Origin of the sequence: Algorimicrobium algoritergicola (assembly GCF_008086165.1) — a bacterium.
Taxonomy (GTDB): Bacteria; Bacteroidota; Bacteroidia; order Flavobacteriales; family Flavobacteriaceae; genus Algorimicrobium; species Algorimicrobium algoritergicola.
In genome coordinates this window covers 115,344-346,029 of sequence record NZ_VSKL01000002.1, presented here as the reverse complement: position 1 = coordinate 346,029, position 230,686 = coordinate 115,344, and the positions used below count along the sequence as shown (strand labels likewise).

At 34.5% G+C, this 230,686-nt stretch carries 219 protein-coding genes, 1 tRNA gene and 2 pseudogenes (2 of these 222 only partly in view); 90 read left to right on the top strand and 132 right to left on the bottom strand.

The features are described 5' to 3' along the window. Window positions 1-157, top strand: the 3' portion of a protein-coding gene (locus ES675_RS07585) for a hypothetical protein (protein ID WP_148367347.1). 956 nt of this gene lie to the left of the window's left edge; only the last 157 of its 1,113 coding nucleotides appear in the window; its start codon lies off the left edge, out of view; the stop codon is at window positions 155-157. A gap of 49 nt (window positions 158-206) precedes the next feature. Here the strand turns inward: ES675_RS07585 and ES675_RS07580 are convergent, their stop codons facing one another. The 4 genes from ES675_RS07580 to ES675_RS07565 are packed head-to-tail and all read right to left on the bottom strand — an operon-like array spanning window position 207 to window position 5,681. Further along, window positions 207-1,685 (bottom strand): lipopolysaccharide biosynthesis protein, encoded by a 1,479-nt coding sequence (locus ES675_RS07580; RefSeq protein WP_066247701.1) that lies wholly within the window; start codon window positions 1,683-1,685, stop codon window positions 207-209. After that, on the bottom strand, window positions 1,686-2,990 hold the full coding sequence (locus tag ES675_RS07575) for a glycosyltransferase family 4 protein (protein WP_066247698.1): 1,305 nt from the start codon (window positions 2,988-2,990) through the stop codon (window positions 1,686-1,688). Further along, the gene (locus tag ES675_RS07570; protein WP_066247696.1) at window positions 2,965-5,376 is read right to left on the bottom strand and encodes a YfhO family protein; all 2,412 of its coding nucleotides are present in this window, start codon (window positions 5,374-5,376) and stop codon (window positions 2,965-2,967) included. Before ES675_RS07570 ends, ES675_RS07575 begins: the two co-directional genes overlap by 26 nt. 29 nt (window positions 5,377-5,405) lie before the next feature. Further along, window positions 5,406-5,681 carry a DUF4834 family protein gene (locus tag ES675_RS07565; RefSeq protein WP_066247693.1) on the bottom strand — a complete coding sequence of 92 codons (276 nt, stop codon included), beginning with the start codon at window positions 5,679-5,681 and terminating at the stop codon, window positions 5,406-5,408. 102 nt (window positions 5,682-5,783) lie between these two features. Here ES675_RS07565 and ES675_RS07560 point away from each other — a divergent pair, with 102 nt between their 5' ends. Beyond that, complete coding sequence (locus ES675_RS07560; RefSeq protein ID WP_066247691.1) at window positions 5,784-6,773, top strand: transporter; 990 nt, start codon at window positions 5,784-5,786, stop codon at window positions 6,771-6,773. Window positions 6,774-6,787: 14 nt separating this feature from the next. Beyond that, window positions 6,788-7,906, top strand: coding sequence for a GTP cyclohydrolase (locus ES675_RS07555; protein WP_066247689.1), 1,119 nt, complete (start codon window positions 6,788-6,790; stop codon window positions 7,904-7,906). A 54-nt stretch (window positions 7,907-7,960) separates the two neighbouring features. Here ES675_RS07555 and ES675_RS07550 read toward each other — a convergent pair whose 3' ends face one another. The 3 genes from ES675_RS07550 to ES675_RS07540 form a co-directional block, all read right to left on the bottom strand. Beyond that, entirely contained in the window at window positions 7,961-9,220 is a 1,260-nt protein-coding gene (locus ES675_RS07550; RefSeq protein WP_066247687.1) for an aminotransferase class I/II-fold pyridoxal phosphate-dependent enzyme, read from the bottom strand. 145 nt (window positions 9,221-9,365) lie between these two features. Beyond that, window positions 9,366-10,403 carry a PLP-dependent cysteine synthase family protein gene (locus ES675_RS07545; protein ID WP_066247684.1) on the bottom strand — a complete coding sequence of 346 codons (1,038 nt, stop codon included), beginning with the start codon at window positions 10,401-10,403 and terminating at the stop codon, window positions 9,366-9,368. A 76-nt stretch (window positions 10,404-10,479) separates the two neighbouring features. After that, window positions 10,480-12,537: a S9 family peptidase gene (locus ES675_RS07540; protein WP_066247682.1), complete on the bottom strand. Its 2,058-nt coding sequence runs from the start codon at window positions 12,535-12,537 to the stop codon at window positions 10,480-10,482. A 74-nt stretch (window positions 12,538-12,611) separates the two neighbouring features. Here ES675_RS07540 and ES675_RS07535 point away from each other — a divergent pair, with 74 nt between their 5' ends. Beyond that, window positions 12,612-12,935: a YbaB/EbfC family nucleoid-associated protein gene (locus ES675_RS07535; RefSeq protein ID WP_066247680.1), complete on the top strand. Its 324-nt coding sequence runs from the start codon at window positions 12,612-12,614 to the stop codon at window positions 12,933-12,935. Window positions 12,936-12,990: 55 nt separating this feature from the next. Here ES675_RS07535 and ES675_RS07530 read toward each other — a convergent pair whose 3' ends face one another. Continuing rightward, the gene (locus ES675_RS07530) at window positions 12,991-14,016 is read right to left on the bottom strand and encodes a threonine aldolase family protein (RefSeq protein WP_066247678.1); all 1,026 of its coding nucleotides are present in this window, start codon (window positions 14,014-14,016) and stop codon (window positions 12,991-12,993) included. 90 nt (window positions 14,017-14,106) lie between these two features. Here ES675_RS07530 and prfB point away from each other — a divergent pair. The 3 genes from prfB (at window position 14,107) to ES675_RS07515 (ending at window position 18,146) form a co-directional block, all read left to right on the top strand. Continuing rightward, window positions 14,107-15,217, top strand: a protein-coding gene (gene prfB, locus ES675_RS07525) for a peptide chain release factor 2 (RefSeq protein ID WP_148367345.1) whose coding sequence is annotated in 2 segments (ribosomal slippage) — window positions 14,107-14,169 and window positions 14,171-15,217 — 1,110 coding nt in all. Because the reading frame shifts where the segments join, the coding sequence is not laid out codon by codon here. Window positions 15,218-15,233: 16 nt separating this feature from the next. Beyond that, window positions 15,234-15,575, top strand: coding sequence for an arsenate reductase (glutaredoxin) (gene arsC, locus ES675_RS07520; protein WP_066247673.1), 342 nt, complete (start codon window positions 15,234-15,236; stop codon window positions 15,573-15,575). A gap of 111 nt (window positions 15,576-15,686) precedes the next feature. Then, entirely contained in the window at window positions 15,687-18,146 is a 2,460-nt protein-coding gene (locus ES675_RS07515; RefSeq protein ID WP_066247672.1) for a TonB-dependent receptor domain-containing protein, read from the top strand. 179 nt (window positions 18,147-18,325) lie between these two features. Here the strand turns inward: ES675_RS07515 and ES675_RS07510 are convergent, their stop codons facing one another. From ES675_RS07510 to ES675_RS07500, 3 genes are all read right to left on the bottom strand, one after another. After that, a complete protein-coding gene (locus ES675_RS07510; protein ID WP_066256759.1) occupies window positions 18,326-18,505 on the bottom strand; it encodes an ATP synthase subunit B family protein in 180 nt (59 codons plus the stop codon). A gap of 96 nt (window positions 18,506-18,601) precedes the next feature. Further along, window positions 18,602-19,648 carry a T9SS type A sorting domain-containing protein gene (locus ES675_RS07505; protein ID WP_066256756.1) on the bottom strand — a complete coding sequence of 349 codons (1,047 nt, stop codon included), beginning with the start codon at window positions 19,646-19,648 and terminating at the stop codon, window positions 18,602-18,604. A gap of 62 nt (window positions 19,649-19,710) precedes the next feature. Continuing rightward, entirely contained in the window at window positions 19,711-21,018 is a 1,308-nt protein-coding gene (locus ES675_RS07500; RefSeq protein WP_066256752.1) for an APC family permease, read from the bottom strand. Between the two features lie 158 nt (window positions 21,019-21,176). Here ES675_RS07500 and fumC point away from each other — a divergent pair, with 158 nt between their 5' ends. From fumC to ES675_RS07480, 4 genes are all read left to right on the top strand, one after another. Further along, entirely contained in the window at window positions 21,177-22,577 is a 1,401-nt protein-coding gene (gene fumC / locus ES675_RS07495) for a class II fumarate hydratase (protein WP_066256749.1), read from the top strand. A gap of 40 nt (window positions 22,578-22,617) precedes the next feature. Beyond that, window positions 22,618-24,051 (top strand): T9SS type A sorting domain-containing protein, encoded by a 1,434-nt coding sequence (locus ES675_RS07490; RefSeq protein ID WP_066256746.1) that lies wholly within the window; start codon window positions 22,618-22,620, stop codon window positions 24,049-24,051. 97 nt (window positions 24,052-24,148) lie between these two features. Further along, the gene (hutI, locus tag ES675_RS07485; protein WP_066256744.1) at window positions 24,149-25,384 is read left to right on the top strand and encodes an imidazolonepropionase; all 1,236 of its coding nucleotides are present in this window, start codon (window positions 24,149-24,151) and stop codon (window positions 25,382-25,384) included. After that, window positions 25,368-25,937 carry a hypothetical protein gene (locus ES675_RS07480; RefSeq protein WP_066256741.1) on the top strand — a complete coding sequence of 190 codons (570 nt, stop codon included), beginning with the start codon at window positions 25,368-25,370 and terminating at the stop codon, window positions 25,935-25,937. The genes hutI and ES675_RS07480 overlap by 17 nt, the downstream gene beginning before the upstream one ends. A 78-nt stretch (window positions 25,938-26,015) precedes the next feature. Here ES675_RS07480 and ES675_RS07475 read toward each other — a convergent pair whose 3' ends face one another. Beyond that, complete coding sequence (locus ES675_RS07475; RefSeq protein WP_066256736.1) at window positions 26,016-26,900, bottom strand: chromosome partitioning protein ParA; 885 nt, start codon at window positions 26,898-26,900, stop codon at window positions 26,016-26,018. A 120-nt stretch (window positions 26,901-27,020) separates the two neighbouring features. On the opposite strand from ES675_RS07475, the gene ES675_RS07470 reads away from it, so the two are divergent. The 5 genes from ES675_RS07470 (at window position 27,021) to ES675_RS07450 (ending at window position 29,918) form a co-directional block, all read left to right on the top strand. Then, window positions 27,021-28,043 (top strand): formimidoylglutamase, encoded by a 1,023-nt coding sequence (locus ES675_RS07470; RefSeq protein WP_066256734.1) that lies wholly within the window; start codon window positions 27,021-27,023, stop codon window positions 28,041-28,043. Continuing rightward, window positions 28,030-28,497, top strand: coding sequence for a GNAT family N-acetyltransferase (locus ES675_RS07465; protein WP_066256731.1), 468 nt, complete (start codon window positions 28,030-28,032; stop codon window positions 28,495-28,497). The genes ES675_RS07470 and ES675_RS07465 overlap by 14 nt, the downstream gene beginning before the upstream one ends. Before the next feature lie 50 nt (window positions 28,498-28,547). Further along, the gene (locus tag ES675_RS07460; protein ID WP_066256762.1) at window positions 28,548-29,381 is read left to right on the top strand and encodes an MBL fold metallo-hydrolase; all 834 of its coding nucleotides are present in this window, start codon (window positions 28,548-28,550) and stop codon (window positions 29,379-29,381) included. Between the two features lie 126 nt (window positions 29,382-29,507). Next, a complete protein-coding gene (locus ES675_RS07455; protein WP_231931334.1) occupies window positions 29,508-29,705 on the top strand; it encodes a hypothetical protein in 198 nt (65 codons plus the stop codon). Window positions 29,706-29,714: 9 nt separating this feature from the next. Then, a complete protein-coding gene (locus ES675_RS07450) occupies window positions 29,715-29,918 on the top strand; it encodes a hypothetical protein (protein WP_066256724.1) in 204 nt (67 codons plus the stop codon). A gap of 53 nt (window positions 29,919-29,971) precedes the next feature. On the opposite strand, the gene ettA is transcribed toward ES675_RS07450, so the two are convergent. The 7 genes from ettA to ES675_RS07415 form a co-directional block, all read right to left on the bottom strand. Continuing rightward, complete coding sequence (gene ettA / locus ES675_RS07445) at window positions 29,972-31,663, bottom strand: energy-dependent translational throttle protein EttA (protein ID WP_066256400.1); 1,692 nt, start codon at window positions 31,661-31,663, stop codon at window positions 29,972-29,974. A gap of 77 nt (window positions 31,664-31,740) precedes the next feature. Beyond that, a complete protein-coding gene (locus ES675_RS07440) occupies window positions 31,741-31,923 on the bottom strand; it encodes a CAL67264 family membrane protein (RefSeq protein ID WP_066256404.1) in 183 nt (60 codons plus the stop codon). 102 nt (window positions 31,924-32,025) lie between these two features. Next, complete coding sequence (locus ES675_RS07435) at window positions 32,026-32,745, bottom strand: pirin family protein (protein ID WP_066256467.1); 720 nt, start codon at window positions 32,743-32,745, stop codon at window positions 32,026-32,028. Between the two features lie 86 nt (window positions 32,746-32,831). After that, window positions 32,832-33,269 carry a MarR family winged helix-turn-helix transcriptional regulator gene (locus ES675_RS07430; protein WP_082986006.1) on the bottom strand — a complete coding sequence of 146 codons (438 nt, stop codon included), beginning with the start codon at window positions 33,267-33,269 and terminating at the stop codon, window positions 32,832-32,834. A gap of 18 nt (window positions 33,270-33,287) precedes the next feature. Beyond that, window positions 33,288-33,584 (bottom strand): GNAT family N-acetyltransferase, encoded by a 297-nt coding sequence (locus ES675_RS07425; protein WP_066256474.1) that lies wholly within the window; start codon window positions 33,582-33,584, stop codon window positions 33,288-33,290. Further along, entirely contained in the window at window positions 33,574-34,122 is a 549-nt protein-coding gene (locus ES675_RS07420; protein ID WP_066256409.1) for an NADPH-dependent FMN reductase, read from the bottom strand. Before ES675_RS07420 ends, ES675_RS07425 begins: the two co-directional genes overlap by 11 nt. Window position 34,123: 1 nt before the next feature. Further along, window positions 34,124-34,480 (bottom strand): DoxX family protein, encoded by a 357-nt coding sequence (locus ES675_RS07415; RefSeq protein WP_066256413.1) that lies wholly within the window; start codon window positions 34,478-34,480, stop codon window positions 34,124-34,126. A gap of 145 nt (window positions 34,481-34,625) precedes the next feature. Between ES675_RS07415 and ES675_RS07410 the strand changes: the two genes are divergently transcribed. Genes ES675_RS07410 through ES675_RS07400 form a run of 3 tightly spaced genes read left to right on the top strand, consistent with a single transcriptional unit; the run spans window position 34,626 to window position 37,997 of the window. Further along, window positions 34,626-36,254, top strand: a complete 1,629-nt coding sequence (locus tag ES675_RS07410; RefSeq protein WP_066256418.1) for an acyl-CoA carboxylase subunit beta — start codon at window positions 34,626-34,628, stop codon at window positions 36,252-36,254. 4 nt (window positions 36,255-36,258) lie between these two features. Continuing rightward, a complete protein-coding gene (locus ES675_RS07405; protein ID WP_066256425.1) occupies window positions 36,259-37,116 on the top strand; it encodes a hypothetical protein in 858 nt (285 codons plus the stop codon). Continuing rightward, window positions 37,116-37,997, top strand: a complete 882-nt coding sequence (locus tag ES675_RS07400) for a hypothetical protein (RefSeq protein WP_066256428.1) — start codon at window positions 37,116-37,118, stop codon at window positions 37,995-37,997. The genes ES675_RS07405 and ES675_RS07400 overlap by 1 nt, the downstream gene beginning before the upstream one ends. A gap of 77 nt (window positions 37,998-38,074) precedes the next feature. On the opposite strand, the gene ES675_RS07395 is transcribed toward ES675_RS07400, so the two are convergent. The 4 genes from ES675_RS07395 to ES675_RS07380 all read right to left on the bottom strand — a co-directional run bounded on the left by ES675_RS07395 (window position 38,075) and on the right by ES675_RS07380 (window position 43,410). Next, entirely contained in the window at window positions 38,075-40,219 is a 2,145-nt protein-coding gene (locus tag ES675_RS07395) for a VWA domain-containing protein (RefSeq protein ID WP_066256432.1), read from the bottom strand. 73 nt (window positions 40,220-40,292) lie between these two features. After that, complete coding sequence (locus ES675_RS07390) at window positions 40,293-41,360, bottom strand: AMP-binding protein (RefSeq protein ID WP_066256435.1); 1,068 nt, start codon at window positions 41,358-41,360, stop codon at window positions 40,293-40,295. Between the two features lie 6 nt (window positions 41,361-41,366). Further along, the gene (locus ES675_RS07385) at window positions 41,367-42,326 is read right to left on the bottom strand and encodes a CPBP family intramembrane glutamic endopeptidase (protein ID WP_066256438.1); all 960 of its coding nucleotides are present in this window, start codon (window positions 42,324-42,326) and stop codon (window positions 41,367-41,369) included. Window positions 42,327-42,357: 31 nt separating this feature from the next. Next, window positions 42,358-43,410, bottom strand: coding sequence for an o-succinylbenzoate synthase (locus tag ES675_RS07380; protein ID WP_066256440.1), 1,053 nt, complete (start codon window positions 43,408-43,410; stop codon window positions 42,358-42,360). A gap of 57 nt (window positions 43,411-43,467) precedes the next feature. Between ES675_RS07380 and ES675_RS07375 the strand changes: the two genes are divergently transcribed. Both ES675_RS07375 and ES675_RS07370 read left to right on the top strand, forming a co-directional pair. Beyond that, window positions 43,468-44,397, top strand: a complete 930-nt coding sequence (locus ES675_RS07375; protein WP_066256446.1) for a sterol desaturase family protein — start codon at window positions 43,468-43,470, stop codon at window positions 44,395-44,397. Between the two features lie 38 nt (window positions 44,398-44,435). Further along, window positions 44,436-45,227, top strand: coding sequence for an SDR family oxidoreductase (locus ES675_RS07370; RefSeq protein WP_066256450.1), 792 nt, complete (start codon window positions 44,436-44,438; stop codon window positions 45,225-45,227). Window position 45,228: 1 nt separating this feature from the next. Here ES675_RS07370 and ES675_RS07365 read toward each other — a convergent pair whose 3' ends face one another. The 4 genes from ES675_RS07365 to ES675_RS07350 form a co-directional block, all read right to left on the bottom strand. Next, window positions 45,229-45,993, bottom strand: coding sequence for a GIN domain-containing protein (locus ES675_RS07365; protein ID WP_066256454.1), 765 nt, complete (start codon window positions 45,991-45,993; stop codon window positions 45,229-45,231). Between the two features lie 76 nt (window positions 45,994-46,069). After that, a complete protein-coding gene (locus tag ES675_RS07360; RefSeq protein WP_066256456.1) occupies window positions 46,070-46,747 on the bottom strand; it encodes a metal-dependent hydrolase in 678 nt (225 codons plus the stop codon). A gap of 77 nt (window positions 46,748-46,824) precedes the next feature. Further along, window positions 46,825-47,727: a 1,4-dihydroxy-2-naphthoate octaprenyltransferase gene (gene menA, locus ES675_RS07355; protein ID WP_197503523.1), complete on the bottom strand. Its 903-nt coding sequence runs from the start codon at window positions 47,725-47,727 to the stop codon at window positions 46,825-46,827. A 9-nt stretch (window positions 47,728-47,736) separates the two neighbouring features. Further along, window positions 47,737-48,576 (bottom strand): 1,4-dihydroxy-2-naphthoyl-CoA synthase, encoded by an 840-nt coding sequence (locus tag ES675_RS07350; RefSeq protein WP_066256461.1) that lies wholly within the window; start codon window positions 48,574-48,576, stop codon window positions 47,737-47,739. A gap of 51 nt (window positions 48,577-48,627) precedes the next feature. Between ES675_RS07350 and ES675_RS07345 the strand changes: the two genes are divergently transcribed. Continuing rightward, window positions 48,628-49,746, top strand: a complete 1,119-nt coding sequence (locus tag ES675_RS07345; protein WP_066256464.1) for a C1 family peptidase — start codon at window positions 48,628-48,630, stop codon at window positions 49,744-49,746. A gap of 91 nt (window positions 49,747-49,837) precedes the next feature. On the opposite strand, the gene ES675_RS07340 is transcribed toward ES675_RS07345, so the two are convergent. The 5 genes from ES675_RS07340 to ES675_RS07320 form a co-directional block, all read right to left on the bottom strand. Next, window positions 49,838-50,671, bottom strand: coding sequence for a CvfB family protein (locus ES675_RS07340; protein WP_066253855.1), 834 nt, complete (start codon window positions 50,669-50,671; stop codon window positions 49,838-49,840). A gap of 133 nt (window positions 50,672-50,804) precedes the next feature. Next, on the bottom strand, window positions 50,805-51,143 hold the full coding sequence (locus tag ES675_RS07335) for a DUF2853 family protein (RefSeq protein WP_066253858.1): 339 nt from the start codon (window positions 51,141-51,143) through the stop codon (window positions 50,805-50,807). A gap of 75 nt (window positions 51,144-51,218) precedes the next feature. Then, window positions 51,219-52,979: a 2-succinyl-5-enolpyruvyl-6-hydroxy-3-cyclohexene-1-carboxylate synthase gene (gene menD / locus ES675_RS07330; RefSeq protein ID WP_066253862.1), complete on the bottom strand. Its 1,761-nt coding sequence runs from the start codon at window positions 52,977-52,979 to the stop codon at window positions 51,219-51,221. Window positions 52,980-53,029: 50 nt separating this feature from the next. Further along, window positions 53,030-54,166: a chorismate-binding protein gene (locus tag ES675_RS07325; RefSeq protein ID WP_066253867.1), complete on the bottom strand. Its 1,137-nt coding sequence runs from the start codon at window positions 54,164-54,166 to the stop codon at window positions 53,030-53,032. Between the two features lie 120 nt (window positions 54,167-54,286). Then, a complete protein-coding gene (locus ES675_RS07320) occupies window positions 54,287-54,712 on the bottom strand; it encodes a PaaI family thioesterase (protein WP_066253870.1) in 426 nt (141 codons plus the stop codon). A 52-nt stretch (window positions 54,713-54,764) separates the two neighbouring features. Between ES675_RS07320 and ES675_RS07315 the strand changes: the two genes are divergently transcribed. Beyond that, window positions 54,765-55,406 carry an alpha/beta hydrolase gene (locus tag ES675_RS07315; protein WP_066253987.1) on the top strand — a complete coding sequence of 214 codons (642 nt, stop codon included), beginning with the start codon at window positions 54,765-54,767 and terminating at the stop codon, window positions 55,404-55,406. 3 nt (window positions 55,407-55,409) lie between these two features. On the opposite strand, the gene ES675_RS07310 is transcribed toward ES675_RS07315, so the two are convergent. From ES675_RS07310 to dnaK, 7 genes are all read right to left on the bottom strand, one after another. Continuing rightward, window positions 55,410-56,378 (bottom strand): NAD(P)H-dependent flavin oxidoreductase, encoded by a 969-nt coding sequence (locus tag ES675_RS07310; RefSeq protein ID WP_066253874.1) that lies wholly within the window; start codon window positions 56,376-56,378, stop codon window positions 55,410-55,412. A 224-nt stretch (window positions 56,379-56,602) separates the two neighbouring features. Further along, complete coding sequence (locus ES675_RS07305) at window positions 56,603-57,028, bottom strand: hypothetical protein (RefSeq protein ID WP_066253879.1); 426 nt, start codon at window positions 57,026-57,028, stop codon at window positions 56,603-56,605. Window positions 57,029-57,039: 11 nt separating this feature from the next. Continuing rightward, the gene (locus ES675_RS07300) at window positions 57,040-57,654 is read right to left on the bottom strand and encodes a hypothetical protein (protein ID WP_148367343.1); all 615 of its coding nucleotides are present in this window, start codon (window positions 57,652-57,654) and stop codon (window positions 57,040-57,042) included. Window positions 57,655-57,957: 303 nt separating this feature from the next. Then, entirely contained in the window at window positions 57,958-59,019 is a 1,062-nt protein-coding gene (locus ES675_RS07295; RefSeq protein WP_066253886.1) for a hypothetical protein, read from the bottom strand. 33 nt (window positions 59,020-59,052) lie between these two features. Then, complete coding sequence (locus ES675_RS07290; protein WP_066253888.1) at window positions 59,053-59,814, bottom strand: hypothetical protein; 762 nt, start codon at window positions 59,812-59,814, stop codon at window positions 59,053-59,055. Then, window positions 59,801-60,370, bottom strand: coding sequence for an RNA polymerase sigma factor (locus ES675_RS07285; protein WP_066253892.1), 570 nt, complete (start codon window positions 60,368-60,370; stop codon window positions 59,801-59,803). Before ES675_RS07285 ends, ES675_RS07290 begins: the two co-directional genes overlap by 14 nt. Before the next feature lie 197 nt (window positions 60,371-60,567). Next, window positions 60,568-62,475, bottom strand: a complete 1,908-nt coding sequence (dnaK, locus tag ES675_RS07280) for a molecular chaperone DnaK (RefSeq protein WP_066253893.1) — start codon at window positions 62,473-62,475, stop codon at window positions 60,568-60,570. A 199-nt stretch (window positions 62,476-62,674) separates the two neighbouring features. Here dnaK and ES675_RS07275 point away from each other — a divergent pair, with 199 nt between their 5' ends. The 4 genes from ES675_RS07275 to ES675_RS07260 all read left to right on the top strand — a co-directional run bounded on the left by ES675_RS07275 (window position 62,675) and on the right by ES675_RS07260 (window position 66,568). Continuing rightward, window positions 62,675-63,202: a hypothetical protein gene (locus ES675_RS07275; protein ID WP_066253989.1), complete on the top strand. Its 528-nt coding sequence runs from the start codon at window positions 62,675-62,677 to the stop codon at window positions 63,200-63,202. 87 nt (window positions 63,203-63,289) lie between these two features. Next, the gene (locus tag ES675_RS07270; RefSeq protein WP_066253898.1) at window positions 63,290-64,714 is read left to right on the top strand and encodes an L-serine ammonia-lyase; all 1,425 of its coding nucleotides are present in this window, start codon (window positions 63,290-63,292) and stop codon (window positions 64,712-64,714) included. Between the two features lie 120 nt (window positions 64,715-64,834). Further along, complete coding sequence (gene panB / locus ES675_RS07265) at window positions 64,835-65,653, top strand: 3-methyl-2-oxobutanoate hydroxymethyltransferase (RefSeq protein WP_066253900.1); 819 nt, start codon at window positions 64,835-64,837, stop codon at window positions 65,651-65,653. 213 nt (window positions 65,654-65,866) lie between these two features. Then, window positions 65,867-66,568 carry an RluA family pseudouridine synthase gene (locus tag ES675_RS07260; protein WP_066253905.1) on the top strand — a complete coding sequence of 234 codons (702 nt, stop codon included), beginning with the start codon at window positions 65,867-65,869 and terminating at the stop codon, window positions 66,566-66,568. On the opposite strand, the gene ES675_RS07255 is transcribed toward ES675_RS07260, so the two are convergent. The 5 genes from ES675_RS07255 to ES675_RS07235 all read right to left on the bottom strand — a co-directional run bounded on the left by ES675_RS07255 (window position 66,557) and on the right by ES675_RS07235 (window position 70,869). Continuing rightward, window positions 66,557-67,396, bottom strand: a complete 840-nt coding sequence (locus tag ES675_RS07255) for a sensor histidine kinase (RefSeq protein ID WP_231931306.1) — start codon at window positions 67,394-67,396, stop codon at window positions 66,557-66,559. The two genes, ES675_RS07260 and ES675_RS07255, sit on opposite strands and share 12 nt — an antisense overlap. Beyond that, on the bottom strand, window positions 67,389-68,093 hold the full coding sequence (locus ES675_RS07250; protein ID WP_066253908.1) for a hypothetical protein: 705 nt from the start codon (window positions 68,091-68,093) through the stop codon (window positions 67,389-67,391). Before ES675_RS07250 ends, ES675_RS07255 begins: the two co-directional genes overlap by 8 nt. An 8-nt stretch (window positions 68,094-68,101) precedes the next feature. Then, a complete protein-coding gene (locus tag ES675_RS07245; RefSeq protein WP_231931307.1) occupies window positions 68,102-68,590 on the bottom strand; it encodes a hypothetical protein in 489 nt (162 codons plus the stop codon). Window positions 68,591-68,672: 82 nt separating this feature from the next. Beyond that, on the bottom strand, window positions 68,673-69,185 hold the full coding sequence (locus tag ES675_RS07240; protein WP_066253912.1) for a hypothetical protein: 513 nt from the start codon (window positions 69,183-69,185) through the stop codon (window positions 68,673-68,675). Window positions 69,186-69,330: 145 nt separating this feature from the next. Beyond that, window positions 69,331-70,869 carry a YifB family Mg chelatase-like AAA ATPase gene (locus ES675_RS07235; protein WP_066253915.1) on the bottom strand — a complete coding sequence of 513 codons (1,539 nt, stop codon included), beginning with the start codon at window positions 70,867-70,869 and terminating at the stop codon, window positions 69,331-69,333. A gap of 153 nt (window positions 70,870-71,022) precedes the next feature. On the opposite strand from ES675_RS07235, the gene ES675_RS07230 reads away from it, so the two are divergent. Next, window positions 71,023-72,000, top strand: coding sequence for an NAD(P)H-dependent flavin oxidoreductase (locus ES675_RS07230; protein WP_066253918.1), 978 nt, complete (start codon window positions 71,023-71,025; stop codon window positions 71,998-72,000). Window positions 72,001-72,049: 49 nt separating this feature from the next. Here ES675_RS07230 and ES675_RS07225 read toward each other — a convergent pair whose 3' ends face one another. From ES675_RS07225 to ES675_RS07200, 6 genes are all read right to left on the bottom strand, one after another. After that, a complete protein-coding gene (locus tag ES675_RS07225) occupies window positions 72,050-73,012 on the bottom strand; it encodes a YheT family hydrolase (RefSeq protein WP_148367341.1) in 963 nt (320 codons plus the stop codon). A gap of 9 nt (window positions 73,013-73,021) precedes the next feature. Beyond that, complete coding sequence (locus ES675_RS07220) at window positions 73,022-76,564, bottom strand: T9SS type A sorting domain-containing protein (RefSeq protein WP_066253920.1); 3,543 nt, start codon at window positions 76,562-76,564, stop codon at window positions 73,022-73,024. A 45-nt stretch (window positions 76,565-76,609) separates the two neighbouring features. Then, window positions 76,610-78,232 carry an adenine deaminase gene (ade, locus tag ES675_RS07215; protein ID WP_066253924.1) on the bottom strand — a complete coding sequence of 541 codons (1,623 nt, stop codon included), beginning with the start codon at window positions 78,230-78,232 and terminating at the stop codon, window positions 76,610-76,612. A gap of 72 nt (window positions 78,233-78,304) precedes the next feature. Beyond that, complete coding sequence (locus tag ES675_RS07210) at window positions 78,305-80,332, bottom strand: protein-disulfide reductase DsbD family protein (protein WP_066253927.1); 2,028 nt, start codon at window positions 80,330-80,332, stop codon at window positions 78,305-78,307. Further along, window positions 80,322-81,644 carry a tRNA lysidine(34) synthetase TilS gene (gene tilS / locus ES675_RS07205; protein WP_066253930.1) on the bottom strand — a complete coding sequence of 441 codons (1,323 nt, stop codon included), beginning with the start codon at window positions 81,642-81,644 and terminating at the stop codon, window positions 80,322-80,324. Before tilS ends, ES675_RS07210 begins: the two co-directional genes overlap by 11 nt. Before the next feature lie 55 nt (window positions 81,645-81,699). Further along, complete coding sequence (locus ES675_RS07200; RefSeq protein WP_066253936.1) at window positions 81,700-83,004, bottom strand: anthranilate synthase component I family protein; 1,305 nt, start codon at window positions 83,002-83,004, stop codon at window positions 81,700-81,702. A 154-nt stretch (window positions 83,005-83,158) separates the two neighbouring features. On the opposite strand from ES675_RS07200, the gene ES675_RS07195 reads away from it, so the two are divergent. Further along, the gene (locus ES675_RS07195) at window positions 83,159-84,508 is read left to right on the top strand and encodes a DEAD/DEAH box helicase (protein WP_066253998.1); all 1,350 of its coding nucleotides are present in this window, start codon (window positions 83,159-83,161) and stop codon (window positions 84,506-84,508) included. 73 nt (window positions 84,509-84,581) lie between these two features. On the opposite strand, the gene ES675_RS07190 is transcribed toward ES675_RS07195, so the two are convergent. Together ES675_RS07190 and ES675_RS07185 are read right to left on the bottom strand one after the other, a co-directional pair. Continuing rightward, complete coding sequence (locus tag ES675_RS07190; protein WP_066253938.1) at window positions 84,582-85,094, bottom strand: DUF3124 domain-containing protein; 513 nt, start codon at window positions 85,092-85,094, stop codon at window positions 84,582-84,584. 344 nt (window positions 85,095-85,438) lie between these two features. Then, a complete protein-coding gene (locus ES675_RS07185) occupies window positions 85,439-85,822 on the bottom strand; it encodes a MotA/TolQ/ExbB proton channel family protein (protein WP_066253943.1) in 384 nt (127 codons plus the stop codon). Between the two features lie 338 nt (window positions 85,823-86,160). Here ES675_RS07185 and ES675_RS07180 point away from each other — a divergent pair, with 338 nt between their 5' ends. Beyond that, window positions 86,161-87,066 carry a sensor histidine kinase gene (locus tag ES675_RS07180; protein ID WP_231931308.1) on the top strand — a complete coding sequence of 302 codons (906 nt, stop codon included), beginning with the start codon at window positions 86,161-86,163 and terminating at the stop codon, window positions 87,064-87,066. Next, window positions 87,067-87,783 (top strand): LytR/AlgR family response regulator transcription factor, encoded by a 717-nt coding sequence (locus ES675_RS07175; protein ID WP_148367339.1) that lies wholly within the window; start codon window positions 87,067-87,069, stop codon window positions 87,781-87,783. A gap of 62 nt (window positions 87,784-87,845) precedes the next feature. Here the strand turns inward: ES675_RS07175 and ES675_RS07170 are convergent, their stop codons facing one another. The 7 genes from ES675_RS07170 to ES675_RS07140 form a co-directional block, all read right to left on the bottom strand. Then, window positions 87,846-88,769 (bottom strand): alpha/beta hydrolase, encoded by a 924-nt coding sequence (locus ES675_RS07170; RefSeq protein WP_066253953.1) that lies wholly within the window; start codon window positions 88,767-88,769, stop codon window positions 87,846-87,848. A gap of 109 nt (window positions 88,770-88,878) precedes the next feature. After that, window positions 88,879-89,514, bottom strand: coding sequence for an HD domain-containing protein (locus ES675_RS07165; RefSeq protein WP_231931309.1), 636 nt, complete (start codon window positions 89,512-89,514; stop codon window positions 88,879-88,881). Then, on the bottom strand, window positions 89,504-90,115 hold the full coding sequence (locus tag ES675_RS07160) for a hypothetical protein (protein ID WP_066253957.1): 612 nt from the start codon (window positions 90,113-90,115) through the stop codon (window positions 89,504-89,506). The genes ES675_RS07165 and ES675_RS07160 overlap by 11 nt, the downstream gene beginning before the upstream one ends. Window positions 90,116-90,151: 36 nt before the next feature. Beyond that, on the bottom strand, window positions 90,152-91,324 hold the full coding sequence (locus tag ES675_RS07155; protein ID WP_066253960.1) for a DmpA family aminopeptidase: 1,173 nt from the start codon (window positions 91,322-91,324) through the stop codon (window positions 90,152-90,154). A 67-nt stretch (window positions 91,325-91,391) separates the two neighbouring features. Further along, window positions 91,392-91,964 (bottom strand): TMEM175 family protein, encoded by a 573-nt coding sequence (locus tag ES675_RS07150; RefSeq protein WP_066253963.1) that lies wholly within the window; start codon window positions 91,962-91,964, stop codon window positions 91,392-91,394. Between the two features lie 32 nt (window positions 91,965-91,996). Beyond that, window positions 91,997-92,491 (bottom strand): SRPBCC family protein, encoded by a 495-nt coding sequence (locus tag ES675_RS07145; RefSeq protein ID WP_066253966.1) that lies wholly within the window; start codon window positions 92,489-92,491, stop codon window positions 91,997-91,999. Between the two features lie 103 nt (window positions 92,492-92,594). Then, entirely contained in the window at window positions 92,595-93,014 is a 420-nt protein-coding gene (locus ES675_RS07140) for a DUF2147 domain-containing protein (protein ID WP_066253970.1), read from the bottom strand. A gap of 306 nt (window positions 93,015-93,320) precedes the next feature. Here ES675_RS07140 and ES675_RS07135 point away from each other — a divergent pair, with 306 nt between their 5' ends. Next, the gene (locus ES675_RS07135) at window positions 93,321-93,836 is read left to right on the top strand and encodes a DUF3124 domain-containing protein (protein WP_066253976.1); all 516 of its coding nucleotides are present in this window, start codon (window positions 93,321-93,323) and stop codon (window positions 93,834-93,836) included. A gap of 27 nt (window positions 93,837-93,863) precedes the next feature. On the opposite strand, the gene ES675_RS16685 is transcribed toward ES675_RS07135, so the two are convergent. From ES675_RS16685 to ES675_RS16410, 11 genes are all read right to left on the bottom strand, one after another. Continuing rightward, entirely contained in the window at window positions 93,864-93,989 is a 126-nt protein-coding gene (locus ES675_RS16685) for a hypothetical protein (protein ID WP_255365507.1), read from the bottom strand. After that, on the bottom strand, window positions 93,983-94,426 hold the full coding sequence (locus ES675_RS07130) for a hypothetical protein (protein ID WP_066253980.1): 444 nt from the start codon (window positions 94,424-94,426) through the stop codon (window positions 93,983-93,985). The genes ES675_RS16685 and ES675_RS07130 overlap by 7 nt, the downstream gene beginning before the upstream one ends. Window positions 94,427-94,504: 78 nt before the next feature. Further along, entirely contained in the window at window positions 94,505-94,672 is a 168-nt protein-coding gene (locus ES675_RS16725; RefSeq protein ID WP_394349081.1) for a hypothetical protein, read from the bottom strand. Next, complete coding sequence (locus tag ES675_RS07120; RefSeq protein WP_082985962.1) at window positions 94,672-94,950, bottom strand: hypothetical protein; 279 nt, start codon at window positions 94,948-94,950, stop codon at window positions 94,672-94,674. The genes ES675_RS16725 and ES675_RS07120 overlap by 1 nt, the downstream gene beginning before the upstream one ends. A gap of 88 nt (window positions 94,951-95,038) precedes the next feature. Beyond that, window positions 95,039-96,151, bottom strand: coding sequence for a ligand-binding sensor domain-containing protein (locus ES675_RS07115; RefSeq protein WP_066253983.1), 1,113 nt, complete (start codon window positions 96,149-96,151; stop codon window positions 95,039-95,041). Window positions 96,152-96,439: 288 nt separating this feature from the next. Beyond that, window positions 96,440-97,282 carry a hypothetical protein gene (locus ES675_RS16605; RefSeq protein WP_231931268.1) on the bottom strand — a complete coding sequence of 281 codons (843 nt, stop codon included), beginning with the start codon at window positions 97,280-97,282 and terminating at the stop codon, window positions 96,440-96,442. Window positions 97,283-97,420: 138 nt separating this feature from the next. Next, a complete protein-coding gene (locus tag ES675_RS07100; RefSeq protein ID WP_148367337.1) occupies window positions 97,421-97,801 on the bottom strand; it encodes a hypothetical protein in 381 nt (126 codons plus the stop codon). A gap of 25 nt (window positions 97,802-97,826) precedes the next feature. Beyond that, complete coding sequence (locus ES675_RS07095; protein WP_066250015.1) at window positions 97,827-98,138, bottom strand: ribosomal subunit interface protein; 312 nt, start codon at window positions 98,136-98,138, stop codon at window positions 97,827-97,829. A 13-nt stretch (window positions 98,139-98,151) separates the two neighbouring features. Then, complete coding sequence (locus ES675_RS07090; RefSeq protein ID WP_066250010.1) at window positions 98,152-98,355, bottom strand: hypothetical protein; 204 nt, start codon at window positions 98,353-98,355, stop codon at window positions 98,152-98,154. A gap of 32 nt (window positions 98,356-98,387) precedes the next feature. Then, a complete protein-coding gene (locus tag ES675_RS16415; RefSeq protein ID WP_157448676.1) occupies window positions 98,388-98,555 on the bottom strand; it encodes a hypothetical protein in 168 nt (55 codons plus the stop codon). A 96-nt stretch (window positions 98,556-98,651) separates the two neighbouring features. Beyond that, on the bottom strand, window positions 98,652-98,795 hold the full coding sequence (locus ES675_RS16410) for a hypothetical protein (protein WP_170244079.1): 144 nt from the start codon (window positions 98,793-98,795) through the stop codon (window positions 98,652-98,654). 249 nt (window positions 98,796-99,044) lie between these two features. Here ES675_RS16410 and ES675_RS07085 point away from each other — a divergent pair, with 249 nt between their 5' ends. Then, window positions 99,045-99,719 (top strand): class I SAM-dependent methyltransferase, encoded by a 675-nt coding sequence (locus ES675_RS07085; RefSeq protein WP_066250037.1) that lies wholly within the window; start codon window positions 99,045-99,047, stop codon window positions 99,717-99,719. A 43-nt stretch (window positions 99,720-99,762) separates the two neighbouring features. Here the strand turns inward: ES675_RS07085 and ES675_RS07080 are convergent, their stop codons facing one another. From ES675_RS07080 to ES675_RS07060, 5 genes are all read right to left on the bottom strand, one after another. Next, window positions 99,763-100,464, bottom strand: coding sequence for a hypothetical protein (locus tag ES675_RS07080; RefSeq protein ID WP_066250004.1), 702 nt, complete (start codon window positions 100,462-100,464; stop codon window positions 99,763-99,765). Window positions 100,465-100,635: 171 nt separating this feature from the next. Then, window positions 100,636-102,036 carry a dihydrolipoyl dehydrogenase gene (gene lpdA, locus ES675_RS07075; protein ID WP_066249999.1) on the bottom strand — a complete coding sequence of 467 codons (1,401 nt, stop codon included), beginning with the start codon at window positions 102,034-102,036 and terminating at the stop codon, window positions 100,636-100,638. A 229-nt stretch (window positions 102,037-102,265) separates the two neighbouring features. Then, window positions 102,266-103,036: a response regulator transcription factor gene (locus tag ES675_RS07070; protein WP_066249996.1), complete on the bottom strand. Its 771-nt coding sequence runs from the start codon at window positions 103,034-103,036 to the stop codon at window positions 102,266-102,268. 56 nt (window positions 103,037-103,092) lie between these two features. Next, window positions 103,093-104,688, bottom strand: a complete 1,596-nt coding sequence (locus ES675_RS07065) for a S41 family peptidase (protein WP_066249993.1) — start codon at window positions 104,686-104,688, stop codon at window positions 103,093-103,095. Window positions 104,689-104,924: 236 nt separating this feature from the next. Next, window positions 104,925-105,383, bottom strand: coding sequence for an Lrp/AsnC family transcriptional regulator (locus tag ES675_RS07060; RefSeq protein WP_066249990.1), 459 nt, complete (start codon window positions 105,381-105,383; stop codon window positions 104,925-104,927). Window positions 105,384-105,552: 169 nt separating this feature from the next. Between ES675_RS07060 and ES675_RS07055 the strand changes: the two genes are divergently transcribed. The 5 genes from ES675_RS07055 (at window position 105,553) to ES675_RS07035 (ending at window position 109,853) form a co-directional block, all read left to right on the top strand. Next, on the top strand, window positions 105,553-106,752 hold the full coding sequence (locus tag ES675_RS07055) for an aminotransferase class I/II-fold pyridoxal phosphate-dependent enzyme (protein WP_066249987.1): 1,200 nt from the start codon (window positions 105,553-105,555) through the stop codon (window positions 106,750-106,752). A 165-nt stretch (window positions 106,753-106,917) separates the two neighbouring features. Next, a complete protein-coding gene (nhaC, locus tag ES675_RS07050) occupies window positions 106,918-108,390 on the top strand; it encodes a Na+/H+ antiporter NhaC (RefSeq protein WP_066249982.1) in 1,473 nt (490 codons plus the stop codon). Window positions 108,391-108,531: 141 nt separating this feature from the next. After that, window positions 108,532-109,170: a peroxiredoxin gene (locus ES675_RS07045; RefSeq protein ID WP_066249978.1), complete on the top strand. Its 639-nt coding sequence runs from the start codon at window positions 108,532-108,534 to the stop codon at window positions 109,168-109,170. 110 nt (window positions 109,171-109,280) lie between these two features. Beyond that, the gene (locus ES675_RS07040) at window positions 109,281-109,589 is read left to right on the top strand and encodes a thioredoxin family protein (protein WP_066249975.1); all 309 of its coding nucleotides are present in this window, start codon (window positions 109,281-109,283) and stop codon (window positions 109,587-109,589) included. A 6-nt stretch (window positions 109,590-109,595) separates the two neighbouring features. Then, window positions 109,596-109,853, top strand: coding sequence for a DUF6952 family protein (locus ES675_RS07035; RefSeq protein WP_066249974.1), 258 nt, complete (start codon window positions 109,596-109,598; stop codon window positions 109,851-109,853). Between the two features lie 88 nt (window positions 109,854-109,941). On the opposite strand, the gene ES675_RS07030 is transcribed toward ES675_RS07035, so the two are convergent. Then, on the bottom strand, window positions 109,942-110,520 hold the full coding sequence (locus tag ES675_RS07030) for a fasciclin domain-containing protein (protein WP_197503467.1): 579 nt from the start codon (window positions 110,518-110,520) through the stop codon (window positions 109,942-109,944). Window positions 110,521-110,703: 183 nt separating this feature from the next. Between ES675_RS07030 and tpx the strand changes: the two genes are divergently transcribed. From tpx to ribB, 6 genes are all read left to right on the top strand, one after another. Continuing rightward, window positions 110,704-111,210, top strand: coding sequence for a thiol peroxidase (gene tpx / locus ES675_RS07025; RefSeq protein ID WP_066249970.1), 507 nt, complete (start codon window positions 110,704-110,706; stop codon window positions 111,208-111,210). Next, window positions 111,203-111,571 (top strand): diacylglycerol kinase family protein, encoded by a 369-nt coding sequence (locus ES675_RS07020; RefSeq protein WP_066249968.1) that lies wholly within the window; start codon window positions 111,203-111,205, stop codon window positions 111,569-111,571. Before tpx ends, ES675_RS07020 begins: the two co-directional genes overlap by 8 nt. Before the next feature lie 128 nt (window positions 111,572-111,699). Next, window positions 111,700-114,084, top strand: coding sequence for a DNA translocase FtsK (locus tag ES675_RS07015; protein WP_066249964.1), 2,385 nt, complete (start codon window positions 111,700-111,702; stop codon window positions 114,082-114,084). A 51-nt stretch (window positions 114,085-114,135) separates the two neighbouring features. Beyond that, complete coding sequence (locus tag ES675_RS07010) at window positions 114,136-114,774, top strand: LolA family protein (protein ID WP_066249961.1); 639 nt, start codon at window positions 114,136-114,138, stop codon at window positions 114,772-114,774. Window positions 114,775-114,878: 104 nt separating this feature from the next. Continuing rightward, a complete protein-coding gene (locus ES675_RS07005) occupies window positions 114,879-116,708 on the top strand; it encodes an LptF/LptG family permease (RefSeq protein WP_082985883.1) in 1,830 nt (609 codons plus the stop codon). 32 nt (window positions 116,709-116,740) lie between these two features. Next, complete coding sequence (ribB, locus tag ES675_RS07000; RefSeq protein WP_066249955.1) at window positions 116,741-117,895, top strand: 3,4-dihydroxy-2-butanone-4-phosphate synthase; 1,155 nt, start codon at window positions 116,741-116,743, stop codon at window positions 117,893-117,895. Here the strand turns inward: ribB and ES675_RS06995 are convergent, their stop codons facing one another. From ES675_RS06995 to ES675_RS06930, 13 genes are all read right to left on the bottom strand, one after another. Further along, window positions 117,896-119,155: a hypothetical protein gene (locus tag ES675_RS06995; protein ID WP_066249950.1), complete on the bottom strand. Its 1,260-nt coding sequence runs from the start codon at window positions 119,153-119,155 to the stop codon at window positions 117,896-117,898. A 182-nt stretch (window positions 119,156-119,337) separates the two neighbouring features. Beyond that, window positions 119,338-122,598 (bottom strand): T9SS type A sorting domain-containing protein, encoded by a 3,261-nt coding sequence (locus tag ES675_RS06990; RefSeq protein WP_082985882.1) that lies wholly within the window; start codon window positions 122,596-122,598, stop codon window positions 119,338-119,340. A gap of 37 nt (window positions 122,599-122,635) precedes the next feature. After that, window positions 122,636-123,424, bottom strand: coding sequence for a T9SS type A sorting domain-containing protein (locus ES675_RS06985; RefSeq protein ID WP_082985881.1), 789 nt, complete (start codon window positions 123,422-123,424; stop codon window positions 122,636-122,638). Between the two features lie 40 nt (window positions 123,425-123,464). Beyond that, window positions 123,465-124,430 carry a hemagglutinin protein gene (locus tag ES675_RS06980; protein ID WP_066249940.1) on the bottom strand — a complete coding sequence of 322 codons (966 nt, stop codon included), beginning with the start codon at window positions 124,428-124,430 and terminating at the stop codon, window positions 123,465-123,467. Between the two features lie 75 nt (window positions 124,431-124,505). Continuing rightward, window positions 124,506-126,101, bottom strand: a complete 1,596-nt coding sequence (locus ES675_RS06975) for a hypothetical protein (protein WP_066249937.1) — start codon at window positions 126,099-126,101, stop codon at window positions 124,506-124,508. Window positions 126,102-126,323: 222 nt separating this feature from the next. Then, window positions 126,324-127,559, bottom strand: coding sequence for a hypothetical protein (locus ES675_RS06970; RefSeq protein WP_170244078.1), 1,236 nt, complete (start codon window positions 127,557-127,559; stop codon window positions 126,324-126,326). Between the two features lie 936 nt (window positions 127,560-128,495). After that, window positions 128,496-129,089, bottom strand: a complete 594-nt coding sequence (locus ES675_RS06960) for a hypothetical protein (RefSeq protein WP_066249931.1) — start codon at window positions 129,087-129,089, stop codon at window positions 128,496-128,498. A 40-nt stretch (window positions 129,090-129,129) separates the two neighbouring features. After that, window positions 129,130-129,966: a DUF4412 domain-containing protein gene (locus ES675_RS06955; protein WP_066249927.1), complete on the bottom strand. Its 837-nt coding sequence runs from the start codon at window positions 129,964-129,966 to the stop codon at window positions 129,130-129,132. Window positions 129,967-130,214: 248 nt separating this feature from the next. Further along, window positions 130,215-134,102 carry a two-component regulator propeller domain-containing protein gene (locus tag ES675_RS06950; protein ID WP_066249924.1) on the bottom strand — a complete coding sequence of 1,296 codons (3,888 nt, stop codon included), beginning with the start codon at window positions 134,100-134,102 and terminating at the stop codon, window positions 130,215-130,217. A gap of 280 nt (window positions 134,103-134,382) precedes the next feature. Next, on the bottom strand, window positions 134,383-134,745 hold the full coding sequence (locus ES675_RS06945; RefSeq protein ID WP_066250034.1) for a DUF4870 domain-containing protein: 363 nt from the start codon (window positions 134,743-134,745) through the stop codon (window positions 134,383-134,385). A 259-nt stretch (window positions 134,746-135,004) separates the two neighbouring features. Then, entirely contained in the window at window positions 135,005-135,826 is an 822-nt protein-coding gene (locus ES675_RS06940; RefSeq protein WP_066249921.1) for a hypothetical protein, read from the bottom strand. Window positions 135,827-136,036: 210 nt separating this feature from the next. Then, entirely contained in the window at window positions 136,037-137,230 is a 1,194-nt protein-coding gene (locus ES675_RS06935; protein WP_066249916.1) for a DegT/DnrJ/EryC1/StrS family aminotransferase, read from the bottom strand. 27 nt (window positions 137,231-137,257) lie between these two features. Further along, window positions 137,258-137,887 carry an NAD(P)H-dependent oxidoreductase gene (locus tag ES675_RS06930; protein ID WP_066249913.1) on the bottom strand — a complete coding sequence of 210 codons (630 nt, stop codon included), beginning with the start codon at window positions 137,885-137,887 and terminating at the stop codon, window positions 137,258-137,260. 178 nt (window positions 137,888-138,065) lie between these two features. On the opposite strand from ES675_RS06930, the gene ES675_RS06925 reads away from it, so the two are divergent. The 6 genes from ES675_RS06925 (at window position 138,066) to ES675_RS06900 (ending at window position 142,582) form a co-directional block, all read left to right on the top strand. After that, window positions 138,066-138,150, top strand: a tRNA-Ser gene (locus ES675_RS06925). Between the two features lie 239 nt (window positions 138,151-138,389). Further along, a complete protein-coding gene (locus ES675_RS06920) occupies window positions 138,390-139,634 on the top strand; it encodes a site-specific integrase (protein ID WP_066249909.1) in 1,245 nt (414 codons plus the stop codon). Window positions 139,635-139,706: 72 nt separating this feature from the next. After that, complete coding sequence (locus tag ES675_RS06915; protein ID WP_066249905.1) at window positions 139,707-140,549, top strand: RteC domain-containing protein; 843 nt, start codon at window positions 139,707-139,709, stop codon at window positions 140,547-140,549. Window positions 140,550-140,817: 268 nt separating this feature from the next. Further along, on the top strand, window positions 140,818-141,087 hold the full coding sequence (locus ES675_RS06910) for a helix-turn-helix domain-containing protein (RefSeq protein WP_066249902.1): 270 nt from the start codon (window positions 140,818-140,820) through the stop codon (window positions 141,085-141,087). Window positions 141,088-141,193: 106 nt separating this feature from the next. After that, entirely contained in the window at window positions 141,194-141,883 is a 690-nt protein-coding gene (locus ES675_RS06905; protein WP_317041662.1) for a hypothetical protein, read from the top strand. A 12-nt stretch (window positions 141,884-141,895) separates the two neighbouring features. Then, window positions 141,896-142,582, top strand: coding sequence for a P-loop NTPase family protein (locus ES675_RS06900; RefSeq protein WP_066249897.1), 687 nt, complete (start codon window positions 141,896-141,898; stop codon window positions 142,580-142,582). Window positions 142,583-142,604: 22 nt separating this feature from the next. On the opposite strand, the gene ES675_RS06895 is transcribed toward ES675_RS06900, so the two are convergent. From ES675_RS06895 to ES675_RS06750, 32 genes and pseudogenes are all read right to left on the bottom strand, one after another. Then, window positions 142,605-143,378 (bottom strand): M90 family metallopeptidase, encoded by a 774-nt coding sequence (locus ES675_RS06895; protein WP_066249891.1) that lies wholly within the window; start codon window positions 143,376-143,378, stop codon window positions 142,605-142,607. 15 nt (window positions 143,379-143,393) lie between these two features. After that, window positions 143,394-143,606, bottom strand: a complete 213-nt coding sequence (locus ES675_RS06890) for a heavy-metal-associated domain-containing protein (RefSeq protein WP_066249889.1) — start codon at window positions 143,604-143,606, stop codon at window positions 143,394-143,396. A gap of 23 nt (window positions 143,607-143,629) precedes the next feature. Beyond that, on the bottom strand, window positions 143,630-145,888 hold the full coding sequence (locus tag ES675_RS06885; RefSeq protein ID WP_066249887.1) for a heavy metal translocating P-type ATPase: 2,259 nt from the start codon (window positions 145,886-145,888) through the stop codon (window positions 143,630-143,632). Between the two features lie 299 nt (window positions 145,889-146,187). Continuing rightward, window positions 146,188-148,146, bottom strand: coding sequence for a heavy metal translocating P-type ATPase (locus ES675_RS06880; RefSeq protein WP_066249885.1), 1,959 nt, complete (start codon window positions 148,144-148,146; stop codon window positions 146,188-146,190). 33 nt (window positions 148,147-148,179) lie between these two features. Further along, window positions 148,180-148,722 carry a hypothetical protein gene (locus ES675_RS06875; RefSeq protein WP_027126741.1) on the bottom strand — a complete coding sequence of 181 codons (543 nt, stop codon included), beginning with the start codon at window positions 148,720-148,722 and terminating at the stop codon, window positions 148,180-148,182. A 459-nt stretch (window positions 148,723-149,181) separates the two neighbouring features. After that, window positions 149,182-149,541 (bottom strand): SpoIIAA family protein, encoded by a 360-nt coding sequence (locus ES675_RS06870; protein WP_027126742.1) that lies wholly within the window; start codon window positions 149,539-149,541, stop codon window positions 149,182-149,184. 23 nt (window positions 149,542-149,564) lie between these two features. Then, entirely contained in the window at window positions 149,565-149,741 is a 177-nt protein-coding gene (locus ES675_RS16405) for a hypothetical protein (RefSeq protein ID WP_164674149.1), read from the bottom strand. A 9-nt stretch (window positions 149,742-149,750) separates the two neighbouring features. Then, complete coding sequence (locus ES675_RS06865; RefSeq protein ID WP_027126743.1) at window positions 149,751-151,067, bottom strand: APC family permease; 1,317 nt, start codon at window positions 151,065-151,067, stop codon at window positions 149,751-149,753. A gap of 80 nt (window positions 151,068-151,147) precedes the next feature. Further along, window positions 151,148-151,582 carry a Fur family transcriptional regulator gene (locus ES675_RS06860; protein WP_026753622.1) on the bottom strand — a complete coding sequence of 145 codons (435 nt, stop codon included), beginning with the start codon at window positions 151,580-151,582 and terminating at the stop codon, window positions 151,148-151,150. Window positions 151,583-151,618: 36 nt separating this feature from the next. Further along, complete coding sequence (locus ES675_RS06855; protein WP_044403645.1) at window positions 151,619-154,126, bottom strand: heavy metal translocating P-type ATPase; 2,508 nt, start codon at window positions 154,124-154,126, stop codon at window positions 151,619-151,621. A 9-nt stretch (window positions 154,127-154,135) separates the two neighbouring features. After that, window positions 154,136-154,483: a SpoIIAA family protein gene (locus ES675_RS06850; protein WP_028281653.1), complete on the bottom strand. Its 348-nt coding sequence runs from the start codon at window positions 154,481-154,483 to the stop codon at window positions 154,136-154,138. Between the two features lie 50 nt (window positions 154,484-154,533). Next, a complete protein-coding gene (locus ES675_RS06845; RefSeq protein WP_026775391.1) occupies window positions 154,534-154,950 on the bottom strand; it encodes a Fur family transcriptional regulator in 417 nt (138 codons plus the stop codon). A 16-nt stretch (window positions 154,951-154,966) separates the two neighbouring features. Next, a complete protein-coding gene (locus tag ES675_RS06840; RefSeq protein ID WP_026775392.1) occupies window positions 154,967-155,305 on the bottom strand; it encodes a P-II family nitrogen regulator in 339 nt (112 codons plus the stop codon). Between the two features lie 196 nt (window positions 155,306-155,501). After that, entirely contained in the window at window positions 155,502-156,758 is a 1,257-nt protein-coding gene (locus tag ES675_RS06835; protein ID WP_026775393.1) for an efflux RND transporter periplasmic adaptor subunit, read from the bottom strand. 16 nt (window positions 156,759-156,774) lie between these two features. Continuing rightward, complete coding sequence (locus ES675_RS06830; protein WP_066249882.1) at window positions 156,775-161,190, bottom strand: CusA/CzcA family heavy metal efflux RND transporter; 4,416 nt, start codon at window positions 161,188-161,190, stop codon at window positions 156,775-156,777. A gap of 117 nt (window positions 161,191-161,307) precedes the next feature. After that, on the bottom strand, window positions 161,308-161,679 hold the full coding sequence (locus tag ES675_RS06825) for a hypothetical protein (protein WP_066249878.1): 372 nt from the start codon (window positions 161,677-161,679) through the stop codon (window positions 161,308-161,310). A 77-nt stretch (window positions 161,680-161,756) separates the two neighbouring features. Continuing rightward, window positions 161,757-161,882 (bottom strand): annotated as a pseudogene (locus ES675_RS16710) (GDCCVxC domain-containing (seleno)protein); the annotation flags it as partial. A gap of 26 nt (window positions 161,883-161,908) precedes the next feature. After that, a complete protein-coding gene (gene merA, locus ES675_RS06820; protein ID WP_066249875.1) occupies window positions 161,909-163,588 on the bottom strand; it encodes a mercury(II) reductase in 1,680 nt (559 codons plus the stop codon). Next, a complete protein-coding gene (merTP, locus tag ES675_RS06815) occupies window positions 163,581-164,192 on the bottom strand; it encodes a mercuric transport protein MerTP (protein ID WP_066249872.1) in 612 nt (203 codons plus the stop codon). Before merTP ends, merA begins: the two co-directional genes overlap by 8 nt. A gap of 11 nt (window positions 164,193-164,203) precedes the next feature. Next, complete coding sequence (locus tag ES675_RS06810) at window positions 164,204-164,575, bottom strand: ArsR/SmtB family transcription factor (RefSeq protein WP_066249869.1); 372 nt, start codon at window positions 164,573-164,575, stop codon at window positions 164,204-164,206. A gap of 125 nt (window positions 164,576-164,700) precedes the next feature. Further along, entirely contained in the window at window positions 164,701-165,267 is a 567-nt protein-coding gene (locus ES675_RS06805; RefSeq protein WP_066249866.1) for a helix-turn-helix domain-containing protein, read from the bottom strand. Between the two features lie 262 nt (window positions 165,268-165,529). Beyond that, on the bottom strand, window positions 165,530-167,329 hold the full coding sequence (locus ES675_RS06800; protein WP_066249862.1) for an efflux RND transporter periplasmic adaptor subunit: 1,800 nt from the start codon (window positions 167,327-167,329) through the stop codon (window positions 165,530-165,532). Window positions 167,330-167,340: 11 nt separating this feature from the next. Beyond that, a complete protein-coding gene (locus ES675_RS06795) occupies window positions 167,341-167,823 on the bottom strand; it encodes a DUF305 domain-containing protein (RefSeq protein ID WP_066249859.1) in 483 nt (160 codons plus the stop codon). Window positions 167,824-167,929: 106 nt separating this feature from the next. Beyond that, window positions 167,930-168,193: pseudogene (locus ES675_RS06790) on the bottom strand (hypothetical protein); the annotation flags it as partial. A gap of 1 nt (window position 168,194) precedes the next feature. Beyond that, window positions 168,195-168,560, bottom strand: a complete 366-nt coding sequence (locus ES675_RS16600; RefSeq protein WP_231931266.1) for a DUF2911 domain-containing protein — start codon at window positions 168,558-168,560, stop codon at window positions 168,195-168,197. A 735-nt stretch (window positions 168,561-169,295) separates the two neighbouring features. Further along, window positions 169,296-169,775 carry a DUF3347 domain-containing protein gene (locus tag ES675_RS06780; RefSeq protein WP_394349080.1) on the bottom strand — a complete coding sequence of 160 codons (480 nt, stop codon included), beginning with the start codon at window positions 169,773-169,775 and terminating at the stop codon, window positions 169,296-169,298. 36 nt (window positions 169,776-169,811) lie between these two features. Continuing rightward, window positions 169,812-170,264, bottom strand: coding sequence for a heme-binding domain-containing protein (locus ES675_RS06775; protein ID WP_066249847.1), 453 nt, complete (start codon window positions 170,262-170,264; stop codon window positions 169,812-169,814). Continuing rightward, window positions 170,265-170,867: a DUF3347 domain-containing protein gene (locus ES675_RS06770; RefSeq protein ID WP_026814616.1), complete on the bottom strand. Its 603-nt coding sequence runs from the start codon at window positions 170,865-170,867 to the stop codon at window positions 170,265-170,267. A gap of 50 nt (window positions 170,868-170,917) precedes the next feature. Further along, on the bottom strand, window positions 170,918-173,251 hold the full coding sequence (locus tag ES675_RS06765; protein ID WP_066249844.1) for a multicopper oxidase domain-containing protein: 2,334 nt from the start codon (window positions 173,249-173,251) through the stop codon (window positions 170,918-170,920). Between the two features lie 62 nt (window positions 173,252-173,313). Next, window positions 173,314-174,525 carry a TolC family protein gene (locus ES675_RS06760; RefSeq protein WP_066249841.1) on the bottom strand — a complete coding sequence of 404 codons (1,212 nt, stop codon included), beginning with the start codon at window positions 174,523-174,525 and terminating at the stop codon, window positions 173,314-173,316. Then, window positions 174,522-178,262: an efflux RND transporter permease subunit gene (locus tag ES675_RS06755; protein ID WP_066249837.1), complete on the bottom strand. Its 3,741-nt coding sequence runs from the start codon at window positions 178,260-178,262 to the stop codon at window positions 174,522-174,524. The genes ES675_RS06760 and ES675_RS06755 overlap by 4 nt, the downstream gene beginning before the upstream one ends. Before the next feature lie 104 nt (window positions 178,263-178,366). Next, the gene (locus ES675_RS06750) at window positions 178,367-178,783 is read right to left on the bottom strand and encodes an HYC_CC_PP family protein (protein WP_066249833.1); all 417 of its coding nucleotides are present in this window, start codon (window positions 178,781-178,783) and stop codon (window positions 178,367-178,369) included. 291 nt (window positions 178,784-179,074) lie between these two features. On the opposite strand from ES675_RS06750, the gene ES675_RS06745 reads away from it, so the two are divergent. The 28 genes from ES675_RS06745 (at window position 179,075) to ES675_RS16680 (ending at window position 201,315) form a co-directional block, all read left to right on the top strand. After that, window positions 179,075-179,497 (top strand): HYC_CC_PP family protein, encoded by a 423-nt coding sequence (locus ES675_RS06745; RefSeq protein WP_066249829.1) that lies wholly within the window; start codon window positions 179,075-179,077, stop codon window positions 179,495-179,497. A gap of 171 nt (window positions 179,498-179,668) precedes the next feature. Beyond that, window positions 179,669-180,250, top strand: a complete 582-nt coding sequence (locus tag ES675_RS06740; protein WP_066249827.1) for a helix-turn-helix domain-containing protein — start codon at window positions 179,669-179,671, stop codon at window positions 180,248-180,250. 70 nt (window positions 180,251-180,320) lie between these two features. Next, window positions 180,321-180,926, top strand: coding sequence for a WG repeat-containing protein (locus tag ES675_RS06735; protein WP_066249824.1), 606 nt, complete (start codon window positions 180,321-180,323; stop codon window positions 180,924-180,926). Window positions 180,927-180,993: 67 nt separating this feature from the next. Further along, window positions 180,994-181,188 carry a membrane or secreted protein gene (locus ES675_RS06730; protein ID WP_066249821.1) on the top strand — a complete coding sequence of 65 codons (195 nt, stop codon included), beginning with the start codon at window positions 180,994-180,996 and terminating at the stop codon, window positions 181,186-181,188. A gap of 84 nt (window positions 181,189-181,272) precedes the next feature. Further along, entirely contained in the window at window positions 181,273-181,752 is a 480-nt protein-coding gene (locus ES675_RS06725) for a hypothetical protein (RefSeq protein WP_066249818.1), read from the top strand. A 24-nt stretch (window positions 181,753-181,776) separates the two neighbouring features. After that, window positions 181,777-182,046 carry a hypothetical protein gene (locus tag ES675_RS06720; RefSeq protein ID WP_066249815.1) on the top strand — a complete coding sequence of 90 codons (270 nt, stop codon included), beginning with the start codon at window positions 181,777-181,779 and terminating at the stop codon, window positions 182,044-182,046. Window positions 182,047-182,147: 101 nt separating this feature from the next. After that, the gene (locus tag ES675_RS06715) at window positions 182,148-182,363 is read left to right on the top strand and encodes a heavy-metal-associated domain-containing protein (RefSeq protein WP_066249809.1); all 216 of its coding nucleotides are present in this window, start codon (window positions 182,148-182,150) and stop codon (window positions 182,361-182,363) included. A gap of 21 nt (window positions 182,364-182,384) precedes the next feature. Then, a complete protein-coding gene (locus ES675_RS06710) occupies window positions 182,385-182,603 on the top strand; it encodes an SHOCT domain-containing protein (protein ID WP_066249806.1) in 219 nt (72 codons plus the stop codon). 17 nt (window positions 182,604-182,620) lie between these two features. Further along, window positions 182,621-182,899 carry a DUF5676 family membrane protein gene (locus tag ES675_RS06705; RefSeq protein WP_066249803.1) on the top strand — a complete coding sequence of 93 codons (279 nt, stop codon included), beginning with the start codon at window positions 182,621-182,623 and terminating at the stop codon, window positions 182,897-182,899. A gap of 16 nt (window positions 182,900-182,915) precedes the next feature. Further along, the gene (locus ES675_RS06700) at window positions 182,916-184,271 is read left to right on the top strand and encodes an NAD(P)/FAD-dependent oxidoreductase (RefSeq protein WP_066249799.1); all 1,356 of its coding nucleotides are present in this window, start codon (window positions 182,916-182,918) and stop codon (window positions 184,269-184,271) included. Window positions 184,272-184,278: 7 nt separating this feature from the next. Continuing rightward, on the top strand, window positions 184,279-185,607 hold the full coding sequence (locus tag ES675_RS06695) for an APC family permease (RefSeq protein WP_066249796.1): 1,329 nt from the start codon (window positions 184,279-184,281) through the stop codon (window positions 185,605-185,607). A 79-nt stretch (window positions 185,608-185,686) separates the two neighbouring features. Then, window positions 185,687-185,914, top strand: a complete 228-nt coding sequence (locus tag ES675_RS06690; RefSeq protein WP_170244077.1) for a heavy-metal-associated domain-containing protein — start codon at window positions 185,687-185,689, stop codon at window positions 185,912-185,914. A gap of 70 nt (window positions 185,915-185,984) precedes the next feature. Then, the gene (locus tag ES675_RS06685; RefSeq protein ID WP_066249790.1) at window positions 185,985-186,998 is read left to right on the top strand and encodes a type II glyceraldehyde-3-phosphate dehydrogenase; all 1,014 of its coding nucleotides are present in this window, start codon (window positions 185,985-185,987) and stop codon (window positions 186,996-186,998) included. Between the two features lie 12 nt (window positions 186,999-187,010). After that, window positions 187,011-188,072, top strand: a complete 1,062-nt coding sequence (locus ES675_RS06680; RefSeq protein ID WP_066249786.1) for a class I fructose-bisphosphate aldolase — start codon at window positions 187,011-187,013, stop codon at window positions 188,070-188,072. A gap of 12 nt (window positions 188,073-188,084) precedes the next feature. Further along, entirely contained in the window at window positions 188,085-189,443 is a 1,359-nt protein-coding gene (locus tag ES675_RS06675) for a dicarboxylate/amino acid:cation symporter (protein WP_066249784.1), read from the top strand. Further along, window positions 189,440-190,360, top strand: a complete 921-nt coding sequence (locus ES675_RS06670; RefSeq protein ID WP_066249781.1) for an alpha/beta fold hydrolase — start codon at window positions 189,440-189,442, stop codon at window positions 190,358-190,360. Before ES675_RS06675 ends, ES675_RS06670 begins: the two co-directional genes overlap by 4 nt. After that, complete coding sequence (locus tag ES675_RS06665; protein ID WP_066249777.1) at window positions 190,347-191,321, top strand: ATP-dependent 6-phosphofructokinase; 975 nt, start codon at window positions 190,347-190,349, stop codon at window positions 191,319-191,321. The genes ES675_RS06670 and ES675_RS06665 overlap by 14 nt, the downstream gene beginning before the upstream one ends. 41 nt (window positions 191,322-191,362) lie before the next feature. Continuing rightward, the gene (locus ES675_RS06660; protein ID WP_066249771.1) at window positions 191,363-192,136 is read left to right on the top strand and encodes an SDR family oxidoreductase; all 774 of its coding nucleotides are present in this window, start codon (window positions 191,363-191,365) and stop codon (window positions 192,134-192,136) included. A 23-nt stretch (window positions 192,137-192,159) separates the two neighbouring features. Then, entirely contained in the window at window positions 192,160-192,996 is an 837-nt protein-coding gene (locus ES675_RS06655) for a universal stress protein (RefSeq protein WP_066249768.1), read from the top strand. Then, a complete protein-coding gene (locus tag ES675_RS06650) occupies window positions 192,993-193,835 on the top strand; it encodes an ATP cone domain-containing protein (RefSeq protein WP_066249764.1) in 843 nt (280 codons plus the stop codon). Before ES675_RS06655 ends, ES675_RS06650 begins: the two co-directional genes overlap by 4 nt. Before the next feature lie 43 nt (window positions 193,836-193,878). Beyond that, window positions 193,879-194,133 carry a hypothetical protein gene (locus tag ES675_RS06645; protein WP_026754855.1) on the top strand — a complete coding sequence of 85 codons (255 nt, stop codon included), beginning with the start codon at window positions 193,879-193,881 and terminating at the stop codon, window positions 194,131-194,133. A 15-nt stretch (window positions 194,134-194,148) separates the two neighbouring features. Further along, a complete protein-coding gene (locus tag ES675_RS06640; RefSeq protein ID WP_066249761.1) occupies window positions 194,149-195,522 on the top strand; it encodes an MBL fold metallo-hydrolase RNA specificity domain-containing protein in 1,374 nt (457 codons plus the stop codon). 17 nt (window positions 195,523-195,539) lie between these two features. Then, window positions 195,540-196,079 (top strand): AAA family ATPase, encoded by a 540-nt coding sequence (locus ES675_RS06635; protein ID WP_066249758.1) that lies wholly within the window; start codon window positions 195,540-195,542, stop codon window positions 196,077-196,079. A gap of 175 nt (window positions 196,080-196,254) precedes the next feature. After that, entirely contained in the window at window positions 196,255-196,833 is a 579-nt protein-coding gene (locus ES675_RS06630; protein ID WP_231931269.1) for a hypothetical protein, read from the top strand. 6 nt (window positions 196,834-196,839) lie between these two features. Further along, a complete protein-coding gene (locus ES675_RS06625) occupies window positions 196,840-197,133 on the top strand; it encodes a phosphoribosylpyrophosphate synthetase (RefSeq protein WP_066249755.1) in 294 nt (97 codons plus the stop codon). Window positions 197,134-197,151: 18 nt separating this feature from the next. Then, on the top strand, window positions 197,152-199,269 hold the full coding sequence (locus tag ES675_RS06620; RefSeq protein WP_066249749.1) for a copper-translocating P-type ATPase: 2,118 nt from the start codon (window positions 197,152-197,154) through the stop codon (window positions 199,267-199,269). Next, entirely contained in the window at window positions 199,270-200,502 is a 1,233-nt protein-coding gene (locus ES675_RS06615) for an MFS transporter (RefSeq protein WP_066249745.1), read from the top strand. A 681-nt stretch (window positions 200,503-201,183) separates the two neighbouring features. After that, entirely contained in the window at window positions 201,184-201,315 is a 132-nt protein-coding gene (locus tag ES675_RS16680; RefSeq protein WP_255365490.1) for a hypothetical protein, read from the top strand. Between the two features lie 154 nt (window positions 201,316-201,469). Here the strand turns inward: ES675_RS16680 and ES675_RS06610 are convergent, their stop codons facing one another. Further along, window positions 201,470-202,549, bottom strand: a complete 1,080-nt coding sequence (locus ES675_RS06610; protein ID WP_082985880.1) for an AbiH family protein — start codon at window positions 202,547-202,549, stop codon at window positions 201,470-201,472. A 221-nt stretch (window positions 202,550-202,770) separates the two neighbouring features. On the opposite strand from ES675_RS06610, the gene ES675_RS06605 reads away from it, so the two are divergent. Both ES675_RS06605 and ES675_RS16720 read left to right on the top strand, forming a co-directional pair. Then, window positions 202,771-203,235, top strand: a complete 465-nt coding sequence (locus tag ES675_RS06605) for an endonuclease (RefSeq protein WP_066249742.1) — start codon at window positions 202,771-202,773, stop codon at window positions 203,233-203,235. Beyond that, window positions 203,220-203,351, top strand: coding sequence for a T9SS type A sorting domain-containing protein (locus tag ES675_RS16720; protein WP_082985879.1), 132 nt, complete (start codon window positions 203,220-203,222; stop codon window positions 203,349-203,351). The genes ES675_RS06605 and ES675_RS16720 overlap by 16 nt, the downstream gene beginning before the upstream one ends. A gap of 224 nt (window positions 203,352-203,575) precedes the next feature. On the opposite strand, the gene ES675_RS06595 is transcribed toward ES675_RS16720, so the two are convergent. The 3 genes from ES675_RS06595 to ES675_RS06585 all read right to left on the bottom strand — a co-directional run bounded on the left by ES675_RS06595 (window position 203,576) and on the right by ES675_RS06585 (window position 206,527). Next, the gene (locus tag ES675_RS06595; RefSeq protein WP_066249737.1) at window positions 203,576-204,121 is read right to left on the bottom strand and encodes a hypothetical protein; all 546 of its coding nucleotides are present in this window, start codon (window positions 204,119-204,121) and stop codon (window positions 203,576-203,578) included. A gap of 10 nt (window positions 204,122-204,131) precedes the next feature. Continuing rightward, entirely contained in the window at window positions 204,132-205,325 is a 1,194-nt protein-coding gene (locus ES675_RS06590) for an ImmA/IrrE family metallo-endopeptidase (RefSeq protein WP_066249735.1), read from the bottom strand. A gap of 221 nt (window positions 205,326-205,546) precedes the next feature. Continuing rightward, a complete protein-coding gene (locus ES675_RS06585; RefSeq protein ID WP_066249733.1) occupies window positions 205,547-206,527 on the bottom strand; it encodes an IS110 family RNA-guided transposase in 981 nt (326 codons plus the stop codon). Between the two features lie 270 nt (window positions 206,528-206,797). Between ES675_RS06585 and ES675_RS06580 the strand changes: the two genes are divergently transcribed. The 3 genes from ES675_RS06580 (at window position 206,798) to ES675_RS06570 (ending at window position 210,897) form a co-directional block, all read left to right on the top strand. After that, window positions 206,798-207,679: a DUF4238 domain-containing protein gene (locus ES675_RS06580; RefSeq protein ID WP_066249730.1), complete on the top strand. Its 882-nt coding sequence runs from the start codon at window positions 206,798-206,800 to the stop codon at window positions 207,677-207,679. A gap of 383 nt (window positions 207,680-208,062) precedes the next feature. Further along, the gene (locus ES675_RS06575) at window positions 208,063-209,601 is read left to right on the top strand and encodes a Fic family protein (protein ID WP_066249727.1); all 1,539 of its coding nucleotides are present in this window, start codon (window positions 208,063-208,065) and stop codon (window positions 209,599-209,601) included. 1,002 nt (window positions 209,602-210,603) lie between these two features. Then, window positions 210,604-210,897, top strand: a complete 294-nt coding sequence (locus ES675_RS06570) for a helix-turn-helix domain-containing protein (RefSeq protein ID WP_066249720.1) — start codon at window positions 210,604-210,606, stop codon at window positions 210,895-210,897. A gap of 526 nt (window positions 210,898-211,423) precedes the next feature. Here ES675_RS06570 and ES675_RS06565 read toward each other — a convergent pair. From ES675_RS06565 to ES675_RS06555, 3 genes are read right to left on the bottom strand one after another with little or no spacing between them, the layout of a single operon-like run. Next, window positions 211,424-211,648: a hypothetical protein gene (locus tag ES675_RS06565; protein WP_066249715.1), complete on the bottom strand. Its 225-nt coding sequence runs from the start codon at window positions 211,646-211,648 to the stop codon at window positions 211,424-211,426. A gap of 59 nt (window positions 211,649-211,707) precedes the next feature. Further along, on the bottom strand, window positions 211,708-212,103 hold the full coding sequence (locus tag ES675_RS06560; protein WP_066249712.1) for a DUF5675 family protein: 396 nt from the start codon (window positions 212,101-212,103) through the stop codon (window positions 211,708-211,710). Window position 212,104: 1 nt separating this feature from the next. After that, entirely contained in the window at window positions 212,105-212,860 is a 756-nt protein-coding gene (locus tag ES675_RS06555) for a hypothetical protein (RefSeq protein WP_066249708.1), read from the bottom strand. 150 nt (window positions 212,861-213,010) lie between these two features. On the opposite strand from ES675_RS06555, the gene ES675_RS06550 reads away from it, so the two are divergent. The 7 genes from ES675_RS06550 (at window position 213,011) to ES675_RS06520 (ending at window position 222,022) form a co-directional block, all read left to right on the top strand. Further along, a complete protein-coding gene (locus tag ES675_RS06550) occupies window positions 213,011-213,205 on the top strand; it encodes a hypothetical protein (protein WP_066249704.1) in 195 nt (64 codons plus the stop codon). 350 nt (window positions 213,206-213,555) lie between these two features. Beyond that, on the top strand, window positions 213,556-215,013 hold the full coding sequence (locus ES675_RS06545) for an NAD(P)/FAD-dependent oxidoreductase (RefSeq protein WP_066249698.1): 1,458 nt from the start codon (window positions 213,556-213,558) through the stop codon (window positions 215,011-215,013). Window positions 215,014-215,379: 366 nt separating this feature from the next. Next, window positions 215,380-216,690 carry a TolC family protein gene (locus ES675_RS06540; RefSeq protein ID WP_066250023.1) on the top strand — a complete coding sequence of 437 codons (1,311 nt, stop codon included), beginning with the start codon at window positions 215,380-215,382 and terminating at the stop codon, window positions 216,688-216,690. A 100-nt stretch (window positions 216,691-216,790) separates the two neighbouring features. Next, window positions 216,791-217,867: an efflux RND transporter periplasmic adaptor subunit gene (locus ES675_RS06535; RefSeq protein WP_066249694.1), complete on the top strand. Its 1,077-nt coding sequence runs from the start codon at window positions 216,791-216,793 to the stop codon at window positions 217,865-217,867. 274 nt (window positions 217,868-218,141) lie between these two features. Further along, window positions 218,142-221,336 (top strand): efflux RND transporter permease subunit, encoded by a 3,195-nt coding sequence (locus ES675_RS06530; protein ID WP_066249689.1) that lies wholly within the window; start codon window positions 218,142-218,144, stop codon window positions 221,334-221,336. Window positions 221,337-221,457: 121 nt separating this feature from the next. After that, window positions 221,458-221,763, top strand: coding sequence for a hypothetical protein (locus tag ES675_RS06525; RefSeq protein ID WP_066249686.1), 306 nt, complete (start codon window positions 221,458-221,460; stop codon window positions 221,761-221,763). Window positions 221,764-221,794: 31 nt separating this feature from the next. Continuing rightward, entirely contained in the window at window positions 221,795-222,022 is a 228-nt protein-coding gene (locus tag ES675_RS06520; RefSeq protein ID WP_066249680.1) for a YgaP family membrane protein, read from the top strand. 118 nt (window positions 222,023-222,140) lie between these two features. On the opposite strand, the gene nhaA is transcribed toward ES675_RS06520, so the two are convergent. The 4 genes from nhaA to ES675_RS06500 all read right to left on the bottom strand — a co-directional run. Next, complete coding sequence (nhaA, locus tag ES675_RS06515) at window positions 222,141-223,454, bottom strand: Na+/H+ antiporter NhaA (RefSeq protein ID WP_066249677.1); 1,314 nt, start codon at window positions 223,452-223,454, stop codon at window positions 222,141-222,143. Window positions 223,455-223,815: 361 nt separating this feature from the next. After that, entirely contained in the window at window positions 223,816-224,661 is an 846-nt protein-coding gene (locus ES675_RS06510) for a universal stress protein (RefSeq protein ID WP_066249673.1), read from the bottom strand. Window positions 224,662-224,767: 106 nt separating this feature from the next. Further along, entirely contained in the window at window positions 224,768-225,739 is a 972-nt protein-coding gene (locus ES675_RS06505) for a PorP/SprF family type IX secretion system membrane protein (protein WP_066249671.1), read from the bottom strand. 35 nt (window positions 225,740-225,774) lie between these two features. Continuing rightward, window positions 225,775-230,686: the 3' portion of a T9SS type B sorting domain-containing protein gene (locus ES675_RS06500; protein WP_066249668.1), read on the bottom strand. It continues 4,739 nt past the right edge of the window; only the last 4,912 of its 9,651 coding nucleotides appear in the window; its start codon lies beyond the right edge, outside the window; it ends in the stop codon at window positions 225,775-225,777.

Genomic DNA, 230,686 nt, shown 5'->3' with positions numbered 1-230,686 from the left:
TACGAGGAAAAGCACAAATTCTAGAACCCAATCTAAACGTGTTAGTAAAAATAATCAGGTAAATAAAAAACCAAGTGCTACTAAATCTCGTACATATAGTAAAGAAAGAAAAACTACTAGAAACTCCAGACAATCGGACTCTAGTCGAAGAAGATAAAAATTTTGGTTGGTTAGTAAGAAAGTCCTGCGATATGTATGCCTCAAAGCTACTTCGTGGGATTTTCTCTTTTAATACGTTTGATAATTGTATTGATAAGCTGGGTAATATCTTCAGAAAAATGCAAAGTGTAAACAACCGTTCCATAAAAAGCAGTTATTAAGAAAGATTTCAAACCTATATTTAGTATTGGATGCCATGGAAAATCCCAAAAATAAAACACGCCCAGATTCACAATTATAAGCACAAGTACTTTAACTGTATTAATGGTAAAAGGCTGCATCTTTAATTTTATATGTACAAAGCATAGCTTCGCTAAATTATACAATAATATGGATAAAAAAGTGGCAAATGCAGCACCATTTATACCATATATAGGAATAAACACCATATTTAAAACGACTGTCAATACCGCTAAAAACACACCCAAAACAAGCACCATTCGGTAATAATCACTATTGAATAAAATAGCATTGTTATTCCCTAATAGACTATCGGTAAGTTTGGATAGACTGATTACAAAAACAACTAATATTCCGTCTGCATAATTTTCATTAATGAAATTATATAATTCATTAATATTTAAGATAATAAGCAAGAAAATAAACCCACTAATAATAAATAAACTCAACGAACTTTTTTTGTATAATTTACCCAGTTCACCTCTGTTCCTTTCATTCAATAATTTAGCTGTTAGTGGACTAATTATCTGATGCATGGAGCGACTAGGAACACCAATTACAGACGCAATATATATAGCTACACCATAATAAGCTACATATTCAATGGCTACATACCTATTCAGCATAAATTTATCGACTTCCAAAATAACATTGGCAACGGATCCTGCTATAATTATTAGTGAAGTATATTTTAATACTGATGAAAGATTCGGAATTTTAACGGTGTTAAAGGACGGAAACCGCAAACTAAAGGCGTATAACTTCATGATAACCACACGAATAATATAAATGCCTGTTATACTATAAATAAGTTGTTCAACATCTATAAAACCTAGATACAAGCAGAACAATAAAATCATGGTTCCAGCTCTATGGAAGACTTCCTTCATGAAATTCCCAAAAACACTTTGCATTTGTACACGAGACCACGCATAAAACACTTCAAAATAAGAAAAAGCAACTGCCGAAATAAAGATGAGCCAAACATAATCTGCAACTATGGTGTTGGTCCCAGATAACCATGTACTAATAACATCAAAAGCAAAATAGCCAATAATAGCTGTAGGAATAATAATTGCTAAAGGTAAAAACAACATGAGTATTAAAAACCCGTTCTGTGTTTGTCGCGTTTTATAAGTTGAATAGAACTTTATAAGTGTATTATGGACACCAAATGCTAAAATTGGCATCATAACATTGGCTGTAGAAAAAATATAGGTAATTAGGCCGAAGTATTCGTCACTAATGAATTCAGTAAATAAAAACAACACATTTATAGCACCTAATCCAAAACCTAGATAGGTGATAAGCGTATTTTTTATGGACTGACTGGTAACGATTCCCATTTATAATAACTCGGATAATGATTTAGTTAATGCTTTTCTACTATATTTTTGTAATCCAATACCATGCGAATGTAAACTTCCTTTTTTAAACGATTCGTAATACAACTCAATTTGCTTCTTTAAAGCGTTATAATCATCATATTTAAAATAGCTACCTGTATTAGTTTCTTTTAAAATAGTTGCTACGTCTGATCCTTCAGGACCTATTGCAATTGTAGGTCTTTCCGAAACCATGTATTCAAATAGCTTCCCAGGGATTATACAACGTGTATCTGGCGAATCTATTTCAATTAACAAAAGTACTTGTGATTTTTTTTGAAATCTAACTGCTTCTTCATGTGATACATAACCAACTTCATTTATATAATCACTTAAATCATATGAATCCATAGATTGCAACACATCTTCACTCACAAAACCGACTAAATTCAACTTGAAGTCTGTTGCAAAACTTGGTTTTTCAACAATCAAATCACTTAAAGCCTGCCACAATATTTCGGGATTTCGTTTGGATAGTAAGGAACCAATATGCGCCAAAGTAAATTGAGAATCCAATTCAGGCTTGGTTATATGATTAGCATCATAGCCATTAGTAATTACCGAAATTGGTTTGTTTGTTTTTTCTTTAAATTCTGCTTTCGTAACGTAACTTGTCACTATAATTCGATCGGCACTTCTTAAAACATCTTGCTCTAATTGCTTATGCTTGTTTTCAGCGCTTTTGGTGAGTTTTAGTTGCTTATGGTAACCAATAGTGGTCCAAGGGTCACGGAAGTCAGCTAGCCAATTCAAGTTTAGTTTCTTTTTTAGCTCCAAACCAATTAAATGCAAACTATGTGGAGGGCCTGTTGTAATAATCGTATCTATCTCTTGTGTTTTAATATAGCTAGATAAATATGCTACAGAAGGTTTCACCCAACTCTTTCGCGCGTCTGGAATAAAGAAATTACCGCGAATAAAAAGTAATATCTGCTCTAATGCAGTTTGTTTATCATCATTGGTAATAATTCCTTTACTGATTGTTTTTGTTTTCTTTTTTGAAAACAAACCAGCTAATTTATAAGGTTCTGAAATTGGCTGTTTAATGATGGTTACCGAATCAGGAATTTCGGATAGTAAGCTATTATCAACAATCGGATAATTAGGATTTTCTGGAATATATACAATGGGTTCTATGTTAAAATCCGGTAAGTATTTTACAAATTTCAACCAACGTTGCACACCGGGACCTCCTGCTGGTGGCCAATAATATGTAACGATAAGCACCTTTTTGCGCACACTAGTCTGTTTTACGTTTAAAACCATAAAACAAACCACCTAAACATAATAATCCGAAAATAACAGAACTTGCCAAAGCAATGGTGCTACCCGTTTGTATTACTTCTGGTTCAAACTTAAATTCGATAGTATGTTTGCCGGCCGGAACATTCATTGCACGTAATACATAATTAACACGTGTGTATGGCATTAATTCACCATCTATATAAGCATTCCATCCATGATTATAATATATTTCAGAAAATACAACAAAACCATCTACAGCAGATTCCGATTGGTATTTAATATAGTTTGGTTTATATATTTCTACCTGGATATTTGCCGATGAATCTATTGGAAATGTTTTGTTTTCCAATCCTTTCATAGAGGTAATTGCAATTTGCTTCGTATTTAAACTATCTAGTTTTAAAATTTCAATATTAGGATCATTAACCTGTTCTAAATTACTTACAAACCAGGCGTTTCCATTGGCATCTGTATTTGTGTATGGAAATAAATTATCATCATCATCTTGCGCAATAATATACTTGGCATTTAGCATATTCAACACGTTAATATTGTTTTGCGAAATATGAAAATCATACAACTCATTAAAACGTTTCAACTTTGCAGCATGATATCCTGAAACCGAATTATGGAAATACGACGCTCTTGCACCACCTGATGTTAAATCTAAAACTCTAAAATGTTCAGGATCTTTTAAAATCGCTAAATCCGCAGCATTAGCTTGATACGGTTTGTTAACTTGAACAGATGAAACGAAATTATCATTATTCACATAGCGTCTATCTACACCAACTAAATCGAAAACGATTAAACCAGCAAAAATGATTATGACTATTTTTTCAGATAGTTTCTCCTTAATAAACATAAAGATCGTTCCTGCTGAAAGTAGCACTAAAATTAAGGTTCGTAACGTGTCTTGTGTAAAAAATGCTTTTCGGTCTTTAATAACAGCATCAATAAATTGAGGGCCATAATTCTGACGGTACAACCCATCATTAGCACCAACAAAATTAAATAAAGACGATTTAAAGAGTAAAAATACCACAGCTAATCCCGCAGTAATCATAGCCGTATATTTTAAAGCTTTTAGCTTTTCTTCTTGTTTTTCAAGTGGATTAAATAAACGTACCAACCCGAAAATAGCTAATATTGGAATACACAATTCTAAAATAACTTGAATAGAACTTACCGCTCTAAACTTGTTATACATAGGTACAAAATCAATAAAGAAATCGGTTAAAAACCCGAGATTCTTCCCATAAGATAATAAAAGTGATAGCACGGTTCCACCAACTAACCACCATTTCAAGCGACCTTTCACTAAAAATAAGGCAAGAACGAACAAAAATAACACCACTGCTCCAATATAAGCTGGTGCTTCAACTATGGTTTGGTCTCCCCAATATGTTGGTGTCTGTTTTACTTCTTGCATAGCCTGAAGAGGCGTTGCACCAAGTGTTAGGTAAAAATCATACGAAGCGGAATCTTTTCCTACGTCCTCATAACTTCCACCGCCTAAAAACCGTGGAATATATAAATTGAAGGTTTCTAAAAGTCCGTAGCTATATTCTGTTATGTAGGCTTTATCTAAACCAGTTGTTACTTCTTTAGGCGAACCATCTGGATTAATAGTTAAATCACTTTGACTACGCGTACTTTCCGCAGCATATTCTTGAGTCGCTAGAATATTTGTAGCATTTAATCCAATAGCCAAAACCACAGCAGCTACCATGATACCAACAGATTTAAAATAATGAGGTAGCATTTTTTTCTTATAAGCATCTACCAAATAGGCAATACCAATTACCATAACTAAAAACATCAAGTAATAGGTCATTTGAAAGTGATTAGCCACCAACTCCAAAGCCATAGCAACAGCAGTTAATAGAAACCCTACAATATATTTTTTTCGAAATGTGAGGATGATGCCACTTAAAACTAGAGGCATATATGCAATAGCATGCGCTTTACTATTATGGCCAACACCTAATATGATAATTAAATAGGTAGAAAAACCAAAAGCCAAGGCGCCTAAAGCCGCTAATTTGAAGTCAACCTTTAATGTTAGTAACAATATGTAAAACCCTATAAAATAGAGGAATAGATAATCCGCTGGTCTTGGCAAAAAGCGTAAGGTTAAATCGAGTTGCTTAATGTAATTATGTGGGTATTTTACACCTAACTGATACGTTGGCATACCACCAAAAGCACTATTGGTCCAATACGTTTCATCTCCTGTATCTGCTTTAAAGTCCTTTTGCTGCTTGGACATACCGATATAGTGTTTAATATCGCTTTGATAAATTTCTTTACCTTTTAAAACAGGACTAAAATAAGCTAATGAAAGACAAATAAAGCCTACTAAAACAAGAATATGAGGCAGGCATTTTTTTATTGAAAATTGCATGAAATCGGATTAATCAATGAAGGCGAAAATTAATCAATTTCTTCGTAATCTACATATTCGCCAACGTTTTTATTTGAAGTATTTGATTGTGGTACTTTATCAATAACCGTCTCACCTTCATTTTTAGTAGGCTCTTGAGGTTGTCTCTGATTGAATTGTTGTCCGAATTTCGCTTCCGCCTTTTTAGCGACATAGCGCATTAAAGCAGGTGCAAACAAACGCGATAAAATTTTCATCCCGTACCAAACTAATAATATGATTAAAATTGTTTTAATTAAGCCCATAAATGATGCGTGTTGAAGCATATCACTAAATTTTTACAAAAATACAATTCTTACTATTTAAATTACCTCTTAAATACTTAAAAAAAATATAAAATATCTATATTTGAAATCAAACAAAAACTTATGAAATCAATTAAAGCCTATTTATTTCTACTTGTTTCGTTTACAACACTTTATTCGTACGCGCAATATACCGAAGTTATAAATTCAAACAGACCTGGTGTTTCAAGAAGTGCATTTTCCGTAGGAACTAATGTGGTTCAGTTTGAAGTTGGCCCTTATATTTTGAATGAAAATCACAATCTTTTAAATAGAGAGGATAAAAGCTTTGGTGCTGATTTTGCAGTTCGCTATGGCTTTTTATTCCCACAGTTAGAAGTTAATGTGGAAGGGACATTTCAGTCAACGAACAGAAGTTATACTGGCATTGTTACTACTGACGAAACTTTCAGTAATTTTAAAACCTTAACTGTTGGTGCTAAATATTTGGTATATGATCCTTATAAAAATGCAGGTGAAGAAAAACCAGATTTAAGAAGTTGGAAAGCCAATAATAAATTCAAGTGGAAGCAGTTAATTCCTGCAGTTGCCGTTTACGCAGGTGCTAATTTTGATGCTAAAGATAATCCGTTTACGGCTTATGGTGTTGAAGGTTTTAGCCCTAAAGTTATGGTAGGAACGCAAAATAATTTTGCAAGCGGTTGGGTTTTTGTTACCAACTTTATTTTAGACCGAATAGGAACAGATCAATCTGATTTCTCCTTTATTTTAACGCTTACCAAGTCTATAACCGACCAATGGGTTCTGTTTGGTGAAACACAAGGTATTAATAGTGATTTTTATGCAGATAATCTTATTCGTTTTGGTGGTGCGTATTTATGGAGTAAGAATTTCCAACTTGATACGGCTTTAACTTTTAATACAAAAGATACACCTACTGTATTTGGCGTTACTATTGGCGCATCCTACAGATTAGATTTTCATAAAGACAAAGAAGAAAAAGACGGTACATCAGCTGATGAAGAGTTAGAACGTCGAGAAAATAAAGCGCGTGGAAAAAACAAAAACAAACGCGAAAAAGAAGATACTGATTTTGATGAAGGTTTAAATTAGATGTTGAAAGCTATATGATACAATTACACGAAGTAAAAAACAAAAAAGAACTAAAACGTTTCGTCACATTTCCATTTTCATTATATAAAGATTCAAAATACTGGGTACCGCCCATTATATCTGATGAAGTTGGCACACTAAGCGCAGATAAAAACCCCGCTTTTCTACATGCCGAAGCGCGCTTTTTTCTAGCTTACAAAAACAATGAAGTTGTTGGTCGAATAGCGACTATTGTGAATTGGACAGAAGTCAACGAACAGAAAGTTAAGAAAATGCGCTTTGGTTGGTTTGATACTATTGATGATATTCATGTTTCTAAACTCCTATTTGATAAAGTTGCCGAAATAGGCAAACAGCATAATCTTGACTATATGGAAGGACCTGTTGGTTTTTCTAATTTAGATAAAAATGGTGCGTTAACGGAAGGTTTTGATCACATTGGAACTATGGCAACTTGGTATAACCACCCCTATTATATTGATCATTTTAATCAATTGGGTTTTGAAACTGAGAAAGAATATATAGAAAGTAAATTTTCGTTTATCAACTTACCTATTGAACGTTTTGTAAGAGCGAATGACATCATTTTAAAGCGTTTTAAATTGAGAGCTGGTAGTTATACTAAAACCAGTGAAATTATACCGCATTTAGATAGTATGTTTGATTTGTTTAATCAATCCTATTCTAAACTATCGTCGTTTGTACCAATTTCTGATCCCCAACGCGATTATTTTAAGAAGAAATTTATCAACTTTATCAATCCAGAATATATCAAATTTGTATTTGATGAACATGATAAAATGGTAGCTTTTGCCATCGTTTTACCATCATTTTCTGAAGCTTTACAAGAAGCAAAAGGCAAATTGTTTCCTTTCGGATTTTTAAAGCTACTAAAAGCGAAAAAATCGAGCAAGACAGCTTTGTTCTATTTAATTGGTGTGGATGAGCATTATCAAAACAAAGGTGTTACTGCCGTTATTTTTAATCAATTTCACAAATCATTTACAAAATCTGGGATTGAGACTTGTATTCGACTTCCAGAATTAGCTGATAATCATGCGTCACATCAAATATGGAAAGATTTTGATACCAAGATTATTAAACGAAGAAAAACTTTTAAGAAAGCAATATAAAGAAAAAGCCGATTTTAAATTAAAATCGGCTTTTTTTATATTATATCTATCGGATTACTTTTCCATAGCAGCAGTAACTGCAGCAGATAAACGCTTATACGTTCCGTTCTCTAAACGGGTTCTAATAGCATCAAAAGCATCCAACGTAACTCTTACATCTTCCAACGTATGTGTTGCAGTTGGAATCATTCGCAGTAAAATTAATCCTTTAGGAATTACGGGATATACAACGATAGAACAGAAAATACCATAATTTTCACGTAAGTCTTTAACTAAAGCCATTGCTTCAGGAATACTTCCTTTTAAGTAAACTGGCGTTACACAACTTTGTGTTGTTCCAATATCAAAACCACGTTCTTTTAATCCAGATTGTAACGCATCAACAATTTTCCAAAGGTTTTGCTTTAATTCTGGCATGGTACGTAACATATCTAAACGTTTTAACGCACCAACAACCAATTGCATTTGCAATGATTTCGCAAACATTTGCGAACGTAAGTTGTATTTTAAGTAATCTATAATTTCTTTATCAGCAGCAATAAAAGCACCAGTACTTGCCATAGCTTTTGCAAAGGTTGCAAAATAAACATCTATACCATCCTGAACACCTTGCTCCTCACCTGCTCCAGCTCCATTAGCACCTAGTGTACCGAATCCGTGTGCATCATCAACAAAGAATCTGAAATTATATTTTTTCTTTAATTCTACGATTTCCTTCAAGCGACCTTGCTCACCACGCATACCAAAAACACCTTCTGAAATCACTAAAATTCCACCTCCAGTTTGTTCTGCCATTTTAGTAGCTCGCTCCAAGTTTTTCTCTAAACTTTCAACGTCATTGTGTTTATAAGTAAAACGCTTACCCATATGCAAACGCACACCGTCAATAATACACGCGTGAGCATCCACATCATAAACAATAATATCATCTTTAGATACCAAAGCATCAATAGTTGACAACATTCCTTGGTAACCAAAATTTAATAAGTAAGCCGCTTCTTTATCAACAAAAGCTGCTAATTCATTTTGTAATGTTTCATGAAGTTCTGTGTGACCGGACATCATACGTGCTCCCATTGGATATGCAGAACCATAAGCTGCACCAGCTTCAGCATCTACTTTACGAACTTCCGGATGGTTAGCTAAACCTAAATAATCGTTTATACTCCATGTTACCACTTCTTTTCCTCGGAATTTCATACGATTAGAAATTTCACCTTCTAATTTTGGGAATACGAAATAACCTTCGGCATGGGAAGCCCATTTTCCTAGAGGTCCTTTATCTCTATATATTTTATCAAATAAATCTCTCATAAAGCTATTAATCTAGTTAGATGATGCAAAATTAGATATTTAAAATTTCACAACATAATAATTTTACGTTCTATTATTAACAACACATGATAGTTAACTAAAAATGTTTAGAGCTAACTATCATGTGTTCTATATGCTGACATCCTTAAATGAATTCGATGCCTTCTTTATCTTTTACTTTGGCAGTATCTAAAAAGCCTTGTTCCTTCATCCATGTATCACTATATATTTTACTCATATAACGTGATCCATGATCTGGAAAAACAACAACAATTACATCATTTTCACCAAATGTATTTTCTTCATTTAATTGTTTGATGGCTTGCATAGCTGCTCCAGAAGTATACCCAACGAATAAGCCTTCGGTTTTGGCAATTTCACGAGCTGTAAGTGCGCTTTCTTCATCTGTTACTTTGATGAATTCATCAATAGCATCAAATTCTGTAGCTGTTGGAATTAAGTTTTTTCCTAAACCTTCAATACGGTAAGGATATATTTCTTTCTCATCAAACTCGCGTGTTTCATGGTATTTCTTCAATACGGAACCATACGCATCCACACCTAAAATTTTAACATCTGGATTTTGTTCTTTTAAATATTTAGCAATTCCAGAAATAGTTCCTCCAGTACCGCTACAAGCAACTAAATGCGTGATTTTACCTTCTGTCTGATTCCAGATTTCTGGACCTGTAGAATGGTAATGCGCATCTATATTTAATTCGTTAAAATATTGGTTAATATAAACAGAATCTTCTGTTTCTTCATGTAAACGCTTGGCAACTTCGTAATAGGATTTTGGATCGTCTGCAGCTACATGAGCTGGACAAACATATACTTTGGCTCCCATGGTTTTCAGCATATCAATCTTATCAGGAGATGATTTTGAACTCACTGCCAAAATACACTTATACCCTTTTATAATACTCACCATTGCTAAACTAAAACCCGTGTTTCCAGAGGTTGTTTCTATTATCGTGTCGCCAGGTTTTAATATACCTTGCTTTTCAGCTTGTTCTATGATGTATAATGCAATTCTATCTTTGGAAGAGTGTCCTGGATTAAAGGCTTCTACTTTTGCAAAATAGTTGCCATTAAAAGGTGCTGTAATTGTATTCAATTTTATTAAAGGTGTGTTACCAATAAGATCTAACACACTATTGTAAACTTGATTTTTGTGTCCCATATTTACTTTTTGAGTAACTCCATTTTTTTGGTGAAATGCAGCTTAAAACCTCGCAAAAATACAACTTTTTTTTAAACTATTGGCTAATTCCCTCTAAATCCAGTAAAAACGCGTACTCCAAAGCCACTTCTTTTAAACTCTCAAATCGTCCAGAAGCACCGCCATGACCCGTATGCATATCAACTTGCAACAGCAATATGTTTGAGTCGGTTTTTAAATCGCGCAATTTGGCAACCCATTTAGCGGGCTCCCAATACTGAACTTGAGAATCGTGAATTCCCGTCGTTACCAAAAGATTTGGATAGTCTTGTGCTTTTACGTTATCATAAGGTGAATAAGATTTCATATAATGATAATAGGTTTCTTCATTAGGATTTCCCCATTCATCATACTCACCTGTTGTTAGTGGAATAGAATCATCCAACATCGTTGTTACCACATCTACAAAAGGAACAGCTGCAACTACACCATTGTATAATTCAGGATTCATATTGATAATAGCTCCCATGAGTAAACCACCTGCTGAACCGCCATTAGCATACAACTGTTTTGTTGTAGTATAATTTTGATCAATGAGATACTTGGAACAATCTATAAAATCGGAAAACGTATTTTCTTTCCTTAATAATTTACCGTTTTCATACCAATCACGACCTAAATATTCACCACCTCGAATATGGGCAATTACATAAATAAAACCACGATCTAGTAAACTTAAACGAATAGTAGAAAAATACGGATCTATTGTAGCACCATACGAACCATAGGCATATAATAATAGCGGATTTTTCCCATCCTTTTTCACCCCTTTTTTATGAACGACAGACATCGGAATTTTTTCACCATCTCTGGCTGTAGCCCAAATACGTTCAGACGTATAATCATCTTTATTAAAATCGCCTAAAACGTCTTGCTCTTTTAAAACGGTGTTTGTTTTCGTTTTAAAATCAAATTCCATTACAGAACTTGGAGTCGTCATGGCATTATAACCATACCTTAAAACATCAGAATTAAACTCCGGATTATTACCTAAATAGGCTGTGTATGTTTCACTGTTAAAGGGTAAATAATAATCTTCGGTACCATTCCAACCAATAACACGTAATTTATTAAGACCTTGAATGCGTTCATTTAACACATAATAGTCGCGAAATATTTCTATATCTTCTAAAAGAACATCTGGCCTGTGCGGAATAACATCTACCCAATGCGTTTTATCTGTATGTGTTTCTGGAGTTCTTTGAAGTTTGAAATTAATGGCTTTATCATTATTCGTAATAATATAAAAGGCATCATTATAATGAGCTATAGCATATTCCAATCCGCGTTCACGTTCCTGAAACATCTTAAATTCACCATCCGGATTATCAGCTGGTAATATGCGATATTCAGACGTTAAGGTACTCGATGAACCAACAACAATATATTTTCTTGACTTCGTTTTATAAACAAAGGCATTAAAAGTTTCATCTTTTTCATGATAAACCTCTATATCTTCTGACGCTTTCTCATGAATATTATGCTTAAATATTTTATAAGCACGCAAAGTCACGGGGTCCTTTACCGAATAAAAAACTGTTTTATTATCACTTGCCCAGGTACAACCACCTGTGGTGTTTTTAATTTTATTTGGGTGCAATTTCCCAGTTTCTAAATTTTTTATTTGAATGGTGTATTGACGTCTGCTTACCGTATCTACCGAAAAAGCAGCCATGGTATTATCTGGACTAATAGAAATACCACCTAATTTAAAGTATTTATGCTTTTTAGCCATTACATTACAATCAAACATAATGTATTCTTCAGCTTCTAAAGATTCTTTTTTTCGTGTGTAAATAGGATAATCTTTTCCAGTTTCAAAACGTGTTACATACCAATAACCATTATAGAAATATGGAACGGACTCATCATCTTCCTTAATACGCGCTTTCATTTCCTCAAAAAGTGATTTTTGAAAATCTTCCGTTGGCTTCATTACGGCTTCGGTGTATGCGTTTTCGGCATTCAAATAATCGATAACTTCTGTATTTTCCCGATCGTTAAGCCAGAAATAATTATCTATACGTTCATCTCCATGTGTAATAAGAGATTTCGCGATTTTTTTTGCTATTGGAGGATTGGATATTTTTTTCAAAAAAAGAGGATTTAATCAGCTAGCAAAAATAGAAAAATTAAATAGCTTTGTATCTAATTAAAATTGATAATATTATGTTTGGAGATCTTATGGGAATGATGGGTAAAATTAAAGAAACCCAAAAGAAAGTTGAAGAAACAAAAGTGCGTTTAAATTCCGTGCTCATTGATGAAGCGAGCGCAGATAATAAATTGAAAATCACTATTACGGCCAATAGAACCATTAAAGATATTAGTATTGACGAAGCACTTTTAGAAGACAAAGAAGCTCTTGAAGATTACTTGGTTCTAACCTTAAATAAAGCCATTGAGCGTGCTAGCCAAGTTCATGAAACTGAAATTGGAGCGGTTGCCAAAGACGGCATGCCCAATATTCCTGGGATGGACATGTTTAAATAAAAGTTGGATTAGAGATTCTTCAGGCGTGCCTTCTTCTGAATGACAATAATAAACGTTATAGTTTTACACCTCTTAAAACCGTCATAAAGTAATCATGCATGGAATCTGTGTAATCTAAATGAGTAACTAAGCGCAACTTTCCACTTCCCATACCACTTAAACGAATACCTTTTTCTGAAAAATAGTTTAGAAACTTGGCTTCTTTTTCACGTTCCGCTAATTCGAAAATAACAATATTAGTTTCAACAGGAACGACTTTCTTTATAAATGGTAAGGACTGTAAAACAACGCCCATTTCTTTAGCTTTTTGATGATCGTCTGCTAAACGCTCTACATGATTATCCAAAGCGTATAAACCTGCAGCTGCTAAATACCCCACTTGTCGCATACCACCTCCAAGAATTTTTCGGATTCGAATCGCATTTTGCATTAAGTTTTCATCGCCAATTAAAACGGAACCAATCGGACAACCCAATCCTTTACTTAAACAAACTGAAATGGTATCGAATACCTGACCATAATCTTGAGTGGTTTCATTTTTAGCCACCAATGCATTCCACAAACGAGCGCCATCTAAATGAAAACCTAATTGATTGGTATTACACACCGTTCGAATTTTTTTCAATTCTTCAAAATCCCAGCAAGAACCTCCTCCTCTATTTGCGGTATTTTCAACTTCAACGAGTTTGGTTAATGGACTGTGATAAAAATCGGGCGGATTAATGGCGTCTATAACTTGCTCTGCGGTAAACATACCATGATTTCCTTCTAATAATTTACAAGAAACACCACTATTAAAGGACACACCTCCACCTTCATAATGATAAATATGTGCATCTTTATCGCAAATCACCTGATCGCCAGGATTAGTATGCAGTTTTATGGCGGTTTGGTTCGCCATAGTTCCCGTAGGGAAAAATAAGGCTTTAGGCTTTCCAAATAGTTTGGCTAACCGCTCCTCTAGTGCGTTTACCGTTTCATCTTCTTTATAGACATCATCGCCCACTTGAGCGGTTAACATAGCGTCCAACATTCCTTTTGTTGGTTTGGTAACGGTATCGCTTCGTAAATCAATTTTCATAAAAACAACTATTAAGTTTGGCCTAAAATTAATCCATTTTAAGTTTTCTGTTGGCGCTTTTAATTATATTTTTGTTAAAATTTAAAAGCTATGATTACTTCAGATCAAATTAAAGATCTAAAAAACCGCCTTGAGAAATTAAGGCACTATCTTTGACGTAGATGCCAAACTAATTGAAATTCAAAACGAAGAAGAACAAACCTTCGATCCTAATTTTTGGAATGACTCCAAGGCTGCCGAAGCCATCATGCAATCCTTAAGAAACAAAAAGAAATGGGTTTCTGGATATGAAGAAGGTGTCACACTTCACGAAGATTTAGAAGTTATTTATGAGTTTTATAAAGAAGGTGAAGCCACGGCCGAAGATTTAGAAAGTCGTTTTGAAAAAACCCAAACCCTTATTGAAGATTTAGAGTTTAAAAACATGCTTTCAGAAGAAGGTGATAGTTTAAGCGCTGTATTGCAAATTACTGCTGGTGCTGGTGGGACCGAGAGTTGTGATTGGGCAAGCATGCTGATGCGTATGTATTTAATGTATGCTGAAAAAAGTGGTTTTAAAGTTAAAGAGTTAAACTACCAAGAAGGTGATGTAGCCGGAATTAAAACCGTAACCTTAGAACTGGAAGGCGATTTTGCCTTTGGATGGTTGAAAGGTGAAAATGGTGTGCATCGTTTGGTGCGGATTTCTCCTTTTGATAGTAATTCTAAGCGCCATACTAGTTTTGCTTCGGTTTATGTGTACCCTTTAGTTGATGATACTATTGAAATAGATATTAATCCGGCAGATATTGAAATTACAACAGCTCGATCTAGTGGAGCTGGTGGGCAAAACGTGAATAAAGTTGAAACGAAGGTTCAGCTAACCCACAAACCGTCAGGTATTCAGATTTCTTGTAGTGAAACACGATCGCAACACGATAACCGTTCACGTGCTATGCAAATGTTGAAATCGCAATTATATGAAATTGAACTGCAAAAACAACTCGCACAACGTGAAGACATTGAAGCCGACAAAATGAAAATTGAATGGGGAAGCCAAATTCGTAATTACGTGATGCATCCTTATAAATTGGTTAAAGATGTTAGAACCGCTCATGAAACTGGGAATGTAGATGCCGTTATGGATGGAGATATTGAACCATTTTTAAAAGCATATTTAATGATGATGGGACAAAAAACAGAAGAATCAGGTCAACTTTAAATTATAAAAACAAACTATGATAACAATTTATCACAATAATCGCTGTAGTAAAAGCAGAAGTGGATTGGAAATTTTAGAAAATTCAGGGAAACCGTTTGAGGTGAAAAAATATTTGGATGATGTGCCTTCGGAAGCTGAACTTAAAAATGTTATTACATTATTAGGTATTAAACCTATAGAATTGGTTAGAAAAAATGAAGCAATATGGAAAGAACAGTATAAAGGTACGGATTTATCTGATGCTGACCTTATTTCCGCTATGGTTAAAAACCCGAAACTCATTGAACGTCCGATTGTTGTAAATGGCAAGCAAGCTGTAATTGGCAGACCGCCTGAAAAAATACTTGAAATCATTTAAAAACAAAGGCTTTGATTGTTAAAATTGAAGCCTTTTTATTTTAACAAATTTTTAACCAAAACCCTTTAAACCAAAGGCTATTTTTGCAGTCTTATACGCAAAAATAGATTCATGAATAAACTAATTTTATCATTCTCACTAATCGTTTTAGCAGCTTTCAACCTGACTGCTCAAAACAACAATGAAGTTACCATAACAGGTAAAGTATTTGAAAAAGCAACCAATTTCCCACTTGAATACGCAACGGTTGCCTTTATTAATAAAACTGAAAATCGCATTGTAACTGGTGGTATTACTACAGAATCAGGAGCTTTTAGTATTCCTATTCCAAGTGGAACCTATGATGTTACTATAGAATTTATTGGCTTTGACAAATTAACAATTCCAAACCAAGTTCTTACTTCAGATAAAAATTTAGGTACAATAGGATTAGCTGAAAATGCGCAAGCACTTGATGAAGTAGAGATTATAGCTGAAACAACAACTGTTGAAATTAAGCTAGATAAAAAAATATATAATGTTGGTAAAGATTTAACCGTAAGAGGTGGTACTGTTAGTGACGTTTTAGACAATGTCCCTTCCGTTTCTGTGGATGTTGAAGGAAATGTAGCCTTACGTGGAAATGAAAATGTACGGATTTTAATTAACGGAAAACCTTCTGGTTTAGTTGGTTTAAATAGTACAGACGCTTTACGTCAATTACCAGCTGAATCCATTGAACGTGTGGAAGTAATCACCTCTCCTTCTGCTAGATATGATGCTGAAGGAACTGCTGGTATTTTAAATATTATTTTACGTCGTAGCAAACTACAAGGCTTCAATGGTGCTGTTACAGCAAACGTTGGTCACCCGGAATCAGCAGGTATTTCAGGAAATATTAATTATAGAACTGGTGATGTTAACATTTTTAACACGACTAGTTATGACTACCGTAAAGTACCTGGAAATTCATCTTCATACACGCAGTATTTTAATAAAGTATATGATGAAAATGGGGTTTTAATTAATGATCTTCCAGACTCATATTTAGATGAAACCAATGATTACGATCGTATTCGTAAAGGTATAAGCACCAATTTTGGTGTGGAATGGTATATCACGGATTCGGCATCCTTAACTGGTTCGGTGTCATACAGAAATGGTGATAATGAAAGTAATACGACAAATAAGTTAACGCAATATGATGTTAATGGTGCTTTTGTTTCAGAGTCTAATCGTTTTGACCCAGAAGAAGAAGAAGATAAAGTTATGCAATACGCATTAAACTTTATGAAAGACTTTGACAATAGTGGACATAAATTAACATTAGATTTTCAATATGAAGATAATTCAGAAGATGAATTTTCTCAAGTATTTGTTGAAGGTGTAAATTCAGAACGCGTTTCTACTCTTGAAGACCAAAGTCGGATTTTATTACAAGCAGATTATGTTTTACCAATTGGTGAAAAAAGTCAATTTGAAGCAGGATATCGTGGAAATTTCAATGATCAAGATACAGATTATGAAATCGCTTTTTTAAACACAACCGATAATGAGTTTGAAATAAATAACAATCTTTCTAACTTTTTAAATTATCGTGAATATGTAAATGCCGCGTATACGCAGTTTGGAAGTAAAATTGGCAGTAAATTTTCATACTTATTAGGATTACGTTTAGAAAACACACGGATTACTATTGACCAACCTACCAGTGGGGATTATAGTAAAAAAGATTATAATGGCCTGTTCCCAACAATAAACTTAAGCTATGAGTTAAGTGGTGATGAAAATGTAACCATGGGTTATAGCAGACGTATTCAACGTCCACGTTCATATTTTATTAATCCGTTCCCTTCACGCTCTAGTGTAACTAGTATCTTTAGAGGAAACCCAGATTTAGCACCTAGTTATTCAGGTTTATTTGATGTGGGTTATTACAAAAAATTTGGCAAAGTATCTTTAAATACATCGGCATATTATCAGCACGCGACGGATGCCTTTAGTTTTGTAAGTTATGATACAGGCAGAACAGAAACGGTTGATGGTCAAGAATTATCTGTTATAGAACGTTCCCCTATTAACCTAGCAGAAGAAAATAGATATGGTTTTGAGTTTACAGTAACTTATAATCCAATGAAAAAGTGGAATGTAAATGCCAATTTTAATATATTTCAACAATCGGTTATTGGAACAACACCAAACGGTTTATCTTTAGATAATGAAAGTACAAGCTGGTTTGCACGTTTAAACAATAAATACACGTTACCAGGACAAATAGAATGGCAAACTAGTTTAAATTATAGAGGGCCATCTTCGGATGCGCAAAACGAGCGTGAAGGCGTATTCTCTGCAAATATGGCATTTAGTAAAGATTTATTCAAAGATAAAGCATCTATTGCTTTTAACGTAAGTGATTTGCTTAATAGCAGAAAACGTACTATGAATACGTCAACAGATACATATTATAGTACATCAGAATTTCAATGGCGTGAGCGTAGTTTCAACTTATCATTCACATACCGTTTTAATCAACAGAAAAAACGTCAAGACCGTGGCGGTTCTAATGGAGGTGATTTTGATTACGAAGGTTAATTTGCAATCACAATATATATTAAAAGACTGTCTGAAAAGGCAGTCTTTTTTTTTGACTGAATTTCACATTAGTGAAAACCATTAATTCGTTTGATAAACAAATCAATAAAAAATGATCATAAAAAAAACGTCTAAAATTTCTTTTAGACGTTTTTATATATGTTTGTTCTCTTTTTAGATTAGCTTAATGCTTCTCTTTTGGCTTTCTTCTCTTCGCGAATTTCTTTCATGCGTTCAATTAAAGCACCTCCAATCCAATAAGGAATGACAAATGTTATTAAAAAAATCATTAACCAGAAACCGATTGTTAAAATGGTTAAAAATGCTAAAAACCCTAAATATTGGTCAAAATCGAACATAATAAAAATTTCTTTTATAGATAACTATGGCAAATATACATGAAATGCTTTTTTTACACAACAGTAAATTCAAGATTTATTAACATCTTTTATTTTCTAGTGTTTAATAACTTTTAAGAATGTTTCATTTTGTAAAAGTCCCTCTAATTTTAAATAATAAAGTCCTGCACTTAAACTACTCATATTTATTTGGCTGTTAGCCTTTACAGTTCCATTAAGCACTTTAGCACCATTAATATTGTATAGTTCGAATTGTTTTTCTTCCTGCAAACCTGAAAACTGAATAAACTGCGTGGTAGGATTTGGATATATTCTTGGCATTATAACAGGCTTATTATCTTTAATACTCAACAAAGTTCCCAGATTTTCCACTTTAAAAATTTTATCTCCTTGACCACCAGCAATAAAAAGCGCGTTATTATGGACTAACAAGTTTAAAGGCTGACCACTCAAATTAGATAAAAATTCTTCCGCTACTAAAACAGAATCATTCATATCTACGGTCAGCAATTTATAATATAATCCCAAACCTACAATTAAGGTATCTTCAAAAAACGCTAGCGAATAAATATTGGATTCGAAATCTGAAATGACGTCCTCAATTACCGGATTAGCGTCTGTAATATTAATTTTTGAAACTTTATTAGCGTAGCCAAAATATAACTCTTCTCCTTTTAAGGCGAAAGCTAAAATTCGCGCTTCAATATTCTGAACAACTATTACAGAATATGGATTGGCAGCATTTAAATCAATTTTCGAAATTCTATCTTCACCTGAAATAAATAGTTCATTTTCTGTAGCTATTAATGCTCGCGGGCTGTTGGAGTAAATTACGCGTGTTTCTGTAGGATTAGGATCATTAATATTTATTTTCCATAAATGTTGCGTTGCAAAGTACAGTTCATTACCAACTAAACAAACAGCCCGCGGATATGTTAAATTAGTAACTATATCTTCCTTCACAGGGTTACTAATAGATATATCAGCTTTAGATATTACGCCTGAATGTTCCGCAATAAATATCTCATCACCACTTATGGCAATTCCAATTGGATGATCTAATCCGGTTACAACATCCACTGTTTGAGAGAGTAAATTGTTAGCAAATAGGAATACAACTACTACGAGTAAATTTTTAATCATCAATTATTTTATTTTGATTACTAAACAAAGAAGCACCTTTTAAATTAAAATTTAAGAATACCTTAAATGTTTTTTTTAATAGATTCCTGTTTCTTATAAAGATATTCAAAAGCAAAACAACCAAATATAATAGCCAGAATGACTACTACTCCAACCAGATTTGATTGAAATTGTTGAATGATTAAAGTAACAAAAGCTATCGAACACATTAGAAATCCTATTAAGGGAATTAATTTTTTCCCTTTTATTTGATTCGATAATTTAAAAGCCACATAATTTACAATGGCAAAAATTAATAAAAATCCTGCGCTTCCAGCAGTAGAAATACTTTCAAGCTCTAAAGTATTTGCTATCAATAAGGTTAACACCGCAGTAATAAGTAATCCAATAGGCTGATTCCACAGTTTACTAGTTAAGTGATGTGGTAATTCATCATCTTCCGCAACTTCAAAACTCACACGACTGCCACCATAAAGGGATGCGTTTATTGCCGAAAAAGTTGAAATTAAAGCAGCTACCGTAATAATGGTAAATCCTACTTTACCAAGCATGGGCTTGGCTGCTTCAGCTAACACATAATCTTCTGCCTTTGCTATGGTTTCGAAAGGCAAAGAACCTACTGTTACTATTGCAATAATAACATACAGAAAAACCACAAACCAAACGGAATAATTATAAGCTTTAGGAATATTAATTTCTGGATTAATAATATCTGGTGCAGCATTGGCAATAAGTTCAAAACCTTCATAAGCTACAAAAATAACCATCCATCCCGTTAATAATAAAAGTGGACTCTCCCAATTAGAAACCGATAGTTGCTCAACATTTGGATTACCAAATAACCCATATAGACCAACAACTATAAAACCTAGTAATATAATTAGTTTTATTATAACGGCATAAGATTCTATCCTACTTACCACTGCAATACTGTAGTAATTTATAATAGTCGCTATAATTATAATTCCACTTAAGTATACATGCGAATCCAATGAAGAATCTCCAGTAATTTCAAATAAATTAGGCGCATAAGATCCAAAAGCAGAAGCATAAAGCGAAAGCATAATAATATAACTCACCCACAACAAATTATTGATTGCGCCACTAAAAACAGTTTTTCCAAAACCCTGATTTATAAACTTAACAGTGCCGCCTCTATCAGGAAATGCTAATGATAATTTTGAATAACTATAGGCTGTTAAACTCGCTATAATTCCTGCAAAAAGGAATGCAATTGGTGTGCCGCCTTGTGCTAATGAAACGGCCAAGCCTAACACCGCAAAAATACCACCACCTACCATACCACCTATTCCAATAGATATAGCTTCCCGTAAACTTATTTTAGCATTAGAATTTGTGTTATTTTTCATAAAAGCATGGAATCGTTATACTTAAAAGTAACATTTTTTATTCATTAGGAATATTAAACTCAATATTTTATAACAAATAACCCTTTTACAGCTACTGGTTTTAGTCATAAAATCGTAATTTTGCAGAACAACTAATTTTATTTCAATTTATATATATCATGACTTTTAGAATAGAAAAAGATACCATGGGCGACGTTAAAGTGCCTGCGGACAAACTTTGGGGAGCGCAAACAGAACGCTCAAGAAACAACTTTAAAATTGGTGCACCTGCATCTATGCCATTAGAAATTGTTTACGGTTTTGCTTACTTAAAAAAAGCAGCTGCATATACAAATTGTGAATTAGGTGTGCTTGCTGAAGAAAAACGCGATCTAATTGCACAAGTATGTGAAGAAATTTTAGAAGGCAAACACGACGACCAGTTTCCATTGGTTATTTGGCAAACAGGTTCTGGAACGCAAAGTAATATGAATGTTAATGAGGTTATTGCCAATAGAGCACATCAAATTGCTGGTAAAACCATTGGTGAAGGTGAAAAAACCATTCAACCAAATGATGATGTCAATAAATCCCAATCGTCTAATGACACCTTTCCAACAGGCATGCACATTGCAGCTTACAAGAAAATAGTGGAACACACGATTCATGGTGTTATACAATTACGAAATACACTTCATAAAAAATCATTAGCTTTTCATGATGTTGTAAAAATTGGACGTACCCATTTAATGGATGCTACACCTTTAACTTTAGGTCAGGAATTTTCTGGATATGTGTCCCAATTAGATCATGGTTTAAAGGCTGTGGAACACACGTTACCGCATTTATCAGAATTAGCGCTTGGTGGCACAGCCGTAGGGACAGGATTAAATACACCTGAAGGCTATTCAGAGTTAGTAGCGAAATACATCGCTGATTTTACCGATTTACCTTTTATAACAGCGCCTAATAAGTTTGAAGCTTTAGCAGCTCACGATGCTTTAGTCGAAACGCATGGCGCATTAAAACAATTAGCCGTTTCTTTAAATAAAATTGCCAATGATATTCGAATGATGGCTTCAGGACCACGTTCAGGAATTGGTGAAATCAATATTCCAGCAAACGAACCAGGAAGTTCTATTATGCCAGGAAAAGTAAATCCAACGCAATGCGAAGCATTAACTATGGTGTGTGCTCAAGTTATGGGTAACGACGTGGCTGTTACAATTGGTGGCATGCAAGGTCATTATGAATTAAATGTTTACAAACCAATGATGGCTGCCAATGTTTTACAATCCGCACAATTACTTGGTGATGCTTGCATGAGTTTTGATGAGCATTGTGCACAAGGCATCGAACCTAACCACGATGTTATTAAAAAATTATTAAATAATTCATTAATGCTAGTTACCGCTTTAAATACCAAAATAGGCTATTATAAAGCTGCGGAAATTGCAAATACAGCTCACACCAACGGTACAACTTTAAAAGAAGAAGCTGTTAATTTAGGCTATGTAACTGCTGAAGATTATGATGCTTGGGTAAAACCAGAGGACATGGTGGGCAGCATAAACAAATAAAAATCAATATATTACGCTATTAATAACAAATTTTAAAAACATGAAACAAAAATTACTCTTATTTACAGGCTTACTTTTTATGAGTTTAACTGTAAATGCACAAATAACATTTGTAAAAAGCACAATAGATGCTAGCACAAGTGCAGAACCGTATACTATTGCCTCCGGTTATTTAGATGGCGATGCCTATTTAGATTTGGCTGTCGGATCCGATGTTACTGGTGAAGTAACCTGGTATAAAAACAATGGCGACGGTACATTTGCAGCTGGAATAATTTTATCTGCGGTAGCACCTAACGCTTTATCTTACGTTGAAGGATTAACAATTGCCGATATAAATGGTGATGGTGATAACGATATTATAGCAGCAAGTTATGTTGGTGGTAATTTAGTTTGGTTTGAAAATAATGGTGACGATACCTTTGAACCTGCTGTAACTATTTCATCTAGTATTGCTGGTGCAGGAACGGTTATAGCTGCTAACATTGATAATGATGTAAATGGCTATTTAGATCTTGTAGTCACTGCGTATGATGGCCATAGTGTGGTTTACTTTTTAGGAAATGGCGATGGTACTTTTGGTACACTTCGTTATGTAGTTCCGGTAACTCCTGGAAGTAGTCCTGGAACCATGGATATAGCTGATTTTGATGGTGATGGTGATTTAGATGTTGTTGTTGGTTTTACTGGAAATGGCGATGTTAAATTGTATGATAATCGTTTTATTCCAGATGGTCTAGATGGTTCTGGAAACGTACCATTTGCAGCTTATACAAATAATGTGGATACCGGAAATGGATTTTTGTTTTCAGTTATATTTGCAGATATCAATGATGATTCTAATCTTGACATTGTAAAATCTGACAATAACCCAGGAGCAAACCCAGCAATTGCTTGGTATTCAAATGATGCTAGTGGAACGGGCACCACATTTACCGAAACTACTATTGCAACCAGCATAGTTAAAACCGCAGCCATAGGTGTTGCCGATTTTAATAACGACTCTTTCAATGATTTGGTTGTTGCCAATGGTAGAATTAGTGATAATGACTTAATTTGGTTTACAAGTGATGCGACAGGTGGCTTGGGAAGTGAAATTATGATTGATGATTCGGGTCCAACAACTTATGATATTGAAATCCAAGATTTTGATAATGATGGTGATTTAGATATTGCCAGTATTAGTTATTGGAATGATACCGTATTTATTTTTAAGAATGATTTGTTTACGTTAAGTACACCAGAATTTCAAGTTAATACATTTGGTATCTATCCAAATCCAACTTCTAATACCTTAAATTTTAAAACAACAAATCAAGAGCCTTTCAAAATACTGGCATATAATATTTTAGGTAAAGAGGTTCTAAATACAACGGTTTTGAATAATACCTTAGACGTTTCCATACTTACAAATGGCGTATACCTTTTAAAGGTTGAAAATTCAGACAAAACATTCAAATTTGTAAAGCAATAACAAAACGTCAACTTATAATTTCTAAAACGCTAGTAATAATTTTTGCTAGCGTTTTTTTATTACCCAAAATTTAAGCAACTTTGAAAAAACTACTATCGTGACGACATTAATTACAAACATTCAAGAATTACTTCAGGTTAGAGACACAAACATTTTAAAGGTTTCTGGAAAAGACATGAAGCAGCTACCAACCATTAAAAACGCCTATCTTTTAATAGATGATGATACCATTGTAGGGTATGGCAATATGGAAGATTGTAAAAATATTGAAGCTGATACAGTGATTGATGCCACAGGAAAAGTGGTTTTACCGACTTGGTGCGATTCCCACACACACCTAGTTTATGCCGGAAATAGAGAACAGGAATTTGTTGATAGAATTAATGGCTTAAGTTATGAGGACATTGCCAATCGTGGTGGTGGTATTTTGAATTCTGCAGAAAAATTACAACAAACCAGTGAAGACAATTTATATGAACAATCTGTTAAGCGATTAAAAGCTGTTATGAAATTAGGTACTGGTGCCATAGAAATTAAATCTGGCTATGGACTAACAGTAGAAGCCGAATTAAAAATGCTTCGGGTTATCAAGCGATTAAAACAAGATTTTCCTCTAAAAGTCAAAGCAACACTTTTAGCAGCACACGCAGTTCCAAAAGACTATAAAGACAATAAAGAAGGTTTCGTTGATTTAGTTATTAATGAGATGATTCCAAAAGTTGCCAAAGAGCAATTAGCAACATATATTGATGTGTTTTGCGAAAAAGGTTATTTCGATTTAATCGATACAGAACGCATATTAAAAGCTGGTAAATCACATGGATTAATTCCTAAAATTCATGTAAATCAATTCAATGCCTTTGGTGGTATTGAAGTAGCTGTAAATAATCAAGCTCTTTCCGTAGATCATTTGGAAGAATTAAACGAAAGCGATATTGCCATGCTGAAAACAGGTAATACCATGCCAGTAGCGCTACCTTCTTGCTCCTATTTCTTAAGCATCCCTTACACACCAGGACGTCAATTAATTGACGCCGGATTACCACTAGCATTAGCTTCAGATTATAACCCAGGCTCCACCCCTAGCGGAAATATGAATTTTGTGGTCAGTACGGCATGTATAAAAATGAAATTAACACCAGAAGAAGCCATAAACGCAGCTACAATAAATGGTGCTTATGCTATGGGAATTAGCTCTATGTACGGAAGTATAACACGTGGAAAAAAAGCGAATATTATTATTACGAAAGCTATTCCAAGTTATGCCTTTTTACCATATGCTTTTGGTGATAATCATATTGAAACTGTCATGATAAATGGACAAATTGTTTAATTTCAATTTAACACAACAATCTGTAATATCTCAAGAACTAATACATTTAGGTATTTCTAATTTTAATGATGCGCTTACCTATGTTCAAAATTTACCATATGGCAGAAACAGCAATAGAAGCGATTATACTTTAATATTAAAAGAACAAAAAGCAACGTGTTCTACAAAACATGCCTTTTTAGCTGCACTGGCAAATCAGGAAAATAAACCTCATGTAAAACTCTTTATGGGTATTTATAAAATGTGTAAAGAAAACACACAGGGCATTTCAACGGTATTAGAAAAATGGCAATTATCTTATATACCAGAAGCACATTGTTATTTGAAAATTAATGATGAAATAGTTGATATGACGAGAAACTGCAAAAGTCACAATTCTTTTGAAGCCTCATTACTTTTTGAAGAAGAAATTTTATCGCATCAAATTGGCGATTATAAAGTGAAACGCCATCAAGAATATTTAAAAGACTGGATTATTTCAGAATCAATCACTTATAATTTTAAAACCATTTGGAATATCCGAGAAGCCTGTATTCAAAGCATTTCAAAATAATTAAATAAAAAAACCCGAAAGCCTAAACTTTCGGGTTTTACTAGTATTAGCTCTATGGAAAACTATTACTAGTTTATTTTAGTCCAATATAAATTCTGAAGTCGCTACTAAATCCTTCTGATTAAAAACATTAACCATATAGCGACCTTTCTCAAACTTATTCTCACCATTTGGTGTAACAAATTCACAAATATTTAAACTCGTATTTTCATAATTAAATTTACTAACAAGACTGTAGTTTAATACTTTTTCACCAAACTCAATTTGCTCATTGGCTCCCATGGTATTGTTTTTCGGATCAATAACTTGAATGTATAATTCCTGATCACCACCTTGTACTAACGTGTTTTTTGGAACGGTAAAACATACACGAATTTTATCAGCACGTCTAGCGCTTTCAGTAGGAATTAATTTTCCTGAACTCCTTTCAATAACACCATAACCTTTTAAGCTAACGGCTCCTAAAACGGCTGCATTACTAACCACTTCAGCTAACGCTGTATTTTGAACCATTAAAGAATCAGTAAACATGGTACGTTCTTCCAAACGGATTTTAGTACTATCTAAAGATGTTGCTAACAATTCATTTTCAATCTTCAATCTATCATTTTCAGTTAATAACACATTCATTTCTTTTTGTAATGCTGTGTATTTAGACTTGTAGCGGTATAAACTCTGCACGTTAGTTTCAGAAACTTTAAGCGAGTCAATTAAACCTTGAATACGACCTTTAGCTTCAACCAACTTTTCATTTGCAATAGTATTATCGCCAATAACAATATCATATTGCTTGGCCATATTGCTCAAATCGTTCATCACCATTTCTTTCTCTTGCAATAATTGCGTTTCCGTTTCCTTTTTTTCGTTGTAAAGTTTGGAAGTATAAATTCCTGTAGCGACAAATAAAACCAAGGCAATTCCTAATGCCACTTTTAATCCTGTACTGTTTTTATTAGATTCCATAAATAAATTCGTTTTTTAAAAATTAAAGTTACTACTAATTTTGTGCTTTTTTAAGCAATTGTTTTTAAAGTTTCAAATATAAAGTACATTTATACTTTATATCTAAATTTTAAATCATTTATGGATAAACTGGTACTATTTAATGAGTCAAACCTCAATTCGCTAATTAATAAGCGTCCAGATGAATCCAAATTTGGAGAGCATATTACTATAATTCCCAAACTTACAGATATATACGAGCAACTTAAAAGTTTGGACGTTCAGTATATTATTTTTGGAATTCCAGAAGATGTTGGTGTATTTGCTAACCTAGGAAAATCAGGTACTTCCAAGGCTTGGAATGCCTGCCTTAAAGTTTTGTTAAATATTCAAAGTAACGCGTTTACGCATGCTAATAAGGTTTTAATTCTAGGACATTTGGATTTTTCTGAAGAAATGAAAATGCTTACACAACTCGATCAAACCAATTCAAAAGATCTTCAGAAATCTCGTAAACTGGTAAAGCAAATAGATATCCATGTCGCCGAATTAATTTCCACAATTGTTAAATCTGGAAAAACGCCCATTGTTGTTGGTGGTGGCCATAACAATGCTTACGGAAATATAAAAGGAACGTCACTAGCCTTGAAAAAGCCTATAAATGTTATTAATTTTGATGCACATTCGGATTTCAGAACTGAAGAAGGCAGGCATAGCGGTAACGGTTTTAGTTATGCTTATTCTGAAGGCTTTTTGAAAAAATATTTTATTTTCGGATTACATGAGAACTATACGTCTGCGGCTATTTTTAAGCAATTAGAAGATAATTTACATATAGATTTCAATACGTTTGAAGCTATTGAAATACGAAAAGAATTAAAGTTTAAAACCGAAATAAATCGCGCCTTACAATTCATTAACTCAAAACCTTATGGAATTGAATTAGATTGTGACGCCATTCAGAATACACCAAGTAGCGCCATGTCACCCAGCGGATTCAGCGTTAGTAAAACACGAATGTTTTTAAATGCTGCAGCACAAAGTAAGCACGCCATGTATCTTCATCTTTGTGAAGCTGCTCCAACGCCAGAAACTGAAGCCCAAGTGGGTAAACTCCTAACATATTTAATAACCGATTTTATTAGAGCACATGCCAATACTTGAAATTATCCCATTTGAAAAACAATACGCTAAAGACTTTTATGCATTGAATATTGAGTGGCTTGAAACCCATTTTTATGTTGAACCTTTTGATGAAGAAGTTTTAAGTAAACCTGAAATTCACATTATTAACAAAGGAGGTTCTATATTTTTTGTAAGAATCAGCAACAAAATTGTTGGTACGGTTGCTCTTATGCCAACTCCTAACAAAAATGTATTAGAACTCACTAAAATGGCTGTTTCACCAGAATTACGTGGTCAAAATATGGGACAGAAATTAATGCAATATTGTATTGAATTTGCTAGAAAAGAAAACATCAAACACCTACTGCTCTACTCAAATACTAAATTAGTAAACGCTATTTATATTTATAGAAAATTCGGATTTGTAGAAATTCCTGTTGAAACCAATTCGCCCTATAAACGCGGTAATATTAAAATGATTTTAGATTTGTAATTATGGCTTCTTTCATAATAATCGTATCTTTATTTTCTAATAAGAGTTTTATGAAAACTAAATATATTTCAATCTTTATCATTTCAATTTTATTTATTGGTTGTAAATCAGATAAAGAACAATCAGAACCCATTTTAAATGAAACTGACATTGAAACCGAAATAGTGGTTGAAGTACCATCAGAAATAGATATACCCAATTATTATGTAGCATCTGATATCAAAATCACACCAGTTGAACATGCCAGCATGGTTATTAATTTCAATGACATCTCAATTTATGTGGATCCTGTTGGTGAAGCAATCCGCTATGCAGGTTTTAAGAGCCCAACTTTTATTATAATCACAGATATTCATGGGGATCATTTGGATGTTAAAACTTTAGAGGCAATTAATACCACAAACAGCATTATTATAGGTCCACAAGCGGTTAAAGATAAATTGCCGGAATCTTTAAAAACCAATTTTACCGTCTTGGAAAATGGTCAGGAAAAAGATGATTTCATGAATAAAACTTCAATGAATATTGAAGCAATTCCCATGTATAACTTAAGAGAGGAAGCTCTAAAATTCCATCCTAAAGGACGTGGAAATGGGTATGTTTTAACAATAAATAATAAGCGCATTTATATTTCTGGTGATACAGAAGATATTCCTGAAATGCGAAATCTTAAAAATATTGATATCGCATTAGTTTGTATGAACTTACCGTACACCATGCCAATTGAAAGTGCGGCTGATGCTGTTTTAGCATTTCAACCAAAAACGGTATTACCATATCATTATCGAGGAACGAAAGGTTTTAGCCATGTGGAAAGTTTTAAAAAACGCATAAACGACCGAAACAAGTCCATTGAGGTTATACAATTAGATTGGTATAAATAATCACAATATTTTCATTTTTAGTTGATTAGTTAAAAAAATATTTTATATTTGACTAGCTATTAACCCAATCTATTACCTACTATGTTTCTTAAATGTACTACATATCTGTACCAAAGTTTTGTATTAATGGAACAAATTAGCATTGTGAAAATACTTGCTATTACCGTTGTATTCTTTTTAATCCTACTCATATTAGGTGTTAGAAAATCAATAATTTTAAAAAAAGAGAATGAGCGTTTAAGCAAATCTTCGCCATCTATAGAGGAAGATACTAAGAAGCCTTATAAAGATTTTACCGAAGGGCACATGTATAATAACCATTAAATTATATTTATGGAAACACTTATTTACATGGTAGTTTTTAATTTTATAGCTTTAATGATTGCCTTTAAAACTAAAATAGGGTTATATACTGTTTCTCCAGAAAAGCAATGGAAAGAAGCCCATGATAAATTTGAAAAAAATTTGAACGCCTTAAAGAAAATAGAAATTGATAATTTCAAAATGGATACTGGACATATGTATGAATCCGAATAAAAAAAATACCAAAAAAAAAAGCCTCGTAAATTACGAGGCTTTTTTTAATTTAATTAGCGAACTAATTTTTTATACTTAATACGTTTTGGCATCAAATCACCACCCAAACGTTTTTTCTTGTTTTCTTCGTAATCGCTAAAACTACCTTCAAAAAAGTAGACTTCACTATTACCTTCAAACGCTAAAATGTGCGTACAAATTCTATCTAAAAACCAACGGTCGTGACTAATTACTACTGCACAACCTGCAAAGTTTTCTAAACCTTCTTCTAAAGCACGTAGGGTATTTACGTCCAAGTCGTTCGTTGGCTCATCCAATAGTAACACGTTACCTTCTTCTTTTAAAGTCATAGCTAAATGCAAACGGTTACGTTCACCACCAGATAATAATTTTACTTTTTTGTTTTGTTCACCACCTGAAAAATTAAAACGGCTTAGATAGGCTCTAGAGTTAACTTCTTTTCCACCCATCATTATTAAATCCTGTTCATCACTAAAATTTTGCCAAATGGTTTTTTCAGGGTCTATATTAGAATGACTTTGATCAACGTACGCAATTTTTGCAGTTTCACCCACGACAAATTCGCCTTTATCGGGTTCAATTTCACCCATGATCATTTTAAAAATAGTGGTTTTACCTGCACCATTAGGACCTATAATACCAACTATTCCTGCTTGTGGTAAATTGAAATTTAAATCTTCGTATAATAATTTATCATCATAACCTTTACTCACGCCTTTGGCTTCAATAACATTGGTTCCTAGACGTGGACCATTTGGAATGTAGATTTCTAATTTCTCATCCAATTGTTTTTGGTCTTGACTCATTAATTTGTCGTAGTTATTCAAACGCGCTTTTTGCTTGGTTTGACGACCTTTAGCTCCTTGACGAACCCATTCTAGCTCACGTTCCAATGTTTTCTGACGTTTAGAAGCGACTTTACTTTCTTGAGCCATACGTTTTGACTTCTGATCCAACCAAGATGAATAGTTTCCTTTCCAAGGAATACCTTCACCTCTATCTAATTCTAAAATCCAACCTGCTACATTATCTAAAAAGTATCTATCGTGCGTAACTGCAATTACAGTTCCTTTATATTGCGCTAAATGATGCTCTAACCAATGTACAGATTCTGCATCCAAGTGGTTAGTAGGCTCATCTAATAATAATACATCAGGTTCTTGTAATAATAAACGACATAACGCTACACGACGACGCTCACCTCCTGAAAGAATGCCAATCTTTTTATCGCCATCTGGCGTTCGTAACGCATCCATGGCTATTTCTAATTTGGTATCTAATTCCCAAGCATCTGATGCATCAATTTGATCTTGAAGAATAGCCTGACGATTCATCAGCTTTTCCATTTTATCTGCATCTGAATATACTTCCTCCAGACCAAACATGTCATTAATTTTATTATACTCATCAAGTATAGCTACTGTTTCGGCAGCGCCTTCCCGAACTATTTCCATTACCGTTTTCTCATCATCCAATTGTGGCTCTTGCTCTAAAAAGCCCACTGAATAATCTTGTAGAAAGGTAACATCACCTTGGTAGTTTTTATCTTGACCTGCAATAATTTTTAATAAAGTAGATTTTCCAGAACCATTAAGACCTAAAATCCCAATTTTTGCTCCATAGAAAAAACTTAAATAAATATTTTTTAACACAGGTGTATTGGCACCTGGAAATGTCTTGGTTAAACCAGACATGGAAAAAATTACTTTTTTATCGTCACTCATAATGTTGTTATGTTATTGAGTTATTTTTTATATTATTTGTAATTCCGAAAGGACTATTTAATGGTACTGAATAGTGACTAAACACGTCCTTTCAATGCATTGAAAACCCAAGCGATTGCGAAAAAACCGATTCCTACAGCTGCAAATCCCCAACCTGCTACATCATCATATCTAAATGCACCAAGTGCTATTAATGCCAATCCTACGAAAATCATAATGGCAGTCGCCCAAGCTAAAACCGTATTTTTATTCATTGCCATAATTTGTTATTTTATTTTAAAAGTTAGCAAATACAAATATCGTGATTTTTAACAGAAAAAGCAGCCTTTAAGCTGCTTTTTAATTCAATTATTTTAGGTAAATTATCTCATAGGAACCTCAATAAAAAGTAGTCCAGAATCTATATTTGCTTGCATTGAAAACGTATCAGTTTCTGAAATACCCAAGGCATCTCTAGTTTCCAAAATTTCCTTTTCAATGGTTACATTTCCAAAGATATTCATGATATAAACACCATGATTTTCACTTTTCAGTTGATATTCAAATGTTTTGCCAGCATCTAAATCCATTCTTGAAATTATGGCATCTTGATGAATCTTTAAACTGCCTTCATGATTGTCATCAATTGATGTTACTAATGTTTGAAATGAATTTTTCCTATCTAATTCATTGAAAGCTTTTTGTCCATATCGTGGTTCTACATTTTGTTTGTTGGGAATCACCCAAATTTGAAATAAACTTAAATGTTCATCATTGGACCCATTTATTTCAGAGTGTTGCACGCCAGTTCCAGCGCTCATTACTTGAACTTCGCCAGGTAAGACCGATTGCCAATCTTCCTTCATGTTGTCCCGATGTTTTAAAACACCACTTAAAGGAATGGTAATAATTTCCATATTATCATGTGGATGTGTTCCAAACCCCATTTTAGGTGCAATTACGTCATCATTTAAAACGCGTAAAGCACCATATTGCATGTTGTCTTTATTAAAATAGTTAGCAAAACTAAAAGAGTGATTGGCTTGCAACCAACCATGATTGGCGAAACCTCTATTTTCGGCTTTTTGTAGTTGTGTTTTCATTGTAATGCCCACGAACGTGAGTAGTTTTTTAATTTTTCAATATATCCAAAGGAAGGACTTTATTGAATAGTATTTTGAAAAATATGCTATCGTAATTTATCCAATAAATCGCTTAATTGTCCAGCTTCATTTTCTGAAAGATTTTCTAAAAAATCCATGTTTAAATCGGCAGAAATTTCTTTAATCAGCGCCAAACCGTCTTTTGTAATATGAATATAAACTACTCGTCTATCATGATCACATGGTACACGCTCAATTAACTGTTTTGCAGATAGTTTATCCATAAGGCGCGTAGCATTTGGTGCGCGTTCAATCATACGATCCTTAACAGTTTGCGCTTTTAAAGGTTCTCCTGCACCTTTCAAAATTCGTAAAATATTATACTGTTGTGGCGAAATACCAAAAGGCTTAAAAAAAGCATTCTGCTTATTGGTAATCCAACCAGCTGTAAACAGGATATTAATTAATACTTTGACTTTATTATTATCAAAACGTGAATTGACATCATCAGCTATATTTCCCATTATTTTCAAATTTAAAACCTATGAATTTTTATCATAAATAATATCCTTATAATCTTCTTGTTTCTTTTTAAAAACGTGTTGCGCATAGGAACAACTAGCTACAGCTTTTAAATTATTATCACGCATAAAAGTAACAGCTGCATCCATAAGTTTATAACCAACACCTTGACCGCTTAAAGACTCATCTACTTCAGTATGATTGATATCTATGACATTTTCAGACTTAAATCTATAAGTCATTTCGGCTTTTTGCTCGCCATCTATTTCAATGTAAAATTTGCCGCTTTTATCTTGTTTTTGATGTTTAACTTCCATGAATAATTTCATTTTTAAATAATTCAACTTTATTTTTTAATTCTGTCTTTAGGGCTTCTTCAACTAATTTTCCGCTTTGAAAATTGGTTCCAAACATGGGCAAAGAAAAATCAGCTATAATGCGCGCTTCATGTCTTGGAAAACGATCTTTGGCCATGGCTAAAACAGATGCGCCTCCTCTACCTCCTGGTGAAGCAGCCATTAGAATCATAGGTTTTTTAGCAAACGTTTTTGAATTAATTCGTGACATCCAATCGAAAGCATTTTTAAAAACCGTGCTATAAGCCCCATTATGTTCTGCTAATGATATTAATAAACCATCGGAATTTTGGATGTGATTGAATAAATTTTTAGCTGAATCAGGATGACCATCTCGCGCTTCCAAATCAACACCAAAAAAAGGCATTTCAAAATCATTTAAATCTAAGACAGTTACTTCAAAATTGGCATCTTCTATTAAACTAGCTGTGTATTCTACTAGCTGTTTGTTAATGGATTTCTTACTGTTACTTCCTGCAAATGCAATAATTTTTTTCATATTAATTTTGTAGTCTTTTGTTAAATATATACGACACCATCAAAAGGATGATTGCTAATACGGCTGCTACTTGTTCACCATCACCTATCATGTAATGAGCGAAAAACGCTAAAATAAAAGCAAAAAAGTAACCTGCATAAGCCCATTCTTTTACAATTTTTAAACTTGGTGTCCATAATGCAATTAATCCTAGTAACTTAACTACTGCATATGGATAAATTAAATAGGTTGGATAGCCAAAATTGGTAAACATGGCAGTTACATCGTCATACATAAAAAAATACATGCCTGCAGAATATAATAACAAAACAGTCAGTAGTCCTGTTGCGACGTAATAAATAATTTTATCCCTTTTCATTTTAAAAGTTTTAAGGTTAGAGTACAAATTTAAGAAATATTATTTTAGTTTCCAAGGAAACTATTTCCATGTAATGTTATTTAACAAAATAATCACTTTCAAACCAAGATCTACTTTCGTAAATTCGTAGCAAAGAAAAAAATCTATGGATATCAACTTCAATAAAAACGAAGATCATAATAAATTGCTTATTTCCGAATTAAAAAAACGCTTTGCGTATGTGAAGCTTGGTGGTGGTAAAAAAAGTATTGAAAAGCAACATGCCAAAGGAAAATTAACAGCAAGAGAGCGTATTGATTATTTACTAGATCCTAAAAAACCAGTCATTGAAATCGCTGCTTTTGCAGGAGACGATATGTATGAAGAACACGGAGGATGCCCTTCTGCGGGTGTGGTTGTAAAGATGGGTTATGTAAAAGGCAAACAATGTTTGGTAGTTGCCAATGATGCGACTGTTAAAGCTGGTGCTTGGTTTCCAATAACGGCTAAAAAGAATTTACGCGCTCAAGAAATTGCTATAGAAAACAGATTACCTATCATATATTTAGTTGATTCAGCTGGTGTTTATCTGCCTTTGCAAGATGAAATATTTCCTGACAAGGAACATTTTGGTCGTATTTTTAGAAATAACGCCATTATGAGTAGCATGGGAATCACCCAAATTGCTGCTGTTATGGGAAGTTGTGTTGCTGGTGGTGCCTATTTACCCATTATGAGCGATGAAGCCTTGATAGTTGATAAAACAGGAAGCATCTTTTTAGCTGGTAGTTATTTGGTAAAAGCCGCAATTGGAGAAACTATAGATAATGAAACACTTGGTGGCGCAACAACACATTGCGAAATTTCTGGTGTTACCGATTATAAAGCGAAAGATGACAAAGATGCTTTAGATAAAATTAAAAACATCGTCGATAAAATTGGCGATTTTGATAAAGCCGGATTTAATCGTGCGGATGCTAAAAAACCGAAAGAAAACCAAGAAGATATTTACGGAATTATACCAAAATCGCGTGCAGATCAATATGATATGTATGAAATTATCAAGCGGTTGGTTGATAATAGTGAATTTGAAGAATACAAAGCCGATTACGGAAAATCCATTATTACTTGTTACGCACGAATTGACGGTTGGGCAGTTGGAATTGTTGCCAATCAACGTAAATTGGTAAAAACGGCAAAAGGTGAAATGCAATTTGGTGGTGTAATTTATAATGATTCGGCTGATAAGTCTACCCGTTTTATTGCTAATTGTAACCAGAAGAAAATACCATTAGTATTCTTACAGGATGTTACTGGTTTTATGGTTGGTAGCAAGAGTGAACATGGTGGTATTATTAAAGATGGTGCCAAAATGGTAAATGCTGTTAGTAACAGTGTGGTTCCCAAATTCACTATTATTTTAGGAAACAGCTATGGCGCTGGTAATTACGCTATGTGCGGAAAAGCGTATGATCCACGATTAATTGTTGCTTGGCCAAGTGCTGAACTTGCCGTAATGAGTGGTAATAGTGCTGCTAAAGTATTATTACAAATTGAAAAAGCATCGCTTAAAAAGAAAGGTGAAGAAATAACGCAAGAGAAAGAAGACGCACTTTTCAAAAAAATAAAGGATCGTTATGACAAACAAGTGTCGCCTTATTATGCAGCTTCGCGTATTTGGACAGATGCCATTATTGATCCGTTAGATACCCGAAAATGGATAAGCATGGGAATAGAGGCTGCAAACCATGCGCCTATTGAAAAGCCATTTAATATGGGCATTTTACAGGTATAAGTATATGAAGAATATAATTTTAGTTTTTTGTTTACAAGTCATCACGTTTTCTGCTTATGCTCAAAATAGTTTTGATGATCTTGTTGAGCCCAGAATTCAAGTACTTCAAAATAATACGCAAATTGATTACAATGCGCCTTATGTTATTTTAGAAAATGACACCTTATTTGCTAATAATTACAACGCTATTAACTTAAGGTTTTTATTATCCCAACATTATGATAATAAATTGATGTTACGTTATTATGAACGCATCGTTTTTTGTTATTTAACTCCCAATCCACCTATTGTTTATAATTTAATGCAGTGGAATGAACCCATTGTTATTTTTATGGATAAGGATTTTCCGAAGGACGTTCGTGAGAAATTTGAAACCTTTATTTCAAATTTACAACTGCGCGAAATCAATCATTTAGACATAAGTTTTACCAAAAAGCTTAAAAATGCCAATTACCATATTAAATCTTCAGACATACCAATTAATGGCTATAAACCTGATTTTAAATTTGATACAGAAGAAGACCGTTTAAATGATATTTTAACGGGTTCCGTATACACGTTAGCTACCGATGGGAATAATAAATTTTATGCTGGTGTTTTAAAAATTCATTTAAAGAGTTTTAAAACAAATGTTGATATTACAAAAAGACTCAAGCAATTATTTTTTAAAAGTTTGGGGAATTTTGTAGCCGATAATTATAAAGAAACGACGAGTTTATTGCATCATAATTATGATAATTCTGAAGCGATTTCAGAATTTGATATGAATATTTTAAAAATCCATTATGCTATTATTTACGAGCAGAAAGTTAATGGCGCCACTTTTAAAAAGCTTGTGCAACTAGCTGAAAAATTAGATTAATGAATAAATTTTTTACACTATTATTTTTATTAGGTACAATTTCTATAAGTCAAGCGCAGCATCATACAAATGATACTGTAAGAAAAATGTATGTATCCTTGAAAGGTTATAGAATGACCTTTAAAACACCATTAACCAAACAAGACAGCTTAACTTTTCAATTTCGAGAAAATGATACACTAGTATTAATTAATGCTAATATGTATCCAAAAGGCACCTCTGTTCCTTATGAGTATAAAAATGAAACTTTCTTAAAGTATTATAAGAAATCAGCCTTTAGAAGTTCTGGTGTGGATTCTTTAGACCAAAACCAAGGGATGCGCTATTGGAAGGATCCTATTAAGGTTTTCTTTTCTGAAAGTGTTTCTAGAAAGACTAAAAAGGACTTCATGTCTTTAGCAAAAGAGATTTCCAATCAAGTAGATTCCTTACATATATCTGAAGTTAAAAAAGTTGAGGAATCTAATTATGTCGTGTATTTCTTTGGCGATTATGAATATGATGCGCTTATGAAAAACTACACCTACACAGATTACTATTTGCATTGGAATAACAGGAATCAAATTTACCGTTGTGGTTTAAAGTTAGATACAGCTGTGTATTTTAACGAAACACTCATTACCGAAAAACTTAAAGAATTATTTGTTGGAACATTGGGTCATTTCAAATTTATAAATGATTTGAGCTGTGAAAGTTATTTATCTAATTGCTATTCTAAAAACAAGCAATTAACAGATTTAGATATTGAGATTTTGCAATATCATTATTCCTATGGGATTTGTAAAGGGACCAGTTTAAAAGATTTTGAAGAACAGCACAAAAAAGCTAAAAACGTTTTAGAAGAACGTAACGTGTTAATTAATTTCAGACACCTGGATTAATACACGTTATTTTATATTAAAAGTAGCTTAAATTCCCATAATACGGAATCCAAGCTACTTTATTTATTTAAAATCAATTATAAACTTTTATAAGCATTTACCAATCGAACAAACTCGGAACGATAACCATTTTCGTCCTGACCTCTACCCTGTTTTGCTAAATCCAATACATCATTCAATTTGGAATTATTATCATATTCTGAATGACGCAATTGCATACCATATAAAGCAACTGCTGAAGCAAATTTCATGTCAACTGATGCTTGTTGCACTTTATCCTCATGCACATGAACCATCTGGATACTTTTATCACCATCTGGTTTTTTGTATCTGAATTTCACGGTGAATAATTCATCAGTGAAATTTGAAGTATTTTCATTTTTGGTATATTTTAAATCGGAAATATCTTTTAAATAGTTGCTTTTTACACCTACAGGAATAACTTCGTACAGAGCCGTTACGGTATGTCCACTGCCTAATTCACCAGCATCTTTGGTATCGTCAATAAAATCTTCATCAGCTAACAAACGGTTTTCGTAACCAATCAATCGGTAGGCTTGAACAACAGCAGGATTGAATTCTACTTGAATTTTTACATCTTTTGCAATCGTAAATAAGGTACCGCCAAATTCCTTTCCAAAAACTTTTTGTGCCTCCTGCATCGTATCAATATACGCATGGTTTCCATTGCCTTTATCTGCTAAAGTCTCTAATTTTGAATCTTTGTAATTTCCATATCCAAACCCTAAAACGGATAAGAACACACCTGTTTTGCGCTTGGCTTCAATCAACTTCTCCATGTCTTTATCTGAAGAAGCGCCAACATTAAAATCACCATCTGTTGCTAGAATTACGCGATTATTACCGTTTTTCTTAAAGTTCTTTTCTGCCAAACTATAAGCCAACTCAATACCTTGTCCGCCAGCTGTAGAACCTCCAGAATTCAGCTTATCTAAAGCAGCAATAATTTTTTCTTTTTCAATTCCCGAAGTCGGTTCTAAAACCACACCAGCTGCTCCAGCGTAAACAACTATAGAAACATAGTCTTGAGGACGTAATTGATTCACCAATAATTTATAAGCTGATTTCAATAAAGGCAATTTATTCGCACTTCCCATAGAACCTGATACATCAATCAAAAAAGTTAAATTGGATGCTGGTAATTGGTCATTCTCGTAGGTTTTTCCTTGTAAACCAACTCGCACTAACTGGGTATCTACATTCCAAGGTGTTTGAATTTGCTCCGTATTAATAGAAAATGGATGTTTGCCTGTTGGTTGCGGATAATCATAGTCAAAATAATTTACCATTTCTTCAATTTTAACCGAACTCGCTGGAATTTCTTGACCATTATTAATCATTCGTCTGATGTTACTATAAGATGCTTTATCTACATCTATTGAAAACGTTGACAACGGTTTTGCTTTCACGTTTTCGAAAGCATTTTCTACAATTTCTTCATAAACATCATTATTATCATACGTATTTGGTTGAATTATATGATGTTTTAATTCTTTAGGCAGTTTATAATTACTCCCTTTAGTGGTCACAATAATAACACCATTGGAACCTTGCGAACCATATAAAGCACTACCTCCTGCTCCTTTTATAACATTTGTACTCGCAATATCTTTGGGTTTCATATTTGCCAAAGTTTCAGCAGAGACAATATTTCCATCAATAACAATAAGCGCTTGATTGTTTCCCGTTATTGACCAATTACCACGTAAAACAATGTGCGTTGTTTGATTGACACCTGTATTCATAGAATTAATCTGTAATCCTGATACTTTACCTTGTAAGGACTGAACTGTGTTTGGGTTGGCACTTTGAGTTAATTTTTCTGCAGAAACTACATGAGTTGAAGTTTTTAATCTTCTATTAGTTCTTTTAACTCCCAAAGCAGTAACCACCACTTCTTCCAATGCTTCAGAATCCACTTGCATGGCGAAGGAAATAGTGGTTGTGTTTTTCTTGATTTTTCGCTCTGCAGTTATATAACCGATAAATGAATAGGATATAATAGCGCCTTCAATTGCTTGAATGGTATATAGTCCGTCAAAATTGGTTTGAGTACCATCTGAAGTTCCTTTAACTATAACATTCACACCAGGTAATGGCAGTCCGTTTTCATCTGTAATGGTTCCAGAGATTGTTTTCTTTTGTGCATGTATTTGCAAACTTATAAAAGCCACACATACAATTAGTAATAGATTTTTCATGGTTTTGTGTTTTAAATTCTAGGTAAACCTAAAACACAACGGTCATAATAAAAACTAGGAATTCGTGAATGGGTTATTTGATTGAGGCAAGTGTCTTTTTTCGCTGTATTTTTCCAGAATGGGTTTCTTGAAAATGTTTTACAAAGAAAATATCTTTAGGGATTTCATGTTTATGCAATCCTGTAAAGGCGTCATGTTTTATGATTCTCTCTTCACCTTCAATAACTAAAATAACACGTTCGCCCATTTCGTCATCAGGTAGTGAAGCTATAAAAAATCGTTCATCTAAATGAGCTGTAAGTACATTTTCCACTACTTCTGGATGGATTTTAACACCTCCTGAATTAATAACATGATCTATACGTCCTAACCATTCAAATGTGGATTTGTCTTGAATTTTAACCACATCATTCGTAACGATTATGTCTTCGGAAATGTTTTTAGCATCAATAACCAAACAGTCACGATTATCTTGTGAAATTATAACGCCCGGTAATACTTGAAAATACGGTTTTGGTGTTTCTTTAGAAAAATTATTCAGTTGTTTTACGGCAATATGACTAACGGTTTCAGTCATACCATAGGTTTCGTAAACTGTTGGTTTTATAGTTTGAATTGTCTTTTTCAAATCTTTTGAAACCGGAGCACCACCAACAATGATGGTTTTTATTTTGGCAACTTTAGCCAGATTCTTTTGCAATTGCATGGGAATCATAGCAGCAAATTGGTATGTTTTACGCGGATTAATTTCTAATATCTTTTTAGGCGGAATTATATCTAAATGTAAACCCAACATCATGGCACGGATTAACATCATTTTTCCTGCTATCGTTCCAGCAGGCAAACATAAAAGTGCACGATCTTTTGGTTGCAATTCGAAAAAATTACCCGTGGTAAGTGCTGAGTGCACCATAGCTTGTTTACTAACACCAATAGTTTTAGGCGTTCCAGTAGAACCTGATGTTTGTACAGTAAGAGTTTCACTTGAATCCAACCAATCTGCTAAAAATTCGCCAATTGCGATTTCAAAATCGTCACCTTCTTTGATGAAACTATAGGCGACTTCCTTTAAACCTTCACGATTATAATGAAAGCCGTTTAGTTGAAAATGATTGTGAACTTTATCAAATGTTGGTGTCATGATTAATTAGTTGTTTGTTATATTTTCAGATTCTATTATTGGAGCTTCAACAGTACCAAAAAGTTTTTCTTTCCAATTGGTCCAATTATATTTTTTTGAAAACACAAAAAGTACAATTGGAAAAATTACAAAAACAGGCATAAACACATCCATAAAACCTGCTGCTCCAGGTAATGATGTGTCTTTAAACACCGAATGTGTTTGAAGTGCTGTCCAATCTGCGGTTACCAATAATGCCGTAAATAAATTATTGGCGGCATGAAACCCTAAAGCTAATTCTAAACCTTCATCCATTAATGTTGCAATACCTAAAAACAAACCTGTTCCAATATAATAAACCATGACTATGTAACCCAGTTGTTTGACTTCCGGGTTAGCAATATGTAAGAGTCCAAATACAACAGATGTGGTTAACAACGGTACCCATTTGTTTTTTGTAATAACACCCATTCCTTGCATTAAATACCCACGAAATAAGTACTCTTCAAAACTCGTTTGCAGTGGAATTAGTGCAATAGCAATAACACACAGAATTATAAATGGTACGAGTTTAAAATTTAAAACATAATTTTCAGGCGACAAAAAATAGTCTATAAAAATAAAACTAGTGGATACAATTCCCCATAAAATAAAAGCGAACCAAAAACGCTTCCAGTCAATTTTATCACGCGCTGTTGTTAAAGAAACGATGGATTGTTTATGAAGATATTTAGCCACAATAAAAACCCCTACTAAACCAGCTGCAAAAGAAAGTAGCATGAGAAACAGATTTAAATTCGGCTCCAATAATGTCATCATTTGAGTTTCTGTCATACCAAAAACACTACCACCATCGGAAACAGCTTTAAACAAAACAGCTATAGTAAATGGTATTTGTCCTACCATGACAGCAACAAAAATAATGAGTATTCCAATAATATATCGCCACCACTCGTGCAGACCTTTAAACGCTTGTGCTATGTACATGTTTTATAAATGTGTTAATGCTATAATTAAATTAGTTACTGGTTGATGAGCTTATATTAAAATGCCACGATTTGTTCTTATCATAAAATAATGAACCTTTTTTTATGGTTAAAGGGCTCTCAAAATTATTGGTAAATAAACTGCCTGTTCCTAAACCTTGAGGCATATTATTATTTAAAGTATATGTCCATTGAGCAATAGCATTCAATCCCACATTACTTTCCAAAGCACTTGTAATCCACCAACCTATTTGATTGTTTTCGGCATGTTGCATCCACTCCTGACTACCTTGCCAGCCTCCTACAAAACTCGGTTTTAAAATAATATATTGCGGTTTAATTTGTTCCAAAAGCAATGCCTTGTCCGAGTTTTCAAAAACACCAATTAATTCTTCATCTAAAGCAATTGGAAGCGGTGTTTCATGACATAATTTTGCCATAGCTTCTATTTGACCAGCTTTTATTGGTTGCTCAATAGAGTGCAAATTTAAATCGGATAGACGTTTTAGTTTTTCCAAGGCATCGGTTTCAGAAAAAGCACCATTCGCATCCACGCGTAATTCAATATCATTAGCTGAAAATTCTTTCCGAATAGACTTCAGCAAACCAATCTCCGTTTCAAAATCAATCGCACCAATTTTCATTTTAATACACGTGAAACCTGCTTCAATTTTATCTTGAATTTGCTGCTTCATAAAAACGTCTGTTCCCATCCAAATCAAACCATTAATGGGAGTAGATTTTTTGTTTTGAGTAAATTCCGAAGGAAATAAATCGAAAGGTGTTTTAGAGTCTAAAGATTTAAAAGCCATTTCTAAACCAAATTGAATACTTGGAAAGACTTTCATTGTATCATATAAAACGGCTAGACCTAAATGGATATTATTGCACGTCCACTGTAATTGTTCTTCATAATTAGGAACATCGTCAGCACTTAAACCTCGTAAAATACCACATTCACCTATCCCTTGTTTTCCTTCATGTTCAAGAATAATAAACCATGTTTCCTTCGTTTTTAAAACGCCTCGAGACGTACCGCTGGGTTGCTTAAAATTAAGAATATATTTATTATAAGATGCTTTCATATAGTATTCAAAAGTACTCAATTTATTTTGTATTTTAGACAACATAAAACAATCCCAATGCCTGAATTTCCAAACATTATTCTATTTGCCATTCCGTTTTTTGTTTTGGCTATGTTGCTTGAAATGTATGTTACTACCAAACAACAGATTAAGACCTATGAAACAAAAGATGCCTTATCGTCCATTGCTATGGGATTAGGTAATGTTTTCTTGGAGTTTTTAAGCAAAGCTATTGTACTTTTAGCGTTCTTTTGGATATATGACAACTTCCGATTATTTACTATTCCAGTTGCTTGGTGGAGTTTTATATTAATTTTCTTTGCAGATGATTTCTCTTATTACTGGTTTCATCGTATTTCTCATGAAAGTCGCTTGTTTTGGGCATCCCATGTAGTTCATCACTCGTCACAAAAATATAATTTAAGTACTGCTTTACGCCAAACATGGTCTGGTGGATTTTACTCGTTCGTTTTTTGGATTTGGATGCCTTTACTAGGTTTTCATCCTGCCATGATTTTATTGCAAATGTCTATTAGTTTATTGTATCAATTTTGGATTCATACAGAAGCTATTGATAAAATGCCTAAATGGTTTGAAGCCGTGTTTAATACACCATCTCATCATCGGGTTCATCATGGCAGTAATCCGTTATATTTAGATAGAAACCATGCAGGTATTCTAATTATTTGGGACAAATTATTTGGTACGTTTCAACCGGAACTAAAAGAAGAAAAAGTGATTTATGGTTTGGTTGTTAATATTGACACCTATAATCCGGTGAAAATTGCTTTTATAGAATGGCGAAATATGCTAAAAGATGTCTTTTCAGGCCAAAAATCTTTAAAAAATCGATTTTTGTATTTCACTAAGCCACCAGGTTGGACGCATGATGGAACCGGAAAATTGAGCGATGATTTACGTCGTGAATGGCTGGAGAAAAGTTTACAGTCGCAGTCGCAGTCGCAGTCGCAGTTTAAAGAAAAATAGTTTTAAATAAAGAGATACCCGCTTTCACGAGCATTATTATGAATTTTAACAACAAGGTTATATGGATTACAGGTGCTTCCAGCGGAATTGGCAAAGCTTTGGTTGCTAGTTTGGCAAAACAGAAATGCCAACTTATTATTTCATCCCGACGTTTAACGGATTTGGAAAACGTAAAAAATGCGCAACCCAATCCAGAAAATATTGCCTGTGTGCCTTTTGATTTAGCCGATTATAATAGCATGTCGCCAATTGTTGAAATCGCCATCGGCAGTTTTGGTAAGATTGATATTTTAATAAATAATGGTGGCTTTAGTCAACGGTCGCTCATTATTGAAACCGATATTGCTGTCGATAAAAAACTGATGGAAGTAGATTATTTAGGAACTGTAGCGCTTTCTAAAGCACTACTACCCTATTTTGTGCGTCAGAAATCTGGACAGTTTGTAACAGTAACTAGTTTAATGGGGAAGTTCTCATCTCCTTACCGTTCGGGATATTGTGGAGCTAAACATGCGCTTCATGGCTTTTTTGATGCCTTACGATTAGAACATGAAAAAGACGGAATATCTGTCACTTTAATTTGTCCAGGGTTTGTAAATACAGATATTGCACGCCATGCCTTAATTGGCAATGGTAAGCAACAAAACACCCAAGATACAGCTACAGAAAAAGGGCTTCCAGTAGACGTTTTTACTGAACGCATGCTGAAAGCCGTTTATAAAAATAAATTTGAAGTTTATATTGGTAAAAAAGAAGTGTTAGGCGTTTTTTTAAAACGTTTTTTTCCAAAATTTCTACATTGGTATACCTTACGAAGTGTTGTGCGTTAGACTAATCTATTTTTACAATTTCCACTTCCCCAAATGATAAACCACTTTCTACTTTAGCACTTCCTTTATAGGTTATTGTTGGTTCGCCGTATGACACTATTTTAAGCTTATCAGACACATTGCATTGATAACTACCATCGCCATAAGCCGTTATTTTGGTTTCCTTATTATTTACCTGTGAAAAATCGACCGTACTTTCACCATAACCAATTATTTTTTGGTTTTCAATACTACCCTTTTCAATAACTAAATAACTTTCGCCATATATGGATACTTTTAAATCTTTTAATGTCACATGTTTCATAGTTACTTGAGATTCGCCATAAATATTAAAGGTGATTTTATCTGATATGATGGCATCTTCAAAATTAAAACGCTCCTCGCCTCTTAAAGAAAACGATTTTACTTTTTTATAGTAAATAGTTGCTCTTGCAACCGTTCCTTTATAAGCCTCAACCGTTCTGTGTTTGGTGCTTTTTTCTTTATCATTTTCGGTAATGATTTTAGCATCATCCAAATAAACTTGGAGTGTTTTGTTTTTAACTTCTACATTAATTTCATCTAAAGGTTCGCTTATCATTTCAATAACCACTTCTTCTTTATCGCCAGTTTTAAAAACAACTTCTATATGTGGACTAATAATAACTTTGTCAAACGTTTTAACGCTAAAGGTTTTATTTTGTCCAACAACCAGGTTGGCACTTAAAAAAAGGGTAATAAAAAAAATGGTGATAATTTGTGACGTACTTTTTAAAAAGGAATTCATAATGCGTATTTAGATTAGTATATCCTTAAAGACAAACACTTTTTAGGTTTGTTACAGTTTTGAATACGTTTTTTAATTATAACTCCAAACTATCACCAATTTCCAATAACATTAAATCTTTATCTTTTTCAAAAAACTTGCGTTTTGCTATTTCATGATCAATTTCTATATAACCAAATGTGTCAAAATGGTAGCCTAACACTTTATCACATTGAACAAAATCACTGGCTAAAATAGCATCATCAATTCCCATGGTGAAATTATCGCCAATTGGTAAAATGGCTAAATCTAACTTGGTACGTAGTGGAATGAGTTTCATATCCATGGTTAATGCAGTATCTCCGGCAATGTAGATGTTTTTATGTTCGCCTTCAATAACAAAGCCTCCTGGTTGCCCACCATAACTGCCATCAGGAAATGAAGAGGTGTGAATAGCATTTACATATTTCACGACACCAAATTCGAAGTCCCACGAACCACCATGATTCATTGGATGTCCTTCAAGCCCTTTATTTTGAAAATGGGTTACAATTTCAAAATTAGAAACAATAACGGCATCTGTATTTTTGGCAATCGTTTCCACATCCAAAATATGATCTTGGTGTGCATGAGTTAATAGAATATAATCGGCTTTTAAGGTGTTAATATCTATATGTTTGGCTTTCTCATTACCAGTAATAAAAGGATCCACAAGAATATGAACACCATCTACTTCTATTCCTAAACTGGCATGACCGTAAAATGTGATTTTCATTGTAAGAGGGTTTTAAATTAGGTATTGAAAAATACAAAATCTAGAACAATTTTATGAAGTGATGGCGATAAATTCTACTAAATAATATAGCCAACTCCCATTAAAATAGCGAGTAGAAATGTAGAAATAGCCACTTTTTTTAATTCCGAATCTAATAATGAAGGGTTCACAGTTTTTCTAACATAGAATAAGTGCTTCACCAATGGAATATACATAACCATAAACATCAAATTATATGGCGAAACATAATATAAAATTGCAAATGCGGCGGAAAGAAGAATAGCACCACAAATTAATATATAATGATAGCGTTTGGCATTAGTTAAACCGAGCTTTACGGCTAACGTAATTTTATTCGATTTTTTGTCCGATATAATATCACGCATATTATTTAAGTTCAAAACAGCTACACTCAATAATCCAATGGTAAAAGCTGGTAAAATAATAACATGATCAATTTTTAAGGTGTATAAAAAATACGTACCTAAACCACTTACTAATCCGAAGAATATAAACACAAATACATCACCTAGACCTTTGTAACCATATGCAGAGTCGCCAACCGTATAATTAATTGCGGCATAAACTGAAAGTGCTCCTATGGCCAAAAATAGCATGGTGTATAAAAAATGACGCATACCAAAAGCACAAAAAAGTAGGATGACCACTAAAGCTATAATGACTAAAATATTAATTTTTATTGCTAAAAACATTTCGTCTGGAGATACGTTTCCACTTTGCAAAGCACGTTGAGGACCTACACGTTCATCATTATCGGTACCTTTAACACCATCGCCATAATCATTAGCAAAGTTGGACAGTACTTGTAGTGCAACCGTTGTTAAAAGTGCTAAAACAAAAATATACCAATTTACATAACCATTATAAGCTGCAAAGCTTGTGGCAAGAATAATTCCTGAAATGGATAATGGTAAGGTGCGTAATCTTGCTGCTGAAACCCAATGTTTTATTGATGGCATAGACGTTATTTAAGGAATCCATTTTTTAGGAAAATTAGGCTTACGTTTTTCTAAAAAGGCATCACGACCTTCTTTGGCTTCGTCTGTCATATATGCTAAACGCGTAGCTTCACCAGCAAAAACTTGCTGACCAACCATACCATCGTCTGTTAAATTCATAGCGAATTTGAGCATTTTTATAGATGTTGGCGACTTGGCTAAAATTTCTTGAGCCCACTCATAAGCGGTCGATTCCAATTCGTCATGTGGAATAACGGCATTGACCATGCCCATATCAAAAGCTTCTTGAGCTGAATAATTTCTACCTAAAAAGAAAATTTCACGTGCTTTTTTCTGTCCAACCATTTTTGCTAAATAAGCTGATCCGTAACCACCATCAAAACTGGTAACATCGGCATCAGTTTGCTTAAAAATAGCGTGTTCTTTACTAGCTAGTGTTAAATCGCAAACCACATGTAAACTATGTCCACCACCAACTGCCCATCCGGGAACAACTGCAATAACGGCTTTTGGCATAAAACGAATTAAACGTTGTACTTCCAAAATATTAAGTCTATGATAACCATCATCACCAACGTAACCTTGATGACCACGTGCTGTTTGGTCGCCTCCTGAACAAAAACTATAAACACCATCTTTGGTTGAAGGACCTTCAGCCGATAATAATACGACACCAATATTCACATCTTCATGTGCATCGTAAAAGGCATCATATAACTCACTAGTCGTTTTTGGACGAAACGCATTTCGAACATTTGGTCTGTTAAAAGCAATGCGTGCCACACCATCAGATTTCTGGTAGGTGATGTCTTCATATTCTTTAACCGTTTTCCAGTTTGCTACACTCATTTTCTTTATTTTTGTCAAAAATAATTATTATTTATCTAACAATTCAGTACCATGAGACATATTCTGTTTTTATTCGCCTTTCTTTTTACTTTCACAACCAGTTTTTCACAAAGCTATACCTTTGAATCGGTAATCGATTTAGATGCGACGGATGTGATCAGCCAAGGAAATACGGGAACATGTTGGAGTTTTTCAACATCGTCATTTTTAGAAAGTGAAGTGATCCGATTAACGGGAAAACAAATTGATATTTCTGAAATGTTTCAAGTCCGTCATACCTATCCTAAAAAAGCATGGAATTATGTTATGCGTCAAGGAAAAGCACAATTTAGTGAAGGTGGTTTGGCTCATGATGTTATGAACAGTATTCGGGATTATGGTTTGGTACCACAATCCGTGTATAGTGGTATGGAAACTGGTGCAACTGGACATAATCATGCTGAAATGGTAGCCGTTTTAAATGGTATGTTGGACGTTTATATTGAAAATCCAGGAAGACGTTTATCGCCTAAATGGCAAGCAGTTGTAAACAGTACTTTAGACACCTATTTAGGGAAAGATATTACCACCTTTAAATATGAAGGTGTGGAATATACACCAAAATCGTTTCAGGCCATGACGAAAATTAATCCTGATAATTATGTGAGCATAACCTCATTTACACACAAGCCGTTTTACTCCCAATTCATTTTAAATATTCCTGATAATTTCTCCAATGGTAGTTTTTATAACGTGCAATTAGATGAACTGATGTCCACCATTAACCACGCTTTAGAAAACGGTTTTACGGTTGAATTAGATTGTGATGTGAGTGAAAAAACATTCTCTGCTAAACATGGTATTGCTGTAATTCCAGAAGATGATGCAACTGCTGCTGAAGCTATTATTAGCGTACGTCCAGAGAAAATCATTACTCCAGATTACAGACAGCAAGAATTTGAAAACTATGCAACTACAGACGATCATTTGATGCATATTACTGGTATGCTAAAAGATCAAAATGGTACGATATATTATAAGGTGAAAAATTCATGGGGAACGGATGAAAGTCGGGTTGCCAATGACGGTTATATATATATGAGTGAAGCTTTTATGCGTTTGAAAACCATTTCAGTAATGGTGCATAAAGATGCTGTTACTAACGATTTAAAGAAGAAATTGAAATTGTAATAGTTATTTAATATCATAAAAAAAATCGATTATAAATATCTAATTTATAATCGATTTTTTATTTTATATACTCACGGAAAATGAAAAAGACTTATTCTATTAAATAAATGCCGTCCTCCTTAATTTCAATAAGTTTTTGTCTGTAAAGCGTTCCTACAGCTTTCTTAAAGCTTTTCTTACTCATTTGAAGCGCATTCTTTATAGCATCTGGATCAGATTTGTCAGTTAGGTTTAAATAACCACCATGATCTTCGAGTTCCTTCATAATTAAATCGGCATTCGGTTCAATACTCCGGTAACCCATTTTACCTAAACCAATATCCAATTTATTATCAGGTCGGATTTTCTTAACATAGCCTTTTAATCGGTCGCCAATGGAAAGGTCTTGAAAAATATCATCGTTAAAAATTAACCCTTGATGTTTTTTATTCACAATCACATTCATACCAATATCAGATGGATGCGAAACTATTAAATCCACTTCTTGAAAAGCTTCAACCGTTAATTCTTTATTATCTAAAAACTGATTGGTTTTACTAGAAGCAACTAAACGATTAGACTCATCATCTAGAAAACAATACACCAAATACCAGCCACCTTTTTTCATACTAAAGGCCTGTTCTCTAAATGGACAGAATAACTCTTTAACCATTCCCCAATCTAAAAAAGCACCATGTTCTGTAACGGCATTACAGCGTAATACTGCAAACTCACCACGTTGAATATACGGTTTGTCCGTAACGGCAACTAGACGTTCTTCATTATCCAAATACACAAATACATCCAGTTTATCCCAAATTTTAAATTCTTTCGGGACATAACGGTTTGGTAATAAAACCTCATTTCCATCCGCATCTTCCAAGAATAATCCTGGTTCGGTTTCGCGAAGGATTTCTAATGTATTGTATTCTCCAATTTTTATCATGTGACAAAGGTACTATTTTATGAGATATCTTGTGTATCTGTTTTTATGGATTTAGAAATATCCTCAATATTTTAAATTTAGGTATAAAAAAAAGCCACTTGAAGAAGTGGCGTTTTAAATATGTTATGAAGATCTAGTAAACAGACTCCTTTTTGAAATGTTTGGTTAATAGGTAATATACAACTGCTCGGTACTTATTACGATTGGATTTTCCGTATTGTTCCATAACCATATCAATTCCTTTATCTAATTCCGGACTATCTTTTAATCCGAGTTTTTTAATTAAGAAATTGTTTTTTACCGTTGCTAATTCCGAAGCATCTGAACCTGAAACCGTGGCTGCATCCGCATTATAAATAGATGGTCCACAGCCAATAGTTACTTTTGTCAGTAAATCCATATCTGCATTTACGCCTAATTTATCTTTTAAATCGACTGCATATTTAGCTATTAATTCGTCTCTTTTACTCATGATTTTAAAAATTAAGATTAATAATCAATATACCTAAAAATGAAGTGTTTAAAAAATACACCGGCATTTTAACAATTACTTAATAAACTTGAAATAATTCAATAACACCTCGTCATTCTCTGTACGTGGTGTAAATATTTCTAATATTTTTGGTTGATCTGATTCTTTATAAAAATCTTTTAATTTATTTTTAAGTTGAATGGCATTAGCTGCAGTTCCATATTGAAAGCCATACATAGTAGCCAGTTGTTTGGCTGTGAAATCATGGGTAGTTTCAAAAAAGTTTTCGAAATTTTCTGAATCTTTATTTCCTGGCAAAATTCTAAAAATTCCACCTCCTTGATTATTCACGATAATTATTCTAAAATTATTAGGAATGTAATTATTCCAAAGCGCATTACTATCGTAAAAGAAGCTTAAATCGCCAGTGATTAATACCGTTTGTTTTTCTTGGCCAACTGCACAACCAATAGCTGTAGATGTACTGCCATCAATACCACTGGTGCCACGATTACAAAACACGTTTATAGATTTATGAATGTCAAAAAGCTGTGCATACCTTATAGTTGAACTGTTCCCCAGTTGCAATGCCAGATTATGTGGTAAACTTTTAAATAATGCCTCAAACACTTGAAAGTCGCTAAACGGAATTTCGTTTAAATAGTTACTATGTTTTTCTTTTCTATAATGTCTAATCTGCTCCCAAGTGGCCTTATAATCACTTTTTACAAAATGCGTGATTTGGGGTAAGAAGGTTTCGAAGAAATTATTAGGTGTTGTTTCAATATGTTTCTCCAAACAAAAAAATGTGTCATTTGCATAATCGCGATCAATATGCCAATGTTGCTTTGGTTGGTAACTTCGTAAAAAAGCTTTAATTTTTTTTGAGACTACAAGTCCGCCAAAGGTCAGTAAAATATCAGGTTGCAACGCTTTAAAGTCATCTTCTTCTAAAGGCGCAATCATGGTATCAATACTATTGAAAAGCCCTGGATTATGAATATTAGAAGTTGTTTCAGTAAATACAATAACACTATTATCTTTTACCAATTCATCCAACCATTTTTGTTCAAGTTCGTTTGGTGGATTCACACCTACTAAAACCATTTTTTTGGCTGCACTATTCCAAGCATCTAAACATTCATTATAAATAAAGTCGTCTACTTTACTTGCACGCTTGTTTAATTCAATGATTTTTGGATTCACACTTAAGGCATCCGTTAACTCATAAAGCGGTTCGTGAAACGGCATATTAATATGAACAGGACCACGTTTAGACAAAGCCTTGTTGAGTGCTTTATTGATTTCCGTTTCATTTTCCTGTTGTAATTCCTGTTTTCTACCTAAAAAGCGTTCTAATTTGTTTTCAAGTGTTTTAAGAATGGCTGGTTCATCTTCATCACGATTTTTAAATTCGGCATCCATTTGAGAACTCAAATTTGCCGTATAAATTATATGATTTTTATAAACATCGGTTTGGTTAATGGTTTGCCCATCACCTATTCCAATTAAATGTTTCGGTCTATCAGCCGATAAAACAACTAACGGAATATGACTGTAATATGCTTCAGCAATAGCAGGATAGTAATTTAAAAGTGCACTACCTGAACTACAAACTACAGCTACAGGCTTTTGGATTTGTTGCGCAATTCCCAATGCAAAAAAGGCAGCACAACGTTCATCTACAATACTGTAGCAGGTAAAATAATCATCGTGTGTAAAGCCGATAGTTACAGGTGCATTTCTACTACCTGGTGAAATAACAATATGTTGAATGTTTTTAGCTTTGCAAAGCAGAACAATGGTTTGCGCAAGCGGAATTTTTGGGTATTGCATGTAAGATTGAATCTAAGCGTAAAAATAGCAAATAGCTACCTTATAAAAAATTATTGTAATACCTTTTTCATTGTCACCGATTTAGCAATGGTTTCCTCCCATTCCATATTGGGGTTTGAGTCTTTTGTGATGCCTCCTCCAATGTATAAAAGGGCTTCCTTGTTTTGAATTTGCATGCAACGCAGATTTACAAACAGATTTGAAACCGTTTTAATACTGGCATAAGCGTTATTTTCAACATTGCGTCTGTTGGTGTTTCTTGAAATGGATTTCTTAATGTTTAATTCACCTAAAAAGCCTGTATAAAAATCGCGTTTGTACTGTTCATTTTCAAGGATGAATTGTTTAGCTACTCCTTTTGGCATGCCGCAAACAGCTGGTGTTGGATGCAAAATTTCAATGATCTTTTTTATGTTTGAAGCATCAGAATTCACACGACCAGAAATGTGCGTTTTTAAATGCAGTAAATTTGCAGCTCTTACGGTTTCCACTTCAGAAACTTTTAAGTTGTCTAACTGCTTTTCTAGATTTGAAACTATAAAATTGGTGACAATTTGTTGTTCCTCCAATTCTTTGTCTTCCCAAACCACATCTGCTGTATTTTTATAAACTTGCGTTCCAGCCAGTGCCATCGTGCTGAATTGGTTATTTTCAATATGAAGCAAAGTTTCTGGCGTAGCGCCTAACCACAATCCTACTTTAGGATGAAACCACACATACACATAGGCGGTTGGATAGGTTTCTAGTAACCTTTTATAAATTTTAATAGGATTAGTTTTTGAGATAGTAACCGATTCTTGCCGCGATAACACTACTTTTTCAAATGTGCCTTTATGAATAGCTTCAATCCCCTTTTTAACTAAAGTAATATGGTTTTGCTTTGCTGAAGTTATATCCGGTGTCTGAATAACTTCGGAAGCAACTGAATTCATTGGTGATGCTTCAATAATATCACTTTTAGATTCCAAAATTATCGATGCTTCAACAGGAATTAAAACACTAGTTTCTTCTATATTAAAGGGTGAGAAAATAAATCCACTTTCAGAGAAATCTGTGGTTTCATAAACCGTATCATCGTGCTGCAAAAACGTTTTAATTATCGACTCATTAGGATTTCTATAGGCTACAAAAGGTAAATTATTTGCAAACTGATTTTGAAGTTTCTGGAAAAAATCAGAAGGATTCATATTGTTGGGTATTGGGTTAATGAGTTATTAGTTTAATGAGGGAATTTGTCATAGTAACTTAATATCGCAATAGCATATCATAATTTCTTTTCTGTAGGTCTTTAACAATTCTATGATTGTTTACTTTTTTCTAGGCAAAGAAATAGTTGACAAACGGCATACTGAAATCAAATTATCATGGTCGTCCGTTACCCGAATATCTATTAATTGCGTGGTTCTTCCTTTGTGCAAAAAGGTCGCTTTGGCAAATACATGACCTTCAGTTACACTTTTTAAATGATTGGCTGTAATTTCTGTACCACGAACAAATACTTCGTCTAAATTTGAAAATAAATGTGAAGCAAAACTACCAACACTTTCCGCTAATGCAGCAGTTGCACCACCATGTAACACACCATCTGGTTGATATACTCGAGAATTTACAGGCATTTTGGCTATTAAATAATCATCGCCAAAATCGGAAATACTAATTTCTAGGGTTTCCATTAAGGTATTTTTGCAAACCGCATTGATTTCCTTAAGTTTGGCTTCTTTAGATATGGACATAAAATTCTGTATTTTTAAATCGAAACGTAAAAGTACAAAACACCAACAACAAATGAATCTAACTGAAAAGGAAATATCCTACACCACCACGAATAGTTATGCCACATTAAATACATTAACGGCATCTACAAAAAACGTCTGGTTTGTTTGTCATGGGATGGGCTATTTAAGTCGTTATTTTTTAAGATATTTCCAGGGCTTATCTGCTGAAGAAAATTATATTATTGCTCCTCAAGCACCAAGTAAATACTATACACCACCAAGATTTAAACATGTTGGAGCTAGTTGGTTGACTAAAGAAACCACGGTTAAAGACACCGAAAATATTATGACTTATTTTGATTCCGTTTTAGAAGCGGAAGGCATTCCTGACGGGATAAATTTAATTGTATTAGGTTATTCACAAGGTGTGAGTGTTGCAACACGATATCTTGCCAAACGCCAACTGAAATGTTCCCAATTGGTATTGCATTCTGGCGGAATTCCAAAAGAATTAGTGGCTGCTGATTTTCAATATTTAGATGCATCAACCAAAGTATCACTTATTTATGGTACTGAAGATGAATATTTAAATGAAGAACGCATCCATCACGAAGAAACTCGCGCTACCGAATTATTTGGAAACCGGTTGCAATTAGTCCCTTTTGAAGGCAAACATGTTGTAAACGTTGAATTAATTAACGGTTTGGTGTAACTATTAATTAGTCAGATTTTCAATAATCTCACGTGTCGGCAAAATAGCTTTGGTATGTTCAATACTAGGTCCAGCTACCCATACTGTTTTATAAGTTGCTTGTAAAGCTGCTTTTTCAGTGGCTTTCATCCCGATATAAAAACGAACCATTTTCACCCATTTTTTAAGCGTTTTGTTTTTATTTAAAAGCTTTTCTAATCCTGTTGATTTTGTTCCAATTTTCTGCACATAAGGCGTATTTATTACCGTACATGGTGTTCCTGAAATACGTTCTGTCATAACAATATCGTCCGCACCATAATCCACACAGGCTTGCTTATAGTCTTCAGTTACACCAGCTTCAAGTGAAGCAATAAACGGACTTCCTACAGAAACACCTGCTGCGCCATAGCTTAGCATGGTGTCTATATCTGCTTTGCAACCCACACCTCCAGCGGAAATGACTGGAATATTCAATTCTTTATGCAATAAACTTGTTAATTCTTGTGGTGATAAATTACCACGATGCCCACCAGCTTCACTATTTACTGCAACAGCAGCATCAGCACCTAGCTGTTCTACTTTTTTAGCAAAATGTAAATCGGTTACGTCACAAAACACTTTAATCCCTACGGCATGAGCCTCTCTAATGGTTTCTTCTGGACTTCCTAAAGAGGTTAAAATGAAATCGCAACCTTCTTCACAAATAACACGTAATTGCTCCTTATACTTGACATTGGATTTATTTACAATAAGATTATATCCAAATGCACCTCCCATGCCATCCGGCAGGCAGGCCTCCACTTTTGCTGCTTTTAATTCAATTATAGAAGCTCGTAAGTCATCTAAAGTCCTGTAATTTAATGCTGGAATACAGCCCGCAATGCCACTTTTCATCCCTTCTATAACCATGGCCGTATTGGAAACCAAAAACATAGGTGCCATAATGATTGGGTGTTTTATTTTGAGAAGTTCGGTGAGTTGGGTTGACATGTATTTCCGTTTTATATTATAAAGCAAATATAATGGAATTTATTATGCATGCATAGTTTATGATTGTAAATTTAGTTTCCTCAACACGTTGTTTCTAACTCCTATAATTAGTGGTTACAAAAAAACCTAACAGGTCTTCGAGACCTGTTAGGTTTGAGCATAAAAAAAACGCGATCAACCGATAAATATCGGGTGATCGCGTTTAAATAATCTTATTACGTTAGTTAATTTCTCTTTTTATTTAACATATTTACATGATCGTATACAAATATTATAAAAGCAGCCAGTAATAATAGCATTGACATTATTTGGTAGTAAAGGTTTAATCTACCTTCATAAAGTCCATTTTTAATTAGATTTAATATTAAAAAAGTAAAACCTAAAACTACTAGTAGCATACCACTAAATGTTATTGCTGGTGAAGAAAAGAATCTAACAAACATATTACTTGCTTCATAATTGGTATCCTCCGACTGTATTAAATTGTTAATAAATACGCCAACTAAAGTTAATACTAAAAATGTTTTATAAAAATATGAATAGAAACTAATATTATTAAAATTGAGCACTGATATAAAGCTAAAAATCAATGCTAAACTGAAACAAAATATTACCAATGTAACTGTAATTTTATTTGAAATTTTTATCATAATTCTAATTTTTATGGTGTATCAGGTACACATTCAAGAACAACTTCAACTGTAGCAGCACCAAATGCAAATGCAGCTAATGCACATAAAAAAATTGTTATACAACCTAAAACAAATCCAATTAATGAAGCCACCCAAACTATCATAGCTACTATACAGGTAAGCCAATTTCCACTATTCAGACGTTCAAAAATTTGAGGATTCTCATATTTTATTACTTCAAAGAAATTAGCATAAGTATTATATTTAGTAAACTCGTCTTCACTTAAATTTAAATTATCTAAAACTGAATCTTCAAAATTATTTAAACCCGTTTCATAACCTAAATCATTGGAATCAAATACAAATTGAACAATTAGCTCTATATCTTTTTCGTTTAAAAAACCTTCATCTAAAGCAATTTGCTTCATTTGTTCTCCAGTATAATCACTAAAACCTAAAAGTACATCAGGAATTTGTAAATCAGAGCCATAGTGCTGATTGATTTGATTTAAAATTATTTTATTAGCCTCAATGGTTGTTTGACCTCTAGACAAAGTACTTAAGTTAATATCAGAGTAATCATTTTCTGAAACTAAATACGATTCAAATAATGAATAATTGAAACTTCTTTTAGAGTTATTCATATCATATTGCGTATACGACATTACAATTGAGAAGCTAAAAGCTAAATGCGATTTTTTTAAAAAATATTAAACCTTTCAGAAGGCATAATTAATAGTTATACTATTAATATATAACTTTTAATGTATAATCAAAAATTTATTGTGCTATAATTCAATAAGTTACACTTATTTTAACCAAATAAAATCATTAGTTTTTGTTTAAGTTTTTGAACAGAAAAAACGCAATCAAATGAAAGATTGCGTTTTTAAGTGGGTAGTGTACTCAATTTGTACTGCAGTACATCCTAATGAAATCAAAGCTTATTAATTAAAATCAAACCGAAGGCCAAACGACAGGTTATTAATATCTGTAGGATTGTTTTTGAATACAGGGTTAACGTCATATCTTGCAAAAAGACTAATATCACGATATCCAATATAAGCACTTGGTCCGAAGGTAAAGGAATTAACATTAAAATCGTCTCTTTCAACTTTTCTAATCTTTTTACCATCTTCATTATATTTCACGACTTGATTGGTATAATATCTAACACCTAAAAAACCACCTACACCCATTCTAAAACCCGTTTGCGAACGTAAGTAAGACTGATTTGAATACCGATCATATTTAGGTTTGGATAAATCAATTTCCAAATGCATAGGAATAGTCAAATACCCAACTGAAAGTCTCGATTTTTTAATAGGAAAACCAGCATCTTGTAATGTAGTTTTCCCATTATCCATAACAAAAACAACATTTTCATTATTTGGTTTTAACTCCATAGCTACAACTGAAAAACCTATTTTAAAATTCCATAGACTACTTGCTTCTTTTAAGCGGTATTTGAATGAAAAGCCCACTTCACCATATCCGAATGGTGAAACTTTAAATCCATCACCATAATAGTTCCCCGTTTCAGTAACCGACTGATTGGCTCCTAATATAATTACAAATTGCGATGTAAAGCGTTTTTCAATTTTAAGTCCTGTTATGGAATCTCTTTGATAATTTTCATCATCATTTCCTAAAAAAGTATAATCCTTCCAATTTTTCTCTTCCTCGGACTTTAAGGTACCATTCACCTTATCCTGTATTATTTTTTGAAGTCTCTCTTCTTGAATACGAACACCTTCATTTATTTTTTGAGCATGATACTGTGCAATTTCACTTTTTTCTGCTTGGGCTTCATCAGAACTTATGGCCTCTTTTTCTATTTTTTTTTCAATCTTTTCTAAAGATTTTTTCATGGCTGATTTTTCCGCAGACGTTATAGAGTCTATACTTTTCGCGATAATGGCTGTTTGCTTCTCAAAGCTTTTATCTTGTGCAAAATTACTTTGAATAAGGCACAAGAATGCGACTATTAAAATACCGTGTTTTAACATAATTATTAAATTTAAAAAGTTGATAATTGGTTTTTATTCGTGATTTATATCGGCTACAGCTTCTTTAACTTTTTTGTACTGTTTCCTAATTTTATCTAGAGTGCTTTTGTTTTTATCAAAAAACATCTGACTTTCTATTCGTGTTAAAAGCCCTTTTGGATCTACATACCTATTGGGTATCACTTTTATTGATGTATTTATTTTTGGATTACTATCCCCATTTATGGTTGCCAAAAGTGCTTCTGGCGTTATGTACGTATTAACACTAGTTTTTATAAGGTTTTCAGGAGTATTTTTTAAAATTTCTTCTACTTCAACGAAATCCTTTTCTTCAAATGTATCCGGTTCTGATATGGCAAACCTCGTTTTTGCAATAGATTGCTTGGTGACTGTAATCAGTTTGGAAACTTTAGGACTTATTTTTTTAGAATTATTTTCAGTTTCAGCTATAGGAGTCTTTTTTTCATTAGTAGTAACTTCTAATGCTATATTTTCTTGAACTAATTGTTCTTTTAACATCTTATTCTCTTTGGACTGGCTATCCAGTCTTTTAAAGGTTACCTGCTGTTGTGGTACTTCTTCGGGTACCGATTGATTAAAAAAGGTCATACCTCCCAAAACGAACCCTAATAATAAGGACGCTGCAATTCCCCAATTAAGCCAAGCTGTCCGTTTCTTTTTCGGTTTTTCATTGTGCAACAATCTGCTTAATCGTTCCCTTGCTTCCATGGAAGGCGAAATGGATCGCTCATCCAAAGTTCTTTTTATGTCTTTTTCTTTATTATTCAGTGCCATTACTTTCAGAATTTAAATTCGCTAATTGATTTTGCAATAACTTGCGTGCATGCGCTAATTGTGACTTTGATGTTCCGATGCTAATGGTTAATAAATCGGCTATTTCATAATGCTTATAGCCTTCAATAACATAAAGATTAAACACCGTTTTACAACCAATTGGAAGCGTATCTATAGCGTTTTGAATAACATCTAATTGGTCATTTAAAGTCGTTCTTGCTGGTTGCTGAATAAAATGGTAATCTTCTATTTCTACTACATTAAATTGATTTTTTTGAATGCGTAAATAGGAAATAGATTCGCGTACCATTATCCGCCGTAACCAACCTTCAAAACTTCCATAAGGCTCATACTTATTAATATTTACAAATGCTTTATGGAATGCTGTTATCATAACATCTTCGGCAAATTGTAAATTTTTTATGTACTGTCTACACACCCCAAGCATCTTATTAGAGTACTTATCATATAAAGCTAACTGCGCTTTGTGATTGGAAGCTTTAGCTAGCCTAATCAACTCGTCAATTTTCTGATTTATTGGTCGTATTTTTGCCATTATTATTGCTCTCTACTTATATAAACGCTTTTAAATCAAAAAGGGTTGGATGACATCTAAAAAAAGTTTCATAAATGTAAATAAAAAAAGCGCAATCATTTCTGATTGCGCTTTTATTATTTATTTAAAAGGATACTCAATCACGTTGAGTATAAGCGATTCACAAATTATTTGTTTTGCAAATAATTGTTCTCTGCTTACTTCACCTCTTCGAAATCCACGTCTTCTACGTCGCTTCCTTCGTTAGTCTCGCCTTCTGCATTGGCATCAGGACCTGCTTCTGGACCACCTTGTTGGCCATCCGCTTGTGCTTTGTACATTTCCTCGCTTGCTACTTTCCATGCTTCGTTAATTTTCTCTAAAGCTGGATCAATAACTGCGATATCTTTTGTTTCGTAAGCTGTCTTCAATTCTTCAAGTGCTTCTTCAATTGGCTTTTTCTTATCATCAGATAATTTTTCGCCAAATTCTTTCAGTTGACTTTCTGTTTGGAAAATCATAGCATCAGCAGCATTCAATTTTTCAGCAGTTTCTTTTGCTTTTGCATCTGCATCGGCATTTGCTTCAGCATCCGCTTTCATTTTCTGAATTTCTTCTTCTGATAATCCTGAAGATGCTTCAATACGAATATCTTGTGTTTTGTTTGTCGCTTTATCAGTTGCCGATACTTTAATGATACCATTAGCATCAATATCAAAGGTTACTTCAATTTGCGGTGTACCACGTTGTGCTGGAGGAATACCATCTAAATGGAAACGTCCAATTGTATTGTTATCGGCAGCCATAGCACGCTCTCCTTGTAACACATGGATTTCAACAGACGGCTGATTATCAGCTGCTGTAGAGAATACTTGCGATTTTTTAGTAGGAATTGTTGTGTTAGACTCAATAAGCTTCGTCATAACGTTACCCATTGTTTCAATACCTAATGATAATGGTGTTACATCTAATAACAATACATCTTTAACATCACCTGATAAAACACCACCTTGAATGGCAGCTCCTAAAGAAACTACTTCATCTGGATTAACCCCTTTACTTGGTTTTTTTCCGAAGAATTTCTCAACAGCTTCCTGAACTGCAGGAATACGTGTTGATCCACCAACCAAAATAACTTCATCAATATCGCTTACTGATAAACCAGCAGCTTTCATGGCAGATGCACAAGGTGCAATAGTACGTTTTACTAAATCGTCAATTAACTGCTCAAATTTAGAACGTGTTAATGTACGTACCAAGTGTTTTGGTCCACTAGCTGTAGCCGTAACATATGGTAAGTTAATTTCTGTTTGTGCAGCAGATGATAATTCAATCTTCGCTTTTTCAGCAGCTTCTTTTAAACGCTGTAAAGCCATTGGGTCCTTACGTAAGTCAATATCTTCTTCAGATTTGAATTCATCAGCTAACCAATCAATGATTTTCTCATCTACGTCATCACCACCTAAATGTGTATCACCTTCAGTTGATAATACTTCAAATACACCATCACCTAATTCTAAAATAGATACATCATGAGTTCCACCACCAAAATCGAATACTACGATTTTCTGATCAGTTCCCTTTTTGTCCATTCCATAAGCTAAAGCAGCAGCAGTAGGTTCGTTAATAATACGTTCTACTTTTAAACCTGCAATTTCTCCAGCTTCTTTAGTTGCTTGACGTTGTGAGTCATTAAAGTAAGCAGGTACTGTAATTACAGCACGTGTTACATCTTGACCTAAATAATCTTCAGCAGTTTTCTTCATTTTCTGAAGAATCATAGCTGATAATTCTTGTGGTGTATATAAACGACCATCAATATCTACACGTGGAGTATCGTTATCTCCTTTTACTACTTTGTAAGGTACGCGTCCTGCTTCTTTTGAAGATTCAGAAAACTTATTACCCATAAAACGCTTAATAGAATAAACCGTTTTTGTTGGATTGGTAACGGCTTGACGTTTTGCTGGATCACCAACTTTAATTTCACCGCCTTCAACGAAAGCGATCACAGATGGTGTTGTTCTTTTACCTTCTGCATTTGGTATTACAACTGGCTCATTACCTTCCATTACAGAAACACAAGAGTTAGTTGTACCTAAATCGATTCCAATAATTTTACTCATAATAGTTATTTATTTTAATTTGTATTTTCCGATATGAATCGGAAGTGTTGTGTTCTTAATTATTTTCGGAATGTATAAGACAATGATTGTGCCATGACAAAAAAAGTGACACGATGTCAGATTCCTATGTTAATATATATTTAAAGCGCGCGTATGACGTGAATTATTAGTATTTTTAAATCCTAAAAAAATAATGATTATGAAAAATCTAGTAACACTATTATTTGTGTTTGTCTTAGTTTTAACGTCTTGTGAAGGCCCAGAAGGCCCTCCAGGTAGAGATGGGTTTAATGGTATTGATGCCGATGAATATGCTGCACTTTCTTTCGAAAGAACTGTTGATTTCGAATATTTTAATGACAGTGGCTTACAGGAAGCCTTTATAAACTTACCGTTTGATATTTTAGATAGCGATGCCGTTTTGATTTATAGATTGGAAAACATTGTAGAAATCGATGGTGTGCCAACTGAAGCTTGGTCTCCGCTTCCCCAAAATTTTTTCCTCGAAGACTCAAACATTATTCAGTATGTATTTAACCATACTTTCGCTGATGTTGAAATACTTATAGATGGTAATTTCGATTTATCAACTCTAGGAAATGAATTTACACAAAATCAAATGTTTAGAGTAATTATTTTACCAGCTGATGCCATTAGTCGTATAGATACCTCAAATATTAATAATGTGATGGAAGTTTTTAATATTACAGAATTTGAAAAACGTTAGGTTAAATTCCTTTGGAATATACTTGGGTTTCTTGAAAATCATCATAAACTAAATGTATATTTGTAGTTAATCTAAAATGAGTATAATATGGAGTGTATTTCTGTCTTTGATATGCTAAAAATTGGTGTTGGACCATCTAGTTCACACACATTAGGTCCTTGGCGTGCTGCCGAAAGATGGATTGCGGAATTAAAATCTAAAAACCGGTTTGAAAAAGTAGAAAGCATCACCGTAGATTTATACGGCTCGTTGTCCTTAACTGGAAAAGGCCATGCTACAGATTATGCCGTTATGTTAGGTTTAAGCGGTGCAGATCCTGAATATATTCCTGTGGATACGATTGATGTTATAATAGCTTCTATAAATAATACCCATAAACTGCATTTAAATAACGAACGCACTATAGATTTCAATCCGAAAACAGATATTATTTTTAACAGAAAATTTTTACCATTTCATGCTAATGGTATGCGTTTTACAGCCGTTATTGATGGCAGAAAATCCCATGCGTACTATTACTCCATTGGTGGTGGATTTGTTGTTCAAGAAGAACGTCAGAATTCCAAAGCCAATAAAATTTTATTCTATTGTACATTCCCATATCCTGTTGAAAATGGTGTGAAATTACTTGAATTTTGCCAGCAGTTAAATCTACCTGTTTCCGGTGTGGTTTTAGAAAATGAAAAGTCTATTCGTGATGAAGAAACGATTGATTTTGAATTAAAACGTATCTGGAATACCATGTTGGAATGTATGTACGTTGGCTGTCATACGGAAGGAAATTTGCCTGGTGGCTTAAATGTGCGTCGTCGTGCTTATGATATGCATGAGAAATTAAATAATGGCGTGCCTTATGATTCCCCTGAAACGTGGTTACAAAGCATTCGTCAGACAGAAGTTAAATTCCGACAAATTTTAAAATGGGTTAGCTGTTTTGCTTTGGCTGTAAATGAAGTAAATGCGGCTTTAGGTCGTGTTGTTACAGCGCCAACAAACGGAAGTGCTGGTGTAATTCCAGCTGTTTTAATGTATTATTTAGTTATTGAAAACCATGACGCCGATTTTGAACATATTAAGAAGTTCTTATTAGTTTCTGGTGAAATTGGATCCATATTTAAAAAAGGAGCAACCATTTCTGCAGCCATGGGCGGCTGTCAAGCTGAAATTGGCGTGTCCTCTGCCATGGCAGCTGGAGCACTTTGTGAATTAATGGGTGGCACACCAGATCAAGTATTAATTGCGGCTGAAATAGCTATGGAACATCATTTAGGTCTCACCTGCGATCCTATTGGTGGTTTAGTACAAATACCGTGTATTGAGCGCAACTCTATGGGAGCAATTAAAGCCATTAATGCCGCTGAATTAGCCTTGGACACCGATCCTAAAAATGTAAAAGTGCCTTTAGATAAAGTGGTTCAAACCATGTGGGAAACTGCTAAAGACATGAATTCCAAATACAAAGAAACCAGTGAAGGCGGACTTGCAGTTAGTGTGAATTTAACGGATTGTTAAATGATTTTTCAAACGGATTGAATAGTTTGTGTAATAGCAGCCTATTTTATTGAAATACTTAAAAAATTAACGGTATCCACTCTTAATTTATTAATTTTACGTGCATTTTAAACCAAACTTATGTCAGTAGCCAAAAAACAGTACAAACGCATTACCGTAAAAACATTAGTGGATATGAAAGCCAAAGGCGAAAAAATATCCATGTTAACAGCTTATGATTATACCATGGCTAAAATTGTTGATGGTGCTGGAATAGATGTGATTCTTGTTGGTGATTCTGCTAGTAATGTTATGGCAGGACACGAAACAACTTTGCCGATTACGTTGGATCAGATGATTTATCACGCATCTTCTGTAGTTCGTGCTGTAGATCGTGCTTTAGTAGTTGTGGACTTACCATTTGGAAGTTACCAAAGTGATCCGAAAGAAGCCTTGCGTTCTGCTATCCGAATTATGAAAGAAAGTGGCGGACATGCCGTAAAGCTAGAAGGTGGAAAAGAAGTTAAAGATTCTATTAAGCGTATTTTAAATGCGGGAATTCCAATTATGGGACATTTGGGATTAACACCGCAATCCATTTATAAATTTGGGACTTATACCGTTCGTGCCAAAGAAGATGAAGAAGCTGATAAATTGAAAGAAGATGCTTTAATGCTTGAAAGAGCTGGTTGTTTTGCTATTGTATTAGAAAAAATTCCAGCCAAATTAGCACAAGAAGTTGCCGAAAGTGTAAGCATTCCTGTTATTGGAATTGGCGCTGGAAAAGGCGTAGATGGTCAAGTGCTTGTGTTACATGATATGATTGGCATGACGCATGAATTCAATCCACGGTTTTTACGTCGTTATATGAATTTATATGAAGATATGACCAATGCTATTTCGCAATATGCTAAAGATGTAAAGTCGGTTGATTTTCCGAATGATGAGGAACAATACTAGTGTTCAGTGATCAGTGTTCAGTAATTCATGAAGAACTATTATAATCCGAGTCTTTTTAAAGTAAAGTTGTAGAGGTGTTTGTTGTTAAGTTGTGGAATTACATGTAAGATTCGTAAGTAATTCTCTGTGAACCTCTGCGTTTTTCTCTGCGCAACTCCGCGAAATAATTAGTGTGAAGTAAAAATTAATAATTAGTGTAAATTCGTGTAATTCGTGTCAAAAGTTCTCTCCAACAAAAAAAATATCCAAGTTTTATACGAAGACAATCACCTAATCATCATCAACAAACGTGCTGGTGATATTGTTCAAGGTGATAAAACAGGCGACACACCTTTAAGCGATGTAGTTAAAGACTATATAAAGGACAAGTACAACAAACCTGGTAATGTGTATTTAGGTGTGGTTCATAGATTGGACAGACCAACAACTGGTATCGTCATGTTTGCTAAAACCAGTAAAGCCTTGCCGAGATTAAATAAATTATTTGCGGATAGAGATGCCCATAAAACCTATTGGGCTTTAGTTAAAAATGCACCACCAAAACAAGCGGATTCTTTGACGCATTGGTTACGGAAAAATCCGAAGAATAATAAATCTACAGCCTTTCCTAATAAATCAGCTGATAGCAAAAAAGCCATTTTGCATTATCAGGTATTAAAACAATTAGATAATTACTATTTAGTAGAAGTAGCTTTAGAAACTGGCAGACATCATCAAATTCGTGTGCAATTAGCTAGTATAGGTTGTCCCATAAAAGGCGATTTAAAATATGGTTTTAACCGAAGTAATCCAGATGGCAGTATTAGTTTACATGCCAGACACTTGCAATTTACGCATCCTGTTTCCAAGGAAGAGATTCAGGTAACGGCGCCTTTACCAAATGATCCCGTTTGGAATGCCTGTTTAGAAAGTTAATTTCGTTTCCTCACGATACGGATAGTTAATTTGCAAGCTTGTTCCTTCCTTAATTTCAGAACGCAAATTAAACGCCGCGTGAATTAAATCCGCTCGACTTTTCATATTAATTAAGCCAGCTCCTTTTTCGGCAGTAGATATATCGAAACCTTTTCCATCATCAGAGATTTGAATCAACAAATTTTCGTTTTGATACTCTAATTTAACCAACAAACTGGCGGCTGACGCATATTTTACGGTATTTGAAATAAACTCTTGAAGTATTCGAAATAAAATAATACTGTCTTTAGAATTTGAAAAAAGTGTTTCATCACCAATAATTTCTAATTCGGCAGAAAGCAATTGCAATTTATTTAAACGTGCCACTTCATTTTCAACTGATTTCTGAAAACCACGATTTACAATCACATCACTATTTAAGGATTTAGAAAGCGCACGTAATTCACTTAAACTTTCTTTTACCACATTTTTGGTTTCCGTGAATTGCTCCTTAATACTTTCCTGAACTTGCATGTTCATAATACTCATCTGCATATTGGCAACAGATAATAACTGACCAATATTATCATGTAACTCCTGACCTATATTTTTAAGCGTTTGTTCCTGAATTTCAATTTGGGTGTTGGATAGTTCTTCTTGAAAGACTTTCTCGCGTTCAATTTTATCTAAAAGCAGTTTGTTTTTTCGCTTTTGAAAAACAATAAAGAAAACAATAATCAAAGCCGTAACAATTACTAACACCGCTATCATGTATAACAATAGGTAGCGTTCAGCTGCTGTTGAAACGGCTTGATTCTGGAGTAGAATAAAAAGTAACGATCTAATCATATTGAGGTTTGCAAAAAATGAGAGCTAAAGTAAAAGATACATACATAAACACATTAGCAAACAAAAATATTTGATATTTTAAAAATACAAAGTTCCAGTCTGCTTGAGAAAAATAGAGGTCATAAAAAACTAATGGTGTGGTGATTAACCACCAAATTAATACGGTGGAACTGATATAAAAATTAATGGATTGATAAAATATTAAAATACGATCACTATTTAAAATTTCAAAAAGATATAAACTAATAGCCAAAAAAACGGACAAAGTTGATAAAATATGTATCAACGGAATTTTACTAGTGTAGAGTTTTTCAAAGTCAAAAATAAAAACGATTATGGAAGCTATAAGAAACAGCCATTTGGTGAATTTTAAAATTGTTTTCAATTTTGGATGTTGAATTATTTTTTGAAAATAAAAAACGTAAAACAGGGTACTGGCAATTACCCAAAAAATAGTAATGTACCAATAATTCCTTTCAAACATGGTATTCTCAATACTATCAAAAGTTTCCAAATAATTAAAAAATCTTGGATACCTTGAAATCAAATCAACAAAAGCACTATAGACCAGAAACCATATAAAATAAATAGCAGCAGCGGCTTTATACTTTTTATAAAAGAATAAACCTGTACCTGCTGCTAAAAATTCAACCAAATGCGTAATTAAGAAATAATTTTGACTCAAAAACTCATTCATAATTTTGGTTATTGTGGGTAATTTCCACCAGGTGGATTTCCTAAACCACCCATATTCAAGCCATCACCTCCAGGAATATCACCACCTTCTTCCCGTGTGAAAGGAATCATACTAGCTTCAGAAATATTTTTGTTTCCGGTTGGCACCAAAAATACGGTAGCTTGACCTGCTTTACCATTCGCTTCATTTTCGCCATAAGCTGCAAAATAAATACGAACACCATCCATTTCATAGCCTAAATCCTGCGATTGATTTTCAGCATAATCTAGATATGCTCTCATATCTTGTAGCGAAAATTTCACAGAACGATTGTCTGGTTTGCCAATGGCAGCTTCAATTACGCTTGCACGTGAAGCCGTCCAATTATTATTTAATTCTTGAGCACGCTCTGACGAAATAATACCAAAAGGCGCTTTCGCCAGTCGAGATGACGACGATTCATCATTTCCAGCAGCTTTAGAATCATCAGTAGTACAACTGAAGCTAATAAACAACATACATACATACATACATACATACGGATTTCCAATTAAAAAAATTTTTCATAATATAAATATTTAAGGGTTAATAATTACGTGGTTATTGTGGGTAATTGGCACTTGGTGGATCACCATCACCACCCATATTCAAGCCATCACCTCCAGGAATGTCACCTCCTTTACGTTTAAAATGAAACGGCATACTAGAACCTTCTGATAAAGCTTGCGTACCTGTTGGTACAAAAAACATGGTGGTATAACCAACGCCTTCTTTAGGCGAATCGGGATAAGCACCTAAATACAAACGCAGACCATCCATTCTGTAACCTAATTCATGGGATTGGTTTTCCGCGTATTTTATATAATTTTTAATGTCTTCCACAGACCACCACGCAGATCGGTTGTCTGGACGCATAACAATTTGGTCGCTAATAAGTTCGTGTCTAGAATTAAAAGCTTGATCTAATGTCATGGCTTCTTTGGCCGTAATTACACCTGCAGGTTTCACTATATTGCCCACCATATCTCCATTTCCTGAACAATTAGGACAAAAATAGTAGGTAGCTAAAGCGCCAATTATGGCACCGATGATTAATAAGGATACATTTTTCATTTTTGGTTGGTTTGATTAATAGACCTTAAAAGTATAAAAAAGAATGAAATAGACTTTGTTTTTCTACGAATAAAATGATTTTAATTTCATTTTCAACTATCCTGTTTATTGGTGATTAGCCTTCAACTTGTCAGAAAATTTTCACTTAACCCAACCAACCTTCTCGATCCAAACTACGATATTGAATGGCTTCACTTATATGAGCACCATTTATAGACGGACTGGCTTCTAAATCGGCAATGGTTCTGGAAACTTTTAAAATCCTATCGTAAGCACGAGCGGATAAATTCAAACGTTCCATAGCTGTTTTTAATAATTCTTTTGAAGCTTCATCTAGTTTACAATGTTTTCGTATTTGTTTCACATTCATTTGCGCATTATAATGCACGCTTTCTGATTCAACAAAACGTTCCGTTTGCCTTTCTCTGGCTGCTGTAACACGTTTTCTAATGTCTACAGATGCTTCGCCTTTACGTTCATCAGATAATTTTTCAAAAGGAACTGGTGTCACTTCAATATGAATATCTATTCTATCTAACAACGGACCAGACACTTTACTTAAATACCGCTGCATTTCGGCAGGCGACGATGTTACAGGTGCATTTGGATCGTTAAAATAACCACTCGGACTCGGATTCATGCTCGCCACCAACATAAATGATGATGGATAGGTAACGGTAAACTTGGCTCTGGAAATCGTGACTTCCCGATCTTCCAAAGGTTGGCGCATAACTTCTAAAACGTCTCGTTTAAATTCAGGTAATTCATCCAGAAACAACACACCGTTGTGCGACATGGAAATTTCGCCAGGTTGTGGATAACTGCCACCTCCAACTAAAGCTACATTTGATATAGTATGATGTGGGCTTCTAAACGGTCGTTGTGCCATTAATCCCGTATTTTCTTTAACACGACCAACAACCGAATGGATTTTGGTTGTTTCCAAAGCTTCTTGCAAGGTCATAGGTGGTAAAATACTGGGTAATCGTTTGGCAAGCATGGTTTTCCCTGCGCCTGGAGGACCAATTAAAATAATATTATGACCACCAGCTGCAGCAATTTCCATACAGCGTTTAATGCCTTCTTGTCCTTTAACGTCAGCAAAATCAAACTCCGGGAAATTGAGACTTTTATTAAATTCTTCCTTGACATCAATTATGGTTTGCTCTAAAGCTTCGCCTTTATCAAAATAGTCTATAACTTGTGTTATGGTATCTACGCCGTAAACATTCAGTCCCGAAACAATGGCAGCTTCTTTTGCATTTTGTTTGGGAAGAATAAAACCTTTAAAACCTTCTTCGTGCGCTTTTATAGCAATTGGTAAAGCGCCTTTTATGGGTTGCAAGGTTCCATCTAAAGATAGTTCACCCATAATTAAATAATCTTCTAAATCGTCCGCTTTTATCTGGTTGGTGGCGGCTAGAATTCCCATGGCGAGGGTTAAATCGTAAGCACTTCCCTCCTTTCGTAAATCGGCTGGCGACATATTTATAATGATTTTTTTGCCGGGAATTTTATAACCATTATTTTGAAGCGCAGCTGCAATTCGGAAATTACTTTCTTTAATGGCATTGTCTGGCAATCCTACCAAATGATAGCCAACGCCTTTATCCACATTTACCTCGACGGTTATGGTTGTCGCTTCAACGCCAAATACCGCACTTCCAAAGACTTTTTTTAGCATAATTGCTTGATTTCCTTAAATGTAGTAAAAATGATTCAATAAAGAATTTGAAATTATAATCTCTTTTTATTTTATTCTAAATTCTTAATAAATTCATGAATAACCTGTAATTAGTTTTAATTATATTTGGTATCCAATCAAAACACACAAAAAATGAGTAAAGCATCGTTTATAAAGGCCTTAACATTACCTGCTGTTGCGGCACCTATGTTTTTAATTTCTGGACCACAATTAGTAATTGAATGTTGTAAAAACGGCATAGTTGGAACGTTTCCAGCTTTAAACCAACGCACGAGCGAAGGTTTTGAAGAATGGCTCATAGAAATAAAAACAGCGCTTGCAGCATTTGAAAAAGAAACGGGTAAGAAAGCAGCTCCTTTTGGTGTGAATTTGATTGTTCATAATACGAATCCACGCGTTCAAGCCGATTTAGAATTGTGTGTTAAACATAAAGTGCCATTAATTATTACGTCTCTAGGTGCTGTTTCAGAACTAGTAGATGCCGTTCATAGTTATGGCGGATTAGTATTTCATGATATTATTAAAAAACGGCATGCAGAAAAAGCTGCCGAAGCTGGTGTAGACGGACTTATTCTCGTTTCCGCAGGCGCAGGTGGCCATGCAGGAACTATTAACCCCATGCCATTAGTGGCAGAAATTAAACGCTTCTTTAAGAAAACCATTTTACTTGCTGGTACTATTAGTACGGGTCGTGATATTGCATCTGCCTTACAAATGGGAGCCGATTTAGCCTATATGGGAACGCGATTCATTAACACGCAAGAGAGCAAAGCACCACAAGAATATCGCGATATGATAATTGATGCAGGCGCTGATGATATTGTTTATACAGCTGCTATTTCCGGTGTTGCTGCCAACTTTTTAGGGCCAAGCATAAAAGCCATGGGAATCACCGAAGACATGTTAACACGTGAGAAAAAAGTAGATTTTGGAGAAGAATTAACGGTTCATAAAGATGATGCTAAAGCTTGGGCTACGATTTGGTCTGCTGGACAAGGTGTGACTAATATTCATAACGCACCTCACGTTTCTGAATTGGTGAAAGAACTTAAAAGTGAGTTTATTTCGGCTATTGAGGAACAGGTAAAGCATTTGGCGACTTATAAATAAGACTTGACACGAATTTCATAATATTGCAACTGTTTTTTCGATACCAATTTCACGAATTTTTACGAATAAACTCCAAAGTCCGAAGCTCATTATAATAAGAACCACGTATTTGAATAAAACCCATGTGACCTCCATACTTGGGCATTTCTAAAAATAAATACGGGTTATTTATAGCTTCTTTAACCGGATAACATTCAGGTGATAAAAAGGAATCGTTTAGCGCATTTATAATTAAAGTGGGAATCTTAATATTTGGAAGAAACTGCAGCGAACTACTTTTCTCATAATAATCGGCACCATCTTTAAATCCGTGGGCTTTAGCGGTATAATAATTATCGAAATCGTATAACGTTTTAATTGCTTTTAAATCTTTAAGGGAAATTTTATCGGGATGATTTTCGCTTTTTACTCGTAATTTATTGACTAAATCACGTTTGAATTTTTCATGAAATGGATAGTTTTTAATGGTGTGCAATTCCTTGGCAGATCCTGCTAAATAGCATGGTACTGAAATGGCTATTCCTCCCTTAATTTCAGTTGGAATGTTAGTGGATTCACCTAAATATTTTAAAGTGACATTTCCGCCTAAACTGACGCCTTTGATATAGATTTCCGAATACGTTTTTGTGCCAATAACATGTGAAATAACATCCTGTAAATCCGTGGTTGCTCCTGAATGATAGGATTGAAAAAGCAAATTATCTTCACCTGAACACCCTCTAAAATTAACTGATAGAGCATCTATTTTATTCGCATTACAAAGCTTGGCCGTTCCAGTAACATAAGCACGTTGTGCACTACCTTCCATGCCATGTAAAATAATGATAAGCTTCTCTGTTTTTTCATCAGAATAACTCCAATCTAAATCTAGAAAATCGCCATCAGATAAGGTGATGCGTTCACGTTTTTGGACAATGTCTTTAACTTGTCTGATTAATCCTGAATAAACAGTCGCAACAAACCCTTTTCTAAAAAAATAAGGTGCTTTGTAAGTGGATTCTATTATGGGCATTTATTCAATTTACTTTTTAATAAGTTTTTTAGTTTGAATACCATTGTTTGTTTTAATCCGGACAAAATAGACTCCATTGCTTAAACTACTTAAGTCTATTTGATATGACACTTTTGGAGAATGGAAGTTATAATCCTTTAAATGTCTACCATTAATATCAATTATTGTGATAGATTTCATTTGCATTGTTCCTGCAAAATTCACCAATTGATTAGTTGGGTTTGGATATATAATTATATCATTTGATTTAAATTTACTTACAGATAAGGTTTCCATAATTTCAGTTAAAGCGATATTCGTAACAATAGCAGGATTAAAATCAAAATAAATATCTGCAATAGCATTAAAAACATCTCCAACTACTACATTAGCTTTAGGTTTTATTTTAAAAGCAATAAAACCATGAGAATTAGGTTCATCATGAGTACTATCTGGTAAGTTGATATTGTTAAAAATAAAACTCACGTCACTTCCATCCTTAATTTCCACACGTCCATCATGGCTTAAGCTTTCTAATTGTAGGGTTGTCCAATCTAGTTTAGGATCCAAATCACTTTCAACTCTCACATTAATAGCGTTTGCAGTTCCTGTATTTTGAAAACGAATGATGTAATGCAAATATTTATCGGCATCTTCTAGTAGAATTTGTTCCCCTTCTAAAATACGAATATCATTTGGATCGTACGAACCTATGACTGTTTGACTTAAAGTGAATGTATTATCTTCCTCTGTTTCATCTCCAGAAATGGGATTAATGGTTGCAGTAGAACTTAAAACATCTCCGATCTCTGTTGTTGGTGGTGCAAGCACATTAAACTCTAAATCTATAGTTCGTGTTTCAAATGGATTCAAATCATCAAAATCAAAAGTGATTGTATTTGTTGTTTGCGAAGCTATTGTTTCACTTGCAGCTAATAAACTTAACTTGGTGTCATCAAATTCAAAAGTAACATAACCACTTAATTGAGTTGTTCCAACATTTTTATACACTAGTTGATAATTAGTATCAAATCCTGGCGTCGGGCTATTTAAAGGATAAATACTTATATTTAAATCGTTTATTGTGCCAATTGGTTCTATACAAAAATCTACCGTATCTGTATTACCAACGCCAGTAAAATTTGAGATTTGCACTGTTGGGTTGGAAACATAGTAATTTGGTAATTGAGATGTTATAGTCGTTGTATATTCTCCTTCATTAGGAAACAACTGAAATAATCCATTACTACTTGAAGAAAATGTAGCAAAACTATCAGAAGCACTTTCTGTAACAACCATTAAATTACTAACTACATTATCTGAAACATCACAGCCATTAGCATCCATATCAATTCGAATTGTACCATTAATTTCATTAAATTGTGTTCCCATATTTTTATACCAAGAAATCACACCAGATCCACCAGAAAGCACGTCCATATTACCATCTCCATCGATATCTGCTGCAAAAACCGATGAAGCTCCGGCAATTACAGCTATAATTTGTTGACTCCCGAAACTACCAAGCCCATTTATATTTTCATACCAAGCTATTTCTCCATCGTTACTAGAAGCGGATAACACATCCATATCGCCATCCGCATCTATATCTGACGCGTATACAGATTTAGCATTATAAGCCAAGTTCGTTATTGTCTGTCCACTTCCAAAATCCCCAAAACCATTAATATTTTCGTACCAAACTATTGAATTACTAGTTTGATTTGCTGATAACACATCCATATCTCCATCACCATCAAGGTCAGAAGCAAAAACGGATTGGACATAAGTTGCATTGGATGAAATAATTCCTTCACCACCAAAATTATCATAGGAGTTACCATCATTTTCATACCACGATATTTTATTTTGAGATTGTGTAGCTTGTAAGACGTCTAAATCTCCATCACCATTTAAATCGGAGGCATATACTGAAGTTGATCTTATGTTACTACCAAAAAGTAAAACTTGTTCGCTGCCAAAATCACCTAAACCATCGGTATTTTCATGCCAGGATATTCCATCACGATCTGCAGTTAATACATCTACATCTCCATCGTTATCTAAATCAGCAGCATAAACAGATTCTCCTTGATTTGCACTTCTTATTGGGTGTTTTTCTCCAAAATTACCCATGCCATCCAAATTCTCAAACCAACCAAAATTACCACCGTTATGAATGGATAATACATCCATATCACCATCGCCATCAATATCAGCTGCATGAGCAGACCAAGCTTGATTGGCACTAAAACTTATAATTTTTTTACTACCAAAATTTCCTTGGCCATCTCTATTTTCATACCACGATATATTACCGTCTAAACTTGCAGACAAGACATCTAAATCCCCATCGCCATCCATATCAGTACTATATACAGATTTAGCACTAGCTGCAGATGACGTTATAGATTCTGGATTACTAAAATTTCCTAAACCATTTAAATTCTCAAATATTATTAATGTATTATTACCATAAGAAGCGGCTAGTACATCCCTATCACCATCACCATCTAAATCTGAAGCAATTATAAACTGCACAGTTCCATTTGTGAATCCAATTTCATTTGAATCACTAAAACTACCTAATCCATCAGTGTTTTCGTACCAACTAATTTTATCATTATCAGAAGCCGTTAATAAGTCCATATCACCATCATTATCTATATCTATAGCATAAACACTTTTTGGATCATTTGCCAGTGCAGATATAACCAACTGATCACCAAAAGTCCCCAAACCATCTATGTTTTCATACCAAGCAAACTTATTATCACTTGAAGAAGCAGACACAACATCCATATCACCATCATTATCTATATCTGCTGCATAAACAGACTCAACACCAATTACAGATCTTGATAACAAATGCGGAACAAAATCACCTAAACCATTCGTGTTTTCATACCAAGATATTCTACTACTAGAAGTTGATAATACGGAAGCTGCTATAATGTCCATATCACCATCATTATCAATATCTACTGGATAAACAGATTTAACATCGGACGCTGAAGAAGTTATAACCTGCTGATTTCCAAAACTACCTAGTCCATCTGTGTTTTCATACCAACCAATCTTACCATCACCGGAAGAAGATGCTAAAACATCCATATCGCCATCACTATCTATATCAAAAGCATGAACAGTTTTCGCGCCATACGCTGTTAAGGTTATAATTTGTTCACTTCCAAAACTACCTAGACCATCTGTATTTTCATACCAAGCTATCTTATTATCACTTGAAGCGGATAAAACATCCATGTCACCATCGCCATCAATATCTGCAGCATAGGTAAACATTGCACCTCTGGCCGAAGAGCTAATAATTTGTTGATTGCCATAATAACCTAAACCATCTATATTTTCATACCAAGTTATTTTATCGTCATTAGAAGAGGCTATCAAAACGTCAAGGTCACCATCACCATCAATATCTGTTGTATGAACAGATTCACCTCCATCAATAAATAATGATTGATCAATGATTATATTTTCCTGAAACCCAATCTGGGCATTACCATAAAAAGTAAAACAAAGTGTGAAAACTAATACGAGTAGATGTTTATTCATAATTAGGATTTAATAGATTTAGGCCACGAACTTACAATAAATAAATCATTCAACTTCTAAACTAATAAACTTAAAACTAGCGCCATCAAACAAACCTTTATCACTTAATTTTAACGCAGGAATTACCAATAATGCCATAAAACTCAAGGTCATGTATGGTGCGTTTAAAGTACTCCCTAATTGTTTGGCCTTGTTATCTAATTTGCCATAAGCTTCACCAATGGTTTTGGCGTCTTGATCGCTCATGATACCAGCAACTGGCAATGAAACGATGTAGCTATCAGTTTCTGAAACGGCACAAATACCACCTTTGTTTTCTATAATTAAGTTCACGGCTTTGCAAATGGCTTCATCTGTAGCACCAACGGCAATAATATTATGGGAATCATGACCAACAGAACTGGCAATGGCACCCGATTTTAATCTGAAGTTTTTAATGAAAGCGATAGACGGTTTATCATTATTATAGCGATTTACAACCGTCATTTTTAAAATATCTTTTTCAATATTTGAGATTAAGTTTCCGTTTTCAATTAACGCATCTTCAATAAGCTCATTGGTTACCAGTTGCCCTTCCAAGGCTTCAATGACCCTAATTTGCTTTGCTGAAGATTCTATTCTAAAATCGGACACCTGCTTTTTAGAGGTATTGAAATTATTAAGTATTTTGAATTCTGTATGTGAAATAAGCGATTGTCCGTTTTCAAAAACCACGTCACCATTAATAACTGTTTTAAGCGTTTTAAAGTGAATTAAATCTTCAACAACAATAAAATCGGCTGCATCATTTACTTGCAATAAGCCGACTGATAAATTATAATGTTTTACGGGATTTATACATGCCATTTGTAATATTTGAAATACATCAAAACCTTTAGCAATGGCGCGTGCACATAATTGATTGATATGACCAAGTAATAAATCGTCAGGATGTTTATCATCGCTACAAAACATCATATTTTCGTAATGTTTCGGTAACAAATCAATTAACGCTTCAAAATTTTTAGCAGCACTACCCTCTCGTATTAAGACTTTCATACCTTTTTGAAGTTTCTCTAACCCTTCTTCATAGGTAAAACATTCATGATCGGTTGAAATGCCTGCATGAATATATTTCGTTAAATCATCACCACGTAAACCTGGAGCATGACCATCTACGGGTTTGTTGTAGTGTTTTGCCCAAGCTATTTTTTTTAGCACCTCTTCATCATCAAATAAAACGCCTGGATAATTCATCATTTCGGCTAAATAGGTGATATCTGGATTTGCCATCAACTTTTTAATCCCTTCCGAATCAATCACAGCTCCTGCAGATTCAAAGGTGGTTGCTGGCACACAAGATGGTGCACCAAAATTAAATTTAAATGGTGTTTGCTTTCCGTTTTTAATCATGAATTCCACACCTTCAATACCTAAAACGTTAGCAATTTCATGTGGATCAGAAACGGTTGCTACAGTTCCGTGATTTACGGCTATTCTAGCAAATTCACTAGGCACCAACATGGAGCTTTCTATATGAATATGAGCATCCACAAATCCTGGTAATATAAACTGTTGGATGTTATGCGAGACTTCTTCGATGGCTGAAATTTTACCGTTAGTCACAGTTATTTCACCTGAAAAAATACGTTTGTTCGGAATATCGACAATCTGTCCTTGTATCTTCATAAAATCATTTCGGTAAAGCTACTTATTTTATATAAAAAAAGCGAGAACTAGTCTCGCTTGATTTTTAAGTCTTTATTGTTTTTGTTTAAATCGCTTCACGCCTGCTTTTAACCAGTCGTGATATTCTTCGGCATCTGGCGTGTAACCTACAGGCTTGCTAATGTCGTTTCCATCCGCATCTTGAATAATGTATAAAGGTTGCGCATTGGTATTATAACGCACTTGCTGAAATTCCAACCATTTATGACCAAATGTTGTGACATTATTACCTGTTAATTCAGATTCGTATTGTTCCTCTTTCGGTAATTTTTTTCTATCGTCTACATATAATGAAATCAATACCACATCATTATTTAATACATTAAAAACATGCTCTTTAACCCAGACCTGCTCTTCCATTTTTCGGCAATTAACACAGGTTAATCCGGTGAAATCCAGCATAACTGGCTTGTTTACTTTCTTGGCATAAGCTAAACCTTGATCATAATCGCGAAAGGCAACCAAATTATTTGGCCCATAATGGGCATGTTCTGGAAGTTCAATTGTGGTACCAGATCCAGAATAAACAGCTGGTTTTGTATTACCAACACCATAAGGCGATTCACTATTGGTACTCATTGGCGGTGGAAAACCACTAATAAGTTCCACTGGTGCTCCCCAAAGTCCTGGAATCATATAAATTGCAAACGATAAAGCTAGCAATGCCATACATAAACGACCAACCGAAATATGTGGTAAAGGCGAATCGTGTGGTAGTTTAATTTTTCCTAATAAATATAATCCTAGTGTACCAAAAATAGCAATCCAGATGGCTAAAAATACCTCACGGGTTAGGATGTGCCATTCTAGAACTAAATCCACCATAGACAGGAATTTGAAAGCAAATGCTAATTCTAAAAACCCTAATGTAACTTTAACGGTGTTCAACCAACCACCAGATTTTGGCATGGAATTCAACCAACTAGGGAAAAATGCAAACAACGCAAATGGTAATGCTATAGCTGATGAAAAACCTAGCATACTAATTATTGGCGCAATACCGCCTTTGGTTGCAGCATCTAATAAAGCGGTTCCTGCAATGGGAAACGTGCATGAAAAAGAGACCACTGCTAAAGCCAAAGCCATAAAGAAAATACCTACTACACCACCTTTATTAGCTTTACTATCTACTTTGTTTACCCATGAATTTGGCAACATAATTTCAAAAGCACCCAAAAATGAGAATGCAAATATTAACAAAGCCAAAAACATGATGGTGTTAAATGTTACACCTGTTGAAAATTCATACATGGCATTACTACCAAAAAGAGCCGAAATAGCTGTCCCTAAAAGTGTATAGATTACAATGATGAAGAATCCGTAAAGCAATGCATTTCTAATACCTTGACCACGTGTTTTACTTTGTTTGGTAAAGAAACTCACGGTCATTGGAATCATTGGAAATACGCATGGTGTTAATAATACCAAGAAACCTAAAAAGAATGCCGTAAAGAAAGTTACCCAAAGACCTTTAGATTCATTTTCTGCTTCCGAATCTAAAACCGTAAAGTCTTGTTTAACTTCCGTTTCATTATCATTTAGGTTTATAATATCAGAAAGTGCAGATTTTTCTTCGGTTAGTGTTGCTGTTCCTTCTGTTGAATTATCTAGATTAAAAGTGACTGATTTCTGCGGATAAATACAGCGTTCATCATCACAGGCTTGAAAGGCAATATCAACTTTTATGGTTTTTAAATCTGGGTTTAAAAGTTCTATTTTTTGAGTGAAGGTTGCTTCGTTATCAAAGAAGTTCAAGTCCATTTCAAACACCTTATCAAAAGCCGTTATATACTTACTCTCTAAAACTTTGCCAACCAGTTTATAATTATCTGCTTGATCAATGGAGTCAAAAATAAATTCGGTTGGAATTGGCCCTCCATCTGGTAAGTCTTGCGAATATAAATGCCAATGTTCTTCAATATCAGCTTCAAAAATTAAATTGTATTCAGTTTCTGATAGTTTTTCAGTTTTTCCAGTCCATTTTACGGGGTTTAAAATTTGGGCATGCACTGAAAACGCAGTAATAAGAAGCGTTGCAAATAGTATTAAATTACGTTTCATTATGGAGACTAATTTTTAATATAGGTTTCTTTTCGTTAGTTACTTTAAATCGGTTATCAGCGCGTAAACCAATAACCCAAACAATTTGATTATTAGAACACAATAACCAGGTTTGTTCTTTTTCTGGTAAAGACAGTTTTTCATCTTTAAAAAATTTACTCAATTTCTTTTTACCAGTCATTCCGAAAGGGTAAAAATAGTCGCCTTTTTCCCATTTTCTTACCGATAATGGATATTTTAACAAATCTTTATCAAGATATAATACTGTAGTTGAAGTTTCACCAATTTTAGTGGTGTTTTCAATAGTTAAACGACCAATGGGAAGTGCCAATTCAGAATCATTTTCTTGTAAAACAACTGATGTTTCATCACGATTTATTGGCAATTCTGTTAAAATTAAAGTGGTTCTATCTTTCAATAAACGATGTGTTTTTGATAATACAAATTTTCCGGATTGTGCAAATAATAATTGATACACATCATCCCATTCCGTGAACTGAAAATCTTTAAGTAGTTGGTATAAATAGACTTTCGGATTGGATAATTGTTGTAATTTTTTCACATCCAACTGAATAATATTATCTGTTGTGTGAACTATTTTTTTCTGAATTCGAACCAAGGCATCATCAATAATTTCAGACGATTCTTGTAAATGTGCTTGTGTTTTTTGAAAATTTTGAAGGAATTGCGGATTCATTTCCTTTAAAACAGGAATGACATCATGTCGTAATTTATTCCGAAGGTATTTGGTGGATGCATTGCTACTATCTTCCTGCCACGACATTTTTTCACGCTTTGCAAATATTTGTAATTCGCTATGTGAAAACGGCAATAAGGGGCGAACAAGCTTACCATTCGTTTCAGGAATGCCTGTTAAACCATCTAAACCGGTTCCACGCATGAGATTTATGAAAAACGTTTCCAAGTTATCATCAGCATGATGGGCTGTTAAAATATAATCGAATTGTAATTGATCTGCTAATTCTTGAAACCAGGCATAACGCAAGTCGCGCGCAGCCATTTGAATGGATATATTGTTTTCCGAAGCGTAGGTTTCGGTTTCAAAACTTTCTATAAAAACTTCTAAATCTAAATCTTCGGCTAATTCTAAAACAAATTCCTCATTCGCATCACTTTCATCACCACGTAAATTAAAATTGCAATGTGCCAAAGCAAAATTTAATTTCATTTTATGACATACATGTGTTAAAACCACACTATCCATTCCGCCCGAAATAGCAATCAGTAACTTACTTTTCGTTAAAAAAGGAAGTTCCTGTTGGATGTGATTTTCAAAATTAATTTGTGTCATATAATTATCAATAATACGTCAAATTTACACTTTTAAAAGAACTATTCGTAAACCTTTATGCCTCTAAAACGTCACGCATAGCTTTCGCTTTTACTAGACACTCTTCGTATTCATTTAACGGATTGCTTTTAGCTGTTATAGCACCACCTACAGAATACGACACATACTGATTTGTTTCGTTATAAAGTATACTTCGTATCACCACATTAAAATCGAAATCACCTTGAGGTGTAACATAACCAACAGCCCCCGAATATAAACCTCGCTTGGTTTCTTCAAGGTTTTCAATAATGCGCATGGCCGAAATTTTTGGCGCGCCTGTCATGCTTCCCATTGGAAATGTGGATTCAATAATATGGATAGGATTTGTGTTTTTTGAAACTGTACTTTGAATGGTTGAAATCATTTGATGCACTTGTTCGAAACTATAAATTTTGCACAATTCCAATACGTGAACGCTTCCCTTAATAGCCGTTTTAGATAAATCATTTCGGACTAAATCCACAATCATGATATTTTCGCTACGCTCTTTAACATCATTTACTAATTGATTTTTAAGTAAGCTGTCTTCTGCTTCATTTTTAGACCGTTTGGCTGTTCCCTTTATGGGCTGTGAAATAACGGTTTGTCCTGCTTTTTTCAAATAACGTTCAGGTGAAGCCGACATTAGATATTTATCATCTAATTTTAAAAAAGTAGCAAAAGGTGGTTTTGAAATCGCATTCAGATTGTTATAAATGGCTAATGGATTTATTTGGGTGTCTTCAGCATAAAACTCTTGACAGAAATTAGCTTCATAAATATCTCCACGATGAATATGAGCTAACATATTATTCACCTTTTCAAAATAAGCATCCTTCGTAATCCTCATTTTAATTTTGATGGGATTATCTAATACATTTTCACTCCGATTAAGGTGACATTCTTCAACTTTTTCAATGGCTTCCAAATCCGCTTCCATCTCATCATCAACCATATTCAGATATTGCAAGACTACTTGATTTCCTTTGAACAGAAATATTTTTTTAGGTTGAAAGAAGCACAGATCGGGAAACTGCAATCCATCAAAATTTTCAGATTTTAAAGGTTCAATGGCATTTTTTAAATCGTATGTCAAATAACCAAAAATCCAATCGTTAGTTAAGTTTTGATATTCTTTCAATTTCTGGAATGCATCCACATAATCAGTTTGAATACTGGTAAAGGCATCCACAGCTAAAACGGCATCATAACTACTATGAGTTTGTGTGTATGTATTAGAATCTAACCACAAAACCTCGCGGAATTGCTGACTCCAAAGCAGTATCTGATTTTTAAAGACTTGGATGTCTTGGGGTTGATATGTGTGGGTTTTTCTCAATAAAAAAGTTATTTACAAAGTACCGAAAATTTCATTGGATAAAAAAGCAGAAGTATGGTATGTATAATAACAATTTATAAAGTTGCAAAGCCATAAAGCATAAGACATATAAAACATTTACCTTTGTAGCCTAAAACAGAAACTTTTGGACGCAATTACCTTTCAAGATTTAAAATTAAATACGCCTTTATACAACGCATTAGACGATTTAGGCTTTATCAATCCAACACCAATTCAGGCAGAAGCCTTTAATGTAGTTGCCTCTGGAACAGATGTCGTTGGGATTGCCCAAACTGGTACTGGTAAAACCTTTGCCTATATGTTGCCTATTTTACGAGGTTTAAAATATTCTGATCAAGAAAGTCCACGTGTTTTGGTTATGGTGCCTACCCGAGAATTAGTGGTGCAAGTGGTTGACGAAATTGAAAAATTAGCCAAATACATAAATGTCCGCGTATTGGGTGTTTATGGCGGTGTGAATATTAATGCACAAAAACGTGCCGTTGCCGAAGGTATTGACATTATTGTGGCCACTCCAGGACGCTTGTATGATTTAGCTGTTAGTCGTGTGTTGCAATTAAAAAACATTCAGAAATTAGTAATAGATGAAGTAGATGTGATGTTGGATTTAGGTTTCAGACATCAGCTAATTAATATTTTTGATATTTTACCAGAACGTCGTCAGAACATTATGTTTTCGGCTACAATGACGGAAGATGTGGACGCATTAATAAATGATTTTTTTACGGCTCCACAACGTGTTTCTATTGCCGTTTCTGGAACACCTTTAGAAAATATTGATCAACATAAATATGCCGTTCCTAATTTTTATACGAAGTTAAATTTACTGAAAGAAATTTTAAAAGACACCGAAACCTTTAATAAGGTGTTGATTTTTGTCGGTTTTAAGAAAATGGCTGATCGGTTATTTGATGCGCTTGATGAAAATTTCCACGATGAATTATGCGTGATTCATTCCAATAAAACTCAAAATTACCGATTGCGAAGTATTGAGCAGTTTCGTGCTGGCGACAATAGAATTTTAGTCGCAACCGATGTTATGGCTCGTGGTTTAGATATTGATAATGTATCACACGTTATCAATTTTGACACACCCAATTTCCCTGAAAACTACATGCACCGAATTGGTAGAACAGGTCGTGCAGAACGTGAAGGTCAAGCCTTGCTTTTCTACACCGAAAAAGAACAAGATGCTTTAGAACGTATAGAAGGGTTAATGAAAATTACGATTCCTGAAATTGAATTACCGGAAGATGTAGCTATTTCTACAGACTTATTGGAGGAAGAACGTCCACAAATTTTAGAACGAAATAATCCGCTAAAATTACGTGATGAAGACGCTCCTGGACTGGCTTTTCATGAAAAAAGTGAAAAGAATAGCAAGGAAAATTTAGGCGGTTCGTACAAGTTTAAGATTGCTGCCAAATATAAAAAGCCAAAGACTCGTGGTGATAAGAATTATAATAAGCGGAATAAGAAGTAAGAAAATCCTTTCTAATTAACGCCAATAATTACAACAGTTCAATTTACAAGATTCCTTCTCATGAAGGAATCTTTTATTTGATGCGTTTTCCTGAAGTTGTAAACGATAACCCTTGTTGACCTAAAGTGGAATTCATAATACCTTCAAATAAAGGTTCGGGAGAATCTTTACTTTTTCGCCATTCAAAAATAAAATTAGAGCCTGTTCCTCCTGCCACATCTACTTCCTCAATGATAGCTTCCGTGGTTTCCAAAGGCGCCAAATAAATAGGTTTATCAAAATAGGTTCGAATTAATTGGCCATGAGAATCATAGTATTTAGCACTAACTATATAAATAGTATCTGAATCACTGGTGTTTCGCATGCTAGCCATGGCCGTTAAATTGTGTGTTTTATGCTGCGACATACTGTAGATTTGCGAGTAAATGGAAAGATAGGTTTTTCCGTGTTCCAACGAATCTTTCGGGTTGATATCTTTGTGTCTTTTGTTCCAGTTTTCTGCATGAAAATCATCTGAATCTTGTTTCTCATTACAGGATATTAAACAAGTAAAACTTAAAAATAAACAGATAGAAATACGTTTCATAGGAAAACTGAAATTAATGTTGAAGCAATATACAAATAGCTTTTTTAATTTTTAAAAAAAATCCCTTACCATTTCTGGTAAGGGATCAGTAAATAATCTTGTATCCTTTTAAAACCTTCCTAACAATAACTTAAACCATAATAAGTCGCTTCAAAAATCAACATGATTAGTATCTATTTGCTATAATCATAACTATAAATATCTTCAATTTTTGCTAATTGCCAAAACTTTCAAAGCAAATTTTTATAAAACGGCCTATAAATCAATAAATTATAAAGCATTGAAACAAAAAAAAAGCGACCGTAAAGTCGCTTTTATGCAATCTGGAATAAGATGAATTTGAACTAAACGTCTTTATGCAATCCTTTTAAAAGTAGAATACCAATCCTTGCAATTATAAATGTCAGCAAACCAAAACCAGCTGTTAACAGAGATACTTTTAAGCCTCCAGCAAAAATAGCCGGATCTGCATTACCCATGGCTTGAACAGAATCGAAAGCGGTAATTAATCCGAATATAGATGCCAAAAAACCTAATACCAAGCCTAACAAACTACTGTCTGCAGCTAGTTGCACCATTTTTTTGGATTGTATGGCATTAGATTTTAAACTGCTGAATCCTTTGATTAAAAAAATAATAGAGAGAATTAAACAAACAGTAATTAAGGACATCATGATAGGTCCACCTTCAGAAAAAGGATTTATGAGTAATAAAGCTAATAATTTCATAAACGTATGGTTTTAGTTAAACATGGTACAAACATAAGTTGCATTTAATCTGAAAACTTAAAAATGCGATGGATGACCAATTTAGACCTAATTATAACCACCATGTTGAAACCAGCTCTAAATCTGTTATTCGTCTACAAAATATGAAATCGCATGAAAAACGTTGTATTATTGTATGGTAATTTGCATATATGTTTACAAAAAAATCCATTTTAAAAGCACTTCTCCGGTTTTTACTACACCTCATTTTTTGGTGTTGTGTGTTGTTATTTTTCACAAAATTCTTTAGTGCCAAAAATGAAAATTTTAATGATGCGTTTTTGTTTTCACTGTTTATTATGCCCATAACCATTGCCACAACTTATATTTCAGTTTACAAACTGATTCCAGACTATTTAGTTTTAAAACGCTATTTGCAGTTTGCGTTATATAGCTTGTATACCCTTATTATTTCTGGGTATTTAATTATGCTATCCATATTTTTTAGCTTAATATATTTAGCTAATTTTGAATACGAGGCTATGAATCCAGTGACTCGGAATATATTTATTGTCACCTCTGGTGTATATTTGGTGGTTATTTTAGTTAGTGCTTTTAAGTTACTCCAGCTTAATTTAAAATATACCGAAGAAACCAAAAAACTGGAAAACAAAATTTTGGAAACCCAATTAAAACTGAAGGAACAAGAGTTGCATTATTTAAAGATGCAAATCCATCCGCATTTCTTATTTAACACCTTGAATACTATGTATGGTTTTGCATTAAAAAAGGCTGATGAAACACCAGAAATGATTTTAAAACTCTCCAATTTGCTGGATTACTTATTATATCAAGTAGATAAACCTTTTGTACTTTTAACCCAAGAAATAAATCATATTGAAGATTATATAGCTCTTGAAAATTTGCGTTTTAATGATACATTAGCCGTAAAATTTAATTACCATCATATTCCTGAAACGACAAAAATTGCACCTATGTTACTACTGCCATTTGTGGAAAATAGTTTTAAACATGGACGCTTAAAATCAGGAAAATTAACCATCAATATAGATCTGACAGTTAAACATGAGGAGATTATTTTTTCAATAGAAAATACGCAAGCTAAAATTGAAAATTCCCAAGATGGCATTGGTTTACAGAATATTCAGAAACGTTTAGATTTACTCTATAAAGACGATTATAATTTAACTATTTTAGATACTGATGATTTGTTTAAAGTCCATTTAACCATAAAATCTAATTAATTGCAAACCTCGAAAAACATAGCCTGTTTAATTGTTGATGATGAAGCTATGGCACGCGATATTATTGGCGCTCACCTTTCGAAAATTGAAGCCATTGATGTTATTGCCAGTTGCAGTCATGCCATGGAGGCTTTTCAGGTAATTAGCAATCATAAAATTGATTTGGTATTTCTGGATATTAATATGCCAGACATTTCGGGTATCTCATTTGCCAAATCCATCAATAAAAACATTAAAATTATTTTTACAACGGCGTATCGCGATTATGCGGTTGAAGGTTTTGAATTGCAAGCCGTTGATTATTTATTAAAGCCCATTTCATTTGAACGCTTATTAAAAGCGGTGAACACCTATTTTGATGTGTATGCTACCAAAGAAAACGCTTTAATATCCGATACTGCATCACATGCGTTCATGTTTGTAAGATCAGACAGACGCATGATTAAAATTGATTTTGACACGATTATTTATATTGAAAGTTTTAGCGATTATATTAAAATTCACCTAGCAAGCGAAACCATTGTAACGCGAGAAACTATAAGTGCAATTGAAGCCAAACTGCCAAGCGATCAGTTTATACGAATCCATCGTTCTTTTATTATTGCTATTAACCAAATCACGTCTTTTACCAATGAACATGTTGTGATACAAGATCAAGCTTTAACTATTAGTAGAAGTTATAAGAAATCGGTTTTAGAATTATTGGAGCGGTTTTAAACTCTACTCAATAATGAAATGGGTGGCTGTACAAATATCCGTTTTGGTAGTAAAAAAAGTGACTACCCTAAAATCCAATCCAGTAAATTGTCCACATCTACAATAGACCAACTGTGTGGATTTTTATCTCCATTGGCACGATACCCTTTATTTTTAGTTTGAATCAATTCCACTTGTGGCCAATTCTTTTCCTTTAATAAAGCTGCCGTTTTCTGAATGGTATATGCATTGGTACTTTCAAAATCAGTCTGTCGTACCGTTTTTAACCACAAAGTATCTGGCTCTGTATAAAATCGAATTTTTTGATTTTCCAGATTCTGAATATTAGTCAAGTTTGCTGTATACATTGTAATTGGCGAAACTTTTTGGATGTTTTTAAGTAACGAATCTTTAACGCCAAACTGTTCTTCAAAATAACTGATTATCCATTTTGGTTCGCCTAAACGTTCTTCTGAAAAATCGGTTCGTAATACATCTTTTTTTGAACTTTGATAAAGCGCATATAAATCTATAGGTGAATCTACCACAAATACACCTTGTGGCTGAATACTTGCTTTTGTTTCATATAGATAATTGGAAAACGTTAAAGCTGTAGTGCCACCTATGGACATGCCTCCAATAAAAACACTATTGGTATTTATTCCATTTGTTTTTACTGCCTGCTTGATTAATTCTGACAATTGCCTGGAATCTTCTTCTTCAATCCACAACTTTCCGTAATTCATTAAAAGGACGGAAATCCCTTTTTCTGTCGCTTTTTCAACAATTTTAAAATCTGCTTTAGTTTCTTTTGAAGTAGATCCACCAGCGGGAAAAACAATTAATAAAACTTCGGAATTATCAGACTTTATCAATTCAAAATCATCAGTTAAAACGGTTGAAACAGTAGAAACAACTGTCTCCTCGTTTATCGGATGCTCCATTTTATTTGTTTGCTTTTTACAACCAAAAAATAAAACAATGCATCCTATTAAGATTCTATTCATAATTAGTTAGATTTATACAAGTATCACAATTATAAGTGACTAAAGTTCCCTTTGGAATAAAACAATGGTGGAATTTATTATCAAGTTTATTTGGCTAAAATTACATGTGTTACAATGATTCTAATTCACGTTTTAAATTCGTTCTCGCTTGATTTTCAAAAGCCTGTTTAAAAAAGTCTGTTTTGTAAATAGAATCAGCGTCCAGCATGTTTTTTAACACTTTTTTTCGTCCTTTATTATACATCAAATCTGGATAAATTTGATATTCTTTTCGGATGTTATTACTGTATGCACAATATGTTTCAGGACTTTTTCCTAATATAGACAAATCAATATCCAAAAGTATATTGGTATCTGAATCTGTAGCTAATTTATGAGTCTTGGTCGCTTCTATTTGCGCTATACATTCCTTTATATTGGTAAATGTTGTATTCGATATTCTTTTTTGAAATTTTAAAGCACTCTGATGTTCATTATCACTTTTGGTAGCTTTATAAATAATATCGTGATAATAAATAGCAAATAATAAGGTGTCTAATTCCCGAACGTATTTTGAAACTTTTTCTAATTCTGAAAGCATATTTTTAATATGATTCAAATTATGGTAATGGCGCGATTTAGAACAATACGCCTTTTCAATTTCATTCCAACATTCTAAATTATAAGAATCATTATCAGAATATTTCCGAATTAACATCAGAAATTCTTTTTGCATATTACTGTTTATATCTGAATTAATACTCATACTTCAACCGTTCCTTAATTACTAACAATTCTGACGCTTTATCTGGAAATTTTTTATAAAGTGCATCTAATAATTTCTTTGCAGTTTGGCAGTTTTCAAACTCATATTCGCACTGAAAACTGTAAGCATTTACTATCCGGTAGTTTATATCATAATGGTTAGGAAATAAGAGTTTGGCTTCTTTATATATGAAAATAGCGTTGTGCCATTCGGCTTTCTTAAAATATGAATCACCTCTACTTATGAGATCCAAATAGGCTTCTCCGCGTTGTTTTTCTAAAAATTCCTTTCTATGATCTACGCCGAATGTATTATTTTGAACAAGTTTTAATACGCCATATGAAAGCAAACTAAAAACGGAAATTACAATAGCAAAAAAAATCATATTTTCCTTTTTCCGTTGCTTGCGAATTTTCTTTCTAATTTTTACTAGATCTTCATTGGACGCTTTTTTGAAGGCTAATGTACCACCTGCAGCATCAAGGTATTCGCTTTTTCTTTGAAAAAAAGTTTTCTCTCTTTTGAATAATCGTTTGGAGCGTAATAATTTTTTATTAGCACTCAAACTGGAATTCATAGCTTGTATAGCGCTTCCTGACATCTGTAAATTTTTGGTTTTGAAATTTATAATTATTTACTAATCAATTCTATTATACTTTTTTAAAATTTCTACGAGCTTATCATGTGGCAATGCATATGCTTTATTTCCATTTATGCCTTCCATGGTTTCTGCAGCTACCATAGCATTAATTATAGCTTCTTCAACAGCTTGAACGGTAGCTTCAAAAACGGGCATCAGTTGATCATTTGGATACATGGTAACCGCTGCCATGTTATCTCTATTAAAAGCGTCCTCATTAGCCGTGGAGAATGCTAAAAATATATCACCAGAACCATTGCTCCCGCGACCGCCTACAATACCTATCCCTAAGGGAATGCGTTGAGCAATTCGTTTTAATTGATGTGGTAAAAGTGGCAAGTCAGTTGCTATAATTACAATAATAGATCCATCACCTTCTTGCCGCCTAGATTTTGGTGGTGCATTATATTTGTAATTTAATGTATCCTTTAATTCTATTCCAACGGGTACTCCTGCAATTGATAAATTTCGCTTTGCTCCAAAGTTAGACTGAACAATGGCACCAACAGTATACACAGAATCTTTAATTTTAATAATTCTAGAGGCTGTTCCTGTTCCACCTTTAAAACCTAAACACATCATACCTGTTCCACCACCAACATTACCTTCGGCTATTTTACCCGGTTTAGCATTTTCAATAGCTTCTAAAACATGTTTTTCTTTAACGTGAAAACCATAAATATCATTTAAAAAACCATCGTAGGTTTCGGCTACCACGGGATACGTGTACCACCAATCTTCACCGGAATACCAATCGGTATCTACATACCATTTTAAAACAGCGTCCCGAACCACACCAACACTATTTGTATTTGTGATCATTATGGGTGTTTCTAAAAATCCTGATTCTGTAACCCAAGTGGTACCAGTCATTTCACCATTACCATTTAGACTATACCAATTAGCAAATACGGGACTAAATTTTTTAGCTTTCCCTCTTGGGAAAATAGCGGTAACACCTGTTCTTATTGGACCTTTACCAACGATATTTTTGCCCGTTCCTGAAATAATTGTGCTATAGCCTACTTCTACGCCTTTTACATCTGTAATGGCATTAAATTTACCCGTTTCACCTGTAAAAGGCACACCCAAATCTCTAGCTCGTGGTTTTTGCGCAAAAGTTAACGAGCAGGTAAAACATAATAGAAAAATTGTAAAAAAGTATTTCATTTTGAATGGTTTTTAAAATTTGTTTAAATCTATTAACATGAAATATTCATTTAAAATAGAGCATTTTCTACGAGATATTTCTCTCAATCCGGGTATCCGGAATTAACCACATAATAGCGACTATAACATAACATGCAATGGATAACCACGTATTTATAAAAGCTAAACCTATCCCAAGGCAATAGAAAATTATAGAAATTTTTCCTTTTCCGTCAGTTCCAATGGCTTTTTTGAGTGGAAAAGCATCGTCGTGCGATTTTATAATAACGCTTTGCAAAATAAAATAGGCAATCGCATTACCTAGTAAAACCACACCATAGGAAATAATGGGTAGTTTGGCTTCATAATTATCCCCAATCCAAGCCGTAGTAAACGGAATTAACGAGAGCCAAAAGAGTAAATGCAAATTGGCCCATAGTGTTTTACCATTTACTTTTTGCGTAATTTGAAACAGATGATGATGGTTGTTCCAATAAATACCAACATAAATAAAACTGGCAACATAACTAATAAAAACGGGAGCTTTGGCCAAAAGTGATTGAAAATCTGTTCCTTCTGGAGCACTTAATTCTAAAACCATAATGGTGATAATAATAGCCATGACGCCATCGCTAAAGGCTTCTAATCTGCTTGTTTTCATTTGGTTTCTGGTTTTACTAAATGTAAGATTTTTTAGTTATTTAACATTCCTGGTAGGTCCTTATTTTTATTCCTTAAATCAATTCCGCCTTCATACACTGACTTTAAATTAACCAGAAAAAAGGACCATCCCGAATCGCAACCAAGTCGGATACCTCTTTTAGATTGATTATCAGTTGGAATATTGGTTTGGATTAATTTTACAATTACATATTCTTGGTTTTGCTCCAATGTAATTTCAACGATACAATTTCCAGCAAATGTAAATTTCAATAAGTCTTTACCGTTAGCTTCAATAATGTTACCTGTTTCAATAATGTCATATACAAACCAAGACCATTGGTAAGAATCGTTAGCATTAATGTTTTCATTTCTGGAAACTTGTTTCTCATTTGGTTTAAGAAAATTAGCTTTGCTTAAAAACCATTTTTCTATTTCATTAGGAATTGTCCAAGCATTATATAAATCTGTTAAATTTGCCTTAATAGCAATTTTCTTTGTAAAAGTTTCCCAATTGAAATTATCCATAGCTTAATTAAAATTTTTTAGTTTGCAATCTATTCCTAAATAATTCATGATTACAAACCAAAATGAAATGTGTTAATACCAAAATTTTGGTATTTGTAGTTAGTTATCCCTTTCGTACCCAATATTGTGTTCGTCCAAAAATAGAGATGCCAATGAAACCACGAACCTCCAGTTTATTTTTATTAATGAGTTTTAAATTGCATTTATAAACGTCGCCAGTTTCAGGATCTAAAATTGTTCCTCCTTCAAAATCTTCATTATTTTTTTTTATGTTTTCAATAATAATTAATCCAATGATGGGTTTATCTTTTTTTGGCTCTTCACATTTTTCACAAAGTGCATCTATTTCACCAACAAAACTTTTAACGATTTTAGCAAAATATTTATCATCCGTTTGGTAAATTTCAATGACAGCCTTCTTTTCTTTAGTTTTATCGTCGTAGGTTTCCCATTGACCAACAATAGTTTGTGCTTGATTAGTCAGGCTGTAAGCCGTTATTAATAGTAGAAATAGATATTTCATTTTTTTATTTTAATAGTTGTTTCTTATCAAAAGAAAATCGAATTTGGACGTTTCTTTTCAACCTTTTTAAAGTCAATTATTTTAGCCAGATAAACCGAAAACCACATTAATTTGTGCATTCAAAGGCCATAGCAAACTATCATCTATGATTTTATAAATATATAATTAATTCTTCTTGTTATAAGATTCTATTGCACGTACTTTATTACAAACTTCAGGTTTAGAAACAATAATCTTATAACATCGTATTTAAATGTTCTTTATATTTGTAAGAAAGTTAACCACTTCATCGAAATACCTGTTACCATGAAATCTACTATCGTCCTTTTTTCATTCTTATTAATGCTATTTGTCTCATGCGATAAAAATTCGTCTAGCAAAGAGCGCGAAATAATATCTAATGAACATCAGGTACCAAAACAGGTAGAAAAAGCAGATGGTGAGTTGGTTACAAAAAAAGTTTATGTTCCCGTTTATTCAAATATATATCAGCGCACGCGGAATGATAGAACGCAGTTAACATCTACATTAAGTATACATAATACCAGTGAAACTGATACCCTATTTATTAGCAGGATTGATTATTTTAACACAGAAGGAAAATTTGTTAGGAGTTATATAAAATCACCTATCTATTTAAGTACGTTTGAAACGCTGGAGTATGTTGTAGATGAGGAAGATGTTTCTGGTGGTTCTGGTGCCAACTTTGTTGTGGAGTGGTATGGAAATACCAAGTTAAATCCGTTATTTCAAGCCGTTATGATTGGTGGTTTAGGAAGCAAATCTTTTTCATTTGTAACGGAAGGTGTTTATTTTGAATAATGTTAGTTTCCTTGCTTTTGCTTGAAATTAGGTATTAAACGTATTATTAAAAGTAGGTTTTCTATAATCAGTTCGCGGATAATCAGACATTCTAATACCGTCTTTCTGCAATTCTGCCAAAGCATTTTTTGCAATCCATTTTTTGGCTACCATACAACTAAACGTACATAATGTGTTGCTTGCGATTCGTTTTTTAAAACTGATGCTTTTAGCAAGGGTGCGTATTTTTCTTTATTTGTCACACTGCCATGCTGTAAAATACTCCATTGTGTGTCATTTGCCAATCTGCCAACTTGGGAAATACCTAGCCATCCAAATTTGTTAATTATATTGGTAACTTGTTTTTCTAGAATTTTGTCATCTGCCTCTACTACTTCCCAAAAATAGTTCATTTCAAACGAGTCTTTTCCTAATTTTTCTTCGGCTTCGGTATAAATGCGTCTAAAGGTTTGATCCTTTTTAAATAGTATTTCTAACGCTACCTTTATAGAATCTAATTGCTTTTGTGAAGGGATTTCCGCTTTTAAGTTTTCTTGTGAGAATAAGACGGACGTTATCAAGAAACAAAAAATGATACTAATTGATTTCATAGTTGAAAGATTGATGAAATCAAATATAACTAAAAAATTAGTTTAAACTAAACCTTTAGTTTAAAAAATTGTTGTTCATTATATTTCCAATTCCATAATGGGTAGAAATCTATCTTTTATGGAACTCTTTAAATATCCAACCGTACGAAACCCATAAATTGAATAGAATTTTTCAACGTTTGGATCAGCATCTACCTGCACTTTTTTATATCCAGTTGCCTTTATGCGCTTTAGAAAATCGGTTATCAGGTATTTTCCATAACCTTGACCAATATATATTGGATAAATAAATAATCTAATTTTATGTCACCCTCATTACGTTTAAAGTAGGAATAATAACCAATTAAAACAGTTTCATTAACCAAATTAAAAACCTGCTTTTCTTCAATATAACTAGTGGTTATGGTTAAATCTTCTAACCAAGCTTCAATCTGTTCTTTACTATAATTCCAATGGGATTTAGACCGAATGGTTAAATTGGTTAATGCTTCTGAATCCATTGGAATAGCTGCTATAATTTTCATGTTTCAGAAACTTAATCGTGTGTTTTTACGTGAATAAGGTAAAACAAAAATATGCTATCTTCCAATAAAACCATTATGTACTAATAGGTTATTTCTCCCAAGGTCCTTCTTTAGTAACAACCGAAAAGTAATTGTCATCAAAACGGAAAAGTCCCATCCAGCCACCAAACCAAAACCGACCTTCTTTATCTTCATACATACATTGAATGGCATTGGTTAGCAAGCCATCCTTTTTAGAGTAATTTTTAAACGTGTTTCCATCATAACGGTAAACACCATAGTTTTCGGCTGGAAACCATATATTTCCGTTTGAATCTTCATAGATATTCCAGACTTCATCACCACTTATAACACCATTTGTTGTGAAATTGGTAAACGTTTTTCCATCATAGCGACTAATCCCTTTATGATGCGTAGCAAACCAGAAATTATGATTTTTATCTTCTAAAATGCGGTTTATTGAATTATTTGGTAAGCCATCTTTTTCTGAAATATGTGTTAGAATTTTTCCATTGTACATATAAGCTCCTTCTGGTGTTCCAAACCACATACTTCCTTTACTGTCTTCCATAATACAATGCACTATTTTACTGCTTGTAACACCTCGTAATACATCTGGTTCTGATTCTGGAATGACAAACGGTGTAAATTTTTCACCATTAAAAGTGTACGCACCTCCTAAGGTACCAATCCACATGAGCCCTTTGCTATCTATAATTAAACTCCAAAGATTCGAGTTTAATAAGCCATCCTTCTCATTAAAATTGGTAAAGGTTTCGCCATTATATTTGGTTAATCCGCGTTCGGTTCCAAACCAGACATTACCTTCTTTATCTTCAATTATCCCTCTTATTGCAAGACCATTAAAGCCTTCGTTTTCAGAAAAATAATCTAAAGATTTTCCCGAAAAGCGAATTACACCATCGCCATTTGTTCCAAACCACAAGTTGCCTTTACTATCTTGAAAAATATTTCGGACAAAATCGCTAATTCTGGTAGCTGGCGGTTCATTTAAAAATGGTGCGCCATAATTTGGACTATTTATTGGCTCGCCTACTTTTGACGTATTAATGGTTTTTGAAATGGAATCTTCTTGTGCATTTGGCTTTACAGGTGTTTTTGTCTGTCCGTTACAAGCGGTTAACAGAAACGAACTAAAAACAATTAAGCATATTTTTGACAGTTGATATAATTTTTTCATTAGATGGAGAATATTTGTTTTTCCAAATTTAATGCGAATGATTCCTTTTTAATAGCATGATATGTCAAAAAAGTGTCAAATTTTCTATTCATGGTCTTAATATTCTCATCAAGGTGCACCTATATAACGTTACGTATTAATTTGCCTATGACATATGTGAGGAATCCATTTGTTTTTTAGACTAATTATAGGTTTTGATTGTTCTTCTATTTTTATTAATTTTTTAATCCACAAAAAAACCACTTTCGTTGGGAAGTGGTTTTTAATTATATGTTTTGTAAAATATTTTTAATTTTTCTCAAAGGTTAAATAATCCGTTCCTCCATTTCCGCCACTTACATCTATTAACTCAATTTTGGTTGCCGATTGTGATACAAAATCCCAGTCATCATTCAAATCTTGAAAATCGTTCGTAAGGTTAAAATTAATGTTAAAATCTAAATCATCCAGGTTATCATCATTACTATTACTATCCGTTATACTCCAATTTCCATCGTAATTGTTAGTACCATTATTAGCGTTTAAATTGCCCGAACTATTGAATGTAAAATTATAACCTATAAAATTATTGGTTTCATCAACTCCTGAATCTTCAAAAAATGTTATGTGCCATGTTCCTGACTGTACATTAGTTGAAACTATATTCAGAACTTGCGATGTACAATTAGCTGTAGGTGTTCCTATTTGAAATGTTAAGTTATCTGTTCCGCCATTTCCACCACTAACATCAATTAACACAATTGAATTGGAATTATATGAAACAATATCCCAATCGTCATTTAAGTCTTCAAATTCATTGGTTAATGGAAAATTAATATTAAAATCTAAATCATTAATACTATCATCATTACTGTTACTGTTTGTTACGCTCCAAGTACCAGTATAATTATTAACGCCATTGTTTGCTATAATAGTTCCATCAGGACTAAAAGTAAATGCATAACAACTAAAATGGCCTATTTCATTGTTTCCTGAATCTATATAATTTGTAATAATAAAGTTATTAGATTCAACTAAATTCTGTATATCCTGTTGGGTTTGTTGACTATTATTCACGCTATCATCATCATTTGAACAAGATGATATTGAAATTAACACAAACATCATGAAGATTAATTTTGCTGTTTTCATATTTTATCATTTAAATTAATACTTAACTCTAACTCAATTTTAAGGATTATATTGTTATTAATATACTAATTATACGCAATATTACATCGTAACAAAATCCACAAATTATATTCCTTTGTTTTTGGGCTTACAATAGATCTATCCTATTCCAAAATGTTTTTTCACAAAAGCATCCTTCTCATTACTAGTCATTTTATCAGCCGTTTCCACATCTATTTTTATATTTTTAAAATGTAAATCTTTATTCAAAACATTATAGAGTTCTACTTTTGCATTTGTAGGTCCAAATAATACCACATGCTGATATTTTAAAATTTGAGCACCAATTTTATCATAAAATTCGTCGTGCATTTGCTGCCGCTTATTATGCATCAGATTTTCGCTTCTAGTCATGGCTTCTTCTTTTGTTTCAGACGTAAAATTTGAAATTATCGTTCTATTTTTACTGCTAGAATTCAGATCAATAATGTATGCCGTTGAATGATCCATCCAAATTCCTAAATTGTTTTTTGCTTTCATTTTTATAGATATTTTATGCCTATTATTATTTTTTATTTTTCCCTAGAATAGTTTCTATAGCGGTTTTTACTTTGTAAATAGCTCCAGTTACTGCAAGATTCATAGTACCTGCTTGGTTGGTAACAGCAATAGGCTGCCTACCTTCAAGTCTGGCTTCTAATAGACAAGTAACTTCATTAATGTCGTCCTTTTTTCCATTATCATCCTTTAAGTGAACTTCCATTTTGGTAATATGAGATTCAAACCTTTGTAATACTTCAGCAGTTTGTGATGTAAAAAAGTCTAAACTATTTTTTTTACCCGTACGTGTCTTATTAGTATTTAATGGGATTATCATATTTTAAAGTTTTTTAATGTGTTTTTGTATATGTTTTAATTAAGTTATTTAAGGAATTTAAATAACCTTTTAACTCTTTTTCATTTACCTCTTTTCCTGTTTTGTTTAAGTAATTTCTCGGGATTTCATTCATATATTTTACCAATTCTGGATAATCCTCTTGAATTTTTAAGGTTGTTAAACGAATATGATTATTAAGGTCATTGTAAGCTTCCATTTTTTATCATTTTTAATTAAAACTGTATTGAATTAACCATGAAATGCATGTTGTTTAACATCCACCTTTTGCGCTTTTTTTGCTAGGTTAACATGACCATGAGCAGCTATTGTGCTTTGTGCCGCTTTTTGGTGATTTCCTTCTTGATGATACGTAGCTGCTTCTAAATGGTTTTTTGCTGCAGCTTGTAAATAAAACACCGCTTTTCTATGGTTTTTTATCCCTTTTAAATTAATGTCTATTGGGCTTTTAGATTTTTTTTGTTTTCTTATTTGTTATCGAATTTTTCATCCTTGTTATTTCTTTTTCTGCTGTTTTTTAATGGTAGACTCATCGATATCAAACTGGTTGGATTTTTGATTTGTATTACCAGTTGGATTTGTAGGGTTTGTTTGTTCCTTTGTTGTTTTGAATTTCTTACTATCTTTAATAACTCCCATAATCATTGTTTTAACTGTTCATTGGTAACTTACATGATTAATACTGAAACTTTAACAATATTGTCACAAATTCACGATTATAAAATCTATTCGTTAATTTATTGATTTAAGTGGTTGGATGAAATTAAAATTTATATGTTGACATGTTTATAAACGTTTTAAAGTGTTCAATTTTTATACTTTGCATCAGTTTTCTCAACCGATTTTAGTAATTTCCACACCAGAATAAAATGACTTATGCATTACTTGATGAAACCTGAAAAGAACTCAAAAGCAAATAAAAAACCATGGCCAACTCAAGCTGCCATGGAACAGGTTTATAATATGAAACTTTGGGGAAGCAACATGTCTCGTTTTTATTCTGGTGATGGCTCGCACCTACCCGAATTGGTAAATCCATACATAGTAGCGGTTACTACGTTTTTAAAATCGTTTGAAAATCCATTGACGGTTGTCGATTTAGGTTGTGGCGATTTCAACATCGGAAAAAACTTCGTGAAACACACGAATAAATTTGTAGCAGTGGATATTGTACCTGATTTAATAATTCATAATATTGAAAAATTTAAAGCCGATAATTTAGAGTTCCACTGTTTGGATTTAGCTAAAGACACGTTACCACATGGGGATTGTGCCATATTAAGACAAGTGCTACAACATGTTTCCAATGCTGAAGTTTTATCCATATTGGAGAAACTAAACACTTACAAATATGTTATAGTAACCGAACATATTCCAGAAGGTACATTTGAAACAAATAAAGATATTATTTCAGGACAAGGCATCCGGTTAAAAAAACGAAGTGGTATAAACCTGTTAGAACCACCTTTTAATTTGACAGTTAAAGACGACAGGCAATTATTGTCTATTCCTTTGGAGCATGGCAAAGGATTGATTATAACGACACTTTATCGGTTTTTTTAAATAATCAGACTTTTTAAAGTGATTTTAGAGAACGGACAATTAATTAAAATTGGTTTTTAGGCAATGTATCTTGGAAAATAGAGCTTTTTAATTTATTATGTAATGCCTTTAAATATTTCTTTCTATTAATCAGTTGTTGTAATTCACCTTCAAATGTCTTAATGTGCGTCAGTTTTGGAAAAGCGAGTTTTCCTTTTGCAATGGAATTGGATATCAGAAGGTTTACATAGTTATAAATTAGAATAACTTTTTGAAAGAAATCCGTTTTAACAACTTTTAATCCAATTTTGTTAGCCGTTCTTTCATTTAAAAAGTAGGTAGTTCCTTTGATTTTAATTGTGGTATCGTCGCTTTTTTCATAAGCGTCTATTAAATTCAAAATTCCTTCTAAATATTTTTGAAGAATAAATTGTGTTCGCTGCTTGCCATTGAGGTTTCTGTCAATTACAAATACGTAATCAAACAAGGAACCGCCATGAATTATTATTTGAGCGTTTAGCTCTTTTTCGGCAACAAAAAGGGATGAATAGTATATTAATTTTCCGCTTTTTTTAAGTGCTGGAATGTCAAAGAAAGGTGCAATTATAGAGAGTGTTACGGCTACGGATAATAGAAACAAGATATACAAGCCACTAAATATGGATAAGGCAAAAACAATAAGATTAACAAGAAAAGCGGCAAGTCCAATTTTTAGTTGAATTTGGTTTTGCTCCTTTTGCGTTTTTAAGTAGTATTTATGGTTCATATTAAAATAGTACCCAATCAGAATTCATAAAGGATGGGGAAATTGTTTATATATACCTCAAAGCTAATGAATAATGGCTGTTTCTTCTCTACATACTTCACAAAAAAACCACTTCGGTTGGGAAGTGGTTTTTGAAATATTTATTATTCCATTAAAAGGAATTCAGTCATATTATACATGCAAAGCACGATTGTCTGTAGCTGCTAAAGCGGCTTCTTTAATGGCTTCTGCAAATGTTGGGTGTGCATGAGACATACGCGAAATATCTTCCGCAGATGCTCTGTATTCCATAGCAACTACAGCTTCAGCAACTAAATCTGCTGCACGAGCACCTACCATGTGAAACCCTAAAATTTCATCTGTTGTTTTATCCGCAAGAATTTTAACAAATCCGTCTAAATCCATACTCGCTCTACTTCTACCTAAAGCACGCATTGGAAATTGTCCGACTTTATATTCTACCCCAGCTTCTTTCAGTTGCTCTTCTGTTTGACCAACAGCAGCAACTTCTGGCCAAGTATAAACAACACCTGGAATTAAGTTATAATCAATATGTGGTTTTTGTCCGGCAATAGTTTCAGCAACAAATACGCCCTCTTCTTCCGCTTTATGCGCCAACATTGCACCTTTAATCACATCACCAATGGCATAAATGTTTTTGGTGGCTGTTTGTAAATGTTCATTAACTTCTACTTGACCTTTATCATTTAGTTTTACACCAGCAGCTTCTGCATTCAATCCGTCTGTATATGGACGACGACCAACTGATACTAAACAGTAATCGCCTTTGAACTCTACTTCTTCACCTTTTTTGTTGTCCGCTTTTACAATGACTTCGTCACCTTTACGTTCAACAGATTTTACTTTATGTGAGGTGTTGATTTTGAATTTTTGTTTCTTCAAAACTTTATTGAGTTCTTTAGAAAGTCCCGAATCCATCGTTGGAATAATACGATCCATATATTCTATAACAGAAACTTCAGCACCTAACCGCTTGTAAACTTGACCTAATTCTAAACCAATAACACCACCTCCAATAACAATCATGTGTTTTGGAATTTCTTTAAGTTTTAACGCTTCAGTAGATGTTATAACACGCTCTTTATCAAGCTTTATAAATGGCAAGCTTGAAGGCTTACTTCCTGTTGCAATAATGATGTTCTTTGCTTCAATTTCCGTTTCTTTTTCACCTGAAATAGTAATATGAGTCGCATCTTTAAAACTTCCTAAACCTTGATATACATCAATGTTATTCTTCTTCATCAAGAAATCTATACCACCTGTTGTCGTATCAACAACTGACTGCTTGCGCGCAATCATTTGTTTTAAATTCACTTTAATTTCACCAGGAATATCAATACCATGTTCTTCAAAATGCTTGACTGCATCTTCGTAATGATGCGACGAATCTAAAAGTGCTTTACTTGGAATACACCCAACATTCAGGCATGTTCCTCCAAGGGTTGAATATTTTTCTATAATAGCAGTTTTCAATCCCAATTGTGCGCAACGGATAGCTGCTACATAACCTCCAGGACCAGAACCAATAATGGCTACATCGTATGAATTCATATAAATATTTTTTTCAAGTTGTATTAAAACGAGTACAAAAATACAAATGTTTTATGGGAAGGCAATAAAAAAAATACAGGATAATAAGCACCGCTAAAATAAGTGTAAAAAAAAGGGCAAAACTAACAATATTGTTAGATTGCCCTAATTTTAAGGTATCACCCTCAAATAATAGCATTACAAAAATGGTGTAATATTTCAGGTTTCACAATACTCAATTTGAGTATTTTTAAAGAAAATTCGTATTCATTTTTAACATACCAATCAGTTCTCCTGTTGATGAAATGTTTAGCTTCTTCAAAATATTTCGTCTGTGTGTATCTACGGTATTAGAGCTAATATTCAACAAGTCAGCTATTTCCTTACTCGAATTATTCAAGGTTAACAACCTAATAACATCGCGTTCCCGATTACTTAAACCATCTGTTAATAGTTTTTGAGAATAATTATTAAAATATTTGGTTTCGTATTCGTTTTTTTCATTCAGTAATTTGGCAGAAACCGTTATCGGCATTTGTATGTTTATATCCATCACTGTATAATGCGCTAATCCGATTATAGGTTTCATTTCTGCATCAAACTCTAAAGGGGTTGTGTTTTGGATAATATTGACATATGCGTCGTGCGCATTTTTTAAACGGTAATTCCAAGTGTAACTCATTTGATATCTCTGGTTTACTGGTATTTCTGCTAATGTATATTCCATTAAATCATTTAAACCTTTAAGCCATAGCTCAATATCTTCTGGATGAATGCGACTCCAAAAATTCCGCATGCCTTCCGTTATCAAGACATTCTTGTCCAAGCCTAAACAAGCGGTCATATTTTTACTAACAAATTCAAAGGTTAAATCTTGGGTGTTTGTTATGCAGAAAAAGGTAGAGCTGTATGGTAAATACACATCTAATTCCATAATTTTTTTAATATGCGTGTCCAATTCCGGGTGTGCATAAGACTTAAAAATATCATGATAAATCTTTTTAATGTTTCTATATAGCATCAGCTTATGTTAATGGTTTTTTGAAAAAGATATATGTTTTAAAGTTACATAAAAATTTAGTGTTTTTCGTTTTCTACGTGTTTTAAAATCCATTCCAATTCGGGGTCTCGATCATTTAAAACATCATTCCAAGTTGGCACAATTGGGATATCTGGTTTAATACCATATCCATCTGGTTCTACTTTAAAAGGCGCATCAATTTGCATTAAACCAATGCGAACGCGGACCTTACTATTCGGTAATTTATATATTTTAAACAAGCCTGCAACCGTTCCATTATAAGCACCTCCTGTTTCCTCGCCAACAAATGTGGCTAAATTATGGCCTTGAATATTCGTGGATAATATAGATGATGCCGAAAATGAATTCCCATTAATAAGAACATATAAATTGCCATTGAAATTATCCGCAAATGGCGATTGCATTTTGGCATATTTAAATTTATAATAAATAGCATCATCAACCTTTTTAGTTTTTATTAGGTTGTGGGTTACAATAACGGGTGAAAAAACAGCTCCAATAATTTTTAATATTAACGGACTGCCATTGCTCATCGTGTACACCATAAATGGCACACGGCTAGTAACCTCACTTTCGTTAATAAACTGAAAATCTTCTTGTGCTAAATAGCGAAATAAATAGGCTATTTCTTCAATACGACCACCACCATTATCACGTAAATCTAAAACGAGATTCGGTATATTAAGTGAATCTAATTGCGCAAAACTTTGCTTATAGAATTTTTTGTAATTCCCATTTCCAAAACCTCTTATTTTCATAACGGCAACGGAACTATCTATTCCCTTGAAATTAAAGTTACGCGTGTATTTGCCGTCTGAACCTTCAGAACCATAAATTTTATCTTGTTTACGTTTTTCCTTTACTTTCTGCTTTTTGATTAATTTTTCCGCTTTGGTAAGTTTGGCAACTTTAATAGAATCGGTTGCCTGCTTTACTGCGTCTGTTTTTTTTGAGGTTGAATCTTTTGGAATGCGGCGGAATACTTTCGTGTAAAGTGAGTCTTGTTTACTGAAAGTTACGGTTAGACTATCTAAAAACCCTTTATCGCGTGCATATAATCTTTGAAATGCACGGCCCAATTGCCTATCCAATAACGTGGTATTAAAGCCATCAGAAGCATATTGTGTTTGGTATTTTTGGACTAATGCATTTGTTGATTCATCCTCAACTTGAACCACTTCACTTCCAATTAACAACGAGTCAGATTTGGATCCCGAAACCCACAGTTGCTTATCTATGTAGTTAAAATCTAAATCGTAAAACTCAAACCGTTCCTTCCTTAAAACCTTACGTTCTTTTTTAGTGAATTGCATTTGCGGAGGCATAACCGAAATATGACCTTGACGTACTTCCATTAAAATAGGCGCTAATTTTTCGTAGAAATCATGACTGGTTAATGGTTGTGAGATGCTGGTTTTTAGGCTATCAAATTTAAAATCTAAATCTTCTTTAGAAATGTATTGATACAAACGCGGATGATGTTTTTGCAGTTGATTATAAACAGCATCTACATCCTCATGAAGTTGGTCTGCACTATGCAAACTACTTACAATAGCATTATTCTTTTTAACGCTTCCACAGGATTGAAGAATTATTATTACTACTATAAACCAAAGGTATTGATACTTCATAAAGTTATGTTAGCTAGAATTTAGAACAACGAAATACGCAGTTATTTTTAAAAAATAAAAATAGATTCATATAAATAAATAATAAATGGGTTTCGAATTTGATGAGATTCGTCCGTTCGAGTGGATTTTTACGATTGTAAATGAGAAAAATTTGCAAAGAGAACAAGAATTTCAGTACAACATAATTAATCGGTACAATTTTTCGTGCGTCAAAATCACTCGAACAAACGTGTAAATTAAACCATAATAGCTGTGGTGTGTTTTACTTCATTAATAACAAACATGCTGTGTGTGCTACCAATATGACTAATAGATGTTAGTTTTTTTACCATAAACTCCCTAAAATCTTCCATATCCTGAACCATTACTTTTAATAAATAATCGTAATCTCCGCTAATATGGTAACACTCGGAAATTTCTTCTAAATTGGCAACTTCACGCTCAAATTTAACAATGTTATCCTGCGTATGCTGAACGAGTTTAATATGACAAAAGGCAACAAAGCTTCGGTCAACCTTATTTTTATCCAACAAAGCCACATATTGCGCAATAACTCCTTCGCGTTCCAACTTTCTAATACGTTCATAAACAGCTGTAACAGACAAATTTAATTTGTTAGATAACATTTTGTTAGTCTGTTTAGCATCTTCTTGAAGAAATTGTAATAACTTTAAATCTATGGGATCAAAATTCATAATAATTGAAAAATTTTCGTTTAAAAAACAATATTAGCCAATATATATGTAATAAAAACTATATTAAACAACTTAAATAGATTTATAATCTAAATAAACACACATCTATTGATAGATAATCTAATATTAACGATTTTTACTGTATTATTAATTTATAAATTTTCACATTATGGCATTCAAACCAGCAAATAACATACAAGATTTACAATATTTCGGCGAATTTGGAGGAGTAAATCCCTCTATTTCAGATTCATCAACCTACACCTTTTTATCGGCCAAAACCATGTTCGATACCTTTGAAGGGAATGCCGATGGTTGCTATTTATATTCAAGGCATTCTACACCTTCTAACTTATATTTAGGCGAAGCGTTAGCAGCTATGGAAGGCACTGAAACGGCAAACGTTACCGCTTCAGGAATGGGAGCCATAACACCTGTAATTATGCAGCTTTGTGGTGCTGGTGACCATGTAGTTTCTAGTCGTACCATTTATGGAGGAACATATGCCTTTTTAAAGAACTTTGCACCTAGACTTAACATTACGACTACTTTTGTAGATATTACAAAACTGGATGTTGTTGAAGCTGCCATTACTAAAAACACAAAAATTTTATACTGCGAATCTGTTAGCAATCCGCTATTAGAAGTTGCTGATATTTCAGGATTATCAAAATTGGCAAAAAAACACAACTTACAATTAGTCGTAGATAATACATTTTCGCCATTATCTGTTTCACCGGTACAATTGGGAGCCGATATCGTGATTCACAGTTTAACCAAATTCATAAATGGATCTAGTGATACTGTTGGTGGTGTGGTTTGCGGTACGCAGGAATTCATAAACGATTTACGCAGCGTAAACGATGGTGCCTGTATGTTATTGGGTTCTACCATGGATAGTTTAAGAGCTGCTTCCATATTAAAAAATATGCGAACTTTGCATATTAGAATGCAACAACATAGTTTAAATGCAACGTATTTAGCAGAGAAATTTGAAGCTGATGGTTTAAAAACCGTTTATCCAGGTTTAGCCTCTCATCCGAGTCATGAGTTGTTTAAAAGCATGATGAATGAAAAATATGGCTTTGGCGGTATGCTAACCATTGATGTTGGCTCATTAGATAAAGCAAACGCCTTGATGGAATTGATGCAAGAGAAAAATTTAGGGTATTTAGCCGTTAGTTTAGGCTTTTACAAAACCTTATTCTCGGCTCCTGGAAGTTCTACTTCATCAGAAATACCTGAAGACGAGCAAAAAGAAATGGGCTTGGGTGATGGTTTAATTCGTTTTTCTATTGGATTGGATGCAGACATTGAACGCACTTATAAAACCATGCGTTCTTGTATGGAATCTCTTGATATTTTATAGAAGCAAATATTATATATAGATTAAGGAGTTCGTTCAAGCGTGCTCCTTTTTTATTTCTAAAAATGAGATCATTGTTACTATCATATTAAAGCAACCCGCAATTAGTATTTGCATACTTTATCTGAAAATCGTAACATTACAATCCTAACGAAACTAACAACCAATATGCAGGACGATAAAAACCTATCAGATATTGAAATTGAAGACCAAACAATTATTGAGAATAAAGAATTAAGTATCTGGGAAGCGTTAATTCCTGTGGTTATTTTAATGTTGATGTTAGCTTACAACATCTTTCTTGCGGATGGCGAAGCGTTAGGAGAATATTCCAATCAGTTTATTTTATTATTAGGTGCAGCTGTCGCTGCTGTCGTAGGTTTTTTCAATAAGGTTCGCTTTCAAATCATGATGAAAGAGGTTTGGGAAAATTTACGCAGTGTATTTGTTCCTATTATGATATTATTTCTAGTTGGCGCTTTAGCTGGAACTTGGCTCGTTAGTGGTGTTATTCCTGCCATGGTTTATTATGGGCTGCAAGTATTAAGTCCGTCAATATTTTTACCAGCTTCTGTTATTATTTGTGCGGTTATTTCTATTGCAACAGGTAGTTCTTGGACAACTTCTGCAACTGTAGGTATCGCCTTAATTGGAATTGGAAGCGCTTTAGGAATTCCAACAGGAATGATTGCTGGTGCCGCTATTTCAGGCGCGTATTTTGGAGATAAAATGTCGCCATTGAGTGATACCACCAACCTAGCTCCTGCCATGGCTGGAACGGATTTGTTTACACATATTCGGTATATGGCATTAACAACAATTCCTACGGTTATAATTACATTAATAGCATTCTCTGTAATGAGTATGACTATTGATACCACAGGAACAGCCGATTTAAGTAGTCTTTTAATAAGTATTGAAAATACATTTAATATTACACCACTCTTATTTATTGTGCCTTTAGTGGTAATTGCTTTAATTCTTTTAAAAACAAAACCGCTTATTGCCCTTGGTGTTGGTGTTTTACTGGCAGCCGTTTTCGCTTTTATTTTCCAACCCGCTATTTTGGATAGTTTGGGAGATTCTAAATTAGGCGCCACCTTAAATGCCATATTAACAGACACACAAATTGTAACCGATAACGAAAAACTAAATGACCTATTTGCCGCAGGCGGTATGAAAGGTATGATTTGGACCATTCTCCTAATTTGCTGCGCCATGTTTTTTGGTGGCATTATGGATGCCATAGGTGCTTTGGCGCGAATTACTAAAGTACTCTTGTCGTTTGCTACAACTGTTTTTGGGTTGTTTGCAAGTACCGTTATCAGTTGTTTAGGATTAAACACCATTGCCAGTGATCAATATTTAGCCATTGTTATTCCTGGTAAAATGTTTAAGCAAGCGTATAAAGATAAAGGATTAGCTCCTGAAAATTTGAGTAGAACCTTGGAAGATTCAGGGACGGTAACATCGGTGTTAATTCCTTGGAACACCTGTGGTGCTTATCAAAGCAGTGTTTTAGGTGTTTCTGTTGCTGATTATTTTGTGTATGCTATCTTCAACTGGTTAAGTCCTTTTATGACGTTACTGTATGCTGCACTAAATATTAAAATTAAACAACTAGCCACCAATACTAAATAAGAATAAACTATTACTTTTAAACTTCGCCATAAGTTTAAACTATACTTCAATAAGGAATTAAGATTTCAATTTGACCTAAACACTACGACTTGTTCTTATATTTGTGATTAAGAAAATTAATAACAATTAAAATATAAAAACATGGCATTTGTAGGAAAAAAATTTCCAGATTTAAACGTTGACGCAATGAATGAAATGGGCGACACTTTTAAAGTGAACGTTCTTGAAGAAGCAGTTAACAACAAGAAAAAAGTAGTATTATTCTGGTACCCTAAAGATTTCACCTTTGTTTGCCCAACGGAATTACACGCATTTCAAGCAGCAATGAAAGAATTCGAAAAACGTAATACACTAGTAATTGGCGCATCATGTGATACACCTGAAGTACATTTTGCATGGTTAAACACGGCAAAAGATAATGGAGGAATTGAAGGCGTAACCTATCCAATCCTTGCAGATAGTAACAGAAACTTATCTAGTGTTTTAGGAATTTTAGATATTACCAACGAAATTTTTGACGAAGAGACAGGTACTGTTCAAGTTGAAGGAGATAATGTAACCTACAGAGCTACGTATATCATTGATGAAGATGGTATTGTGCAACACGAAAGTATTAACAACATGCCATTAGGTAGAAATGTTGGTGAATATATTCGTTTGGTAGATGCCTTAACACATGTACAGGAAAAAGGTGAAGTTTGTCCAGCAAACTGGGAAGAAGGAAAAGACGCTATGCAAGCTAACGCGAAAGGAACGGCTGCATATTTAGCATCTCACTAATTAGAACTTCCATCTTCGTACGAAGAACCATTAATACAAATTATATTAAACATCTAAAAAAAGTCCTTCCTAATTGGGAGGACTTTGATTAGCCAAAACTTCAAAAAACTATGGTACAGGAATTAGAAAAAGATAATTTACAGGATATCATTAATAATAATGATATAGTAGTTGTACAATATTCAGCTACATGGTGTGGAAACTGCCGCATTATGAAGCCTAAATTCAAGAAATTAGCTACAGAGCATGAAGGCGTTACTTTTGTAATGGCTGATGCTGAAAAATTTCCTGAAAGTAGAAAATTAGCCACTGTTGATAATTTACCAACCTTTGCTACTTTTAAAAAAGGTGAATTTGTTGGGCAAGAACAAACCAATAAATTTGAAGCTTTAAAAGAACTTGTTGATAACGTAATCTAATTAAGCATGAAACTACCTATAATTAAACATTTGACGCAATTTATTGAAGAGAATGATGAGGATTATGTTCTTGAAACTATTGAAACTTTAGAAGCCTTAACGGAAGTATCCTCATTAAAAGATGAAGAGTTAGATGTTATTGGCGAGCTAATTTCAAACATGTATGGCGCTATTGAAGTGAATAAAATGATGAAAGATGGCACACCACAAAAAGAAGCTTTAAACAGCTTTATGAAACGCGTGCTTGGTTCTATTGACAAGTAATTGACATATTAAACAAATACAAAAAAGCCACTAAAATTTAATTTTAGTGGCTTTTTATCTTCAAATAAAATATAGACTAATTATATACTTACGATTTTGGTAATAATACGGCATCAATTACATGAATAACACCATTAGATTGGTTTACATCAGCAATAGTTACCATAGCAGAGTTTCCATTCTCATCCGTTACATACACTTCTTTTCCTTTCATCCAAGCTGTTAATGTTCCACCACTTAAGGTTTCAATTTGCGCTTTACCACTACCCTTTTTAATGGCTTTCATAATATCAGAAGCATTCCATTTACCAGAAGCAACATGATTTTTTAAAATGGTTTGTAACATCATTTTATTTTCCATCATCAATAAATTATCTACAGTTCCTTTAGATAACTTATCAAATGCATTATTTGTTGGAGCAAAAACGGTAAAAGGACCTTCACTTGATAAAGCATCAACTAAATCTGCAGCTTTAACGGCTGCTACTAACGTGGTATGATCTTTAGAATTCACAGCATTTTCAATAATATTTTTTGTTGGATACATTTCGGCACCACCAACCATTTTAGTCTCTTGTTTCATCATTTTACTTTGAGCACTCATATTCATAGATACTACAAATGTAAATAGACATGCTGCTACTGTTACTAATTTCAAATTTTTCATATTGGTAATTTTTAAGTTATTAATTTGTTTATACCCTACTAACGTAATTATCTAGGTTGCGGTTTTTATTTATATTTCGTTTAACGCATTCTTAACATACAATAGATTAAAAAAACCTTATATTTTAGTAATGATTCAAGGGAAATATCCCTATTTTTATAACAACTAAAATTTTAAAATATTATGGCAACAGTAACCTTACATGGCGATGCAATTCAAACATCTGGATCACTTCCAAATGCGAATAGTAAAGCGCCTGATTTCTCTTTAACCAATACCGATTTAGGAACTAACACATTAGCAGACTATAAAGGACAAAAATTAGTATTAAATATATTTCCAAGCGTAGATACAGGTACGTGCGCTGCTTCAGTGAGACAATTTAACCAAGAAGCAAGCGAATTAGACAACACAAAAGTACTTTGCATTTCTAGAGATTTACCATTTGCATTAGCTCGTTTCTGCGCTGCAGAAGGATTAGATAATGTGGTATCGCTTTCAGATTTCAAAGATAGAAGCTTCGGAAAAAATTATGGCGTTGCTTTTACTTCAGGACCATTAGAAACGTTACTTTCTAGATCTGTAGTAGTCATTGATGAAAATGGACAAGTAGTTTATACAGAACAAGTTCAAGAAACGGTAGTTGAACCAAACTACAAAGCAGCTTTACAGGCTTTAATGGATGCCTAAAAAAGATTCATTTTTAATTAATAGACTAAAAAGCGTTACATATGCTTTCAAAGGCGCTTTTATATTAGTTTCAACAGAAGCTAGTATAAAAGTGCAATTTTGTATTGGTATTATAATGACAGTTGCGGGATTCTATTTTAAAATCTCAACAACCGAATGGCTTATTCAAATAGGAGCTATTGGTTTAATTATGGCGTTAGAAGGCATAAATACGGCTATCGAGGAAATAGCAGATTTTATGCATCCAGAATATCATAAAAAAATAGGTCTTATTAAAGATATAGCGGCAGGTGCTGTCTTTATTTTTGCCGTAACCGCAATAATCATAGGTTGTATCATATATATTCCAAAGATTTTTTAAATACATTTAGCTTTAGGATTAACGCGAACTATTTGTATTTTTGTGACCATCTGATGTCACGTCAACCCGAACATAAATTTTCAGAATTAATTACAAAATAACCTTTTTCTGTTTTACGGAAAGTATATATGGCCAAGAAAAAAACAAAAGCAACAATAGCGACAAAACCCAAGTTAAAAGCGCCTAGTTTTAAACTATCCAATCAACAAAAGTTGGTGTTTGGTAGTTTTTTAATTCTTACAGGTCTCTTACTTTTTATTGCTTTTGTGTCGTACTTTTTTACAGGACAAAACGATCAAAGTACACTTTCGGAATTTGCTAATAAAACCGTAGCATCTCAAAATTGGCTTAATAAAACAGGTGCCTGGGTCAGTGATTTTTTTATTCATCGTGGCTTTGGTATAGCTTCTTTTATTTTTGCGGGTCTCATTTTCCTTTCAGGTATTTTTATTCTTACCAACGGCAACCGATCTAAACTTCACAAACATTGGTTTTGGGGCACTTTAATTGTTGTATGGCTTTCAATTATTTTCGGGTTTTTCTCTGAAAAATGGAGCTCATTAGGTGGAACAATCGGTTTTGAAATAAACACGTATTTACAAGTCTATTTAGGAAAAATTGGAACGATACTCCTACTCGTTTTTGGATTAATATTCTATTTAGCCATTCGGTTTAGAATGACTTTTGATACTATTAAAAATGCTTTTTCGTCGGTTAAAAAGGACATCAACGCCAACTTAAAAGATAGTCAGGTAGATGATGAAACACTAGTTCCTTTAGATAATGATTTATCAGCGGAAGCTGAAGATATCAAATCTGCTTTCGATTTAACTGTCGAAAAAAACAAGCCAGAAGAAACAGTTACACCTCCAATTAAGAAACCAGAACCAAAACCTGTAGCAAAAGAGGCTACCGAAGAACCTGAAATGCAGATTGAAGTTGAAACGGTTGAAGAAGAACTTTCGGAAACTGATAATTTAGCGAATAAATTAGTTGAAGATTTTGGCCAGTTTGATCCGACTTTGGAATTGAGTAATTACCAATTCCCATCATTAGATTTGCTAAAAAAATACGATTCTGAAGGTATAACTATTAACCAGGAAGAATTAGAAGAAAACAAAAATCGCATTGTAGATACGCTAAACAACTACAAAATTGGTATTTCCAATATTAAAGCAACCATTGGACCAACGGTAACTTTATATGAAATTATACCCGAAGCTGGAGTCCGAATTTCAAAAATTAAAAACCTAGAAGATGATATTGCTTTATCACTTTCAGCTTTAGGGATTCGAATTATTGCGCCAATTCCAGGAAAAGGAACCATTGGTATTGAAGTTCCAAATAAAAATTCCACTATTGTTTCTATGCGTTCGGTTATTGCTTCGCAGAAATTCCAGAAATCAGAAATGGCTTTACCCATTGCTTTAGGTAAAACAATTAGTAATGAAACCTTTGTGGTGGATTTAGCCAAAATGCCTCACTTATTGATGGCAGGTGCAACAGGACAAGGTAAATCAGTTGGTTTAAATGCAGTACTAACATCGTTACTCTACAAGAAACATCCTGCGGAAGTGAAATTCGTATTGGTTGATCCGAAAAAAGTTGAATTGACACTTTTCAATAAAATTGAACGTCATTATTTAGCTAAATTACCAGACAGCGAAGAAGCAATAATTACAGATAATACCAAGGTAATTAATACACTAAACTCATTGTGTATTGAAATGGATAACCGTTATGAGTTATTAAAAAATGCCTTATGTAGAAACATTGCTGAATATAATGTAAAATTTAAAGCGCGAAAATTAAACCCAAATGATGGTCATCAATTTTTGCCATATATAGTTTTGGTGGTTGATGAATTTGCGGATTTAATCATGACAGCTGGTAAAGAAGTAGAAACTCCTATTGCACGGTTGGCGCAATTAGCACGTGCTATTGGAATACATTTAATTGTTGCAACCCAAAGACCTTCTGTAAATGTTATTACAGGTATTATTAAAGCGAATTTCCCAGCGAGAATAGCATTTAGAGTAACTAGTAAAATAGATTCTCGTACTATTTTAGACGGCTCTGGAGCTGATCAATTAATTGGTCGTGGTGATATGCTTTTCACACAAGGAAACGAAATGATCCGTATTCAGTGTGCTTTTGTTGATACACCAGAAGTGGAAAAAATTACAGATTTTATCGGTTCACAAAAAGCATATCCAGATGCTTACTTACTGCCAGAGTATGTTGGTGAGGAAAGTGGCACAAGTCTTGATGTAGACATAAGTGATCGGGATATTTTGTTTAAGGATGCGGCAGAAATTATTGTTACAGCCCAACAAGGTTCCGCATCATTATTACAACGAAAATTAAAACTAGGATACAATCGTGCTGGTCGTTTAATAGATCAGTTGGAAGCAGCAGGAATTGTTGGTGGATTTGAAGGTAGTAAAGCCCGACAGGTTTTAGTACCAGATTTAGCAGCATTGAATATTCTTTTAGAAAACGAAACCTCCTAAAACAATAACAAAAAAAGCGTTCAATTTAATAAGCGCATAAATTAATTCGTAATGAAAAAACTATTAGTATTAGTATTAATCATGGTCACGTCTGTAACTTTTGCACAAGACAATGAGGCCAAAATTCTATTAAACAAGGTTTCTAAAAAAGTAAAAAGTTATGACAATATTTCCATTGACTTTAAATATGCATTGAACAATGATGCTGAAAATATAAAACAGGAAACACGTGGTGATGTTGTTATTGAAGGCGATAAATACCGTTTGAATATATTAGGAATGACCCGTTTTTATGATGGCAAAACACTTTATAGCATTAGTCCAGATGATGAAGAGGTAACTATTTCATCAAATAACACCGAAGATGAAAACAGCATTACCCCAAGTAAAATGTTATCATTTTATGAAAAAGGATACACCTACAAAATGGATATTCTTCAAAATGTTCAAGGCCGAAAAATTCAATACGTGAAATTAACACCTAGTGATTCCGGTTCCGAAATTAAATTTATTCTTTTAGGTATTGATGCACAAACCAATCACATTTATAACTTAATCGAAACAGGAAAAAACGGTACGAAAACGACTTTAACTGTTAATTCTTTTAAAACAAACGAGCCCTTATCAAAAACCTTATTTACCTTTGATGCTAATAAATATAAAGACCATTATATTAATAAGTTAGATTAATTTAGTTAACATATTAAATATCAATATGTTAAAAAAATATTAAACCATTAATATCCTGTCGTTTTTTATTAAAATTGCTCAAATGATAAGGAAAATATAAACGTGTGAAAATACTAGACCGTTACATACTTACTACGTATTTAAAAACCTTTTTCAGCGTGTTTATCATACTCATGCTGATTTTTGTATTACAAACCATTTGGCTTTATATAAAAGAATTAGCTGGTAAGGATTTGGACATGGTTGTCATTTTAAAGTTTCTATTTTACTTTACACCCAAGCTTATTCCACTGGTATTACCACTTACCATACTCCTAGCCTCCATTATGGTTTTCGGGAGTTTTGCTGAAAACTATGAGTTTGCCGCCATGAAATCTACTGGAATTTCGCTGCAGCGCGCTATGACTGGTTTAAGTATCTTTATTGTAGGATTAGGTTTTACCACCTTTTTATTTGCCAATAACGTCATTCCTTGGGCCGAATACAATTCTCATAATCTCCGGAAAAACATTGCCTCTTTAAAACCCGCCATGGTTATTGCCGAAGGCCAGTTTAATGATGTCATGGATTACAACATTAAAGTTGAAAAAAAATCGGGTGAAAATGGAAGGTTTTTAAAAGGTGTGGTTATGCACAAAAAAAGCCAAGCAAATAATGCCAACAACACCATAATTGTTGCTAAAGATGGTGAACTTGTAGGTGAAGAAGATTCAGATGTATTACAATTTATACTCTTTGATGGTTATTTTTATGATGATACACCATCTAAAAATCGCGCGGACAGGAATCGACATCCCATGGTGATGAGTTATTTTGAAAAATACACGATCAATATCGATTTATCGCAGTTAAACAGTAATGATTTAGACGAAAAAAATGTATCAGACAAGTATAATATGCTGAACATTTCTGATTTAAATTATATGATAGACTCATTAGGAACCGCTTTAAAAAAGGATCATGAAGATTTTGCTATAAGTTTATACAACCGCTCTAACTTACCTGTATTAAACTCTGGAATTACAGTTAATAAAGGTATTGACTCATCTTTTAACGGCAATGTATTAGAATTATTTCCTGATAAGAAAAAAGTACAAATGTTAGATCAGGCATTAAATTCCTTGAAAAGTACCACACAAATATTAAACGTTAAAAGTAAATATTTTAAAGAGCGTAATGTTGAAATCAACAAACATTTTATTGCTCTTCATGAAAAATTAGCGTTAGGTTTTGCCTGTATTATCCTGTTTTTTGTTGGTGCTCCTTTAGGTGCATTAATTAGAAAAGGTGGTATTGGATTACCTATGATTATTGCCATTTTATTGTTTTTAACCTATCACTTTATTGGAATTTTTGCGAAAAACAGTGCGAAAGACGGTAGTTTAAATCCAATATTAGCTGCCTGGTTCTCTACGCTTGTTATGTTGCCTCTTGGATACTATTTAACCAAACGAGCTACAGCAGATCGCGGTTTATTTGAATTTGACCATATTATTGAACCAATTAAGAAGCTTTTAAAAATTCAAAACAAATCAGAAAAAAATAACCCGACTCAAGAACCTAGTATTACTTTAAGTTCTGAAAGTCAACTAAAAGCTAAATCACTTTTAACAGATTATAGTATGCATTCTAAATTTAGTTTTATTTTTTATTGCATGGCTATCATTCTATTTGTTCTTTATTTCGTGTTTAAAAACAATAAACTAGAAGAAATTTCAGCAATTATTATTCAAATAAGTGCTATTTCTGGCGGAATTTATACGCTTTACTTCATATTATCATCTCTGCATGTTTTAGGCTTATCAAAACTTACTAATACGTTCCAAGTTTCTAAAAACCCGATTTTTATTATACTTGGATTTATAATATATCCAATAAGACATTTTTTACTGAAGAATAAAATAAATAAAGTCTTTTCACTTAATTCAAAATAAGCAATACCTTTGCTTTTTAATACAATATTGTTATGTCAACGATTCAAACTCAAAATATTAAAACCTTTCAATTAGATGCTATTGAAGATGCGATAAACGACATTCGAAATGGAAAAGTTATTATTGTTGTTGATGATGAAAATCGGGAAAATGAAGGCGATTTTCTAGCGGCTGCTGAAATGGCAACACCTGAAATGATTAACTTCATGGCCACACATGGTCGTGGATTAATTTGCACACCACTTACGGAAAAGCGTTGTAAGGCTTTGGAGCTTGATATGATGGTTAGGAATAACACAGACCCTTTAGAAACAGCTTTTACGATTTCAGTAGATTTAAGAGGAAACGGGGTTACTACCGGTATTTCAGCTGCTGATCGCGCTAAAACCGTTCAGGCGTTAGTTGATGATAATATGAAACCATTTGAATTAGCAAGACCAGGTCATATTTTTCCTCTAGTTGCTAAAGAAGGTGGCGTATTAAGACGTACAGGACATACTGAAGCTGCTATTGATTTTGCACGACTTGCCGGATTAAAACCAGCAGGTGTTATTGTGGAAATCATGAATGAAGATGGTACTATGGCACGTTTACCGCAGTTAATGAAGGTAGCAAAAAAATTCGATTTGAAAATTGTTTCTATTGAAGATTTAGTCGCTTACCGCATGCAGCATGATTCTTTAATTGAAAAGGTGGAAGATTTTAATCTCGAAACCCGTTTTGGAAATTTTAGATTGCGTGCCTACAACCAAACAACCAACAATCAAATTCATATTGCGCTTACTAAAGGATCTTGGTCTGCTAGTGAACCTGTTTTAACACGTGTTAATGCAACGCTTGTTAATCATGATATTTTAGGCACTTTAACCAACAATGCCGACCAAAAGCTGGACGACATGTTTACCGTTATTAACCAAGCTGAAAAAGGTGCTGTTATATTCATTAATCAGCAATCGCAGACCATGAATTTATTAAAACGCCTGAACGTTCTAAAAGAAGCTCAAGTTCCAGGTGAAGTGATAAAAGCGCCTCGCCTTGATATGGATGCGAAGGATTTTGGTATTGGTGCTCAAATTCTACACGATTTAAATATCCATAAACTCAAACTGATTTCCAATAGTGAACAAACCAAACGTGTTGGTATGATTGGCTACGGATTGGAAATTGTTGAGTATGTTAACTATTAATTATTCGGTATATATAACTTTAACAGAATAAACTGCCAAATCTGTACCGCTCCAATTTGATGTCGGTTGAACACGAATATAATACTGTCTTTCTCCGGTAGTTGAAAAAGGTGTAGCGTATACTCTAGTAATACCATCGGGTAAACCACCAAAAGTGCTAACTGTAAATAGAAAAGATGAAAAGGAATTAGTTTGATATATAGAGATGAGCGTAGCTTCTAGATTTACATTTGCAGCGGAATTAGTATCTCTAAAAAAAAATGTAACCGATGTAATCGTAGATCCTCCAGGAATAATTACTGGAGCATATATTGCGCTGTTACCTGATGGTTTATTAACGAAACCTCCTCCGAATCCATAATTAATAGTGTTATTAACACCATTACTAATAAATGCTGTCGCAGGAATAACAATTGTTTTAGCGGTAGCTGCTACAGATGCTATACTATTATCCACATAGGTTTTAACGGCTTGTTCTGTTGGTAAAGCATTATTACTATTATCTGCCAATGTACCATCTGTAGAAAACTCGTTTACCCTTGCTCCAGTTTCCAAAGTTAAACCCATTCTACCCAGGTTCATTAACGATTCATAACCTGTTGTCGGTATTATATAATCTGTATCGGTTTCAAACCTTAAATAGTCGCTCCTGTTTTCAATTCTGTAAAAAGTATGTGCCCCAGTTTCATCGCCAGTTTCAAATTCTAATTTTGATGAACTACCAACTGTTGGAACTGTCAATTTTATGGTTGCATTATTCGGATCATTAATTTCTAATAATTCGCTAGGAGAATCTGTACCAATACCGACATTTTTTGATAAAACATGCACATTATCTATTTCGGTTTCCCAAGATTTATCACCTGAAGACAGTGCATAAGGCACCGCATTAAATTCAGTTATTCCCATATCCACCAAGCCATCACCAATATTTACGAATACTTGCAGAAAATTCGTATCGTTAGTCCAATCAATCGTACTAAAATCAGGACTTCCACCAACTAATATACCTTCGCCTATACTAACAATAATAATACCGTTAGCATCTGTAGTTGGCGTATGTAATTCTGAATATACATTGGTTTGCGCAACACCCTGTAAAATGTTAAATTGTACAGGTACCACATCATTAGCAATAACGTTACCGATATCGTCTTTAATGATAGCTTTGTAATTTATACTCTGCTGTGCATAGATTGTTGAAAATAAGGCAAAAAAGCAAAGGAAAAATAATATGATTGTTTTTATAGACTGTTTCATAATTGTTAATTTTATTATAATCATAAATTATTGATTTAGTGATTTAGATTAGTTAATGGTGTGATATGACTAATTTCTATTTGTACATGATTCTAGATCCGTGAAATTAAAAAAAGGGAAACAACACATATTGTAACATGAGGTCATTCCCCTTTTAACTTCAACAAATAGCCTCTTTAATATTATTTAATCACAATTTTTTTAGTGACACTCCCTTGATTTGTTTTTATTTTAAGCAAATAGATACCTGATTGATAGCTACTCACATCAATCTGATCAATAGTACTACTTGTTTGAAATACTTTTTTCCCTAGAATTGAATACAATTCAATAGAGTTTATAGTATTTGGTATTTTAATATTAAGAATATCAGTTGCTGGGTTTGGATAAATAGAAACCTCTGTAAACATTTGGCTTTCTACTGAAAGACTTTCATCTATAACAGTTTCTGATATACTACATTCAGAAGTATTCCCATTTGCATCTATTGCAATAGCTAGAATTTTTTGTTCCGCTACAAAGGTACTTCCAGAGGGAATTGCCATAGAAATTGTTTTATTTAAAGCTGAATTAAAATCAGTTTCAGTATAGGTATCAACAAACAAAAATTCTTTTCCTTGACGGTTATTGTCGTCTATAAAAAATTCAACCTGAATTGGATAGGATGAATTGGCAGCAGTAGACAGAATCATATATGATACTGTAATTACGTTCTCCTCTACTGAAGCACCATCGGTTTCAATAACTGGATAATTTTGTGTGTTATTTGCTCTTAAATCAGCATCATCCGCATCATTTAATGAGACACCATCACTGTTTAAATCAATACCAGCTCCTGTAATACCATTTGAAGAAACAGTAGATGTATTACCAAATATACTGTTACCAGATATAATATTTCCTGTGGGTTCAATATCTGGGTAACCACCTGCGTTTATTTTAAGCAAATTAACACCTTTATTCGTGTTAAATGCAACGGTATTACCTTCGCCACTATTAAGACCACCAATAATATTATCTGTACTTCCATTAAGAACTTGAACACCTGTTTGTCCATTAGGTAATGCCGTTAAACCATCAGCTTTCACGCCTATTTTATTTCCAAAAAGTGTATTGGCTGATGTGATTAATAATAAAACACCGTCAGATTGGTTTCCCGAAACCAAATTACCTTCATTTGGCCCAGAGCCACCAATCATATTATTGGAGGTATTAACAAGTCGCATGCCTCGAAAATTTGGTAATGCATTTGAACCCGTTTCATCTGTACCGATATAATTTCCTAATATTTGATTATTTGTAGATAATGCGCTTGAAATTAAAATACCTTCAGTGGAATTCCCTGAAATAATATTTCTTTCCGAAATAACGCTACTACCAACTATGTTTGAGCTTGCTTCAGAAATTCGCAATCCCGTACTATTTGGTAATGGAACCATTCCATTAATATCTGTACCAATATAATTTCCCTTTACCATATTTCCAGTAGCTGATGGGCCAAAAATATTGACACCATATAACGTATTGCCAGAAATGATATTTCTATTCAAACCATCCATTCCGCCAATGGTGTTTGCAGATCCGCGGATTTCAATACCACGTTCATTTGGAATAGCAAGAACACCATCCTTATTAGTTCCAACAAAATTACCCGTAACAGCGTTAGTAGTTGAGATACTGGATAAATTTATTCCAGCTGCTCCATTCCCTGAAATAACGTTGGCATGTATAACATTATCAGCAGAATTAACAAATACACCAGCTTGTCCATTAGGCAAAGCACTTGTTCCTAAAATATCAACACCTAAATAATTATTACTAACTGTATTAGTGCCACCACTATTCAAAAAAACACCATCACTTGTGTTTCCAGAAATTATATTTCGAGACCCTTGACTAGAGCCACCAATAGTGTTTAAGGTGTTTTCGCCTAATAACATCATGATGCCATAAGTATTTGGTAAAGCCAGATTTCCCAATGCATTTATGCCTATATAGTTTCCGGAAATAATATTATTAGACACTGGATTCCCTGATGGGGATCCTTGAAAGTAGATGCCATAATTATTTCCAGATATAACATTTCTCTCGCCAACTTGATCACCACCAAAATTATTATTATTAGCGCCAAAAAGCACTAATATACCGCCTCTAATATTCGCCAATGGCGCGTTCCCTGTAATATCTGTTCCAATGTAATTACCTATAATAGTATTATTTGCTGAAGCACTACCTGTTATGGAAATCCCAGTGCCATCAGTGGCTGCAGATTGGCTATTTACACCAGCCGAAATTATGTTTCTAGCCTCTGCTGTATTGCCTCCAATGGTATTATTTGGTGCATCTAACATTTGAAGATTAAAACGATTTCCTCGAGGCAATAAACCTGTAGCATCAGTACCTAACAGGTTTCCTTGCACCACATTATTGGAAGAATCTATACCATCAAAAGTTACGCCTCCAGAATAATTTCCGGAAATAACATTTCCTTCATTATCCCCAATTCCTCCTATCGTATTATAACTACTATTAAAAAAATAAACTCCCCATTGATTAGGATTTAACGTTGTACCATCTGGCTTTAAGCCAATATAATTACTTTGGATGGTATTGTTTATTGAAAAAACATCTATACCCATTCCTCCTGAATATGGCGAAACATCCAAACGTTGAAAACCACCTATGGATAACCCATAAACTTCCGAATTATCTGAAAATCCATAAATTTTAAGTCCCGAACTTCCCAAGGGTAAACTTGTACCATCTATTTCAATTACAGGCGAATTTGCTATAGCATATTCCGTTTGCATTCTACCATCTATTACGACAGGATATGCAATTAGTGGTAGTTCAGTTGTTGCCAAAGCGATTGTAAAAGGAGCGCTTCCAGAAATATTAAAATGAATGGTGTTTTTATCACTCAATTTATTGGCATTTTGAATGGCTGCCCTTAAGGAACAGTTACCATTGGAATCGGCACAAATAGCATCCGAAATATTAGCGTCTGGTGTATCATCAGTTGTATTCACTATATAATCGCCCACATCTCGTCTTGACGCTTGTTGCGTATTGCTCGAAATTGGATGATCAAGAACTTGAAACTGAAGGTCATTTATAAGACTATTCTCTCTTCCTTTAAAATCTTCAGAAATAGATCTATTTAAATGCGTCCGATTTGCAGCTTCATAACCTAATGAATTATGAGATGTGACTTCGGAAATAACTTGTAATTTTAAATCTTGAAACGTCCTTAGCTCTGGTACTTTTTCTTTATTAGAATATATATCTTCAAGAGATATGCATGACATATCATCAACACTTGAAATTTTTAATTCAGATGCTGGCATTTTAGGAGCTTGAGCAAACCCTATGTGCGGAAAATTAAAGAATACAAGAAATAGCGTATAAACCAAACTGGGTTTGAAATAGTAAAGACGTTTCATAATGATTAGTTTTAAACTGATTAATAGTTTTTAAGTATTATTTAATCACTATTTTTTTAGTGACGCGACCTTTCTCTGTTTGAATTTTCAGTAGATAGATACCAGATTGAAAATTACTAACATCAATTTGGTTTGTATTCTGGCTGCTTTCAAATACTTTTTTACCTAGTATAGAATACAGCTCAATGGAACTTATAGTATTTGGTGTTTTAATACTCAGAATATCAGATGCTGGATTCGGATAAACAGAAAGCGAAGTATCTACAATAACGGCTTCCGTACTTAAGGTTGCGAAATTTACAGAACTTGCCAATGGGCTGTTTTGCGAGTATAAATTTTGTGCCCAGATATTGATATAATTTTCAATAAAAATGGTGTCAAAAACCGGATCACCATTTTCAACGAACATAATAGCGCCTGTTGTTGGGTTTGGATCTGCAATAACATCAAATAAAACCAGCTCAAAAGGACCTGCACCATTTAACATAACGGTAAACTGCCCGGCTTCATCGCGACCTAGAAAATAAGCATCACCATTAACTCCAGGACCCATGGAAATAGATACCCATTCGGATGCTGGAAGATTAGAATTACCAGTTACAAAGTTACCAATAGTCATACCTGTTGGCACGTAAAATCCAGCTCCCATATCGTCTGTACTGTCATCTACCACGGATTCGCTTGGTGTTGCTAATAAAGCCATTTGGTAGTTTCCTGTGTTCGAGTTAATCCCTACAAATGAGATACTAAACTCATAAGTATGATTTTGTGCGTGTAATGTGAAGGTCATAAAAAGTAAAATGACCGCTGTGTATAAATGTTTCATAATAATATAGTTTAAATTGTTAAAAAATTAGATGTTTGTTTTAATTCGGTATTTGTTGTGAAATAGGAAAATAATTTGAGGCAGGGTTTGCAGGATGATTTAGTATAATGTTTTTCAAAATACCTTTATCATTACCTGGACCTAAATACCGGACAATGCCGTTGAGGTTAATATCGCCCAAATTGTAGGCTGCATATGGAAAATAATTACTACCAGAGGAATTACCTGGCGCATTTAGCACAATGGTTTTTAAGGTAGCCGAATCATTACTTGGCCCTAAATAACGCACTTGATTATTTCCGTTAACATCACCAGCCCAAAGTGCCGTGTTCCCAGAATCTAAAATGGCTTGTGCCATTGTTCCATAGGTTGCAAATCCACTATTGGTAAAATCTGCAACGCCAGCTGTACTTTCATTAAGGCCAATGGTTCCTGCACTCATAGCACCTAAATGATTTCTGTGATTAACCACCACATAATAATTAGAAGGTGCGGCATTCATAACCAGACTTGTGGTACCATCTAAACCTACCACATCACCATCTCGTTGCAAAAGAGCTGACTTTCCATTAATGAGTTTCGTATTATCATTGGCTGCACGCAGTTCCACCCAAACCCAATCTACAATGGCATTTGCACCTGTAATAGAAAACACCGATGCATTACATGTTGCTAAATCTGCATATGGACTGGTTGTTGGAATAATGGCATTTTGCCTTAAATCATCATTCATTAATCCGGCTAAAACTGGATTTAAGAGTGGTCCTTGCAAGAATAGTTTTGGATCTACTTTTATTTTCAAACTGCCATTGATAAAACCTTCAGAAACCTGAATATTTCCGACGCTTATTTCTTGCACGTTAACCTCCCCAATAGTATACAAAATCTCTATACCACCTACTGTTGCGCTTGCGCCTCCACTATCGATACTGAATTTATCGATGGATTGAGCTTGCGTAAACTGAACAAAATTAAAAGCTAAAAGAATTATTAATAATTTTTTCATGATAATACTTGTTTTAAATTTCTAATTAAATTTAATATTCTTTATATAATCGGTTTAAAAACAATTATATACTTATTATTGAAGGTTAACTAACACCAAAATAAACCCTTGTCCAGATGTCAATGACGACATTGCCTTTCCAACTATGGCTCCTTGTGCTCTCGAATAATCTGTTACTTTCATTGCGTACCCTGGTGTTGAAGAAGAGGTAAGTAAATCACCAACTTCAATGCTTCCATTAGATGCATCGGCATACACATATACTTTGCCTGTTAGGGCTAATGGCTGTTTACCATCACTTGTTGCATATCTATTTTCTTGACTTAAAGAACTTTCGTCTGCCGTCATTTCTCCTCCCATTAATATTCCAGGTCGGATACCATTAGCACCACTGATAATACCTGCTACTTTTTTATCATATGGTTGGTTAGACACCATCATCTCACCAGGTTTATTTGGATCTAAACAAAGGATCATGCCAGGTTTTGCTAGTGACGCATTAGAAACTGCATAAAACTCGGCCAAATCAGCGCCAGTAACTTCTATTTCTTGAGTAATAACCCGACCAAAACCTAAAAAATCGGCATCTAAAGATATTCCCAATGATCCATCAGCCTTATACATTTGTATTTGCGAGCCTGTACTGGCTGTTTCTGAAGCTTGTAACTCAAGTGTTCTAAATCCGGAGTTCATATAATACTCGGTTTCTCCACCAGTTCCTGCTCCAGAAAATCTTGTTCGTACAGTGGTAGTGTCTGCATTTCTTACGTATATATCTCTTTGATTCGCATTAATACCCTGTCTACCTTTGTGGTCTGTACCAACCATTAGTCGGTCCGTAACTTGTGTCCTACCATTAAAATAGGCTGCCCATCCCTGATCGGGGCTGTTATTATATGTATATATCCCATAATTACCAGGACCAATTGCATATCCATATAGTGCATAATGAGCTCCTGTACCGGCTGAGGATATGTAAGAGTAAATACCGTACATATTCCCGGTTGCACCAGTAGTAGACAACGTATTGTAAATTCCATAGGTAGGACTCGTGGCGTTACTAGCAGCAATATTATTATAGAAACCATATTTGGTAGAGTTACCGTCGGGTGTGATATCATTGTATATACCATATTTAGAACTATTACCAGCATAATTATTTTGAAAGTACGCCGAATATGGTTGGTCATCATTTACAACATGTAATTTTCTGGTAGGATTAGCAATTCCTATACCTACATTACCCTCTGAACGATAAATATTATTTGCATTAATATCCCATTTAGAGGTATCTGGTGCAGAGAGTGCATAAGGCACAGCTTTAAATTCTGTAGTACCCATATCTACCAATCCAGACCCGGTATTTATTTGAACATTTAGAAAATGAGGGTTGCTTGCCCAATCTATATCTGTAAACACATTTAAGAGTGGATTACCTTCACCTATATTTATCATAATAAGCCCATTTTCATCGGTATTTGGTGCATGGTCTTCTTGATAGACAGCTGTTCCTTCAGGAGTTGTTTCATGAATAGTAAATCGAACAGCGATTAGATCGTTAGCAACCACGTTACCAAGGTTGTCTTTTATAATGGCTTTGTAGTTAATACCGTTTTGAGCAAAACCAAAACAGGTAATAAGTAAAGTTAGTAATGTTAGTTTAATTTTCATTTTCTGTTTTTTTTAAGGTTCATGTTGTGTAACTTGTTATTGAATTCTTAACTCATAGATAAAATTATTATTTAGCTATTACAAATGGCAATACTATTGTTCCAATCTATATAAGATATGTTACATGGTATTATTTTTTTATAATTGATGCTGGCATCTATTTCTTTTAGTGACTAATATTACCTGCCGCGTTAGTTATAAATTTATGCGTCTACACTATTCTTATTTATAGGTAACAAATTGAAAATTACCTTGAATTAATGATCCTGTATCATTATAAAGGAATACAATCATTTTTCCATTAGAACTGCTTACACGTATTCGGTCTATGGCAGCTGAACCACTCGTAATATTTGTAGTAAAAAGTGTCCAGAAATAATTCTCGCCAGTAATAGTAATATCATATCTATTATCTACGGCATTCCAAGTAGCACTAAAATTCCCTGAACCAGAACTTACATTTCCATTCGATTGCACAAAACCATAGGCAATTGGTCCAACAGCAGCAGTGGTTTGTACCGTATTATCTTCAAACTGAACCGATTTAAATTTAGCTGAACCATCACTATTTATTGCAGCAACAATATCAAAACCATTTTGCATTTCTATAAATTGTGAACCAGCTGTAGAACCTGAAGGCACTATTAGCTCCAAAAGATCTTTACCTGTAGGATGATCCAACGTTTCAATACGCACTGTATTAGCCGTCCCTGATGCTTGAACCACAGATAAAGGATTTACTGGTGTAAAGGTTCCAATCCCTACTCTGCCTTCATTTTGTGCCATAATAATATCGCCATTACTTTTAAATCTCAATCTGACAATGCCACTGGATAAGTCATCAGTTGAGCTAGCTAGTTGAAGTTCATTATTTGTTGCATTTAGCAAAGACCAATCCACACTGGTTGGCCCAGGTCTGTATAGTGCAAGTCCTGAAGTGTTATTAGTTGATGTAATTCTAGGAATTATAGGTCCAGTTCCATAAACCTCTAATGGTGCAGAAGGTGAGGTTGTACCAATACCTACATTTCCTCCCGCATGGCCAATATTAAACCCGTTTTTTGTCCATAACGGATTTTCAATATTTTTTGCCATTAATGCATAAGGCACTGGTTTAAAAGCTGTCGTACCCATATCTACCAGACCACCTCCTGTATTCAATTGAACATTTAAGAAGTGATTACTACTACTCCAATCAACTGTGGAAAAAGGCGTAAACGTGGGAGTTCCTTCACCAATGTTTACGATAATAATTCCATTGTCATCTGTAGTTGGTGTTTGGGTTTCCTGATACACATTAGTTGCGCCATCAAGAATCGTGAATTGAATAGCTATCAGATCATTCGCTACTACATTACCAAGGTTGTCTTTTATAACAGCCTTGTAATTGATGCCATTTTGTGCAAATGTCATGATGGTCGTAAACATGATTACTAAAAACGCTAATTTTGTTTTCATAAGATTGTGTTTAATCATTAATGATATGGTTTATGAAAGGTTAACATCCTGATAATTAAATGTCTCTCATTATTTATTTCAAATGTAGAATGGATACAGGTCTTTGTATATTACTATTGTTTCAAAGTCTATAAGATATGTTCCATGCTCATGAAAAACACTGAAAACATAGGTCTTCAAGCCTTATTATGCTTTTCATCTTCCTGATAGGTACTACAGCTAAACATGAGTAACAATAAATTGATTAGAATTAATAGTATGATAGCGGAACTGATATATAGTAGTGTCATAGTCGCGTCTATTATTTGTTTTGGTTATTCTTTTAAAAAATAAAGATTATTGGTACGTTATTTACAAGAACCTATTTTTCTATTTCAATGGACTTAACGACTTTATTATTAAGTAAAATATGTAATTGGTAAACGCCTTTTTTAAGATGATCTATGGATATATAAATCTTATCATCACTTTCTTTTTTTAGGGAATTTGAGTTTTGTTTCATAAGGTATTCCATTAAAGAGATTCAAATTTAGACATAGAAAATCTGCTTTGATAACAGATATGTTTCAAAGAATATAAAATATGTGCCAAATGTTATTGAAGCATGGTTTTTTACTTGTTTAGGAGATAATCCTTAAGTGTGCAACTATAAATCATCCTTAAAAAATTTACAGAAATATTAAAAATTAATTTTTAAACTTGGATATCTGAACAACCATAAATTGAAGAGCTTAATAATGCTAAATTTTATAAATAACTCATAATTTAGTAAACCTATTAGATATGTGAAAACATAATAGTTTGCAAAATATTAGTAATCTCATAAAAGTAAACGCCTCAAATTTTTCAATTTGAGGCGTTTAAATACTCTTATAATTAAAAGGTGTGGTTATAAAACATACTTTTAAAATTACCTTATTAGACTAAAATTAAAAATTAAGGAATCGGAAAACGTTTAACATTAATTGTACCTGTTACTTGCGTTGTAAATGTATCTGTTTGATTAATATCCCTAACTTCCATTTCCGCACTAAATGTTATTGTAAAATGTGCATATGCAACACCCGAGTAAACATTACTTTGTCCATAATTAGTAATCGTTGAAGATCCTGAAATGGTATTCATGACATAATTATTATAAATAATTGTCATGCCGGAACTGGTTTCGGTAACGTTTGGACCAAAATCCATGCCTTGGTTATTATTCATAGTCATTACCATGCCCAAAGAAATGTTAGGGGTATGGATTTCATCTAACAAAGTTAAAACCATTGTATCTTCTTCAGTACCTCCATTATTTGTAGATACCGTTCTTACTGCTACAGCGCCACTTGTACCACTGCCATTTGTGATGGTCCCAGAAAAAGTATCGCCATCCATAGGTCCACCCGTAAAAGTGAGCTCATAAAAATGAGATTCTCCTTGCGGATCGGGATTGTCATTTAAAGGATTATCATCGCTGGAACATGATGTTGCCATAACAACGAGAAATAAAGCGAGCAGTTTACCTGCGGTTTGAATTGTTTTCATAATAAATTTTTGTTTAAGTTTTATTTAAGTAGATTAATGATTACATGAATTTTTTATAATCGCTAGAGTTGATTTTAAATTTCGATTTTTCTAAAGCCACACAACGCATGGTCATGGTTTTATTTTTTCGTTTAGAGGTATCTGTAATATGCATTTCCATCATAATACCTTTCATATCTGCCATCCAAGCTTGATTGGAATTTTTGTTTTTATCCGCCATGTCGTAAAAACCTTTTGGGAAGGTAATACCTGCATCTTGTGTTATCCAAAATTCGCCAGTCATATCTTCTGATGTTACTTTATATTCTGAACACATATAACCTAAAATGGTTTTGGTTCTACCTGTTTTTTCAACACGTGCATCAGCATCTTCTGCATTGTCTTTCATTATTTTATCCAAATTCATACCTGAAGCCATAAGCATTTTAGTTCCTCCAGCTTCCGTAAACATAAATAGGGTTTGTTTTTCCATATCCATAACAGAAATCATGGATGTTGCAGATTCTACAGTACTTCCAAAATAACTTTGCCCTTCTGCTAAGTAGTATGTCAAGTTGGTTGTGTAATCATCACTCTCCATTTGCATAACATATTTATGAGTGAAACTGTAAACTGCCTCTGGCGTGTTACTATTCTTAGAAGGTTTTTCTGTGTTTTTAGAAGTTTTGTCTTTTTTTGAAGAACTGGAGTTCTTATCATTACTTTCAAAAACAGAATCGAATGCTTCGTCTGTTTCTTTGGCGGATTTTTGTTCTACTTTGCGCTCAACTGTACGTTCAGCTGATTTTGCTGCTTTATCAGCTAGTCTTTCAAAAATTTGTGAGTGTCCAGAATATGCAAAACATATAAGGAATAGAAAGGAGAAAATTGATTTCATAATTCAAGTTTTAAATTATAATTATTTATGATTCACTATATAAAAGGTTAACATGAAAATTGAAGAAAATTTTTTTAGTAATTATTAACGTGTTTCATTCTTTGATTTTCATATTATCTCATTATAACATTATAGCATTACAACATTGTAAGGAGTGAAACAAAAGTAAATGGTAGCTTCACCTTTGAATAACAGATATGTTTCAAAGAATATAAAATATGTGCCAAATGTTATTGAAACGTGATTTTTTAGTTGTTTTGAAGGTATTCGTTTGGTGTAAAACCATAAACGTCCTTGAAGCATTTGGTGAAATAGGAAGGGGAATTAAATCCGACTTGATAGGCGATTTCTGCCATGGTAGCATCAGAATTTTTTAACAATTCTAATGATAATTTTAAGCGTTGAGATCGTAAAAATTCGCTAGTGGTCATACCGGTTATGGCTTTCAGTTTTCTATGAAGTTGCGTACGACTTATTTGCATGTGTTTGCTCAACCCTTCGCTGTTAAAATCTGGATTTGTTATATGTTGGTCCAACGTAGTTTGAAGCCTTTTTAAAAATTCGCTTTCAGTGGAAGTAATCGCCAATTCCGGATTTATTGTTAAGGTATTACTGAAGTGTTTTTGAAGTTTTAAGCGACTTTCTATCAGTTTTTCTACTCGGATTTTTAATTTTTCGCTGCTAAATGGTTTTGTAACATAGGCATCTGCTCCTGTTTTAATACCTTCAATTTCATTAGCATCTCCAACTTTTGCCGTAAGTAGAATTACGGGAATGTGACTTGTAACCTCATTTGTTTTAATTTCGTGACATAATTCTATTCCGTCCTGTTCCGGCATCATAATATCACTGATAATTAAATCTGGAAGGTGTTTTCGGGCTTTTTCAATACCTATTTTACCATTTGCAGCTTCAATAATTTGATAGCTATCTGCAAACATAGAAACGATAAATGACCGAATATCTGGCTCGTCTTCCACAATAAGTAACGTTCGTTTATCCGTATTGGTTTCAATAATAAGTGACTCTAAATCTAAATGTGGCTTTTCTGTGAAAGTGGTAACTTGCAATTCATCTTCAGCAAAAGCGACTTTATTAATAGGTAGTGACACGGTAAATTGGATGCGGTCCGATTCCAAATTGTTGGCTATAATACTGCCCTTGGATAGCGTTACCAAATCACGAACCAGAGCCAAACCAACGCCTACACCATCTGACAATTCGTTATTCTGATAAAAACGTTGAAACAGTTTGTTTAAATCTTCTTTTCCAACTTGTTTACTGCTGTTTATAATGGATAACACCAACATGCCATTTTGATTCATGGCTTCAAATATAATTTCACTGTTTTTTGGTGCATATTTTATAGCATTTGATAATAGATTTGACGTTACTTTTTCAATAATATCTTTATCAAACCAAACAGCTTTTAAATTATAAATCTGGTAGTTAATTTCTATGTTTTTTTTATTGGCTTTATATTGAAATGCGCTTACAATCTGTTTTAATAAAATGGTTAAATTTCCTTGTGATACTTTCAGTTTTATTTGCCCTGAATCTATCATAGAAAGATCCAACATCTGGTTTACCAAATTAAGCAATCGGGTTGCGTTTTGCTTTACTAGAGTCAGTTCTTTTTTATCGGTTTTAGAAAGTTCTGGTTTGGCTAATTGATTATCTATAGGACCAGAAATTAAGGTTAACGGTGTTCTAAATTCATGGGAAATATTGGTATAAAGTTTGGTTTTAAATTCATCTAATTTCTTTAAACGAATAGTTTCATCTTGCTCTAAACGCAATTGATTTTTCACATTCCAACGCCATTTTAAATACAGATATAAAATATACGCCAAAACTATTATTAGAAGTAAATACATGGTTTTAGCCAAATTTGTGGCATACCAAGGGTCTAAAATAGTGAAAATATATGTCGCAGGTGTGGTATTCCAAACACCATCATAATTGCTAGAAATAACTTGAAATTGATACACACTTGGTGGTAAATTGGTGTAGTGTGCCACATTACTGTTTCCAGAATTTATCCAATTGGCATCATTATTTATTAATCGGTATTTGTATTGATTTCGTTCAGGTTGGGAAAAATGTAATGCTGAAAATGTAAAGGTTATCGTGTTTTTATCATACTTAAATTCCTGATTATCAATTAACGCAATAGGTTTATTGAAAACATCTAAATTTGTAATAATTGTTTTTGGCTTTATGGGATTAAATTCAAGCTGATTGGGATTAAACCAATTTAAACCTTCTAAACCACCAAAATATAATATACCATCCGTATGTTTGTATGATGCACCTGTATTAAATTCATAAGCTTGAAGACCATCATAATTATCATAATTTTCTATCTCTGAAATCTCACCACCTTCAATCTTTAATTTGGTGATGCCTTTATTGGAACTCAACCATAAATAATCATTATTTCCAGGCAGAATACCATAAATAACATCATTTAATAAACCATTGTTTGTGGAATACGTATTAAATGTATTGCGTTTTGTGTTGAAAGATTTTAAACCATTACCATTGGTTCCAACCCAAAGGATGGAATCTTGATAGAATAATGATTTTATTTTGTCGTTTATTTTATCGATTTTCACTAAACTATCTGTTTTTTTATAAAACTTATAAAGCCCATCCGTTTCCGTTCCAATCCAAAAAACACCAGACTCACCCAAGGCTATGTCCCGAATATTATTAGTTGCCAAAATGGTGTTTTCTGTATTTATCTTTTTTGTTATTCCTTGGTTCTCATTAAATTGAACGAATCCATGATCTCGTGTACCAAGCCACAAATTATCTGATCTATCTTTTAGTATTTTCCAAATAGTAAAATCTGCCGTTTCTTTAAATGATGTGATTTTCCCGCTAGAATCCATCTTTTGCAATCCATACGTTTGATGACCAATCCAAAGATTTCCTTTGTCATAAAACAGACTCATAATCCTATCTCCTAATAGTTTAGAGTTAGCAGATGTATAGGTGTGAAACTTTTGGTTTTTTGTGTTTACAACCGTTAAACCTTTTCCTGATGTACCCAACCAAATATTATTATTTGTATCAACTGTAATGGCACGAATAACATCTACATGAACATTTTGAGGAACTTGATCGTTAGTTAGCACATTAAATTTTATTAAAAATTCATCATAATAACTTAAGCCTGCACCATCGGTTCCTAGCCAGATTGTTCCCGTATTATCTTCATATAAGGATATAACATCATTATAATGAAGTGCATACGGATCATTCTTATTTTCTTTAAAATTTTGAATAAACTGATTTTTAAAATCTACTAGAAATACTCCTTGTCCATAAGTTGCTATCCATAATCTATTCCGTTTATCAACTAATAAATCTTGAATTATTAAATTTTCTGGGAGCCAAAAAGATGGCTTATTTTTAAAAGGCGCAAACTGTTTTTCGTTTTCCGATTTTACAAATAATCCTTTGCCAAAGCTTCCCAAATACATGGTGTTATTATCCGATTGAGCCAAAGCACTAAAATTAGAAACCGAATCAATTTCTATATGTTCATACCTGTTATTTTTAATTTTAAAAACACCTCCTTTTGTAGTTGCAAAAAAGCTTTCATTATCTCCTTTTATGAAATCATAAATAGTATGATGCGCATGTTCTGGTTTTAAAAATTGAATGGTGTCTGCAGATTGAGAATTGACTATATATAGTCCACTATCAAAAGTTCCCATATAGAAGTTTTGATCGTCATCTTGAAAAACGGTGCTGACCGCATAATTAGTTATAACGGATTGAAAACTATCTCGCTCTTTATTATAAAACTGTAATTTCCCCGAATTAGCAATAGCCCATAATTTACCTGATTTATCCACATATAATTTTCCTAGTTTGCTAAAGGTGGATCTGGTCACATCTTCAAACTGAATTTTGTAATAGGAGAATTCTCGACCATTATATTTATTCAGCCCATCTTGGGTAGCAAACCACATAAAGCCAATGCTATCTTGTGCAATGCTAACAACACTATTTTGAGATAAACCTTGCTCCACAGTCAATTCCCGAAATGCCACTTGCTTATTTGTTTGAGAATAAACAGCACATGTTCCGATAAAAAACAGAAGCAATTTTAAATGGTTCATTTTGATTTAATTAACTATTAAAGTACTAAATGTTTTTGATTGCTTATTGAAAGCTGATGAATTTATTTTAAATTGATTTATTTATGTGAATTTATAAATTGGATTTTACGCTTATAAAAAAAACCAGAGCACAGTTAAAAGCTAAAAAGGAGAACAACGCTTCTTTTTACTTGAGCGCCTTCTCCTTTTTAATTCCAATTAAAACTATTTTAGTGATTTTATTTTGAATGTCGTTTTAGATGTTTTTTTGTAGAAATTCTAATTCAAATTAAAAGTCGACTTATAAATTTTTAAACCATTCTTCGTATTTATTTCCTAAAATAGGAAGCGGTTTTTGTTTCTCGTTAATTGCATTCATCAAACCCGAAATCCACATAAAAACAATTACAAAAAAACCGATAACACTAATTATCCAACCTAAAATAGGTATCATACCTATAATACCTATAGCTAAACCTGTTAAAGCTAATCCAAGTGATTGTGTAATGTGGTACTTGGCAAATTTGTTCTTCTTATCGTTATTCATTACAAAAGCAATAATTAACCCTACAAAGGTTAAGTAGGCAATAATGGCCATAGATTTCCCTTCGGTTATTTCAGATTCTGTACTTGCTGTTACTACTGTTGGTTCTGCTGTTTTCATTTGAATATGTATTTTATAATTGGTTACTGTATATTTATGTAAACAAATATAAAAGGTTAACAAAATGAGGTGAAAAGTTTACAAATATTCCCATTATTAATTATGAAAGAGCTTTTACAAGTTCGATTAACGATTAATGAAAGATTAAAAACACCAATTGTTTATAAAAAAAACAACTGTAAAGAATGTATAAGTTCTTTACAGTTGTTAAAAAGTAGAATTAAATAATCTTCCAAAGTATCTTCAATTTATCTTAATTTTAAGGTACAAATGTTAATGTTCTGCTTGGATAAGCATCCTTGGCGTCTTGAACCGTACTGAAACAACAAGCAGCACCACAGGAGTCATAAAATAGAACTATATAACCGCCATTATCTCTTAGAGATATAATGCCATCGCCTGCTGGTAGTTCACCTAGTTTTAAATTAATACTACCTCCTTCTTGACCTGAAATAGCGCCTAATCCATTATACCAATTCCCTTCTAATTTTACCTCTGTTGTTGTGTGTACTAAAAGCGCTCTAATAGAATTCTCTTCATTATCATTTATAAAAGTATAACTTGCTGTAAGCTCATTGCCATTTATTTCCCAAGATCCATTTGCAAGTATATCCACGCCTCTTATATATTTAACACCTAAAGAACCGTCTGCGCTAAAATGGAGTTCGTATGAACATGTACCTTCAAATCTGTATGTAAAATTACCTTGAAATTTATTTTGTAAAATAAGATTTATACTTTTCTGCCCTGCACTATTAGCTATAATAACTTGAATAGTATGATTACCTTGTGGTAATAATTTAGTCCAACTTAATACACCTGTATTTGCATTAATGCTTAAACCATCTAAAGGTGTAGCTAAAGAAAAAGCTCCAACACTACCATTCCAAGTAATATCTGGTGCAGCAGAATTTCCTGCTTCAAAAAAAGCAGCATCTATAGTTGAATTTGCGTAATTAACTGTTGGCACATTAGCACCTGGGATATTAGTGCCTGAATCATCATCTGAACTACATGCTGTAGCAAAAATAAAAAACAGCATCATTGATACGTACTTAATTTTTGTAATTGTGGTTTTCATAATTAATGTTTAAAAAAAATTTATTTCGATTATAATTACCTCTTTGTGTAAGTTGTTTTGATAAGTAAACAAACTTTATACAAAATTAAAATCAGATGTAAATTCCATAGGCTAAAGCCAAATGCTTAAAAACAAAAAAGCAACTTTAAAGATATTTCATAGTTATGAATTTCTTTAAAGTTGCTTTTAAGTATGTTCTTTCCGCGATGTTTACAAGGCTTCCAAAATGGCTTTTTTCATTTTTTCAGCACGTTCTAGAACTTGTTCTTCTGTCCACGATAACTTAATCAGACACGATATATTTCTCGCAATATAATGATCTGACTGCTCAAAAGTTTTTGTTTGAAGATATTTCAAACCTTCTTTAACTTCAGCAGAAATAGGATATAAAGATTTTAAATCTTTTAAATGATCCCATTTCCTGATGTAATGCCAATTGTTATCAAAGTAGTGAAAACAAGCATCAACTCCTGATTCTTTGAATGCTTTGGATGTTTTTCTTGCCGACTCCAAGTCTGGTAAAAAGAAATTTAAAAAGCCATAGCTTTCTTCACCACCTTCAGGAACGGTTCTAAAAGTAACTTCTGGAATTGCTGATAATACATCACGTAAAATGGTATAATGTTTTTTCTGAATGGCTACAAAATCATGTAAACGCCTCGCTTGAGCCAATCCTACAGCAGCCTGTAACTCTGAAATTCTAAAATTATAACCTAAAAATGGATGCGTTTCTGCACCTCGATCCATACCTTCATGATCGTGACCATGATCTGTATAATGATCCGCGTGTTTAAAATAGGTTTCATCATTAGTAATTACGGCACCACCTTCACCACAAGTAATTGTTTTTACAAAATCGAATGAAAAACACCCTACATCACCAATACTTCCCAATGGTTTTCCGTTGTACGAACCTCCAATGGCTTGACAAGCATCCTCTATCAATAATAAATTATGCTTTTTACAAATTGCTTGCAGCGCATTCAAATCAGCCATACTACCACACATGTGGACAGGCATAATAGCCTTTGTTTTTGGCGTTATAGCAGCTTCAACAGCTTTTGGGTCTAGCGTTAAGGTATCATCTATATCCACTAAAACCGGAATGGCACCTAACATCATAATGGCCTCAAAACTAGCTACGAATGTAAAAGTTGGCATAATAACTTCATCTCCAGCTCCAACACCCGTAATTGCCATGGCAACAGAAACAGCAGCTGTACCACTAGATACCAATTGGGCATGTTTGACTTGCAATTTTTCTTGAAGTTCTGCCTCCAACTCTTTGGCTTTCCAATGTCCATTTCGCATGCCATCAAAACCGTAGCGCATTAAAACACCACTGTCTAAAACGTCATGTACTTCTTTACGTTCTGCACTTCCAAATAATTCAAATCCTGGCATAATAAATATTTTTTTGATGTTCTAAAACTACAATTCTATAATACTATCCGCAATGGGTTTGCGGACTTTTTTAAAATCGGCAAACATATCATTTTCCGCACGATACCCTATCGGTAATAATAAAACCGACTTCAAACCTATTTTACCTAAACCCAATAAATCATCACAGGCCTTGGGATCAAAACCTTCCATAGGACAGGCATCAATCCCTTCCATAGCACAGACAGTTAAAAGGTTTCCCATAGCCAAGTACGTTTGATTTGTTGCCCATGTCTCTATTTGTTCTTGCGGCTTCTTTTCAAAATCTGATATTAAGAAATCTTGAAATGGTTGTAATATGGCTTTTGGCGTTTCCCGAATGTTATGAACTCGATTAAAATATTCAGTCACAAAATCTTCATCAATTTCGGTTTGAATACAAAGTATTAAAACATGCGATGCTTGCTCTAAATTTTTCTGATTCATTCCTACTGAAACCAAGTCTTTCTGCAACTGGTTATTGTTAACAATGACTAATTTTATAGGTTGTAACCCATAGGAAGTAGCCGTTAAATTAAAAGCTTGTTTAATAACCTCTAATTTTTCCGATGTTACTTTTTTATTAATATCAAACGCTTTTGTGGCGTAACGCCAATGTAAATGCTCAATAATGCTCATAATTACTTCATTGTTTTTGCAAAAATAAGGTAAGTGGTTGTCAACAACTAACAGAAAATAAATTTATTAGCAAGATTTTTGAAAATGTTTTGAAATTTTCAGTTTTTTTCTTTGAAAGAATGAAAAAAGGGTTCTATATTTGCACCCGCAATCAGGGTATACCTGATACGGCGCTCAAGGAGAAATGGCAGAGCGGTCGAATGCGGCAGTCTTGAAAACTGTTGAGGGTCACACCTCCGGGGGTTCGAATCCCTCTTTCTCCGCTAGGAATAGCACAAATTCCACCAAAACCCTATAAACACTATGTCTATAGGGTTTTTACTTTTCCCGAAATATCAAAATAGACCATCTAATAACATCCTATAGGTGCACCATTCGGTTCACTATCAAATAATCTTAAACAGTGAACCGAATTTCACCAAACACCCCTAATTACAATGGTTTACAATAGGAAATACGTTATTAATTTTGTATTTTTATAAGGCATTTATAGAGTGAACCGATGTACAATACCTTTTCCATATTATTCTTTCTTCAAAAAAATAGAGTTACTCCTGACGGTAAAGCTCCTATATACTGTCGAATCACAGTAAATGGAAAAAGAGCTCAAACCACTATTCAACGTAAAGTATTATTGGAAAAATGGGATAGTTCCAACGGTAAAGTTATAGGTACTTCTGCAGAATCCAAAGCAATCAATAAGTACATAGATGACGTTAGGTACAAACTAAACAAAATCCATGAACGCCTTTTAGATATTAATAAACCATTCACAGCAATGGCTATTAAGAATCGTTATACTGGAAAGGACCAGGTTACTAAAATGCTCTTAGTAATATTCCAGGCCCATAATGACGAAGTAAACAGCTTAATAGGTAAAGACTTTGCTCCTGGCACTGCCGAACGCTATCGCACCACCAAAAAACATGTACAAGAGTATATCCAAAAAGAATACATGGTTGATGATATTCCAATAAAAAATGTAGACCATAAGTTCATTACCGGTTTAGAGTACTATTTAAAAACCGTACGAAAATGCAGTCATAACACAGCAATCAAATACATCACCAATTTCAAGAAAATTATCCGAATTGCCTACGCTAACGATTGGATAACCAAAGACCCTTTCCTACATTGGAAAGCAAAATTAAAAACCATCGATCGTGAATTCCTGTCGAAAGAAGAGCTTCAAACCGTTATAGACAAAGAATTCGAAATCCCTAGATTGGAATTAGTGAAAGACATATTTATCTTTAGCTGCTTCACAGGACTTGCTTATATTGATGTCAAACAACTCTCGAAAAATGATATAGTAATAGGTATTGATGGAGAGCATTGGATTAAAACGAAAAGAGCAAAGACGCATACGCGAAGTAATATTCCTTTATTACCAATACCGGCCGATATTGTCAGAAAGTATGAAGAACACCCACAAGTTATAAACACCCATAAGTTACTTCCTATATTAAGCAATCAAAAAATGAACTCGTATTTAAAAACGATTGCAGACAGTTGTGCAATCAACAAAAACCTAACCTACCATTTAGCCAGGCACACCTTTGCTACAACCGTAACCTTAACAAATGGAGTTCCTATTGAATCTGTTAGTAAAATGCTTGGGCATAAATCACTCAAAACAACGCAACACTACGCCAAAATTTTAGATAGAAAAGTAAGTGCCGACATGAGCGTCTTAAAATCAATTTTAAGTAAAGAAGAAGCAAGGGTTAAGGAAGCAAAAAACTAGGTAAAACACTCACTTTTATCCATTTACATTAAATTTGGTATATTTATATTCCCAACCCAAATCGCATCATTTATGGATAAGATTAACACCCTTGTTGATGAATATCAAATAAAAATCATCAATTTCCATCAAGACAACCTAAATGAAATAGCTAATTTAAGGCTCCTCATTAACTTAAGCAGCGAATATCTTCAGCTATTAAGATTATCCGTTAGACAAAGGGGGTTCATTTCTGAATCAGATGAAATAAGCTTCTTTAAAAACCTAAAACCTATTGTCAGTGGCCATTTAAAGTACTTCTCTCATGTTCACACCTATTTAATGAATCGCCCCAAGGTAAGTATCTCCAGACAGCGAAAATACATTCATCTCATTTTAGATAAGTTCGAAGCACATAAATCAAGTGAGTTAGAATTCGTAAAATACTACAGACATAAATCTACAAGGTACGATCATATATATTTTGTTAGGGGTTTAAATAGTATTGACATAACAAATAACATAAATCATTTTATCGACCCTGAATTCTCAACAAGTCATGATGATAAAGTGGCGAAAATTATGGCTTACGACTTACTAGTAACTTATTACAAAAACGAACTTATAAAATTAAAATCTCAAAAAAGAATATCTTCTAGACATACACCTCCGTTATTAACTCAAACCTTTTCGTGGACAGCTTCCAAAACAGATTTAGTAGAATTAATGTATGCCATTAATGCCACGGGTGCCGTTCAAAATGGTAATATAGATTTAAAAGTTCTAGCCGAAATCTGTGAATCACTTTTTAACATTAAGCTAGGGAATTTCTACAAAACTTACGGAGAGATTAAAGCACGTGAAGGAGCCCGTACAAAGTTTTTAGATTCCTTGCGGTTATCACTAATAAAGAAAATGGACGAAGACAATAATTAAGCACAAACCCCTCATTAACTTTCATTTTCACGTTATAACTATGCGTTTAACATACCCGCTCCGATTCCTTCTCACCTATGTTAATAAAACGTTAAATTCTTTCGGTATACGTTCGGTACTAACGAAGAAATATCAACAAATTACTCCAAATTTGTTTTACGATGGCCAGATTAATAGCAGCCATCATCTAAAGCGAAAGCTCATGATGATGGCTTTATTAAAGAACCCTGGTTAACATAAAGACAAGCACTAATTAAATAACATCATTATGCCAACAACAATCCTTACCACCGACGATCTCTATCAATTTAAAATGGAATTATTCGACGAGATGAAATCTCTTCTTTCCAATGCCCAACCTTCAAAGAAGTACTTAAGGTCAACAGAAGTCATGAAGCTTCTACAAGTAAGCCCAGGAACGCTTCAAAACCTCCGTGTCAATGGTACCATCCCTTACACAAAATTAGGAGGTATTATTTATTATGACCAAGAAGACATTAACAAGGTTCTCGAAGATAACCGCATGCATCACGTTTAATCACAAATCCCGTGATTGCCGCGACATCTATTTAGTTTATACCAACAACCATTAAACTGGCTTTAAGCCGCATTATGGAATGCATAAAATTTAAGATTAAATCAACATGCCATCAATTAACTACATAAAACATCTAAACGCAGTGTTTCAACAGTTCTCTAAAGACAACAGGTTAAATCCAACCCATGTCAGTTTGTATATGGCATTTTTCCAACTATGGAATCACAACCGGTTTCCAGAACAGTTCCATGTCAATCGGGAAGAAGTAATGAATCTATCCAAAATAGGCTCTAAATCCACCTATCACAGATGCGTAAAGGAATTAAATCACTATAAGTATTTAATTTATCACCCATCTCATAACCCATTTAAAGGTTCAAAAATTAACATGCTCATATTTGGTACAACCTCTGGACAAGCAGTGGACTTAACCGTCCCAAATCAGGGACAAGCACTGGTACCTTTATATAAACATAATAAACAAATAGAAAACAATAAAAAACTTTATAAACTAGCACAGCCAAAAAATCAAAAAATTGTAATCGACTTTTTTAAAACACAAAAATGGCCAACAATAGAAGCACAAAAATTCTTTAATTATTACCAGGGCATCGGATGGAAAGTGGGCGGTAAAACCAAAATTGTCAATTGGCAAGCTACAGCTCATAACTGGATGTTAAAAGCCGAAGAAATTAAAAATAATAAGCAACTGTCCCAAAACAAGGACAACCCACATTCACGCGAAGGCGGGAATCTCCACACCACAAAAAATAAAAATTACAATCAGCCACTTTAAAAATCCCGCAATATGAAACAGTTTAAACCACACATCATAACCGAGGGCGGCATCGATTACCATCTAGGCAAAATGGATAAAAATTGCATCCATTACGATTTCCAAAAAATTTTAATCTATCTAGAAGCTAAAGGCAAGCTTCTTTTTAGCCAAAACTTCAAAATTCATGAAGAAGACCACGCCATTATTTTCAAGCTTTGCATTTACACCATTCAAGATTTCGACTACTGCGCCAAACTGGATATCAACCCAACAAAAGGGATTCTGTTATCTGGTCCCGTCGGTTGCGGTAAAACAAGTTTAATGAAACTCTTACGGCACCTCACACCACACCGCAGAGCATATAAAATAATACCCTGTCGTAATGCCGTTTTTAGCTTCAATCATTTAGGCTATAAAACCATCGAAGATTACGGCAATGAAGACTTTTACTGTTTTGACGACCTTGGCGTGGAACCCACCGGCAGACACTATGGCAAAGACTGCAATGTCATGGGTGAAATTCTTTTATCCAGGTACGATCAATCACTTAAAAAGCAAGAAGCTCATAATCCTAAAATCCATTTCAAAACCCACGCTACCACAAACCTCAACGCCATAGAAATAGAAGAACGCTATGGCAACCGTGTACGTTCAAGAATGCGAACCATGTTTAATCTATTGGCTTTTGATAAAATTAGCAGAGATAAAAGGGTATAATTTATAAAATGGCTGAATTAAGTTATATTATTGGATTCTGTTTAAAACAGGTTACCAACATTTTATATAGTTCTGGATGTTTCTTTTTAAGCAAGTCTGGACGCTCAAAGAAATATTCTGAAGCTACTGCAAAAAATTCAGCCTGGTTTGTACCTCCATATTTCCGGATATCAGAATGATTGTCATTTATGGCTTCCATTTCCTTATGAATTAAATTCAACCAAGGTAATGCATATTGATGTTCTAATAATCGCTCTGGAACTCCATCTGTACTATCATCGAGCTTATCAATAAGATGCACAAATTCGTGTATGCCTGTATTACTTTTATCGGTTGTGTTTTTAAAACCGTGATATAATGCTTTTTTAGATAAAATCATTTGTTTCTCAAATCGTCCATTCCCAACTATTCCACCAATATTTCTTGAGTTATCCTTACTACTAAATTGCATATCCTCATTAAAATAATCTGGATATAAAAGGATACCGCTTAAGTTGGTGTAATGCCATTCTTTAAAACCAAAAACAGGGATTACTGCGCTTGCCGCAATTAAAATCTTGTCCAATTCTTCCAATTCAAACTGCACACCATCTATATAAACCTCACTTAAAAATTGCATCATTTTTTGTTGAAAAATAAGCTGCTTATTTTTAGAGAGATTTCTATAAAACAGAACATTATCCATTAATAATCTGTGCCAATGCTCTGGAAATGACTTTACACTATGGCGTTTCGTTTTTCTGTAAAAATGAACAGCAAAGAGAATAACCACAACTGAAATTAAAATATAAGCCATATTAAAAGGAAAGTATTAATCTACAGATTCAGCTTTAAAGCCAACTTTTTGCAAGGTAGCCTTTACATCTTCTTCGGTTGCACCATCACTTTCAATGGTTAGGATTTTATCAGGATTAGCGGTATCCACTTCCCAACTTTCTATACCTTCTTGTTTGTTTAAAAAAGGGGTTACTTTTGATACACAACCACCACAATTGATATTTGTTTTAAATTTTAAAGTTTTCATCTTATTTGAATTTATAATTAATATTAAAGTTTTACTCGTTTAAGTCTTAAGCTATTTAAGACAACAGATACGCTACTGAAAGCCATCGCCATTCCAGCAATCATTGGGTCCAATAAAAATCCATTTACGGGATACAAAACGCCTGCTGCAATAGGAATACCAATGAGATTATAAATGAATGCCCAAAATAGATTCTGACGGATACCCAACACCGTTCTTTTTGATAGTTCCAATGCTTTTGGAATGGATTGCAAATCTGACGTTATCAAAGTCATTTTTGCGACGTCTATTGCTATGTCCGAACCTTTACCCATTGCAATACTTACATTGGCCTGCGCCAAAGCGTGGGAATCGTTTATGCCATCACCAATCATCGCTACTATCTTTCCTTCTGCTTGTAGTTTTTCAACAAAAGCCGCTTTCTCCGAAGGCATCACTTCTCCTTGGTAATTTGTTATTCCTACTTGTTTTGCGACAGCAGATGCGGTTTTATTGTTATCTCCAGTAAGCATATAGACCTCAATGCCTCTTTCTTGAAGCGTTGCTATGGCTTTTTTTGAAGTTTCCTTAATCTTGTCAGCAATGGCGAGTATCGCCAGCACTTGTTTTTCATTGCCAAAGAAAATGACCGTTTTAGCCTGCTCTTCGAGACTTTCTGCCGTTTGCATTAGGGAAGCGTCGATTTGAATATTCTTTTCAACCATTAGCTTATGATTTCCAACATAGTATTTTGAACCATTCTCTGATTGCGCTTTTACGCCTTTTCCTGTAATGCTTTCGAAGGAAGTAATTTCAGCTTTTTCAATATTTTCATCCTTTAAGTGGTTGACTACAGCCCCTGCCAAGGGATGTTCTGATTGTGCTTCGATAGCCAAAAGAATTTTTTTGTATTCATTGCTATTTTCAAGTTTATCCTTCCAAAGCATATCAGTTACTAATGGTTTTCCTTCTGTAATCGTACCCGTTTTATCAAGAATGACTGCATTCACTTTATAACCGAGTTCCAAACTTTCGGCATCTTTTATAAGAATATTGTTTTCTGCTCCTTTACCGATACCCACCATAATAGCTGTAGGGGTTGCTAATCCTAAAGCACAGGGACAAGCAATAACCAACACTGCTACAGAAGTCAATAAGGCTTGCGAAAAACCATTATCGCCTCCAACTGACATCCATACTATAAAGGTGACGATGGAAATTCCCATTACTACGGGTACAAATATGCCCGCAATCTTATCAACCAGTTTCTGAACAGGTGCTTTGCTTCCTTGGGCTTCCTGAACCATTTTAATGATTTGGGACAATAAGGTTTCTCCACCTACTTTTTCGGCAGTAAATTGAAAACTCCCTTTTTGATTTACCGTGCCTGCAAATACCTTTTCATCCTTTATTTTTTCAACAGGAACAGGTTCTCCCGTAATCATACTTTCATCTACATACGAGCTTCCTTTAGATACTTCTCCATCCACAGGAATCTTTTCTCCCGGACGCACTAAAATGGTCTGACCTACTTGCACAGACGAAATAGGAATTTCCTTTTCTTCACCATTCTCAATAATTTTCAGCGTTTTAGGCTGTAATCCCATCAGCTTTTTAATGGCTGAAGATGTATTTGTCTTTGCCTTTTCCTCCAATAGTTTCCCCAAGGAAATAAAGGTTATAATTACAGTTGCTGCCTCGTAATACACGTGAGGCTCAATACCACGACTCAACCAAAATTCAGGAAAAAAAGTGTTGAACACACTAAACAGAAAAGCTATTCCTGTGCTCAAAGCTACCAAGGTATCCATATTCGCCTTACCGTGTTTGGCTTGCTTGAAAGCATTGATAAAAAAACTACGACCGAACCAAAAAAGAATTGGAAAAGTCAACACCAAAGAAATCCACTTACCTGGTTCCCATTGCATAAAAAACATTCCTAATACAAAAATGGGAAGGGTAAGTATGGCCGACCAGATAGTACGGTTTTTTATGTCTTGATAATTTTTTTGCTGTAGTTCTTGTTGTACTTCTGAAGGATTCTCCGCATCAATGATAATGTCATAACCAACATCGCGAAGTGCATTTTGAAGTTGATTAGGACTCAACTCTTTGTCGTATTCTACAAGAACAGAACTGTTCGCAAAGTTTACGCTTGCATCAATTACGCCATCTGTGTGTTTTAAAACGGATTCAACGCTTGCTGCGCAAGATGCGCAGGTCATACCTGTAACTGGGAATGATTCTTTTATTCCCTGTTTATGGTTCTTTTCTTTGGTTTCAAATATGTTGATAGTTTCCATAATCGCATTCTTATTTGTACAGTACAAATTTCAGGATTAAAGGACTTTAATGTGTTACGTTATATGCTGAATGATTTGTAGAATTTGCTGAATTCGTTTCATTTATTGCAAAAGCATTGCATCTAAATATAGATAAAGTACTTTAGGAATTTTAAGAACAGTACAAAGCAGATTAACACGATAACAATGATTACAATACTAATCCAAATTATTTTATCTTTTTTTGTGGTATTGTTATTTGATAATTTACTTACCTTCTTATTTCTTTTATTTCTCTGTTTTTGATACATCGTTTTTGATTATTTCCATTTCATCTTCTGCAATCGCACAGCGTTTAAAATAGCCAACAAAGCCACTCCCACATCCGCAAATACAGCTTCCCACATTGTCGCCAGACCGCCAGCACCCAAAACAAGTACCACAGCTTTTACTCCAAAAGCAAGCGCAATATTTTGATATACAATACTTCTGGTTGAACGACCTATTTTAATAGCTTTTGCAATTTTGCTCGGTTGGTCTGTTTGTATTATAACATCTGCGGTCTCAATGGCGACATCGCTACCTAAACCACCCATTGCAATACCTACATCACTTGCTGCCAATACTGGTGCATCGTTTATACCGTCTCCAATAAAGGCTACTCTTCCGTCATTTTCGGACATCAGCTTTTCGACTTCGTTCAATTTATCTTCTGGCAACAATCCGCCTTTTGCGGTATCAATGCCCATTTCTTTTGCGACTTGTTGCGTAATGGAATCCTTATCGCCCGAAAGCATTATGATTTTTGAAATACCAGATTCCCGAATTTGTTTAATGGCTTCGTGTGCATCATCCTTTAACTCATCTGCAATGATTACATAGCCTGCAAATTTGCCTTCAATGGAAACCATCACGATAGATTCTACAATGCTGTCGGTTTCAGATAGAACTTCGATATTGTTTGAAATCATCAATGCTTTATTCCCAACCAATACGGTTTTGCCGTTTACTGTTCCTTTTAAGCCTTTTCCTGCTATTTCAGTTACTTTGGTAGCTTGAAAATCTTCGCCATCGGCTTTATATTCCATAATTGCCTTGGCAATGGGATGAGTGGATTGTTCTTCCATCGCCATTAGGTATTTCATAAATTCAGGTTCTTTCCAACCAATGGCTTTTATTTCTTTGATTTTAAAAACACCTTTGGTCACGGTTCCTGTTTTGTCCATAACAACGGTATTAACCTTTGTCATTTCATCCAAATAAGATGCGCCTTTGAACAAAATCCCGTTTTTTGAAGCTGCTCCCAATCCACCAAAATAGCCCAACGGAATAGAGATAACCAAAGCACACGGACAGGAAATAACCAAGAAAATCAATGCTCTGTACAACCAATCGCTAAAGACATAATCGTCCACAAAAAAGTAGGGTATAAACGTTAATCCAATCGCGAGAAAGACAACGATTGGTGTATAGATTCTTGCGAACTTTCTAATGAACAATTCGGTTTTTGATTTCCGTGCTGTGGCGTTTTGCACCATATCAAGAATTCTTGCAATGGAACTATCCTTAAATTCTTTGGTAGTCTCGATTTCAATAACGCCATCCAAATTGATGCTTCCTGCAAAAACTTTTTCTCCTTTTGCAATGGTATCAGGTTTGCTTTCGCCTGTTAAGGCTGCTGTATTGAATGAGCCTTTTTCGGACAATAAAACACCATCCAAAGGGATTTTTTCGCCTACACGAACTTGTACTTTTTCGCCAATTTGAACAATTTCGGGATTTACAGACACATAATTGTTGTTCCTATAGACCAAGGCTTCATTAGGTCGTACATCCAATAATGCCTTGATGCTTCCCTTGGCTTTTTTAACGGCGGCACTTTGGAACAATTCGCCTACCGCATAAAATAACATTACTGCCACACCTTCGGGATATTCGCCAATGGCGAATGCACCTATGGTTGCGATGGACATCAATAAAAACTCGGTAAAAAAATCGCCATTTTTGATGCTTTTCCAACCTTCCTTTATTACAGGAAAACCTACTGGAAGGTATGCGACTGCATACCAGACGATACGTATCCAATCTTTAAAAAATGCTACGTCAAAATAATCCATCGCAATACCAATAATCAGCATTACAAAGCTGAAAATTGCTGGTACATAAATTTTAAATTTCCCTATACTTTCCGGACTGCTATGGTTGTGGCCATCATTGCGCTTGTGATTATCGGATGAAGTTTTATTTAAATCTCTTAAATTCAGTTTCTTTTTTTTCATTTATATCAATTATAATTTTATTTAAATTCACAGTCATTCCAATCTCAACACCAATTGGGCAAACTGCACCTCTATGGTATCATCGATACCCTCTATTAAGGAATCCAAACCAGTATTTGAAACCAATAATTGTCCGGTTGCACTTATCAGGCAGGACATACTTACTCCTTGTTCTATATGGGTAATGGTTGCTTTAAATTGTGATTTAAAGGATTTCCCTTGATAAGTAACATCTATCAGCCAATTAAAGTTGATAGGGTCGTGCCGTTTTGATAAAAAATCCTGTGATGGAATAGTGCCAGTAAACCGAAGTATTAAAGGGTCTTCCCGCTGTTCTAAAAGGGCATTGATTTTAGGACTATATGTTGATAAAGTCTTAAGGTCGAGTACACCATTGACCACTTTGGAATCATAATCAAGATATAGTGCCAATTTATGGCTTTCTGCCTTGATGGGTTTATCATCAACCAAAGTCATCATCATAATATGACCTTCTTCAGTTGTATAAACTTTTTGGGCATTTACCTTATAATAACTAACCAACAAGATTATTAAAAAACAATGTTTAATATTCATAATGCGCATCTTTACTTGTATAATTTAAAAAAGCAGCTTCTACTTTTGCTTTTAATACTATTAATCATTTTGCTTTAAAAAGCATCATAAAAGCTGCCTGCTATTAATTAAGTTTTCACTTAACTTATTTAAATAAAAAATTTCGCTCATTCCTATAACGATTTACCGCTACTTGTTATCTATATCCTTTTCTCGTTTACCGAAATAATAAATTAGCGCAACACTTGCACCTAATAAGCCAAACAGAGTGTTCTCAAAAATTTGATTCCCATTGATATTTAAAATTTCAATGAAATTATTTATTAAATATTGCCATCAATTGATTTCGTAATTCTGGCTGCTAAACGTGAAAATTGTTATCCCAAAAGGTTGAAGGATAAAAACACCTATGGCAAACCCAATTAAAATGGTAATAAGAATGCTTTTTTTATTCATCGTCTGTCTTTTACGGAAGTAAGCTTACTGGCTCTCAATCCAATTTTTGGCATCTTCCTTTTGGTCTATATTGAAATACTTAATATCGGCATTGGTAAAAGGCTTCATAAATTGGGTTATCCAATTCTGCCATTTTTTATCTCCTACCATTGCTATTTTTTCATAGTCCGTGGCGTGGGCTGTGTCCATTTTTAGGTCTTCCCATAAACCAGGTAAATCCCAACCTGTAAAGTTGACCATCTCAAAATACCACCGGACTTTCATTCCTTTGTCCAGTATGGCGTGGATAAGTGGATGGATTTTTTCTATATCTTCTTTTCTCAATTTGCCCGAAGCTTTTGTTGCAACAATATTTTTTTCTTTTAATTCGATTATCTGTAACATTTTATATAGTTTTTAATTAATAATTATCCTTCTAAATCGTAAAACCATTCTTCCGCCCTTATGATGCCTTCTGATAAAGCTTCTTTTGCTGAAATATCTTTTTTTTCAATTAGTTCTTTTGCTATGGACAGGGCTTTTTCTCGTACAATAGGATTTAAGGTATCTAGGTCAGTTTTAAAATCTTCAAACATCCAGTCCATAGCTTCATTTTAATGGTTAAAAAGTTCCTTTTCTTTTTCAGGGTCTATTTCATCTTTTGACTTTTTGTCCAAAAAATAATCAAGCACAATACCCACGATAACAGCACCTACGAACGCTGAATAAACCTGCCAATTAAATTGGATTATCAATGATAGACTTATAAGTATCGCCAAAATGGGTAAAATCGGCACTCGTCCTATAGCCAAAGGAACTTTAAATGGTCGTTCTTGCTCTGGTGCTTTAAACCGAAGCACGATAAGTGCGACATTTACGGCAACAAAAACAAGTAAAGCGCCTAAAGAAGACATACCTGCTACAATCTTAATATCGCCCAACAATAAAAATCCCGCAACTGCTGCCATAACTACAATAGTAGTAACCCACGGTACTTTCTGTGCATTGGTTTTGGTCATAAACTTTGGAAGTTCTCCGACACTGGCCATTCCAAAAAGCAGCCTACTTATGGATATGATACCACTAAAAGCAGCATTAGCCGTAGCAAAAAGTGCAGCGATAGCCAATACCACAGGCAACCAATTGTTGAGATTGGAAGCTGCAAGAGAAAGTGGCGAATCCACGTTTGCCAAAGCGGAAGGGTCTGCAATATTCAAAACCGTAAAAGCAATAAATAAATAAATTATTGTAGTTATTACCATAGTCATTAAAAATGCACGGGGAATTGTTTTCCCTGGGTTCTTAACTTCCGAACCCAAAGCTGCCATATGTTCAAAACCAGTATAGATAAAGAACAGTGTAGCTGTGGCCGCCAAAGTTCCAGAAATCGATTCAATTTTAAAAAATTCTGCTTTGGGTGGACCAGTTTCCAAAAGTCCAAATACTATCAATAATAACAATCCCAAAAGTTGAATGCTGACCATAATAATATTTGCTGTCGACGATTTTGTGATGCCTGTAATACTAATTAATGACAACACCAATAAAATGCCATAACTTATTAGAAGAGAGGGCATATTAAAAAACGTATTGAAATACCCCGAAAAGGCAAGTAACACGGCTGCAATGGTGGCCGAACTATGAAACGCAATCGTCCAACCCGTGAGAAAAGACGGAATATCAATTTTTGGAAATGCCTTGCGTACAAAAATAAATTCCGCACCAGCATTGGGATAGGTAGAGGACAACTCTGCATAGGACATTGCAGAGACACTAGCCGCAATTGCTGCAAAAATAAAACTCAACCAAAGGTCTGTGCCCGCTTGTCCAGCAGCTGCACCAATCACGGTATAGATTCCTGCACCCACAATCGTGCCAACGCCATAAAAGGTAAGTCGAAGCGTACCCAAAGATTTTTTTAGTTCTGCCATATTTTTTAGTTAAAGAGGGTGGAAAAAACCTGAACTGGACCATTGGGCGCAAAGGTTCAAGGTTCAAGTACTCCCACCTGTTATTTTTTCCTGCATTTTTCACATATTCCTTTCAATACAAGGTTCACATCGTTCACTTCATAATCGTCTGGCAAGCTCTCTTCCGATATTTTATTTGGTAAACAGATTGTTTTCCTACAATCGGTACAATGAAAGTGCATATGTAAATCTGTACCGTATTTACCTTTGGCGTTTTCATCAGAAATCGCATATTTTGCCACTCCGACCCCATCATTAATCTGATGAATCAACCCTTTATCCTCAAAAATCTTGAGATTGCGATAAAAGGTCGTTCTGTTTGCTGTTTTATTGGTTTCGCTCTTTTGAACAAAGGCCTTTTTCAAATCGGAAAAGGACACGGCACTTTGTTTCCTTTTTAGGAACTTGTATATCTTCGACCTCATTTTAGTAGGTCGAATCCCGTGATATGATAGTATCTTTTCCGTTTTGGTCATTTTAACCTTTTCAAAAGCAACCCTTTTTTATTAAATTTATTTTTTATAAGCCAAAAGCCTTAACGCATTAAAAACCACAAGTAACGTTGAGCCTTCGTGGATGACCACTGCAATACCGATATTGGCCCAACCCATAATGGTCGATGGTATGAGCAATGCCACAATACCGAGGCTTACCCAAAGGTTTTGCTTAATAATGGTTTTTGCCTTCCTGCTCAAACCTATGGCAAAGGGCAGGGTTTCCAGTTTATCGGCCATTAGGGCAATGTCAGCTGTTTCCAATGCTACATCACTGCCCGCAGCACCCATTGCGATTCCTACGGTGCTGTTTGCCATTGCAGGGGCATCGTTCACACCGTCGCCTACCATTGCGACTTTGGATTCCTGTTCTTTTAATTTTTTAATGGCATCAACCTTTTCCTCTGGCAACAGGCTTCCCCAGGCATCGGTCAACCCAATTTCTTTAGCAACGGCATCGGCAACCTTTTGATTATCCCCGGTTAGCATTATCATCCGTTTGATGCCGATTTCCTTTAATTTTTTCAGTGTTTCCTTGGCCGCTTCCCGTGGGGTATCCATCAGGGCGATGATACCGATATATTCTTTGTTCCTTCTTATGAGCATTGTGGTATTTCCACCACCTTCAAGTTCTTTTACTTTATTCGATATTTCTTCGGGTGGTTTTGCTTCATCGAGGTCTTCGTACAAGTCAAGGTTTCCAATATAGATTTTATCCTTGCCCAAAGAAGCTTTGATACCTTTTCCAAGAACAGCTTCCAAATCGGTCGCATCGGGTATTGAAGTGCCTTCCAGACGTTCTTTTCCATCCCTTACAACGGCTTTTGCCAAAGGGTGGTCGCTCAAATTTTCAACAGCTACGGCTATTTTTATAAGTTCATTTTCTTCTATATCCCCAAGTGGAACAACTTGGGTAAGTTTAGGCTTTCCTTCGGTAAGCGTGCCTGTTTTGTCAAAAGCAAGGGCGGTCAATTCGCCCAAGTCTTCCAGAGGTCGCCCACCTTTAATAAGTACACCGCCCCGTGCTGCCCGTGCCACACCGCTCAATACGGCGCTTGGTGTTGAAATGGCCAATGCACAGGGACTTGCTGCGACCAATACCGCCATCGCCCTATAAAAGCTGGCACTAAATGGCTCGTCGATGACCAAAAAGGCAAAGAGTAGGATACCCACCAATATCAGTACGGATGGTACAAAGTATTTTTCAAACTTGTCGGTCAACAGTTGGGTTGGGGATTTCTGGGTCTGTGCCTCGTTGACCAATTTGACCAGTCGGGACAGCGTAGAGTCTTTGGCTTCTTTGATTACCTTTATTTCCAGCGTGTTATTACCGTTGATAGTTCCGGCGAACACGCGGTTTTCATCATTTATATCATCATCTGCGGAATAGTCCCTGCTCGTATCTTCCACGGGAATTTTGTCCACGGGTACACTTTCCCCGGTAATAGGTGCCTGGTTGACGCTGCTTTTTCCATTGACCACGACGCCATCTGCGGATATTTTACTATTGGGCTTGACCACTATAATATCGCCAATACTCAATTCCTCAATTCCAACTTCTTCGGTCTTGCCATCTTTTTTGAGCAATGCCGTTTTTGGTGCTAAATCTGCCAGTGCCGCAATGGACTTTCGGGCCTTTTCCATTGCATAATGTTCAAGGGCGTGACCCAAACTAAACAGGAACAGCAACAAGGCACCTTCTGCCCATTCTCCCAAAATGGCTGCCCCAATGGCTGCAACAAGCATTAAGAAGTCAATTTCAAAACCGCCTTTGGCGACGGTCTGTACTGCTTCCTTGGCCGTAAAGAAACCACCGAAAAAGTAAGCACCAATATATAAAGTAAGACTGACCCAATCTGGGATGGATTCTACATAGGAAAGTCCGAAACCTATTCCGAGAAGTGCCCCACAGATAATGGAAAAAATGAGCTCCGTATTTTTACCGAAAATACCACCGTGGGCGTGATCTTCTCCTTCATCGTGGGTCTCGCCCTCTGTGGAAGTTTGTTCTTTAGTATCTTCCTTCTTTGAACGCTCCTGTTTTTTGGATGCTTTGGTGTAATCATTTTCGTTTGAAGAACTCCGCTGAATCTGAAGCTCTTCTTTTTCAATTTGTTTACTTATTTCATCAAAATTCGTTTGCTTTTTATCAAATTCAAGTCGTACCATTCCAGAGCCTGAAACGGAAACTTCCAAAACTCCATTGATTGTCAAAAGGCTTTTCTCTATGGAACGAGCCTGCCTTGTGTGTCTGATTCCTTTAACTTCAATGAGCAAATGCCCGTATTTTTCGGTAATCTCGGCACCAGTACTTTCGGCGAGGGATTGAATGCGGTCAATGGAAATGATATCTGGGTCATAATGAAAACAGAGCTGCGGCACATCATCTCCGTTTGCATCGGCAATGTGCACTTTTTCGATGCCCTCTTTAGCTTGTAGTTTTTGAATAAGCCTTTCAACACAAGAATCTTTTTCGTTAGGAACTTGCGGAAGGATGACCGGTATTTTTAGTTGTAGTTTTTCCATTTTTTATTTTTATTTTATCCACTCTTTGGCATCGTCTTTTTCTTCGGTCTTATAAAATTTTATATGAGCTTCTGAAAAAGGAAGCAATACCTCGGTAAATTGCTCCTGCCATTTAACGCTACCCACCAAAGCAACACGCTTTAAATGCTTTTCATTCGGAAGGTCTAATTCAATTCCCTTCCAATGTGCCTCTGCTGTCCAACCTTCAAAATTTTCCATCTCGATGTACCAGAAAACTTCCGGATGGGCAGTTATATGTTCTGTTAAGACTGGTATCAAGTTTTCATAATCCTTGGCATCCAGCTTTTTCTCTGCCACCATATATACAGTAGCTTCTTTTTTATAGATTGACATCATTACTCACTATTTATAAATGATAATTAAATTTAAAAACCAAACGTTTAATCCTAATTGCCACTGCATTTTTCGCAAATGCCCTTTACCACCAAGTTGATATCCTCGGTAATATAACCATCAGGTAAGTTGATGTGAGGGATTTTATGCTCTGTTAAACAGACCGTTTCATTACAATTGTTGCAATGAAAGTGCAAATGAAGGTCGTTGCCGACCTCGCATTCACAATTTTCTTCGCAAAGGGCGTATTTTATAACTCCCGTACCATCCTCGATTTGATGCACAATACCTTTTTCTTCAAACGCTTTCATAGTCCTAAATAGGGTACTTCTTTCACTGACCTTAAAATCCTTTTCCAAGTCGCCAAGGCTGATGGCCACATTCAACTCTGCCAACCGCTTATATGTCATAAGGCGCATAGCTGTAGGTCGTATTCCTTTGCTTTCTAAAAATTGAACTATTTTTTCCATTTGTTTAAAAAGAGATTTACAGGTCGTGCCGTTTTAAGGAATCTCCTGTTTTAATCTGAAAGGCATCTTCAATATTTGCTATATAAATAATACCATCTCCAGGCCCGTCGGTTTTGGCGTTGGCTATAATTGTTTCAATGGCCGCTTGGGCTTCCTCATTTTGACAGACCAATTCCAATTTTACCACAGGACTATCTGTTACGTGAAAATCTAGCGACGGTCTTGCACCTTTTGCCTTGAATGCGCCCGTGCCTTCTGCTTGTGAAAGGGTCATACTTTCAAATCCATTGTCAGAAAGTGCTTCAATGACTCTTTGGATTCGGTTTGGTTTTATAAATGCTTTTATTTCTTTCATCTGTTGATATTTATTTGTTTTTTAATGGTCATATGTAATTCCCCAATCAACATTGTGGTTGGTATCCACATTGTTATAGCTCATTTCATATTTTTAAATTTTTAATCGATTTTGAACCGAGCCTGTTTTTTAATTTTTAACTAACTAATTAAGACGATAAACAAACTCGGAATCAAAATCTTTGATTGTTATTGAATTAATGTCCGTGTTCCAGTTCGCCCTTGACCATTTCCGAAGACAGGTTATAAGCTCCGTTTATCACGACTTTGGCATCCTTTGAAACTTCGGCAGGCAGGTTGACTTCAACAAAGCCTAAATCAGTAATACCAACCGTTACGGGTATCATTTTAAATTTCATTTTGTCCGCTTCCATTTCTTCATCTTCATCCAAAATAAAAATAAAGGATTGCTCGCCTTCTTTTATAATGGCAGCTTCCGGTACGGCAAAACCCTTTTTCTCGCCTTGCACTATTCGCCCTTCCACATACATACCCGGCAATAGGTTTTTATCCTTGTTTTCAATATCTGCCAGAACTTCCAAAGCTTTTGGGTCTGTATTGAAGGTTTTACCAACAGACCGAACGGTTGCTTTAAGCAGTTCATCTGGACGAGAGGCCGTGGAAAAATATATCTGTTGCCCTTGCTTGATTTGCTTTATGTCCTTCTCATATACTTTGAAGTTGACATAAATTTTTGAGTTGTCGCTTATCGAGAACATTTTGGATTGTTGTGCCACGTAATCGCCAAGGCTAATCATTACTTCATCCACATACCCACTTATAGGCGAGGTAATGGGAACAGCGGAATATATCTGTCCTTCCGCCACTTTGTCCGGGTTAATGCTCAACAGTCTCAATTGGGACCGCAAACCATTGACGCTGGATGTTGTAGAACGAAATTTTGACTGTGCCATTTGAAATTCCTTGCCAGAAGAAACACCTTTATCATAAAGAGTCTGCTTGCGCTCAAAATCCTGTTTCAAAAAGACCAATTCATCATTTTTTTCCTGATAATCTTGTTGCATTGCAATGATATCAGGGTGTTCTATATATGCCAACACCTGTCCTTTGCTTACGTTATCTCCGGGTATTACTTTTATGGAACTCACATTTCCACCAACAAAAGGACTTATGTTCGCCTTGTCCTGTGGGAAAAGTTCCAGCGTTCCTGTTACCTTAATGTTGTTCCCTAAATTGCGTTCCTCCAAAAGTTTCATTTCCAAACCTATGGTTTCGGCCTGTTGCTTTGTGAGTTCCACAACGCCTTCTTCCTCGCTGTGACCTTCTTCTTCTCCTTCACTGTGGCCTTCCTCGCCGTGTGCATCTTCTCCAGCTTCATTGGTTTTTGATACGCCTTCGGCTTCGTTATGCCCAAGTTCAGATTTTGGGGCATCATTACAACTCATAAACATAAGTGTAAATAATACGGTACTTACTAATAGTATATTCTTCATTTCTCTTTTTTTAAGGTTATAAATTGCCCAATTGATATTGCATATCAATGGTCTGCTGGTTAAACTGATTGATGTATTGTAAATGGTTTTGTTTAATGCGGATGGCACTATTGAGAATCGTGATGTAATTGACGTAATCTATTTCGCCTTCTTTAGATGCCAATTGTGCGGTGGTAATTTGTTCTTCTGCCAAGAGTAGTGCGCCTTCTTCGTAATATTGCAAAATCTTCTTTGTTTTTTCAAGGGATTTGGTCAATTGCGACACACGACTTTCCGTGACCGCCTTTTGTTCCAAATATTGATTCTCTGCTACCATTGCGTCTGCCTTGGCTGCCTTGACCCTCGACTTCTGGGGAAAAAACCATAACGGAATGCTAATACCTGCCTGATAGGTGTTGAAGCCTGACACTTCATCCACAACCTGTCTGCCATACGATAAGCTGAATTTCGGTAGGAATTGTGATTTCTCAACGCCCACGTTTGCTTTACTTACTTCGGCATTTTGCAAGGCATATTGCAACATTGGGTTATTCGCTACCGAAGTGGAATCTAATGTCGCCATAAAATCCAATGTTTTGTATGGTTCACTAATCGTTTCAATGGATTCATCCGTTCCCAAATATTGTTTTAAGGCACGTTTGGCTATTTCAATATCATCAAAGGCTTGTTGCCTTAATACTTGAATCTGTTGAAATTCGGAAGAGGCTGAAATAAATTCCAATTTGCCTGTTTCTCCCGTATCATACCGAAGTTGGGCAGCGGTCTTAAAATTGGCATAAATACTGTCCAGTTGGTCTGCAAAGCGCAACTGCGCCTTATAATAATTTATTTGGTCATACGCTTGCATCACATTACGCACCAATTGTTGTTCACTGGCCACATAAAACTTTTCTCCCAAGGCAATACGCTCCTTATAAAACTTCGATTTTGAAAATCCGGATAGCAAATCAATATTGCCCTGTTGCACACCAACGGTTGTTTGTACTCCAGGAAGATTATTACCATATTCTTCTTTGCCTGTGAAAACTTGGGTGCTACCAAGGTCAAAACTCGTTCCCTTTAGTGCTTTTTCCCGTTCAATAAAAGCTTGGCTCTCTTTAAGGGATGGATAATTCTGTTTTGCCAGAGCAATGGCCTCATCAATGGTCAATGTCTTTGGAATTGTACCATCTTGATTAATGTCTTGGGCAAACGCAGTTCCAGAAGCCATCAAACCTCCAACCATCAATAATACAGTTACAATGTTCGTTGATTTGTTGACATAGCTTACACCTCCATCAGAATTCTTTCGTTCCTTTCTCGATTCGAGCCAATAGTATAATACTGGAAGGACCACAAGCGTTAAGAACGTTGCTGTTATCAACCCACCAATAACCACCGTTGCCAATGGTCGCTGCACTTCTGCACCGCCAGAGGTAGAAATCGCCATTGGGATAAAGCCCATTATGGCCGCCGTTGCCGTAAGCAAAATTGGACGTAAGCGTTCGTGCGTTGCCTCGTATATTCGTTTTTTTAAGTCTGTCATTCCACTGTCTTTTAGTTCATTGAATTTGTTTATCAGTACAAGACCGTTTAAAACGGCTACTCCAAAGAGCACAATAAAACCGACTCCGGCAGAAATACTAAAAGGCATTCCCCTTATCCAAAGGGCAAACACGCCACCAATGGCTGCTAAAGGCACTGCCATATAAATCATTAAGGACTGTGAAAACGAGCTCAAGGCAAAATAGAGTAATATAAATATTAGGAAAAGTGCAATAGGCACTACAATCATCAATCGGTCTGAAGCACGTTGCAAGTTTTCAAACGATCCTCCGTAGGTTACAAAATAACCTGGTGGCAGTTTCACGTCCGTTTCCAATTTTTGTTGAATTTCCTCGACCATCGATTTTACATCGCGCCCACGAACATTGACCCCAACCGAAATACGACGAGAGGTATTGTCCCTTGAAATCTGCATTGGTCCTGGCTTATAGCTGATATCTGCAACCTCCTTTAAAGGCACTTGCGCTCCGTTTGGCAGGTCGATATAAAGATTTTTAAGACTGTTGATGTCCTGTCTAAATTCCTTTGCCAAGCGGATTACTACATCGAACCGTTTTTCGCCTTCAAAAATCACACTTGCCTGTTCTCCCGAAAATGAAGCACTCACATAATCATTCAATTTGTCAACGGTTACACCGTATTGTGCCATTTTCGCACGGTTATATACCACCGTCATTTGTGGTAAACCGCTTGTTGCTTCCACATTAAGGTCAGCCGCTCCGGGAACGGTTCTGATGACCGCAGCGATTTCCTGTACCTTGTCTGCCAACACGCCCAAATCTTCTCCGTACAATTTAATTGCCACGTCCTCACGAACACCTGTAAGCAATTCATTAAAACGAAGTTCTACAGGTTGCGTAAACACGAAATTTACGCCGGGAACTACTGATATTTTTTCTTGTATTTTTTCTATGAGTTCTTCTTTGCTATCTGCGGAAGTCCATTTGCTTTTATCTTTCTCCAGAATAATGTAACTATCGGCAATGTCCATAGGCATCGGGTCTGTTGGGATTTCGGCTACTCCGATTCTTGAAACTACCGTTTTAACTTCTGGAAATTCATTGATTAAATTTTGAAGTTTTTTTGAAGCCTCAATAGACTCTGTAAGACTGCTCCCCGGTTTTATCAAAGCTTGGAACGCAATATCTCCCTCATCAAATTTAGGTATGAATTCGCCACCCATATTGCTGAAAATAAACCCTGCAATCAGTAATAGAGCAACTGCGCCAATCACGACACCAGCCCGAAAGCGCAGTGCGAAATTGAGCAAAGGAAGGTAAGCTCGATTTAGGCCCGCCATTATTTTATCACTGAACCTATCTATCTTGTTTTCAAATTTGGCAAACCAACTATTCTGATTTTTAGTAGGTTTAAGGAACATTGCAGAAATCATTGGGACGTAAGTAAGACAAAGGATAATTGCTCCTAAAACGGCAAATCCAAACGTAAACGCCATTGGACGGAACATTTTTCCTTCTACACCCGTCAAAAAGAGAATCGGTGTAAATACAATAAGGATAATAAGCTGTCCGAAAAACGCCGAATTCATCATCGTACTTGCCGATTCATAGGCTATTTCATCCATTTCAGCTTGGTTGATGGCGGTTGTGGTTTTTTTCATCCGTTGATGAATGTGGAATACCATTCCTTCCACAATGATTACCGCACCATCCACGATGATCCCAAAATCGATAGCTCCCAAGGACATTAAATTTGCCCACACACCGAATTGTTTCATTAAAATAAATGCGAACAATAATGATAAAGGGATTACCGATGCTGTAATTAATCCGCCACGGAAACTCCCCAAAAGCAAAACCAAAACAAAAATCACAATGAGGGAACCTTCTATTAGGTTTTTTTCAACCGTAGAAGTGGTTCTGTCAATGAGGTCACTTCGGCTTAAAAATGGTGCTATATAAACGCCTTCCGGTAGGGATTTTTGAATTTCTACAATACGCTTCTCCACATTTTCAATCACGTCGCCTGGGCTTTCGCCTTTCAGCATTAAAATTTGTCCACCAACAGTTTCGTGTCCATCTTGGGTAAACGCACCATAACGCACTTGATTACCATAGCCTACTTTTTCGGCGACATCACGTATTAAAACCGGGCTTCCATTTTGTGTGGTTACAACTGTATTTTCCAAATCGGCAATACTTCGTGCCAGCCCTTCGCCACGGATAAAATTGGCTTGGTGGTTTTTTTCAATGTAAGCACCACCAGTATTGGCATTGTTGACTTTCAAGGCTTCAAAGACCTGGTTCATTGTAATACCGAAACTTTTCAGCTTATTAGGATTTATTGCAACTTCATACTGTTTTACATAACCTCCAAAAGCATTGACCTCGACCACTCCGGGGACTAATGCCATTTGACGTTTTACAATCCAATCTTGGATGGTACGAAGCTCCATTGCATCGTATTTATCTTCGTAGCCTTCCTTTACTTTTAGGCTGTATTGGTAGATTTCGCCCAAACCTGTGGTAATTGGGGCCATAAATGGCGTGCCGAAGCCTTCGGGGATTTCTCCGGCAACTTCGGTTAATTTCTCTTGCACTAATTGCCGGGGAAGATATGTGCCTGCCTCGTCCTTAAATACAATGGTAACCACGGACAGCCCAAAACGAGACACCGAACGCAGCTCAATAACATCAGGAAGATTGGCCATTGCCAATTCTACCGGATAGGTAACAAATTGCTCAATATCTTCAGTACCTAAATTTGGGGCAACTGTAATAACCTGTACTTGGTTGTTGGTAATATCGGGTACAGAACCCAGATTTATAGTGGCCATAGACCAAATGCCCGTACCTACAAGTGCCACTATAAAGAGCCCAATAATAAACTTGTTATTAATGGAAAATGAAATGATTTTGTTAATCATAGAAAAAGTATTAATTCAGTTTAAACCTCGCAATGCAATTAGATGCAATGCGTTTATAATGGGATGCTTACTTTGAAAAGCATCACGTAAGGATATAGCTATCCTTAAAAAACTGAATTATACTTTAGGGGGTTGGAAAAGCGATTCCAGATATCTGGAAGTGAAGTTTACTTTATGTAAGGTAAACTGTTTTTTCCCTTCAAACTTTAGTTGATTGGTTAAAGCCGAATTGTTGTTCGCAATAATTAATACTAGAGGGTGACAACATTGATGATGGGAATGGACTGGTGTATTCTCCTTATCTGGGTTATTATGATGCCCTTCATTTTTTGCATCATTGTCAATGTAATCTTCAACTACATATTCAAGGAAAGAGTCTCCATAAACTTTATGGTCTTGATAATGGGTAATAATGCTTGAAATTTCTTTAATTGGCCCACAAAAATCCATATCAATGCTAATTCCCTGAAAAAAGAATAGAAGCGACATTGATATGGAAAAGAATATTTTCATAAAGTTTTACAAATATACAAATTAATCGATGCACAGGTTGTGCAAAGAAATTATCAGCAACTTTTATTTTCTTGAATCGGTGGACAGGGTATAGTTCCAAAAGAGCAATAAATACAACAGTCTCCTTCTTTTGGTTTTAATACTTTCTCGCAGTTTTCAAATTCATAAAAGAACTGGCATTCCCTTTAAAACCTTTTATTTTGAATTAACTCGCACAGCAACTTAATTTAGAAACATCTTTTCCAAAGGTAATTGCTGCCAGTTTAACAGCTTCCCCTAAAGTTAAATATGGATAAAAACTTTCTGCCAAGTCTTTTACAGTGATTCCAAATTTAATAGCCATACTTAATTGTTGGATGAGTTCGCCACCTTCTGTTGCTATGACTCTTGCGCCTATTAATTTATCGGTTTCAGTGTTGCGCATCAGTTTTATGAACCCTCTGGTATCTTGCGCTGCCAATGCTCTTGGAACGTGAATTAAATCAAGTTTACTGACTTCAAAAGGAATTCCCTTTTTTTCTGCTTCCAATTCGTCCATACCTGCTCCTGCAATTTGAGGGTCTGTAAATACTACCCAAGGTAAAGATGAATAATCCAAAATGGTTTTTGATAATGAAAATGCGTTTTGTACTGCTGCACTGCCTTCGGTTGCTGCTGTATACACAAATGCTGGTGTATTGGTAACATCTCCTGCTGCGTAAATATTGGAAATATTAGTTTCCATTTTTTCGTTAACTAAAATATGTCCTTTTTCTGTCAGGTTTAAGTCAATATTCTTAAGACCTAATTTAGATGTATATGGTTTTGTTCCTGTAGCTACGACAATATGGCCTTCTTCAATTATTTGAGTGGTAGAGTCATCAGGACATTTGCAATGAATAATAGTGTTGTCGCCATCTTTTTCAAATTTAATGGCTCTAAAATTTGGAAGGATTTCAATCCCTTCAGTTTTCATTTGTGTTTCTAAAACATCTGTAATATCGTTGGTTTGACTACGTAATGGTCTATCTGTAAATTCTATGATACGAACCTTTACTCCCAAGCGGTTATATGCCATTGCAATTTCCAAACCGATATAGCCAGCTCCCATTATGGTTAAGCTTTTTGGTTTTTCTTCTAAATCGAATAAAGATACATTCGTTAAGTAGCCTACTTTATTTAGTCCTTCAATGTTTGGAATGTTTGTTGTTGCTCCTGTTGCTATAATGATGTTAGTTGCGGTGTATGTATCTTTTCCATCTACAAGAATGGTTTTATTATCTACAAATTTTGCCCAACCTTTAAGCATTGTTAAGTTTTTGAAATCACTTACCACATCCATATATTTATGTTGCTGTAATGTGGATACTAATGCTTTTTTGTCTTTTATAATTTGAGTAAAATCAATTTCAACACCTTTGGGTTTAATTCCTTTAAAATTAGAATGTGTTGCGTGATACACTGTTTCGGCAGCTCTAATCAAATTTTTAGAAGGTACACAGCCAACATTGACACAGGTTCCTCCAAAATCTAATCCATCATTTACCATTAATGTTGTTAAGCCAATGCCTTCGGCTTTTATAGCTGCTGAAAATGCTGCTGAACCTCCACCAATAACAATTAAATCGAATTTATTCTTTTCATCATAATCTTTGGTATTTGTAACACAGCAATCTTTCTTTTTTATATCTTCAACAACTGAATAGTTACCTACATTGTTTACTGCGTTAATAACATCTTGATTGCTTATTTTATTGGTGTCATAAACAAATTTTCCTTCTCCTGTTTCGTGATTTACAATACTACTTACAATTCCGTCTTTAACGTTTAAATCTTTTTCAATATGTGATGAACACCCAGAACAAGTCATTCCGTTGATGTTTAAATTTATTATTTTATTACTCATCTTTTTCTTTATTAATTACTTTATATCCTGTTGAGTTTATTGCTTTTTCTATATCCTCTTTAGTCGTTTTTGTATTATCAAACTTCACTTCTGCGTTTGCCTTTTCATAGGAAGCATTGATTTTTACAATACCTTCTAACTCATTAACTGCGTGTTTAACGTGTTCTTCACAAGATGCACAAGTCATCCCTTTAACATCAAAATTTAATGTTTGAATAATGGATTGATTGACTATAACCACTTCTTTCTTATTATCAGGATAAAAAATATGAGCATAATAAGGAAAAGCAATTGAAACTGCTGCAAACAATGTAATACCAATTAAAAAACCTTTGGTTTGAAACCATTTTGGTTTTGCATCAACTTCACAACCACAATCATCGGCATTTTTTGGTTTTAAATAATTATACCAGGCATAGCCAATTGCGATTATAGCTAAACCAATTAAATATGGTCTAAATGGTTCCATCCAAGATAGTGCAGACGCACTTCCTCCAACGCCAGCAATTAATGCTATAACAGGTGGTATGCAACAAGAAGATGCTGCTACAGCAGCAAATAAACCTGTGTATGTTGCATTTTTTGATGTTTTTTCTGTTTTCATTTCTTTATAAATTATGCTGTTTTTCTAATTAATTCTATTGATTTAAAAATGCTACTAAATATCTCTGTTTCATCTCTATTTAAAGAATAGTAAAGCGTTTGACCATCGCGTCTTGAATTGATTATTCCTGCATCTTTGATTTTGCGTATATGTTGTGAGATTGCCGGCATACTCATTTTTAGAATATCTGCTAAATCACAAGGGCATAGCTCATTTTCTAAATTCAATAAATAAAGAATTTTCAATCTTACATCGCTTCCGGCAATTGATAAAAGTTTTGTCATTTTTTGAAAACTTCCTTCCATTTCATCCAATGTCTCCATACAGTTTTGTAACTGCTTATGGTTGGCTTCCGCCCTTGTACAGGTTATTTCTAATTTCATAAGTTATGTTTTACAGGTGCAAATATATAATTAATTACGTAATTAAGCAAATGCTTAAATAGTAAATATCAAATAGTATTAATTATTTCAAATTAGTATAAAATTATTTATTTAAAGTACTCCTATTAAATTTCATCCAAAAATTTCCTGTTCTCACCAACAGAATTTTTAAACTGGGTAGGCGTCATTCCTGTAACTTTTTTAAACTGGTTACTTAAATAAGCAACACTACTATAATGAAGTTTAAAAGCTATTTCACTCAAGGTTAATTCATCATAAATGATGAGTTCTTTTATACGCTCAATTTTTTGATTTATAATGTATTGCTCAAACGTGATACTTTCTACTGATGAGAATAGAGAACTTAAATATTTATAATCAAGATGAATATTGTCGCCTATATAATCTGCCCATTTGAAATCGAGCTCCTCGGAAGAATGATGGATTTTATCTACAACCAATGTTTTCATTTGTTCAATAAGTTGACTTTTACGGTCGTCAATCAAACTAAATCCTGAATTTTGAAGCGCTTTGGCAAGGCCATTTTTGGACTGGGTATTTAATGCTGAAACCAATTTAACCTCTCCCAGTTTGACAGAGACATACGGTATTTCAAGTTGTTCCAAAATATTGGATACCGCCGAAATACATCTTGGGCAGACCATATTTTTAATATGGATAATCTCATTCATATAGTACTTTTTTCAAAATAATGTTGATCCAGATTTGTATAGAGAATAGTAAACAGCAGCTATTGCAGCAACAACAAAAATCAATACGATTACAAGAAAAGCTATAATTTTATCTTTTTTTGAAATATCACTTTCAGGTTGATGTTCCTTCCTTTCATTTTTTCTTCTATTTCTTCTGCTTTCACTCATTATCGTTCGCCGTGATAAAACCAAGATTGCTCTATGGTCTTATTCAGATTACTTGATTAATCCGTATTTCATTTTATTGTAATGTTGCTTTTACCTCTCCACAGGTTTTCATAGCCTCTCCATAATAAGGATTGCGCACCTCTTTTTCTAAACTTATCCAATAAGCACCCTTATTATTATCTGCCATTGGACAAAACTGAACATATATTTCTTCATTGACCCCAAAAAGCTGTATACTACTTATCATATGGGCAGAAAGATGCTTAAAATGCCCTCTTTGGATTACAATATCCGTACTGTTCTCAATGGCATTGGCAGAGGTCTTTAACTCCTTCTGAATGGTCATCCAATGGTTATGTGCTTCTTCATCAGATAACAACTTCATATCTACTTTTTTCAGGGATTGGTCTATTTGTTTTCCTGCTTTTTGTGCATTTTTGGCATCATCATTTACCAATGCATCTTTTAGAAGGATATAATCATCGAAAACCTGTTTTAACTGATTCTGAAATTTGTTTGAAACGGCAATCCTTTCCTTCATTTGAGAATGATTGGCTTCATTTGTAGTTTCTCCAGAACTTTCTTCTTGCATTCCCAAATGTCCTTCGTGACCTGTGGTTGTTTTACCACCCGATGCATTCATCATACTTTTTTTGCCTTGTAACTGTGCAGCAGCATCTACGGTAAACGTTCCGTTAGTTACTACTTCATCTCCATTCTTTAAACCTTCAAGAATGGTGTAACTATCGCCAGTAGCATTGCCTAATAAAACTTCCCTCATTTCAAAAATAGCTTCATTAGGATTCGTTTTGACATAGACTACAGAGCGTTCTCCCGTCCACATAACAGCAGTGGATGGTACAGAAACAGTATTCTCGATGCTTGTTTGCACACCCTCAATTATGCCTTCCACGAACATTCCTGGTTTAAAGAGATCCTTCTTATTTTGTAAAACCGCTCTCACAACTACCGTTCTTGTTGCAGAATTTAATAATGGGTCAATAAACGAGACTTTTGCATCAAATACTTCATTCCGATACGCATTTGTGGTTACTTTAATAGTTTGTCCTTTTTTTAACGAAGCAATTTGGTTTTCATAGGCATCAAATTCCGCCCATACGGTATTGAGATTTGCAATTTTGTATAAGGGCTGACCTTGCTTTAGATAATCCCCTTCTTCTACCATTTTCATTGTTACCGTTCCCGATACGGTTGCAAAAATTGGAAAGTTCTCTTGTACTTTTCCAGCAGTTTCTATAGCGTTAATTTGCTTTTCTGAAAGTTTCCAAAGTTTGAGCTTGTTTCTAACTGCTTTATACAATTCTGGTTGCGATTCTTTCAAAGATGATGCGGTAAGTAGCTCTTGCTGTGCCGCAACCAATTCTGGCGAATAAATAGTTGCCAAGCGTTGTCCTGCTCCAACACGCTCTCCTGTAGAATTAACGTATAGTTTTTCTATCCTTCCTCCAAAATACGTGACTTGTACGGCATTTGACTCTTCATTGGCTTTAATCTTACCAGATAATTTCAGGGAATTATTTCCCATTTGTCCTTGTCCTACAAGTGACGTTTGGATATTTGCCAGCGCCATGGCGTTATCTGTCATTTTTATTTCATTGGCATTTAGGCCATCGGCACCAGATTCGGCTGGAATTAAATCCATTCCACAAATAGGACAATCTCCTGGTTCTGGTTGCATAATCTGTGGATGCATAGAACAAGTCCACATTTGCTTAGCAGCAATTTCTTCTGCGTGTTCGTGAGAGTCTTTGGCATTATTTGCCTTATCCGAAGAACCTCCACCAAATAGAAGAAATCCGCCTAACAAGCCAACAATCAACGCAACGCCTATGTAAATGATATTTTTATTCATTTTAATTTTATTTATTTGTTATTTTCCAATCGTTTTATCATTGCTTTCATTTCAGCAATTTCCTTTTCTTGTGCTTTGATAATATCATCGGCTAATTTCTTAACTTCTGGATCTTGTATATCAGCTCGCTTACTAGTTAATATGGCAATAGAGTGATGCGGTATCATAGCTTTCATCCATAATACATCTCCAATAATTGGGGCTTGGGCTCTCACAAGACCTAATGCGCCAGCAAAAAGAATAATACTACCCAAGATGATTGCTATATTCTTCTTTTTGTTTTGGTACATATTTCGCATCGCCACAAACATTATGATGGCCATAGCTGCAATACCCAAACAACTCATATAAAACCGCGTGAGACTAAAATAAACGTGATCAATTTGATACGTGTTTAGGTACATTGTAATATACATTGCAACAAAGGATGCCGCCAGCATACCTACAAATTTTGTGTATTGATTCTTCTTTTTGTGTTGATTTGAATTTTCCATTTATGTTGATTTTAGTGTTACTTATTTTGTTTCTTTTTAAAAACTTTTCTAATGGTTGGCGATAAGGTTTACCAAAGTAAAAAACCGCTTAATACCGTAATTAACAGTAATAATGAGGCTCTTTGGCAATTTCCAATAATTCTAAAGTTTGAATGGATTGCAAATTTTTAAGTTGAGCAATCCCCATTAAGTTGTTAAAAGAAATCTGTTCAGGTTCATCTTTCTTAAAATGGTTTCCGTGAATTTCATCAATTTCCGTCCTACTGAAATACAAGCTACCAATAGTCCACATCAAAAATTGAATGCCAATAAAAAGGCCTAAATAGCGATGTGTTTTTCTTATTTTAAAAGCTGTCTTTCTTTTAATCATTTTAATTTACTTCAAATGGAAATTCAATAACGACCCTCTCCCAACTCAAACTCATTGTGCCTGATGCATCGGAAGTCTTTGTTATCTTATATTCTAAATGCTCCTGAACTTCTTCGGAAATTTTAGGGGTTACTTTAAATTGTAATACATTATCCTTCTCGTCATATTCATCTTTACCGTGTTGATCCCAATTGGTATTGAAAATGATTTTCCATTCTTCCTCATTAGGAATTACAAATAATCCGTATTTGCCAGCTTTCAATTCTTTTCCTTCAATGTTTAAATCTTTATTGGTTTCTATCCAAGTCGCCATATGTGCACCAGCTTGCCAAACTTGATCGTAAGCCAATAGACCTCCAAATATCATTCTATTCCTAACACCCGGTGATGAATAGTCGATGTGGATATGTGCGTCCCCCTATCATCGCCATTGCAGACGTATGTGGGCTTAATACTTTCTTTGGTGGTTTCGAGGTCGTTTCAGCTTGAGGTTGTTCCGTAATTATTTCTTTTTTTTCTTGTTTACAGGACACGAAAAGAAAAGTGCATAACAATAGGCTAATAGGAATACGTAGTTTCATAAGGTTTTATCTTTAATATTTATTTTTTATTTCGTGACGGCGAATGAATTTTCATAATTTTAATTTTTCAGAATTTATTTGTCAACGTGAATTCTATTAATGTTTGCAATACCAAAAAGCTAAAGGAAACTTCTATCATTACCAATAGTTTGCCTGCAATGGTAATAAGCCTATAAGTACTACTTGAAAGTGAGAGATAAACTTTAATAAACCAACCAAAATGTTTACCCCTCAAAACCAAGCATTCTTCACTAAACTTCTCTTCATCATAAGTTTTTAAATACCTGACATAGGAAGAGAGACTTTATATTAAAGGATTTAATCTCTCTCCCATGTTCAGGCTGCTATTAACCAAATCAACTTTTCTTTTTCAAAATTTATTGTGCCTGACACGGGAAGGTTTTAACACTAACTATTTTCCTTCCCAAGACAGGTCTTAACTATTCTGATATCCTTATTATCTTACAACTTTCTGCTAACTAATAAACCAGAATATCGAGAAGATTTTTACAAGGAATTATCTATTGAATAGTTTTTTGAACTTTTCCACATTTCAGCATTCTACTCCCGTAATACGGGTTTCTAATCTCCTTACTGGTACTTAACCAAGCACTACCCTTATCATACATTGGGCAAAACTGTTCGTACAAGGTGGTTTTTGTGCCGGTAATAGCCACCATATCTGTCATATCTTTGCTCAACGTCTTGAAGTGCTCGCGTTGATGGTCTATGGCACTTTCAGAAATATGTTCTGCGTGTTCCGTAGCATCTTCTATGATATCGGCCAGCTCTTCTTGCTGTTCTTTTGTATAACCACTCATATCAAATGCTTTTAGAGAAGCTACCAGTTTAGTGCCTGTTTGTGCTGCTTTTTTAGTGTCATCTCCTACTAAAGCATCTTTTAAATTGAAGTAATCACTTAAAACCGCCTCTGCTTTTACGTCACTAATTTGTGCATTTGCAAAAGAAACGACTAACAATAGCATTGCTGCTATGCTCATTTTTAAATTTTTCATTTTTCTATATTTAATTATTGTTTATAAACTATCTTTTAATTTTGAAATAAAATTGATTAATTCCTCTTCTTCAGCTTTTGAATATATTGCCTCACTATGTATTAAAGTGTAAGAATCCAAAGGCATTTCTCCGCTTTCTATCTGTTTTATAATTGACCGAAGTTTACTTGATTTTCTTCGGCTTGAAAGCGAATCCCATTCACTAAAATTAAGTTCGGCCTTTCCTTCTTTGATGTGGTCTTCCAAAAACCAAGCAGCGGGTTGAATTTTATTATACCAAGGGTATTGCGTGTTATTACTGTGGCAATCATAGCAGGATACCTGTAACTTTTGCTGAATTTTTTCAGGAACATTATGGACTAACATAAAATCAGTTTTGGGTACTGTATCGTTTTGATTGCGTTCTGTGGGAATAAATTGTATCCCCACAAACCCTACCAATAATACTAATGCTATGACTTTTACAATCTTCATCTAGTTAATTTCTTTTTGCACCTTACCACATTTCAGCATTTTACTTCCGTAGTAAGGGTTTCTTACTTCTTCACTCATACTTAACCAATTACTACCACCATCGTACATTGGGCAAAATTGTTGGTATAGCGTGTTTTTAGTTCCAGTAATTGCGACCATATCCGTTACACCTTCACTTAAGATTTTAAAGTGCTCTCGCTGGTGTGCTATATCACTTTCAGAAATATGTTCTGCGTGTTCTACGGTATCTTCAATAATATCTTTTAAATCGGTCTTTTGCATATCTGTATAACTAGAAACATCAAGCTTCCCTAAACTTGTTGCCAGGCGTGCACCAAGTTCTTTGGCTTTAGCATTATCATCGGCAACCAATGCATCTTTAAGATTGAAATAATCGTTTAATATGACTTCTGAATTACCATCTCCACTCATTGCCATGTCTTTTTTTTCACTATCGTGGTGACCATCACTATTATCGTGATTCATTTCGGAATGGTCTACATCAGTGTTATTTTGTTCTTTGTTGTTGTCTTTACAAGACACTGCTGTTAAGGTTATGAATGCTATCGCAACGATACCTAATGTTGTTTTTAATTTGCTCATTTTGTATTTGATTTTGATTATTAATATTAATTGTGATTTATTTTGTTTTATTAAAAACGTGCAGATAGTCCACCACCTGCTCCAAAGCGATTGTCATAACTACCTATAATTGAAAAATTTCTAGATAATAAATATTCAATTCCTGCACTCCAGACGACTTCTTTCTTAAAGCTATCACCTAGTGGTAATTCATCTACCCATCCAAAATCTGCTTGATACTCATAAACTCCAAAAAGAACCGTTCTTGGAAAAATAGTTATCGCACGACTCAAACTAATTTGTGGACGTAACTTACTATCCATACGAACATCTAGACTAAACAGAAATGGGGTTAAATACCTAATTCCTGCAATAGCGGTTGTATTGATTTCATCCAAACTATCGGCTCCTTCATTTTCAACATTTACACCACCAAAAACACGTAAATAATCGTGTAAATAGCGTTCATATGTAAATTCTGCTTCAAGGTTTTCGTTCCATCCATATTCCGCCGAAAGCGTAAACTGGTTTCTAATATTGGACGTCATAAATGTTGCACCAGTCATATGTGAAGCTACATCAACCATTCCCCAAGAATACCATAAATCTGTTTCTTTAATCAATTTTGAAACGGGATAGGCTTCCATTCTAGTATCTCTAGGTGTATCGTAACTCATTACTCTAGCCATACCACCCATCATATGATATAAAATATGACAATGGAAAAACCAGTCTCCATATTCATCCCCATAAAACTCGATAGTTATTTCTTCCATTGGCGGAACATTTACGGTATGTTTTAAGGGCGAGTATTCTCCATTTTTATTAATAACTCTAAAAAAGTGACCGTGTAAATGCATAGGATGATGCATCATTGTAAGGTTGTTTAGAGTGATTCTTGTAACTTGATTTCCCTTTATCTTTATCTTATCAGTTTCAGACAAGGGAACACCATTCATACTCCATATATATCGGTTCATATTCCCTGTGAGGTTCAACAAGATTTCATTAACTGGTGTGCCTTTTGCATAGGTTGTCTTTTCTGGGGACTTCAAATAATCATAGTTGTATTCTGAAAACATATCCATTCCCTCCATAGTGTTTGATTCTTTATTATCCATTTTCATATCACTATTTTCCATTTTAGAATGATCCATATGGGTCATTGTAGAATCCATCTTCATATCATTCGCCATTTTATCATTTTTCATATTAGAATGATCCATTTTCATCTTACCGTTCACTTCCATCCCCTTCATATCATCCATCTGCATGCCATATTCTTCTTTCATCTCAAAACGTTCGTCTTTACCTGGCTGAAATTTTAGCGCGTGAGCACCCATTTTCATTTTCATTTTGGCCATTTCCTGCATCATTTGGATTTTGTCAGGTCTCGGAAGAATTTCTGCAGGTAGAATTTCGCCATTACCAATGTATGCCAAGGAATTGCCAGAGCCATCTTGCGCCATTGAACGCAACTCAATTTTACCATTTTCAGGAATAGTTATAATAAAATCGTAGGCTTCTGCAATAGCAATAAATGTTTTGCTACGCTTTACAGGAACAATGTCTTTTCCGTCAGCTGAAACCATTGTTGGTGCTTGACCACCAAAGGTCATCCAGAATTGTGAAGAGGCAGCTCCGTTGATAATACGTAACCTTACTTTTTCACCCGGTTGAAATTCAGGATATTCTGCAATCTCTTTACCATTGACTAAAAATGCAGGATAATAAATATCGGCAATGTCGGCACCTTCCATCCGTTGACGCCAGAAATCTAATTGTGCGCCAAAGGCACCTCTTGCAACCACTTGATTTAAAGGTGTAGATGTACCTTTCTTCATTTGATACCACTCATTGCCTCGCTTTAGGTTTCGTAGCACATTCATTGGTTTTTCATTTGTCCAGTCGGACAATATCAACACTAAATCTTTGTCGTATTCGAAACTTTCTTCTTTTGGATGGATGACAATGGAGCCGAAAACACCACTTTGTTCCTGTAGCATTGTGTGCGAGTGATACCAATACGTTCCATTTTGCTTAATGGCAAACTCATATTTAAAAGTAGTTCCGGGCTTTATAGGCGGTGTAGTCAAATAAGGAACACCATCGTAAAAATTCGGTAAAAGGATTCCGTGCCAATGCACCGAAGTTTCAACGCTCATTTCGTTTTTCACGTAAATAACCGCATATTCGCCTTCGGTAAATTCAAGTGTTGGCCCTGGGATTGTACCATTAACGGTCATCCCTTTTACTTCTGTTCCTGCTTTGTTAACCATTTCTTCTTTGAGGGTTAACGTATATTCCTTTACTGGCAAATTATCAATATTGCCTTCAACAGACTGTGCAAACAGTGCTGGACAGCCAATTAATAGGAATAGAATTGAATAGTGTATTGCTTTCATATTTTTAGTTTTCTCAATTTTAATAAAAATTAGTTCTTCTAATTGCTCCAGATCGGATTGTATTAATTCGTTAAATAATTAATAAGAGCGGTTTGAACATAATAAAGCTTGATTGTCTCAATTTGCCCCATTTGAAACTTCAATTGTAATTCCTGAATATCGAGTACGTCATTAAAATTAATAGTTCCCGTTTCATAGTTTTTAATAAGGATTTCTTCAGCATCTTCGGCCTGTTTCAAGTTGTTTGCCTGTGTATTGAATTTTATTCTTGCCTGATTACGCTGCGAAATAGCTTTTGATAATTCGGCTGTCAACACATTCAGACGTTCGTCTTTTTGAGATTGTATTTCCTTTTTTCGCAACTCATTCTGCTTAGTTTGAGATTTATATTTATTATTGAATATTGGAATTGACACAGAAACCATGGGCATAACCATATCTTTAAAAGAGCTGGTTATCATTGGACTATCTTCTTGGTTGATATACTGCACTCCGAAACCAATCATTGGTCCACCTTCTTTTTGGTTTAACAACTCGGCCTGCTCCACAGACTGGTATAGTTTGTCGTATTTAAGCAACTCTGGATTTACGGACAAACTCTCATAACTATAAAAATTGTCGCCTTTCGGAATTTCCAAAGAAGAAACGACAGTTACATCTTTATTATATTCCCGGTTTATTAAACTGTTCATAGCTGCCTGTATCCCTTTATTTTGCTGAATTAAAACGTCTTTCTCCTGTTTTAGCTCATTCTGTCTAATTTGTAACCGCAACACATCCACTGCTGATGCCTTGCCTACCTCTAAAGAAGTGAGTGCAAGACGTTCATAAGTTTCCAAGAGTGCTATATTTTCATCAAGCACTTTTTGTTTGGCTCTAATTTCATAGAGCAAATAATAGAATTGGGATACGGAAAGTGCTAATTTTCGTTTTGCGATTGTCACTTCAACATATTGAGCATCTGCCATCGATGTGGCGTAATGCTCTCTTGCAGATATCGTTCCGAACCACGGTAACATTTGCATTACAGAGGCGCTGAATTGTTCCATAGGCATATCCATTTCAGGTGCTATAGCCATAACTCCAAAATTAAATTCTGTATTTGGTAAGCTGTTAACTTCATTTACTTTTTCAGAAGCAATTTGAAACTGAAGATCAAACTTTTGAATCTCTGGACTTTTGGATAATGCTTCTTGAATAAGAGTTTCTAAATCTTGTGCTTTTGCGAAAGTTGACACAAACAACAAACAGATTATAAATATTATATGTTTCATTTTATAGCTCTTTTTAATTGAAATTCTTTTTTCCAGCTAAACAATACTGGAACAACAAATAAAGTTATAAGTGCAATAAGCATCCCTCCAAATGATGGTATAGCCATTGGAATCATTATATCACTCCCACGACCCGTTGATGTTAATACCGGTAACAGCGCAAGAATAGTTGTTGCCGTTGTCATTAAACACGGACGAATACGCTTTTCTCCTGCTTCCACTACAGACGCCCGAATCTCCTGTTTTGTTTCGGGTGTATTTCTATCAAAGGTTTGGGTCAAATAAGTTGCCATAACCACACCATCATCTGTTGCAATACCAAACAGGGCAATAAACCCTACCCATACCGCAACACTTAAATTAATAGTGTGCATTTGAAAGAGGTCTCGTAAATTTTCTCCAAAAAAGTTGAAGTTTAGAAACCAATCTTGGCCATAAAACCAAATCATTAGAAAACCTCCGGCAAAGGCTACAGCAATTCCTGTAAAAACCATCAAAGAGGTAGTCACGGAACGGAACTGGAAATAAAGGATAAGGAAGATAATGGCAAGTGCCAATGGCACTACTACGCCAAGAGTTTTCTCTGCTCGCAATTGGTTTTCGTATGTTCCCGTAAATTGATAATTGATACCTTTAGGCACAATCAACTCTCCTGAATCGATTTTTTCTTGAATAAGCGCTTGTGCATTTTCCACCACGTCTACTTCAGCGAAACCATCTAGTTTATCAAAAAGAACATATCCTACTAAAAACGTATCCTCACTCTTTATAACTTGTGGTCCTTGCTCATATCTAATAGTCACAAGCTCACTTAATGGTACTGGGCTTCCTTTTTCTACAGGAACATAAATGTCTTCGAGATCATTTGGATTTGCGCGCAATTCTCTTGGGTAGCGCACTCGAATACCGTAGCGCTCCCTACCTTCAACGGTCTGTGTTAATACCATTCCTCCAACCGAAATTTGAATGACTTGTTGCACATCTTCAATAGTAATTCCATATCGTGCCAGTCGATCCCTGTCAATATCCAATAACAGATAAGGCTTACCTACAATACGGTCAGCAAATACAGCTTCATTCTTAACACCTTCTGCTTGCTTTAATATATCTTCTAACTGCAGTCCAAATGCTTCAATTTCTTTTAAATCCTGTCCTTTCACTTTTATTCCCATTGGTGCTCGCATCCCTGTTTGCAACATCACCAAACGTGTTTCAATGGGTTGTAGTTTAGGTGCTGAAGTAACTCCAGGAAGCTTTGTAACCTTCACAATTTCTTTCCAAATATCATCTGGTGATTTAATCTCTGGTCTCCAGTTTCTAAAGTACTCTCCATCGTCATCTGGAATAAGTTGAGAATTAGTGACAGAAAAAGGATCTTTTAATTCGGACGCCTTGTAATTGGAATTATCATCTTCAATTTCATTATTAGGATTGGTTACCAAACTTCCATCCTTGAGAACAAATAATCCATCATCATTTACTTTAAAGCGCTGTCTTTTCCTGTTCTCATTTAGCATGTATTCAGATTTGTACTGAATCATATTTTCATACATCGATAAGGGTGCTGGATCCAATGCAGATTCTGTACGCCCCGATTTACCAACGACTGTTTCAATTTCTGGAAGGCTAGCTACTGCCATATCCAATTGCTGCAATACACGTTTGTTCTCTTCAACCCCAGAGTGCGGCATTGAAGTTGGCATTAACAGAAAAGATCCTTCATTAAGGGATGGCATAAATTCCTTACCAGTATCACGCATAATCAATACACCGAAAATGACAATCGCGGTGGGAACCGAAAGAAATAATAACTTATTGCGCAGTGCCCAATTTAAAATTCGCACATAATAGTTTCTAAAAAGTGTAAACACCCCTAAAAGACCAAAACAGATAAGACCTACAAAAATTAGATTTATAAATATGCTTCTATCTACGCCAAGTGGTCTCCAATACTCTGCCAATAAGAATATGATAGCAAAAGCTGATACAAATATGTTGATAGTATTTGAGCGTTTTGAGGTAATTATTTTCTTTAACGAGAGGATACCCACCACACCAAATGCTACTAATATTAATCCTAGCGGATATCCAAAAATAAGAGATACAATACCCAAAATAATCATTGCTCCATTTAGCATATAACAAAAAGAAGTCTTTATATTACGCTTTTTAAATAAATAGGCTGCGAACGGTGGAATTAAAAATAAAGCCACAATTAGGGATGCTGTTAGGGCGGCCGTTTTGGTAAAAGCCAAAGGTCTAAACAATTTACCTTCAGCACCAATCATCGTAAATACAGGAATAAAACTTATAATAGTGGTCAGTACTGCTGTTAAAATTGCCCCAGAAACTTCGGCAGTTGCATTATATACTACTGTGTTCATTGGAACGTTTTCCTCATTTTCATCAATGTGCCGAAGTACATTTTCTGTAAGAATAACACCTACATCGACCATTGTTCCGATAGCGATAGCGATACCTGATAAGGCCACAATGTTAGCATCCACATTGAAGAGTTTCATTGAAATAAAAACCATTAGCACCGCAACAGGTAATAATCCCGAAATCAATAATGAAGCCCTTAAATTGAACACCATTATGATGATTACAAAAATGGTTATAAGAATCTCCAATGACAGCGCTTCATCGAGTGTTCCCAATGTTTCTTGAATAAGTTCTGTTCTGTCATAAAAGGGAACAACGGTAAGTTGTGATGTTCTTCCATCACTTAATGTTTTAGAGGGCAAACCTGAACTTAATTCGCTTATTTTCTCTTTCACATTATTGATGACCTCCATAGGGTTAGCACCATATCTGGCAACCACCACTCCTCCTACAACCTCTGCTCCTTCTTTATCTAAAATACCTCTTCTTGTTGCAGGACCGTGCGAAACTTTTGCAATATCCTTTAAACGTATAGAGGTGAAATTTTCTGATGTCACTACAGCATTTTCTAGATCTTCAAGGGACTTGACATACCCCAAACCACGTATGAGATATTCCGCTTGGTTAATTTCCAAAGTCTGTGCACCAACGTCCTTATTACTTTGTTTAACCGCTTTGACAACTTCATTTAAACCAATTTTATATTGCCTCATCAACTCGGGGTTGACATCTACTTGGTATTCTAAAACATAACCACCAATTGAGGCGACTTCAGAAACACCACTTGCTGAAGACAGCGCATATTTCACGTAGAAATCTTGAATACTTCGTAATTCCTGCAAATCCCAACCACCTGTTACGTTTCCGTTTTCATCACGACCTTCTAGTGTATACCAATAAATTTGACCAAGTCCTGTTGCATCTGGCCCAAGTGCTGGATTAACAGCTTCTGGTAAAAGTCCAGCAGGTAAAGAATTTAGCTTTTCAAGGATTCGGCTTCGGCTCCAGTAGAATTCGATATCCTCTTCAAAAATGATATAAATACTAGAAAACCCGAACATAGAAGAACTACGTATGGTTTTAACGCCTGGAATACCCAAAAGCGATGTGGTTAATGGATAGGTAATTTGATCTTCAATATCCTGTGGGGAACGACCATCCCATTTAGTAAATACAATTTGTTGGTTTTCGCCAATATCGGGAATCGCATCTACAGCTACAGGATTACGAGGTAATGAACCAGTGTTCCATTCAAAAGGGGCATTTACGACTCCCCAAGCCACAAATAAAGCTAATAGCAAAACGGCTACCAGTTTGTTTTCAATTAGAAATTTGATGCTTTTATTTAGCATAGGTATATGTATTAAGAAATTATAAATCTTGTTTAAAAAGCACTAAACAAGCAGAAGTGTCCAAAACAAGTTAATGCAGGACTACAGTGATAATTACTTAAAAATCAAATAAGGAAAGTTTGGTCTAGAATTTGAATATCCTTGACCAAAAGAGGAGGTGTGTAATCTCTATAAGAGTTTATATCTGTTTGAGATTCAAAAAACAGATTTATATAACTGTGAATAAACGCGGCAACAAACAATTGTTGATCTTTATTCAATTTATCAAACGACGTTTTTATAGTATCTTGGCCTTCAACAATAAATTGTTCATCACTACAACAATCGTCTTTGCTGATATCACACTCTGATGAAGGCAATTGTTGTTGAACTTCCATTCCGCAAGTTTCAACGTGACCAAATAAAGAAGAATCCACTAACGTATCACCACAATAGTGACTATCAACAGTAAATGAAACTGTTGATAGAAGCACAATAAGTGCCATACAAATGGATGATATTTTATGAAAAAATTCCTTCATTAGTACTGCAAAGTTAGAAAAAATTTATAACATTCTATTTATTTAACATTTCTTTTTGATTCATCGAGATTTAATTTGCACTTTAAAAAGCGTAAATATTATGTACAAATAAAAAGATTACATTTTATTTTATATGATGAAAATCATATTCTTGTTGAACTTTATTCATTATCTTTGTAAAGCACATTTCTATTATTTTAAACATAAAAATCTGATAATTAATTAATTGTATGAAAAAATCATATAGTTACTAAAAATCAAATGTTAAACAAAATTTGACTACATTTAAGCGTGAAATCATTTTTTTCTAAAATATTATCCTTCTTTTTAGCAGTATCAATACTGTTTTCTACTTCTTCCTTTGCGGTGGATATGCACTTTTGTTGTAATAAATTGGTGGATATCGCTTTTTTTAGCAAAGCGGAATCTTGTATGGATATTGTGCAAAAAAAAGATGATAATCTCAAGCAATGTTCTTCTATTCAAGAGAAAGACTGCTGCGATAATCAGAGCATTGTTAAAGAAGGAGATGATACATTCAAAAAGTCCAATACAATACTCGAAACCGAAACAATCGTTTTCTTAAACACTTTCGTCTATTCTTATATAAATCTTTTTAAGGGATTAGATGAAAACGCAATCTCCTTTAGAGCCTACAGGCCACCATTGCTTTCTACAGATATAATTATTCTCAACGAGACCTTTCTAATTTAGAATCTACATCGTAGATTAACTTTAATCTGCAATACCTCTTATAGCCAAGTTTTCACTTCTGGCTGACATTTGTTGTAACCTATTCTCAACAACATCTTACACCATTAAACCTGTTAGGTCTTCACCTTTCAAACCATTGAGTTAAAATTCAATGCAAATACATTATATACTATGAGCAAACCAAAAGAATTTTGGATTAAGAATATGGTCTGTAATCGCTGCTTAAAAGTAATTCAGCAAGAATTGCAACAACTTGAAGTAAAGATACTTTCATTAGAATTGGGAAGATTATTGGTAGAAGCACCAAAAAAAACCAACGATGAAATTATCCATGCTGTAACAACAGTACTTCACGCCAATGATTTTGAAATCGTTGAGAACGAAGAAGAAATGCTTGTAGAGAGAATCAAGATTATTCTAATTGAACAATTGCAAGACTTGCCATTACATATAAAGTTAAAAACATCCGAACTATTAGCATCCAGTCTTCATAAGGATTATAAACAATTGAGCAAGCTTTTTTCTACCAATGAAAAAACCACCATCGAGAAATACTTTATAAAACTAAAGATTGAAAAGGTAAAAGAACTCATTCAGCTTAAACAGTATTCCTTTTCTGATATAGGCTACATTTTGGATTATAGTAGTGTCAACCATTTGTCCAGACAGTTTAAAGAAGTAGTGGGTCTGAGTATGACCGATTATAAAAACGCTGAAAATTGGAAACGGAATTTTTATGATGAAATTATATAAATATCAACGAAAGTTGTGCAGATGATAGCTTAAGACAATCACTAATTTTATTAAAATAAATCAAACTAAAATGAAAAAATTTCTCATCACATTAGTATTAATTCCTTTTTTCGGAATTGCACAAACATTGGAAGGTTTAGAATATATCTCCCCTTTTAACAATGACGTAGCTGCCATTAAAAAAGACAACGAATGGGGTTTTATTGACCAAAATGGCAAAATAATAGTTGATTTTCGAAACGATTTGATACTGACCAAAACAGACAATGCAAATTACCCCATATTCAGTAACGAAAGATGTCTAATTGCACATCATAAAGATGGTGTGCTCTATTATGGCTATATCGATAAAACTGGAAAAACAGTCATTACACCACAATTCTTGAATGCCAGCAACTTTAAAAATGATGTAGCTGTTGCATTAAAATTGGTCAAAGAAGAAAGTAGTGGCATGAATGAACTGATGAAGAACATAGTGAACTATCACTATTATGAAGTGGTTATTGAAAAGGCTGGGGAAATAAATCAATATTTAACAGAAGAACCTATACATATTACCCTTACCAAAGAGAAAATGAAAAAGCCTCCTGTAATTACCTCCAAACTTATTTCTAATAATCTAATTGCGGTTAGGAACAATAATAACAAATGGACGCTTAAAAAAATCAGTGAATAAGTAGGTTGGATTATCCATTTGCCCTTTTCGCAACTTGGTAGTATCACAAAAAAAAAACAGATAAACCATGAAACTCATATTAATCACATTAATACTTTTAGGATTGGGAATTGCAGGAATAGCAATAAAACTTTGGACTAAAAAAGGTGGCAAGTTTGCAGGAACATGTGCAAGCCAAAACCCTTTGCTTAATAAAAATGGAGAGCCATGTGGGTTTTGTGGCAAAACTCCCGATCAGGTTAACAACTGTGAAGAAATTTAACATTCTTAGTGGTCAATATACGAGTATAAAAACCGCAGTACTGAGCCAGAATAACACCTGATTAAAACAAAATAAAACAATACGATGAAAACACAAGTAATTATTTTAGCCGCAATTGGGCTTTTTAGCTTAAACAGTTGTATCCAAGAAACAAATCCTCTAGCGCTGATGGAAACGCATGAATCCCGCAGCGAGGTTTATAATGCCATTGCCCAGAATGACAGTTACATGACAGAATTTATGGCAAATTTGCAAAATGACGAAAATGCCATGAAAATGATGCAGGACAACTACAAGATGATGGGTGCCGTGAAACATGGAGAAAACATGCAAATGATCATGAAGGACAGCACAGCAATGCACGCGATGATGGCAACGATGATGAACGACGGTAAAATGATGGGGACTATGATGAAAATGATGCACGAAAAAGGAATAATGAGCGAGGACTGTATGGAATCCTGTAAAAATATGATGGGTGAAAAAGGAATGGATATGCAGGGAATGAATAAGATGAACGATATGAATAATCCATCTGAAGAAAACCATACCGAGCATCATTAATTTTAACCTTTAAAATCAAAAACAATGAAAAATAATCACTGGATATGGATGGTCATCGGTTGTGGTCTACCACTACTGTTCATCTTTTTAGCGCCCTCATTTGGTATAGGAGGTGGTTCATCACTATTTATTTTCATCCTTTTTATGTTTGGCATTCATCTTTTTATGCCCCACGGGTCTCATCGACACGGTGGTCATAACCATTCACAACATAAACAAAATGATGAAATCAAAAATGGTCAAAATACACCATCAGCAAAACCTAAAGATCAACAAGAAGGACATAATCACTAATAAAAAAACAATAAAGCATCCATTATTAATTTTTAAACACACAGCGGAATGATTAATTGGATGTTCCATCTGCCCTTTTTTAAAACAAATATTATAAACAGATGAAACAAAAATTTCAAATAAATGGAATCAGTTGTGGTGGATGTGTTGCAAGGGTAAAGAAAACCTTGGAATCGCATCTCAACATCGATAAGGCTGAAATTTTATTGGCACCAAAAGGAGCTACACTCATTACGATGAATGAAGCACTTTCGGTTGCCGAAATACAAAAGCAACTCGATGCGCTCAATGGCTATACAATCACAGAAATTAATTAATAACAACTAAAAATTTTAATTATGCATTTACACGACGGACATTTTGGAGGCATGCACCTTATATGGTGGATTATTTGGTTAGGTATTATTATTTGGATATTCTTTATCCCTTATGATATCCCTTACCAAAAAACAAAGAAAGACAGCCCATTGGACATTCTTAAAAAACGCTATGCAAAAGGCGAAATATCCAAGGAAGAATATGAAGAATCAAAAAAGATTTTAAACGAGGACAACTAACCTTAAATTATAAAATTATGCATCGTTTAAACGTAAAAAAACTCGGTTTTGCCTTCGGTCTTACAGGAAGCTTGATTTATTTGGGCTGTATGATTGTAATGATTACTGCGGGACAAGAAGGATCTATTGTCTTTTTTAATAGTCTCTTACACGGTCTGGACACTACCAATATTATAAGAATGGACATTTCCTCATTGGAAGCATTATTTGGCTTTGTCCAAACATTTATTTTAGGATGGCTTATAGGCGCTTGTATTGGAGCATTTTATAACGCACAAATAAAAAAGGAACAATAGGTTCAAAAGAATTAATATGAACGTAAACCATTCAAATACTACTATGACAGAACCTGCTTGCAAGATAACAGATGAAATTTGCCTGCCTGATACTAATTTACCTCGTGTTGTTATTATAGGTGGTGGGTTTGCAGGTTTGGCATTGGTTGAAAAACTGAAACACAAAGAGATGCAGGTGGTACTGTTTGATAAAAACAACTTCCACCAGTTTCAGCCATTATTTTATCAGGTGGCAACGAGTGCCTTGGAGCCTGACAGTATTGTGTTTCCATTCCGAAAGCAAATCAATGGATATAAGAATGTATTGTTTCGTTTGGCTGAAGTAGAAGAAATCCAACCTTCTACAAACACCATTATAACCAATAAGGGAAGCCTTCACTTTGACTATCTTGTATTGGCAACGGGAACAACTACCAATTTTTTTGGGCTGGATAATGTCGAGTCCCATAGTCTTGGAATGAAAGACATTCGAGATTCCCTGAACATCCGACATATGATGCTTCAAAATTTGGAACAAGCTGCCATCACTTGTGATGAAAAGGAACGTGATGCCTTAACAAATTTCGTCATCGTTGGTGGTGGCCCTGCTGGCGTAGAGATGGCAGGGGCTTTAGCTGAATTCTGTAAATACATTCTTCCCAAGGATTATCCAGAATACCCTTCTTCCATTATGAACATTTATTTAATAGAAGCCATTGATGAATTGTTAAGTACAATGTCTGAAAAGGCATCTTCGCAAACCCTGAAATATTTGAAGGACTTGGATGTAAAGGTACTATTAAATGAATCGGTAAGCGATTATGACGGTTCCGTAGTCACAACCAAAAGTGGAAAAACCATTTTAGCCAAAAACCTCATCTGGACGGCTGGTGTTAAAGGACAGTTCCCAAAAGGCATTGATGAAAAACACGTGGTTAAGGGCAACCGCTTAAAAACAGACTTATTTTTAAAAGTAGAAGGTTACGAAAACATTTTTGCTATAGGTGATATAGCAGCGCTAATTTCTGAAGATACACCCAAAGGACATCCACAAGTAGCCCAAGCAGCTATTCAACAAGGAAAATATCTGGGGAATTCAATACTGAATATTTTAAATAACAAGCCCATAAAACCCTTCGAATATAAAGACAAAGGTTCATTGGCCACAGTAGGAAAACGCAAGGCAGTAGCCGATTTGGGTAAATTCAAATTTGCAGGCTATTTCGCCTGGTTGCTATGGTCTATCGTACACCTTATGTCTATAAGTGGGTTCAGAAACAAATTGATGGTGGGTTTTAATTGGGTGGTAAGCTATTTCACATATGAAAAGAGCAATCGTTTGATTATTAGAAATTTTAAACCGAATTCATCAACTAATAATATAAAGAACTAATTTACTGATGAAAAACACCACAGATAAAAAAAATAAGCTTACACTAATTGGTTCCATATCTCTCGGTACAGGCGTAATGATTGGCGCTGGCATATTTGTTCTTATGGGGCAAATAGCCGAATTGGTGGGCGACTTATTTCCAATTGCCTTTATTGCTGGTGCCATTGTGGTGGGTTTCAGTTCATATTCCTACGTCAAGTTTTCAAATGCTTTTCCATCTTCTGGAGGGGTCGTCAAATTTTTAAATAAATCATACGGACCTGGAACGACAACAGGTGTTTTTTCATTGTTGATGTATGTATCAATGGTAGTTTCAGAAAGTTTGGTGGCGGGTACTTTCGGAGCCTATACGCTTCGGCTGTTCCCAGAGAATTTTGCAGGTTACGCGTCTGTTCTTGGTATTCTGCTATTGGTAACAGCCTATATCGTGAACATTTTAGGGAATAAAGTAATTGGCGCAACAGCCACATTTACAGCAATTATTAAAGTCGCTGGTATTGCATTACTCGCGATTGCAGGCTTAATAGTTTCCGGGTTTGCAGATATTACAGGAGAATATATCCCTCAAAATACCGAAGCCTTGCCAAAAGGATTAGGTTTTTTAGCCGCATTGGCATTAGCAATACTCGCCTATAAAGGATTCACAACAATCACGAATCAAGGTGGAGATATTAAAAATCCACACAAAAACCTTGGACGGTCCATTGTGTTTTCCATTCTAATCTGCACCATTATATATGTAGCATTGGCACTGGCTGTTGCAGGAGGGCTAAGCATTCCAGAAATAATCGAAGCTAAAGATTATGCCTTGGCTGCTGCTGCAAAACCCGTTTTCGGGGAATGGGGTTCTTGGATTACTATTGCAATTGCGATTATCGCGACTTTTTCAGGCGTTATCGCAAGTGTGTTTTCCGCATCTCGTTTGTTGGCGATGTTAAGCAATATGAAACAAGTACCATCACTAAAAAGAATGGGTAATTTTAAAAATCCTGCCCTCATATTCACGGTTTCACTGGCTATTTTGCTGACCGTAATGTTCGATTTAACAAGAATTGCTTCCATAGGAGCTATTTTTTATCTCATTATGGATATAGCTATCCATTGGGGGCTTTATCGTCACCTTAAAAAGGAAGTGAAATTTAACCCTCTCATTCCGCTAATAGCCATTGTAATGGATATTGCAGTCCTCACGGCCTTTCTTTATATAAAATATTTGAACGATCCTCTGGTACTTATTGTTGCAGCGATTGGGATTATTCTAATAATTGTTGCGGAACGTCTTTTTATGATTTCGCATACAGACGATGAAGGTAATATGCCGATGGGAATGAGCTAGGACAAATCAAAAATAATAGAAAATAATATTAATTAATTTAAAATTTAAAAAAATGAAACAACAAATTGAAATTACAGGAATGACCTGCGGAGGTTGTGTTAAAAATGTCAAAGATACATTAGAACAAATTGAGGGAGTACAAACGGTAGAAGTAAGTCTGAATCCACCGCAAGCAGTTATTGAAGCAAATGAGTCTATCAGTAGCGCGCAACTCATTCAAGCCTTGGCAAAAGCGGGTGGCTACAGTATCACGGGTGCAAAAGGTGACGATATGCAAAAAAAATCAGGAGGATCCTGTTGCAGTTAGAAACCTGTTTAACACTCGGAATAAAAGAGAAAAATATAATTTATTCAACAACATATTTATAAACTAGAAAATGAAAAACATAGCAGTTATAGGATACGGAGTCATTGGAAAAAGAGTGGCGGATGCCATTAATCTACAAGACGATATGAAACTTTCCGGCGTGTGTGATGTTATTAGCGATTGGCGCATTCAAAACGCAGTAAGAAAGGAATATGATATCTACGCAGCCACTCAAGAAGCAAAAGACAAAATGAAGGCCGAAGGTATTTCAGTAAAAGGAAATATGCAGGAACTTTTAGAAAAATCAGATCTTGTTGTGGATTGTACCCCTAAAAAAATTGCAGCTCAAAATGTCGCGATTTATAAAGAATTAAACATCAAATTTATTTTGCACGGAGGCGAAAAGCACGAAACTACAGGTCATTCCTTCAGTGCCGAAAATAATTACAAATCAGCCATAAATATAGATGCCACAAGAGTGGTTTCCTGCAACACCACCTCTATTTTAAGAACCTTAACGGCTTTAAAAAGAGCAGACTTATTGGATTATGCCAGAGGCACCCTTTTAAGAAGAGCTACAGATCCTTGGGAAAGCCATCTCGGCGGAATAATGAACACGATGCTTCCAGAAAGAGATATTCCAAGTCATCAAGGCCCGGATGCTAAAAGCGTGGATCCCGATTTAGATGTCATCACTGTCGCAGTGAAAGTTCCAGAAACTTTGAGCCATATGCACTACTGGAACGTGAAATTGAAAAAACAAGCCTCAAAAGAAGAAGTGTTGAATGCTTTTAGAACATCCAGTCGTATCAAATTAATTCAATATGATCAAGGTTTAGTTTCAAACAACACCATCAAGGAAATGTTTTTAGATATGGGCAGACCTTGGGGTGATATGTATGAAGTAGCCCTTTGGGAAGATATGCTGAAGGTAGTGGGAGATGAACTTTTTTACGCCTACGTAGTCGATAACCAAGCCATTGTAATCCCCGAAACCATTGATGCAATCAGGGCATTAACTGGAATTGAAACAGATGGAGCAAAATCCATCGCCAAAACAAATGAAAGTTTAGGAATCAATTAAAACTTTATTAAGATGAAAACGAGCGAAAATATTACAGAACTTTTAGGAGAAAAAGCAGACTTCTATTTAGACCACGTTTGTGAAAAAATAACAAAGGACGAATTACAAACACCAAGCAAAAACAGTCTCGATAAAGTATTTACCAATAGTAACAGAAATCCGCAAGTACTGCGAAGTCTTGCCCAATTATATAACCACGGAAATCTTGGTGGCACAGGCTACTTGAGCATCCTTCCTGTAGACCAAGGCATTGAGCATAGCGCAGCTTATTCATTCTATAAAAATCCTGACTATTTTGATCCAGAGAATATTATAAAATTGGCAATGGAAGCAGGTTGCAACGGAGTGGCTTCAACCTTTGGCGTATTGGGATTGAACGCCCGAAAATACGCCCATAAAATCCCTTTTATCGTGAAAATCAACCATAATGAGCTGCTTACCTATCCCAACAAGTATGACCAAACCTTATTTGGAAAAGTAAAAAATGCTTGGGATATGGGAGCTGTTGCCGTCGGCGCTACCATCTATTTTGGTTCCGAGGAAAGTAATAGACAACTTATAGAAATAGCTGAAGCTTTTGAAGAGGCCCATAATTTGGGTATGGCAACCATTTTATGGTGCTATACCCGAAACGAAGCTTTCAAAACTGAAAAAGACGATTATCATGCTGCTGCCGATGTAACTGGACAAGCCAATCACTTGGGCGTTACCATTCAAGCAGATATTATCAAGCAAAAATTACCAACCAATAATTTTGGATTCAAAGAAATAGGTTTTGGTAAATATGATGATGAAATGTATAAAGCCCTTACCACAGACCATCCCATTGACCTATGTAGGTTACAAGTAGCGAATTGTTATATGGGTAAAATAGGATTGATTAATTCCGGTGGCGGATCTAAAGGAGAGTCTGATTTGATTGAAGCAGTTACCACAGCAGTAATAAATAAAAGAGCTGGAGGCTCTGGGTTGATTATGGGAAGAAAAGCATTCCAAAAGCCCTTTGCCCAAGGGGTTAACTTAATCAATGCTGCCCAAAATGTTTATCTGGACGATAAAATCAGTATTGCATAAAAAGAAAAAGAAATGTTTGACACAGAAGTAAAATCACTTAAATCACTTAATGAATACCTGAAAAAACTGGTAGAAAGTCGCCTATGGCTTAAGGTTATCATCGCCTTGTTTCTGGGTGTTGGATTTGGGTTGCTGTTAAGTCCACAAAATGGATGGATTAGCACAGAAACCGCAGATGTGGCGGGAAATTGGCTGGCATTGCCGGGAGTGCTCTTTCTGAAATTGGTACAGATGATTATGATTCCATTAATTGTGGCTTCCATCATTACGGGAATCGCCAGCAATGATAAGGAAAGTTTAAAAAAATTAGGTGGTGGTGTTTTATTATATTTCCTTGGCACTACCATATTTTCGGTAAGTCTCGGTGTTATATTATCACAAATTTTTAGACCAGGCCGTTTTCTGCATCAACAAGCCGCAACGGAACACAATGAAATAACAGCTGTTACAACTGATGGTCCCGAGCTTTCTTTTGGACTTGACACTATCCCCGATACCATATCAAATTTGCTTCCAGACAACCCTTTGGCATCTATGGTAAGTGGCGAAATGTTGAGCATTGTGATTTTCACAATCATTATTGGTGTAGCAGTGCTATCACTTGAAGAAGCATTGTTGCGACCAGTAAAATTGGTTTTAAGTGCCATTCAGGAAGTCTGTATGACCGTGGTGAAATGGTCTATGTTGTTAGTTCCTGTTGCTGTTTTTGGGCTTATGGCACAGCTTACCTCTAGTGTTGGTTTAAGCTCATTGTCCGGTCTAGCATACTACGTTGGAGTCGTGCTTCTTGGGCTTTTATTATTGGTAATTTTCTATTCAGGCTTACTTGTACTTTTTGGAAAAACAAACCCGTTTCATTTCCTAAAAAAAATAAGGGATGTTCAATTATTGGCTTTTTCAACCACAAGTTCTGCCGCCGTGATGCCTTTATCACTTCAAACAGCTGAAGAAGAACTAAAAGTGGACAAGGCCATTAGCAATTTTATCATCCCCATTGGTGTAACTGTCAATATGGATGGAACTGCACTATATCAAACCATTACAACTCTTTTTATTGCCCAAGCTTACGGACTGGAAATGAGTTTACTCAATATTATAGTAATCATTGTAACCATTGTCGCTGCATCCATTGGTACCCCAGCCATTCCTGGTGGTGGTGTGGTTATACTCGCTTCTGTTTTGGGAAGTGTCGGAATACCAGCCGAAGGCATCATCATCATAATTGGTGTAGAAAGATTGTTAGGAATGTTCAGGTCTGCCGTTAACGTAACTGGTGATTTGACTGCCTGTATGGTTTTTAATAGATTTTATAAAAAAACTTCAGGACTAACTACAGATAAAACAACTATTAATTTGAGTTCGAAACAATGATATTACTACTCATATCCATAGTGTTCATTTTTCCAGTTGTTGCTATAGCAAGCTATCAGCATTACAAAATTGGTAAGCAACCAGCTTATGATGCCAACAAAACGTTTTTGAATTATGAAGTAGTAGGTTCTGGAGAGAACAAACTTGTTTTGTTGCACGGATTAACAGGCTCTTTAAACTATTGGAAACGTGAATTAGAAACCATTACAAAAACACATTCGTTACTTTTAATAGACCTTCTCGGCTTTGGAGACTCCCCTAAACCTAAAAGCAATTACACGCTTTCTATTCAATTAGCCGCTGTTGCGTTAATTCTCAACAAAGAAGGGTTTAACAATGGAAAAACTAGTATTGCTGGACATTCTATGGGCGCCATAATTTCATTGGCATTATTGGAAAAACAGCCAAATTGGTTCAAATTAGGAGTTTTTATTAGCATACCTGTTTATAAGGATGCAGATGAATTTAAGAAAGTTATGTCCACACAATCCTTTGTAGATAGAATTTCATCAAGTAAATTCTCAAAATACATTTGTATGATTCATCCCATATTTATGTCACGTGCATTCAAGCCCGATAACCTAACGGATGATGTTTATGAAGATGCAAAAAAGCATCATTGGATGAGTTATTATTATTCGCTCACTGAGGTCATCTTAAAAACAGATCTATACTCTCTTGCAAAGAGAATCAAAGACAAAGAAGTACTGTTCATTCATGGTGAAAAAGACACTACCGCACCTTTAGAAAATGCCTTAGAATTATCAAAGGAATTTAAAAACGCACAACTGATAACTTCATCTGAAGGAGACCATCAATTCTTTCTTAAAGAAGCAGAATTTGTTTGGAGCACAATTCAAGATTTTACTATTTCGGAAAAAAAGCTACAAAAAACCATATCTAATGAGTACGAATAAAATTAAACATATAGGCGTATTTACATCTGGAGGTGATAGCCCTGGGATGAACGCTACACTGTACGCCATTGCGAAAACTGCTGAAGCAAATGGCATAAAAATAAGTGGTTTTCGAAAAGGGTATGAAGGATTGATAGATGGTGATTTGATAACATTAAAATCTCACGAACTAAAAAAAATAACCCAAAAAGGTGGTACCATTCTAAAAACAGCACGGAGCAAACGTTTTATGGAATTGGAAGGCCGTAAAAAAGCATTGCAAACTTTAAAAGCAAATAACATAGTCGCTTTAATTGCTATTGGTGGCGATGGCACTTTCAAAGGTCTATTGGCTTTTTCAGAAATATGCGATATCCCATTCATAGGTATTCCGGGGACAATCGACAATGATATTTCAGGAACTGATTACACCCTTGGTTTTGATTCCGCAGTAAATACAGCCATTGAAAATATTGACAAAATAAAGGACACTGCCGAATCTCACAACCGCGTATTTATTGTGGAAGTAATGGGCAGGGATTCTGGCTATATCGCAATTCATTCGGGATTAATGGTAGGTGCAGATGCCATCCTAATTCCAGAAAGCGGGAAAGACTTTATATACCTATTGGATAAGATTAAAAATTACGATAGCGAAGATGCTTTCCTTGTCGTGGTTTCTGAAGGTGATGAACTAGGTGCTGAACTTGTTTCCTCAAAAATAAAGGAAGTTAATCCCAATGTCGATTTACGAATTACAAAACTCGGCCACGTGCAGCGAGGCGGAAATCCTTCTGCTTTAGATAGAATGTTGGGAATTAGACTTGGAGTGGCCGCTGTAAACGCAATTTCACAAGGTAAAAAGAACGCAATGGTTGGAATTTTAAATAATCAATTGCATCTAACCCCTTTTAAAGAGGTGGACAAGCAACATCAGGTAAATACTGAATTATACGAACTTTTAGAACTATTTGGAAAGTAGAAAAAACAAATACTGTTAGTAATACTTAAAATTATAAAATTATGGATCGAGTAAAAAATAAAGTAGCCATTGTCACAGGAGGTGCCTCTGGATTAGGAAAATCAAGTGCTATTTTATTGGCACGCGAAGGAGCAAAAATAGTAATAACAGATTTGGATGAAGAAAACGGAAATAAAGTAGTCCAACAAATCAAGAACGATGGCGGTGAAGCCATATTTATAAAACAAGATGTATCCAAAGAAGATCAATGGAAAATGGTCATTGATAGGACACTCAAAACGTATGAAAAACTCAATATCCTGGCTAATGCTGCTGGTATAGCAATCGGTAAAAACGTGGAAGATATCACGCTTGCAGACTGGAAAAGACTTTTAAGTATCAATCTGGACGGCAGCTTCCTTGGTACCCAATACGCTATTAAAGCTATGAAGGAGACTGGAGAGGGTGGGTCAATCATCAACTTTTCTTCCATTGAAGGTCTTATTGGCGACCCCAATTTACCCGCCTATAATGCCAGCAAAGGCGGTGTAACCATATTTACCAAATCCGCAGCACTTCATTGTGCGAAACAGGGTTACAAAATTCGGGTCAATTCCATTCACCCGGCCTATATATGGACACCAATGGTAGAAAACCTCCTTAAAGCCCAAGGTAATTTAGAGGAAGGGAAAAAGTATTTGGAAAGTTTGCATCCAGTCGGACATTTGGGAGAACCAGATGACATAGGTTATGGTGTCGTATATCTAGCTTCGGATGAATCAAAATTTATAACCGGTTCCGGATTGGTAATCGATGGTGGTTATACCGCACAATAATGAACAAATAAAATATAAAAATTATGAAAAACATACTCGTACCCACAGATTTCTCTGAAAACTGTACCAAAGCTGCCCATTTTGCAATTAAAATGGCGAAATCATACAAAGCAGAAATACACTTTCTACATCAAATGACAACACCTGTGGATTGGGTGAAGCTGGATAAACTCAAAGAAAAGCGCTATCCTGAAACCGTAAAGCAAATTGGTATTGCTAAAGCTAAATTACGTGAACTGGAAAGAATGGCAGAACACGAAATGTTGAAATGCCGAACCTTTCTTCAGTTCGATTCAGGACAAAAAGACATTTTAGAGCATTCTGGTCATTTTCATCACGACTTCATCATTACAGGAAGTAGTGGCACTAAAGGCCGTGTGAGGGAAATAACAGGTAGTAATGTTGAGAAAATTGTACGAAAGGCGAATGCACCGATTATCGTGATCAAGGAAGAGGAAGTAACTTTTCCTTTTAAGAATATTTTATTTGTCTCTTCTTTTGAAGAAGATGTAAGTCATCCGTTTCAAGCTGTGCTTTCCATAGCTGAAAAATGCGATGCTAAAATTCATTTGTTACGCATAAATACAGAAACAGATTTTAATAACATCAATGCTGGATTAAACCCTGTCAAACAATTCCTTGAAAAGTTTCCCGCCTTAAAAAACTTTTCTATGAACGTTCACAATGAATCTTCAGTAGAAGAAGGTATCAATACATTTCTAAAACATCAACCCGCAGATTTGATTGCAATGAGTACTAGCGGAAAGACAGGATTTTTGAGCTTATTTTCAAAAAGTATTGCCGAGGGTGTAACTAATCATTCAGAACTACCTGTGATGACCATTCATATTAAAAAATGAAAAATCCAATCAACATAGTGAAATATTCTGGCGACGTGGTTCCTTTTGATGTGGATAAACTTAACAATTCCTTAAGACGTGCAAAAGCAAGTGAAGAATTGATTCAGCAAATTGTTAAGCAAGTTGAAAACAAAATATATGACGGTATTACCACTAAAAAAATCTACCAGATGGCATTTAAAATACTTAAAGGCAAATCACGTGTAAGTGCCTCAAAGTATAAGCTCAAAAAAGCATTGATGGAATTAGGTCCTTCTGGTTTTCCTTTTGAAAAGTTAGTAGGCAAACTATTGGCACACGAAGGATTTTCAACACAGGTTGGTGTGATTGTTCAAGGTGATTGCGTTCAGCACGAAATAGATGTGATAGCGCAAAAAGATAACCAACATTATATGATTGAATGTAAATACCATAGTGACCAAGGAAGGACTTGTAATGTAAAAATTCCGCTCTATATCCAGTCTAGATTTTTGGATGTAAAAGCAAAATGGGAACATCAAAAAGGGCACGAAACTAAACTTCATAAGGGAGGTGTATATACCAATACACGATTTACCACCGATGCTGTGCAATATGGTAAATGCGTGGGATTATTATTGACGAGTTGGGATTACCCGATGGGAAACGGTTTAAAAGACAGAATAGACAAGTTGGGACTACACCCTTTAACGGCATTGACTACCCTGACCAAAGCCGAAAAAACGAAGTTATTGGACACAGGCATTGTGCTCTGCAAAGAGCTTCACAAAAAACCTGCGTTATTGGAACAGATAGGAATTGATAAAAAAAGACACAAAAAGATTTTAGAAGATTCAGAAGCACTATGTAAAAGCACTTGAGAATTAATAATATAAAAGTTCAACAATCTTAAAAACAAAAATTATGAAAACAGATGAACTGCAAAAACGGAACAGCATAGATTTAGAGCCATTTTACCAAGCATTGGAAGATGATTCAAAACTACTTGAAGAAGCCCTTGAAATATTATTGGGGATGGTAAACTTTGAACCTAAATCCGTAAAGAAATTGGCGCTTCTTATCAAAGAGGATTCCCGCAATCTATATAATGAAATAGCGGAATTGAGCAAATCAAACCAAGATAAAGGAAACACACCTTCCTGCTGTGGTGGAAACTAAATAAATACTATAAAGATGAAAAACAATAAAATAAACATCCACTTTTTAGGAGCGGCAGGTACAGTTACAGGCTCAAAATATTTAGTGGACACAGGAGAAAAAAAAATATTGATAGACTGCGGACTTTTTCAAGGGTTAAAAGAATTACGACTCAAAAACTGGGAATATCCACCCGTGGAAGTTTCAGAAATTGATATGGTATTGCTTACTCACGGCCATTTAGACCATACTGGCTATCTACCGCGATTAGTCAAGCAAGGGTTCAAAGGACCCATTTATGGCACCAATCCCACTTTGGATATTGCTAAAATCATTCTGAATGATAGTGCAAAAATTCAAGAACAAGAAGCCGAACGTGCCAATAAGGAAGGGTATTCCAAACACAGTCCCGCTGAACCATTGTACGATTTAAAAGATGCTGAAAAAACCGTTCCACATTTTAAGAACGTCCCCCAATCACAATGGATTCCGCTATTTGATGGAATCAGAGCGCGTTTCCAATACAACGGACATATCCTTGGTGCAACATTCATCGAGTTGGATGTACACGGAAAGCGTTTCGTCTTTTCAGGAGATATTGGAAGAACCAATGATTTATTGCTTTATCCACCTCTGAAACCCAAAAAAGCGGATGTTCTTTTCATTGAATCCACTTATGGAGGAAGATTTCATCCTGACGAAGCGGAAGCACTTCCGCAGATTGAAAAATTGGTCAACGAAACCATTAATAGAGGCGGAAGCCTATTTGTCCCAAGCTTTTCAGTAGAACGTGCCCAACTGATGATGCTTATTTTTTGGAAGTTACTGAAGGAAAAGAAAATCCCAAAAGTACAAATGATAATGGACAGCCCAATGGGAGCTAGTGTATTGGAATTGTTTCATCGTACAAGGGATTGGCACAGATTGGAAGACAATGAATGTGATGAAATGTGTTCACATTTCACGGTTGTAAGCAGTTATCGGGAAACTATGGAGTTACGAACAGACGACAAACCAAAAATTGTGATTGCTGGAAGTGGAATGCTTACAGGTGGAAGAATGCTCAACTATCTCGAAACCCAAGCGCAAAACCCAAATAACACCTTGCTTTTTGTAGGCTATCAAGCTGAAGGCACTCGTGGCAGAAAATTATTGGAAGGCGAAAAAGAATTAAAAGTGTATGGAAAAACGGTATCCTTTCAAATGGAAGTAGCCGAAATTCAAGGCCTCTCGGCACACGCAGACCACGCTGAATTAATTGATTGGATGAGCAAAATAAAAAATAAGCCAGCGCGAATTTTTATTGTGCACGGAGAAAAAGAAAGTGCGGAAGCCCTTCAAAAAGGAATAAAGGAAACCTATGGATGGAATGCTGAAATCCCGCAGCTATACAGTATCGAAAATGTATAACTCTTAAATCAAATAAAATGGAAACGAAAAGAGCAATCAACAAATGGCATGTGATAACCGGTGGTCCGAGCACTGGAAAAACTACCGTGATAAATATGTTGGCTGAAAGAGGTTACAAAACAACCATTGAACACGCACGGCATTATATAGACACTATGCGTATTGAAGGACAAACGGTAGAAGAAATAAGGAACAATAAAAGGCAATTTCAATTAGGAGTTCTGGATATGCAAATAGAACAAGAAGCCGCAATCCAGCCTCAAGACTTGGTTTTCTTGGATAGGGCGATTCCAGATGCTATGGCCTACTATCAATTTTTAATGCTTGATTATGATGAGAAACTGCTCAATGCCGTTAAAAATACATCATATAAAAAAATTTTCATTTTAGACCGACTGCCATTCACCAAAGACTATGCAAGAACCGAAGACGAAGAAGATCAAAAGATAATACATCAATTAATAATAGATGTGTACACCGTTTTAGGGTTTCCGATAGTTACTGTTCCTGTTTTGCCACCAACGGAGCGTGTAGAATTTATTTTAAACAATATATAATAGCAATGACAATCTATTTGTATGTAATCTCTAACCACAATAGTTTCAAATAATGAAGAAAACTCTTGATACTTTCAATCAACAAAACCATAAAACATCCACTAAACTTATGATGACACAGGTTCTATTGTTCTATTTTATTTTGGGCTGTACAAGTATAATAGCACAAACTGAAATGCTCATTGGGCAGATTTCAGACAGAGTTGTCATTCGGGAGAATTTTGATGAAGAAGGTGCTTTTCTCAACAAGCAAACTTTTGATGCTGGTGAAATAATAGAGAAAAATGGATATTTCGAAATAGAGGTAATCACAGAATTATATGACAAAGACAAAAAATCCACCGATAAATATACAACTACCTATCGCTGTAAACCAAATGAGGCGAGTGTGATGGTAATGGCATTTCCATTTTCAAACCCAAAATCAAAGGAAACCGAAATCAATACCACATCCGCAAATTTTAAAGAGCTGTATGATTTAAATAACCTTGAAGATATAGAACTGGAAATGAGTTTTGATTCGGGCTTATTGAATTTTTTTGGTTCAAAAAGCACGATAAAAATTTACGACCGAAAATTGAATAGTAACAAAAACAATATTAAATCAAAAGTCAATATCAAGGCCTATGCGTGGGGAATTCGCATCAAGCAACTCAACTATATCGTTAACGAGAAATTAAATGCAAACGGCTTATTGACCTTTCAGAAATTTACAGAAGAAGATAAAAGTTATTTTACAATAACCTATAAATAGAAACAAATGAAAAATTACGATACATTATCAGAAGCCATAAACGATTTACAGGTAAACGAATATCCCTATGATTTCAACTTAACGCCAGAATGTCTGGAATGTGCTTCCTTGAAAATTGAGATTCGACCAGAAGATTTTAAAGTAGATACAATCTATCGCTTTGAAGGAATGAGCAGTACCGGTGATAATAGCATTTTATATGCAATATCTTCTAAAGAAGGCATTAAAGGTCTTTTGGTAGATGCCTATGGCGTATATGCCGAAAATATTTCAGAAGCAATGCGGAAAAAATTACGATAACACTTAAACAATACTATAATGGAAAATAACGAAAATCACAATCACGACAAAATGGACCACTCTAAAATGGATCATTCAAAGATGAAACACAAAAAAGAAGACCACTCAAAAATGGATCATTCCAAAATGAAAAAGGGTGATGGAGACCATTCTGGTCATAATCCGGGTCACGGGAAAATGGGTCACGACCATCATAAAATGATGATAGCAGACTTTAGAAAACGATTCTGGGTAACGCTAGTCCTAACCATCCCTATCTTGTTCTTCTCGCCAATGATTCAAGATTTTTTTGGATATGAGTTCTTACTTCCTGGTAATCCTTATATACTGTTTGCGGTTTCTACCATTGTATATTTCTATGGTGGTTGGCCTTTTCTTAAGGGTTTCGTTTCCGAAGTAAAGAATGGTGCGCCAGGGATGATGACACTTATATCTATGGCAATAAGTGTCGCCTATTTCTATAGTTCTGCAACCGTTTTTGGTTTAGAAGGTGTGGATTTCTTTTGGGAACTGGCAACGCTAATCGCAATTATGCTTGTAGGGCATTGGATTGAGATGAAAAGTGTCCTAGGAGCATCGAAAGCTCTACAACTTTTAGTAAGTATGATGCCTGCGGAAGCACATCGCGTTAAAGGTGATACTATTGAAGATATCGCACTTGAAGATTTATTAAAAGATGATGTGATATTGGTAAAACCCGGAGAGAAAGTACCAGCTGACGGTATTATAGTAGAAGGTTCAAGCTATTTGAACGAATCGATGCTCACGGGAGAATCAAAGCCTGTAAAAAAAGATGAAAAAGACAAGGTCATTGGTGGTTCTGTAAATGGTAATAGCACCTTAAAAGTAAAAGTTGAACATACAGGAAAAGACAGTTATCTCAACAAGGTTATCACTATGGTTGAGGAAGCCCAGAAGACCAAATCTAAAATGCAGAACCTTTCCGATAGAGCAGCAAAATGGCTGACTTATATAGCTTTGGCGATTGGTTTTGGTACGTTGGCAGTTTGGTTGATTTTAGGCTTTCCATTTGTCTATGCTTTAGAAAGAATGGTTACCGTTATGGTTATTGCTTGTCCACACGCTTTAGGTCTAGCCATACCTTTGGTAGTTGCAATCTCTACATCAGTATCTGCACAGAACGGATTGTTGATTCGTAACAGGACTGCTTTTGAAGAATCACGTAAAATTTCAGTATTGCTTTTTGATAAAACAGGAACCCTAACCAAAGGGGATTTTGGTGTAACACGCATAAAATCTGTTAATGAAGCGTATGCAACCGAAGAAATTTTAAGACTGTCCAGCGCTTTGGAACAGAGTTCGGAACATCCTATTGCAGTAGGTATTATTAAGAGAGTTAAAGAAGACAATATTTCCATCCCAAAACCCGAAAACTTTAATGCAATTACGGGTAAAGGCGTAGAGGCAAATGTAGAAGGCAAACAAGTAAAAGTGGTTAGTCCTGGTTATTTAAGGGATGAAAAAATTACTATTCCTGAAGATGCGTATAGTGATGCTGCTGAAACTGTTGTATTCATATTAATTGATGGACAGCTAGCAGGATACATTGCCCTTGCTGATGAAATAAGACCCGAATCTGCCGAAGCTATTAAAATATTTAAAAAGAATAATATTAAAGTGTTGATGGCTACTGGCGATAATGAACAAACAGCTAAAGCAGTTAGCGATAAGCTTGGTTTAGATGGTTATTATGCTGAAGTTCTGCCGCATCAAAAAGTGGAAATAGTTGAAAAGTTACAAAATGAAGGAGAATTTGTAGCTATGACAGGTGATGGTGTAAACGATGCACCGGCACTTGCCAAAGCGAATGTTGGAATTGCTGTTGGTTCGGGCACCGATGTGGCTGCTGAAACAGCTGACATCATATTAGTGAATAGCAACCCTCAAGATATTGCCAACTTAATATTATTTGGAAAGGCTACCTACAATAAAATGATTCAGAATCTAATCTGGGCTACAGGATATAATGTAATAGCTATTCCACTAGCAGCTGGTGTATTATATTCATCAGGCTTTGTTTTAGGCCCAGCAGTAGGAGCTGTATTAATGAGTTTAAGCACCATTATTGTGGCTATTAATGCACAATTATTAAAGCGAAAAATAGGTAAAAAATAAATGGAAAGAAAAGAAAAACTCAACAGGATATTTTTAATCCTGTTGAGTTTATTTGTAGTAATGTTAGGGTATGGTATTTTACTACCAACCCTACCCTACTACACCGAAAGACTAGCCTTAAAAGACAATCTCGATACCAATCTAATCAACTTCCATATTGGATTGCTCACCAGCATATATCCACTTTTTCAATTACTTTTTGTAGTGGTTTGGGGAAAGCTTTCCGATAAATACGGGCGCAAACCTATTATCATTTGTGGCCTGCTTGGTTTTGTAATTATGCAAGTACTTACGGGTCTGGCAACCTCTTTAACCATGCTATATATCGCAAGAATTTTTGGAGGCATTTTTACATCCTCCGTAATTCCTGTTAGCAATGCTTATTTAAGCGACATAACTTCAAATAAACAGAGAACAAAAATAATGGCCTGGTCTGGTGTTGCCATTAGTTCTGGGGTTATTTTCGGCCCTGTCATTGGTGGCTTTCTGTCTCAAACTAACATTCATATTAAATTTTCCATAGGCCTACTGCATTTAGACAGATTTTCAGTGCCCTTTTTGTTTGCTGCCCTTTTAGGATTGATTGTCTTATTCGTTATAATGAAATGGCTAAAGAACACAGTTCGAGTTCATAAGACTGTTACACAAAAAATGTCCTTGCGCTTCACATTTAGCAACTATTTTATTATGCTATTAACCTTGTCGTTTGTGCTACAATTTGTTGTGACGTTATTTGAAACCGTGTTTTCAATTTACGGGAAAGATGAATTGGAATTTAACAGCAATCAAGTCGCTATTGGCTTTATGCTATGCGGTTCTGTCATGGCTGTTTTACAGCCCATTTTTGCAAATTATGGTGAGAAAATTTTATCCTCAAAAAAACAAATTGCTTTAGGTTTACTAATATCTGGTTTATCCTTAATAGCATTTCCTGTTTTCAAAAATGAATTTTTAGTCTATGTATTAATCAGTGTATTCGCAGCAGGTGCTGCTATGGTCACGCCAAACTTATTATCAGCAGTCTCATTAACATCTAAAGAAAATACAGGCAGAAATATATCCATACAAAGTTCTACAAATAGTATGGGGCAAATTTTAGGACCCGTTCTCGGAACCTGGCTACTTGCAGGTGGTTTTTATTATCCTTTTATCGTTTCAGGAACAATAGTATTAATGACTATTGCATTGGTTTATATGCTGAAACGGTACAATAAGGATAGCAACTCTAATTAATTCAATCAAGCAGGCAACATCATAAAAACACCCTTAACTAAATTAATAACTAATACACATACCATCCCACTACCCTTTTTAATAATTTAAGGAAGAGAAAATAGTGCACAATAGCACCATAACAGCAACAAATACAAGTTCAAGATCAAATAGTAATCAATTGAAGAATCAATAAAACAAGAGACAACAAAGATTCGGCAGTATAATTAAATGTTGCCGAATCTTTGCTTTTTTTACATGTATAAAAACACATATAAAATCATAACAAATACACGACATATCGAAGAGCTTAAAAAGACATTTTCAAATATTGGTTATGTAAAGGTTAGCGACATCATTACTTTTTACAGGCAGTTTGATAAAGACATGAAACGTGCAACAGTAGATTAGAGAATACACGACCTGGTAAATAAAGGATTGCTGCACAGACACCTTATAGAATTAGTTTATAAAAAACCAAATCTATCAATACCTCTTCCATTATAACCAATAACAATTATATTAGTACAGATATAAAAGTTGTCCAACGTGATAGAAATTCTTTTATATATTGTGATCCTAAAACAACCATATTAATTTATTAACATCTATCAATTAATATGTTAAAAAGTTTAAATATAAATATCACAAAAATTAACGAACTTGTAGTTTATAAATTAATATCTACAAAAATTAAAAACTATGGGAATTAAACCAGGACCAAAAAGAATTGCAGATTCTACGGGAAAACCAGACAGACGTCAACGAGATAATAAGCAAACTCCTAAAAATACACCATCCTTAAAACCTCATAAACATAAGAAAGGCGACTAATTAAAATATATTCAAAATACCTAGGAATCTTTTTATTAACGACGGACTTAAAAGTAAAGCTGAATTAAAGAAATGTGATGAATTTTTTTTGTTTGATTTCATAAATACACCAAACTTCAACTTATTCAATTTCCCAATTTAAACGACAAAAAAATTATCCTTCAACTTTAAATGTATCATCCAAAGAAATTAACTTTTCCCGCATAAGCGTATTATCATCAAATACCCGAGAGATATTATATAGATTCTCAAAATATTTCGATTCATTTTTGTAATAGGTGGCTTCAATATGCTTCACATTATCATGTTGAAATATGGTTCTTAACAAGGCCTTATCACATAATCCGCTAGAGTGTCCAATTAATTGGACGTATATGTTATCTGATTCTTCTAGAAGTCCTAGAACCTCTTTATATTTATTAGTCCGAAGATACTGGAAGGTTTTAAAATTCTTTAATAAGTTATTTTCCAAAAGTAATTCTAACTCGTGATAACCTTTAGAATTTTCATCACCATAACCAAAGATAATCGGGTTTTCAAAATCATTTAAATCGCCATGAATATGAATAGGCAATATAGAAAGGTTCTCATCCATTGTCTCCTCTTTTAAACGCTTTAAATAGGCAATTAAAATTTTTGAAGTATAATTAAAAGTAACAAAATACGTTTTCTCAAAATGGAAACCTTTAGTTTCATGTTTAAGCAAATCATACACTGAATGGGAATTAGGAATGTCATAACCATCTACAATACCAGTTTTATCTTCAACTTCTGTTTTTAAATATTCACCAATAAGTTCTTTAAGGTGGTCAAATTCTGAATTTATTAAGGTTATATCTTTTGGAGAATTTTTATACTCATAAAGCAACTTAAAATAATGCGCCTCCAAATCAGACCAATATCCCAAACGGTCATTATCTCGAATTAAAGAACCAAAAAAGATAGAATTTTTATTAGGGTTTACTGCCAATTTAAATTTATTAGTATCTTTAATAGGTTTAACGCCAAGCCATTCATCATCATTTCCATTCTTGTGTATCATACCAATAAAACCTCCAGAATCCCTGTATTCTCGGCCTTTAATGACTTTTTTTAATCTGGAATTATCAATCTTCTCATAACGAGCAACACGATTAACTAAATAATTCATAAAATCACAATACCCGGTTGGAAGTCCATGTGCTTTATCAAATCCATTTCCAATCAATACAATTCTATTCACTGCTTTTACCATAAATTTCTAATTCAAAATAATCTTTTAACCCAAGACATCTACACCTATTCAAAATTACCCCATTAAAGTTAACTCCTACAAAAACCTCCCTTATAGTTTTCAACATGGAAGTCAACATTATTAAACAAAAACCAAAAATATCTATGCATTACGGGAAACCTCAATACCAAATCCATATAAATTCCTATTTTTAGGCTGTTATAAAATACAAATAGCAAAAAATGGTATTCCACATAACCCAATTAGGAAACTTCTATCCCGGCGACGAGCATAAAGGCGATGTAGCGCGCATTATCATGTATATGTATACAAGATACCCAAATCAATGCGAAGCCTTAAACATAGGCTTCGGAACAACCGACCACGCCCCTTTCCAAGATATGCCAGATGTGTTTTTAAAATGTAATGCCGAAGACCCAGTATCACAATTTGAAAGAGATAGAAACGAAATCATTTATCAAAATCAAGGCAACAGAAACCCCTACATTGATAACCCATACCTAGCAACCCTAATTTGGAACGGACAAGAAGCAGAAGACACCTGGGGAACCTTATCAATTCCAGAAAAAAAATTCGAACAATTAACCATATACCCAACCTATACATCAAACTATATTTACATAAAAGGAAATACAAAAACCAAGAGTTATCATTACACATTCACAACACAATGGGCCAACAAGTAAAAACAGCAACCACCACAGAATTAATAGATATCTCCACTCTAGAAAACGGTTTATACTTCCTTAACATAATGTTCAATAACACAACCCAAATAAATAAAATGATCAAAACAACCTAAAATGGAATGACGAGGCCATAAAAAGACACAATTTATTAGCACATTACGGATAACCACAATGTTTATTAATACATATATTCTATTTTATCAACAGTAAAATAAACCATATAACAGGCACTTTTAAAAGATACCATAACCTGATTTATTTAAGGGATAAGAGTAATACGGGATAAAAGTAATTATATAATGAGTTGGGTGTAATTTGAAAACCGAATCGTATAAAGTTAATTTTTGCTCAATTTTAACATCGCTTTTGAAACACTTAAAGCGCTTTTATCATATTCTTCATGACCATAACCATGCTTTTCATTCAATTCATAAAATTCTCTATAAATGACAAATGGATTTTGCGAATCTCCCACCCACTTCACAATAATATCTAAAATCTCATTCATTACTGGCTGAAAAGTCATTCTTCCATCAGACTTTCTAATCCCATTATTATCTGACTTACGTTTACCCGAATTAAGGAAGATGTTTTTTTCGTCATAAATTATATTTCGAACTTCTTTAAACTCTTTTCCTTTTGGCAAATAATCCATCAATAATTTACGAATACCTTTATAATAAATATTGTACTTTTCTTCTGGATTTTCAAACTCTTTTCCTATCAGTTCTCTTAATTCATCAATTTCCTCAATATTGCCTTGTTCAGAATTAATAGTTAATTGTCTACCAACCTTTTCGTTTGCCTGCTGCAAAAGTTCCATTCTTTCCAAATCAGCCTCTGTTAGCTCTACTTTTCTGCTTAAGTCTTTATCTTTTGCCATTATAATTATATTAGTTAATTTCTAAAATCGATTTAATTCGCTCACTTGTTTCTTTAATACTCAAATCATCCCATGAAATAGGACTTAACTTACCTATTGCTTCCTTATAATTTGGATAATAATCCTTGAATGCTGCATGATAATTTTTTTCATATAGTTTATCTTGATACCAAGTATAAAATGAATAAACAATTGAAATATGAATTTCATTTTGTTCAGCAAATTTTGAAACTAAAAAAGGATTATTAATGTACTTTTTTATATAATGAAATTTATCTTCTGCCATAAAAAAGTCTCTTGCGAACGAATCAGCTTTATCTTCTATTAAAAATAAATCATCGTCTCCCGTTAAATGAAAGCTATTAGTCTCTATCAAATCAAAATCAAATAACACATGATGTAATTCATGTAAAAGCGTGAACCAAATAGTAGGATATTTTTTATTAAAGTCAGTTAGTACAATACAAGGTTTACCATTTACTATAAAAGTGCCTCCCCTTACTTGAGTTGTTGATAAATAGTCTTGAAATATTACTGTAACACCAATATTATAAAGTGCTTTACAAACAGTAAAAAGACCATCCTTAACATCTTGTGAATAAGGTTTAACTTTAACTATTAAATCCTTTAATCTTCCTCTATCGTATTCATTTGGATTGTCAATAACCCTAAAAGTTTGATAAGCTGACTTTATCCAAAAATCTTTCATTTTATCAGAAAAATTCCTTCTCGTTCTACTATATAATGGCTCGACAAGTTCATCTTCATACTCCTGAATAGATGAATAACCAAAAAACGTAAGAACCTTTTCAACTAATTCATCAGTATCATAATCTTTATCAAAAAAACCAAGCTTTGTTAAAGTTTTTACATCAAAATTCTTTAGTAAAAAGGTCGCTTTTCTTGCATTATCAATTGATCCAATGTTTACCTTACTTTGATTATTTAAAACTATCTGAATGAATTTATCAATATTTATATCTAAAAATTCCGCAATTTTAACAACATGAATTAAATTTGGTTGCTTTGCAGTACCACTAATGATTTGTTCAAAAACATCTTTATCAATATTTAAAAGCTTTAAAGCCTTTGTTTTACTGACATTGTAATCAGATAATTTTTGTTCAAATTCATTACTAATATCAAAACTTTCATCATTAGAAAAGATTGATTTCAATAAATCATCTATATTAGATTCTTTCATAAAAAGAGTATTTACCCTGCAAATATAAACAATTTATCGACATATTTACAAAATCGAGGGAATTTACCCTTAAAAACCACACCCAACACCGTTTATAATTAATTGCTTGGTTATCTCATACTTACGAAAATCCTCGCTGATTTTCTATTCGGTTTTTATTTGCTAAATTACGTGCTTATCGACGCCACTAATCAAGAACTGTGTTAAAAAACAAGTAATTATTAATTTAAATTCATTAAAACACTTTTATAGTTCTCATCATATATCAACCCTGATTTTGCCAAGGCAAAAGCCTGTTTTAACAGCTTATTACAGACAGCTATTAATGCTAATTTTTTGCTCTTTCCTTTTGCTACAATTCTATCGAAGATTTCTCTACACGCTTTATTATGTTTCTTAGCTGAGAGACTGCACATAAACAACGTTTTCCTTAATCGTCTATTCCCCATTTTACTTATTCTTGATCTGGATCTTATGCTGCTTCCAGACTGTCTTATCATAGGGGTTAAACCAGCAAAAGAGCAAAGCTCTGATGCATTATTAAAACGCTCAAATCCCCCCGTTAAGACGATCAATAACATACTTGACTTGCGTCCTATACCAGGAATACTCTCTACCCTAGTAAGCAAATCTTGATTATCCAATTTTACCAACTCTAGCAATGTATCTTCTAGCTTATCTATTTCTTTTTTCAAGTGTTTTAAACTTCTTTTTAAGGATTGTATCACTAAAGTACAAGGAGATCCCATAGCCTCCTCTGTTTGCAACTTATTTTTAAGTGCTGTCGTTTGTTTAGTATACAAGTTGGTTAGGCTTATTATTTGAGAACAAGCTATTTGTGTTTTACTCTGGCCTTTCCATAAACGAAGTTCAACCCCAGAGTTTACAGCATACTCATAAATCATTTGCGAATCTTTTTTGTCTGTTTTTATTTTTGTTAATCGCATTTGAATAAAGCGTTTAATAGACAAAGGATTTTCAACACTTACAGCAACTCCTTTTTCTTCTAAATAATAGGATAAGCGCAAGTGATAGACACCCGTAGATTCCATAACACAATGAGAAAACTCATTGGTTAAATTCAATAATTTTTTAAAGCCAGAAAGATCATTTTTAAACTGATAATGCTTGCCATCTGCTCCACTCACATCAAAGACATCTTTACTTATGTCTATTCCAAAATAATTTGTATTTTCACTCATATATATTAATTTAACGAAAGAAGTGATCTACTAGCTTTTCTGCATCTTAAAAACGAGATCTAAAGTCTCACAGAACTGTTCGAAATAATAGTAGGAAAGAGAGGGGATTGTCATGAAAAACGAGATCGTAGTCTCAATACACAAAATAACCTTAATCCTCTCTTTTTGTTCTTTCTGATTTGATTCTTAATTTATAACTAATATTTAATAAAGCTAACTTAAGATACACATAATCGTTGTGTAACATTTGACTTAAACCTCGTAATCTGAATGAAACATCAATCCTGGAGACATCATTACTTACCTGTTTTTTATTTAAAAGGTTTTACAAAAGAATCAAACAAATTTAAAATATATAATGTTCGGGAAAAAAGATTCATTAAAAACGGAAAGGACTTTTCACCTGAATCTTACTTTTTTGAAAAAGATGGCAACACAATAAAATTCAATAAATCTGAAACGGATTTTTTAGAAACTGAACATTATAGCCATTTTGACAATAATGCTTCAAAACTATTCGAAAAGATAAATTCTTCAAGCAATGACAATCGTTTCAATGTTGATGAAGATGATATGCCAGCAATAAATCATTTTGTCAGCTTAATGTATTGGCGTTTGCCTCACAGAACGAAAGAATTAAAAAATTTCATAAACAACAACGATTTAAATACTTTGGGATTAGCCATAAAAGACAATTGCGGAAATAATAATAATAATAATAATAAACAAATTGAGGACAAATTTAAAAATAGTGAACCTTTTCTAAAAAGCTATAAATATTTCAATTCATTAATGGATTCTATGAGAGGAGTTAATTGTAGAACACCTTACACAATAATAGAAAGTACCAATAAATTTCCATACTTGTGTTCTGACAATCCAGTGATTTTCGAAAAAACCGATATGCCGAAAGTTTATGAAGACGATTATCTATTCCCTTTATCTGGAAATAGATTGTTTATAAAGACGAATAGAAGAGAAAATTTCCCAGCTTACTTAAGGCTTATGGTAGATACTTTAGTTTATAAACAAGCAATAAAATATGTAAGTTGTACAGATGAAAGATATATTGATATTTTAGAAAATAATTTTTTAAACTATAATATTTCTGTTGAAGAATTAAAAATTGATATATTTAATAGACTGAAATAAAAACGTTACACAACACCGGTAACCGTTGCACAAAGCTTTAAAAATTTATGACCAAAACACAATTAAGCCCTTTTTAGGGCTTTTTTAATATTCTGCAACTGCTATTTAATTAAATTTTGTTTGGTGGAAATTGAAGATTATTAGGTTTTGGAGTCCATTTATTTTAGAAAATATAAGACCAAGTGATTTTGCCCCGCTCCCGCGCGATTGCATCGCGTGGGAAACAAAATAAAATAATCATGCAACGAATATTTTTATCTACAAACAATCACACGATGAATTATTACTTTTTTTCATGCTTAAGACAACATTATAAGCATTTTTCATGCAAACTAAACACTTTTTCATGTTATATTTGTAAACATAATTCATACTAAAGCAACATGAATAACTATTTTTCACAACAAATAACTGTTTTTCACAACATAGACACACCAGAACCTGGAACTTTGGCAGGATATGCCCTCTTGTTGGAATTTCTTATACAAGAAAAAAACATAGCTGTTCCCATGCCTAGTAAATTGGCCATAGTAACAGATAAACATCAAAGATATAATACAGATAGATGGCAAGTTTTCACCAAGCGCCACAAACCAAATAAGGATATAATAAGTCATATCGTATTTGCCATAAAGTATGAAGGAATCGATCTATATATTTTAAAACAACTCTTCCTTAATTTAGGTGAAGGAACTATAAAAGAATACATCCTATCAGAACCTACAGGACAATATGCAAGACGAATATGGTTTTTATATGAATGGCTGCTAGGAAAAGAACTAGATATCCTAGACCTAAAAACAGGAACTTATGTGGAAGTAGTAAATGAGAAACTACAATATCCGGGACCAACAATAAATTCAACAAGGCATCGTGTAAAAAACAACTTACCTGGCACCAGAGACTTTTGCCCGATGATCCATAGAACAGATAAAATAGAGACCTTTCAAGAAAAAGATTTTTCTAATAGAATGGCATTCGATCTAAAAGGGAAAGACAAAGATTTAATTAGAAGAACAGCCGCGTTTTTATTACTAAAAGATTCCAAAGCATCTTTTGCTATTGAAGGAGAAAAACCCGAAAACCAAAGAGCAAGAAATTGGGGGAAAGCCATTGGCCAAGCAGGTAAAAAAGAAGTATCACTTCAAGAGTTAGAACGGTTACAAAACATAGTAATTGGTAAAAACAAACTCAAGCAAATGGGATTGAGAACTCAAGAAGGATTTATTGGGGAACATGACCGAGAAACCTTTGCACCTATTCCAGATCACATTTCCGCAAAAGTACAGGACTTGCCGGTACTTATGAATGGACTTATTGAAACCAATAAAATACTAAACCAGAGTCAATACGACCCTGTTTTAATGGCCACGGTTATGGCTTTTGGGTTTGTGTTTATTCATCCTTTTTCTGATGGAAATGGCCGTTTACACAGATATTTGATGCACCATATTCTAATAAGAAAGAATTATACAACTAGAGATATGATTTTTCCAATATCTGCTGCAATATTAAATAATATAAGCAAGTATCAGGAAGTGCTAGAGGCGTTTTCAGAGCCTAGGCTAGAATTAATTGATTGGACTCCAACAGAAGACCATAATGTTAAAATTTTAAACGAAACAATAGATTTATATCGTTATGCAGACCTAACGCTTCAAGCAGAATTTTTATATGCATGTGTTGAAGAAACTATTGAGGAAATAATTCCAAACGAAATTAAATTTTTGGAACAACATGATGAAATGGCAGAATACATCAATGCCATGGCAACACTTCCAAATACAGATACCGACTTATTAATTAAGTTTTTAATCCAAAATAACGGTAAATTATCTCAAGCAAAAAAAGACAAATTCTTTGAAGAGTTATCAGATGAGATACTAAATAATATTGAAAAGAAGTTTGCTCAAGTGTTTTAATTCAATTTTTTAAGTTTATTGAGGATGTCTGTTAAAAACCCATAAATCAGACACAAACCCAACTTCGGTTTAACACCTTGGTCAACTTAAAAATTCGGAAGGCAGGTAATAAGGTGTTCGTCAGTCGCTCCATTTTGTTCCATAAAACATATCTGCAAGCCAATTCGGTATGCGTTCGGTATACCGTTTTTTAAAATAAACCTGCAACACTTATAAAACCTAGCATTTACAAGGCTTGCATATACCATAAATAGTACCACTGCGGCGAGACGTCCTCGTTCGCACTATTTATTTGTTTTATTTCACACATTCACTCCCTCCTCACCCGTAGCTACTCTTTTACCCCAAACCCCATTTAGGTATGCGCGCAAGCGCATGGAATGTATTTGGGGTAAAACCGCTACTTCATATGATGCGAGCCTGCGGGTCGCTGCGGCCAAACCCCACATATATAATAGCCAGATAAATCAATAGTGTCTTTTAAATTCAAATCATTCAAAATTTGATTACGACTGCCGATTCAAATATGTGGGGCTGCGGGTGGCATATTTTTTGACCTATCCAGTTTGCAAATAAGATAACCTTGTCCTCGCGAAAGCGGGGATCTCATTCTTGTACAGTCAAATCCTTCATTAAAAGAACATACCAGCAGTTCCAAGGGTTATCCCATTTCGCAAAAATCACAAGAGCAAGGCCCAAATTCCTGCGAAAGCAGGAATCTCATCAAAATCAAAACTAAATCTCAAAGTAGAAAACACCCCATAATCCCAAGCCTTGCACTTGCAAAATTTGACTATCCTCCTACCGTCCACAAAACTACATCCGACTACACTATAAAATCAAAAAATCCGCCACCCTTGCGGTAAACCGTTGCTGTGGTACGCACTTTTGCCGAAAAGGCAACGTGCTATTACCACACCACCCTTGCTAAACTCGCAGTCGGCTCGCGCCTTAAGGATTACCTGCTGAAATCATATCTTTAGTCTTCAAAAAAAAACAAACATGATAACAAAAACAATTCAAATTACAGAAGTATCAGTCGATGAATTAGCAAACCTAGTAGCAGATAAACTAGTACTAAAAATTGAAGCTTATTTAAATAAAATTGCCGCTACAAAAAATGAAGTATTATTAACCAGAAAAGAAACAGCCGAATATTTTAAAGTAAGTTTAGTCACAATACATCATTGGACTAAAAATGGAATTTTAAACGCTACGTATATTGGAAATCGCGTTTATTATAAAAAACAAACAGTTTTAGAAATTGTAGAAAAGCAAACTAGAAGATTAAAATAAAAAAAACAACAAAGATAGTAGCCTCCCTCCAGCCCCACTATAATACTATAAAGTTCAAGCCCTACGGGTTTTGAACAAAACTTTTTTAAATAAACAAAGGGGCCTTTATAGGCTTAAGTTCGCTAAAAAACTTTCATCCAAAAAACTTGACAGTATTTCCTCGGCTACAGGTTTTTTGCTTTCTTTTTTCTTTTTCTTTTCTTCCGAAAAAAATATGAAAGGGAATAGATAGTTTTTAAAACAACATGTATAACGAAAGAACACTGACGACCTATTAGCAGAATACGCCTATATATTTTTTAGATAAAGAACATAAAAAAAGGCCCTTTAAGAAAGAGCCTTTGCCTATTTTTTGAAGAAACTGAAAATATAATTTAAAAGTTTGGCCACTAAATAACTGACAGAAGCCCCTATACTAGCCATAACAACCGTGAACAGAATAGCATCCAAACTAATATTTAAGGCGATAGAAAAAAGCGTGCCGCCCAAAAATCCGATTTTAGTATGGACATTACCAAAATCCATCCTATTCTTTTTTATCTGAAGGCTTATCAATAACAGCCGCCTGACTCACAGCTGTAGCCACTGTTCCGGCAACGGCCATATAAGTGGCAATGGTAATAACAATGGCGGGCAAACTAATGGGAGCTGTAATAATAGCACCGCCAGCAGTGGCAAGAGCAATACCGATATTTCTCAATATCTTGAAAAACTTCGGGGTCGGTTTTTTATAACGTTCTACTAAATTCATAATATTATGTTTTTTTTAACCGCTCGTCATTCCCTCCTTTTAGGGAGGGCTTTTAGTGGTTAATGGTTAATGGTTAAAAAAATAAGTTCTTTGCGTTCAAAAGCTTGATGACAAAGCGAAAGCAACTTTTGCATCGCCAATTTAGAGGACCATCCAGTGCCAATGCCAGAAAGCTGACTTACCGGTGCCAAACACCCTTCTAATTCAGTTGCAGCGTCATTAGCCTGGTGAATCAAAATCAATTGCCTACCCGCAACCGACTTCACATGTAAATGATTCCCCAACCGACTTGAATTTCGGTGTTCTAATTCATAAACCCCTTCGGGAATACAAGACACCAAGCGCTTATTTTCCAGCCAAGGCAATTCAATCATAAAACAGAGAAACCGACCATTAATAAAGAGGGCACCATTGGTACCCTCTTTAAAATACTGTCTTTGGAGCAGCAAATCCATCTTACAAGGTGTCTACTAATGCTACAGAAAGTGCATTAAAAGCACCATTTTTAAGCGGATACATCTCGCCATTCACTTCTTGATAAAAGGCAATACCAACAACCTCTAAAATCGGTAACACCGAGTTAGCAGTAAGCGTGGCATTCAAAGCAATAGCAGCCGTATCTGGAGCCGTATACGGTAAAATACCAGTCGCATCTGTTTCAAAAACAAAGGTTTCATTCACAAAATCGACTTCGGCAGCACCCATTACAATGCTGAAATGCGTAGTTCCGATTGGAGACGCAATACGCACAGTAGGACTAAAAGGCGCTAATGTTACATCCCCACTTCCAGAAACGCGATCTAAAACCACATTATATGGAGCGAATAAAGTAGAAGCTAATTTACCGTTGAGGTTAAACTCAAAACCTAAAAGCCTATTTAAATCTCCACCTTGAACGGTTCGCTCACCTCTTGTATTCACAAGGTCCGTTTTAATAATAGCCACCAAATCTTTAGTCAATCTACTAACAACTCGTTTGTCTTTGGCATTCTGCAGCAACACCCGAATCGAATTCCTAATCAGCTTACCGGCTTTACCTGCACGCCCAAATTCAGAACCGTTTTCACGCGTTCGTTGAAACGCAGGATCATTCGCAATACGATTACCATCAATACCGCCTTTAGTACGCGCCAAATGCCCGTCGCTTGTCTTGTAAAAGGAAATATCATCCAGAGTTCCCTTTAATTTTATAATACCAGTTTGTCTTGCCATGGTTTCAAAGTTTTTTAGTTTTATCAAAACTCCGTATCTTTAATAAGCAATCCCAAAAGCACTTCCGGCCCATGCCGAAAAGTGCCTTTTTTGCCAATTTAAACCTATAGATGATGGTAGGATCATGTATAGATAAAGCATAGATAAAGTATGAGCAACATCAAAAGACTATGTATTTACCCAAAAGATATTATGCGTATCACTGGCCGAAGTGAACGCTATAGTCGCCAGCTGTTTAAAAAAATAAAAGAGCATTTAGACAAAAAGGATCATCAGGTCCTAACAATCAAGGAGTTTTCAGAATATGCTGGTATTGAAGAAGATATGGTAAATAGATTCATTTAGAATCAAACGGTTCGGTTCACTATTCGGTTCACTCCATATTTTTTAGATGTTTAATTAGTTGATACACAGCGTAGAAAGAGGAACTGGATAGTTCCTCTTTCTACGCAACATATTAAGCTTCACTTGAAAGAGTGGAGCTTTTTTTATTTTATGAAACTGAAAGTGAAACTTTTAATGTAAAATGAAATAAAAAAAGCTCCTAGACGGTAGAGTCCGTACCTTAAAATAAGGTATTTAATTATCCTTTAAGAATCAACCTCCATAAACCTCCTATTTTTTAATTAGCTTAAGTAACTAAAGTTACTGTGGGAACTATTTTTGAACATTACCTTTAATAAAAATTCATAGTCATGGCTAAAATTGTTATTCTAGGAGCCGGTATTTCCGGACATGTTGCAGCAGCACATTTACGTAGAAAATTATCTAAAGATCACGAAGTTGTAGTCGTATCGCCTAACAGCAATTACCAATGGATTCCTTCCAATATTTGGGTTGGAATTGGTAGAATGAAATCGAAAGAAATTTTATTTCCATTGGAACCATTATATAAGAAAAAAAATATTGGTTACAAACAAGCCAAAGCAATTACTTTTCACCCGGAAGGTGATTTAAGCGAAAATAAACCTTATGTCATGATTGAATATGTTGTTGGCGATAAAAAAGGGCAAAATGAAAAAGTAACCTATGATTATTTGATCAACGGAACAGGTCCAAAATTAAATTTTGAAGCTACTGAAGGCTTAATTCCGGGAAAAAACAAAACGTTTTCTGTTTGTACATATACGCACGCAGATCATGCTTGGGAAGGCTTGAATGCCTTAATCCAAGAAATGAAGCAAGGTAAAAAAGCTAAAATTTTAATTGGAACAGGTCATGCAAAATCAACATGTCAAGGTGCTGCTTTCGAATATATTCTAAATGTTGAACAGGAATTACATAGGCATGGCGTACGCAATATGGCTGAAGTAACGTGGATATCCAATGAATATCAATTAGGTGATTTTGGAATGGATGGCATGTTGTTAAGTTATGGAAGCATGACCATGAAATCCCATGAAATGATTGAAATGATTTTTGAAGATCGCGAAATCAAATGGATTCTGGGTGCTGGTGTCAATAAAATTGAAGATGGATTGGCACACTACGAAAATTTAGAAGGAGAATTCAAAACCGAAGCTTATGATTTTGCCATGTTAATACCATCATTTTCAGGTCATGGATTCAAGGCCTATGATAAAAATGACGAGGACATTACAGATAAACTCTTTAGAGGCTTCATGATAGTTGATGCAGACTATACGTCAAAACCATACGAAGAATGGTCAGTTCAAGATTGGCCGGAAACCTATCAAAACCCCAATTATAAAAATATTTTTGCGCCAGGAATTGCATTTGCGCCTCCCCATTCCATCTCGAAACCTAGAAAAAGTAAAAATGGAACTGATATTACGCCGGCACCTCCAAGAACAGGAATGCCTTCTGGAATTACGGCCAGAATTGTAGCTGATAATATTATAGATACCATTAAAACCGGTAAGGAATCTTTACATCATAAAGGGTCTATGGGGAACATGGGAGCCGCATGTATTGCTTCTGCTGGCTACGGATTAACCTCTGGAAGTGGTGTCAGCATTACCACCTTCCCTATTGTTCCTGATTATGAAAAATACCCAAGAACACAAGGTCGAAAATTAGGACAAACATTTGGCGAAATTGGATTGGCAGGACATTGGCTCAAGCTTACGCTACATTACGCCTTTATTTACAAAGCAAAAATGAAACCATTTTGGTGGTTGATTCCCGAGTAAACGTGGTACACGTTTCACATTTCAAGGTTCAAGGTTCAAGGTTCAAGGTTCAAGGTTCAATAGTTAAAATACAACATCATAAATAGTAATAAAATGACACAACGAATTTCAAAATATCAAAGATTTAAAATGATGAATCCAATCATCCAGTTTTTTAAATACATTTATTTAAGTATTAAAATATTGGTTATTGTAGCTGGTGGACATGGAGGCACTCGAAAGGCAAACTGATGTGATGGTCAGTGTTTATTGGTTGATTAGTAAAAAACACTCATTATTATAATGAGTGTTTTTTTTGTTTGGTAACATTGGTTACTGACCAGCATGTTTTATCAAGCTATTTTTGTTTCAGAAATACAAATAGGAATGAAAAACAATTTATGTATAACAATACTAATAGGTTTATTTTGGAGCTACAACCTGCAAGCGCAAGAATTGGTTCCAATTGCAAAATCGGATGTATTGCTCAAAGTTTCTGAAAACAATACAACTATTAAAATATCAGAAAAGGAATTCAATGCAGCCAAAGCAGATTTTAATCAAACCAATGCTGTATTCCTGCCAAATATTACGGCCAGTCATACAGGTATTGCTACCACTAACCCATTAATGGCCTTTGGTTCGAAACTGAATCAGGAAATTTTAACGGCTTCAGATTTTAATCCAACCATGTTGAACGATCCTTCGCAGATAGAAAATTTCGCGACTAGATTTGAAATACAGCAACCATTAATTAATGTAGATGGTATGTATCAGCGTAAAGCAGCCAAGTCAAAAATGGAGGCTATGTCTTTAAAGACCGAGCGTACACAAGACTATTTGGCATTTGAAGTTGAAAAAGCATATATGCAATTACAATTAGCATATAAAGGTGTTGCTGTTTTAGAAAAAGCATTAACGGCTGCCAATTCTAATAAAAAACTAACGGATAATAGTTTCAAGCAAGGTTACTTACAACGTGCAGATGTACTGAATGTGGAAGTTCGTGTCACAGAAGTAATGAATCAATTACAAATGGCGAAAAGCAATGTACAGAATGCATCTAATTACTTGTCATTTTTAATGAATGATGACAACTATGTGGTTTACACGCCGACGGATAGTTTAACTATTTCCGTGGTAACGCTTAAAGCACAAAGCATTTCGGAAAATCGTTCAGATATTAAAGCTATGCAATTAGCTACAAATGCTTACGAATCCATGAATAAAGCAGATAAAATGGCATTTTTACCACGTTTAAATGCCTTTGGAAGCTATGAATTATATGACGATCAAGTATTTCAAGGAGATGCCAATGGTTACTTATTTGGTGCACAATTATCATGGGATGTTTTTCAAGGCTCCAAACGTTTTGGAAAAGCACAAAAAAGTAAAGCCGAATTTGAAAAATCTAAATTAGAATACAAACAATATGTGTCAAAAAGTAATTTAGAATTAAATAAAGCAAAGCGTGCTTTAATTGATGCTGAAAACAAATTAACACTAACAGCTTTGGCTTTAGATCAGTCTGAAGAATCCTTAAGAATCAGAACCAATAGGTTTAAAGAAGGTTTAGAAAAAACATCCGATTTATTAACAGCTGAAACCCAATATTCACAAAAACAATTGGAATACTTCCAAACTATTTTTGAATATAATTATGCACAAGCGTATTTACAATTTTTAACCAAAGACTAAAAAAGTTTGCAGTAGGTAGTCGCAGTTTTCAGTCAATAAATAACGCAAAACAATTATTATACAAGGTTTTTAAAGCCTTGAAACTATTAAAATAAAAAAAATGAAAAAAACATATATAATCCTAACATTTTATGTATCGCTTTTATTGGCGAGTTGTGGTAGTGAAGACCAAAAGGCGGTTGCAGATAACACGCCGGCAATTGCTGTAAAAACAAGTCAAGTTGAAGCCAACAGCAACAGCCCTTTTTTATCTGTAAGCGGAAAAATTCAGGCAACTAATAGTGCCGAATTAAGCACCAGAATGATGGGCTATGTAAACAAGGTTTACGTAAATGTTGGCGATAAAGTTAGTAAAGGGCAATTATTAGTATCTATTAACAATGCTGATTTACAAGCAAAAAAAGCGCAAGTAAACGCTGGGATTTCCGAGGCTACTGCTGCTTTTAATAATGCAAAAAAAGATTATAATAGATTCAAAAGTTTACTTGATGATAACAGTGCTTCTCAAAAAGAAATGGATGATGTAACTGCCAATTATGAAATGGTAAAAGCACGATTAGAATCTGCAAACCAAATGAAAAATGAAATTAGCGCACAATTTGCTTATAGTAATATTACAGCACCCTTTAGCGGAACTGTAACGAACAAAAACATAGAGGCAGGAAATATGGCTAATCCAGGCGTACCGTTAATAAGTATTGAAACACCAGGAAATTTTGAAGTAATGGCTATGGTTCCAGAAACAGAAATTTCTGAAATAAAAAATGGATCTTCAGTTGATGTATTAGTCAAGTCTATCAACCAAACATTAAAAGGAAAAGTTATTGAAGTAAGTACGTCTGCCAAAAACACGGGCGGACAGTATTTAGTAAAAATAGATTTAGAGAAAACAGACGTAAATATTTTGTCAGGTATGTTTACAACCGTTCAATTCCCAGTGGAAAGAAAAGCTGCTATATCAATGGTTTTAATTCCCAAAGAAGCATTAGTTACTAATGGACAATTATCGGGTGTATATACTGTAAGTCAAAGCAATACAGCAATTTTACGTTGGTTACGATTAGGCAGAACTTATGGTGAGCAAGTAGAAGTATTATCAGGTTTAAATTCAGAAGAAGCATACATTGTTTCAGCTGAAGGAAAGCTTTATAATGGCGCCAAAATAAGTGTTCAGTAATCAGATCCAGTTTTCAGTATCCTACAAGGGTTTAAAACTTTGTAAGTATAATTGAGAAAATTAAAATAATAATTAAGAATTTTTTTCGCGTTAGGGATAGAAGTGAAAATCCTTTTTTTGCTGCCATATATGGCAAAAAAAGATTGTAACGGATAGCCTGTTAAAACGCCCAAATACATATAAAATAATGAAACGCGCATTATCCACTTCAGGTTATATACTGAAATTTTAGTTGCGAGTTCCATTTGTCAACTTATTAAAATATTAAATTCAAATGAAAGAAGGTATCGCAGGAAAAATTGCCAAAGTCTTTATGCAATCTAAATTAACAGTATTGTTAATGATTGTGTTTATGGTTGTTGGTGTGTACGCATCGTTTTTAATTCCGCGTGAGGAAGAGCCGCAAATTGATGTGCCAATGGCCGATATTTTTGTAGGTTATCCAGGCGCAAGTCCTACGGAAGTAGAGTCGCGAGTCATTAAGCCATTAGAGCAATTAATTTCGAATATTAAAGGTGTGGAATATGTGTATTCTACATCTATGAAAGAGCAAGGAATGGTTATCGTACAGTTTTATGTTGGCGAAGACATTGAGCGTTCCTTTGTAAAACTATACAACGAAATTAATAAGCACATGGATCAAATGCCAGCAGGTGTTACCTTTCCATTGGTAAAAACGCGTGCTATTGATGATGTTCCCATGTTAGGCTTAACCTTATGGAGTGAAAATTATGACGATTTCCAATTAAGCCAAATGGCTCAAGAGTTGGAAGCCGAAATTAAAAAAGTAAACGACGTAGCTATTACACACAAAATTGGAGGGCGAGATCGTCAATTACGTGTGGTTTTAGATAAAGACAAATTAGCTGCAAGCGGATTAGATTTCTTGATGGTTTCTGAAATGATTAAAGCCAATAACAGCCAATTAAGCGCTGGAAGTTTTGATAAGAATGATACCGAATTTTTAATAAATACAGGTAAGTTTTTAGAAACGGTAACCGATGTTGAAAATTTGGTGGTTGGTGTGCAACAGGATCAACCCATATATTTAAAGCAAGTCGCTACAATTATTGACGGACCAGAAGTGCCACAAAATTATGTGAGTTTAGGTTTTGGAAAAGGAAGCGTAAAATCGGCTGATTATAAATCGGAATATCCAGCGGTTACCATTTCTGTTGCCAAACGAAAAGGCGCAGATGCCATGAAAATTGCGGAAGTTATTATTGAGAAGGTTGACCATTTACGCACCACTTTAATTCCAGATGATGTTCATGTTGAAATTACTAGAAACTACGGAGAAACAGCATCGCATAAAGTATCGGAATTACTATTACACCTTATAGGTTCTATCATTGCGGTTACAATTGTAGTTATGTTAGCCATGGGGTGGCGAGGCGGATTGGTCGTGTTTTTATCAGTACCAATTACGTTTGCGTTAACGTTGTTGAGTTATTATTTGATGGATTACACGCTAAACCGAATTACATTATTCGCTTTAGTATTTGTTACCGGTATCGTTGTTGATGACTCCATTATTATAGCCGAAAATATGCATAGGCATTTCAAAATGAAACGCTTGCCGTTTAAGCAAGCAGCTTTATATGCCATTAATGAAGTAGGAAATCCAACAATCTTAGCAACATTTACGGTAATTGCATCCGTTTTACCAATGGCTTTTGTTTCGGGATTAATGGGTCCATATATGGCACCAATGCCGATAGGTGCTTCCATTGCCATGATTTTATCCTTATTTGTAGCTTTAACCATTACACCATATTTAGGTTTAATTTTCTTGAGAGAAAAAGACAAGAAAGGTAAAGTGCCAAAAGTAGAAAAGCCATTAGAAGAAACATTTATTTATAAAATTTATAACAAATTTGAAAGACCCCTTTTAGAAAGTAAAGCTAAACGTTACTTATTTTTAGGAGGAACATTTGCGCTCTTAATGGGAACTATGGTGTTGTTTTTCACCAATTCGGTGGCTGTAAAAATGTTACCTTTTGATAACAAAAATGAATTCCAAGTGGTAATTGACATGCCAGAAGGTACAACCTTAGAACGCACTGGAGTTGTAGCGCAAGAAATTTCACAATATTTATCTACGCGTCCAGAAGTGGTTAATTATCAGAATTATATTGGCACCTCTGCTCCTATTACATTTAACGGTTTGGTGCGTCATTACGATTTACGTGGTGGATCTAACATGGCAGATATTCAGGTTAATTTAATTGATAAAAGTGAACGATCAGCACAAAGTCACGATATCGCTAAATTATTACGTCCGGATATTCAAAAAATTGCAGCCAAGTATCATGCGAATGTAAAGTTGGTTGAAGTTCCACCTGGACCTCCTGTATTGTCAACCATTGTTGCAGAAGTTTACGGACCGGATTATAATGAACAAATTAAGATTGCCAATAGCATTCAAGATATATTAAGAAATACAGATGATGTAGTTGATATTGATTGGATGGTTGAAGACGACCAAATTGAATATCAATTCGACATCAATAAAGAAAAAGCCATGTTATATGGTGTTGCACCACAGCAAATTGCTTACACCATGAATATGGCTTTATCAAACCGAGCGATAACCAGTTTATATGATGAAGATGCTGTAAGTCAAATAGGTTTGATTTTGGCTTTAGACGAAAAAGAGAAGTCTACAATTACTGATATTTCGCAACTAAAAGTTAAGTCGAAACAAGGTAATATGGTGCCAATTGCAGATTTGGTAACTATTACAGAAACGACCGCTGCAAAAAGCATATATCGTAAAAACCAGAAACGTGTGGTTTATGTATTAGCAGATATGGCTGGAGAACTGGAAAGTCCTGCATACGCCATTTTAGGAATGGAAGATAAATTAAAAGAGATTCCGTTACCTCAAGGCTATGAGTTAAACGAATTGTATTTAGGTCAGCCAGATTTTGAAGATAATTACACCGTGAAATGGGATGGTGAATGGCAAATTACATTAGAGGTATTTAGAGATTTAGGAATTGCCTTTTTAGGTGCAATCATCTTAATTTACATTCTAATTGTAGGTTGGTTCCAAAACTTTAAAGCACCAATTGTTATGATGGTTGCAATTCCATTGTCGTTAATCGGGGTTATTTTAGGACACTGGATTATGGGAGCTTTCTTTACAGCAACGTCATTTATAGGCATGATTGCTTTAGCAGGAATCATGGTTAGAAACTCGGTATTACTAATTGACTTTATCAACTTAAGAACAGCGGAAGGTGTACCACTTAAACAAGCAGCAATTGAAGCTGGTGCCGTTAGAACTACACCTATTCTGTTAACAGCAGGAACGGTTGTTATTGGTGCTTTTGTTATTTTGTTTGATCCAATTTTTCAAGGGTTAGCCATCTCATTAATGGGAGGAACTATTGTTTCAACAGTATTAACATTATTGGTAGTACCATTGGTTTACTATATGATAGAAAAGAAGAATTATAAATAATCATTCTTCCCGCAGATTTGCTTCGCCAGTTCGCTGTCGCTCGGGTCGCAGATAAACGCAAATTGTATTTTTATTTTCTGCGTTAATCAGCGAAATCTGTGGGAAACAAAAAATAGAAATAATGAAATTAGTCATAGTTACAGCAGTCGAAGAATTTCAAACAGCTATTTTGAAACTATTCAAAAATGCAAATATTGAAAACTTTAGTAGTTCAGATATTGATGGTTATAAAAATGGCTCATCCGTTTTAATGGCTTCTAGTTGGTTTCCAAGTCAAAAATTCGGGAATGAATCACGGTTGTTTTTCTCGTTCACAAAAGATGAAAGTATTGATGCGCTCTTCAAATTAATACAGGAGTTTAATTCAAATGTAGAAACTAATAACGCTGTTAGAGCCGTTGTAGTTCCTATCGAAAAATTTATATAAAGTAACAGTTTAATCTTAAAAATCAATTACAATGTTAAATACATATTTTAGAATTATTGTTGGTACCATGGTATTATTAAGCGTTGTGCTTACCGCTTATGTAGACCCAAATTGGATGTGGTTTACAGTGTTTATAGGCGTTAATTTAATTCAGTCTGCCTTTACAAAATGGTGTTTATTAGAAACTATTCTACAAAAATTAGGTCTTAAAAAAGATGGTTCTTCTGGATGTTCTATTCCAAATACTAGCAAAAAATAACGTAATCTAATACATTATATAAAAAACCGCAACGACCTTAATTTAAGGTTGCTGCGGTTTTTTTTATATAAATACACTTACTAAATAATCCTTTTATAAAAACGTTTATACTAGTCTTTTAAATGAGATCGTCATCTCCTTTGCCTGGTGCATAACGCAGAATAATATACCCTATAATAGCAGAAATTAAAGAGCCAACTAAAATTCCAATTTTAGCGGAATCTATATATTCAGGATGCGAACTAAATGCTAAACTAGCAATAAAAATAGCCATGGTAAAACCAATACCGGCTAAAAAGGCCACACCTATTATTTGATAAAAACTAATGTTTGATGGGATTGTAACAAGCTTTGTTTTCTCTGCAAGAAATACCACTAATGGTATTCCAATAGCTTTACCAAGTACTAAAGCGAGTATGATATTCGTGGTTAATGCCAGATCTAATTCCACATCGCTGCTTAACATGACACCGGCATTAGCCAAAGCAAAAACAGGTATAATAAAATAGGCCACCCAACCGTGCAAACTATGTTCTAAATGCTGCAAAGGCGATTGAAACTTACTCGTCCATTCTTCTAATTCATCAATATGACCGATTTGTTCATTAGATAAAATTGGTTGTTTAAGAACACTGGACCTTTTAATTTTGTTATATATATCTTCTAAATTCTTCAAGAAAGTTTCGGTGTAAACACCCTGTCTGACAGGAACTGAAAAAGCCAATAGAATTCCCGCAACTGTTGGATGAACTCCTGATTTCAAGAATAAAAACCATACGACAATACCAATGGCAAATAAAAAGAACTTAGAATATAATCCTTTGTACGATGAAAAGTATAGAACAGCTAATAAGGCAGCAGCTACCAATAAGAGAGTTGTATTTATAGTTCCACTATAAAATATAGCAATAACTAATACAGCTCCTATATCATCAACAATGGCAAAGGCTGTTAAAAATATTTTCAAACTCAAAGGCACACGCTTTCCTAATACATTTAACACAGCTAATGAAAAAGCTATATCAGTCGCCATAGGAACTCCCCAACCTTTTAAGGTGTCTGGATTTTGATTTAAAAGAATGAAAAAGGTTACGGGAACAATCATTCCTCCTAATGCACCAAATAACGGAAAGGCTATTTTTTTCATGGTGTTTAGTTCACCAATCAACAATTCTCTTTTAATTTCAAGTCCAATTAGAAAGAAAAATATAGCCATCAGACCATCATTAATCCATAGAATTAATGGTTTCTTAAATTCAAAACTTTCCGTAACTATTCCTAAATCATATTGCCATAATTCTTGATAGGTTGCTCCATAAGGCGAATTAGCCCAAACCAAGGCGATTATAGTAGCAAGAAGCAGTAAAATACCACTAAAACTTTCTATTTGAACAAATTTTTGAAATGGTGTCAGAAGTACCCGTTTTATCATATATATAGAAATATTTGAATACCAAAGATAAGTGATTGTGATTTTTGTTTAAAGAAAAACCGCTTATTTTAATATAAATTTATAACAAGCTATAAAAATCAGTGTGTAAATTCTAATAAATGCCCTACTTCTTAATGCTTAGAGAATGAAACTAAAGTTTATTACGAATTTAGAATAAGCACTAATTAAGCTATGGAAATAAACACCCAAAGTATAATTCCACCTGCATAAGGTTTAAATCCAGTTTTCTTGATTTCAAATATTAATAAAGTAGTCCTTATCAAAAAAAGGCTACCATTAATAACCTTTTTAATAATGTAGTAATACTGATTAATTGTTAAAAAAATGAAATTTCATTCACTTAGTTATCTTTAAAAGCCATCATTAAAAATGGTACTTGCATGTTATAGGCAATTTGCTCGGTTTTATGGTTTAAAAATAGATGTTCTAAAAAACTATGCTGTTTACGCATCATGGTAAACAATTCAATATCGTTTTCTTTTATATAATCCAAAACTGTTCTTAAATAAGTTGTTTCGGATTTCAATACAAATTGATGATTTATATTTTTAAAAAAAACTTCTAATTCTTGCTGCACCACGTGTTGTTTTGAATCGATTTTTTTTGCTTCGGAAATATGAAGGATATCTACTTTGTAATCGTAATGTTCGGCTAAATCTATTAAAACACTTAAATCTTTTAATTTATAAGCTGATTGATATTTGGTAGTAAACAGGACATTTTTAATTTGTTTTATTGGGCAATTTATAGGAATAGCCAAAACAGAGATATGACAGCGCTGAAAAACGCGCAATGTATTACTTCCAAAAATAATTTTCTCCAAATTGGTAGCACCTTTGGTTCCCATAATAATCAATTCTATATCGTGCAATGCTACAGTTTGATTAATGGAGCCTATTAAATTATCATAATCAACAACAGGTTCAAAAGTATGCAACAGGTTGTTGTGCTTATTTTTAAAAGTCTCTATAAGTGACTCTAATTTTACTTTAGCATCTGAAATTAGCTCACTGTACAAAGATTCAGTGGGCTTGCTCTGCATGAGATCATCCGAAATAAATGTAGACGATTTTACCACATGTAAAACATGAAATTCGCATTCTGCATAGGTAAATAATTCCAACGCATAATTTATAGCGTGAATGGAGTTGTCGGAAAAATCAGTTGTCAATAATATATGTCTCATTTTAGTCATCAGTTTTATAAACTACAAGATACTATTTGAAACGCATAATTAAAATGACAATTATCATTTTCTCTTCAACTTAAATTATTTTAGAGAACAATGCTTTCTAACGAAGCAAAGATTGCGCACAAGAACAATTACTTATTCCTTGGAAGAAGTCAAAACCTATGGTTATCATGTGCGTTCCGGAATTATATCCGGCCAAATCGTTTATCGTTATTTGATACGCATAAGCAAAGTAAAACCCAGATTTTTTCAGTCCAGCCATAGGACCTAAATTTAATGGATTAAAAAATTGGTCGTTAAGAAAACGGTATGAAATACCTCCCCAATAATAGTCATCACGCTTATCTAGCTTTCTAATTTTTATGTTAACATCTGTACTTGAGCGATCATCACCAGCAAAGTATTGAAAAAATGTTGAAGGTTCAATTTCTAATGATTTGTTATTTTTATTTTGAATAACCAATCCTGAATAAACCTGATAATTTAAAAGTAAATCCGGTTCAATACCTAAAAAGTTGTCAATATCTTTCGGTAAAATATTATTCACGTTTAAACTGAAGTAAAATCCTTTGTTTCTATATAAAACACCAACATCGAAATTATTATTTGAAATAGCTCTGTCGTCTGTTACTCGCGGATCAATTATTGGCGATTCGGAGTTGGTTTCAAAATCTTCAATTCTAATTCTAAAACTATTTAAGTTATAAGTAAGTCCGAAGGATAAAAATTGATCTGAATAATAATCTAAAATAAGGTGATGAGCAAATGACGCTTTAAATCCTTTCTGTTCAGTAAGGCCATTTCTATCATTATACAAAGAAACTCCAACACCAGAACGGTTGGCTATTCTAAAATCGGCATAGACAGATTGATTGTCTGGTGCGCCTTTTATGCCAACCCATTGCGTTAATCCATTAGCTCTGATTCTTAAGTTATCACCAATTCCGGCATACGTAGGAGAAATCACAAAAGGATTATCTGCCAAATATTGCGTAAACACGGGTAAATTTAATTCCTGGCTATATCCTTGAGCTATGACTAAGAAAAGAGAATATATAATTAGTTTTTTCATTTTGATTCGTATTAAAATTTATAACCTCTTTTAGTTTATCTGTAAAGTGTAAAATGACCAACAAAATCTCTATCATCATTTTCATCATTCAGTCTTACAACATACCAGTAATCTCCAGTAGGAAGTTCTTTACCATTGTATTTACCATCCCATTTTTGGCCTATTCTCAATGTGGCAATTTTACGACCATAGCGATCAAAAATATCAAAATCAAGGTTCGGATAATGGATTGAACATCCAGGTCCCCAACCATCCATAACACCATCACCATTTGGTGTGAAGTAATTTGGAATACAAACATCTATATATTCAAAATATCTAGTTGCTATGGCTACACAGCCACTACTATCCGTAACAGTTACTGTGTATGTTCCAGATTCTGAAATATAAAATACGTTTGTACCACCATAGTCTACGCCATTTAATGTGTAAACGTAATCTCCTGAACCTCCAGTTGCTGTTGCAATAATTTCATTAATAACACCATCAGTTAAAACCAGTGTTAAGGGATCAAACGCAGTGATATCAAAAAGTTCTGTTCTTTGAATACAGCTATTGGTATGTTGTACATCTATATAATGCCCAATTCCTGGTGGCACATCGATAAATACATTACTAGCTTGAAATGGTCCACCATTTAATGAGAAGTCTACATCGGCTAAATCCGTTATGCTTTCATCTACTATAACGGTAACAATGTTACCAGAAGCATTATTTACACATGCATATTCAATTTCAACTATAGGATTGATTTTAGCAGATTCAGGGAAAGGTATCAACATTTCCGAATCGCAACCAGAGCTATCACGCACATAAACCGTATGGTCGCCACCAGCTAATCCTGTAAAATCAAATACCGTTTGACCACTAGTTCCTGTCGTATAAGGACCATTATAATTATCAAGGCTTACTGAATAAGGCGGTGTTCCTCCCGTAATTTCAATACTAAACTCACCATTTAAATCACCATCGCAAATTTCTTCAATGATGGTTAAAGAATCGAACGTTATAAATACAGGAGCTGGTTCAACTATTGTGAAATTAAGCGTTAAGTAACATCCTAATTCATCTTGTACAATAACATCATACGTTCCTGGTTCTAAATCTTCAAAAACACCACTATCAAAAAACTGATTTAATTGCGGAGAAATGGCGTATTTAATGATTCCTGTTCCGCCTGAAGCATTTATAACAACTGACCCATCATTTGCACCAAAACACGAAACATCAGTCACTGTAAATGGGGCTATTAAAGGTGCAGTTGGTTCTGTGATATTTATTGGATCGGAAGCTGTTAAACAGTCACCACTAACCACTTGAACGATATACGCTCCAGCAGGAAGTTCCGTAAACACACCTGGACTGGTTTGAGTCGCCGTAATCGTATTTCCTAATGAATCTAGTAATGTATATACATAATTTCCTAATCCACCTTCAGCAGTAGCTACAATAACACCAGTTGCATCTCCAGCACAATTAATAACAGCATTGGTTAATGATAAATTAAGTGTTAAGTCTGGTAAGGGATCAATTGTTATTTCATTAGAAACAATAGCAATACAACCATTAGCATCTTGCACATAGTACTCATAAATTCCAACTGGAACTGTGAATGTTGTTGATGATGCAAAAGCTCCTAAAACCGGTGTAAAAGAACTATTAGCACTATAGGTATAAGATCCAGTTCCACCAGTAGCACTTAAAGTAAGTGTTGCTTCAGTTAAACACGTTTGTGACGTTGTTTTCACCAAGCTAGCTTGTATTGGTGTTGGCTGTGTAATAGTAATATTTGGCGATGTAAAACTACAACCGTAGCCATCTGTTATAACAACTTGATATGTTCCAACCCCTAATCCTCCAAATACTGGAGACGTTTGTGGTCCTGAAGAACTAATAGTAGGTGAAAGCATATTCAATGTGTATGAATAATTACTTCCTTGTCCACCTGTTGTAGTAGTTACTGTAATTGTAGCATTGGCATCATCAAAACATGATAATAATGTTGCACTTGGTATAACCGTTGCATCAATTGGTGTAGGAACATCCAACGTTACCGTATCTGAAGCAATACATCCGCCAGCATCCATAACATTTACTGTGTACGTACCTGCTGATAAATTCTCAAACGTATTGTTTGAAGAATAAGCAACCGTTGCCGCACCAGTTAATTCATATTGATATGTTCCCCAACCACCTGTTGCTGTGGCTGTAATGGTTCCGATATCATTTGTACACGTGACGTTAGATGTTTCTAAAGCAACTACTGTTAATGGTTCCGTTGGTGATGTAACAGTTACCACATTGGTAGTAGTTGCACAAAACGGACTTGCCGTTTCGGTAACCTCAACCGTATAATTACCAGCTAATAAACCGGTTATTGCCTGCGGGTTTGTAGTCGTGTTTGAAGCAATTGGTCCTAATACAGAAGTTCCTGAATTATCAAAAACTTCATAAGTATATGTTCCCGTGTAACCCGTTACATTAATTTCAATAGCTCCATTATTATCTCCAAAACAAGTAACGGCTGAAATGGCAGTAGCTGTAGCATCAACCGTATCGAATGGTGAAACGGTATAAGCTGCTGTAGCTATAGTACATCCAGTATCTAAATCGGTTACTAGGAAATAATAATCTCCTGGCAATGTAATATTAAAGATGTTTGAAGCCTGAGGCGTTCCATCTGGCAACATCTGATATTCGAAATTTCCAGAGCCTCCAGTTACCGTAATGGCTATAGAACCGGTGTTGTTACAATCAATTGGTGCTGCTTCAGCAACTGTTGCTGCTGTTAATGTTGGCAATGGTAATATAGTAACTGTATTTGTTGCAATACACCCATTCCCATCTTTTACATATATAGTTATTGTTTGCGTAATGCCTGTATCGATAATATCAAACACATTAGATGTGAAATAATTTACACCATCAATACTATACGTATAAGAAAGCGTTCCTCCTACTTCTGTAATTGTTAAAACAGAGGTGTTTACAGAACCATCAGCTGCACACGCAAAATCGGTTGCAGTTCCAGAAACTGTTAGTAACGTTGGTTCATCAATAATGACATCGGCAGTTGTAAAACAACCTCTACCAGAATTTACTTGAATTGTATACGTTCCAGCTGTCAATCCTGTAAAAACATTCGAGTTTTGAGGTGCCACAACTATTGGGGCAGTAATTTCATAGGTATAAATTGGGTTATCATTTCCTGCATCTAAAAGAACCGTAATAACGCCTTCGTTACTACCATTACAACTTACATCTGTAACTGTGGTCGTGAAACTAACTGGCGTTGCAGCATCTAAAGTAATGCTCGCATCTTCTGTACAACCTGTGGTTGCATCTGTAATGGTTACTGTATAAGTTCCTGAAGGTACACCAGAGAATACATTTCCAGCTAAACTAATTGTTGCTGGGCTTGGGTTAATACTATAGGTGTACGTTCCTGTTCCACCTTGCGCTGTTACGGTAATTTCACCATCATCATCTGAACACGTTGTAATTCCGGTTACTGCAGGAGAAATCCCTAAAGGTGTTTCAATATTAACAGTCACTGTATTTCCACAACCATTGATATCTCTAACTTGAATAGTATGACTTCCAGCGTTTAAATTCTGGATTGTAAATGGCACTGTTTGCGATTGAAATGCGCCGCCATCCACACTAAATGTATAAGGTGGCATGCCAGCTGTTGTTAAGATAACATCTATTTCAAAAGTACCTTCGGCTGTATTACATTGGTTATTTACAGACGCTGAAACAACTGGTGCAGGATCCATAGGTAATACTAAAACAGGTGTCGTTTTAATACATCCATAAGCATCCATAGCATGAACATAATAACTATTAGCATCCATATTAAACGTGCTAGTTGAAGCCCATGATGGATCTGTTGCTAGAGGTGCGGTTGCCGTTGTTGTAATTTGATACATATATGGCGGCGTTCCGTCCGTGGCAATAGCACTTATAACTCCAGAATTAAGATTACAATTTGCATTCTGATCAACCGTTGCTGTTACACTTAATTCAAAAGCAGATTCCGTAATATTAAAAGGTACTGTAACCACGCTACAACCTGTATTTGGTCCAGAGGTTTCACTTATTAAAACAAAGTAATTTCCAAAAGGTAAAGACCCTAAATTAGTAACCGGTAAAGAACCATTTCCTGGCACTGTTCCTGTTCCACTAATTCCTGTTGTTGCCAATGATAACGAATCGAAAATTTCATAAGTAACATTGGTAGCAGCACCATAGGTACTGTTAATTGTAAATGACACATTACCATCTGCACTACCCGTACAAGTAATATTATTTGCAGTAACTGCCGTAGCCGTTAAAGTTGAATTTGTTGGAATTGGACTTGTAGCTGTTTCATAATAACTACAACCAGTTGATGAGTCATATACAATAAAGGTATATGTTACGCCTGACAATAAATTGTCAAACGTAGCAGAACCTGGAGTCAATTCTGGGATCCATGATCCACCTGGTGCTGTACCTGTTGCTGGATAAAGACTAAAGAAGAAAGGTCCAGGACTAATTAAAGTCGTACCAATGGTAACAACGGCTTCACCTCCTAAAAGACAATCGGCTGTTGCCGTAATATTAATATCTAAATCGTCTGGTGGTGATGCCACAAGAACATCTTGAATTAACACCGAACAACCGTTAGCATCAACCACATTAATTTGATACAGTCCAAAATCAACCACATCAAAACTTATAGATGTTGTTCCCGCATTGTTAAGTTCCGAATTATTGTAACCATTAGTTCCCGTTACAAAATAATTATATGGCGGTGTACCGCCACTTACGCCGTCCACAATAACAGATCCTTGTGACACACCACTTGGGCTACACGTAATAGGAACTGCATAATGTATCACATTAATTGGCGTTGGTTCTGCAATAATTATTGTTTCCGTGTCTGTACAGGAATTGTTATCA

Bases quoted from the DNA above. Each gene is read 5' to 3' on its own strand.
- ES675_RS16720 (WP_082985879.1), top strand. From the start codon at position 203,220: ATGGGCCAACAAGTAAAAACAGCAACCACCACAGAATTAATAGATATC.
- ES675_RS06775 (WP_066249847.1), bottom strand. From the start codon at position 170,264: ATGAAGATTGTAAAAGTCATAGCATTAGTATTATTGGTAGGGTTTGTG.
- ES675_RS06985 (WP_082985881.1), bottom strand. From the start codon at position 123,424: ATGAAACATTTATACACAGCGGTCATTTTACTTTTTATGACCTTCACA.
- ES675_RS06865 (WP_027126743.1), bottom strand. From the start codon at position 151,067: ATGGCAGAACTAAAAAAATCTTTGGGTACGCTTCGACTTACCTTTTAT.
- ES675_RS06595 (WP_066249737.1), bottom strand. From the start codon at position 204,121: ATGGCAAAAGATAAAGACTTAAGCAGAAAAGTAGAGCTAACAGAGGCT.
- ES675_RS07020 (WP_066249968.1), top strand. From the start codon at position 111,203: ATGCCTAAAAAAGATTCATTTTTAATTAATAGACTAAAAAGCGTTACA.
- ES675_RS06920 (WP_066249909.1), top strand. From the start codon at position 138,390: ATGTACAATACCTTTTCCATATTATTCTTTCTTCAAAAAAATAGAGTT.
- ES675_RS06520 (WP_066249680.1), top strand. From the start codon at position 221,795: ATGTTAAATACATATTTTAGAATTATTGTTGGTACCATGGTATTATTA.
- ES675_RS06740 (WP_066249827.1), top strand. From the start codon at position 179,669: ATGAGCAAACCAAAAGAATTTTGGATTAAGAATATGGTCTGTAATCGC.
- ES675_RS06685 (WP_066249790.1), top strand. From the start codon at position 185,985: ATGAAAAACATAGCAGTTATAGGATACGGAGTCATTGGAAAAAGAGTG.
- ES675_RS07375 (WP_066256446.1), top strand. From the start codon at position 43,468: ATGCCTGAATTTCCAAACATTATTCTATTTGCCATTCCGTTTTTTGTT.
- ES675_RS06725 (WP_066249818.1), top strand. From the start codon at position 181,273: ATGAAAACACAAGTAATTATTTTAGCCGCAATTGGGCTTTTTAGCTTA.
- ES675_RS06645 (WP_026754855.1), top strand. From the start codon at position 193,879: ATGAAAACAGATGAACTGCAAAAACGGAACAGCATAGATTTAGAGCCA.
- ES675_RS06585 (WP_066249733.1), bottom strand. From the start codon at position 206,527: ATGAGTGAAAATACAAATTATTTTGGAATAGACATAAGTAAAGATGTC.
- ES675_RS06825 (WP_066249878.1), bottom strand. From the start codon at position 161,679: ATGTCGCTTCTATTCTTTTTTCAGGGAATTAGCATTGATATGGATTTT.
- ES675_RS07345 (WP_066256464.1), top strand. From the start codon at position 48,628: ATGAGACATATTCTGTTTTTATTCGCCTTTCTTTTTACTTTCACAACC.
- ES675_RS07035 (WP_066249974.1), top strand. From the start codon at position 109,596: ATGAAACTACCTATAATTAAACATTTGACGCAATTTATTGAAGAGAAT.
- ES675_RS07315 (WP_066253987.1), top strand. From the start codon at position 54,765: ATGAATCTAACTGAAAAGGAAATATCCTACACCACCACGAATAGTTAT.
- ES675_RS06975 (WP_066249937.1), bottom strand. From the start codon at position 126,101: ATGAAAATTAAACTAACATTACTAACTTTACTTATTACCTGTTTTGGT.
- ES675_RS06620 (WP_066249749.1), top strand. From the start codon at position 197,152: ATGGAAAATAACGAAAATCACAATCACGACAAAATGGACCACTCTAAA.
- ES675_RS06765 (WP_066249844.1), bottom strand. From the start codon at position 173,251: ATGAAAGCAATACACTATTCAATTCTATTCCTATTAATTGGCTGTCCA.
- ES675_RS07350 (WP_066256461.1), bottom strand. From the start codon at position 48,576: ATGAGTGTAGCAAACTGGAAAACGGTTAAAGAATATGAAGACATCACC.
- ES675_RS16680 (WP_255365490.1), top strand. From the start codon at position 201,184: ATGGGAATTAAACCAGGACCAAAAAGAATTGCAGATTCTACGGGAAAA.
- ES675_RS06770 (WP_026814616.1), bottom strand. From the start codon at position 170,867: ATGAGCAAATTAAAAACAACATTAGGTATCGTTGCGATAGCATTCATA.
- ES675_RS07360 (WP_066256456.1), bottom strand. From the start codon at position 46,747: ATGAAAATCACATTTTACGGTCATGCCAGTTTAGGAATAGAAGTAGAT.
- ES675_RS06755 (WP_066249837.1), bottom strand. From the start codon at position 178,262: ATGCTAAATAAAAGCATCAAATTTCTAATTGAAAACAAACTGGTAGCC.
- ES675_RS06860 (WP_026753622.1), bottom strand. From the start codon at position 151,582: ATGACCAAAACGGAAAAGATACTATCATATCACGGGATTCGACCTACT.
- fumC (WP_066256749.1), top strand. From the start codon at position 21,177: ATGACTTTTAGAATAGAAAAAGATACCATGGGCGACGTTAAAGTGCCT.
- ES675_RS07580 (WP_066247701.1), bottom strand. From the start codon at position 1,685: ATGGGAATCGTTACCAGTCAGTCCATAAAAAATACGCTTATCACCTAT.
- ES675_RS06875 (WP_027126741.1), bottom strand. From the start codon at position 148,722: ATGAATATTAAACATTGTTTTTTAATAATCTTGTTGGTTAGTTATTAT.
- ES675_RS07255 (WP_231931306.1), bottom strand. From the start codon at position 67,396: ATGATTAGATCGTTACTTTTTATTCTACTCCAGAATCAAGCCGTTTCA.
- ES675_RS07555 (WP_066247689.1), top strand. From the start codon at position 6,788: ATGATACAATTACACGAAGTAAAAAACAAAAAAGAACTAAAACGTTTC.
- ES675_RS07100 (WP_148367337.1), bottom strand. From the start codon at position 97,801: ATGAAAGCAAAAAACAATTTAGGAATTTGGATGGATCATTCAACGGCA.
- ES675_RS06910 (WP_066249902.1), top strand. From the start codon at position 140,818: ATGCCAACAACAATCCTTACCACCGACGATCTCTATCAATTTAAAATG.
- ES675_RS16600 (WP_231931266.1), bottom strand. From the start codon at position 168,560: ATGATATTTGGAGGTCTATTGGCTTACGATCAAGTTTGGCAAGCTGGT.
- ES675_RS07510 (WP_066256759.1), bottom strand. From the start codon at position 18,505: ATGTTCGATTTTGACCAATATTTAGGGTTTTTAGCATTTTTAACCATT.
- ES675_RS07015 (WP_066249964.1), top strand. From the start codon at position 111,700: ATGGCCAAGAAAAAAACAAAAGCAACAATAGCGACAAAACCCAAGTTA.
- ES675_RS16605 (WP_231931268.1), bottom strand. From the start codon at position 97,282: ATGAAAACAGCAAAATTAATCTTCATGATGTTTGTGTTAATTTCAATA.
- ES675_RS06535 (WP_066249694.1), top strand. From the start codon at position 216,791: ATGAAAAAAACATATATAATCCTAACATTTTATGTATCGCTTTTATTG.
- ES675_RS06605 (WP_066249742.1), top strand. From the start codon at position 202,771: ATGGTATTCCACATAACCCAATTAGGAAACTTCTATCCCGGCGACGAG.
- ES675_RS16410 (WP_170244079.1), bottom strand. From the start codon at position 98,795: ATGGGAGTTATTAAAGATAGTAAGAAATTCAAAACAACAAAGGAACAA.
- ES675_RS06630 (WP_231931269.1), top strand. From the start codon at position 196,255: ATGCTCATTGGGCAGATTTCAGACAGAGTTGTCATTCGGGAGAATTTT.
- ES675_RS06970 (WP_170244078.1), bottom strand. From the start codon at position 127,559: ATGAAAACAAAATTAGCGTTTTTAGTAATCATGTTTACGACCATCATG.
- ES675_RS07430 (WP_082986006.1), bottom strand. From the start codon at position 33,269: ATGGGAAATATAGCTGATGATGTCAATTCACGTTTTGATAATAATAAA.
- ES675_RS06660 (WP_066249771.1), top strand. From the start codon at position 191,363: ATGGATCGAGTAAAAAATAAAGTAGCCATTGTCACAGGAGGTGCCTCT.
- tpx (WP_066249970.1), top strand. From the start codon at position 110,704: ATGGCAACAGTAACCTTACATGGCGATGCAATTCAAACATCTGGATCA.
- ES675_RS06880 (WP_066249885.1), bottom strand. From the start codon at position 148,146: ATGAAAAAAAAGAAACTGAATTTAAGAGATTTAAATAAAACTTCATCC.
- ES675_RS06610 (WP_082985880.1), bottom strand. From the start codon at position 202,549: ATGGTAAAAGCAGTGAATAGAATTGTATTGATTGGAAATGGATTTGAT.
- ES675_RS07180 (WP_231931308.1), top strand. From the start codon at position 86,161: ATGCCCATAACCATTGCCACAACTTATATTTCAGTTTACAAACTGATT.
- ES675_RS06565 (WP_066249715.1), bottom strand. From the start codon at position 211,648: ATGAATTTAGTAGAACGTTATAAAAAACCGACCCCGAAGTTTTTCAAG.
- ES675_RS07370 (WP_066256450.1), top strand. From the start codon at position 44,436: ATGAATTTTAACAACAAGGTTATATGGATTACAGGTGCTTCCAGCGGA.
- ES675_RS07515 (WP_066247672.1), top strand. From the start codon at position 15,687: ATGAATAAACTAATTTTATCATTCTCACTAATCGTTTTAGCAGCTTTC.
- ES675_RS06505 (WP_066249671.1), bottom strand. From the start codon at position 225,739: ATGAAAAAACTAATTATATATTCTCTTTTCTTAGTCATAGCTCAAGGA.
- ES675_RS06625 (WP_066249755.1), top strand. From the start codon at position 196,840: ATGAAAAATTACGATACATTATCAGAAGCCATAAACGATTTACAGGTA.
- ES675_RS06750 (WP_066249833.1), bottom strand. From the start codon at position 178,783: ATGAAGGAATTTTTTCATAAAATATCATCCATTTGTATGGCACTTATT.
- ES675_RS06835 (WP_026775393.1), bottom strand. From the start codon at position 156,758: ATGAAGAATATACTATTAGTAAGTACCGTATTATTTACACTTATGTTT.
- ES675_RS06650 (WP_066249764.1), top strand. From the start codon at position 192,993: ATGAAAAATCCAATCAACATAGTGAAATATTCTGGCGACGTGGTTCCT.
- merA (WP_066249875.1), bottom strand. From the start codon at position 163,588: ATGAGTAATAAAATAATAAATTTAAACATCAACGGAATGACTTGTTCT.
- ES675_RS06615 (WP_066249745.1), top strand. From the start codon at position 199,270: ATGGAAAGAAAAGAAAAACTCAACAGGATATTTTTAATCCTGTTGAGT.
- ES675_RS06545 (WP_066249698.1), top strand. From the start codon at position 213,556: ATGGCTAAAATTGTTATTCTAGGAGCCGGTATTTCCGGACATGTTGCA.
- ES675_RS07530 (WP_066247678.1), bottom strand. From the start codon at position 14,016: ATGAAAATTGATTTACGAAGCGATACCGTTACCAAACCAACAAAAGGA.
- ES675_RS07440 (WP_066256404.1), bottom strand. From the start codon at position 31,923: ATGGCAATGAATAAAAATACGGTTTTAGCTTGGGCGACTGCCATTATG.
- ES675_RS07320 (WP_066253870.1), bottom strand. From the start codon at position 54,712: ATGTCCATATCTAAAGAAGCCAAACTTAAGGAAATCAATGCGGTTTGC.
- ES675_RS07155 (WP_066253960.1), bottom strand. From the start codon at position 91,324: ATGAAATACTTTTTTACAATTTTTCTATTATGTTTTACCTGCTCGTTA.
- ES675_RS07170 (WP_066253953.1), bottom strand. From the start codon at position 88,769: ATGAATAGAATCTTAATAGGATGCATTGTTTTATTTTTTGGTTGTAAA.
- ES675_RS07250 (WP_066253908.1), bottom strand. From the start codon at position 68,093: ATGAATGAGTTTTTGAGTCAAAATTATTTCTTAATTACGCATTTGGTT.
- ade (WP_066253924.1), bottom strand. From the start codon at position 78,232: ATGAAGATACAAGGACAGATTGTCGATATTCCGAACAAACGTATTTTT.
- ES675_RS07425 (WP_066256474.1), bottom strand. From the start codon at position 33,584: ATGGAAGTTAAACATCAAAAACAAGATAAAAGCGGCAAATTTTACATT.
- ES675_RS06680 (WP_066249786.1), top strand. From the start codon at position 187,011: ATGAAAACGAGCGAAAATATTACAGAACTTTTAGGAGAAAAAGCAGAC.
- ES675_RS07130 (WP_066253980.1), bottom strand. From the start codon at position 94,426: ATGAAATCAATTAGTATCATTTTTTGTTTCTTGATAACGTCCGTCTTA.
- ES675_RS06700 (WP_066249799.1), top strand. From the start codon at position 182,916: ATGAACGTAAACCATTCAAATACTACTATGACAGAACCTGCTTGCAAG.
- ES675_RS06845 (WP_026775391.1), bottom strand. From the start codon at position 154,950: ATGGAAAAAATAGTTCAATTTTTAGAAAGCAAAGGAATACGACCTACA.
- ES675_RS06510 (WP_066249673.1), bottom strand. From the start codon at position 224,661: ATGAGACATATATTATTGACAACTGATTTTTCCGACAACTCCATTCAC.
- ES675_RS07240 (WP_066253912.1), bottom strand. From the start codon at position 69,185: ATGAAAAATGTATCCTTATTAATCATCGGTGCCATAATTGGCGCTTTA.
- ES675_RS06960 (WP_066249931.1), bottom strand. From the start codon at position 129,089: ATGAAAACAATTCAAACCGCAGGTAAACTGCTCGCTTTATTTCTCGTT.
- ES675_RS07570 (WP_066247696.1), bottom strand. From the start codon at position 5,376: ATGCAATTTTCAATAAAAAAATGCCTGCCTCATATTCTTGTTTTAGTA.
- ES675_RS07505 (WP_066256756.1), bottom strand. From the start codon at position 19,648: ATGATTAAAAATTTACTCGTAGTAGTTGTATTCCTATTTGCTAACAAT.
- ES675_RS07565 (WP_066247693.1), bottom strand. From the start codon at position 5,681: ATGCTTCAACACGCATCATTTATGGGCTTAATTAAAACAATTTTAATC.
- ES675_RS07310 (WP_066253874.1), bottom strand. From the start codon at position 56,378: ATGTCAACCCAACTCACCGAACTTCTCAAAATAAAACACCCAATCATT.
- ES675_RS06930 (WP_066249913.1), bottom strand. From the start codon at position 137,887: ATGAGCATTATTGAGCATTTACATTGGCGTTACGCCACAAAAGCGTTT.
- ES675_RS07470 (WP_066256734.1), top strand. From the start codon at position 27,021: ATGGATAAACTGGTACTATTTAATGAGTCAAACCTCAATTCGCTAATT.
- ES675_RS07040 (WP_066249975.1), top strand. From the start codon at position 109,281: ATGGTACAGGAATTAGAAAAAGATAATTTACAGGATATCATTAATAAT.
- ES675_RS06530 (WP_066249689.1), top strand. From the start codon at position 218,142: ATGAAAGAAGGTATCGCAGGAAAAATTGCCAAAGTCTTTATGCAATCT.
- ES675_RS06635 (WP_066249758.1), top strand. From the start codon at position 195,540: ATGGAAACGAAAAGAGCAATCAACAAATGGCATGTGATAACCGGTGGT.
- ES675_RS07225 (WP_148367341.1), bottom strand. From the start codon at position 73,012: ATGCCCATAATAGAATCCACTTACAAAGCACCTTATTTTTTTAGAAAA.
- ES675_RS07135 (WP_066253976.1), top strand. From the start codon at position 93,321: ATGAAATCTACTATCGTCCTTTTTTCATTCTTATTAATGCTATTTGTC.
- ES675_RS07285 (WP_066253892.1), bottom strand. From the start codon at position 60,370: ATGGCAAAAATACGACCAATAAATCAGAAAATTGACGAGTTGATTAGG.
- ES675_RS06810 (WP_066249869.1), bottom strand. From the start codon at position 164,575: ATGAAATTAGAAATAACCTGTACAAGGGCGGAAGCCAACCATAAGCAG.
- ES675_RS06995 (WP_066249950.1), bottom strand. From the start codon at position 119,155: ATGAAACAGTCTATAAAAACAATCATATTATTTTTCCTTTGCTTTTTT.
- ES675_RS07230 (WP_066253918.1), top strand. From the start codon at position 71,023: ATGAGTAAAGCATCGTTTATAAAGGCCTTAACATTACCTGCTGTTGCG.
- ES675_RS07475 (WP_066256736.1), bottom strand. From the start codon at position 26,900: ATGGAATCTAATAAAAACAGTACAGGATTAAAAGTGGCATTAGGAATT.
- ES675_RS07275 (WP_066253989.1), top strand. From the start codon at position 62,675: ATGAAAAATCTAGTAACACTATTATTTGTGTTTGTCTTAGTTTTAACG.
- ES675_RS07340 (WP_066253855.1), bottom strand. From the start codon at position 50,671: ATGATAAAAATTGGAGAATACAATACATTAGAAATCCTTCGCGAAACC.
- ES675_RS06670 (WP_066249781.1), top strand. From the start codon at position 189,440: ATGATATTACTACTCATATCCATAGTGTTCATTTTTCCAGTTGTTGCT.
- ES675_RS07235 (WP_066253915.1), bottom strand. From the start codon at position 70,869: ATGCTAAAAAAAGTCTTTGGAAGTGCGGTATTTGGCGTTGAAGCGACA.
- dnaK (WP_066253893.1), bottom strand. From the start codon at position 62,475: ATGAGTAAAATTATTGGAATCGATTTAGGTACAACTAACTCTTGTGTT.
- ES675_RS06830 (WP_066249882.1), bottom strand. From the start codon at position 161,190: ATGATTAACAAAATCATTTCATTTTCCATTAATAACAAGTTTATTATT.
- ES675_RS07080 (WP_066250004.1), bottom strand. From the start codon at position 100,464: ATGAACCATAAATACTACTTAAAAACGCAAAAGGAGCAAAACCAAATT.
- ES675_RS06665 (WP_066249777.1), top strand. From the start codon at position 190,347: ATGAGTACGAATAAAATTAAACATATAGGCGTATTTACATCTGGAGGT.
- ES675_RS06885 (WP_066249887.1), bottom strand. From the start codon at position 145,888: ATGGAAACTATCAACATATTTGAAACCAAAGAAAAGAACCATAAACAG.
- ES675_RS06560 (WP_066249712.1), bottom strand. From the start codon at position 212,103: ATGGATTTGCTGCTCCAAAGACAGTATTTTAAAGAGGGTACCAATGGT.
- ES675_RS06555 (WP_066249708.1), bottom strand. From the start codon at position 212,860: ATGGCAAGACAAACTGGTATTATAAAATTAAAGGGAACTCTGGATGAT.
- ES675_RS07145 (WP_066253966.1), bottom strand. From the start codon at position 92,491: ATGGATAATTTCAATTGGGAAACTTTTACAAAGAAAATTGCTATTAAG.
- ES675_RS06905 (WP_317041662.1), top strand. From the start codon at position 141,194: ATGCCATCAATTAACTACATAAAACATCTAAACGCAGTGTTTCAACAG.
- ES675_RS07060 (WP_066249990.1), bottom strand. From the start codon at position 105,383: ATGAATTTTGATCCCATAGATTTAAAGTTATTACAATTTCTTCAAGAA.
- ES675_RS07295 (WP_066253886.1), bottom strand. From the start codon at position 59,019: ATGTTAAAACACGGTATTTTAATAGTCGCATTCTTGTGCCTTATTCAA.
- ES675_RS07365 (WP_066256454.1), bottom strand. From the start codon at position 45,993: ATGAATTCCTTTTTAAAAAGTACGTCACAAATTATCACCATTTTTTTT.
- ES675_RS07160 (WP_066253957.1), bottom strand. From the start codon at position 90,115: ATGTCAGGAAGCGCTATACAAGCTATGAATTCCAGTTTGAGTGCTAAT.
- ES675_RS06720 (WP_066249815.1), top strand. From the start codon at position 181,777: ATGAAAAATAATCACTGGATATGGATGGTCATCGGTTGTGGTCTACCA.
- ES675_RS06800 (WP_066249862.1), bottom strand. From the start codon at position 167,329: ATGAATAAAAATATCATTTACATAGGCGTTGCGTTGATTGTTGGCTTG.
- ES675_RS07300 (WP_148367343.1), bottom strand. From the start codon at position 57,654: ATGAATAACTCTAAAAGAAGTTTCAATTATTCATTATTTGAATCGTAT.
- ES675_RS06760 (WP_066249841.1), bottom strand. From the start codon at position 174,525: ATGAAACATATAATATTTATAATCTGTTTGTTGTTTGTGTCAACTTTC.
- ES675_RS07150 (WP_066253963.1), bottom strand. From the start codon at position 91,964: ATGAAAACAAGCAGATTAGAAGCCTTTAGCGATGGCGTCATGGCTATT.
- ES675_RS07115 (WP_066253983.1), bottom strand. From the start codon at position 96,151: ATGAAAAAATTATATCAACTGTCAAAAATATGCTTAATTGTTTTTAGT.
- ES675_RS07140 (WP_066253970.1), bottom strand. From the start codon at position 93,014: ATGAAATATCTATTTCTACTATTAATAACGGCTTACAGCCTGACTAAT.
- tilS (WP_066253930.1), bottom strand. From the start codon at position 81,644: ATGACACAAATTAATTTTGAAAATCACATCCAACAGGAACTTCCTTTT.
- menA (WP_197503523.1), bottom strand. From the start codon at position 47,727: ATGCCATCAATAAAACATTGGGTTTCAGCAGCAAGATTACGCACCTTA.
- ES675_RS07420 (WP_066256409.1), bottom strand. From the start codon at position 34,122: ATGAAAAAAATTATTGCATTTGCAGGAAGTAACAGTAAGAAATCCATT.
- ES675_RS06735 (WP_066249824.1), top strand. From the start codon at position 180,321: ATGAAAAAATTTCTCATCACATTAGTATTAATTCCTTTTTTCGGAATT.
- ES675_RS07390 (WP_066256435.1), bottom strand. From the start codon at position 41,360: ATGACACCAACATTTGATAAAGTTCACAATCATTTTCAACTAAACGGC.
- ES675_RS07290 (WP_066253888.1), bottom strand. From the start codon at position 59,814: ATGGCACTGAATAATAAAGAAAAAGACATAAAAAGAACTTTGGATGAG.
- ES675_RS06715 (WP_066249809.1), top strand. From the start codon at position 182,148: ATGAAACAAAAATTTCAAATAAATGGAATCAGTTGTGGTGGATGTGTT.
- ES675_RS07465 (WP_066256731.1), top strand. From the start codon at position 28,030: ATGCCAATACTTGAAATTATCCCATTTGAAAAACAATACGCTAAAGAC.
- ES675_RS07090 (WP_066250010.1), bottom strand. From the start codon at position 98,355: ATGGAAGCTTACAATGACCTTAATAATCATATTCGTTTAACAACCTTA.
- ribB (WP_066249955.1), top strand. From the start codon at position 116,741: ATGTCAACGATTCAAACTCAAAATATTAAAACCTTTCAATTAGATGCT.
- ES675_RS07455 (WP_231931334.1), top strand. From the start codon at position 29,508: ATGGAACAAATTAGCATTGTGAAAATACTTGCTATTACCGTTGTATTC.
- ES675_RS07395 (WP_066256432.1), bottom strand. From the start codon at position 40,219: ATGAAAAATCTATTACTAATTGTATGTGTGGCTTTTATAAGTTTGCAA.
- ES675_RS06710 (WP_066249806.1), top strand. From the start codon at position 182,385: ATGCATTTACACGACGGACATTTTGGAGGCATGCACCTTATATGGTGG.
- ES675_RS07120 (WP_082985962.1), bottom strand. From the start codon at position 94,950: ATGAAAATTATAGCAGCTATTCCAATGGATTCAGAAGCATTAACCAAT.
- ES675_RS07405 (WP_066256425.1), top strand. From the start codon at position 36,259: ATGAAGAATATAATTTTAGTTTTTTGTTTACAAGTCATCACGTTTTCT.
- ES675_RS07560 (WP_066247691.1), top strand. From the start codon at position 5,784: ATGAAATCAATTAAAGCCTATTTATTTCTACTTGTTTCGTTTACAACA.
- ES675_RS07500 (WP_066256752.1), bottom strand. From the start codon at position 21,018: ATGAAAAATAACACAAATTCTAATGCTAAAATAAGTTTACGGGAAGCT.
- ES675_RS07415 (WP_066256413.1), bottom strand. From the start codon at position 34,480: ATGAAAAGGGATAAAATTATTTATTACGTCGCAACAGGACTACTGACT.
- ES675_RS07435 (WP_066256467.1), bottom strand. From the start codon at position 32,745: ATGAAAACACAACTACAAAAAGCCGAAAATAGAGGTTTCGCCAATCAT.
- ES675_RS07165 (WP_231931309.1), bottom strand. From the start codon at position 89,514: ATGAGTATTAATTCAGATATAAACAGTAATATGCAAAAAGAATTTCTG.
- ES675_RS07065 (WP_066249993.1), bottom strand. From the start codon at position 104,688: ATGAAGTATCAATACCTTTGGTTTATAGTAGTAATAATAATTCTTCAA.
- ES675_RS06780 (WP_394349080.1), bottom strand. From the start codon at position 169,775: ATGAGCATAGCAGCAATGCTATTGTTAGTCGTTTCTTTTGCAAATGCA.
- ES675_RS06940 (WP_066249921.1), bottom strand. From the start codon at position 135,826: ATGAAAACCACAATTACAAAAATTAAGTACGTATCAATGATGCTGTTT.
- ES675_RS07010 (WP_066249961.1), top strand. From the start codon at position 114,136: ATGAAAAAACTATTAGTATTAGTATTAATCATGGTCACGTCTGTAACT.
- ES675_RS06840 (WP_026775392.1), bottom strand. From the start codon at position 155,305: ATGAAAGAAATAAAAGCATTTATAAAACCAAACCGAATCCAAAGAGTC.
- menD (WP_066253862.1), bottom strand. From the start codon at position 52,979: ATGCAATACCCAAAAATTCCGCTTGCGCAAACCATTGTTCTGCTTTGC.
- ES675_RS07490 (WP_066256746.1), top strand. From the start codon at position 22,618: ATGAAACAAAAATTACTCTTATTTACAGGCTTACTTTTTATGAGTTTA.
- ES675_RS06580 (WP_066249730.1), top strand. From the start codon at position 206,798: ATGAAACATCAATCCTGGAGACATCATTACTTACCTGTTTTTTATTTA.
- ES675_RS07325 (WP_066253867.1), bottom strand. From the start codon at position 54,166: ATGAATCCTTCTGATTTTTTCCAGAAACTTCAAAATCAGTTTGCAAAT.
- ES675_RS16405 (WP_164674149.1), bottom strand. From the start codon at position 149,741: ATGGACTGGATGTTTGAAGATTTTAAAACTGACCTAGATACCTTAAAT.
- ES675_RS07550 (WP_066247687.1), bottom strand. From the start codon at position 9,220: ATGAGAGATTTATTTGATAAAATATATAGAGATAAAGGACCTCTAGGA.
- merTP (WP_066249872.1), bottom strand. From the start codon at position 164,192: ATGAAAACAGAAAAAACATCAAAAAATGCAACATACACAGGTTTATTT.
- ES675_RS06980 (WP_066249940.1), bottom strand. From the start codon at position 124,430: ATGAAAAAATTATTAATAATTCTTTTAGCTTTTAATTTTGTTCAGTTT.
- ES675_RS06795 (WP_066249859.1), bottom strand. From the start codon at position 167,823: ATGGAAAATTCAAATCAACACAAAAAGAAGAATCAATACACAAAATTT.
- arsC (WP_066247673.1), top strand. From the start codon at position 15,234: ATGATAACAATTTATCACAATAATCGCTGTAGTAAAAGCAGAAGTGGA.
- ES675_RS06570 (WP_066249720.1), top strand. From the start codon at position 210,604: ATGATAACAAAAACAATTCAAATTACAGAAGTATCAGTCGATGAATTA.
- ES675_RS06640 (WP_066249761.1), top strand. From the start codon at position 194,149: ATGAAAAACAATAAAATAAACATCCACTTTTTAGGAGCGGCAGGTACA.
- ettA (WP_066256400.1), bottom strand. From the start codon at position 31,663: ATGAGTGACGATAAAAAAGTAATTTTTTCCATGTCTGGTTTAACCAAG.
- ES675_RS07055 (WP_066249987.1), top strand. From the start codon at position 105,553: ATGGCATTCAAACCAGCAAATAACATACAAGATTTACAATATTTCGGC.
- ES675_RS06675 (WP_066249784.1), top strand. From the start codon at position 188,085: ATGTTTGACACAGAAGTAAAATCACTTAAATCACTTAATGAATACCTG.
- ES675_RS07210 (WP_066253927.1), bottom strand. From the start codon at position 80,332: ATGAAACGTAATTTAATACTATTTGCAACGCTTCTTATTACTGCGTTT.
- ES675_RS07270 (WP_066253898.1), top strand. From the start codon at position 63,290: ATGGAGTGTATTTCTGTCTTTGATATGCTAAAAATTGGTGTTGGACCA.
- ES675_RS06540 (WP_066250023.1), top strand. From the start codon at position 215,380: ATGAAAAACAATTTATGTATAACAATACTAATAGGTTTATTTTGGAGC.
- ES675_RS06655 (WP_066249768.1), top strand. From the start codon at position 192,160: ATGAAAAACATACTCGTACCCACAGATTTCTCTGAAAACTGTACCAAA.
- ES675_RS07085 (WP_066250037.1), top strand. From the start codon at position 99,045: ATGAAACCTGAAAAGAACTCAAAAGCAAATAAAAAACCATGGCCAACT.
- ES675_RS06525 (WP_066249686.1), top strand. From the start codon at position 221,458: ATGAAATTAGTCATAGTTACAGCAGTCGAAGAATTTCAAACAGCTATT.
- ES675_RS07220 (WP_066253920.1), bottom strand. From the start codon at position 76,564: ATGAATAAACATCTACTCGTATTAGTTTTCACACTTTGTTTTACTTTT.
- ES675_RS16685 (WP_255365507.1), bottom strand. From the start codon at position 93,989: ATGGTAGCCAAAAAATGGATTGCAAAAAATGCTTTGGCAGAATTGCAG.
- ES675_RS06870 (WP_027126742.1), bottom strand. From the start codon at position 149,541: ATGTTACAGATAATCGAATTAAAAGAAAAAAATATTGTTGCAACAAAA.
- ES675_RS06690 (WP_170244077.1), top strand. From the start codon at position 185,687: ATGACCTGCGGAGGTTGTGTTAAAAATGTCAAAGATACATTAGAACAA.
- ES675_RS07095 (WP_066250015.1), bottom strand. From the start codon at position 98,138: ATGATAATCCCATTAAATACTAATAAGACACGTACGGGTAAAAAAAAT.
- ES675_RS07575 (WP_066247698.1), bottom strand. From the start codon at position 2,990: ATGGTTTTAAACGTAAAACAGACTAGTGTGCGCAAAAAGGTGCTTATC.
- ES675_RS07385 (WP_066256438.1), bottom strand. From the start codon at position 42,326: ATGTACATAGCACAAGCGTTTAAAGGTCTGCACGAGTGGTGGCGATAT.
- ES675_RS06935 (WP_066249916.1), bottom strand. From the start codon at position 137,230: ATGCCAGGATTTGAATTATTTGGAAGTGCAGAACGTAAAGAAGTACAT.
- ES675_RS06990 (WP_082985882.1), bottom strand. From the start codon at position 122,598: ATGAAACGTCTTTACTATTTCAAACCCAGTTTGGTTTATACGCTATTT.
- ES675_RS06950 (WP_066249924.1), bottom strand. From the start codon at position 134,102: ATGAACCATTTAAAATTGCTTCTGTTTTTTATCGGAACATGTGCTGTT.
- nhaC (WP_066249982.1), top strand. From the start codon at position 106,918: ATGCAGGACGATAAAAACCTATCAGATATTGAAATTGAAGACCAAACA.
- ES675_RS07535 (WP_066247680.1), top strand. From the start codon at position 12,612: ATGTTTGGAGATCTTATGGGAATGATGGGTAAAATTAAAGAAACCCAA.
- lpdA (WP_066249999.1), bottom strand. From the start codon at position 102,036: ATGAATTCATACGATGTAGCCATTATTGGTTCTGGTCCTGGAGGTTAT.
- ES675_RS07045 (WP_066249978.1), top strand. From the start codon at position 108,532: ATGGCATTTGTAGGAAAAAAATTTCCAGATTTAAACGTTGACGCAATG.
- ES675_RS07545 (WP_066247684.1), bottom strand. From the start codon at position 10,403: ATGGGACACAAAAATCAAGTTTACAATAGTGTGTTAGATCTTATTGGT.
- ES675_RS06705 (WP_066249803.1), top strand. From the start codon at position 182,621: ATGCATCGTTTAAACGTAAAAAAACTCGGTTTTGCCTTCGGTCTTACA.
- ES675_RS07480 (WP_066256741.1), top strand. From the start codon at position 25,368: ATGGACAAATTGTTTAATTTCAATTTAACACAACAATCTGTAATATCT.
- ES675_RS06945 (WP_066250034.1), bottom strand. From the start codon at position 134,745: ATGAAAACAGCAGAACCAACAGTAGTAACAGCAAGTACAGAATCTGAA.
- ES675_RS06805 (WP_066249866.1), bottom strand. From the start codon at position 165,267: ATGAATGAGATTATCCATATTAAAAATATGGTCTGCCCAAGATGTATT.
- ES675_RS06955 (WP_066249927.1), bottom strand. From the start codon at position 129,966: ATGAAATCAATTTTCTCCTTTCTATTCCTTATATGTTTTGCATATTCT.
- ES675_RS07245 (WP_231931307.1), bottom strand. From the start codon at position 68,590: ATGTTGTTTATTAGCTTCAGTTGTACTACTGATGATTCTAAAGCTGCT.
- ES675_RS06730 (WP_066249821.1), top strand. From the start codon at position 180,994: ATGAAACTCATATTAATCACATTAATACTTTTAGGATTGGGAATTGCA.
- nhaA (WP_066249677.1), bottom strand. From the start codon at position 223,454: ATGATAAAACGGGTACTTCTGACACCATTTCAAAAATTTGTTCAAATA.
- ES675_RS07460 (WP_066256762.1), top strand. From the start codon at position 28,548: ATGAAAACTAAATATATTTCAATCTTTATCATTTCAATTTTATTTATT.
- ES675_RS07185 (WP_066253943.1), bottom strand. From the start codon at position 85,822: ATGAAATTATTAGCTTTATTACTCATAAATCCTTTTTCTGAAGGTGGA.
- panB (WP_066253900.1), top strand. From the start codon at position 64,835: ATGTCAGTAGCCAAAAAACAGTACAAACGCATTACCGTAAAAACATTA.
- ES675_RS07070 (WP_066249996.1), bottom strand. From the start codon at position 103,036: ATGCTATATAGAAACATTAAAAAGATTTATCATGATATTTTTAAGTCT.
- ES675_RS06550 (WP_066249704.1), top strand. From the start codon at position 213,011: ATGAGCAACATCAAAAGACTATGTATTTACCCAAAAGATATTATGCGT.
- ES675_RS07450 (WP_066256724.1), top strand. From the start codon at position 29,715: ATGGAAACACTTATTTACATGGTAGTTTTTAATTTTATAGCTTTAATG.
- ES675_RS06915 (WP_066249905.1), top strand. From the start codon at position 139,707: ATGGATAAGATTAACACCCTTGTTGATGAATATCAAATAAAAATCATC.
- ES675_RS07400 (WP_066256428.1), top strand. From the start codon at position 37,116: ATGAATAAATTTTTTACACTATTATTTTTATTAGGTACAATTTCTATA.
- ES675_RS07305 (WP_066253879.1), bottom strand. From the start codon at position 57,028: ATGATAAAAATTTCAAATAAAATTACAGTTACATTGGTAATATTTTGT.
- ES675_RS06695 (WP_066249796.1), top strand. From the start codon at position 184,279: ATGAAAAACACCACAGATAAAAAAAATAAGCTTACACTAATTGGTTCC.
- ES675_RS06895 (WP_066249891.1), bottom strand. From the start codon at position 143,378: ATGGCTTATATTTTAATTTCAGTTGTGGTTATTCTCTTTGCTGTTCAT.
- ES675_RS07335 (WP_066253858.1), bottom strand. From the start codon at position 51,143: ATGAGTAAAAGAGACGAATTAATAGCTAAATATGCAGTCGATTTAAAA.
- ES675_RS06900 (WP_066249897.1), top strand. From the start codon at position 141,896: ATGAAACAGTTTAAACCACACATCATAACCGAGGGCGGCATCGATTAC.
- ES675_RS06890 (WP_066249889.1), bottom strand. From the start codon at position 143,606: ATGAAAACTTTAAAATTTAAAACAAATATCAATTGTGGTGGTTGTGTA.
- ES675_RS07190 (WP_066253938.1), bottom strand. From the start codon at position 85,094: ATGAAACGTATTTCTATCTGTTTATTTTTAAGTTTTACTTGTTTAATA.
- ES675_RS07380 (WP_066256440.1), bottom strand. From the start codon at position 43,410: ATGAAAGCATCTTATAATAAATATATTCTTAATTTTAAGCAACCCAGC.
- ES675_RS07030 (WP_197503467.1), bottom strand. From the start codon at position 110,520: ATGAAAAATTTGAAATTAGTAACAGTAGCAGCATGTCTATTTACATTT.
- ES675_RS06850 (WP_028281653.1), bottom strand. From the start codon at position 154,483: ATGATGTCAATCTATAAAAAAGAAGCTACTGTATATATGGTGGCAGAG.
- ES675_RS06575 (WP_066249727.1), top strand. From the start codon at position 208,063: ATGAATAACTATTTTTCACAACAAATAACTGTTTTTCACAACATAGAC.
- ES675_RS06855 (WP_044403645.1), bottom strand. From the start codon at position 154,126: ATGGAAAAACTACAACTAAAAATACCGGTCATCCTTCCGCAAGTTCCT.
- ES675_RS07410 (WP_066256418.1), top strand. From the start codon at position 34,626: ATGGATATCAACTTCAATAAAAACGAAGATCATAATAAATTGCTTATT.
- ES675_RS06590 (WP_066249735.1), bottom strand. From the start codon at position 205,325: ATGAAAGAATCTAATATAGATGATTTATTGAAATCAATCTTTTCTAAT.